This is a genomic window from Chryseobacterium sp. ISL-6 (assembly GCF_018613715.1).
Lineage (GTDB): Bacteria > Bacteroidota > Bacteroidia > Flavobacteriales > Weeksellaceae > Chryseobacterium > Chryseobacterium paludis.
Genome location: NZ_JAGGPT010000010.1, coordinates 288,357 through 519,042 on the forward strand (window position 1 = coordinate 288,357; position 230,686 = coordinate 519,042).

At 33.4% G+C, this 230,686-nt stretch carries 218 protein-coding genes and 1 other RNA gene (1 of these 219 running past the window's edge); 83 read left to right on the forward strand and 136 right to left on the reverse strand.

The genetic code is table 11. The features are described 5' to 3' along the window. Positions 1 to 3: 3 nt before the first annotated feature. From J7E44_RS19320 to J7E44_RS19330, 3 genes are all read left to right on the forward strand, one after another. On the forward strand, positions 4 to 1,650 hold the full coding sequence (locus J7E44_RS19320; RefSeq protein ID WP_214832647.1) for a S41 family peptidase: 1,647 nt from the start codon (positions 4 to 6) through the stop codon (positions 1,648 to 1,650). A 134-nt stretch (positions 1,651 to 1,784) separates the two neighbouring features. Continuing rightward, entirely contained in the window at positions 1,785 to 3,329 is a 1,545-nt protein-coding gene (gene porX / locus J7E44_RS19325; protein WP_214832649.1) for a T9SS response regulator signal transducer PorX, read from the forward strand. Positions 3,330 to 3,473: 144 nt separating this feature from the next. Beyond that, on the forward strand, positions 3,474 to 4,238 hold the full coding sequence (locus J7E44_RS19330; RefSeq protein ID WP_214832651.1) for an exodeoxyribonuclease III: 765 nt from the start codon (positions 3,474 to 3,476) through the stop codon (positions 4,236 to 4,238). A gap of 56 nt (positions 4,239 to 4,294) precedes the next feature. Here the strand turns inward: J7E44_RS19330 and J7E44_RS19335 are convergent, their stop codons facing one another. The 51 genes from J7E44_RS19335 to J7E44_RS19585 all read right to left on the reverse strand — a co-directional run bounded on the left by J7E44_RS19335 (position 4,295) and on the right by J7E44_RS19585 (position 62,150). Further along, a complete protein-coding gene (locus J7E44_RS19335; RefSeq protein ID WP_214832652.1) occupies positions 4,295 to 4,666 on the reverse strand; it encodes a septal ring lytic transglycosylase RlpA family protein in 372 nt (123 codons plus the stop codon). A 329-nt stretch (positions 4,667 to 4,995) separates the two neighbouring features. Then, positions 4,996 to 5,709 (reverse strand): hypothetical protein, encoded by a 714-nt coding sequence (locus tag J7E44_RS19340; RefSeq protein WP_214832654.1) that lies wholly within the window; start codon positions 5,707 to 5,709, stop codon positions 4,996 to 4,998. Between the two features lie 22 nt (positions 5,710 to 5,731). Further along, entirely contained in the window at positions 5,732 to 6,370 is a 639-nt protein-coding gene (locus tag J7E44_RS19345; RefSeq protein WP_214832656.1) for a phage tail-like protein, read from the reverse strand. 411 nt (positions 6,371 to 6,781) lie between these two features. Further along, positions 6,782 to 8,083: a 30S ribosomal protein S12 methylthiotransferase RimO gene (gene rimO, locus J7E44_RS19350; RefSeq protein WP_214832658.1), complete on the reverse strand. Its 1,302-nt coding sequence runs from the start codon at positions 8,081 to 8,083 to the stop codon at positions 6,782 to 6,784. Between the two features lie 152 nt (positions 8,084 to 8,235). Continuing rightward, positions 8,236 to 9,624, reverse strand: a complete 1,389-nt coding sequence (locus tag J7E44_RS19355; RefSeq protein WP_214832660.1) for an exopolysaccharide biosynthesis polyprenyl glycosylphosphotransferase — start codon at positions 9,622 to 9,624, stop codon at positions 8,236 to 8,238. Between the two features lie 97 nt (positions 9,625 to 9,721). Then, positions 9,722 to 10,267 (reverse strand): dTDP-4-dehydrorhamnose 3,5-epimerase, encoded by a 546-nt coding sequence (gene rfbC / locus J7E44_RS19360; RefSeq protein WP_214832662.1) that lies wholly within the window; start codon positions 10,265 to 10,267, stop codon positions 9,722 to 9,724. Positions 10,268 to 10,368: 101 nt separating this feature from the next. Further along, positions 10,369 to 11,466, reverse strand: coding sequence for a glycosyltransferase (locus tag J7E44_RS19365; RefSeq protein WP_214832664.1), 1,098 nt, complete (start codon positions 11,464 to 11,466; stop codon positions 10,369 to 10,371). Between the two features lie 65 nt (positions 11,467 to 11,531). Next, positions 11,532 to 12,830, reverse strand: a complete 1,299-nt coding sequence (locus tag J7E44_RS19370; RefSeq protein WP_214832666.1) for a GH39 family glycosyl hydrolase — start codon at positions 12,828 to 12,830, stop codon at positions 11,532 to 11,534. 27 nt (positions 12,831 to 12,857) lie between these two features. Beyond that, complete coding sequence (locus J7E44_RS19375; RefSeq protein WP_214832667.1) at positions 12,858 to 13,601, reverse strand: glycosyltransferase family 2 protein; 744 nt, start codon at positions 13,599 to 13,601, stop codon at positions 12,858 to 12,860. Continuing rightward, a complete protein-coding gene (locus J7E44_RS19380; protein ID WP_214832669.1) occupies positions 13,598 to 14,746 on the reverse strand; it encodes a glycosyltransferase family 4 protein in 1,149 nt (382 codons plus the stop codon). Before J7E44_RS19380 ends, J7E44_RS19375 begins: the two co-directional genes overlap by 4 nt. Before the next feature lie 24 nt (positions 14,747 to 14,770). After that, positions 14,771 to 15,991, reverse strand: coding sequence for an EpsG family protein (locus J7E44_RS19385; RefSeq protein WP_502757516.1), 1,221 nt, complete (start codon positions 15,989 to 15,991; stop codon positions 14,771 to 14,773). Between the two features lie 139 nt (positions 15,992 to 16,130). Then, positions 16,131 to 17,033 (reverse strand): glycosyltransferase family 2 protein, encoded by a 903-nt coding sequence (locus tag J7E44_RS19390; RefSeq protein WP_214832673.1) that lies wholly within the window; start codon positions 17,031 to 17,033, stop codon positions 16,131 to 16,133. Then, positions 17,030 to 18,169, reverse strand: a complete 1,140-nt coding sequence (locus tag J7E44_RS19395; protein ID WP_214832674.1) for an NAD-dependent epimerase/dehydratase family protein — start codon at positions 18,167 to 18,169, stop codon at positions 17,030 to 17,032. The genes J7E44_RS19390 and J7E44_RS19395 overlap by 4 nt, the downstream gene beginning before the upstream one ends. Before the next feature lie 2 nt (positions 18,170 to 18,171). After that, positions 18,172 to 18,789: an acyltransferase gene (locus J7E44_RS19400; protein WP_214832676.1), complete on the reverse strand. Its 618-nt coding sequence runs from the start codon at positions 18,787 to 18,789 to the stop codon at positions 18,172 to 18,174. 3 nt (positions 18,790 to 18,792) lie between these two features. Continuing rightward, positions 18,793 to 19,467, reverse strand: coding sequence for a CatB-related O-acetyltransferase (locus J7E44_RS24430; RefSeq protein WP_251040627.1), 675 nt, complete (start codon positions 19,465 to 19,467; stop codon positions 18,793 to 18,795). 6 nt (positions 19,468 to 19,473) lie between these two features. Beyond that, positions 19,474 to 20,958, reverse strand: coding sequence for a lipopolysaccharide biosynthesis protein (locus J7E44_RS19410; protein ID WP_214832678.1), 1,485 nt, complete (start codon positions 20,956 to 20,958; stop codon positions 19,474 to 19,476). A gap of 86 nt (positions 20,959 to 21,044) precedes the next feature. Then, positions 21,045 to 23,393 carry a GumC family protein gene (locus J7E44_RS19415; protein ID WP_214832680.1) on the reverse strand — a complete coding sequence of 783 codons (2,349 nt, stop codon included), beginning with the start codon at positions 23,391 to 23,393 and terminating at the stop codon, positions 21,045 to 21,047. A gap of 205 nt (positions 23,394 to 23,598) precedes the next feature. Further along, complete coding sequence (locus J7E44_RS19420) at positions 23,599 to 24,228, reverse strand: DUF3575 domain-containing protein (protein WP_214832682.1); 630 nt, start codon at positions 24,226 to 24,228, stop codon at positions 23,599 to 23,601. A 28-nt stretch (positions 24,229 to 24,256) separates the two neighbouring features. Further along, positions 24,257 to 24,826, reverse strand: coding sequence for a sugar transferase (locus tag J7E44_RS19425; RefSeq protein ID WP_353050508.1), 570 nt, complete (start codon positions 24,824 to 24,826; stop codon positions 24,257 to 24,259). Positions 24,827 to 24,964: 138 nt separating this feature from the next. Beyond that, complete coding sequence (locus tag J7E44_RS19430; protein WP_214832684.1) at positions 24,965 to 26,101, reverse strand: aminotransferase class I/II-fold pyridoxal phosphate-dependent enzyme; 1,137 nt, start codon at positions 26,099 to 26,101, stop codon at positions 24,965 to 24,967. Between the two features lie 108 nt (positions 26,102 to 26,209). Beyond that, entirely contained in the window at positions 26,210 to 26,761 is a 552-nt protein-coding gene (locus tag J7E44_RS19435; protein WP_214832686.1) for a sugar transferase, read from the reverse strand. A 31-nt stretch (positions 26,762 to 26,792) separates the two neighbouring features. After that, on the reverse strand, positions 26,793 to 27,695 hold the full coding sequence (locus J7E44_RS19440) for an NAD-dependent epimerase/dehydratase family protein (protein WP_214832688.1): 903 nt from the start codon (positions 27,693 to 27,695) through the stop codon (positions 26,793 to 26,795). A 29-nt stretch (positions 27,696 to 27,724) separates the two neighbouring features. Then, positions 27,725 to 28,936, reverse strand: a complete 1,212-nt coding sequence (locus J7E44_RS19445; RefSeq protein WP_214832690.1) for a glycosyltransferase family 4 protein — start codon at positions 28,934 to 28,936, stop codon at positions 27,725 to 27,727. A 4-nt stretch (positions 28,937 to 28,940) separates the two neighbouring features. Next, entirely contained in the window at positions 28,941 to 30,077 is a 1,137-nt protein-coding gene (gene wecB, locus J7E44_RS19450) for a non-hydrolyzing UDP-N-acetylglucosamine 2-epimerase (protein WP_214832692.1), read from the reverse strand. Positions 30,078 to 30,088: 11 nt separating this feature from the next. Next, positions 30,089 to 31,207: a polysaccharide biosynthesis C-terminal domain-containing protein gene (locus tag J7E44_RS19455; RefSeq protein WP_214832694.1), complete on the reverse strand. Its 1,119-nt coding sequence runs from the start codon at positions 31,205 to 31,207 to the stop codon at positions 30,089 to 30,091. A 45-nt stretch (positions 31,208 to 31,252) separates the two neighbouring features. Further along, a complete protein-coding gene (locus J7E44_RS19460) occupies positions 31,253 to 31,672 on the reverse strand; it encodes a WxcM-like domain-containing protein (RefSeq protein ID WP_261511152.1) in 420 nt (139 codons plus the stop codon). Positions 31,673 to 31,723: 51 nt separating this feature from the next. Next, complete coding sequence (locus J7E44_RS19465; protein WP_214832696.1) at positions 31,724 to 32,755, reverse strand: polysaccharide biosynthesis protein; 1,032 nt, start codon at positions 32,753 to 32,755, stop codon at positions 31,724 to 31,726. A gap of 403 nt (positions 32,756 to 33,158) precedes the next feature. Beyond that, on the reverse strand, positions 33,159 to 34,079 hold the full coding sequence (locus J7E44_RS19470) for a hyaluronidase (protein ID WP_214832698.1): 921 nt from the start codon (positions 34,077 to 34,079) through the stop codon (positions 33,159 to 33,161). 456 nt (positions 34,080 to 34,535) lie between these two features. Further along, on the reverse strand, positions 34,536 to 35,084 hold the full coding sequence (locus J7E44_RS19475; RefSeq protein WP_251040629.1) for an acyltransferase: 549 nt from the start codon (positions 35,082 to 35,084) through the stop codon (positions 34,536 to 34,538). Beyond that, positions 35,074 to 36,189: a glycosyltransferase gene (locus J7E44_RS19480; RefSeq protein WP_214832700.1), complete on the reverse strand. Its 1,116-nt coding sequence runs from the start codon at positions 36,187 to 36,189 to the stop codon at positions 35,074 to 35,076. Before J7E44_RS19480 ends, J7E44_RS19475 begins: the two co-directional genes overlap by 11 nt. Then, positions 36,186 to 37,220, reverse strand: a complete 1,035-nt coding sequence (locus J7E44_RS19485; protein ID WP_214832702.1) for an EpsG family protein — start codon at positions 37,218 to 37,220, stop codon at positions 36,186 to 36,188. The genes J7E44_RS19480 and J7E44_RS19485 overlap by 4 nt, the downstream gene beginning before the upstream one ends. Continuing rightward, complete coding sequence (locus tag J7E44_RS19490; RefSeq protein ID WP_214832704.1) at positions 37,221 to 38,297, reverse strand: polysaccharide pyruvyl transferase family protein; 1,077 nt, start codon at positions 38,295 to 38,297, stop codon at positions 37,221 to 37,223. It abuts the gene before it with no gap. Beyond that, the gene (locus J7E44_RS19495; RefSeq protein WP_214832706.1) at positions 38,298 to 39,503 is read right to left on the reverse strand and encodes a glycosyltransferase; all 1,206 of its coding nucleotides are present in this window, start codon (positions 39,501 to 39,503) and stop codon (positions 38,298 to 38,300) included. It abuts the gene before it with no gap. 7 nt (positions 39,504 to 39,510) lie between these two features. Next, positions 39,511 to 40,494 carry a polysaccharide pyruvyl transferase family protein gene (locus tag J7E44_RS19500; protein ID WP_214832708.1) on the reverse strand — a complete coding sequence of 328 codons (984 nt, stop codon included), beginning with the start codon at positions 40,492 to 40,494 and terminating at the stop codon, positions 39,511 to 39,513. Further along, positions 40,467 to 41,888, reverse strand: a complete 1,422-nt coding sequence (locus tag J7E44_RS19505; protein WP_214832710.1) for a lipopolysaccharide biosynthesis protein — start codon at positions 41,886 to 41,888, stop codon at positions 40,467 to 40,469. Before J7E44_RS19505 ends, J7E44_RS19500 begins: the two co-directional genes overlap by 28 nt. 332 nt (positions 41,889 to 42,220) lie before the next feature. Beyond that, on the reverse strand, positions 42,221 to 43,387 hold the full coding sequence (locus J7E44_RS19510) for a nucleotide sugar dehydrogenase (RefSeq protein WP_214832711.1): 1,167 nt from the start codon (positions 43,385 to 43,387) through the stop codon (positions 42,221 to 42,223). A gap of 58 nt (positions 43,388 to 43,445) precedes the next feature. Further along, complete coding sequence (locus J7E44_RS19515) at positions 43,446 to 44,849, reverse strand: nucleotide sugar dehydrogenase (protein WP_214832713.1); 1,404 nt, start codon at positions 44,847 to 44,849, stop codon at positions 43,446 to 43,448. Positions 44,850 to 44,909: 60 nt separating this feature from the next. Further along, positions 44,910 to 47,252, reverse strand: coding sequence for a GumC family protein (locus J7E44_RS19520; RefSeq protein ID WP_214832716.1), 2,343 nt, complete (start codon positions 47,250 to 47,252; stop codon positions 44,910 to 44,912). An 8-nt stretch (positions 47,253 to 47,260) separates the two neighbouring features. Next, the gene (locus J7E44_RS19525) at positions 47,261 to 48,049 is read right to left on the reverse strand and encodes a polysaccharide biosynthesis/export family protein (RefSeq protein ID WP_214832718.1); all 789 of its coding nucleotides are present in this window, start codon (positions 48,047 to 48,049) and stop codon (positions 47,261 to 47,263) included. Between the two features lie 136 nt (positions 48,050 to 48,185). Further along, positions 48,186 to 48,992: a polysaccharide biosynthesis/export family protein gene (locus J7E44_RS19530; protein WP_214832720.1), complete on the reverse strand. Its 807-nt coding sequence runs from the start codon at positions 48,990 to 48,992 to the stop codon at positions 48,186 to 48,188. A 79-nt stretch (positions 48,993 to 49,071) separates the two neighbouring features. Next, positions 49,072 to 51,027: a polysaccharide biosynthesis protein gene (locus J7E44_RS19535; protein ID WP_214832722.1), complete on the reverse strand. Its 1,956-nt coding sequence runs from the start codon at positions 51,025 to 51,027 to the stop codon at positions 49,072 to 49,074. 466 nt (positions 51,028 to 51,493) lie between these two features. Further along, positions 51,494 to 51,955: a regulatory protein RecX gene (locus J7E44_RS19540; RefSeq protein WP_214832724.1), complete on the reverse strand. Its 462-nt coding sequence runs from the start codon at positions 51,953 to 51,955 to the stop codon at positions 51,494 to 51,496. Between the two features lie 58 nt (positions 51,956 to 52,013). Continuing rightward, positions 52,014 to 53,279, reverse strand: a complete 1,266-nt coding sequence (gene glyA / locus J7E44_RS19545; RefSeq protein WP_214832726.1) for a serine hydroxymethyltransferase — start codon at positions 53,277 to 53,279, stop codon at positions 52,014 to 52,016. Between the two features lie 195 nt (positions 53,280 to 53,474). After that, positions 53,475 to 54,380 carry an NAD(P)/FAD-dependent oxidoreductase gene (locus tag J7E44_RS19550; RefSeq protein WP_214832728.1) on the reverse strand — a complete coding sequence of 302 codons (906 nt, stop codon included), beginning with the start codon at positions 54,378 to 54,380 and terminating at the stop codon, positions 53,475 to 53,477. A 140-nt stretch (positions 54,381 to 54,520) separates the two neighbouring features. Then, positions 54,521 to 55,273 carry a subclass B1 metallo-beta-lactamase gene (gene bla / locus J7E44_RS19555; RefSeq protein ID WP_214832730.1) on the reverse strand — a complete coding sequence of 251 codons (753 nt, stop codon included), beginning with the start codon at positions 55,271 to 55,273 and terminating at the stop codon, positions 54,521 to 54,523. Between the two features lie 30 nt (positions 55,274 to 55,303). After that, positions 55,304 to 56,824: a glycosyltransferase family 39 protein gene (locus J7E44_RS19560; protein ID WP_214832732.1), complete on the reverse strand. Its 1,521-nt coding sequence runs from the start codon at positions 56,822 to 56,824 to the stop codon at positions 55,304 to 55,306. An 11-nt stretch (positions 56,825 to 56,835) separates the two neighbouring features. Beyond that, positions 56,836 to 57,402, reverse strand: coding sequence for a hypothetical protein (locus tag J7E44_RS19565; RefSeq protein ID WP_214832734.1), 567 nt, complete (start codon positions 57,400 to 57,402; stop codon positions 56,836 to 56,838). 187 nt (positions 57,403 to 57,589) lie between these two features. Beyond that, positions 57,590 to 58,783 (reverse strand): efflux RND transporter periplasmic adaptor subunit, encoded by a 1,194-nt coding sequence (locus tag J7E44_RS19570; protein WP_214832736.1) that lies wholly within the window; start codon positions 58,781 to 58,783, stop codon positions 57,590 to 57,592. 68 nt (positions 58,784 to 58,851) lie between these two features. Next, positions 58,852 to 60,123: an ABC transporter permease gene (locus J7E44_RS19575; protein WP_214832738.1), complete on the reverse strand. Its 1,272-nt coding sequence runs from the start codon at positions 60,121 to 60,123 to the stop codon at positions 58,852 to 58,854. A gap of 61 nt (positions 60,124 to 60,184) precedes the next feature. Next, the gene (locus tag J7E44_RS19580) at positions 60,185 to 61,414 is read right to left on the reverse strand and encodes an ABC transporter permease (RefSeq protein ID WP_214832740.1); all 1,230 of its coding nucleotides are present in this window, start codon (positions 61,412 to 61,414) and stop codon (positions 60,185 to 60,187) included. Positions 61,415 to 61,460: 46 nt separating this feature from the next. After that, the gene (locus J7E44_RS19585) at positions 61,461 to 62,150 is read right to left on the reverse strand and encodes an ABC transporter ATP-binding protein (RefSeq protein WP_214832742.1); all 690 of its coding nucleotides are present in this window, start codon (positions 62,148 to 62,150) and stop codon (positions 61,461 to 61,463) included. Between the two features lie 424 nt (positions 62,151 to 62,574). Here J7E44_RS19585 and J7E44_RS19590 point away from each other — a divergent pair, with 424 nt between their 5' ends. The 3 genes from J7E44_RS19590 to J7E44_RS19600 all read left to right on the forward strand — a co-directional run bounded on the left by J7E44_RS19590 (position 62,575) and on the right by J7E44_RS19600 (position 65,629). Beyond that, positions 62,575 to 63,549 carry a ribonucleotide-diphosphate reductase subunit beta gene (locus tag J7E44_RS19590; protein WP_214832744.1) on the forward strand — a complete coding sequence of 325 codons (975 nt, stop codon included), beginning with the start codon at positions 62,575 to 62,577 and terminating at the stop codon, positions 63,547 to 63,549. A 74-nt stretch (positions 63,550 to 63,623) separates the two neighbouring features. Beyond that, on the forward strand, positions 63,624 to 63,911 hold the full coding sequence (locus J7E44_RS19595; RefSeq protein ID WP_214832746.1) for a hypothetical protein: 288 nt from the start codon (positions 63,624 to 63,626) through the stop codon (positions 63,909 to 63,911). A 59-nt stretch (positions 63,912 to 63,970) separates the two neighbouring features. Continuing rightward, positions 63,971 to 65,629: a ribonucleoside-diphosphate reductase subunit alpha gene (locus J7E44_RS19600; RefSeq protein WP_214832749.1), complete on the forward strand. Its 1,659-nt coding sequence runs from the start codon at positions 63,971 to 63,973 to the stop codon at positions 65,627 to 65,629. Positions 65,630 to 65,774: 145 nt separating this feature from the next. On the opposite strand, the gene J7E44_RS19605 is transcribed toward J7E44_RS19600, so the two are convergent. Beyond that, positions 65,775 to 68,960 carry a TonB-dependent receptor gene (locus J7E44_RS19605; RefSeq protein WP_214832751.1) on the reverse strand — a complete coding sequence of 1,062 codons (3,186 nt, stop codon included), beginning with the start codon at positions 68,958 to 68,960 and terminating at the stop codon, positions 65,775 to 65,777. 430 nt (positions 68,961 to 69,390) lie between these two features. Between J7E44_RS19605 and J7E44_RS19610 the strand changes: the two genes are divergently transcribed. From J7E44_RS19610 to J7E44_RS19620, 3 genes are all read left to right on the forward strand, one after another. Further along, complete coding sequence (locus J7E44_RS19610; RefSeq protein ID WP_214832753.1) at positions 69,391 to 71,433, forward strand: T9SS type A sorting domain-containing protein; 2,043 nt, start codon at positions 69,391 to 69,393, stop codon at positions 71,431 to 71,433. A gap of 101 nt (positions 71,434 to 71,534) precedes the next feature. Continuing rightward, positions 71,535 to 72,425: a DUF72 domain-containing protein gene (locus J7E44_RS19615; protein ID WP_214832755.1), complete on the forward strand. Its 891-nt coding sequence runs from the start codon at positions 71,535 to 71,537 to the stop codon at positions 72,423 to 72,425. A 186-nt stretch (positions 72,426 to 72,611) separates the two neighbouring features. Continuing rightward, a complete protein-coding gene (locus J7E44_RS19620; protein ID WP_214832757.1) occupies positions 72,612 to 72,842 on the forward strand; it encodes a hypothetical protein in 231 nt (76 codons plus the stop codon). A gap of 95 nt (positions 72,843 to 72,937) precedes the next feature. Here J7E44_RS19620 and J7E44_RS19625 read toward each other — a convergent pair whose 3' ends face one another. From J7E44_RS19625 to J7E44_RS19650, 6 genes are all read right to left on the reverse strand, one after another. Next, positions 72,938 to 73,531, reverse strand: a complete 594-nt coding sequence (locus tag J7E44_RS19625) for a hypothetical protein (RefSeq protein WP_214832759.1) — start codon at positions 73,529 to 73,531, stop codon at positions 72,938 to 72,940. Positions 73,532 to 73,570: 39 nt separating this feature from the next. Beyond that, positions 73,571 to 74,215, reverse strand: a complete 645-nt coding sequence (locus tag J7E44_RS19630; protein WP_214832761.1) for an HD domain-containing protein — start codon at positions 74,213 to 74,215, stop codon at positions 73,571 to 73,573. After that, positions 74,208 to 75,056 carry an alpha/beta hydrolase family protein gene (locus J7E44_RS19635; protein ID WP_214832763.1) on the reverse strand — a complete coding sequence of 283 codons (849 nt, stop codon included), beginning with the start codon at positions 75,054 to 75,056 and terminating at the stop codon, positions 74,208 to 74,210. Before J7E44_RS19635 ends, J7E44_RS19630 begins: the two co-directional genes overlap by 8 nt. A 90-nt stretch (positions 75,057 to 75,146) precedes the next feature. Continuing rightward, positions 75,147 to 76,040 (reverse strand): PfkB family carbohydrate kinase, encoded by an 894-nt coding sequence (locus tag J7E44_RS19640; RefSeq protein ID WP_214832765.1) that lies wholly within the window; start codon positions 76,038 to 76,040, stop codon positions 75,147 to 75,149. A 57-nt stretch (positions 76,041 to 76,097) separates the two neighbouring features. After that, positions 76,098 to 76,733, reverse strand: a complete 636-nt coding sequence (locus J7E44_RS19645) for a DUF4241 domain-containing protein (protein WP_214832767.1) — start codon at positions 76,731 to 76,733, stop codon at positions 76,098 to 76,100. A gap of 89 nt (positions 76,734 to 76,822) precedes the next feature. After that, positions 76,823 to 79,438, reverse strand: coding sequence for a valine--tRNA ligase (locus J7E44_RS19650; protein WP_214832769.1), 2,616 nt, complete (start codon positions 79,436 to 79,438; stop codon positions 76,823 to 76,825). 128 nt (positions 79,439 to 79,566) lie between these two features. Here J7E44_RS19650 and J7E44_RS19655 point away from each other — a divergent pair, with 128 nt between their 5' ends. Together J7E44_RS19655 and J7E44_RS19660 are read left to right on the forward strand one after the other, a co-directional pair. After that, complete coding sequence (locus J7E44_RS19655; protein WP_214832772.1) at positions 79,567 to 80,040, forward strand: DUF1573 domain-containing protein; 474 nt, start codon at positions 79,567 to 79,569, stop codon at positions 80,038 to 80,040. 75 nt (positions 80,041 to 80,115) lie between these two features. Continuing rightward, a complete protein-coding gene (locus J7E44_RS19660) occupies positions 80,116 to 80,985 on the forward strand; it encodes a polyphosphate kinase 2 family protein (RefSeq protein WP_214832774.1) in 870 nt (289 codons plus the stop codon). A gap of 65 nt (positions 80,986 to 81,050) precedes the next feature. Here J7E44_RS19660 and rnpB read toward each other — a convergent pair. Then, an RNA gene (rnpB, locus tag J7E44_RS19665) (RNase P RNA component class A) lies at positions 81,051 to 81,373 on the reverse strand. A gap of 201 nt (positions 81,374 to 81,574) precedes the next feature. Here rnpB and J7E44_RS19670 point away from each other — a divergent pair. The 3 genes from J7E44_RS19670 to J7E44_RS19680 are packed head-to-tail and all read left to right on the forward strand — an operon-like array spanning position 81,575 to position 84,415. Further along, entirely contained in the window at positions 81,575 to 82,066 is a 492-nt protein-coding gene (locus tag J7E44_RS19670; RefSeq protein WP_172280093.1) for an RNA polymerase sigma factor, read from the forward strand. After that, positions 82,059 to 82,733, forward strand: coding sequence for a DUF8845 family protein (locus tag J7E44_RS19675; protein WP_214832776.1), 675 nt, complete (start codon positions 82,059 to 82,061; stop codon positions 82,731 to 82,733). The genes J7E44_RS19670 and J7E44_RS19675 overlap by 8 nt, the downstream gene beginning before the upstream one ends. 56 nt (positions 82,734 to 82,789) lie before the next feature. Then, positions 82,790 to 84,415: an AMP-binding protein gene (locus J7E44_RS19680; protein WP_214832778.1), complete on the forward strand. Its 1,626-nt coding sequence runs from the start codon at positions 82,790 to 82,792 to the stop codon at positions 84,413 to 84,415. Between the two features lie 59 nt (positions 84,416 to 84,474). Here J7E44_RS19680 and rpoN read toward each other — a convergent pair whose 3' ends face one another. The 5 genes from rpoN to J7E44_RS19705 all read right to left on the reverse strand — a co-directional run bounded on the left by rpoN (position 84,475) and on the right by J7E44_RS19705 (position 89,598). Then, positions 84,475 to 85,938, reverse strand: coding sequence for an RNA polymerase factor sigma-54 (gene rpoN, locus J7E44_RS19685; RefSeq protein WP_214832780.1), 1,464 nt, complete (start codon positions 85,936 to 85,938; stop codon positions 84,475 to 84,477). Positions 85,939 to 86,096: 158 nt separating this feature from the next. Beyond that, on the reverse strand, positions 86,097 to 87,545 hold the full coding sequence (gene asnS, locus J7E44_RS19690; RefSeq protein ID WP_214832782.1) for an asparagine--tRNA ligase: 1,449 nt from the start codon (positions 87,543 to 87,545) through the stop codon (positions 86,097 to 86,099). Positions 87,546 to 87,680: 135 nt separating this feature from the next. Next, complete coding sequence (locus tag J7E44_RS19695) at positions 87,681 to 88,280, reverse strand: CDP-alcohol phosphatidyltransferase family protein (RefSeq protein WP_214832784.1); 600 nt, start codon at positions 88,278 to 88,280, stop codon at positions 87,681 to 87,683. Between the two features lie 12 nt (positions 88,281 to 88,292). Then, complete coding sequence (locus J7E44_RS19700; protein ID WP_214832786.1) at positions 88,293 to 88,922, reverse strand: hypothetical protein; 630 nt, start codon at positions 88,920 to 88,922, stop codon at positions 88,293 to 88,295. 10 nt (positions 88,923 to 88,932) lie between these two features. Next, entirely contained in the window at positions 88,933 to 89,598 is a 666-nt protein-coding gene (locus J7E44_RS19705; protein ID WP_214832788.1) for an LA_2272 family surface repeat-containing protein, read from the reverse strand. 104 nt (positions 89,599 to 89,702) lie between these two features. Between J7E44_RS19705 and J7E44_RS19710 the strand changes: the two genes are divergently transcribed. Next, positions 89,703 to 90,629, forward strand: coding sequence for a helix-turn-helix domain-containing protein (locus J7E44_RS19710; protein WP_214832790.1), 927 nt, complete (start codon positions 89,703 to 89,705; stop codon positions 90,627 to 90,629). Next, complete coding sequence (locus J7E44_RS19715) at positions 90,629 to 91,432, forward strand: helix-turn-helix domain-containing protein (RefSeq protein WP_214832792.1); 804 nt, start codon at positions 90,629 to 90,631, stop codon at positions 91,430 to 91,432. Before J7E44_RS19710 ends, J7E44_RS19715 begins: the two co-directional genes overlap by 1 nt. A 29-nt stretch (positions 91,433 to 91,461) precedes the next feature. Here J7E44_RS19715 and rimM read toward each other — a convergent pair whose 3' ends face one another. The 5 genes from rimM to J7E44_RS19740 form a co-directional block, all read right to left on the reverse strand. Then, positions 91,462 to 92,004, reverse strand: coding sequence for a ribosome maturation factor RimM (gene rimM, locus J7E44_RS19720; protein ID WP_214832794.1), 543 nt, complete (start codon positions 92,002 to 92,004; stop codon positions 91,462 to 91,464). Positions 92,005 to 92,016: 12 nt separating this feature from the next. Beyond that, positions 92,017 to 92,589 carry a 30S ribosomal protein S16 gene (locus J7E44_RS19725; RefSeq protein ID WP_214832796.1) on the reverse strand — a complete coding sequence of 191 codons (573 nt, stop codon included), beginning with the start codon at positions 92,587 to 92,589 and terminating at the stop codon, positions 92,017 to 92,019. Positions 92,590 to 92,681: 92 nt separating this feature from the next. After that, on the reverse strand, positions 92,682 to 93,194 hold the full coding sequence (locus J7E44_RS19730; RefSeq protein ID WP_214832798.1) for a nitroreductase family protein: 513 nt from the start codon (positions 93,192 to 93,194) through the stop codon (positions 92,682 to 92,684). A 127-nt stretch (positions 93,195 to 93,321) separates the two neighbouring features. Next, positions 93,322 to 93,771, reverse strand: coding sequence for a hypothetical protein (locus J7E44_RS19735; protein WP_214832800.1), 450 nt, complete (start codon positions 93,769 to 93,771; stop codon positions 93,322 to 93,324). 130 nt (positions 93,772 to 93,901) lie between these two features. Next, on the reverse strand, positions 93,902 to 94,432 hold the full coding sequence (locus J7E44_RS19740; protein WP_214832802.1) for an SRPBCC family protein: 531 nt from the start codon (positions 94,430 to 94,432) through the stop codon (positions 93,902 to 93,904). Between the two features lie 184 nt (positions 94,433 to 94,616). Here J7E44_RS19740 and J7E44_RS19745 point away from each other — a divergent pair, with 184 nt between their 5' ends. The 14 genes from J7E44_RS19745 (at position 94,617) to J7E44_RS19805 (ending at position 105,873) form a co-directional block, all read left to right on the forward strand. Further along, positions 94,617 to 96,635 (forward strand): M3 family metallopeptidase, encoded by a 2,019-nt coding sequence (locus tag J7E44_RS19745; protein ID WP_214832805.1) that lies wholly within the window; start codon positions 94,617 to 94,619, stop codon positions 96,633 to 96,635. A 180-nt stretch (positions 96,636 to 96,815) separates the two neighbouring features. Further along, positions 96,816 to 97,532: a hypothetical protein gene (locus J7E44_RS19750; protein ID WP_214832807.1), complete on the forward strand. Its 717-nt coding sequence runs from the start codon at positions 96,816 to 96,818 to the stop codon at positions 97,530 to 97,532. Between the two features lie 98 nt (positions 97,533 to 97,630). Further along, positions 97,631 to 98,119 (forward strand): hypothetical protein, encoded by a 489-nt coding sequence (locus tag J7E44_RS19755; protein ID WP_214832809.1) that lies wholly within the window; start codon positions 97,631 to 97,633, stop codon positions 98,117 to 98,119. A gap of 202 nt (positions 98,120 to 98,321) precedes the next feature. Next, positions 98,322 to 99,002 (forward strand): class I SAM-dependent methyltransferase, encoded by a 681-nt coding sequence (locus J7E44_RS19760; protein ID WP_502757517.1) that lies wholly within the window; start codon positions 98,322 to 98,324, stop codon positions 99,000 to 99,002. 70 nt (positions 99,003 to 99,072) lie between these two features. Next, positions 99,073 to 99,969, forward strand: a complete 897-nt coding sequence (locus J7E44_RS19765) for an alpha/beta hydrolase family protein (protein WP_214832812.1) — start codon at positions 99,073 to 99,075, stop codon at positions 99,967 to 99,969. Between the two features lie 69 nt (positions 99,970 to 100,038). Further along, positions 100,039 to 100,422 carry a tetratricopeptide repeat protein gene (locus J7E44_RS19770; RefSeq protein WP_214832814.1) on the forward strand — a complete coding sequence of 128 codons (384 nt, stop codon included), beginning with the start codon at positions 100,039 to 100,041 and terminating at the stop codon, positions 100,420 to 100,422. 133 nt (positions 100,423 to 100,555) lie between these two features. Continuing rightward, the gene (locus J7E44_RS19775) at positions 100,556 to 101,944 is read left to right on the forward strand and encodes a M1 family metallopeptidase (protein WP_353050509.1); all 1,389 of its coding nucleotides are present in this window, start codon (positions 100,556 to 100,558) and stop codon (positions 101,942 to 101,944) included. 33 nt (positions 101,945 to 101,977) lie between these two features. Continuing rightward, positions 101,978 to 102,424, forward strand: coding sequence for a hypothetical protein (locus tag J7E44_RS24325; RefSeq protein WP_353050510.1), 447 nt, complete (start codon positions 101,978 to 101,980; stop codon positions 102,422 to 102,424). A 250-nt stretch (positions 102,425 to 102,674) separates the two neighbouring features. Beyond that, positions 102,675 to 103,754 carry a serine hydrolase domain-containing protein gene (locus J7E44_RS19780; RefSeq protein WP_214832816.1) on the forward strand — a complete coding sequence of 360 codons (1,080 nt, stop codon included), beginning with the start codon at positions 102,675 to 102,677 and terminating at the stop codon, positions 103,752 to 103,754. A 47-nt stretch (positions 103,755 to 103,801) separates the two neighbouring features. Then, complete coding sequence (locus tag J7E44_RS19785; protein ID WP_214832818.1) at positions 103,802 to 104,002, forward strand: YqaE/Pmp3 family membrane protein; 201 nt, start codon at positions 103,802 to 103,804, stop codon at positions 104,000 to 104,002. A 193-nt stretch (positions 104,003 to 104,195) separates the two neighbouring features. Then, on the forward strand, positions 104,196 to 105,152 hold the full coding sequence (locus J7E44_RS19790; RefSeq protein ID WP_214832821.1) for a bifunctional helix-turn-helix transcriptional regulator/GNAT family N-acetyltransferase: 957 nt from the start codon (positions 104,196 to 104,198) through the stop codon (positions 105,150 to 105,152). Positions 105,153 to 105,160: 8 nt separating this feature from the next. Next, the gene (locus tag J7E44_RS19795; RefSeq protein ID WP_214832822.1) at positions 105,161 to 105,331 is read left to right on the forward strand and encodes a hotdog fold domain-containing protein; all 171 of its coding nucleotides are present in this window, start codon (positions 105,161 to 105,163) and stop codon (positions 105,329 to 105,331) included. Between the two features lie 31 nt (positions 105,332 to 105,362). Continuing rightward, entirely contained in the window at positions 105,363 to 105,563 is a 201-nt protein-coding gene (locus J7E44_RS19800) for a PaaI family thioesterase (protein ID WP_214832824.1), read from the forward strand. A gap of 10 nt (positions 105,564 to 105,573) precedes the next feature. Then, a complete protein-coding gene (locus J7E44_RS19805) occupies positions 105,574 to 105,873 on the forward strand; it encodes a hypothetical protein (protein WP_214832826.1) in 300 nt (99 codons plus the stop codon). Here the strand turns inward: J7E44_RS19805 and J7E44_RS19810 are convergent. Beyond that, positions 105,870 to 106,682 (reverse strand): AraC family transcriptional regulator, encoded by an 813-nt coding sequence (locus J7E44_RS19810; RefSeq protein ID WP_214832828.1) that lies wholly within the window; start codon positions 106,680 to 106,682, stop codon positions 105,870 to 105,872. The two genes, J7E44_RS19805 and J7E44_RS19810, sit on opposite strands and share 4 nt — an antisense overlap. A 69-nt stretch (positions 106,683 to 106,751) precedes the next feature. On the opposite strand from J7E44_RS19810, the gene J7E44_RS19815 reads away from it, so the two are divergent. The 3 genes from J7E44_RS19815 (at position 106,752) to J7E44_RS19825 (ending at position 109,961) form a co-directional block, all read left to right on the forward strand. Further along, positions 106,752 to 107,903 carry an Atu1372/SO_1960 family protein gene (locus J7E44_RS19815; RefSeq protein WP_214832830.1) on the forward strand — a complete coding sequence of 384 codons (1,152 nt, stop codon included), beginning with the start codon at positions 106,752 to 106,754 and terminating at the stop codon, positions 107,901 to 107,903. 30 nt (positions 107,904 to 107,933) lie between these two features. Then, a complete protein-coding gene (gene dapB / locus J7E44_RS19820) occupies positions 107,934 to 108,734 on the forward strand; it encodes a 4-hydroxy-tetrahydrodipicolinate reductase (RefSeq protein WP_214832832.1) in 801 nt (266 codons plus the stop codon). A 120-nt stretch (positions 108,735 to 108,854) separates the two neighbouring features. Beyond that, positions 108,855 to 109,961 (forward strand): TlpA family protein disulfide reductase, encoded by a 1,107-nt coding sequence (locus tag J7E44_RS19825; protein ID WP_214832834.1) that lies wholly within the window; start codon positions 108,855 to 108,857, stop codon positions 109,959 to 109,961. Between the two features lie 23 nt (positions 109,962 to 109,984). Here J7E44_RS19825 and J7E44_RS19830 read toward each other — a convergent pair whose 3' ends face one another. Together J7E44_RS19830 and J7E44_RS19835 are read right to left on the reverse strand one after the other, a co-directional pair. After that, complete coding sequence (locus J7E44_RS19830; protein ID WP_214832836.1) at positions 109,985 to 111,382, reverse strand: MFS transporter; 1,398 nt, start codon at positions 111,380 to 111,382, stop codon at positions 109,985 to 109,987. A 38-nt stretch (positions 111,383 to 111,420) separates the two neighbouring features. Beyond that, positions 111,421 to 111,984, reverse strand: coding sequence for a TetR/AcrR family transcriptional regulator (locus J7E44_RS19835; RefSeq protein ID WP_214832838.1), 564 nt, complete (start codon positions 111,982 to 111,984; stop codon positions 111,421 to 111,423). 202 nt (positions 111,985 to 112,186) lie between these two features. On the opposite strand from J7E44_RS19835, the gene J7E44_RS19840 reads away from it, so the two are divergent. Continuing rightward, positions 112,187 to 112,852, forward strand: coding sequence for a hypothetical protein (locus J7E44_RS19840; RefSeq protein WP_214832840.1), 666 nt, complete (start codon positions 112,187 to 112,189; stop codon positions 112,850 to 112,852). A gap of 20 nt (positions 112,853 to 112,872) precedes the next feature. Here J7E44_RS19840 and J7E44_RS19845 read toward each other — a convergent pair whose 3' ends face one another. Both J7E44_RS19845 and J7E44_RS19850 read right to left on the reverse strand, forming a co-directional pair. Beyond that, positions 112,873 to 113,883, reverse strand: coding sequence for an NAD-dependent epimerase/dehydratase family protein (locus tag J7E44_RS19845; RefSeq protein WP_214832842.1), 1,011 nt, complete (start codon positions 113,881 to 113,883; stop codon positions 112,873 to 112,875). Positions 113,884 to 113,945: 62 nt separating this feature from the next. After that, positions 113,946 to 114,542 carry a Crp/Fnr family transcriptional regulator gene (locus J7E44_RS19850; protein WP_251040631.1) on the reverse strand — a complete coding sequence of 199 codons (597 nt, stop codon included), beginning with the start codon at positions 114,540 to 114,542 and terminating at the stop codon, positions 113,946 to 113,948. Positions 114,543 to 114,682: 140 nt separating this feature from the next. On the opposite strand from J7E44_RS19850, the gene J7E44_RS19855 reads away from it, so the two are divergent. After that, positions 114,683 to 117,061 carry an outer membrane beta-barrel family protein gene (locus J7E44_RS19855; RefSeq protein ID WP_214832844.1) on the forward strand — a complete coding sequence of 793 codons (2,379 nt, stop codon included), beginning with the start codon at positions 114,683 to 114,685 and terminating at the stop codon, positions 117,059 to 117,061. On the opposite strand, the gene J7E44_RS19860 is transcribed toward J7E44_RS19855, so the two are convergent. Together J7E44_RS19860 and J7E44_RS24150 are read right to left on the reverse strand one after the other, a co-directional pair. Further along, positions 117,058 to 117,399, reverse strand: coding sequence for a hypothetical protein (locus J7E44_RS19860; RefSeq protein WP_214832846.1), 342 nt, complete (start codon positions 117,397 to 117,399; stop codon positions 117,058 to 117,060). The two genes, J7E44_RS19855 and J7E44_RS19860, sit on opposite strands and share 4 nt — an antisense overlap. 34 nt (positions 117,400 to 117,433) lie before the next feature. After that, positions 117,434 to 117,565: a hypothetical protein gene (locus J7E44_RS24150; RefSeq protein WP_285439799.1), complete on the reverse strand. Its 132-nt coding sequence runs from the start codon at positions 117,563 to 117,565 to the stop codon at positions 117,434 to 117,436. Positions 117,566 to 117,657: 92 nt separating this feature from the next. Here J7E44_RS24150 and J7E44_RS19865 point away from each other — a divergent pair, with 92 nt between their 5' ends. The 5 genes from J7E44_RS19865 (at position 117,658) to J7E44_RS19885 (ending at position 121,833) form a co-directional block, all read left to right on the forward strand. After that, the gene (locus tag J7E44_RS19865) at positions 117,658 to 118,281 is read left to right on the forward strand and encodes a TetR/AcrR family transcriptional regulator (RefSeq protein ID WP_214832848.1); all 624 of its coding nucleotides are present in this window, start codon (positions 117,658 to 117,660) and stop codon (positions 118,279 to 118,281) included. A 68-nt stretch (positions 118,282 to 118,349) separates the two neighbouring features. Next, positions 118,350 to 119,174 carry a helix-turn-helix domain-containing protein gene (locus J7E44_RS19870; protein WP_214832850.1) on the forward strand — a complete coding sequence of 275 codons (825 nt, stop codon included), beginning with the start codon at positions 118,350 to 118,352 and terminating at the stop codon, positions 119,172 to 119,174. 81 nt (positions 119,175 to 119,255) lie between these two features. Then, positions 119,256 to 119,888, forward strand: a complete 633-nt coding sequence (locus J7E44_RS19875) for an NAD(P)H-dependent oxidoreductase (protein WP_214832852.1) — start codon at positions 119,256 to 119,258, stop codon at positions 119,886 to 119,888. 259 nt (positions 119,889 to 120,147) lie between these two features. Then, positions 120,148 to 121,347 carry a tyrosine--tRNA ligase gene (tyrS, locus tag J7E44_RS19880; protein WP_214832854.1) on the forward strand — a complete coding sequence of 400 codons (1,200 nt, stop codon included), beginning with the start codon at positions 120,148 to 120,150 and terminating at the stop codon, positions 121,345 to 121,347. Between the two features lie 48 nt (positions 121,348 to 121,395). Beyond that, the gene (locus J7E44_RS19885; RefSeq protein WP_214832856.1) at positions 121,396 to 121,833 is read left to right on the forward strand and encodes a GNAT family N-acetyltransferase; all 438 of its coding nucleotides are present in this window, start codon (positions 121,396 to 121,398) and stop codon (positions 121,831 to 121,833) included. A 26-nt stretch (positions 121,834 to 121,859) separates the two neighbouring features. Here the strand turns inward: J7E44_RS19885 and J7E44_RS19890 are convergent, their stop codons facing one another. The 4 genes from J7E44_RS19890 to panD form a co-directional block, all read right to left on the reverse strand. Continuing rightward, a complete protein-coding gene (locus J7E44_RS19890) occupies positions 121,860 to 122,528 on the reverse strand; it encodes a TerD family protein (protein WP_214832858.1) in 669 nt (222 codons plus the stop codon). A gap of 2 nt (positions 122,529 to 122,530) precedes the next feature. After that, entirely contained in the window at positions 122,531 to 123,106 is a 576-nt protein-coding gene (locus J7E44_RS19895) for a TerD family protein (RefSeq protein WP_214832860.1), read from the reverse strand. Between the two features lie 101 nt (positions 123,107 to 123,207). Continuing rightward, positions 123,208 to 124,236, reverse strand: a complete 1,029-nt coding sequence (locus J7E44_RS19900) for a lysylphosphatidylglycerol synthase transmembrane domain-containing protein (protein ID WP_214832862.1) — start codon at positions 124,234 to 124,236, stop codon at positions 123,208 to 123,210. A 3-nt stretch (positions 124,237 to 124,239) separates the two neighbouring features. After that, positions 124,240 to 124,590, reverse strand: a complete 351-nt coding sequence (gene panD / locus J7E44_RS19905) for an aspartate 1-decarboxylase (RefSeq protein WP_214832864.1) — start codon at positions 124,588 to 124,590, stop codon at positions 124,240 to 124,242. Positions 124,591 to 124,987: 397 nt separating this feature from the next. On the opposite strand from panD, the gene J7E44_RS19910 reads away from it, so the two are divergent. Next, complete coding sequence (locus tag J7E44_RS19910; protein WP_034682524.1) at positions 124,988 to 125,278, forward strand: HU family DNA-binding protein; 291 nt, start codon at positions 124,988 to 124,990, stop codon at positions 125,276 to 125,278. A 75-nt stretch (positions 125,279 to 125,353) separates the two neighbouring features. On the opposite strand, the gene pdxH is transcribed toward J7E44_RS19910, so the two are convergent. Then, positions 125,354 to 125,995, reverse strand: a complete 642-nt coding sequence (gene pdxH, locus J7E44_RS19915) for a pyridoxamine 5'-phosphate oxidase (protein WP_214832866.1) — start codon at positions 125,993 to 125,995, stop codon at positions 125,354 to 125,356. Between the two features lie 24 nt (positions 125,996 to 126,019). Here pdxH and J7E44_RS19920 point away from each other — a divergent pair, with 24 nt between their 5' ends. Beyond that, complete coding sequence (locus J7E44_RS19920; protein WP_214832867.1) at positions 126,020 to 126,568, forward strand: YqgE/AlgH family protein; 549 nt, start codon at positions 126,020 to 126,022, stop codon at positions 126,566 to 126,568. Positions 126,569 to 126,893: 325 nt separating this feature from the next. Here the strand turns inward: J7E44_RS19920 and J7E44_RS19925 are convergent, their stop codons facing one another. The 9 genes from J7E44_RS19925 to J7E44_RS19965 form a co-directional block, all read right to left on the reverse strand. Beyond that, the gene (locus J7E44_RS19925; RefSeq protein WP_214832869.1) at positions 126,894 to 127,703 is read right to left on the reverse strand and encodes an aminotransferase class IV; all 810 of its coding nucleotides are present in this window, start codon (positions 127,701 to 127,703) and stop codon (positions 126,894 to 126,896) included. Positions 127,704 to 127,776: 73 nt separating this feature from the next. Next, positions 127,777 to 128,163 (reverse strand): START-like domain-containing protein, encoded by a 387-nt coding sequence (locus J7E44_RS19930; protein WP_089027585.1) that lies wholly within the window; start codon positions 128,161 to 128,163, stop codon positions 127,777 to 127,779. A 188-nt stretch (positions 128,164 to 128,351) separates the two neighbouring features. Then, positions 128,352 to 129,533 carry an aspartate aminotransferase family protein gene (locus J7E44_RS19935; protein ID WP_492329840.1) on the reverse strand — a complete coding sequence of 394 codons (1,182 nt, stop codon included), beginning with the start codon at positions 129,531 to 129,533 and terminating at the stop codon, positions 128,352 to 128,354. Between the two features lie 108 nt (positions 129,534 to 129,641). After that, entirely contained in the window at positions 129,642 to 131,384 is a 1,743-nt protein-coding gene (locus tag J7E44_RS19940; protein WP_214832871.1) for an OstA-like protein, read from the reverse strand. A 3-nt stretch (positions 131,385 to 131,387) separates the two neighbouring features. Further along, positions 131,388 to 131,861 carry a Fur family transcriptional regulator gene (locus J7E44_RS19945; protein ID WP_089027587.1) on the reverse strand — a complete coding sequence of 158 codons (474 nt, stop codon included), beginning with the start codon at positions 131,859 to 131,861 and terminating at the stop codon, positions 131,388 to 131,390. Between the two features lie 65 nt (positions 131,862 to 131,926). Further along, positions 131,927 to 133,918 (reverse strand): KUP/HAK/KT family potassium transporter, encoded by a 1,992-nt coding sequence (locus J7E44_RS19950; protein WP_214832873.1) that lies wholly within the window; start codon positions 133,916 to 133,918, stop codon positions 131,927 to 131,929. Between the two features lie 103 nt (positions 133,919 to 134,021). Next, positions 134,022 to 135,005 (reverse strand): pyruvate dehydrogenase complex E1 component subunit beta, encoded by a 984-nt coding sequence (locus J7E44_RS19955; RefSeq protein WP_214832874.1) that lies wholly within the window; start codon positions 135,003 to 135,005, stop codon positions 134,022 to 134,024. 113 nt (positions 135,006 to 135,118) lie between these two features. Further along, a complete protein-coding gene (locus J7E44_RS19960; protein WP_214832876.1) occupies positions 135,119 to 135,538 on the reverse strand; it encodes a DUF2147 domain-containing protein in 420 nt (139 codons plus the stop codon). Positions 135,539 to 135,689: 151 nt separating this feature from the next. Then, on the reverse strand, positions 135,690 to 137,618 hold the full coding sequence (locus J7E44_RS19965) for an LTA synthase family protein (protein WP_214832878.1): 1,929 nt from the start codon (positions 137,616 to 137,618) through the stop codon (positions 135,690 to 135,692). A gap of 89 nt (positions 137,619 to 137,707) precedes the next feature. Here J7E44_RS19965 and J7E44_RS19970 point away from each other — a divergent pair, with 89 nt between their 5' ends. From J7E44_RS19970 to J7E44_RS19990, 5 genes are all read left to right on the forward strand, one after another. Then, on the forward strand, positions 137,708 to 138,406 hold the full coding sequence (locus J7E44_RS19970; protein WP_214832880.1) for a CDP-alcohol phosphatidyltransferase family protein: 699 nt from the start codon (positions 137,708 to 137,710) through the stop codon (positions 138,404 to 138,406). Positions 138,407 to 138,458: 52 nt separating this feature from the next. Further along, on the forward strand, positions 138,459 to 139,223 hold the full coding sequence (locus J7E44_RS19975) for a 3'-5' exonuclease (RefSeq protein ID WP_214832882.1): 765 nt from the start codon (positions 138,459 to 138,461) through the stop codon (positions 139,221 to 139,223). Between the two features lie 3 nt (positions 139,224 to 139,226). Next, positions 139,227 to 139,625 (forward strand): putative signal transducing protein, encoded by a 399-nt coding sequence (locus tag J7E44_RS19980; protein ID WP_214832884.1) that lies wholly within the window; start codon positions 139,227 to 139,229, stop codon positions 139,623 to 139,625. 74 nt (positions 139,626 to 139,699) lie between these two features. After that, positions 139,700 to 140,305, forward strand: coding sequence for a fumarylacetoacetate hydrolase family protein (locus tag J7E44_RS19985; protein WP_214832886.1), 606 nt, complete (start codon positions 139,700 to 139,702; stop codon positions 140,303 to 140,305). Positions 140,306 to 140,364: 59 nt separating this feature from the next. Beyond that, positions 140,365 to 140,802 carry a universal stress protein gene (locus tag J7E44_RS19990; protein ID WP_214832888.1) on the forward strand — a complete coding sequence of 146 codons (438 nt, stop codon included), beginning with the start codon at positions 140,365 to 140,367 and terminating at the stop codon, positions 140,800 to 140,802. A 79-nt stretch (positions 140,803 to 140,881) separates the two neighbouring features. Here J7E44_RS19990 and J7E44_RS19995 read toward each other — a convergent pair whose 3' ends face one another. After that, positions 140,882 to 141,115, reverse strand: a complete 234-nt coding sequence (locus tag J7E44_RS19995) for a DUF6341 family protein (RefSeq protein WP_214832890.1) — start codon at positions 141,113 to 141,115, stop codon at positions 140,882 to 140,884. Positions 141,116 to 141,157: 42 nt separating this feature from the next. On the opposite strand from J7E44_RS19995, the gene J7E44_RS20000 reads away from it, so the two are divergent. Then, positions 141,158 to 142,063 carry a DUF6427 family protein gene (locus tag J7E44_RS20000; protein WP_214832892.1) on the forward strand — a complete coding sequence of 302 codons (906 nt, stop codon included), beginning with the start codon at positions 141,158 to 141,160 and terminating at the stop codon, positions 142,061 to 142,063. A gap of 8 nt (positions 142,064 to 142,071) precedes the next feature. Continuing rightward, positions 142,072 to 142,656, forward strand: a complete 585-nt coding sequence (locus J7E44_RS20005) for a DUF3109 family protein (protein ID WP_214832894.1) — start codon at positions 142,072 to 142,074, stop codon at positions 142,654 to 142,656. Between the two features lie 52 nt (positions 142,657 to 142,708). On the opposite strand, the gene J7E44_RS20010 is transcribed toward J7E44_RS20005, so the two are convergent. The 13 genes from J7E44_RS20010 to J7E44_RS20070 form a co-directional block, all read right to left on the reverse strand. Then, on the reverse strand, positions 142,709 to 145,558 hold the full coding sequence (locus J7E44_RS20010) for a M16 family metallopeptidase (protein WP_214832896.1): 2,850 nt from the start codon (positions 145,556 to 145,558) through the stop codon (positions 142,709 to 142,711). Between the two features lie 153 nt (positions 145,559 to 145,711). Further along, on the reverse strand, positions 145,712 to 146,395 hold the full coding sequence (locus tag J7E44_RS20015; protein WP_214832898.1) for a hypothetical protein: 684 nt from the start codon (positions 146,393 to 146,395) through the stop codon (positions 145,712 to 145,714). Between the two features lie 114 nt (positions 146,396 to 146,509). Beyond that, entirely contained in the window at positions 146,510 to 147,844 is a 1,335-nt protein-coding gene (locus J7E44_RS20020) for a trigger factor (RefSeq protein WP_214832900.1), read from the reverse strand. Between the two features lie 138 nt (positions 147,845 to 147,982). After that, on the reverse strand, positions 147,983 to 148,573 hold the full coding sequence (locus tag J7E44_RS20025; RefSeq protein WP_214832902.1) for a hypothetical protein: 591 nt from the start codon (positions 148,571 to 148,573) through the stop codon (positions 147,983 to 147,985). Positions 148,574 to 148,619: 46 nt separating this feature from the next. After that, positions 148,620 to 151,004 carry a TonB-dependent receptor gene (locus J7E44_RS20030; protein ID WP_214832904.1) on the reverse strand — a complete coding sequence of 795 codons (2,385 nt, stop codon included), beginning with the start codon at positions 151,002 to 151,004 and terminating at the stop codon, positions 148,620 to 148,622. A 245-nt stretch (positions 151,005 to 151,249) separates the two neighbouring features. Further along, positions 151,250 to 151,606, reverse strand: a complete 357-nt coding sequence (locus J7E44_RS20035; RefSeq protein WP_214832906.1) for a hypothetical protein — start codon at positions 151,604 to 151,606, stop codon at positions 151,250 to 151,252. 82 nt (positions 151,607 to 151,688) lie between these two features. After that, the gene (locus J7E44_RS20040) at positions 151,689 to 153,626 is read right to left on the reverse strand and encodes an ABC-F family ATP-binding cassette domain-containing protein (protein ID WP_214832907.1); all 1,938 of its coding nucleotides are present in this window, start codon (positions 153,624 to 153,626) and stop codon (positions 151,689 to 151,691) included. 161 nt (positions 153,627 to 153,787) lie between these two features. After that, on the reverse strand, positions 153,788 to 155,104 hold the full coding sequence (locus J7E44_RS20045; protein WP_214832909.1) for a T6SS phospholipase effector Tle1-like catalytic domain-containing protein: 1,317 nt from the start codon (positions 155,102 to 155,104) through the stop codon (positions 153,788 to 153,790). A gap of 145 nt (positions 155,105 to 155,249) precedes the next feature. Beyond that, a complete protein-coding gene (locus J7E44_RS20050; RefSeq protein ID WP_214832911.1) occupies positions 155,250 to 155,927 on the reverse strand; it encodes a response regulator transcription factor in 678 nt (225 codons plus the stop codon). After that, a complete protein-coding gene (locus J7E44_RS20055; RefSeq protein WP_261511105.1) occupies positions 155,893 to 156,642 on the reverse strand; it encodes a sensor histidine kinase in 750 nt (249 codons plus the stop codon). Before J7E44_RS20055 ends, J7E44_RS20050 begins: the two co-directional genes overlap by 35 nt. A gap of 32 nt (positions 156,643 to 156,674) precedes the next feature. Further along, a complete protein-coding gene (locus J7E44_RS20060; RefSeq protein ID WP_214832913.1) occupies positions 156,675 to 157,298 on the reverse strand; it encodes a hypothetical protein in 624 nt (207 codons plus the stop codon). 6 nt (positions 157,299 to 157,304) lie between these two features. Continuing rightward, entirely contained in the window at positions 157,305 to 158,033 is a 729-nt protein-coding gene (locus J7E44_RS20065) for a hypothetical protein (RefSeq protein ID WP_214832915.1), read from the reverse strand. Between the two features lie 148 nt (positions 158,034 to 158,181). Then, positions 158,182 to 158,802 (reverse strand): DUF5715 family protein, encoded by a 621-nt coding sequence (locus tag J7E44_RS20070; RefSeq protein ID WP_214832917.1) that lies wholly within the window; start codon positions 158,800 to 158,802, stop codon positions 158,182 to 158,184. A gap of 217 nt (positions 158,803 to 159,019) precedes the next feature. Between J7E44_RS20070 and aqpZ the strand changes: the two genes are divergently transcribed. Next, positions 159,020 to 159,736, forward strand: coding sequence for an aquaporin Z (aqpZ, locus tag J7E44_RS20075; protein WP_214833218.1), 717 nt, complete (start codon positions 159,020 to 159,022; stop codon positions 159,734 to 159,736). A 49-nt stretch (positions 159,737 to 159,785) separates the two neighbouring features. On the opposite strand, the gene J7E44_RS20080 is transcribed toward aqpZ, so the two are convergent. The 9 genes from J7E44_RS20080 to aceB form a co-directional block, all read right to left on the reverse strand. After that, positions 159,786 to 160,331 carry a hypothetical protein gene (locus J7E44_RS20080; protein ID WP_214832919.1) on the reverse strand — a complete coding sequence of 182 codons (546 nt, stop codon included), beginning with the start codon at positions 160,329 to 160,331 and terminating at the stop codon, positions 159,786 to 159,788. Positions 160,332 to 160,444: 113 nt separating this feature from the next. Continuing rightward, positions 160,445 to 160,951 carry a phosphate ABC transporter permease gene (locus J7E44_RS20085; RefSeq protein ID WP_214832921.1) on the reverse strand — a complete coding sequence of 169 codons (507 nt, stop codon included), beginning with the start codon at positions 160,949 to 160,951 and terminating at the stop codon, positions 160,445 to 160,447. Between the two features lie 61 nt (positions 160,952 to 161,012). Beyond that, positions 161,013 to 162,002, reverse strand: coding sequence for a LuxE/PaaK family acyltransferase (locus tag J7E44_RS20090; RefSeq protein ID WP_214832923.1), 990 nt, complete (start codon positions 162,000 to 162,002; stop codon positions 161,013 to 161,015). Between the two features lie 172 nt (positions 162,003 to 162,174). Next, positions 162,175 to 162,966 carry a UDP-2,3-diacylglucosamine diphosphatase gene (locus J7E44_RS20095; RefSeq protein WP_214832925.1) on the reverse strand — a complete coding sequence of 264 codons (792 nt, stop codon included), beginning with the start codon at positions 162,964 to 162,966 and terminating at the stop codon, positions 162,175 to 162,177. A 26-nt stretch (positions 162,967 to 162,992) separates the two neighbouring features. Continuing rightward, on the reverse strand, positions 162,993 to 163,439 hold the full coding sequence (locus J7E44_RS20100; RefSeq protein ID WP_214832927.1) for a 6-pyruvoyl trahydropterin synthase family protein: 447 nt from the start codon (positions 163,437 to 163,439) through the stop codon (positions 162,993 to 162,995). A gap of 345 nt (positions 163,440 to 163,784) precedes the next feature. Continuing rightward, a complete protein-coding gene (locus tag J7E44_RS20105) occupies positions 163,785 to 164,360 on the reverse strand; it encodes an OmpH/Skp family outer membrane protein (RefSeq protein WP_214832929.1) in 576 nt (191 codons plus the stop codon). A 58-nt stretch (positions 164,361 to 164,418) separates the two neighbouring features. Next, positions 164,419 to 164,802: an acyl-CoA thioesterase gene (locus J7E44_RS20110; protein ID WP_214832931.1), complete on the reverse strand. Its 384-nt coding sequence runs from the start codon at positions 164,800 to 164,802 to the stop codon at positions 164,419 to 164,421. A gap of 97 nt (positions 164,803 to 164,899) precedes the next feature. After that, entirely contained in the window at positions 164,900 to 166,180 is a 1,281-nt protein-coding gene (aceA, locus tag J7E44_RS20115) for an isocitrate lyase (RefSeq protein ID WP_214832933.1), read from the reverse strand. A 144-nt stretch (positions 166,181 to 166,324) separates the two neighbouring features. Continuing rightward, on the reverse strand, positions 166,325 to 167,899 hold the full coding sequence (gene aceB / locus J7E44_RS20120) for a malate synthase A (RefSeq protein ID WP_214832935.1): 1,575 nt from the start codon (positions 167,897 to 167,899) through the stop codon (positions 166,325 to 166,327). A gap of 126 nt (positions 167,900 to 168,025) precedes the next feature. On the opposite strand from aceB, the gene J7E44_RS20125 reads away from it, so the two are divergent. The 3 genes from J7E44_RS20125 (at position 168,026) to J7E44_RS20135 (ending at position 171,030) form a co-directional block, all read left to right on the forward strand. Next, positions 168,026 to 169,522 (forward strand): helix-turn-helix domain-containing protein, encoded by a 1,497-nt coding sequence (locus J7E44_RS20125; RefSeq protein WP_214832936.1) that lies wholly within the window; start codon positions 168,026 to 168,028, stop codon positions 169,520 to 169,522. A gap of 55 nt (positions 169,523 to 169,577) precedes the next feature. Beyond that, positions 169,578 to 170,228: a ComF family protein gene (locus tag J7E44_RS20130; protein WP_214832938.1), complete on the forward strand. Its 651-nt coding sequence runs from the start codon at positions 169,578 to 169,580 to the stop codon at positions 170,226 to 170,228. Positions 170,229 to 170,340: 112 nt separating this feature from the next. Next, positions 170,341 to 171,030, forward strand: a complete 690-nt coding sequence (locus J7E44_RS20135; RefSeq protein WP_214832940.1) for an alpha/beta fold hydrolase — start codon at positions 170,341 to 170,343, stop codon at positions 171,028 to 171,030. A 1-nt stretch (position 171,031) separates the two neighbouring features. Here the strand turns inward: J7E44_RS20135 and upp are convergent, their stop codons facing one another. The 3 genes from upp to katG all read right to left on the reverse strand — a co-directional run bounded on the left by upp (position 171,032) and on the right by katG (position 175,778). Then, positions 171,032 to 171,682, reverse strand: coding sequence for a uracil phosphoribosyltransferase (upp, locus tag J7E44_RS20140; RefSeq protein ID WP_214832942.1), 651 nt, complete (start codon positions 171,680 to 171,682; stop codon positions 171,032 to 171,034). A 247-nt stretch (positions 171,683 to 171,929) separates the two neighbouring features. Further along, the gene (gene der / locus J7E44_RS20145) at positions 171,930 to 173,240 is read right to left on the reverse strand and encodes a ribosome biogenesis GTPase Der (protein WP_214832944.1); all 1,311 of its coding nucleotides are present in this window, start codon (positions 173,238 to 173,240) and stop codon (positions 171,930 to 171,932) included. Positions 173,241 to 173,504: 264 nt separating this feature from the next. Then, on the reverse strand, positions 173,505 to 175,778 hold the full coding sequence (gene katG / locus J7E44_RS20150; RefSeq protein ID WP_214832947.1) for a catalase/peroxidase HPI: 2,274 nt from the start codon (positions 175,776 to 175,778) through the stop codon (positions 173,505 to 173,507). Positions 175,779 to 176,064: 286 nt separating this feature from the next. Between katG and J7E44_RS20155 the strand changes: the two genes are divergently transcribed. Next, the gene (locus J7E44_RS20155; RefSeq protein ID WP_214832949.1) at positions 176,065 to 176,526 is read left to right on the forward strand and encodes a heme-binding domain-containing protein; all 462 of its coding nucleotides are present in this window, start codon (positions 176,065 to 176,067) and stop codon (positions 176,524 to 176,526) included. 13 nt (positions 176,527 to 176,539) lie between these two features. Further along, complete coding sequence (locus tag J7E44_RS20160; protein ID WP_214832951.1) at positions 176,540 to 176,953, forward strand: thiol-disulfide oxidoreductase DCC family protein; 414 nt, start codon at positions 176,540 to 176,542, stop codon at positions 176,951 to 176,953. Positions 176,954 to 177,006: 53 nt separating this feature from the next. Here J7E44_RS20160 and J7E44_RS20165 read toward each other — a convergent pair whose 3' ends face one another. Next, positions 177,007 to 178,440: an alpha-amylase gene (locus J7E44_RS20165; protein ID WP_214832953.1), complete on the reverse strand. Its 1,434-nt coding sequence runs from the start codon at positions 178,438 to 178,440 to the stop codon at positions 177,007 to 177,009. 189 nt (positions 178,441 to 178,629) lie between these two features. Here J7E44_RS20165 and J7E44_RS20170 point away from each other — a divergent pair, with 189 nt between their 5' ends. Further along, a complete protein-coding gene (locus tag J7E44_RS20170; protein WP_214832955.1) occupies positions 178,630 to 179,292 on the forward strand; it encodes a DUF4290 domain-containing protein in 663 nt (220 codons plus the stop codon). Then, positions 179,293 to 180,600 (forward strand): UDP-N-acetylglucosamine 1-carboxyvinyltransferase, encoded by a 1,308-nt coding sequence (gene murA / locus J7E44_RS20175; RefSeq protein WP_214832957.1) that lies wholly within the window; start codon positions 179,293 to 179,295, stop codon positions 180,598 to 180,600. 74 nt (positions 180,601 to 180,674) lie between these two features. Here the strand turns inward: murA and J7E44_RS20180 are convergent, their stop codons facing one another. From J7E44_RS20180 to J7E44_RS20205, 6 genes are all read right to left on the reverse strand, one after another. Further along, a complete protein-coding gene (locus J7E44_RS20180) occupies positions 180,675 to 182,603 on the reverse strand; it encodes a DUF2207 domain-containing protein (protein ID WP_214832959.1) in 1,929 nt (642 codons plus the stop codon). Between the two features lie 3 nt (positions 182,604 to 182,606). Further along, entirely contained in the window at positions 182,607 to 183,161 is a 555-nt protein-coding gene (locus J7E44_RS20185) for a LemA family protein (RefSeq protein ID WP_214832960.1), read from the reverse strand. A gap of 113 nt (positions 183,162 to 183,274) precedes the next feature. Continuing rightward, positions 183,275 to 183,586: an NIL domain-containing protein gene (locus tag J7E44_RS20190; RefSeq protein ID WP_214832962.1), complete on the reverse strand. Its 312-nt coding sequence runs from the start codon at positions 183,584 to 183,586 to the stop codon at positions 183,275 to 183,277. 161 nt (positions 183,587 to 183,747) lie between these two features. Then, a complete protein-coding gene (locus J7E44_RS20195) occupies positions 183,748 to 184,398 on the reverse strand; it encodes a YiiX/YebB-like N1pC/P60 family cysteine hydrolase (protein WP_214832964.1) in 651 nt (216 codons plus the stop codon). Beyond that, positions 184,376 to 184,831: a DUF1801 domain-containing protein gene (locus tag J7E44_RS20200; protein ID WP_214832966.1), complete on the reverse strand. Its 456-nt coding sequence runs from the start codon at positions 184,829 to 184,831 to the stop codon at positions 184,376 to 184,378. Before J7E44_RS20200 ends, J7E44_RS20195 begins: the two co-directional genes overlap by 23 nt. 124 nt (positions 184,832 to 184,955) lie before the next feature. Beyond that, complete coding sequence (locus J7E44_RS20205; protein ID WP_214832968.1) at positions 184,956 to 186,656, reverse strand: T9SS type A sorting domain-containing protein; 1,701 nt, start codon at positions 186,654 to 186,656, stop codon at positions 184,956 to 184,958. A gap of 377 nt (positions 186,657 to 187,033) precedes the next feature. Between J7E44_RS20205 and J7E44_RS20210 the strand changes: the two genes are divergently transcribed. The 4 genes from J7E44_RS20210 to proC all read left to right on the forward strand — a co-directional run bounded on the left by J7E44_RS20210 (position 187,034) and on the right by proC (position 190,677). Further along, positions 187,034 to 188,239 carry a pyridoxal phosphate-dependent aminotransferase gene (locus J7E44_RS20210; protein ID WP_214832970.1) on the forward strand — a complete coding sequence of 402 codons (1,206 nt, stop codon included), beginning with the start codon at positions 187,034 to 187,036 and terminating at the stop codon, positions 188,237 to 188,239. 9 nt (positions 188,240 to 188,248) lie between these two features. Then, a complete protein-coding gene (locus J7E44_RS20215) occupies positions 188,249 to 188,746 on the forward strand; it encodes a hypothetical protein (RefSeq protein ID WP_214832972.1) in 498 nt (165 codons plus the stop codon). Continuing rightward, positions 188,736 to 189,749 carry a UDP-N-acetylmuramate dehydrogenase gene (gene murB, locus J7E44_RS20220; protein ID WP_214832974.1) on the forward strand — a complete coding sequence of 338 codons (1,014 nt, stop codon included), beginning with the start codon at positions 188,736 to 188,738 and terminating at the stop codon, positions 189,747 to 189,749. Before J7E44_RS20215 ends, murB begins: the two co-directional genes overlap by 11 nt. Before the next feature lie 124 nt (positions 189,750 to 189,873). Beyond that, positions 189,874 to 190,677, forward strand: a complete 804-nt coding sequence (proC, locus tag J7E44_RS20225) for a pyrroline-5-carboxylate reductase (RefSeq protein WP_214832976.1) — start codon at positions 189,874 to 189,876, stop codon at positions 190,675 to 190,677. Here the strand turns inward: proC and J7E44_RS20230 are convergent. Next, positions 190,658 to 191,080 (reverse strand): VanZ family protein, encoded by a 423-nt coding sequence (locus J7E44_RS20230; RefSeq protein WP_214832978.1) that lies wholly within the window; start codon positions 191,078 to 191,080, stop codon positions 190,658 to 190,660. The genes proC and J7E44_RS20230 overlap by 20 nt on opposite strands. 55 nt (positions 191,081 to 191,135) lie before the next feature. Between J7E44_RS20230 and lnt the strand changes: the two genes are divergently transcribed. Beyond that, entirely contained in the window at positions 191,136 to 192,776 is a 1,641-nt protein-coding gene (gene lnt / locus J7E44_RS20235) for an apolipoprotein N-acyltransferase (RefSeq protein WP_214832980.1), read from the forward strand. A 145-nt stretch (positions 192,777 to 192,921) separates the two neighbouring features. Here lnt and J7E44_RS20240 read toward each other — a convergent pair whose 3' ends face one another. Continuing rightward, positions 192,922 to 194,634: a T9SS type A sorting domain-containing protein gene (locus tag J7E44_RS20240; RefSeq protein ID WP_214832982.1), complete on the reverse strand. Its 1,713-nt coding sequence runs from the start codon at positions 194,632 to 194,634 to the stop codon at positions 192,922 to 192,924. A gap of 238 nt (positions 194,635 to 194,872) precedes the next feature. Between J7E44_RS20240 and rpmB the strand changes: the two genes are divergently transcribed. The 6 genes from rpmB to J7E44_RS20270 all read left to right on the forward strand — a co-directional run bounded on the left by rpmB (position 194,873) and on the right by J7E44_RS20270 (position 197,326). After that, entirely contained in the window at positions 194,873 to 195,112 is a 240-nt protein-coding gene (gene rpmB / locus J7E44_RS20245; RefSeq protein ID WP_007841810.1) for a 50S ribosomal protein L28, read from the forward strand. A 7-nt stretch (positions 195,113 to 195,119) separates the two neighbouring features. Beyond that, positions 195,120 to 195,302, forward strand: a complete 183-nt coding sequence (rpmG, locus tag J7E44_RS20250) for a 50S ribosomal protein L33 (RefSeq protein WP_214832984.1) — start codon at positions 195,120 to 195,122, stop codon at positions 195,300 to 195,302. A gap of 20 nt (positions 195,303 to 195,322) precedes the next feature. After that, positions 195,323 to 195,475: a DUF4295 domain-containing protein gene (locus J7E44_RS20255; RefSeq protein WP_214832986.1), complete on the forward strand. Its 153-nt coding sequence runs from the start codon at positions 195,323 to 195,325 to the stop codon at positions 195,473 to 195,475. 90 nt (positions 195,476 to 195,565) lie between these two features. Beyond that, positions 195,566 to 196,039, forward strand: coding sequence for a RidA family protein (locus tag J7E44_RS20260; protein ID WP_214832988.1), 474 nt, complete (start codon positions 195,566 to 195,568; stop codon positions 196,037 to 196,039). A 10-nt stretch (positions 196,040 to 196,049) separates the two neighbouring features. Further along, on the forward strand, positions 196,050 to 197,003 hold the full coding sequence (gene ftsY / locus J7E44_RS20265; RefSeq protein ID WP_214832990.1) for a signal recognition particle-docking protein FtsY: 954 nt from the start codon (positions 196,050 to 196,052) through the stop codon (positions 197,001 to 197,003). Positions 197,004 to 197,071: 68 nt separating this feature from the next. Further along, the gene (locus J7E44_RS20270; protein ID WP_214832992.1) at positions 197,072 to 197,326 is read left to right on the forward strand and encodes a GlsB/YeaQ/YmgE family stress response membrane protein; all 255 of its coding nucleotides are present in this window, start codon (positions 197,072 to 197,074) and stop codon (positions 197,324 to 197,326) included. A gap of 73 nt (positions 197,327 to 197,399) precedes the next feature. Here the strand turns inward: J7E44_RS20270 and sppA are convergent, their stop codons facing one another. Beyond that, positions 197,400 to 199,154 (reverse strand): signal peptide peptidase SppA, encoded by a 1,755-nt coding sequence (gene sppA / locus J7E44_RS20275; protein ID WP_214832994.1) that lies wholly within the window; start codon positions 199,152 to 199,154, stop codon positions 197,400 to 197,402. A gap of 19 nt (positions 199,155 to 199,173) precedes the next feature. On the opposite strand from sppA, the gene folK reads away from it, so the two are divergent. From folK to fmt, 5 genes are all read left to right on the forward strand, one after another. Beyond that, the gene (folK, locus tag J7E44_RS20280; protein WP_214833221.1) at positions 199,174 to 199,590 is read left to right on the forward strand and encodes a 2-amino-4-hydroxy-6-hydroxymethyldihydropteridine diphosphokinase; all 417 of its coding nucleotides are present in this window, start codon (positions 199,174 to 199,176) and stop codon (positions 199,588 to 199,590) included. 21 nt (positions 199,591 to 199,611) lie between these two features. After that, entirely contained in the window at positions 199,612 to 200,724 is a 1,113-nt protein-coding gene (locus J7E44_RS20285; RefSeq protein WP_214832996.1) for an OmpA family protein, read from the forward strand. Between the two features lie 50 nt (positions 200,725 to 200,774). Then, positions 200,775 to 202,226 (forward strand): OmpA family protein, encoded by a 1,452-nt coding sequence (locus tag J7E44_RS20290; RefSeq protein ID WP_214832998.1) that lies wholly within the window; start codon positions 200,775 to 200,777, stop codon positions 202,224 to 202,226. Positions 202,227 to 202,304: 78 nt separating this feature from the next. Further along, positions 202,305 to 204,206 (forward strand): RecQ family ATP-dependent DNA helicase, encoded by a 1,902-nt coding sequence (locus J7E44_RS20295; protein WP_214833000.1) that lies wholly within the window; start codon positions 202,305 to 202,307, stop codon positions 204,204 to 204,206. Between the two features lie 130 nt (positions 204,207 to 204,336). After that, positions 204,337 to 205,284: a methionyl-tRNA formyltransferase gene (fmt, locus tag J7E44_RS20300; protein WP_214833002.1), complete on the forward strand. Its 948-nt coding sequence runs from the start codon at positions 204,337 to 204,339 to the stop codon at positions 205,282 to 205,284. Positions 205,285 to 205,327: 43 nt separating this feature from the next. Here fmt and ribB read toward each other — a convergent pair whose 3' ends face one another. Together ribB and J7E44_RS20310 are read right to left on the reverse strand one after the other, a co-directional pair. After that, entirely contained in the window at positions 205,328 to 206,449 is a 1,122-nt protein-coding gene (gene ribB / locus J7E44_RS20305) for a 3,4-dihydroxy-2-butanone-4-phosphate synthase (protein ID WP_214833004.1), read from the reverse strand. Positions 206,450 to 206,516: 67 nt separating this feature from the next. After that, positions 206,517 to 207,521: an LLM class flavin-dependent oxidoreductase gene (locus J7E44_RS20310; protein ID WP_214833006.1), complete on the reverse strand. Its 1,005-nt coding sequence runs from the start codon at positions 207,519 to 207,521 to the stop codon at positions 206,517 to 206,519. A 438-nt stretch (positions 207,522 to 207,959) separates the two neighbouring features. Between J7E44_RS20310 and J7E44_RS20315 the strand changes: the two genes are divergently transcribed. Continuing rightward, the gene (locus J7E44_RS20315; protein ID WP_214833008.1) at positions 207,960 to 208,805 is read left to right on the forward strand and encodes a M12 family metallopeptidase; all 846 of its coding nucleotides are present in this window, start codon (positions 207,960 to 207,962) and stop codon (positions 208,803 to 208,805) included. Positions 208,806 to 208,847: 42 nt separating this feature from the next. On the opposite strand, the gene J7E44_RS20320 is transcribed toward J7E44_RS20315, so the two are convergent. Further along, positions 208,848 to 210,974, reverse strand: a complete 2,127-nt coding sequence (locus tag J7E44_RS20320) for a helix-turn-helix domain-containing protein (RefSeq protein WP_214833010.1) — start codon at positions 210,972 to 210,974, stop codon at positions 208,848 to 208,850. A gap of 82 nt (positions 210,975 to 211,056) precedes the next feature. Here J7E44_RS20320 and J7E44_RS20325 point away from each other — a divergent pair, with 82 nt between their 5' ends. Next, entirely contained in the window at positions 211,057 to 211,503 is a 447-nt protein-coding gene (locus J7E44_RS20325; RefSeq protein WP_214833012.1) for a hypothetical protein, read from the forward strand. Positions 211,504 to 211,575: 72 nt separating this feature from the next. Here the strand turns inward: J7E44_RS20325 and J7E44_RS20330 are convergent, their stop codons facing one another. Beyond that, positions 211,576 to 212,091 carry a gamma carbonic anhydrase family protein gene (locus tag J7E44_RS20330; protein WP_214833014.1) on the reverse strand — a complete coding sequence of 172 codons (516 nt, stop codon included), beginning with the start codon at positions 212,089 to 212,091 and terminating at the stop codon, positions 211,576 to 211,578. Positions 212,092 to 212,244: 153 nt separating this feature from the next. Here J7E44_RS20330 and J7E44_RS20335 point away from each other — a divergent pair, with 153 nt between their 5' ends. The 3 genes from J7E44_RS20335 to hemH are packed head-to-tail and all read left to right on the forward strand — an operon-like array spanning position 212,245 to position 214,618. After that, positions 212,245 to 213,123 carry a NifU family protein gene (locus J7E44_RS20335; protein ID WP_214833016.1) on the forward strand — a complete coding sequence of 293 codons (879 nt, stop codon included), beginning with the start codon at positions 212,245 to 212,247 and terminating at the stop codon, positions 213,121 to 213,123. A gap of 8 nt (positions 213,124 to 213,131) precedes the next feature. Beyond that, positions 213,132 to 213,590: a hypothetical protein gene (locus J7E44_RS20340; protein WP_214833018.1), complete on the forward strand. Its 459-nt coding sequence runs from the start codon at positions 213,132 to 213,134 to the stop codon at positions 213,588 to 213,590. Next, the gene (hemH, locus tag J7E44_RS20345; RefSeq protein WP_214833020.1) at positions 213,590 to 214,618 is read left to right on the forward strand and encodes a ferrochelatase; all 1,029 of its coding nucleotides are present in this window, start codon (positions 213,590 to 213,592) and stop codon (positions 214,616 to 214,618) included. The genes J7E44_RS20340 and hemH overlap by 1 nt, the downstream gene beginning before the upstream one ends. Before the next feature lie 76 nt (positions 214,619 to 214,694). On the opposite strand, the gene J7E44_RS20350 is transcribed toward hemH, so the two are convergent. Together J7E44_RS20350 and J7E44_RS20355 are read right to left on the reverse strand one after the other, a co-directional pair. Next, positions 214,695 to 216,665 (reverse strand): M4 family metallopeptidase, encoded by a 1,971-nt coding sequence (locus J7E44_RS20350; protein WP_214833022.1) that lies wholly within the window; start codon positions 216,663 to 216,665, stop codon positions 214,695 to 214,697. A gap of 388 nt (positions 216,666 to 217,053) precedes the next feature. After that, positions 217,054 to 218,268 (reverse strand): type IX secretion system plug protein, encoded by a 1,215-nt coding sequence (locus J7E44_RS20355; RefSeq protein ID WP_214833024.1) that lies wholly within the window; start codon positions 218,266 to 218,268, stop codon positions 217,054 to 217,056. Positions 218,269 to 218,341: 73 nt separating this feature from the next. Between J7E44_RS20355 and J7E44_RS20360 the strand changes: the two genes are divergently transcribed. Then, the gene (locus tag J7E44_RS20360) at positions 218,342 to 218,980 is read left to right on the forward strand and encodes an MBL fold metallo-hydrolase (RefSeq protein ID WP_214833026.1); all 639 of its coding nucleotides are present in this window, start codon (positions 218,342 to 218,344) and stop codon (positions 218,978 to 218,980) included. Between the two features lie 245 nt (positions 218,981 to 219,225). Here J7E44_RS20360 and J7E44_RS20365 read toward each other — a convergent pair whose 3' ends face one another. From J7E44_RS20365 to J7E44_RS20375, 3 genes are read right to left on the reverse strand one after another with little or no spacing between them, the layout of a single operon-like run. Beyond that, positions 219,226 to 221,670, reverse strand: coding sequence for a TonB-dependent receptor (locus J7E44_RS20365; RefSeq protein WP_214833028.1), 2,445 nt, complete (start codon positions 221,668 to 221,670; stop codon positions 219,226 to 219,228). A gap of 16 nt (positions 221,671 to 221,686) precedes the next feature. Next, positions 221,687 to 223,165: a trehalase family glycosidase gene (locus J7E44_RS20370; RefSeq protein ID WP_214833030.1), complete on the reverse strand. Its 1,479-nt coding sequence runs from the start codon at positions 223,163 to 223,165 to the stop codon at positions 221,687 to 221,689. 1 nt (position 223,166) lies between these two features. Beyond that, on the reverse strand, positions 223,167 to 224,396 hold the full coding sequence (locus tag J7E44_RS20375) for an MFS transporter (protein WP_214833032.1): 1,230 nt from the start codon (positions 224,394 to 224,396) through the stop codon (positions 223,167 to 223,169). A gap of 123 nt (positions 224,397 to 224,519) precedes the next feature. Here J7E44_RS20375 and J7E44_RS20380 point away from each other — a divergent pair, with 123 nt between their 5' ends. Further along, a complete protein-coding gene (locus J7E44_RS20380; RefSeq protein ID WP_214833034.1) occupies positions 224,520 to 225,419 on the forward strand; it encodes an AraC family transcriptional regulator in 900 nt (299 codons plus the stop codon). A 182-nt stretch (positions 225,420 to 225,601) separates the two neighbouring features. Here J7E44_RS20380 and J7E44_RS20385 read toward each other — a convergent pair whose 3' ends face one another. Next, a complete protein-coding gene (locus J7E44_RS20385) occupies positions 225,602 to 226,156 on the reverse strand; it encodes a thioredoxin family protein (protein WP_214833036.1) in 555 nt (184 codons plus the stop codon). A gap of 166 nt (positions 226,157 to 226,322) precedes the next feature. Between J7E44_RS20385 and J7E44_RS20390 the strand changes: the two genes are divergently transcribed. The 3 genes from J7E44_RS20390 to J7E44_RS20400 form a co-directional block, all read left to right on the forward strand. After that, entirely contained in the window at positions 226,323 to 226,919 is a 597-nt protein-coding gene (locus J7E44_RS20390; RefSeq protein WP_214833038.1) for a TetR/AcrR family transcriptional regulator, read from the forward strand. 338 nt (positions 226,920 to 227,257) lie between these two features. Further along, positions 227,258 to 228,418 carry an efflux RND transporter periplasmic adaptor subunit gene (locus tag J7E44_RS20395; protein WP_214833040.1) on the forward strand — a complete coding sequence of 387 codons (1,161 nt, stop codon included), beginning with the start codon at positions 227,258 to 227,260 and terminating at the stop codon, positions 228,416 to 228,418. Positions 228,419 to 228,461: 43 nt separating this feature from the next. Continuing rightward, positions 228,462 to 230,686: the 5' portion of an efflux RND transporter permease subunit gene (locus J7E44_RS20400; protein WP_214833042.1), read on the forward strand. Its footprint extends 952 nt past the window's final position; only the first 2,225 of its 3,177 coding nucleotides appear in the window; its start codon is at positions 228,462 to 228,464; the stop codon falls past the right edge of the window.

The following is a 230,686-nucleotide window of genomic DNA, read 5'->3' on the forward strand; positions in this document are numbered from 1 at the left end:
TGAATGAGGATACTCTCTGCATTACTTTTATTATTTTTAAGTATAAATATTTTTTCTGCTCAAATCGTTTCCGAAACCCAAAAGCTGGAATCCCTTTGTAAAGTATGGGGATTTTTAAAATATTATCACCCTCATGTTGCTAAGGGTACATTCGACTGGGACAAACAATTGATTGATAAAATAGAAGAACTTGAAACAATTCATGATAAAAATCAACTGAATGTGTTTTTTTCTCAATGGCTTGACAATCTTGGACAGGTTGACAGTTGTACATCCTGTAAATTTGATAACAACAAGGTATATTTTGTGAAGAACTTTAATTTAGACTGGACGAAAAATGAAGATATATTCAGTCCGGAAGTGATTGACAAACTTCAATTTATCGAAAAAAACAGATATATCGGAGAGCCCTATTATTTTGGAAAAGGAGGAAGAAAAATATTTTTCAGAAATGATGACTCACTGGGCTCAAAATTTATCTCCAGGAAAATTGCTCTTTTGGAGTTATTCAGATATTGGAATTTTGTAGAATATTTCTTTCCCTATAAATACGAAACAGATCAAAATTGGAATGATGTTTTAAAAGAAATGATTCCTAAATTTATCAGTATAGATAATGATGTAAATTACCATTTAACATTAGCAGAATTGGTCACAAAAACTGATGATTCTCATGCTTTTTTATTTTCACCATTAATTAGTTTAAATCAATACGGAAGAAGGAAAGTACCTGTAGAATATTCTTATGCAGAAGGGAAACTGATCGTCACCAAAATTAATTCTACTATATATAAGAAAGAAAGATCTTTATTAGAACCCGGAGACATAATTTATGACATTAATGGTAAAACCATTCCACAAATAGTCAATGGATTTTCAAAATATATTCCAGCTTCAAACTCATGGGGGAAAATAAAAAAGGTAAAGAATCTCTTTCTTTTCTCCAACAATGATAGTATAGAAGTTAAACTGGAAAGGAACGGACAAAATATTGCTCTCAAGGTAAAAACATATCTTTTAAAAGATATAATTTATGAAAAAAAAGCAGCACCTGAAAAATGGAGATTTTACGATCAGGATAAAAAAATAGGTTATGTTGATATGGGTATTATTGAAAGAGAAGATTTAAATGAAATGTATCAAAATCTAAAGACAACCGGATCAATTATTTTCGACTTAAGAAATTATCCTAGGCAAACAATCAGACCATTAAGTTTACTGTTTCTTCCGGAGACAATCATATATTATCAGTTTAATTTCCCTGAAACCACTTATCCGGGTATGTTTTATAGTAGAAAAAATAGTATTGGAAGAAAAAATGATGATTATTATAAAGGAAATGTAGTAGTTTTGATAGATGAGAATACTCAGAGCCAGGCGGAGACCACAACGATGATGTTTAAACAGCATCCTAAAGCAAAAACGATCGGAAGTTACACTTCCGGAGCCAACGGAGATGTCATTAGGTTTAAAATTGCAGGCTTAGAAACCAGCTTCACAGGTCTTGGTGCATACTACCCGGATCAAAGAGAAACCCAAAGGATTGGAATTATCCCGGACATTATCATTAAGCCTACTTTAAAAGGAATAAAAGAAGGAAAAGATGAAGTTTTGGAAAGAGCCCTAGAATACATAAAGACCGGCCGTTAGATGAAATATCCACATAAAAAAAAATAATGGATTTTCATTTAACTATAATTTAACTTTTTATCTGTTCATTTTGACAGATTTTATAATGAATTGGTCACACTTTTGATACTATAACCATGTAAAAAATAAATATTATGTCGGAAAAAATATTATGGATAGATGATGAAATAGATTTGCTCAAACCTCATATTGTATTTTTAGAAAAAAAGGGTTATCATGTAACTCCTGTTAATAATGTAAATGAAGCGCTAGAGTTGATAGATTCCGAGAAATTTGCATTAACATTAATTGATGAAAATATGCCTGGTATTTCTGGGCTGGAAGCAATTCCTATGATTAAAGAAAAAGATAATTCTTTAAAAATAGTAATGGTTACCAAAAGTGAAGAAGAACACATTATGGAAGAGGCAATTGGTTCTCAAATTGCTGATTATATTCTAAAACCGGTAAACCCCAATCAGATTCTTTTATCATTAAAGAAAAATCTTCAGGAAGACAATTTGGTTGAGCAAAAAACTATTTTGCAATATCAGCAAGAGTTCAGAAGCCTATCTATGGAACTTTCTTATCTCAAGTCTTATCAGGAATGGGCTGAATATTATAAGAAAATTTTAAATTGGGAAATTAAATTCGATAAAGTAACAGACAATGAATTTGCAGATCTTCTACAGTCTCAAAAAGAAGAAGCTAATATTCAGTTTGCGAAATTTATTGAAAATAATTATGAAGAATGGCTAAATGGAAGTGACAAACCAGCTATGAGCCATACCCTTTTCAAAGATAAGATAAAGCCTGAGGTTGAAAAAAGCAAGGTTCTTTTACTTATGGTAGATAACCTTAGATATGATCAATGGAAAGTAGTTGAACCATTATTTACGAAATACTACAATAAAGTATCTGAAGATTATTATTACAGTATTCTTCCAACAGCAACTCAATATGCAAGAAACTCTTTCTTTGCAGGTCTATTACCTTCTGAGATAGAAAAACGTTTTCCTGATAAATGGTTTAATGATAATGAAGATGGAAATAAAAATGAGTTTGAGCGTGACTTTCTTGAAGATCAAATGAAAAGAATTGGCTTAGGTTCAAAATCAATGAAATATCTAAAGGTTTTGAATGCTGATTTTGAAAAGAAGATCTATGATGATTTCAATCAACACAAAAACAACGACTTGTTGGTGATCGTTTATAACTTTATTGATATCTTATCTCACGCAAAAACTGACAACCATATTGTGGATCAGTTAATTCGTGATGATAAAACTTTCAGATCCCTGACTTATAACTGGTTTGAGAATTCTTCAATTCTAAAAATTATAAAATTAGCTGCCGAAAGCGGTTATAAACTAGTGATCACAACAGATCATGGAACAGTTTACGTTAAAAAGCCAAGTAAAGTGGTTGGAGATAGAGAAACATCTACAAACATCCGTTATAAAACTGGTAAGAGCTTAACGTATGACGATAGAGATGTTTGGGCTATTACAAATCCTGAGAAACTATTTTTACCAAAAGGAAATTTAAGTTCAAAGTATATTTTTGCAAAAAACAATACTTTCCTGGCCTATCCAAAAAATTATAATCACTTTGTAAATTATTATAAAGAAACTTACCAACACGGTGGAATATCATTAGAAGAATGTATTATTCCAATTAGCATTTTAGAACCCAAGTAATTTTTTTCATAGTTTATTAATTCTGGGTTCAGGGGCGGAAAAAATCAATTGATTTTTTCCGCCTTTTTGTTTGCATTTGATTTTGAAATTTCAAAGTCCGCTCTTTTAATTTCCCTACATTTGACCAAAAATTTACTTTTATTTATGAAATTAATCACATATAATGTAAATGGAATCAGAGCTGCTTTTACCAAGGATTTTCTAGGTTGGTTAAAAACCGCTGATCCGGATATCATATGCATTCAAGAGAGCAAGGCTGGAAACGACCAGATAGATATCGAAAGCCTTCAAAAGCAAGGGTATCATAGCTACTGGCATTCGGCAGTCAGAAAAGGCTATAGTGGGGTTGGAATAGCCTCAAAAATAAAACCTAATCATGTTGAGTATGGATGTGGAATTGAAAGTTATGATAACGAAGGAAGAATTATTCGTGCTGACTTTGATGATTATTCAGTAATTTCTGTATATGTCCCTTCAGCTTCTAATATGGAAAGACTGGGTTTTAAAATGCAGTTTTGTCATGATTTTCTGAATTATATCAAAAATTTAAAAAAAGAAATTCCAAATCTTATTATTTCAGGAGACTTTAATATTTGTCATCAGGCCATTGACATCCATGATCCTGTTCGTTTAAAAAATGTTTCAGGATTCTTACCTATGGAAAGGGAGTGGATGACCAGCTTTATTGAAGAGTGTGAATTAATAGATAGTTTCAGGTTTTTTAATAATGAGCCAGATAATTATACTTGGTGGAGTTACAGGCAGAATTCCAGGGCTAAAAATAAGGGCTGGAGATTAGATTATAATTTTACGTCATATGCCTTAAAAGATAAGCTTTCAAGAGCTGTAATTTTAAAAGAGGCTGTACATTCAGATCATTGCCCGGCATTGCTGGAATTGAATGTATAATAAAAAGAAAAAGCCAACTGAATCAGTTGGCTTTTAAAATTTAATAAATCATAAGTTTAATCGACAATTTCATATTCCACCGGAATTGTACCAAGATTGGTATTTCCGATTTCATCGAACGCGGCTCTAGAAATATCTAGTGCTCTTGATGAATGGAAAGGTCCTCTATCATTTATCCTCACTGTAACCTCTTTTCCATTGCTCAAATTGGTAACTCTAATTTTAGTTCCAAAAGGAAGCGTTCTATTTGCAGCGGTGAATTTTGAATTATCAAAAATTTCTCCGTTTGCGGTTTTTCTACCATTAAACTTATCGTGGTAGAACGATGCATAACTTGTTTTTTTCGCATCTGTGGCATTATTCTTGAAAGAATAAACACCAAAGGCTGAAATCATCATTATGATTACGAGAATGAATCTTTTCATCATGTTGAATTTTATTGGTTTTGACTGGGCAAATGTATTATGAATCTCATTAAGTCCATAGCCGAAATGTTAAAAACTGTTAACGAAAACCCAATTATATGTTAACCAAGTCTGTAACCCTCTATTGACAGGCGTTTTAAGGACCACTGTTAAAAAACGTTAAAAATAAGGCCTAAAAGTTAACATAATTAACTAACTACTAGAAATTCATTTAGAATCAGCTCTAAAACACACTGTAAATCAGTAAATTACATATTTGCCATTTTTTTAGTTAAATATCTAAAAAAAACCAATGAAAATTTCATTGGTTTTTATAAAAGATAAGTATGCTTTTATTTTAAATACTCCAGCACATAATCATACGTTCCAGCCGGATAAACTACCGACATGTGAGGAGACCCTGTAACTGCATTTCCTGCTGTAGTTCCTAGTGCATATGAATATAATTCTCTGGCATATATTGTATTAGTTCCAGATTTATATATGGTAATTCCATACATACCGGTCATCCCTGTTGGCGAAGGGATACTTACAGCAGTTGAAGAACCTGTAGCTGTAAATGTTCCTTTAATGGCATAAACTTGTTCGTTATTTATTAAAGTATTTGTAGCAGTTTCTGTGGTAAGAATATTAGTACGATCTGAATTAGCTCCTATCGCCACCCATTTACCGTTTGTAATATTTCCGGGATTTCCAGGGTTTGAGAAGTAATAGAATCCAGGAGCTACTTTTGTTTTAACCCCTTGTCCCGTCACAGTATCTCCTGTAGTACTATTAAAGACCACCATCCCATCAAAATCAGAAAGAACGACTTCGTTATCCGCTGTTGATGTATTGAATCTAAAATCCGTTAGATCTGTTCTTGGAAACCCCATTCCTCTACCAAAGCTTTTGTTTGCTAAACCTTCAAAATTACTGGCGTCCATAAAATAATTTGTCCCACTTAATCCTGCAGTAACATTTCCATTACTAAGGAGCTGAGCGTTACTATTAGCACTTAGAAATAAAAGGAAGCATCCCGTTATATTCACTAAAACATTTTTCATCTTGATTTGTGTTTTTTAATTATTAATTTCTACCTGCAACCAGATACCAAGTTGTACCATTACTAAATATTTGAACCGCCGATTGTGCGGTAATAGAGGCTAAACCCTTTGGAGTACCAATTCCATCATTTCCTGAAAACTGAAGTAATCCCCCCGCTTGGTTTCTTATATAGATAGTTTTATCCTTAAAAGAAGCTGGAGTTGGTAACGTCAATTGAGTTCCTGAAGTAAATTCCCAAAAATCAAAATTAGAATTTGTCCAATCATAAGCAGTAGAAGCTGCCTGACCTAAATTTAACCTAAATGCTGTGGGTGTTGTTCCACCACCTCCAAGCGTTTTCCAGGTAGAAGAGGTATTATCATAATAATAAAATCCTGCACCCGTTATGTTTCCTGTTTTATCAGTAGTACCTACACCTGAAGTTACAAAAACCAATGCCCCATTTTGAGCGGCAATGTATACAGCATCTTTAGCTGCTAATTCCTGGGCTGTCATTCTTGGAACTAAAACGGCATCGGGCATAGTCTTATCCGTAGTACTAGCAACCACATCCAAAGTAGCGGCCGGAGTAATTGTATTAATACCTACCCCTTTGTTCTGAGCTTTTGACAGCATAGCAAACGAAATAAGCATTATTGCTGTCCATAAATTTTTTCTCATAAGTGTTTAAGATTTTTAATTATTTTTTTTCATTAATAATTTTTATACAATATATATTTTCAAATCCCAAACTGTTCAATTATGATATAAAATAAAGATTCGGGATTATCTTTATTTATATACATATTCTAGGATTAGAAATACTATGTTGATAAAAAATTATTGCTATGGCAAAGCTAGTACTAAATAATTAAAAATCCAAAACCCACCATTCAAAATGGAAAATCAGGCGTCATATAAATACAGCTAAAAAGCTGATTATGAATAGAATGAAAAATTTAAACCAAAAAACAGTGAAACAGATAATCTAACAATAAAAAATTAATTAAATACTAATCAGTAAAAAATACGATGGAAAATATACACACTTAACATCATTATCTAAAAAATAATATTTTTATTTATTTTTTATCAAATTAAATCTCCATACAGGTCAAATTCCTCCGCAGAGGTAATTTTTACCATAGCAAATTCTCCAATTGAAATATAGGTGTTATCTGCAGAAACTAAAACTGTATTATCAACGTCAGGAGAATCATATTCTGTTCGTCCTACGAAATAGTTTCCTTCTTTCCTGTCGAATACACATTTATAGACCTCACCAATCCTTTGCTGATTTTTCTCCCATGAGATTTGAGACTGAAGTTCCATGATAGCTTCTACACGAGCTTCTTTCACCTCCTGAGGGACATCATCCTCTAAAACATGGGCAGTTGTATTTTCTTCGTGAGAATACGTAAAACAACCTAATCGATCAAATCTCTGTTCTTTAACCCAATCTTTCAATTCCTGAAATCTTTCTTCGGTCTCCCCTGGATAACCAACAATTAAAGTAGTTCTGATTGCCATATCAGGAACCTTTTCTCTAAATTTCGCTAAAAGGGCATCGGTTTTTTCATGAGTTGTTCCTCTTTTCATCGATTTTAATAAATCGGAGTTGATATGCTGAAGAGGAATATCGATATAGTTACAAACTTTAGGTTCTTCTCTAATGATATCTAATACATCTTCCGGAAACCCACTAGGGAATGCGTAGTGAAGACGAATCCATTCTATCCCTTCCACTTTCACAAGTTCTTTTAAAAGATCTCCAAGTGCACGTCTTTTATAGATATCCAATCCGTAATACGTTAGGTCCTGAGCAATCAAAATTAATTCTTTCGTTCCTACTTTTGCGAGCTTTTCTGCTTCACGAACCAGTTTTTCAATAGGTGTAGAAACATGACCTCCTCTCATTAGTGGAATTGCACAAAAAGAGCATGGCCTGTCACAGCCTTCAGATATCTTCAGATATGCGTAATGTTTTGGAGTAGTCGTTAATCTTTCACCTACTAATTCATGCTTGTAATCTGCGCCTAAGTGCTTTAACAGTATAGGTAAATCTCTTGTTCCAAAATATTGGTCTACATCTGGAATTTCTTTGATAAGATCCGGTTTATATCTTTCAGAAAGACATCCAGTAACAAAAACCTTTTCCACTTCTCCTCTATTCTTGGCATCAACATAGTCAAGGATTGTGTTAATAGATTCCTCTTTTGCATTGTCAATAAAACCACAGGTATTGATTACAACAATATCTCCTCTGTCTTCATGTACAACTTCTTTTCCGTTTGCCTTAAGCTGGCTCATTAAAACTTCTGAGTCGTATACATTTTTAGAGCAACCAAGGGTTACGATATTGATTTTCTTTTTACCTACAGATTTTGTGCGCATCTTTTTGATTTTGAGTTTGCAAAGATACGAAATAATAAAAAGTTTAAATCAAAAAAAAGAAAACCACTTTAATAAAGTGGTTTTCAATATACTATTTAAAAGTTTTTTTCTTTAAAACTTGGTACGTTTTGATCTTTTTCACATTAGGATCATCAATAAGCTTGTTCGTCTCCTTTCAAAATATTGTACAAAGTAAGAAAGATAATTTTAATATCTAAAAAAAAGGACCAATTCTGAATATACCAAATATCTTTTTCTATCCGTTTTTCCATATCTCTATGAGAAAATATCTCCCCTCTTGAACCCATTACTTGTGCCCATCCAGTAATTCCGGGTTTTACAATATGTCTTGTCATATATTTTTTTGTAATCTTGGAGTACATGTCTGTTTGGGACATCATATGCGGTCTCGGACCAACTATTGACATTTGGCCAAGAAAAACATTAATAAACTGGGGCAATTCGTCTATACTTGTTTTACGCATAAATGCACCAAATTTTGTAACTCTCGGATCATTTCTTTTAGCAATTTGAAGGTCAGCATTTGTATTGATAGTCATGCTCCTAAATTTGATACAATTGAATGGTATATTATTGAGTCCTGATCTTTTTTGCAAAAAAAATGCCGAATCATTGCTTTCTAATTTAATAATTAATGCAACAATAGGTATTAACCAAGATAATAAAAAGACAATTATAAAAAATGAAAACCCAATATCAAATGTTCTTTTTAAAATTTGTTTTTTGGGATTCGATAATGGTTCTCTAATTAATTTCAGAAAAGGAATCTCGTGAATTACATCAAAATAATAAGGTCCGAGATTAACATATTTGAAATCGGGTACCATATAAATCCTTATCATTTTATGCTCTGCAACTTCTACAATTTTTTTATATAAATCAACTTCAATTTTGTCATCACAAAATATAATACTGTTTATACCTGTATTTTCCAGATCATCGAATAACTTATCAATGCTACCTAGATATCTATTTTTCGTTTCTGTCTCAATAGGTGCATAAACACCTCTCAATCCCATAAATCTCCTCAGATCCTTATTTGATAATAATGATGTTGATAATTTATTTTCTCCAACAAGAACTGTATTAAAAGAGTACAATTTCCTTCCTAATTTCACTCTGTTTTTCTTTCGGTATAAGAACAAAAGAAACCTTGTGAGGGTCATAAAGAAACCAGTCAATAGAAAATAAAGTATTATATTTCTATAGTCAATTTTTACAGAAAAAATTAGATTTAAGTAAATTAATGAAGCGCCTACCAATAAGACAAAAGATTTTGTCAATGCATTAAAATGCAGTGATGACTCCATAATTTTTAAGCTTTTGTAAGGCTTAGTTATAATTGTAATGACAAACCAAGATATATTAAGGAGAATAAATTGAACTTTAAAATTCTGAGCAAAACTTCTTTCATCAAATTCAAAAAAATATAGTTTTCCTAAAATAAAAAGAACATTGATAATAATATAATCTCCTATCAGAAAAATTCCGGGTAAATATCTAAAAAAATAAACTAACATAAATTCGACAATGGTTATTCAATTTTTCAAATTTACTTTATAATATCTATGTAACTCAGAAACTTAAGTCATTAGTTCTCATAAAGTTTAAAATGAATTAAAAAAATTTTAAAGAAAATTCCGGTAAAACTTTGTCTTTTTCTGAAAGTAAAATGTCATCTAAGGGGAGTTGCCAATCAATATTAAGTTCGGTATCATTCCAAAGAACACCACCTTCTGATTCTTTGTCATAGAGATTATCGCATTTGTATGAAAATATAGCAGTCTCGCTTAGAACAGAAAATCCATGTCCGAAACCTCTTGGGACATATAGTTGCAATTTATTTTCGCCTGTAAGTTCAATTGAAAACCACTTTCCAAATGTGGGTGAATCTTCTCTTAGATCAACAGCTACATCGAGAACCTTTCCATCCAAACATGACACCAGTTTCGCCTGAGCTTTTTCTCCTTTCTGCAAATGTAAGCCTCTAAGAACTCCATAAGTTGATTTGGAGATATTATCCTGAACGAAATGTCCGTTCATACCTGTTAATTCTTCAAACTTTTTCTCATTGAATTTTTCGTAAAAATATCCTCTTTCATCTTCAAAAACAGTTGGCTCTATAATATAGCAGTCCCTAAGTGGTGTTTCTTTTATTTTCATAAGTTGTGTTAGCTTTATTTACAAAGCTTAATCATTTTGTTTTATAACTATCCGATTGAAAAGGCACAAATATAAAAATTAATGCCACATAAAAATAGTTTTTATTTAATTACCCTTTTATAAAGATTTATCAAATTCAAAAAATTATTATTTTTATTATATTCTTTAAAAGCTTTTTCAAATGAATTGTTTCCCATTTGAGTTTTCTTTTTTTCGTCAAAAAAAAGTTTAACTTTTTCTATTGCTTCGTCTGTTGTATTATAAACATACCCATTATAATCATTGTCAACGGTATCTTTATTTCCCATCACATTGCTCACTAAAAGAGGTTTCCGGATCGCCATTGCTTCGAGAATCGCAATTGGAAGTCCTTCCCATAAAGACACTTGTAAATATAAATCAAGTGTATTTAATTTTTGCAATAATTCTTCTCTTGTTCTTATCCAACCTGTAACAGTAATATTTTCAGAAGTAATGTCATCGATAAGCTCCCCGTTTCCTATCCATACAAAATTAACATTTGGCAGCTTCGATGCTATCTCATTAAAAGCCTTTGGATTCTTTTGTGCTGTCAATCTTCCAACCGTTCCAACAGTAAAACGTTCATTCGTTACAGGAAAGTACAGTTTTTCTGGCAATTCAAAATCAACTCCGTTTCTAATAAGGCTCGTTTTGCCAATTTTTTTTGCCATTTCATATTCCGTATTTCCAGAAGCAATTGTAGTTCCACCAAATAAAAAGGGCATTACATATTCTATAACTTTAAAAAGGAAAATCTTAGTTTTCGAAATATTTTGCTGGACAAAGGAAAATCCGTGGGGTGAATAATAAATATTCTTTTTAGATACTAATCCCAAACAAGCCAATCTTCCTATAACACCTGCTTTTGCAGAATGGAGATGAATTATATCAGGTTTTATTTTTTTCAATATTTTTCGCGACTCTGTAATTACCTGATGATCTTTTTTCAAATTTATGGGACGCTGCATATCCAGTTCGTAAAGATAAATATCCGGATGAATTTCCTTATGAAATAATTCCTTATCCAGTTCAATACGATTTGGACTATAAATTAAATGAATATCACAATTAATATCAGACTGATGTGTTGCCAGAAAATTGCTTAAATCTTTTACGTAGGTATAAACCCCACCTCCAAAAGCTTCTACAAACTGAACAATCTTAATTTTCTTTTCCAAACTAATAATTTTGATTTAATACATGATGAGATGTAGTTTAATAATTTACATCTCAATTCTTTTAATTACTTAGAGATGGATAAATAATATACCGTTTTAGGGTTCATACTTGGGATGTTAATTGTTGTGGTATTTTTATTAACTATAATCTTTTGCTTTTGATTAAATATCATATTTTCCAGTGGCAGCTCAAGCGTATTAGGAATCTCATATACTACTAAGTCAAGATTTTTATCTTTCTTATAAAGACTAAACAAATTTTTCAACTTCACCTTTGCATTTACAATTCTATTTCCACTGTTATTGTTTAAAATAATATATTCTCCCTTATCATCATAAGAGGCAAATACAGATGTTTGATCATAATTGGTTATATCTTTTACTCTAGTGCCTTTCGTGCTTTGATTATAAATTTTGTAAGCCCACCATACCGATCTAGGTTTACCTTTTTTATCTAATAATCCATTAATTGAATTATTACAATTGAAAACGCCATTGCTTTCTGCCCAACATGCTTTACAAGCACCATCTATATTATTATCTTCCAAATATTTAAACACTTGTAATACTTCTGAAGGAGAAAATTGTGAGTATTGGTTGATTATTTCATTTAGAATAATTTTCTTTACACCAACTTTTGGATATCTAGGAAGTATCTCAGTTCTCAGCCTTTTCATATCCTTATTGAAATCCTTATAATATTCTCCGTCCCTTAACTCGTGCCAGCTAAGTATATCAACCCTTACATTATTCGTATTACAAAATTTCAAGAATCCTTCCATTTCTTTTTCATTGTATCGGTCAAAAGAAGGTCCTGTGATCAAAGCTTTATCCCCTCCAGGTGAAGACCTGATAATATCATGTGCTTTTTTAAATATTTTATAATATTCCTCCGTATCAAAATCTCCAAATCCACCCTGATGAAAAGGCTCATTCCATATATCATAAATTACTTTATTATTGAATTTTTGATACTCCGTATTTATTACTGTTTTTAACCGACCTGTATATAAAGGATGTGACCATTCTTTATTATTTTTTTTACCGGGATAGCCATACATATCAGATATTACTAAAATTGGTGTAACCCCAAAACTTCTTAAATAATCAATATCATCAACCGATTTATAAGACCACCCTATTCTCCAGTACTTAGGTTGCAAAGCAATAATATCATTTTGAAGTGCTTTAATATTATCATAATGAAGAAAACCAGACATTGATTTTACATTGCTGATTTTTTTACTGAAATCAACTTCCACAATTACAGAATCCTTAGTTCTCTGACATTTGACAAGAATTAAAGAAATAAAAAGGATGATTATAGAAATTATCTTTATTTTATAAGCATAAATTATTTTCATATATTTTATTGTGAATGATTAACAATACTAATTTACTTTTTTCTTTGACAGTTTATATTCAACTGCCAACTTCGACACTGCAAATAGGGTAACCATTCTTTTATAAATTTTCATATGAAAAGGTCTATCACTTCTGGATAATAAACTTCCTAACTGGGTAACTGTATTATCTGATCTTCTGTAAAGAAGAAAAGGTTTATCTATGAACTTTACTTTACCCACAACTTCTGCAACCAATCCTATCCAAAGATCTATAGCCACTTCTTTATTTTTAGGAAACGGCATAGAATAATTTAAAACTCTTCTGTTAAAAGCCATACAGCAACCATAATACGTGCTACAGATTATATTTTTTAATAGACCTGTTCCTGAATTATATATTGTAAAAAATGAATGATTAGTAACATTTAAAGATTCATCGGTCACCATGGAATTTGTAACCACCAAATCGTTAGTTTTCAGATTTTCTACCAGCGTAGTATATTTACCGGGCAGCCAAACATCGTCCTGATCAGATATGAAAATAATATCTCCCGTTGATTCCTTTAGTGCATTTTGAAAATTTGGGGTGTAACCGCGTTCTCCCTTATTGATCAATATTTTTATTCTGCTATCATTTATATTTCTAATGATCTCTAATGTATTATCAGTAGATCCATCATCAGAAACAATTACTTCATCATTTTGTCCGATTTGTTTCAAAACCGAATCAATTTGTTCGAATATAAATTTTTCGCCATTATAAGTAGCCAAACATATACTTACTTTCATTGTTTTTTTATTTTTTCAAATGCATTCACAAACTTATTTGCCGAACTTTCCCATCCTTTTTCTCCCGAAAAATACATTTCCTCGATATTGTGAGACATCTGTTCTAATAGATCCCTATTATAATATAGTTCCAATATAGCATCACCAATTGCCTTGGAACTCTTTGGTTCAATTATAAGTCCTGTTTTTCCATGTTTAACCATTTCCGGCAAACCGCCTACATTAGTTGCAATAACAGGTTTCTTAAATGCATAAGCGGACATAATAACACCACTCTGTGTGGCATCTGTATATGGACAAACTACTGCGGAAGATTTGGAAATAAGATTAGCCAAATTTTCAGGATAAATATACTCATTAAGAATATTTATTTCGGAATATTGCTTATAAATTTCAATATCGAAATCAAAATTACCTCCGCCTGCAACTGTAAGAGTTATGTCAGGATATTTTTGAGTGGAGATAATCTCTACAAAAGCATCTAATAAGAATTTAATTCCTTTATATGGTGATATTCTACCGAAAAACAATATATTAAATTGAGATGAAGATTCCGTCTTATCTGTTTGATAATATCTCAGATAATCATATACGCTTAAAAAAGCAGTATGAATATTCTCCGGTTGCTGTTGATAGTGTTTTACAAAATCATCTTTTTGATTTTCGTTTAATAATATCTTATTATTAATGAGTTTGAACTGAAGCTTTCTCAAAAACTTATCAATCATAAAGTTTTCTCCGGAATGTAAAAACGGATCATGTACAATGAGCAACATCTTTTTTCGATACAATAGTGTAGAAAAAAAATACGTAAGCATATAATTATCAATAACAATTACGTCCGGATTTATCTTCTTTATGTATCGATTGATTGTATATGAAATATAAAGTTTCTTGAAAATATTGACATTACGAGTTCCTTTTACAACATATGTTTTATCTAATGAAATGAGTTCTCCAAATCTTAGTAATTCTTCTACCTCTGTACCTTTAGAAATCGTTTTTGTTAATTTTTCTTTATCTAAAAAATTATAAATCTCATACAGAGCCTCTGTGAAGAAGTAAACATCACATTTTTTCTTAAGCGCATTGATCAAAGAAACGTTGGCATCTAGGGCAAATGTGGATAAGAAAGCGACTTTCATGGTAGAAATAAGTTTTTTTAAATGTTATTTTTTCGGATTAAGAATTTTATCCATATGTTTATTAAATATATAATATGCTCTACTGATAGAAGGTTTATCCCACAATATATTTTCATAGTTTCTGATAATGAAGTTGTTGGATTTATACATTTTCAGAACCCCAAATAATAACAGTACAAACGTAAATGTCATTTTAAACACACGACTCAAGGTGGCATAGAAATAAGGATACAATATCCAATAAGAGACTGCAAAAAGGGTAGTCATTCTATCAATCAACACAGAGTATTCCGACAAAAACAGGTAGGTCATTGTAAAGAGAAAAAGAAGGTTGAAAAAAATATTAAGCAACTTCTCATCTTTTATATAATTTCCTATTTTATCGTAGGAGGTATAAAATATAATGAAAGTCAAAACTTTTTCCAAGTATCCTATTGTAATACCATATCCGCTACTATATAAACTACTTTTTGAATAAGCTTCTGCCATTATAGAATAGAATCCACCAAATAACTTTCCTAGAGCTAAAACGATAGGCGTAATAAATTTTATTTGCCCCAGATACAAAATATTTCCTAGTATAAAAGCCCCCCAAACAAAGGCAGGTAAAAATTTCTTGTGCAGAAAAAAATAAAGAGGAAAGTAAAAAATTGCAGATGAATGAAAAAGAAGTCCAATTCCATTACATATAAAATATTTAGCCGCATTTCTTTCTTTAATATACTTCAGGGAATAAATAAAAAGAAATATTGCTTTTGAATTCCTTAATAGATTAATCTCTATAACCAATCCTGAGAAAATAAAAAACATAATAAACCCCAATATATATTGAGGGGAATATTTCCTGAAAAAATAATTAAGAAGTAGAACATCTATCAGGGAAGAAACTATCTGAAGTAAAAAATAATCAGACGAGATGCTTTTGAGAAGAATCAAAATTACTTTGAAACCAGGTTCTACTTTCAGAAGATAATCTTCGTTGACACTTGAAAAAAACTGTGTTACTCCCCGAGTATCAGAAAGTGTTGGCGCGGTTTCATACAAAGGATAATATACGGCAAAATCGGTATCAAGATATCCCCTGAACCCAAAGAAAACAAAAAAGATCAACATACCTAAGTATCTGATAATTTTAATATCACTTCCGTCTTTTCTTAATTTATTTTCCCACAAAAAAAGAGCAAAGTAAATCAAAAAAAGAATAATATATGGTATTGAATATATATAGCTAAAGGTTGGTTCCATAAGATACTATACTTTACTTTTTGAATTTTTTAACTGCAATTATAACTAAATATATAAAACTCTGTATTTTAAATATTAATTTACAATAGCTATGATAAGTAAAAACAGCTGCTGTCTCTTTCTTTTTATAATTAATCACTTATCTCACAGTCCTTTTATTTAAATATAAATTGAACCCCTCTTTATATGCTTTCAATGCTATTAGCCATTGATTTTTGGGATACCTAAAATATAACATAATAAGAACATACAAAAAATTATATATGACGATATATGATGCGTAAAAAGAGTTATAGTTTTTTAATGAAAAATAAACTAAATTTCTCCATAAAAACCTTATTGAAAAATCACTCATTTTGCCTGTTGAGGTAGATTCATTATGATAGATCACAGAATTCGAAATATACCATAATGTTTTTTTATTCTTATTAAGTGCTCTATAAACAAAATCAGTATCATCATAATAAACGAAATAATTCTCATCCATCATTCCTACACTGCTGAACACTTCTTTTTTTATCAACATAAAACAGGTAGGTGCATAAATTACCTTCTTGTCTGTGTTGAATTGTCCCCTATCATCTTCTTCCTGCCCATATTGCACTGTAATACCATTCCGTTTATTAAAACCTCCACCTGCAGCCCAAATTTTATTAGTTCCATAAAAATATATTTTAGGAACAACCATATCTGCATCATGCGTATCAAGACCAAATAGTAATTTCTCAATGGATTCACTTTCCAGAGCAATGTCATTGTTAGAAAGCAACACTAAATCACATCCATCCGCAATAGCTCTGTTAATTCCAATATTATTTCCTTTGGCAACACCAAAATTTTCAGAATTCTCAATAATTACTGTGTCGTATTGATATTGATCAGCTAATTTTTTACTTAATACTAAAGAACCATCTGGAGACAGGTTATCGACCACATATAATACAAAATTTTTATATGTTTGCTTACCTAAAGTCTCAAAAAACTCTTCAAGAACAGATTCGCTATTATATAAAACGGTTACTATACCTATTTTTCTACTCATTTGTACAAGCCTTTATTTTTCATCTCCTCAATAGATAATTCATATTTATCTTCTGGGATTTCCTGATCATTAACCCAACTTGTAAAAGCTTCAATTCCTTTGTCGAAAGTCCATTGGGGTTCAAATCCCAATTCAGATTTTATTTTGGATATATCTGCAAAATTATGTCTTATATCTCCCAATCTATAGTTTCCAGAGATTTTTATTGGTATCTCACGTTTGTAGAATTTTGACAGTGTATCAGCTACTGTTATCACATCTGTCGCAACACCAGTTCCAACATTGTAAACCTGACCATTTGCCTCTTCTTTTTCAAGCCCTAATATAGTTGCATCTACAACATCATCTATAAATACAAAATCACGTGTCTCTTTACCATCTTCAAAAATATTGATCGCATTCCCATTTTTAATGCGGGTAGAAAAAATAGACAATATTCCAGTATAAGGATTTGATAAAGATTGTCCGGGACCATATACATTTTGGTACCTGTATCCTACTGCGGCAATTCCCAAAGATTTACAAACCGTTAAAACCATCTGTTCCTGATTCTGCTTGGTGATACCATACACAGACGTAGGATGTATTTTGCTGTCTTCTGTAGTTGGAAGTATCTCAACTGCTTCATGACATATAGGACATTTACACAAAAAATCCCCTCTAGACATATCTTCGTCTAATCTTTCTATTGGATATACAGTTCCGTGGTTTTTGCATTCATATTTTCCTTCTCCATAAATAGCACGTGAGGCAGCAACAACAACTTTCTTTACTTTATGAGGGCTATTCGCAAGTAGATCAAGCATAATTGCTGTACCTCCGATATTAACCTCAATATATTTTTGAATTTCATACATTGATTGCCCTGTTCCTGTTTCTGCTGCCAGGTGGATAATTGCATCTTGTCCTTTGATCGCATTAATCCAATCCTCTTTTGACGTCACTGACCCCTTAATAAAGTTGACTTTATTATTGATACTTCTGTAAAGTGGTGAAGTAAGGTCAGGATTATCACCATGGATCTGAGGTGACAGATTATCTAAAACCGTTACGTTTAATCCTCTATCCAAAAGTTTGAGAGCAATGTTAGAGCCTATAAAACCGGCACCTCCAGTAATTAATATATTTTTTTTCATATTTATGTAAAATTCCCTTTAGCATCAGTCTTCAACCAAGCTTGTGTTTCAAATGAATAACGTTTTATAACCTTAGCTGGTGATCCAACAATAACACAGTAATCATCAAATTTTCCAGATACAACACTATTAGCTCCAATAGTACAATGTTTTCCGATTTTTGTTCCTGGGAGTATAACGGAATTATTATAAATTTTACAATCATCCCCTATGAAAACCGGATGAGTTTTTATATCTTGATGTTCTATTGGTAAATTTATATCTTCATATGGATGATGTATATCCGTTATTGATACATTAGCTGCAATTGCTGTATTTTTTCCAATTTCTATAGATTCTGCACAAGTAAGATGTAAATTCTGTTGAATAGAAACTCCATCATTGAGAATAATTCTAGGTGTAAATTTTTTAGATTGGTATTGCCTCACTCCTTCTACTCTAGCCCTCCAACCGATAAAAACATTATCTCCTAATATGATCGATTCTGGCGTAATCAAAAAAGGATTGATTAAAACACAATGCTTACCTATCTTTTCAAAGAAAAAACTATACAAAAAAATAGTTTTAAATCTATGCCATTTAAGGTTTATTATTCTAACTGATTTAAGTACTGGAGACATTATCTATGATTTAAAGTTTTTATAAAAATCATCAATATTTAGAAAAATATCAGAATTTTTTTCAATCCAATCAACATCTTTATCCCACCATTTAGATTCATTTAAAACATCAATTTGCTCATCCTTAAATCTTTTTCGGATAAATCTTGCGGGAATACCACCAACAATGGTATAAGGCTCAACGTCAGAAGTCACTACAGAATTGGAACCAATTATTGCACCATCACCCACGTTTACACCATCAGCAATAATAACATTAGCACAAATCCAGACATCATTGCCAACGGAAACGTTTCTCATAGGATTATGATGATCTTTCTTCTGAAAGTTTTTCAAACAATACTCAGGATTTGAATATATTGCAGGATGAGTACTTACGAAAGTATGTGTTGGATGCTTACCTGGCGCTATCCTAACATTTGGTCCTACAGAGCAAAATTTACCCATTGTGGTTTCACTAATCACCGAACCATCGGAAATATAAGAAAAATCATCAATTGACGAGTTTATAATAATCACATTGTTTCCAAGCCAGTTGTATTTACCGAAAACAACATTGAATAATTTAGACATATACCCTACTCTAAGATACTGATATCTAGATTGGTATTTTATTTTTGTAATCAGCCATTTCAAATACTCAGAAAAGGGATTTTGCAAATAAGATTTATCCAACATACCTTTTTACTTTTTTACTAATGAAATTAATTGCCTTACGTTTTCATTTTTCAAAACAACAGGTAAATATAAAAAAAGTGAAAGTATACCTATAATTATCTTTAAAATATTTTTTTCAGCAGAAATTAATTGATTACACGAAACATTAATAACTATAATTAATATACTCAAAAAGAACAATTTGATTTCTTCTTTTTGAAATACCTTCCAAAAACCAATCTTTAGAGAGCTATTGTAATTGATAATAACCAAAACAGATCCTACTGAAAGGGCAATTCCCCAGGCTATAATAATTCCATATCCGCCTAAATATGTACCGAGTATCATCCCTAAAACAATATTAATAACAGCCATACCAATGTGAACGATAACTAATATATTTAACCGTCCTTCTCCCATTGAGCTAAAATAAGCAGGCCCACACATAATATTAATAAATGAAGAAGCAGTTAAGACCAGCATAGAAAAAATGAAATCATTATTAAAATCACCAAGCCATGCTAAAGATATGAAAGGAGTTGCTAATATTAAGATCGTGGATAATGGCAAATTGAATAAAAGTAAAATACGATTCATCTTAATATAGAAATCTTGTAAAAAAGAAGATCCGCCAACCTTTGCTTTTTCAGCAACAACAGGAACTACAACCTGATTGGCATTCGTCAATAAAGCTCTAAATTGATTCACTGCTTTAGTTGCCATCTCATAATGCCCAAGAAGTGCAAGACCACCATATTTACTCAATAAAAGTTTGGTAGCAGGCTCATATAAAAGCTGGCTTATGGATACAAGTTGAAATTTGTATCCATAATTAAAAAGTTCTTTGAATGATTTCAAACTCCACTTCCAATAACGGATTTTATTATTAGGATTTATTCTAACTGTACATATTAAGGCAACTACAAAAATAAAAACAGATTGTAAAAGCTGTACAATTGCAACACCTTTAAGGTGATAAATAGGCGTTAATAATATAGTGCCAACAAACATAATAATCCCGGATGCGATGTAAATAAAATTTCGGATGTAATTTTTTTGGTGCCCTTCTAAAACGGATGTAAATACTCCTCCAACGGCATTAATACAAAGGGAAGCTAATGAATAAGGAAGTATTTCTAATGCGACATCTAAAAAACTTTTATCAATTACGAATCCCAAGAAAAATTTTGCAGAAGATAAAATTAGTAAACTTAGAGTGCCAAACAAGATCAACATTGACAAAATTGAAGTAAATATTAGTTTACCCAGTTTAGTTTCGTCATCCTCCAAAAGATATTCTGCAACAAACTTCACCAATCCAGAAGTCAGACCCAAATTAGCCAAATTAGCAATAGAAGAAAATGACAATATAAGAGACCATACTCCCAATTGCTTTACACCAACCGCTGCTAATAAATACTTATACAAAAAAAAGTACAACAACGCTGTAAAGACAACCTGTATAACTGCCGATAAAGCATTAATTGTAAGTTTTTTTGAAGAAAAATTCATTAAGGTCAATTATTTATACATTCGATTGTATTTTGTGTAAAATATCTTTTTTCATTTCCTACTATGCTTTACTTTATAAGACGATACTAAAAATATTTCTTCCACCACTTTTTCTCCTCTGCCTGATATCCGTATCCAAACTTGTTCCCATAGCCAAAGTTAGATTCTTTCACCTCATTTAATACAATTCCTACATTTTTGAGCTTTTTGTCCCCTATCGAATTATTTAAAAACTCTATATAGCTTTTTTCTGTGACCTCAGACCTCGTTACATATACGATAGCATCACTCATATCTGATATAAGGAAAGAATCCGTAACTAATAAAAGAGGAGCCGTATCCAAAACAATATATTTGTATTTGTTTAGCGCTTTAGCAATGTCTAAAAGTTCTTCTAACTTGCCATTCTGTAAAAGATCTGTCGGATTTGGAGGAATAGAACCCGAATAAATAAAGTCACAGTTCTCGTTATAACTACTTGGATGAATAATTTCGTTAATAGAGATTTCCTCTCCGCTTAAGAATTCTGACAAACCTTTTGCCGTCTTCATTGAAGGATTGTAGCGTTGTAATTGTGGATTTCTAACATCTGCCCCAATTACCAAGACTTTATTACGTGAAGAGGCTAATATGATTGATAAATTGGTTGACACAAATGTCTTTCCTTCTCCTTTTACCGATGAGGTGACCATTATAACATGTGGTACATCTCTTCGAGGTAATAAAAAATTCAAATTGGTTACAAATATCCTGAAGGCCTCAGCCATAGGCGAAACATCATTAAAAGTAACGAGTGCATTTTCTTTGTTTTTCAGCTTTGGAATTTCAGCAATCACCGGTAAATCAGTAAGTTTAGTAAGATCTGCTCTTCTAACAATAGTACTTTGCAGAAGGCCTTTTAAATAAATGATTGCAAATGGTATCAGTAAACCTAAGGCAGCAAATATTCCCAATATAACTAATTTCCTAGGTGCAACAGGTTTTTTAAATATAAATGCTTTATCTATTACTCTTGCCTTTTCAGCAGTTATCTCCATACTGATCGCAGCTTCTTCCCTTTTTTCTAAAAGTAATAAATAAAGATTTTCTTTTATTTGCTGCTGTCTTTCAATACTTCTAAATAATTTTTCTTGCCTTGGAATTTTGCCAATCATCTGCTCAGAACCCCCTAACTGGCTTTCTACTTTTCTTTTTGCCAATTCCAATGTCGCCTGATTTTTTTGCAAAGATTGTGTCAAAGAAGATTTCATTTCTTCAATTTGTTTGTTTGCACTTTTTACAAGCGGGTTATCTGGTGTGGCTTCCTCCAAGTATTTATTTCTTTGAAGTACAAGTGTGTTATATTCCTGGATTGCTTTCCCAGCAGTTTCACTGTCCAATCCTATATTAAGCGGTAAAACATCTCCTGTCCCCTTTTTATTTAGAGAATTTTGAAGCATTTGATTAAGTTCCAACTGAGTTCCTATTTCCAGAATCTGAGCTTTACTCTGTTCTTTCAATTGAAGATTAATTTTAGCTTCTGTCGGCAAATCGACAATATTATTATCTGATTTATATCCTTCCTTTTGAGTTTCTACATCACCCAATTCTTGTGAAATAAGCAGAATTCTTTTATCAATAAAATCCTTCGTTCTCTTAGATTCAATATTTTTATCACTAATGGCGTAGACATTATACTGTCTTACTAAACCATTAAGAAAATCTTTTGCCTTATCTTTATTTTCAAAATCTACAGAAAGATTTATAATAGTTCCATCTTTATCCAACAAATCAACTTTTACAGCCTCCTGATAATCATTAACTGTACTTTCAAAATTACTATAGTTGAAATAAACATCTGAAAGGTCAACTTTTTTAGGTGCTTTAAAATCAGGATTCTTACTGATCATTACTACCGCAAAAGGTAAGCTCGTCGTTTTATTAAAAGAAGTTTTTATATCATTCTTCCATTCTTTAGAAGACAATATGATTTCATTACCTTTAGTTTTAATAGAAATTGGTTTCTTAGGTAATTCGGAATCTTTTTTTTCCTGAATAATATTGATTATGTAAGGATTTGTATTCCCATACAGTTCTACACTATTAAATGTTTGCTTAGCATATATAGGAGTTTGAAAGTTATTTTCTTTCAAGACATCTTCTACAATTGTTTTGGATTCAAAAACACCAACTTCATTTTCAATGCTATTGGTACCCATACCACTAAGACCGCCAATACTTTGTAACACCCCAATATCTCCGGATGCTACAGACATTTTTTTAGCATCTTTTATAAGTACAGATGTTTGAGCTTTATAAACAGGAGCAGTCGATTTTATAAAATAAATTGCCAATATCAACATCAGGAAAATCATTCCGAAAAAATATTTCCAATTTTTTAAATATGGACTTATAAGTTCTTTTACATCGACTTCTTTAGAGTTCAGTTTATCCATTTTTAAGGATTAAATTATCAATTGAAAAATTCTATTACAACACTTTATTTAAAACGTGTGCAAATATATCTATTATTTTAGATAATCTTTTTAATAATTATTAAAAAGATTGCAGGGGAATTGTTTTTATAGTATCCTATTTTCACTAAAGATATTATATATATACATCTCCTTTATCCATAATGTTCAAAACAAAGATATTTTTTTATTTTTTTATTTTATAGGTCAACATGAGACCTCCTCTTGTAGGTATTAATTCTCCACTTTTATTGAATTTTGTGGCATGTTCATATCTTGTGTTATTATCTTTAAAATATCCTTTATAAAATGATTGTGTCGTTCCTATTCCTGCATATAAATCCAGTCCCCAATTTTCATTAATGGTAAAGTGATATCCACCGCTTATTCCAAAAATAAATGCAAGGCCTTTTTGATATTTCCCCGTCACACGGACGCTTCCGTCAGGTAATATTTCAGCTTGTCCCAATTCATCCCGTACTGGTTTGTCATTCCAATAATTCCATTTTTGAAGATTGAAGGCTGCCATTGAAACATAGGTCCCAACATACCATTTCTTCATTCTCTCTCCAAAATAATATCTTCCTTCCAAGGTTCCCATATAGATCTGCAAATTCCTTCCACTAAAAGATTTCCAGGGTGAGACAAATGCTTCTGCCTGTAAAGAAATTTTATTACTGACTGGCTTTTCAACAGCTATATTATATATGCCTATTGGGGCAAAAAGGGTGTTAACTTTTACCTCTGTTTGAGCATTCAATGTAGATGCAAGAAACAAGCTTGCTGTAAAACATAAATTTTTAATCAGGAATTTCATTGGTATATAACATTTATCTTATTAATAACTATGTTCTCAGCGTTAAAAGGGTTTTCAGGAGTATAACAATGTCGTTTTTAAAAGAAAGATTATGATAATAATCCAGATTCATTCTTACTTTATCGGGAAACAATACTCCTTCATTATATTGTAAAGGATTTTTCTGTTCAGACAAGATTTGCTCTTCATTACGGTACTTAATTCCGGCTTCACTGGTAATTCCTGGTTTAAGAAAAAGAATAAGGCGATTTTTTCCTTCTAGCTTATCATAATACCCAGGGATATCAGGACGAGGACCAACTAAAGACATATCTCCCTTCAAAATATTAAATAACTGAGGAAGCTCGTCCAGTTTAGTTCTTCTCATCAAATTACCAATGGTTGATTTTTCAAATGTTTTCGGACTTAAGGTTCTGAATTTGTAGATAGTAAAAAGTTTTGCATTCCGCCCTATCCTTTTTTGAGTGAAAATCCCAGGGAAACCAGTATCCAAAGAGGCCAACAATACTAACAGAATAAGTAAGGGCAATAATATTATTACAGTAGAAATTGCTATACTATAATCCATCATCATTTTCCAAAAAGGGTATTTTTTCACAATATTCGTATTCCTTACAAATATATAAAATATGTTTGTAAGAATAAAGAAATCTTCAGCAAGTAAGGAACTTAAGGTGTCTATATCGGATTTTGAACTATTAAATATATTCTATTATTAAAATATTAAATTACTTTTCTATTTTGAGAAAAAAATTTTCAATACCTCTGCTATTCGTTTTTTATCTTTTTCTGTAAGATTAGATCCAGAAGGTAAGCACAACCCTTTTTCAAAAAGATTTTCAGCAATTTTTGATCCATAATAAGGACTATTTGAAAAAATGGGCTGCATGTGCAAAGGCTTCCAAAGTGGTCTGGACTCTATGTTATCCTGTAAAAATGCCAATCGTAGATCCGTACTGGTTTTTCCTGTTTTTGATGTATCAATTGTAATGGCTGATAACCAGTGGTTGGAATAAAAATCGTCACTCGGTTCTGAAAAAACATCCACTCCTTCAATGTCTTTGCATAACTCCAAATAAAAATCATGCATTTTTCTACGAGCTTCTACCCGATCATTCAAAACTTCCATTTGTCCACGACCTATTCCCGCGATAATATTACTCATTCGGTAATTATATCCGATATTGGAATGTTGATAATGTGGTGCTTCATCTCTGGCTTGTGTAGATAAGAAGATCGCATTATTTTTAGTCTCTTGCGAATGACATATCAGAGCTCCACCTCCTGAAGTTGTAATAATTTTATTTCCATTAAAAGATAAAATGCCGAAATCCCCAAAAGTTCCACATGCTTTACCTTTATATCTTGCGCCCAGTGATTCTGCTGCATCTTCTATAAGGGGTATTTCATATTTTGAAGCAACTGACAAAATTTCATCCATTTTAGCAGGCATCCCATAAAGATTTACAACGATAATAGCTTTGGGTCTCTTACCTTTTCTTAATCTATTTATGATTGCTTCCTCTAAAACAATAGGACACATATTCCAAGTTTCAGATTCACTATCTATAAAAACTGGCTGAGCGCCACAATATACAATGGGATTGGCTGAGGCAATAAATGAAAAAGTGGATGTGAGTACTTCATCCCCTTTAGTAATTCCTAATAATATCAGTGCTAAATGTATCGCTGATGTAGCAGAATTCAGGGCACAAACTTCGACGTCATCCTCAAGAAATTTCTTTAAATCAAATTCAAATTCATCAATATTGTTTCCAATAGAGGTTACCCAGTTTTTCTGAAAGGCATCTTCAATGAATTGTATTTCATTTCCTGAGAGATGAGGAGGAGAAAGCCAAATTTTATCTTGCATCGTGTGTTATTGAGAAGCAAATATAACTTTTCCTATTGAATTTAGATCTTAGTTTTTAAATTTATGACAGGGATTAGGAGTAATTTGGATCACCAAAACAAAGTCCAATTATTTTTTGATTCTATCACCCTGGCCTTTTCCACCTACTGTAGCAAAAATATATTTTAGGTAATCAGATACTGTTAAGTTCCGCAGCATTTCTGCATCTTTTTCAGCTAATTCAACAGGTGTTGACATATCAATTTCATTAATTTGAGCTAAACCAGTAATCCCAGGAAGAAAATTGTAAACTCCTCTTTTATCTCTTTCTTCTATTAGATCAGTTTGATTAAAAAGATTCGGTCTTGGACCAACCAGACTCATATCTCCAATTAAAACATTAATAAGCTGAGGAAGCTCGTCTAATTTTGACTTACGTAAAAATCCTCCAAATTTCGTCACAGAAGAATTACTTGAAAGATGCGTGGCTACTGACTTTGTATTGACATGCATCGTTCGAAATTTCATCAACTTAAATGGCTTTTTTTGTTTTCCCACTCTTTCCTGAAAGAAAATAGGTGATCCGGTATCAAATAGACCAATTATGTACAATATTATTCCTATTGGCCATAAAAAAAGAATTCCAAAAAAAGAGAATAAGAAATCGAGTATACGTATCATTATGAAATGTTTAGTAGTTTGAGGTTATATTTTAGATGTTAAAACTTTGTACAGTTTTAATTAATCCTTCCTGTACTGATACAGGTAAAGATTCTATTTTTAATTCATTTTTTATTTTCTGATTTGAAACTATATAAGATTCAGTCAGTTTCTTTAATCTCTCCGAGTTTAGTGGTAAATGTAATTTATCACCTAACTTTGCAACCTTCTCGATCATAGTCTTTGATATGTTCCAAAGTTTCGCTTTTTTACCGACTGCATGATTAATTGTTTTAATGAGCTCATTCGTTGATATAGCACTATCATCTGCAAAATTATAAATACCTGAGGATAAATTTTCATTAATTAACATCTGACCTATCAGGAAATTTAAATTATCAATGCTTAGAAATGATCTTTTATTTTCAAAAGCAGTTAATGGCCAGGGTAATCCTTTTTTAACAATCTTATAAAGTAAATTTAAATTCCCCTTATTTCCCGGACCATGAATCATGCATGGACGAATCACATATACTTTTTTGTTTGCAGGCAATGATTGATTAAGAATATATTCTTCAGCTTCTCTCTTGGACTTACCATAAGGTGTATAAGGATCAGCATCCACTTCTTCTGTCAGAATATGCTCTACTCTATCTGCAGCAGCTTTTACTGAGCTAAAATAAAAAAACTGATTAATTTCTGAGTTTAAGAATTCATTAAATAACTCAATCGTGAGGTCTCTATTTATTTTATAATATTCATTATCATCAGAAGTGTTGGATGTGTCGTGTGCTTTACCTGCCAAATGGATAACTGCATCAGCATTTGCTGGAAAATCACTCTTCCAATCTTCATTTCTAAGAGATAAGGAAATAATTTGATTGTCTTTCTGTCTTAAATATTCTGTAAGATTTTTACCTACAAATCCAGATGCTCCGGTGATAATTACATTCATAAATTAAATTTTAAATCTGAAAAAACAGGCTATAACTTCCTTTTAATAATATTTTCTAAATTTGAAATACAGGTAGACATTCTAAAATTATTTTCATAATATTTTCTGCTATTCTCTCCTAGCTGATTAAGCACATCTGTAGATAGGTCTGAAGCTTTAAGGATTGTATTTGCCAGTGACTTATAATCACCCGCAGAAACTGTAAAACCACAATCTGCCTCTAAAACATTATCTGCTCCTTCTCCGTTCAGCATTGCAATGATTGGTTTTGAAGCACTCATATAAGCTTGTAGCTTTGCAGGTACGGTAAGATTAAAAATAGGATCATCTTTTAAAGTTACAAGCATAACATCAGCCTTATCAAAAAAACTGGACATTGCTTCCACAGGATATCTTCCCATAGTAAATACGGTTTCCTGCAACTGATGTTCTTCGATAAATTCTTTAACATACGGCATCTTCCTGCCATCTCCAACTAAAATAAATTTGATTCCTTTGTTTTCTTTAAGCTCCAAAGCAGCCTGCATTATATTCTCTAAATCCTGAGCTTCACCAATATTCCCGGCAAACATCACTTTGAATCCTTCAGGTAGTTTTGGAATAGAAAAATCTTTATTTCCTTCAGATATGGTATCTTCCGCCCAGTTTGGAAAATAAACAATCTTATCATCAAAATTTCCTTTTTGATTGATTGATTTTCTAAACCCTTTAGAAGTAATCAAAATTTTTTCTGAATTTGTATAGAACTTTTTTATAACCCTTTCATAATATCCCAGAATCCATTTATTTTTCACACCTCCTGCAATAGATAAACTTTCGGGCCATAAATCCATTACCCAAAAATAAACTGGTGTTTTCCATATTTTATTCATTAAGAGAGCTGGATAATATTGCGTTATTGGGGAAGGTTCATGTACGATGACAGCATCAAATTTAGTATTAAAGCCCATAAAAAAAGCTTTAATGGATGCAAAGAATGCAAAGCTATAATAATTTATAAATAAACGTATACCTCCTCCTTTACCCCTTGGAAGAAGCAACGACCTTATTACTTTTACCCCATTTACAACCTGCTTTCTATTTTTGAAAATACTATATCCATCATAAATTTTGCCTTCGGGATAATTAGGAAGACCTGTCAGTACTGTCACATCATAACCCCTCTTCTGTAGTTCAAAAGCAAGATCATTACTTTTGAAATTTTCCGGATAAAAATACTGTGTTATTACAAGAACATTCATATATCTATTGTTCGCTCCAGACCACTCTTTTAATATAATCGGTATAAGAAATGATGATTCTTACGACTTTTTCGGATACGTTTGGCATAGAATAATCTGCAACCTGTCTGAAGTTCCGTTCATCTCCAATCTTCTGTCGCTGAACCTGCACCAATCCTTGTAGAATACGTTCCGGTGATAAACCTACCATCATTACACTAGATTCTTCCATTGCCTCTGGTCTCTCATGAGCCTGGCGTATATTAAGAGCTCTAAAGTTAAGTATAGAGGATTCTTCAGAAATAGTTCCTGAATCTGATAATACTGCATAAGAGCGTTTCTGAAGCGCATTATAATCATGGAATCCTAAAGGTTTAAGAAATTGGATTTCAGGACGTACCTCCACTCTCATTTTATCGATCATATTTCTTGTTCTTGGATGCGTGGAAACAATAATAGGATATTGATATTTCTCTGCTATAGCATTTAGAGAATCTATTAAACCTCTAAAGTTTTTTTCTGAATTAATATTTTCTTCTCGATGAGAAGATACTACGAAAAACTTCCCTTCTTCTAAGTTTAGTTTCTTGAGTACATCAGATGCATTAATTTCTGGTAAGTAATGGTTCAGAACCTCAAACATCGGCGAACCTGTTTTGATAATTCTGTCAGCGGGTAATCCTTCACGAAGTAAATATTCTCTTGCGATATCCGAATACGTAAGATTTACATCTGCAGTATGATCTACAATTTTACGGTTGGTTTCTTCCGGTACTCTTTGATCAAAACATCGGTTACCTGCTTCCATATGGAAAATAGGAATATGTCTCTTTTTTGCAGGAATTGCACATAAACAAGAATTGGTATCTCCAAGAACCAAAAATGCCTCTGGATTTAATTCTTCCAATAGCGGATCTATTTTTATTAAGATATTTCCTATCGTCTCTGTAGCAGTTTTTCCAGCTGCCTCCAGAAAATAATCAGGCTTTCTAAGTCCCAGATCATCAAAAAAGATCTGATTAAGTTCATAGTCATAGTTTTGACCTGTATGAACAATGATATGTTCTATGGCTTCAGATGCATCCAAAGCGGATAATACTCTTGACAATCTAATAATCTCCGGTCGTGTTCCGACAACCGTCATTACTTTTAACTTTTTCATTAATTAATATTTTAAACTTCTACAAAATAAGTATCTGCATCTTCAGGATTATATGCTTCATTAATCCAAAAAATAGTATATAATTCTTCCTCTCCTATATTCTTAATATTATGAGTATACCAGATCGGCATATCTACATAAGAAGGTTCTGTCCCGTCCAGATAAAAATCAAGAACTTCATCAGAATCAATTTTTCTCAGTTGGATTAATGCTTTTCCTTTAATAACAGCGAAACGTTCTATTTTTCTTGTATGAAAATGATTCCCTCTTGTTATGTTCGGAACTGTAGTTGAAAATGAACATTGTCCACCAATACCTAAACGGATGATTTCAACGAAAGCACCCCGTGGATCTGTATGTTGAGTAAATTTAACGGGATAATGATTCTTATGATCTATATAAGAACGGTAGGTATTAAATAAATTATGTTCAAAAGAATCGTTAATAGCCGGGATCTCACCATTATCAAAATATTTGGTTTTGAATTGGTTTAATAATGACAAAACTTCAGAAACTTTCTTACAGGCTGTAGGCTCAACAAATAACTCATTCTTACTTTCTTCCGAACGAATCTCACTAATAATTCGATCTACCAATTCTTGCACATAAATTAGCTTTACTTCACCATCATTGGCAATACTTGGAGTTTCGCCATGCGTTAACTGATAACAAAATGTAGCGACAAAAGAATTATAGAAAGGCTTACCAAACGCTCCAAAAACATTCGGAATAATTAAACCCGTAACTTTCCCACCATTTTCACTGGCCCACTTAACTATTATTTCACGCCCCTCACGTTTTGACCTTCCATATAAATTATCCCTTTCTTCCTGGGTTGAAGATGAAATCATGACGTGCGCTTTGGAGACTGTGCGTTTTAAAGACTCAACTAAATTCTGAGCTAAAGCTACATTAGTTTCATAAATAAACTGCTCGCTCTCATGACGATTCATGGCTGCCAAATGGACAATAACATCACATTTTGAAACAAATTCATCTAATTGCTGTTGATTGTCGAAAAACTCTTTCTTAAATTCAACATGTTCAAATTCTTCTGGAAATAAGCCCAGTGTATTATATAAATGACGGCCAACAAATCCATTTTGGCCGGTTATTCCTATTTTTTTCATTTAATTGTTTTTAAAACAAATATTTGATTATACTTTAAAGAGTGGTTACAAATCATTTTTTTGCGTAAAATAATTTAACTCAAACCGATATTCATCATCTATTTCTCCCAGTCCATAATCAGCTAAAACAAGTAATTTACTTCCTTCTTCAAGACTTTTTATCGCGGTTAGGCAACCACCTCTTACATGGAGGTAAGTTAAAGTTTCTGAAGAAAGTATATATTTATTTATCGTTAAATCTTTTGAAGGGTTCTTAAAATTATCCACTTCTATGACGTCTATTTCAAAGCTTCCATTGATACATGCAAACCAACGTGTTTCTATTTTATGTCCCTGCCAACCTCTTATAAATTCAGTTGAGTGATTCTCTATTGTGTAAATACGTTTAATTATAGAAGCATCAAACTCATTATTATAAGTTATAACACCCCTTAAGTCTTCATGCCTGTTTCCTTTTAATATCACCAGTTTATAGTTTGAATAATTATCTAAGAACAATTTCCTTATCAGATATTACTAAGAATATTGCATTACATCCTCACCAAACACCTCTTTTCGTATTAGTGGCAGAGTTGATATTAACTGCTTTAGACCTTCTACACCTTGTTGTTCCGTATTATGTGAATGATAATCTTCTATTTTTGAGATATCTTCTTCTCCTTCAGAAAAGTATTTAGCGTAGTTCAAATCACGGTTATCAGCAGGGATACGATAAAAATCACCCATATCTTCTGCTTTTATCATTTCCTCGCGCGTACAAAGTGTTTCATATAATTTTTCGCCATGACGAGTTCCGATAATCTTAACAGGGACCTTTTTACCAGTCAATTCAATTAAAGCTTGAGCTAAATCTCCAATGCTTCCTGCAGGAGCTTTATTTACAAATAAGTCTCCAGGATTTCCGTTTTCAAAAGCAAACAGAACTAAGTCTACTGCATCTTCTAAAGACATAAAAAAGCGAGACATATTAGGATCCGTAATCGTAATAGGTTCTCCTTTTTGAATCTGATTTAAAAATAGCGGGATAACAGATCCTCTGGAAGCCATTACATTTCCATAACGGGTCAAACAAACTGTTGTGTCTTTTAAATTACGGGCTTCTGCTACTGCTACCTTTTCCATCATTGCTTTGGAAATCCCCATAGCATTGATAGGATAAGCAGCTTTATCTGTTGATAAACAAATTACCTTTAAAACTTTATTTGCTGCAGCAGCAAGAATGACATTTTGTGTCCCTTCCACATTTGTTTTTACAGCCTGCATAGGAAAAAATTCGCACGAAGGAACCTGTTTTAGGGCAGCTGCATGGAAAATATAATCTACCCCTCTTGTCGCTGGTTCAACCGAATTATAATCTCTTACGTCGCCTATATAGTATTTAATTTTTTCATTTTTATACAGGTTACGCATATCATCCTGTTTTTTCTCATCACGAGAAAAAATGCGTATTTCTTTAAAGTGGTCGGTTTGTAAAAATCTGTTTAGTACAGCTGTTCCGAATGAACCAGTGCCTCCTGTTATTAGGAGTGTTTTATCTTTTATTTGCATATTAAAATTTCTAAAATAAAATTGGCAGGCCCAAAGTTAATAACTTTTATATTATGCCAATTAAAATAGGTTTTTGTTTTTAAAGTTATTTAAGTGAGTGAGGTCATTTAAAATTTATTATTCTTACAAAATTACTTTAGAGCAATGATCATAAAAACAACATAGTTATAAGGTTTCCAGGTGAATATCATTATATCGAAAATAATTGAGCGGTCTCAAAAGATATTTTTATTAGTAAAATATTCTCATTAAACTTTTGTTTTAAATTTGCATAATATACCGTTAACTTTCTGTTGATAGTAATTTTGGGGAAAATCCAATTGGTCTAAAAAAGATTTGAATCGGGCCATTGTTCAAAAACTAATCCAAAATTGAAACGATATTATAATACAGATACTCAGTATTATTTTACATATTTCTTTATACTTTGAAAATATTCATTGAACATTTGATACTGGTAATCCTTAGTATTATTTACTTTTGAATATTCCATTTTTACTGCTTTTAGTTTGTTTATATTTCTATAAGAATAACCTTCAGAATGCCACCAAAAAACACCTTTAGCTTTTTGATTTTTATATGATGTTTCGCTTATAAGCTCTACTACTTGTGCGAAATATTCTACTGGAATCAAACTGAAATTTGCGCCTTCATCTTTTGATGTTGTTCTATTCCAAATAAAAGGATAAACTGGCTTATTATATTGATCTCCATATTGTAAAGCTTGAATCAATTTATTCTTTATATAATTTTGATTCCCTCTATTATGTAATAAACCTGGATTGTAAACATAAAGTGATGGTGCCAGAAAATCTACTTCTTTAATAAGAGGAATTAAATTATCATTTTGTGATTTAAATGTTTGAATGGTTCCTGAATAATTTAAATAATTCAAGTGATAAAATCCCCACTTTACATTTGGCCTAAGCTTTTTAGCAAATCTTATGGCTTTCAGAAATTCTCCTTTGTAATAATCAACCATTCCTGGATCCTTCTGCTGTTGAAATGATTTTAGAGCTTTTCCTTCCCAATCTAAAACGGCAAACCCTGTTGAATTTACATCAGGAAATTTAGTCTCGATTTGGTTTCTAAGCATTTCCTCATTAAATTTTTCATCTTTGACAAAAAATTGCTGATAAAAAATCATATAGGTTTTTAAATTATTATCCTTAGAAAATTTCAATTGACTATCTGAATCCGGCTCGACCAAGAATAACAAATCTAAATTTTTCGCTTGTTTAACATCTAGGTTATTTTTCTGATTAGGTAAAAAAACACTAAATAATAAATTAAAGATCAATAAAAACATACATAAAAAACGCATAATTCAAATTTTTATTCATTAATATAATTCAATCTTCTATTTTTAACTAAACTAGAGAGGTTCTGGTAAATACTATAATTTGGTGATAACCAGAATATCTTAAATTATTATTGTTAAAGGAATAAATAATCCCTAAGTTGAGAACAGAATACGTATAATCACCCCTATCTCAAAACTTTATATTATCAACATTCAGAACTAATTAATTGTTTTTAATTCATATTATTCGTGTAAAAAAGGAACTTTAAAACAGAAACATAACTTTATTTAGTAATAAATATAGTTTCTTATGAATTAATTAAAAGTTCTCACAATTTGCATGCCAAATAAATTAAAAAACTGAACTACTATGGACTTAAAGTTCGCGTTCGAATGTTCCTATCTTATAATAAAATTATCTTTCTTTATAATTCTTAGGGACTTAAATCACTTATTCTATATTAACAAAACTATAGATTATTTACAAAGATCTTCAAATCCAAATACAGAAACCTTCGAGTTAAGCATTTTTTCATGTTTCTCTATATCTTGGGAATTTTGAAACCTATTTTTTATTTTTTTAGCAGGAATTCCTGCATAAATTGAATATGGCTCTACATCCTTTGTTACAATTGAGCCTAATGCGATAATGGCTCCATCTCCGATTGTGACACCTGCAATGATTTTGGAATATGCACCAATCCAAACATCTTTTCCAATTTTGGTTTCACCTAAAAAATCACGTCCAGTAAAAATACAGGGAACTCCAGGCATATTATATTTATGATCACCTCCTAGAATTGAAACATCATGGGCAATCATGGTATAATCACCAATTGTTACTTTTGGATAAATTATACAATTTGGGCCAATGTATGACCATTTCCCAGCTTGTAAATCTTTTGACACATTTGATTTACCACCAAAATAAAATGTTGAATCTAAATTTTTATATCCCAAAAAATTTCTATAAACAAACGTTTTCATCTCTCTGAAAACCTTTCTAATTCTTTGTTTAATTTTCATAAACCACACTTTTTATTTTAGAAACCTGAAATTCAGGATTAAATTTTTCATCAATTACTTGATAGCAATTTTTTCGAATCTCCTCTCTCGATACGTCTTTTTGAAACCACTGATAAATTTTATCCGTCAATGAATTAACGTTTTCATGTTCGAAAAAATCACCTGTCTTACCAATTTCTAAAGCTTCAAATTCAGGCATTTGTAATGCAAAATTATTGTGTGTTATTACTGGAGTTCCATACATTAAAGTATGCATTGCCGTAAGTCCAACATTGCCAGGGGATACACAAAGATCAGCGTTAAAAATATAATTTGCAATTGCATTTTCATCATACAACTGCCCTACGAACCAAACACAATCTTTAAGATCATACTCTGAAACTTTAGAATTTAGAAATTCTCGTTCCTCACCATCTCCGATTATAACTAAATTTAATGGAATATTCTGGTCTTTTAATTTCTTTTGAGCTTCTAAGATGTAATGTAGTTTTTTTACTTTAGTAAGCCTGCCAATGAAAATAAGTATAGGTGCTTTATTTCCAAAATGATTCAAATATACATCTGACTTTATCAATTTCTTCCTAATGACAATTTGCTCTTCATAATTTAAAGAATTATAAATAACATGTAATTTAGATGAACTAAAGCCTTCTTTTATCATCAATTTTTTGGCATATTCTCCATATAGAAAAATTCCGGTTCCCATTGAAAAGAATATTTTTTTAATAATTTTAATTATAAATGATTCTTTTCCATACCAGCCATGAGTCCATAAATACACCTTTTTAGATGAAAATATAGAAAGAAATAAGATGAGCCATGTTGATAGGCAATAGTACTCACCTAAAATAATATAATTGCTGTAATTCTTAAAAAATAAAGAAATAGCGCCTGATTGCCAGTAAAAATTAGAAAATAACGGAACATTTTTTAATTCTCCTTTAAATCCATGTAATTCATTATAATCTAATTTTTTTACATCCCCCATTTTGTCTCCAAAATAAAAGTCACAATCTAAATGCTTATCCATTAATTTAAATACACCCAATCTATAGTGCTGAGCATAGTTATAAATCAAGCAAATTTTTTTTCTTTGATCAATCATATTTTATAAGGAATTACACCAAAACGATTGGTAATTGAATAGTAAATAAAATAAACCAAACAATATGAAAAACAAACTATTAATACTTCTAATTTTTTTCTCTTTGGAATATTAAATATGAAGTTTGACATAATTATCACTTCAAAAATAGTTAAATAATAAGTAAATCTAGAAACCTGTGGAACGGCTAAAAACAAGTTCAATACAATAATTCCTACCCAAAAAAGTTTCATCTGGATCACATTGTTATACAGGTTGTATTTTTTTGTATAAAAATAAATATACATAAACAAAAGCGTTTTAGGCACGATGAAGATATAGTTTGCAATTCTATTAAAAGCACTACCAGCATTATAATCTTCATAATTGGCATATTTTTCAAATGGCAATAATGCTAAATAAGATTTTGCCAAATCTAAAACTCCTGAAAATCCAATAAAAAATGTTATAACTAAGATCGCAGAATACCAGAAATAAGAAAGGTTAATTCTTTTTAAAACAAATATAATGGGAATCAAAGCTAGAATTGAATAATGAAACAATGCACCTAAACCAATATAAAAAAAGAACTTAAGCTGTTTCCCTTTCACTAAAAAGTGAATGGATAACATAAATAACGATACTGCAATAGCTTGTCTAACAATACTGAATGAAAAGAAATAATAAAAAAGAAAAATATAAAACAAAAATGTTAATAAAGGTGACTTAGTTTCTTTTCTAAAAACATAATTTAGAGGAAGAAGAGTTAAAACACTTGATACAAATAATATAATTCTAAATTCTTGAAAATATTCTTTTACAAATACATTTAAGTAAAGCCAGCCTATTTCAATTTTTTTTATTAATTGAGGAATTTTATGTAAATCGATTTCATACTTGTAGTTTAATAAATAATTATTGGTATCAATTCCGACAGTATATGCCCTAAATGTCGCAATTATTATTAAAAAAAATACAACAATAATTGTATTCTTAATCCTTAAACCAAGAAAAAATAATACAATTAGTATAATCATTAAATAAATTTCCATTTACTTTTCTATTAATTCAAAAATTTTATTTTCAATCAATGTTTTTTGCTCTAAGGTGACTTCTTTTATTAATTGTTTTAATTCTTGTTCTTTTAAAATCAATGCTTCTATTGCCTCTTTAGTTAGTTCACTGACTAAGAAATCATTTAAATCCACTCCATCAAAAATATCAATTATCTTCTGAGTTTTTAAATCATTATTCAATAGCCCAATTGGAATTACATTATATACCATTCCTAATAGCAAAACATGTAACCTGTTACTAAGTGTAAAAGAGAATTTATTGTAGAAAGACAAACTGTCCCATTGTAAACAATCCTTGTGAAAACTTACATTTTGATTATTTTTGAAATGGGTAAATAATTCATTATTGTATTCAAAATCGTGATTAACTTGATAAAAGAAGGTTACTTTTTTATCCGTATTATCTAAAATATTTTGGATTGCATCTACTATTTTCCGATGATAATTTTCATCATTTAATCTTCGAAAAGAAACACCAATTTCATTAGATTCAGATTCAACAATATCTTTTGGAGAATATCCAAAACACATATCTGGGATATAATCAATATTTTTGAATCCTAGTCCTTTTAATGCATTTACATTAGTATAACTTCTACAAAGTATTTTTTCGGTATTTTTAGAAAAAAAGTTCACCGACCTTTTGTCTAGTTCATTTTTGTAATGAACGTCATTGCCTACCAAGTAAGATTTTACACCTTTAGATTTAAATATCTTAAAAATTACTCCGATCAGCATATTCTTCAGAAACACTTTCTTGTTCCCTGCACTTCCAAAAGGACCAGGGCTTTTAAAAATATGTGTAATCCCCAAATTTGAAAAATATAACGGAACTACACTCTTTCCTTTAAAACTTTTATTGGTAATTTCTGATAATTCTTTTACGTTTTGGGTATCTTTTAAAAGCTCTTTTTTAAATCGTTCCGGCACATTTCTGGTATCTAGGTAAACCTGTCCAAATCTGGAAATCTGATCAATCAAGCACTTATTAATCAGTAAATCACCTACATTATCATATTGTGTAGCAACTATGTATACTATTTTATTTTTCATTTAAAAAAATTCAGATTTTAAATCATTTACAAAATTTTCATAATTGACTTGGGCATTAAAATTCAAACTCCAGAATTTTTTTACTTCTTCTCTACTTAAATTTTCGCCCAATATCTGATTTATTGCCAAATTTACATCTGAAATGAGTGGATCCGCATTTAATAGCTTTCCTGTTTCTTTCTGAACAATTTCTCCACTTCCCCCAACATTGGTAGCAATTACCGGTATACCAAAAGATTGTGCTTCCATAATAGAAACTGGAATGCCTTCAGAACTACTTAGGTTGATGAAGATGGAAACTGGATTTTCTTCGTAATACTTATAAATTTGGGTATTCGGAACACCTCCGTTCAATTGAACTTTTAGATTGGATAATTCTGGAATACTATTTTTTATATTTACTCTTTCTTTACCATCTCCAAAATGAGTCCAGGTAATCTTTTTTTCAGGGTTTAATTTTGCAAACTCTATAATAGAATCGGCAATTAATTGAACTCTTTTCATAGGATCAATCCTGGAAACAGAAACGATACTTACTTCATTTTCTAAGTTTTGGGGTGCTATTTTCCCCTTATCGAAAACACCGAGTTTTGAAACTTTTATTTTGTTGTTAACTTTATATTTCCCTTCTAAGTAGTCTTTACCATTTTCTGAAATCGAATACAATCTATCTATTTTCTCTAAAACATCTTTTCTAAAAGGCCAAAATGCCGGAGTCGAGGGAATTCCTTCATAAATATCATATCTATGTGCCCTGGAAATTAGTTTAAATTTCTTTGTCTTTTTAAGATCTATAAATGCTTTAGTTGCTTCTGTAAACCAATAAGTATATAATAAATCTGAATCAGAAAATTTATAATTTTTGAAATACGATTTGTAAGCAATTACACTAGAGGAAAATTGAAATATATGTTTAAGTGAACCTACTGAATTGATTTTCGATTTATATTTCCATAAAGCATTCCAAAAAAAAGAACTGACAGCAGTTTGTAGAATTCTCTTATTTTTATTCTGAAAGTGCTTAGAAAAATCTTTTTCAATTTTTACGTTTGCAGGAACCTGTCTAATCTCATCACTAATTTCAGTTGGAAAAATCACCACTTCATCAAATGCTTCAGCCAGAATATTGATTTCTGCCTCTAAAAATGCTTCAGTTTTAAAATAAGGAAACCTTCGGGTAAATAAAATTACTTTTCTAGCCTTCATACCTGAATTAGTTTTTAGCGATAAAACCCTCACATTTAGCCATCAAATCATTGGCAAAAGGAATATGAAGGGACTTATTAACAGGAAGATTATTAAACCCAATTTTACCATCAAAATCAAAATTCCTTGTGATTTTACCATCAAGTGAGATATCTACTCTATTGAAGAAGTCTATTAATCCATCAAAACGGCTATTGAATCTATTTCCAAATCCTTCAAAACCTCCATTTAAAAATACAACGGGAGTCCCCATTGCTAAACATGGAAGTGCACAATGAATTCTTGAAGTGACTACTAACTTTGCCTTACTTAATCTCTTTAGATACTCATCGGCAATCTTGAAGTTATTTTCTATTGTAGTTTCAGGAATGACTTGTGTAATGAATTTTGCTTTTTTTAATATGTCATCAGAAAATTGAGTTTTAAACACTTTCTTTTTTAGCATAAATTCAAAAAACCTTCTTCTTTTAATTCTACTCAATAATTTAATTCTTGAGTTTAGCATTTCTTTAAGAGAAAAGTAATGAAAAAGAGGATCAATGAATAAAATTTCATCTGAAATTTCTTCTGGTTTTCTTATATAGGTTCTGCCTAAAGTAAGTGTCAAACAACCCGAATAATAAGCATCTACACCATGATCGCTTAACAATTTAGCGGTAGCTTTATCTCTACAACCAATTGGTTGATGTTTTTTAAAATAATTAATACTTTTTTCTTCCGTCATTCCTTCATAAACTGAAGAATTGATATGCATTGAAACAAATAACGGATTTATTTTCTCAGAAGGGGGCCAATTTTTAGGATTGTGCATATACCAACCGTTCATGATCATTTTGATATCATCACCCTCATAAGTATTTAATTCTTCTCTATCTCTGTAAATATCTACCTGGGGTAAATATTGCTTTGCGGCAAGTGCTTGTACATAGTCTCCAACATTTGTTTGTTTCCTTGAACAACCCATTAAGCCATACTTTTTGATTTCTTCCATTTTGAAATAACTTTTGATTTTAATGATATAATATATTTGTAATTAAATATGGTAAATACTATTAATGATATTAACACTGATAAAGGGAAAATCCATTTGTTTTCCACATACAGTAAACTTGTAAGTACTATAAAAATTATAGTTAAAATTATAGTGTTTATAATTGGGAATTTAATTTTTAAAAAATGTTGTACATGAATTCCTCTGAAAATTAAAAGGACAAGATAACCAAGCATAATGGATAAACTAATCCCATACAATCCCATATACTGAACAAAAAAGAATGAGGTCGAAATTGTAATAACTCCACCTAAAATTGAAGAATATAAAATCCCTTTGGTTTGCTTAGCTCTTAAATAAGCGGCTCCATAAAAAGCAGAAATAGCTTGTAGAAAAACAGCAAATAATAAAATCGGAATATATTTCCACGATTCATAATATCCTTTACCTATAAATTGCATCATAAATTTTGAACAACTTACCAGAATGATGATGACTCCCATAACTAAGTTCACATATCCAGAAAGAATATTTGTAAATTGAGTTTCCGCTTCTTCTTGGTTTGAGGTTTTTATTACTTTTTCCTGCCAAGCCAATGTAAATACGTTTGTGATAACTAAAACTATAGTTGGGATTTTATATGAGATTGCAAACAACCCATTATATTCTTTACCTAGATATCCTAAAATTACATATCTTGTAGAAGCCGAAATCAGCCACCAGCTCAATGTATTTGGTAACAAAGGCAATGAATATTCACATAATTCCTTGATTAATTTGGAATCAATTTTCTTTGCTCTCAGATATTTCCACCAATCATTTTTGATAAACAGCCAGATAATTACCCCACTAAGGGCAATTATATTTGCTAGCAATACACCATCTACTGAGCTCTTAAAAAAATATAAGGCAATTCCTGTATTGAAGACAAAAAACAATGAATATACAACACTAGTAGAAGCATATAATCTGTTTTTCCCAATACCTCTAGTTCCTTGTTGAAGTGTTGGAAAAATCATCATTAGTACTGAAAATATATAGAGATACAGTTGATGATTCCAATCTATAAAAAAGCTTAAAATCCAATAAAGAACAGTATAAATGGCTATATTTCTAAAAAGTAAGCCAAAGACATTTTCAAAGATTTCGTCTTTCTTTTCAGACTGGTTCTTATCTAGCAGCCATCTTAGTAAAGAGGAGTCAATTTGCAAACTTATACAGGGTACCAAAAATGAAATGGACGTTAAAATCAAATCATACTCTCCAACTTCTTCTTTAGTTAGAAAATATGTCATAAAAAAAACTAATACAAATGATAGAACTTTTGAACTGAAGTTCCCAATCATATAAATAATCGTTAGGTAGGCAAGGCTACTGTTCTTGTTTTTTTCCAAAATAATATTTCAACTTGTTCAGTTCACTTCTTTAAAAATGTATGTTATGCGTTAAAATTCTTAATAATTTACAATTCAATATGTAATATAATTGTTTCTTTTACCAAAAAATTAAGGTAACATTAAGATTTTTCAACCCATTTTTGTCTCCACAATATTTGTTATTGCAGTAGTAATTCAGATCTATAAAAAATTCCAATCATCTATGATAGCTTCACCTTAGGTAATATTTTGTTTCTGAATTTACTTGAATTCTTCTATAAACAAATTAAGTATCCCTTAGCCCTAGTATCTTTACCCATGAGCTGTATTTTACATGTTGGTTTGTTCTGTTAATCATTTCCAAATAGATCTCTTGTGTATACTTTATCTTTAACATCAGATAATTCAGGAGCGTTACGATTAGAAATAATGATATCACATTCTTTTTTAAACTGCTCTAAATCACTTACTACTTTAGATCCAAAAAAATGATCTTCTTTCAAAACTGGTTCATATACTTCTACTTCAATTCCTTTTGCTTTAATTCGTTTCATCACTCCTTGTATGGCAGATGCTCTGAAATTATCTGAACCAGACTTCATAATTAAACGATACACACCAACTTTAGTAGGTTTTTTAGCTATAATAGAATCGGCAATAAAATCTTTTCGTGTTCTATTAGCATCTACGATTGCCTGAATAATATTATTTGGAACAGCATCGTAGTTAGCCAAAAGCTGTTTAGTATCTTTAGGAAGACAATATCCTCCATATCCAAACGAAGGATTGTTATAGTGTGAACCTATTCGGGGGTCAAGACCTATTCCTTCTATAATCTGACGACTGTCCAGGTGATACATCTGAGCATAACTGTCCAATTCATTAAAGTATGCCACACGCAAAGCAAGATATGTGTTGGAAAATAACTTTATTGCCTCTGCTTCAGTAGAGTCTGTAAATAAAGTAGGAATTTCTTTCTTTATTGCTCCTTCTTTTAGAAGGTCTGCAAATACTTTTGCTCTTTCACTTTGTTCACCAATGATAATACGGGATGGATATAAATTGTCATATAAAGCTTTACCCTCCCTTAAAAATTCTGGAGAAAATATAATATTCTGGAATTCCAATTTATTTTTTAAATCTTCTGTAAACCCTACAGGTACCGTCGATTTTATGATAACAACAGCATTGGGGCTGTATTCTTTCACATCGAGTATCACTGTCTCTACACTACTCGTATTAAAATAATTAGTTTTAGGATCATAATCCGTAGGAGTGGATACAATAACATAATCTGCATCCTGATAAGCTTCTTTTTTATCTAAAGTCGCTTTAAAATCAAGATCCTTATTTGTTAAAAAATCAATAATTTCTTTATCTTCAATCGGAGATTTTCTATTATTTAATATTTCAATTTTTTCAGGCATAATATCCAAAGCAAGTACTTCATTATGCTGAGCCAATAATATTGCATTTGATAAACCTACATATCCTGTTCCTACTACCGTAATTTTCATTAATTTCTTTTTGTATTTACTTGTTTAATTCAAACTATTATTGTTCAAAAAATATTTGTTATAATCTTTTATCGGCAAAGGTTTTAGACAAAATACCTTTTACATCATATACCACTCCATTTTCTTTAAGGTTAAGGGTAAGATTGAGATTAAGAAATTCTGTATGAGCTACAGTTAAGATGATAGCATCAAACTTGTCTCTAAGAGCAGCAATTACACTATTAGCTTCATGCTTACCATTATCAGATATATTGTTGCCAATAGGGGTTTCTATTCTGGTCACAATGCCTGGATTAAGTCCAGAATAACATACAATTCCGTACTCTTTCATCACTTCTTCAGGATTTGCCCATGGATCGTAAGTGGTAACCTCCACTCCATACTCCTCCAAATTTGTAATTACATCAATAGCTTTAGAGTTCCTTATATCTGGACAATTTTCTTTGAATGTAATTCCCAGATTCAATACTTTAGCTCCTTTAACCATAATATTCTTCTGGATCATGAGTTTAATTACTTGAGAAGCTACAAAAGCCCCCATAGAATCATTCAGCCTTCTTGCACTTAGAATTAATTCAGAATAATATCCAATTTCCTGTGCTTTCTGAGCCAAATAAAAAGGATCTACTCCAATACAATGTCCACCTACCAATCCTGGTTTAAAAGGAAGAAAGTTCCATTTTGTCCCAGCAGCTTCCAATACATCATGTGTATCAATATTCATTAATGAAAAAATCTTTGCCAATTCATTCACGAATGCGATATTCACATCACGTTGTGAATTTTCAATCACTTTAGATGCTTCCGCCACTTTAATGGTAGGTGCCAGATGTGTTCCTGCCGTAATGATCGATTTGTATAAATCATCTACCACTTTTCCTATTTCAGGAGTAGAACCCGAGGTTACTTTTAAGATTTTATCAACTGTATGTTCTTTATCTCCTGGGTTAATTCTTTCTGGAGAATATCCGGCAAAAAAATCTTCATTAAACTTTAAGCCTGATACTTTCTCCAAGACCGGTACACATTCTTCTTCAGTTACACCTGGATATACTGTGGATTCATAAATTACTATATCTCCCCTATTAAGTACTTTCCCAACCATTTCTGAAGCCTTATATAATGGTGTCAGATCAGGATGATTATGCTTATTCACTGGTGTAGGCACTGTAATAATATATACATTAGCATCTTTAAGATCATCTAAATCTGAAGAGCAATACAATCCAGTCCGTAAATTTTCTGAGTAATCAACTTGTCTAAAAAGATTAGTTTCAGCTAAAACAGATTTCAAAATATCATTATCAACCTCCAATGTATGATCAACACCTTGATTTAATTCTACAATTCTTTCCTTATTGATATCAAAACCTAACACCGGATATTTTGTAGCAAATAAGCGCGCTAAAGGTAAACCTACGTAACCTAGTCCTATTATACCGATCTTAGTGTGTTTATTCATTGTAGTATATTTTATCTCCTTAATGATTATTGATTCCTTTAAATTTATTTATCTAATAAATTATTTCCTAAATATCCTTCGCCACCAAACTTCTTTTTTATCACTGTTGTAGCCATATCCATATCCATAATTATATCCATAACCATAGCCACCTACATTTTTAGCAACATCATTAATAACAAAAGATACATTCTTCAACTTTGAATCATTAACCAAATTATTAGCAAAATCAATCAAAATATTTTTTGATACTCCAGATCTCACAACATATAAAGTAGCATCTGCAATATCTGTGAAATTAAGGGTATCTGAAACCAACATAAGTGGTGCAGAGTCAATTACAATATAAGCATACTGTGAAGCCAGATCCTTTATAAGCTTTTGATATCTTCCATTAGAAAGAAGCTCCTGAGGATTTGGAGGGATACTTCCTGCATAGATAACATCACAAAATGGATTTGTGTCTGAAGTATGTATTAGTTCATCAACATTTACCGTTTCATCATATAAATACTCTGTAAGACCTTTTCTTTTAATTGGTTCACTATCATAACGCTGAATCTGAGGATTTCGAATATCTGAACCAACTAAAAGTGAGCGACCATTTTTATTTGCAAGAGTAAGAGCCAGGTTAACCGAAGTTAATGTTTTTCCTTCTCCTTTTATCGAAGATGTAACCATAATAATCCTTGCTGAATCCTTAACAGGCAATACAAATTTAAGATTAGATATCAATACCCTAAATGCTTCTGCTAACTCTGAAAAATCATTTTTCTGCACCAGGTGGATCTCATTATCTTTCAATGATGGTATCTCCGCCAGAACACCTAGAGAAGAACGTTCTGTAATGTCAGCTCTGCTATATATTTTATCATCCCATAAAAAGAATACATATAATAATCCAAACGGGAGTAATCCACCTAATAAAATTGCTCCTAAAAGAATTATAATTTTTTTAGGTGATACAGCAATATCCTGAGTAAAAGCAGGATTAACTATTTTAGCTTTTGGTAAATTAATTGATAAATTAATTGCATTTTCCTCTCTTTTCTGTAGCAAAAAGAGAAAAAGCTGCTCTTTAAGTGTTTGTTGTCTCTCTATACCACGATACACTTTTGATTGGCCAGGTACTTTCTCAATGAGTCCGTTATTTACTGAAATTTGTCCATTCAATTGATTAATAGAAGCTTGTACTGTTTCTTTTTGTTGACGAATATTATCACGAACAATTTCTTTCAATGCCAAAATCTCCTTATTCATTTCTACCACTGCTGGGTTTTCATTTGTGGCCTGTTTTAATGTTTTATTTCTACTGATAAGCAAAGTATTATATTGAGAAATAGTTTGCTCCAATGATGGATTAAGGCCTAAATTGGAAGGCATAAGTTGGTTTCCTCCTTTTGAAGCTTCTTCAGCCAAAGAATTTAATAAATCCAATTGGGTCTGTTGTAGAAGGAGAGATTTTGTATTTTCACTCGTATTTTGAAGTGCCAGCTGAGCCTGTGCTTCCAAATCAACGATACGATTGCGGTTCTGAAAATCTTCTTTTTGGCTTTCTACACCGGAAAGATCACGGGTTATTACCTCAAGTCTTTTATCGATGAACTCCTGGGTATTTTGGGCTTGTAAGTTCTTATCTCTTAGCCCATCCAGATTATACTGCCTTGTAACTTCATTAAGAATAGCTTCTGACTTCTCCGGAACAGCACCAATAATACTTATATCCATCAGTAATGCTTTTTCGTCGGGCAAGTCTACTGTTATATTCTTTTCAAGTTTTTTCAATCTTTCCAACGGATTCCAAAAAACGATTTTATATTTGGTATTCGAAGGTAACTGAGCATTCTTTTGTAGAATCACTGTTCCAAAATCAAGCTTTAGAGGTTTATTAAATACTCCTTTTACTTCACCTTTTTTCTCTTCCCATAAAGTGAATTGAATTCCATCAATTTTTGTCACCAAATATTCAGAGGAAATAAAATTCTTATCATAATCAGAACTTATGACTTTAGCTATGATAGGTACATTTGTGAAAAGTTCTGAATCTTTAATTTCTCCTTTACTAAAATATTGTACATTAAGATTTAGATTCTTCACGACCTTCATAAGAATCGGTCTTGAATTAACAACTGCAGCTTCACTTTTCAATTCATCAGCATTACCCAGGCCTAAACCGAGGTTATCTAAATCTGCCAGTGCACCAGTAATATCCGTTTGTTTTTTATCAAATTTAAGAGTTGTAATGGATTGATATTGAGGTACTGCATATCTTAAATACATAAAGCCTCCAATTAAAAAGATTAGGATAGATATGACAAACCATGGCCATTTATGCAAATACTTCCCAATAATTTTTCTCAAATCTAATATTTCTTCCTTTTCCTGAAATTCTGTCTGCTGCATACTGTGATTTATCGTGTTAAAGAAATGATAAGAGTTGCTACCCCCAACGCTGAAGCGAGAATCTGAAAAGTAAGGGCTCTGTTCGGATTAGAATTAGCTTGTACCTGCTTATTTTTGTCAGGTTGTATATATAAAACATCATTTTGTTTCATGTAATAATAAGGTGAATTAACGATATCTGACCTCGACATATCTAAGTTTACAACCTGATCAATACCATCATCTCCGGTACGAATCAGTTTTACTTTTGTACGATCCCCAAAATCGGTCATATCCCCAGCAAGACTAAGTGCTTGAAAAATATTGAGCTTCTGCGTACTGCTTTCCTTTTGACCTGGAGCTTTAACTTCTCCTAAAACACTTACATTAAAATTCTTTAAAGTAATAGTAACCAAAGGATCTGTAAGATATCTCTTTAATCGGGATTCAAGATCATTTTTTAATTGTACTTGTGTCATACCTTTAGTATATACATTCCCCAATACAGGAAAGTTAATATTCCCATCTTCGTTCACCATATATTCACTTGGTTGTACAAATTGGTTAACTCCATTAGGAGCTTCACTTCCCACACGATTTGCAGTATTAAGGTTAAAGGGTTTTACAGCCGTCTCATCAAGTGCAGAAACCAGTATTAAGAGAACATCCCCTTGTTGGATATGTAACCCCTCAAATTTAGCCTTGGCAATTTCCTCCTCCATATTCTGCTGCGACATATATACCATATTCTGTTTTGGTTTGCACGATGCCAAAACCACCAACAGTATTACAAGGTATGTAATAATTTTTTTATTCATAATGTTATTTAAGTCTACTGTAAGTAGGTTCTCAATATGTTATAAAAATATTATGATTGAATAAACTACTTTTTCTATTAAACTGTGATATAGTATCCACCAAAATGGTGATGTTTTTATTTATCTAAAATAATTTCTAGTTTTTAATTAAAGCCAATATTCCCACAGTAATTGAAGCGATTACAGAGGCTACTGAAATATAAAGTCCTGTATTTGGATCCACTCTTGCAGCCTTCTCTCTATTTGAATTCGGCTGAACATAAACAACATCATTTTGCTTAAGATAGTAATAAGGAGAATTGATGAAATTAGCGCTTGTAAGATCTACTCTTTCCTTGTTAATTTGTCCATCATTATTCCGAACAATTAAAATATTGTTTCTAACTCCATAAGGTGTAAGATCTCCTGCCAGACCTAATGCACTTAACAATGTAGTATTTCCATCAGGTATCACATAAGTTCCCGGTTTTGTAACTTCTCCCAAAACAGAAACTTTAAAATTAATAAGTCTAATATCAACTATAGGATTTTTCACATAATCTTTAATAAGATTACTTAATTTCATCCTTAATGTTTCGATATTTTCATTTTTAGTACTTACCTGTCCGATTTGAGGAAAAATAATATCCCCATTAGTATCTATAGTATAAGTTGGTCCTGATACAGGAACTTGCTGTGCAAGATTATTAGAACTTGGTATTGAATATTGTGAAACCGTAGTCCCTGAAGAATAATTTTGATTAAAAGGTTTTACAACATCCAGATCCTTTGCGGTAACAGTTATAATCAACTGGTCTCCAGGTTGGAAATCAACCCTGCTATTTTTTATTGAATTTTCCAGCACAATACCATCAATATCTTTCATATAATTAATGTCTTGTTTAGCTGCACAAGAAAATATCACCAAACTCACAGCTCCATAAATAAAATATTTCAAACTCATTCTTTATAATTTTTCCACAAAAATAGGATAATTAATTTTTAAGCAAAATTTGCTATGATTTCTTATTACAAATAATATATTATATTGAGCTGTTAACCTCAGGTTCTTTATCCAAAATCTCAAATTCCGAATTATTACTTATAAATTCAGGAACAATCGTTTTAAGTATCCTAACCACCTGTAACTTATCTCTTTTTACAGCAGCCAGAATAATCTGTTTACTTAAGACATCTACTTCATCAAATTCCATTAAAGGATCTCTTGAAATTAAAATTTTCTCGTGGTGGGTAGGAATTGTAACTGTATTATTGCTTAAAAGCTCTTCATATAGTTTTTCACCAGGTCTCAATCCAATAAACGTAATTTTAATATCTACATCAGGAGTATAGCCTGATAATCTTATCATTCTTTTTGCTAAATCTAAGATCTTAACGGGTTCACCCATATCGAATACATAGATTTCTCCACCATTCCCCATTGTTCCAGCTTGAAGTACTAACTCGCAAGCTTCTGGAATTGTCATAAAATATCGAATGATATCAGGATGTGTAATAGTTACAGGACCTCCTTTTTCAATTTGCTTTCTAAAGTGTGGAATTACTGAACCATTGGATCCCAATACATTTCCAAAACGAGTTGTAATAAATTTTGTAGTATTTCCAGGTGAGTTTTGTAGAGATTGCACAAATAATTCCGCAGCTCTTTTTGAAGCACCCATTACATTAGTTGGGTTTACCGCCTTATCTGTAGAAACCATTACAAAACGATTTACTTTATATTTTTTGGATAGTAAGGATAGGTTCTTAGTTCCTAGAATATTCACAAAAATAGCTTCATGAGGATTTTCTTCTATTAGTGGCACATGTTTATATGCCGCTGCATGATAAACCATAGAAAACTGATAATCTTCAAATACTTTTTCTAATCTGTAACTATTAGATATATCAGCCAATACAAACTTAAACCTTTGATCTGGGAATTTTTCCAAAAGTTCCAATTCCAGTTCATATAAGGGTGATTCAGCTTGATCCAGCACAACAATCAATGAAGGATTAAACTGTGCTACCTGTCTTACGATTTCGCTACCAATAGAACCCGCTCCTCCAGTTACCAATACATTTTTTTCAAAATGTCTTTTTGTAACATCCTCACTTTCTATTTTAATAGGTTTACGATTTAGTAAATCTTCAATCTGAAGTTGACTAATACCACCCACTAAGTCACTATCTCGCATTTTGCTAAGCGTAGGTGCTTTTAGTACTTTAAGTCCATTATCTAAAGCCAGTGTCATCCATTCTTCAATCTCCTGCTTTGTCATGATCTCTTTAATCAGTAAGACAGCATCAAATTGTTTTATAAGCTTTTCACTAGTAAAGAACTGACTTTTATTATATATCTTATATCCTAATAACAAGGCTCGATTGGAATCAGATCTTCCCGTAAGAAATCCTTGTAGTCGATATGGATAATTTGGATTATGCATAATTGCTCGTGCTAAAGCTACAGAAGCTTCACCAACACCAACAACAGCTATTCTAACTTTAGAAGATGCCCCCTTAATATCAATAAGAATATTAAAGAACTGTTTTGTTACCATTCTAAAAAAGAACATTATAGAAACCGAGATAAGGAAATACAAAAACAGATTAGGATATAAAAATAATGATCTCCCCACTCCTAATTGCCACAAATAGTTAATCACTAAAAGAGAAACCAGTGTACTTCCTGAAGATAAAATAATTTTAAAGAAATCGAAAAAAGTGGAGTGCCTGATAATCCCAGCGTACGTTTTAAAAACATACATAAATAAAATATTCGTTCCGATCAGTAAAAACCTTTTTTGAACTGTATATTCCGGAAAATTAACCTTCACATCCAAATTTCTTAAGAAAAGGCGTGAAAGCAGTATGGAAATCAAAACAATCAGGATATCAATAAGAATAACCAACCACCTCGGTATATATCTCAATTTGGTGATTTTCACAATGTTATCGCCATTGTAAAGAGCATTAAAAGCGTCATGCAACTTTTTCATTCAACATTAAGTGATTTTATTAGCTTGGCAAAGGTAATAGATAATATTCATAATTCTAAACACAATAATTAAATTCTTTTTTTTTCATCATCTATTCCTATTAAAACATCTTCTTTCTAATATTATTACATATAATAGTAATATTATATATAATCCACATTTTTTTAGTCTAATTTGTATTTTATTTTTATTCTTTTCCAGATACAAATCCCAAAATACAAATATTGCAAACCACATGCATTTTTCGTGCCACTTATGGTATCTTCTCTTTAAAAATTTAATTTTTTTTTAATAAAATCATGTAAGATATTACATATAAAAGGCTTATAATTTCAACCCCAATTATTTAATCTAAAAACGCAGTAAGTAATATAGTCATCTTTATTATATAAATAGTATATTTAAAATTCTAGCAAAACTATTTTTTTTTAAACTAAAAACAATCTTTTAGTAAATTATTTATTTATTAATTTTCTAATATTTCAAGAATAATTTCATATTCAAAACCTTTACTCATCAGATATTTTATGGTCTTAGATTTTTTTTGATATTCTTTTAAGCCTTTCTGTTTAGAGTAGTAATCTTCAAAGGCCTTCTTAAGAGCTTTATGATAATCTGCCTCATCTATCTCATCAAAACATGAACTGATCAATTTTTCAGAGATCTGTTTTTGTTTTAAGTTGATCTTGATCTTATTTCGCCCCCAATGTTTTATATAAAACTTCCCTCTGATATAACTTCTGGTAAACCTTTCCTCATTTAAGTAATTTTCTTTTAGCAGATATAAAAAAATTTCTTCCTTAGCTTCAGGAATCAATAAAAATTCCCTCATCTTCTGCTCCACTTCGGCATGACAGCGATCCTGATAAACACAATAGTTTACCAGTTTCTGTTTAATCTCCTCAAAAGTATAAGACTTCTTCTCCATATATTTACAAAAAAAGAATGAGCAACCGCTCATTCTTTATATTTGGTTCAGATAAGAATTAGTAATTAAACAAAGCTTTTCCTTCCATTAATTCATTTACTTTCTTTCTTACAGATGTAAGAACTTCTTCATTTTTAATATTATCAACAACTTCAGAAATCAATTCTGAAATAGTCTCCATATCTTGTTCTTTCAGTCCTCTTGTCGTGATAGCAGCAGTACCTAATCTAATACCAGATGTAGTAAACGGTGATTTATCATCAAAAGGAACCATATTCTTATTACAGGTAATGTCAGCCAGTACTAACGCTTTTTCTGTCTCTTTCCCATTTACTCCCTTGTTTCTAAGATCTACTAGCATTAAATGATTATCAGTCCCACCACTTACAATATCAAAACCTCTACTGATCATGGCTTTTGCTAAAGCCTGAGCATTCGACTGAACCTGTTTAGCGTATATTTCAAACTTCACATCTAGAGCTTCTCCAAAAGCAATAGCTTTACCTGCAATAACATGCTCAAGCGGTCCCCCTTGAATTCCAGGGAAAACAGCACCATCTAAAACCTGGCTCATCATTTTGGTCTCCCCTTTTGGAGTCTTGTGTCCATAGGTATTTTCGAAATCTTTCCCCATCATGATCATTCCACCTCTAGGACCTCTTAGTGTTTTATGAGTAGTTGTTGTTACAACATGACAATGTTCAAAAGGAGAATTCAGCAATCCTTTTGCAACTAAACCTGCAGGATGTGCAATATCGGCCCAAAGAGTAGCTCCGATCTCATCGGCAACTTCTCTAAATTTTGCATAATCTAAATCTCTGGAATACGCTGAAAAACCAGCGATAAGCATTTTTGGTCTTTCTCTTAAAGCAACTTCTCTCATTTGATCATAATCAATCAAACCAGTTTCCTGTTGTACACCATAAGAAACAACATTATATTGAATTCCTGAAAAATTAACGGCTGATCCATGAGTTAAGTGTCCACCCATAGAAAGATCCATCCCCATAATTTTATCTCCAGGTTTTAAAACTGCAAGATAAATTGCAGCATTAGCTTGTGAACCGGAATGAGGCTGAACATTTACATAATCAACTCCAAAAAGTTCTTTTGCTCTGTTTATTGCTAAAGTTTCGACCTCATCTACTACTTCACATCCACCGTAGTACCTTTTACCAGGGTATCCCTCTGCATATTTGTTAGTCAATACGCTACCCATTGCCTTCATTACATCATCAGAAACAAAATTTTCCGATGCTATCAGCTCCAATCCATGGGTTTGTCTTTGTCTTTCTTTTTCAATCAGGTCGAAAATAATATCCATTTTACTTTAAGTTTTTGAGATTTTTCACCCCAAATGTACGGAATTTCCCCCAAGAATTTAGTACGGTTAAATATGATTTTTGGAATAAAATTTCATAAAATATCTTTAATTTCAATATCATTTTATGCATTTTTTTCAAAAAAACTCCCTGTTGTATTAGTCCAACAGGGAATTACTAAAACACTTAAAATTTAATTAAAATTCTTCTTCAATTAGTTCCTTATTTACCATAGCACCCACTGTATTTCCTGATCCCACAGCATTAGCTACGGAACGCATCATGGATGAGTTGTCACCACAAGCATACACTCCGAAAACATTTGTTTTATAAAATGGATCTGTTTTGATATGGCCAAATTCAGTGAGTTCAACTCCTAAATCGTCTGAAACGTTTAGGTTTTGTTCAAAAGGAACTTTCGCATAAATAGCTTTTAATGGGTGTTTACTTCCATCCTTAAAAAGTATATTTTTAATTTTCCCATTCGTATGTTCTAATTGATCAATTTTATTTTCATTGATCTGAATATTTTTCCTGGTCAATTGTCTTATTTGATCTTCTGTAAGCTCTGATTTTCCATTAGTGAATAAACTGAGATCCTTAGTCCAGTGAATGATCATTTTTGAAAACTCAAAAGCAAAATCTCCATTGGCTATAATTCCTGTGGTTTCATTTTTAACTTCAAATCCATGGCAATACGGACAATGCAGAACAGAAATCCCCCAACATTCATTAAAACCTGGAATATCGGGTTTTACGTCTCTAATTCCCGTAGCAATAACTAGCTTCTTAGATTTAAATCTTTTTCCTGACAATGTCTTCACTTCAAAACCTTTTGTGGCTTTTTTTGCGCTTACCACGATATCATCGTCAAATTGTACTGAATTATATTTTTCAACCTGTCTTCTTGCTTCCTTACTAATCTCTTGTGGTGTTTTACCATCCTGAGTCAGAAAGTTATGAGAATGTGGCGTTTGCTCATTACACGGTTTTCCACTATCAATAATTAAAACATTTCTTAGGGATCTTCCCAGAGCCATTCCCGCAGAAAGCCCAGCATAACTTCCTCCAATTATAATAACATCAAAGTTGTCGTTTTCCATGTTTTTAAATAAAATTACAATGACAAAGATAGAATAAATTTTAAATAATGCAACTAAATTGCAATAATAAAATAATCAAAAAAAACCGATTGCATTCAATCAGTTAAAATCGTAAACTTCTCATATCCCGATTAGCAGAACTACTCTACTTTAAACAACTTGATGGTATAATCCAGTAATTCCTGCCCTCCAACTTCTCCGTGCCCCGGAATTACTATTTTTGCATCCGGATATGCTTTTTTTACTTTTTCAACAGTTTCAGACCATGCTTTTACATTAGAATCTTCAAGATATCCTTTAGTCGCATCAACTTCTTTAACTAAACACCCACCAAACATCACATTCTCATTAGGAAAATATCCCACCACATTATCTCTGGTGTGTCCTTCACCAAAAAATGTTGCATATACTTTTTGCTTGCCAACATGTAAAGTTAAAGTATTATCAAATCCACGATCAGGAACGTTAAATTTATTCTTTTTTGCCAATGCTATAGTCTTATTACTGGCATAAGAAGGGATATTATTCTTCCTAAACTCTTTTAAACCTCCTACACAGTCATTATGAAAATGAGTTGCTATGACAGCATTAATTTTAGCATTCAGACTACCTTTAATCCATTTGATCAATTCTGCAGAACTTGTATCATCGGACGGAGTATCGAAAATAACAGCTTCATTTCCATCTTTCACAACCATCCCGTTACAAGGAACTTTCCCATATGTTTCAGTATTAAGATATGAAATATGTTGATAAACATTCTTAGATAACTGTCTGACAACCAGATTTTCAGATTCATAAACAACTTTAGGGTCTATTGATCCGGCTTTCTGAAAACTACAACTTAAAACAGTTATTACGAATAAACACAGGACTTTAAAAAATGCTTTCATTTTTACTTCTTTTCAGTAAAAATAAAACTTTTAATACTCACTTTTAGTATCATCAATTTCTTTTTTTATTTTCATCCTGATATCTATTTTCGCTCCTTTGAAACTAAAAATAAGAGTACCTTTTTCTCTGGCAAAAGGATTGGTAATCGAATCGACCTTTTTTGAAATTTCAAAATATGGACCAGTCTCTTTTAATTCATCATTATGATCATTGTCTTTTATTCTTATCAGGTTAGAATATTTTTGGTCCAGATTAAACCAGTTGATATAATCGGCATTAAACGAGACAGCTTTTATTCCCATCTTTGAATAGTAATTAATAGATCCAGCCTGGCCATAATTGTCGCATAGAACTAGCGTTTTTCCTGTCTTTGATAATTTGGAATATTCTTTATCTACTTTTTGAGCTAATTCTTTCCACCCCTGCATATCTGCAAAATCTTGTGGCAATGAATGATCTTTCCCATCCTCCCAACGTAGCAGTCCAAATCTTTTATACTTTTCCTGATGGTCAAGAATATATCGAGGACTTTTGTTTGGAAAAGCCACCTGATATAATGGTAGGAACAACAGTATTGGCAACATTATCGCTATCGCCCGCAAAATTCTTGTCCGGCCTTTTTCAAAAAGATAGCCTAAATATACAGAGCCAAAAGCAATATAAATAGGATACAAACCAATTGCATAATAGTCTTTAGCTTTAAAAAACAGGAATAATGCAATTACAAATACATAATTCCAAAAGAAAAACCTGAATCTTTCAAAAGGTTTATAAAAAAGCAATGCGTAGAATCCCGCAAAAATGATAAAAACAGAACCTACAAAAAATAAAATTTGAGACTTTAGAAAATCAAACCGATCAACATGGGCCAGCTGCCTCTCTGAAAGCTCCTTCATGTGATGAATCACAGGAAAATCATTATGATACTGCCATAATAGATTAGGCAAAATAACAAGCAATGCAAGGAAACTGGCTGAATAAAGGTGAGGATTCAGAAATATCTTCCTTTGCTTACTTATCAGTAAAGCAGGAATAATACCAAGGAGCAGGAATGCAATATTATATTTATTTAGAAAGCCCAGACCAAAAATAACAGCCCCAATATAAAGCCATTTCACTTTTTCAGTATTAAAATATCTAATAAGAACATAATACATTAATATCCACAGTAATACTTCTAAAGAAGTAGGTTGAAAAAGCATATTTAACCGAAGAAGTACGGAGAGTAAAATCCCTGTTGCAGCTAAAATCTGAGCGTATAAACTACCCTTCAACTCTTCTATAATCTGCCAAACCACAACAATCGTTAAAGCACCAAACAGAGCGGGAAAAAATTTAACCCAGAAAACAGAATTTCCAAAAAGCTGAACCAGCCAAGCTAACCATGAATTGAGAGGCGGCACTGATAAATAACCCCAAGCCAAATGGTTGGCCTGATCAAGATGCAAATATTCATCGCGATGAAGTTCATATTCTGGTCCTATCAAAGAATATTGAAGAACAAACTTAATCACAACAAAAAGAAAAAGAATGAGGATATTTTTTTTCATCATTCACTAAATTAATTCATATCAAATTTCTGTTTTATCATTTCATCTTTAACATTGTGTATTTTCTGATTCCAATAATCTATCCTTTCCATTTTATCTGGATATTCAATCTCAGTTTTACCTTCATAATATATAATACAACCCTGATATTTATTCAATGCTTTTTTTAAATAATCCTTATAATCATTTAAATTTTGTGGGATATATCCAATTCCATTACAACCACAACTATAAAAGTACCTACCTGTTCTAAAAAGCCCTTCTACAATTTCCCATTCTTTAATTGCCGCTTTTCTAGGCACTCTAAAATCCTTCCCTAAATCCGCCATAAGACTTCCACATTGGGGACATTTTATTGGTCTTGACTCTATTTCATTAATCAATTCTAATAATTTACTTCTTTCTGCTTTTGTGAAAATTTGCCCGACCTTCCTTATCGATTTTCCATTAAGCTCATGAAAGACTTTATCCTTCTTTATTCTCAATAGAATATCATTAGGATTCACTTGTTTAAAGGATTTTCTACATTTAAAACAGGCGTAATTAGATTTATATGTTTTTCCTGCGTATCTACACATAATTATGTTATTATGAATAATTCAAATTTATAAAATCCTTTCTTGTAAAACATTTCAAAATTCAATTTCATTACTAAAACCTTTAAAATCTAAGATAATTATTTTAAGAATACTCCCTGGAATACTTCTCATAAAAAATCCCGGAAAAGAATTCCCGGGACAAGATAAAATTTATCTGATTAGTTTATTATTTTTTCTTTTCTTTAAGCTCTTCTTTGTCTTTATCAGAAGGGTTCCAAACTTTGACTTCAGAATTTTTATCGATTCCTGAAAGCACCTGTACATTGATACCATCGCTAGCACCTAATTTCACATATACTTTTTTGAATTTTCCATCTGCCTGTTTTACTTCAACAAAAGATTTGTCCTTACCATTACTCTTTTCATATTGAACAAGTGACTCATCCAATAGTAAAGCATTTTTCTGAGAATTCAATACGATCTCTCCATTGGCTGAAAAACCTGCTCTGATATACTCATTATTTGGATTAAATACATCACCTTCAACCGGGAATTTTATGGTACCCAGATTGTCTTTTCCTTTAGGAGCGATCATCGTTAATTTCCCTGGGAATGTTTTATTTTGCAGAGCACCGATAACGATATTCATATTCATTCCCTGCTTTAGTTTTCCTGCCTGAGCTTCATCAATTTCCCCTTGGAAGATTAACAAATTAAGATCTGCAATAGAACAAATCGTAGTTCCGGCATTGAAAGAGTTAGCCTCAATTACCTGACTTCCTACTTTTACAGGAACCTCAAGAACAGTTCCTGCTGCTTTAGAACGGATCTGAGTTGTCGCAAAACCTTGCAATTCCGGTGTAGCACCTGTTTTCACGATCTGCAATCTTTTTTGTGCTGTCTGAAATTGCTGATTTGCATTTTTAAGAGATTGTTGCTGAGAATATAATTGCTGCTGAGAGTTTAAAAAATCCTGTTTTGAGATCACTCCCTGACTATATAATTTCTGCTGCATATCAAATTGCTTCTGCATATTTTCTACATTCATCTTAGCATTATTGATCTGAAGCTGAGAGTTTTCAACTTCTTGTTGCGCATTATTTACATCAGCAATATTTGGAATAATCCTTACTGTAGCAACCAATTGTCCAGCGACCACTTTATCTCCTTCATCTACTAAAATCTTATCAATGATACCTGCAATGTTCGGTTTGATTTCAATTTCTTCTTTTGGGATAATTTTTCCTGTCGCCATTACTTTATCATCCATATTCTGGATCGTTGGTTTCCGCGTAAGGAAAGCCTCACTCTCTTTAGAATTAGATTTTATAAGATAACCAATTCCTGAGAATAATGCCACTGCAAATAAAAGCCCCAACAGTATATAAATGGCTTTTTTCCAAGTGAATTTCTTTTTCATATATCTAGTTTATTTTTTATTTAAATGGTTTAAAATTTTAAGATAATCTTGCAATTATTAATTTCAAATTATTCAGATCTTAATGCCTCGATAGGTCTTATTTTTACAGCTCTCTGGGCAGGGATCATTCCAATAATAAGTCCCAAAATCACCATCACCGCCATCGCGGCAAATACATTCCCATAATTTACCGTGGGATTATAAAATGGAAAGGCATCCTGATTCTGCGTTATCATATTCAGAATCATAAGCACAAATATTCCAGACATAAACCCGAGTAATCCCGAAGACAGTGTTATAACAACACTTTCCAGCAAAATCTGATTTCTTACCTCAGAAGGCTTTGCTCCTAAAGCTCTCCTGATTCCTATCTCCTTAGTTCTTTCTTTTACCGTGATCAATAGGATATTTGAAATCGCAATAACGCCTGCAAGAATCGTTAATGTTCCTACAATAATCGTCAAAAGCTGCATACCTGTTAAAAATCCGGTTAATTTCCCAAATTCTTTTCCGAGATTGAAACTTCCGAAAGCATTAGTATCTTCTGGTGAAACTTTATTTTTAAGCTTTAAAACTTGTTTTACTTTTTCCTCTACCACTTTTAGATCTGCTTCCGACCTTCCTACAATCGCAAACATATCTATATTATCTCCGGCATTATACATTTTCGTGTAGGTAGAAAGTGGAATAAACACGGTACGGTCATTTTCAAAACCGCCTCCCTTTTTCACTCTGAAAACACCAATGATATTAAAAAAGAGTCCTTTGATATTTATTGATTTTCCGATCGGATTTTCTTTCTTTTTAGAGTCAAAAAAGTTTTTATACACTTCCTCACCAATTACAGCTACATTTTTATTTCCTGATAAATCGGCATCGTTAATATAGCGTCCGAAAATAAGTTTTTTCTCAGAAATTTTATTTCCTACAGGATAATCTCCAGTAAGTGAATAGGTAGCACTCTTACCATTTTTTGACATCGCTTCTCCAGGTGTTCCTGTAAAACTTCCTCTTGCATTTTGTGGCGATATATAATCTATTTCAGGAACTTTTCTCTTCAACATTTCCATATCAGGCAGATGTAGTTTCATCTCTCTTCCTTTTGGAAAACCTTCATAAGGAATGGAAGTTTTCTGAGCCCATAGAAAAATAGAATTTGTAGCAAAGCCTGAGAATAATTTATCAAAACCATTCTCCATTCCTTTTGCTGCTCCAAGCAGACTTACATATAAAAACATACCCCAACCCACACCGATCATGGTAAGGAATGTCCGAAGTTTATTATTTCTCAATGAATAATAAATTTCCTGCCAGGTATCCTTTTTAAATAAGATGTTCATTGATGCTAGTTATGAGTTTGAATTATACGTTTTATATTATTATCAAATAAGTTGTCAGATTTTATTCTGATCGCAATGCTTCTATAGGTTTAATTTTCGATGCTCTATAGGCGGGAACAAAGCCTGCTATAAGCCCTGAAAATACCAAAGCTAAAAATGCCATGAAGATCTCAGTCCCTCCTACACTTGGGTTTTTTATAAAATATTCCTCAAGTCGGTCTCCCATTAAGCTGAGTGCCAATATTCCTAAGCCAACTCCAACAAGTCCTGAAATTACTGTAATCACTACACTTTCCTGAACAATTAAAGCAACAATACTTCTGGGTTTTGCACCAATAGCTTTTCTCACGCCAATTTCTTTGGTTCTTTCTTTAACAATGTAAACCATAATATTACTGATTCCGATAATTCCGGCAATCAGGGTTCCCATTCCAATAAAACCTACAATCCCTGTAAGTACAGCCATAAACATGAATGTATCATTCATATTCTCGGCATTATTCCATACCCGGACTCCGTTTTCATCATCTGGCGAAACACTTTTTCTGGCTTTTAATCTATCTTTAAGCTCATTACCATATTTTATGGCTTCCTGAGGATTTAGTTTCTCATTATAGGCAATATACACAGTACTTACGGTATCCGACCCTTTCTTCATTTGTTGTAAAGTTGTAATAGGTACCGAAATATGTCTTTCATCCCAGTCTCCACCATCATCAGAAAATACACCAACTACCTTGAACATGGTTCCATTAATATTCAAGTCTTTTCCTATAGGACTTCCATTTTTGATCAAGTCACGTTGCACCATTCTCCCTATTACAGCGACATTTTGTTTCCTGTCAAGATCTGAAGGATTAAGGTAACGACCTTCAAGAATCTTTCTGTTCTCTATAAATTTTTCTTCAGGATCTCCTCCATTAACCTGGTAGTTGCCACTTTCCTTACCATACTTCACTAATAAACTAGTCTGATATCTCGGAGTAGAATAGCCTACTTTTTCTTTATCCTCATTAACCAGGAAATCATAGTCATCATTATTCATCGTAACGGTACGATCAGACTGTAGTCCTTTATAAGCAACTGTGGTTTTTCCTGTAAAAATGGAAATCAGGTTTTGAGCATCTCGTGCAAAACCCTCTGTAAAAGCATTTTGCAAACCTTTACCAATTCCAAAAAGAACGATAAAGATAAATAACCCCAACGCTACCGTAAATCCAGAAAGTACCGTTCGCAATACATTACTGCGAATAGAACTGAATATTTCCTGCCACCGATCCAGGTCAAACATAATTTTACTTTTTTTACTTTTTTAAAGTCTCCTTAGTATTCACTATTTACAAAACAACCTGCTTTATAAACTCATCACTTTCAATGATTCCATCTTTTAAAATAACGTTTCTTTTGGTTTGTGCCGCAACGTCTGGTTCGTGAGTAACCACAATGATGGTTTTTCCCTCATCATTAATATCCTGAAGCAGCTTCATAATATCATGTGTGGTCTTTGAATCCAAAGCACCCGTAGGCTCATCTGCCAATACAATTTTAGGATTGGTAATCAAAGCTCTTGCAATAGCTACTCTTTGTTTCTGTCCTCCTGAAAGTTCGTTTGGAAGGTGGGTCGCCCATTGAGCAAGACCTACTTTTTCCAAATATTCCATTGCTTTCTGGTTACGCTCTTTCCTTGGTACATTTTGGTAATATAAAGGAAGGGCAACATTATCTAAAGCTGTTTTATATCCGATCAAGTTAAAAGACTGAAAAATAAATCCCAGGAATTTACTTCTGTATTCAGCAGCCTTTATTTCAGATAAATGTTCGATTGGAACTCCATCCAGCTCATAAGTACCAGAATCCTTTTCATCCAGAATACCTATAATATTAAGGAGTGTGGACTTTCCGGAACCTGAACTTCCCATGATGGAAACAAACTCACCTTCAGCGATATTAAGATTAATACCCTTGAGAACGTGCAGTTTACTTTTGCCTGTATCGTATGATTTATTTAAATCCTGAATTACTAACATTAAGTGATCTATGTTTTATACTCAATAAGTAGAAGATATTTTGATTTTGTTACAAGAATAAAAATTTATTATAATATTTTACTGTTTAATATATTTAAGCTTTATTAATAGATGTTTAAGAACATGCGTTTAACTGTAACTTATCAAAAATATTTATTTCAGGTGTATTATTCTATGTAAACCAATATCAGTGCTTGTTTCATGTAAATGTGGAAAACTTTTACGGTTAAAAGTCAGCCAATTAGTATTTACCCCTTTCAAAATCAGTTCTTTTTTTCGAACTTTGTGCTTCGCACTAGCAAATAATAAAAACACTTTTCTTGTGAAAAACTTTTAAATATAAGTTCCAACAAATCAAGCCGTTATTTATTCTTTGATTTTTATCCACAGTGATCTAATTATTTTAATTTAAAGACATTTTAATATGGGAATTTTTGATAAGAGAGTAAGTTACAAGCCATTTGAATACCCTGAGGTTCTTCAATTTGTAGAAGCGATTAATAAATCGTTTTGGGTGCATTCGGAAGTGGATTTTACTGCAGATGTTCAGGATTTTCATTCGCAGTTAGAACCGCACGAAAAAAATGCTGTGAAAAATGCACTTTTAGCAATTGCACAGATAGAGGTGTCTGTAAAGACATTCTGGGGAAACCTATACAACCACTTACCAAAGCCTGAATTGAACGGTCTTGGAGCTACTTTTGCAGAATGCGAATTTCGCCATTCTGAAGCTTATTCCCGTCTAGTAGAGGTACTAGGATATAATGAAGAATTCACAAATGTAATAGAAGTTCCTGCTGTGAAGAAGAGAATTGACTTCTTGTCAAACGTTCTTAAGCATGCTAATTCTTCAACACCGAAAGAATATGTTTCTTCACTTTTATTGTTCAGTATACTGATCGAAAACGTATCTCTTTTCTCGCAATTTGCGATCATCCTTTCTTTCACAAGATTTAAAGGGTATATGAAAAATGTTTCGAATATCATCGCTTGGACTTCAATAGATGAACAAATTCATGCTAATGCAGGAATTTATTTAATCAATAAAATCCGTGAGGAACAACCTGAATTATTAACGGATTCTGATATTGAAGATATCTATACATTGGTAGATCAATCTGTAGAATTAGAAGGGGAAATTGTAGACTGGATCTTCGAATTAGGGGAATTAACTGTCTTCTCAAAAGAAGATTTGTTAAACTTCATGAAATACCGTGTTGATGACAGCTTAAAGAAAATCAATATGGACACTCGTTACAACATTTCTCCTGAACAGTATCGACCAATGAAATGGTTTGAAGAAGAAGTTTTCGCTAACTCTATGGATGATTTCTTTGCTAAAAGACCCGTAGATTACACAAAACACGATAAGAGTATTACAGCAAACGATTTGTTTTAATTGAAAACAGGTTCCTTACAAAAACTTTATTAGCAAATCTGTTATTCCGAGTAATAATAACCAAAGCACAAACGATGATCAACGTAATTGTATCTTATACTGTAAAACCTGAATTTGTTTCAGAAAATAAAGTGAATGTTCAAAAGTTTCTGGATGATTTCAAGCAATTGGATCAGTCAACATTTGAATACAAAGTATATGTAAAAGAGGATGGTGTAACATTTTTGCATTATTCCAATTACATCAATGAAGAAGTACAACATGAGGTTTTGAATACACCATCTTTTAAAGAGTTCCAAAAACGAAGAGATGAGAGTGGGCTGAATGATTCCCACAAAGTAGAATTCTTACAAACAATTTAATAACACAAAATTTCTGGATATACGATATAGGCATCCTGGAATTCGAAAATATAACAACTATGGAGGAACAAAGTACCAATATATGGTGGCTCAACGAGGAGTCTGAGCAAATGCTAAACAGAGGATATCTGTTAAAAGGGGAAACTGTAGACGGGGCTATCGACAGAATTACCACTGCGGCTGCCAAAAAATTATATAAACCAGAATTACAACCGGCTTTTAAAGAAATGATCACTAAGGGTTGGATCAGTTTCTCTTCTCCGGTTTGGGCAAATATGGGAACTCAGAGAGGCCTTCCTATTTCTTGCTTCAACGTTCATATTCCAGATAGTATTGAAGGAATTACTCATAAAATGGGTGAGGTGATCATGCAGACGAAAATTGGAGGTGGAACTTCAGGATATTTCGGAGAACTTCGTAACAGAGGAACTGCCGTAACTGACAATGGAAAATCTTCGGGAGCTGTTTCTTTCATGAAATTGTTTGATACAGCAATGGATGTAGTATCTCAAGGAGGTGTGAGAAGGGGTGCTTTTGCAGCTTACCTGGATATTGACCACGGTGACATTGAAGAATTTTTATCTATTAAAGACATCGGAAGTCCTATCCAGAATTTATTTACGGGAATCTGCGTTCCTGACTACTGGATGCAGGATATGATCGATGGTGATATGGATAAGCGTAAAATATGGGCGAGAGTTTTAGAAAGCCGTCAACAAAAAGGGCTTCCTTATATTTTCTTTACAGATAACGTTAACAGAAACAAGCCACAGGTTTATAAGGATTTAGGATTAACAGTAAATGCAAGCAACCTTTGTTCTGAAATCATGCTTCCTTCTACAAGAGAAGAATCATTCATTTGTTGTTTATCTTCCATGAACCTGGAATTATATGACGAATGGAAAGATACTGATGCTGTAAAACTTGCTGTTTATTTCCTGGATGCTGTTTTAACTGAATTTATTGACAAAACAGAAGGAAACTATTACCTACAGGGAGCAAGAAACTTTGCAATGCGCCACAGAGCTCTTGGATTAGGAGTTTTAGGATATCATTCTTATTTACAAAAAAATATGATCCCTTTTGAAAGCTTTGAGGCAACTCAATTCAATGCAAGAGCTTTCAAACATATTAAAGAACAATCAGAACAAGCTTCAAGAGAATTAGCTAATATCTATGGAGAACCTGAATTGTTGAAAGGTTACGGATTGAGGAATACAACCACAATGGCTATTGCTCCTACGACTTCAAGTTCTGCTATTTTAGGTCAAACTTCTCCTGGAATTGAGCCTTTTGCGTCTAATTATTATAAAGCTGGTTTGGCTAAAGGAAACTTTATGCGTAAGAACAAGTATCTAGCAAAATTATTAGAAGAAAAAGGATTAGATAATGAAGAAACATGGAGAACGATCATGTTGAATCATGGTTCTGTTCAGCATTTAACTGAATTAACAGAGGAAGAAAAAGCGGTATTTAAAACATTCAAGGAGATCTCTCCAATGGAGATTATTTCTCAGGCTGCTCAAAGACAGCAGTATATCGATCAGGCTCAATCATTGAATTTACAAATTCCATCCACAATGCCTGTAAAAGATGTAAACTATCTATATATCGAAGCATGGAAAAAAGGAGTAAAAACATTATATTATCAAAGAAGCTCATCTGTATCTAAAGAAATGATGGTAAACTTTGTATCATGTTCAAGCTGCGAAGCTTAGACCACAAATAATAAACATTTATATATGAAGCACGTTTAAAAGCGTGCTTTTTTTATTTTTATTAAATTCTTTAATACAGGGTTATATAAAATAAAAAAGCCCAGAAAGAAAATCTGGACTCTTGAAAGAATATATAAAGTAAAAATTAAAAATTATATCGAACCCCCACTTGTGCCTGGAACCTTGATGCAAACTGATCAATGGTATAAGGTAAACCCGGAGATTTAAAATTGTAAGTAGGATCTCCAGCCCCAGGTTGCCCTGTCGCTACATTTCCAACTTTCGTAAGACCCACACTGGCTGTTGAGTTGAAGGTGTTAGGTACAAAATACACTTTACCCCAATCTTTATTTAAAAGATTTGTAAAGTTGATAATGCTTAAAGAAATCTGTAAGGTATTTTTAGACTTTTCACTCAATCTGATCTCATCCATAATTCTGATATCAGCCTGTATGTTCCATGGTGTAACGTCTCCATTTCTTTGAGTAAATGTTCCTCTTCTACTGCTTAGATATTTATTACTATTAACAAAATTCTCATAATCAGCAATCTGCTGTTGAGCCGTTACTAAAACAGTTCCTCCTGCATCTTTTATAGGAACTATATACTTAGCTGCTTCAGTAGCATCTTTGAAGATATATGCCAATCCCGCAGCCTGTCCTGTATTAGCAATGGTACTGTTCACAAAGCCCCAAGAGAAAGGATTCCCCGATTGAGCATTGAAATATACATTAGCTGATAATTTATTGGATTGAGAAAGATTTAAACCATAGCCAAGATTTGCTACAATTCTATTTTTAATGGCAAAATTAGAGGTCGTTAACTGAGGATCATTAGGAGTCAGAGACTGATTCATCTGCCAATTACTTTCCATAGAGTTTCTGATACCATTTGTAATATCTTTTGCATCTCCATACGTATATGCTGCAAAGAAGTTAAACCCAAAATTATAAGACTTGGAAATCTGTGCTGTTACGTTATATCGATACCCTTCCTTGGTATTGGATAAAAGATAGGCATTAGAAAAATTACTATTGATATTTGTGGTATAGATTGGCATCTGATGATTCACATCATAGCTATAATACGTTACATTATCTGTTTTATTAACCTGCTGGAATTTCAGATCATAAAGTACTTTAGTATAGATACCTTCTAATGTCAGTTTATATCCTCCAACAGTATAATCTACGCCCAATGAGCTTCTCCAAACTTTTGGCATTTTAAAATTATTATCAATAAGGTCTACCTGAACTTTTGAAGAGTTTTGCCAATTAGCAAAATTACCACTTACCAATGGATCACCATTAGCTGCAAGCTGTGCTGTAGTTGGTGCATTATAATCATAGCTTCCAAAACCTACCCCATCATTATAATAAGCATATCCTAACCATGCAAAGGGAATTCTTCCCACAAAAATACCAGAACCTCCTCTTAATACTACAGATCTATCTTCTGTAAGATCATACGTAAATCCTAATCTTGGAGACAATGTCGGTTTATTAAGATATTTATTTGTAAGCTGGCTTAAAGGTGTATAATTATAGGTATTTCCCATATTAGGATCCTGTGGAGAATTATTAACCTTTGTACTTAAAAGTGGTTTATTTGGAAGATCAGTATAATCTACTCTTACACCAGGAGACAAACGTAATCTTCCCCAGTTGATCTCATCCTGAAAGTATAATGAAAGAAGATTAACTTTATATGAAGCGTATGGGTTATTGAAAATCGTTTCTCTGCTGTCTCCATTAAATGGATAGGTTCCTCTTATTCTTGCAGGATTTGAATTGTAGAAATCTGCAAGGCTCTTATAAGAAATCCTGCCATTAAGAGCATTTACAAAACCATAATCGATATTATATAATTCATTGTGTGTTCCTAATAAGAAAGTATGATTACCTGTTTTATAAGTTAGGTTATCGGTAATTTCAAACGTTTTTTGTTTCATATTGAAAACCGTAGCCTCTCTGTCGTTTCCTAATAAAATAGTTCCGCCATTATATCCTATTTCCACCTGTGGGAACATCGCATTGGAAGAAGTAGGGTCTCTGTAATCATTTATAGAAGAGTATCCTAGCACCAAATTATTATTCCATTTATCATTAAAACGGCTCTTCAGCTCCAAAGTAGTGGTAGAAGCATTGTTTTTCTGAATAAAGTCCATGCTTGAAAATCTGAAATTAGCACCATCTCTTTCAAGGTTTGAAGCTTGTGAAAACACCGTATTATTCTTAATTGATAACGTGTGTTTATCATTGATCTTCCAATCGATTTTATTAAAAAGCTTAGCACTTTCTGAAAAGTTATTATACTGGTTAAAGCTTCCTGTATTAAAGCCATATTTGGTACGTACAAAATCAGAAATTTGCTGGGCAACCGCGTCATTAACCAGTCCGTTGGGATCATTTGCATTATAGAAAACAGGGTCTGTTCTTTTGGTATATTCAAGATTGGTGAATAAAAATACTTTATCTTTTACGATAGGCAAACCTACTCTACCCCCATAAATAAAATCTTCAAAAGAACTTGGCATTTTTGAATTATCACCTGCTCTGTTTCTTCCTGTGATAGATGCGTTACGCCCATACACATAAAAAGATCCCTCTACATTATTACTACCACTGCGGGTAACAGCATTAATACTTCCTCCAAGAAAGTTTCCTAATTTAACATCATAAGGAGCAATATATACCTGTACGTCCTGAATGGCATCCAAACTTATTGAATTGGAACGGGTACTACTTCCCGGCATCCCCGATGTTCCGGTTTGCCCTCCTAATGATGGACTGAAACCAATGGCATCATTATTAATTGATCCATCTATCGTAACGTTGTTATAACGGAAGTTAGTTCCGTTAAAAGAGTTATTGGCACTTTGTGGAACAAGCTTGGTAACGTCCTGAATTCCTCGGTTTATATTTGGAAGTCCGGAAATTTGTGCCTGGGTAATTCCAACACCATTTTTTACAGTTGTTCTTTTAGAAGTGAGCTTTACCTCATCTATTACTTTTTCTCTGTCTTTAATCTCTACAACCGGTAAGTCATTACTTCCCAGTGAAAGTTGCACATTTGTATTCGAATAGATAACTTGTGAACCATCGGAAATTTCTATTGTATAAGGTCCTCCGGGCTGTAGATTATCCAAACTGAATTGTCCTTTGTTATTACTTTTTGTTTCAAAGGTACTGTTGGTAGGAACATGAATTACTTTTACAGTAACTTCAGAATTAATTCCTTTTAATCTTCCGAAAATTTTAGAGCTGGTTTCCTGTGAAAATGCCAAGCCAAATGACAGAAGAGCAAAAGCACAGATTATTTTTCGCTTCATATTTTTTATACTTCTAAATTGTATGGCAAAATTAGAAGCAACAAACAGGAACTGCGGTAACATACAATTAACATTACATCACATAATGTTTAATATTTCCTTAAAAAAAACTTAATTACTTTCTCATAATTCACTATATCGTCCTTTGTTAATTCTCCTGAAAATAAGCACTTTATTCAATTAATAATATTTTATTGTAAATGAACCAAATATGAACGACTTCAGTTTTATTAAATTAATGTCCATTTAAAAAATAGGAGAACATTTGAAATGAGTCGTTAAGTATTACTACGGTTAAAAAATATAGTATAATTACTATAGTACTAATTCTAAGTTACTGGTTGTAAAAAAATATTACTTTTGTGATGTCAGAATTTATTATTCCCTCAATAAATCTGATAAGAATTAAAACCGTTTTAAAAAACACAATATGTACAAAATCTTATTCACTCTTTGTGTAAGCTTTTCTTTTATAGCTCAGTCACAAAATCTTAATTTTACTGATTCAAAGTTTAAAGCTTTAATAGTAAATTCTACACCTTCCAACGAGATAGCTAAGGACCTAAATGGAAATCCTATGGCTGTAGATTCAAATGGTGATGGAGAAATACAAATATCCGAGGCACAGCAGGTAAAAATTTTAAATATAAAATCAATAGGAATTCCTGCATTTAATAATCTTCCAGGTTCTGTAGCAGATGCGCTTCTTTTTCAAAATTTAGAGGAATTATACATTAGGGATTCTAAATCTGCTGTGATCAACTTTACCAATAATAATGTGATTAAAAAAGTACTTTATGAAGGATCAGGAGGATTTATAGACAATTCGGGAATGAGTCATATTGTTCCGATTGACTTTTCATTTAATAATTGCTCCTCAGTAAAGGACGTTAATGATTTTGTAGCCAACATTAATTTGGCTCCCTATGATCCAGCTACAATCCTGAGATTTAAAAACTGTCCTCAGATTAAAGATGATATTATTTTAAATAATAAAAATATTAAAGAGCTCCATATTGAAAGCTGTAATATCAAAACACTAACTTTTACCTCATGTAATCGTTTAGATAAAATAATCGTACCTAATATAAATTCATTAACAAAAATATCCGTTTTAGGTTCAAATGGAATAACCCTTACCAATACAAATCAGGACATAAATCTTGTTGCTAATAATTGTACAAATTTACAGGAAATCATAGCAGATACTGATCATTATGATACAACGGGAGCTTATTTTACATCAGTAAATCTAAATGGCTGTTCTTCATTAAAAAAAATCAAAGGCCTTAATGTACCCACTATTGATTTTTCAAATACTGGATTAATCAATCTTGAAGAACTCGATGCATCATTCTACAACAGATATGGGTATAATACAACGTCAGGAGTTTATTTCGGAAATGTGACATCATTAAACCTCTCAGGTCTTCCCCATCTTAAACTATTAAAAGTATTCAATCAGCCGATCACAAATACGGTTAACTTCAGTGATGCAACTGCATTAGAAAACATAGATATTACAAACTCCTCTGGCTATATGGCTATTCTGAATGTAAGCAATTTATCAAATCTAAACACTCTGAAGGCAGATATTCCCAATGATTTAAATTCATCAAACACTCATTTTGACCTACAGCAGATCATGGCACAAAACTGTACTGCTTTAACCAACCTTAGCATAAATGGAAACAGAGATCTAAAAAGCTTAAATCTTCAAAACTGTTCCAGCATACAGACTTTGAATCTCGGTTCTAACTTACCTGGAAATTCACCTTTTGACAATTTCTCAGAATTAAATACTTTGAACATAAATCAATGTACAGCACTAAGAGATTTAGGTCTTACCTATACAAAAGTTCCTAATCTAGAGCTCTCCCAATGTCCACAACTTGAATCTATAGATTTTGAGTATAATTCTTCATTGGCAAGTATAAACACCTCACAAAACAGCATGTTAAAGTATGTGACACTTCGAAGTTGCCCCCTTGTTACCAACTTAGATTTTTCAAACAGTAGTATTTTAGAAGGTGTAGGTTTTTATAATATGTCGGGACTAACTCATGTAAATATTAAAAACAGTTCTTTGGAAGGATGCGAATTCTTCGGTTATGGCAGCAATTTAACAATATGCGTTGATCCTGATCAACTTACTAATCTGGAAGCTGAATATCCTGACATTAGCTTTACTACCAATTGTCCCAATACAATAAAGACACAGAGTTCCAAACTGGATAACATGATCACGAATACCAATATTTTTCCCAATCCTGTAAAAGATACATTTCAAATAAAATCATCAGATCTGGTTAAGAATGTAAAAATAGTTGATGGCCTGGGAAGATTATTACTGGATCGGAACTTCAATAAAAAAGTCTTCAAAATTGATATTTCAAATTACACGAAGGGAATTTATATCGTAAAAATAAAAACAGAAAAAACAGAAATCTCAAAAAAGATACTGAAAGATTAGTCACTTTTTAAACTCATCATTTTCATCTGAAATCATAAAATATTTGTCTGCTTTTTGTTTTATATTTGTTATAATAGTATCAATCATAAAAACTTTCAAATATGAAATTCGGACAAGTAGAAGATCCTTCAAAAATAGATTTTACATTACCAAAAGATCACAGCAGAACTAAAGAAATTCTTAAGAAAAATAAAAAGGGATTGGAAAATATCTCTATTGGATGTGCTAAATGGAATAAAACTGATCTTAAAGGATTTTATCCCAAAGGAACAAAGGATGAATTGACCTACTATGCTACTCAATTTAATTCTATCGAACTCAACGCAACATTCTATGGAATGCCTACGCCGGATCAGGTATTGACATGGAAAGAGAAAACACCGGCAGGTTTTAAATTCTTTCCGAAAATTACCAATACGGTTTCGCATTTCAGAAGATTAATTGATGTCACTGAACCGGTTACTCAATTTGCAACTTCAGTTCTTAACTTCAATGAGAAACTCGGAATGGTGTTTCTACAGTTACATGATAACTTTAAACCTAAAGATTATGACAGGCTGGAGAAATTCGTTAAAGAGTGGCCAAAAGAGGTTCCTTTAGCCATAGAACTCAGAAACACTGAATGGTTTACGGACGAAGAGATCTTTAATACCACCTGCGATCTTTTTGAGGCCCATCATATTACCAATATTATTGTAGACACGGCAGGAAGAAGAGATATGCTTCATATGAGGCTCACCACTCCAAATGCTTTCATCCGTTATGTAGGAGCTAATGCAGAAAGTGACTACGAAAGATTAGACGATTGGTTAAAGCGCGCCACCGAATGGAAAAAAGAAGGTCTTCAGAATCTGTATTTTTTCGTTCACCAGAATATTGAAAAAGCATCACCATTATTATCTGCCTATTTGATAAAAAATATGAACGACGACTGGAAAACTGATCTGCAAGTTCCAAAAATGGCTACTGAAAATAATGGAACTTTATTTTAACACCAAAAAAATCACCAGTTATTTGATCATTTTTTTGAGATTTTATAGAAATTTTTAATTTTTTACAAAATTTATTTCACTGTTTAGTGTGAAAAAAAAGTTTATTTACAAAAGCTAATTTTTTCACTAATAAATGATATATTGTAGAACACAACCCGTTATATTAAATTGTAAAAAATTAAAACTATGGAAAAAGAAATATGTACGATAAGTATCGCAAACAATTCGCTTGGTGATAATTACACTTTCTATGAAAATCAAACCATTAAAAGAATTTACGACAGCAACAATAAACATTTAGATATTACAGAGTGGCTGACGAATGATCAGATAAGTAGCCAAAGTAAAGACAAACTTGTTAAAAACTGTCCTGAAGAACTTAAAGAAAAAATCATGCTGATCTTAAATTATCCATGATTTGCTAAGATTTTAAAAATAATAATTCATAAAAAAATGACCTGCTCAATAAGCAGATCATTTTTTTTTATTGTATGTTTCGAAAGATACTTTTCTTATTTCTTTATTCTAAGGAGTAGTACCAAATTGAGAAATAGCAATAGAAAATCAAGAGTTACCCAAATTCCAAGCTTTACATTTTCATAATTATAAGCATCAATTTGTTTTTTAGCTACTTCAGATAACTTTGCGCTTTGGTTGATATAGTTCTTTACTTCCACAATCTGATCAATATTCTTGTTAGGAACTGAGTGCTGAGAAAAATAAACCAGATTCTTTTTTCCTAAATATCCGATAATCCAATATTCATCGGACTTATCCATTTTAAGGTATTCAATTCTGTAATATTCCGGGCGGATTTTTCCGATATGTTTGGCTTCGTGCTTCACATTTTTTTCCGGATTATTCACATTAATGACATAAAAATCTAATGTCTGTGGAAGTTTATTGACAACCTGCAAACCTACAGAGTTGTTCACAACACCTACAGCACTTTTTTTTATAAACCAATAGCTAAAAACTGATATTGAAAAAATAAGTGTAGCAATACGAAATAATTTTGCCCATTCAGCACCTTTTCCCGATTTTACTTTAGATAAAATAAGAGAAATAATAGAGCAGAGAAAGATAACAAAGATGATTAATCCCATATTGCAAATATACTGTTTTAAGAATTTTCAGAAGGAATGTTAATCAACATTCCATTCTTTATAGAATTGATCCAGAAATTTCAGCATGACATCATGCCTTTCCTGAGCAAGTTCTTTTCCTTTTTCAGTATTCATGAGATCTTTTAAAAGCAATAATTTCTCATAAAAATGATTGATCGTTGTTCCGTTGGATTTTTTGTATTCTTCTTTGGACATATTCAGTTTCGGCTCGATATCGGGATGGTACATTAAATTATTCTTAAAGCCTCCGAAATTAAATGTTCTTGCAATGCCTATCGCTCCAATAGCATCCAGTCGATCTGCATCCTGAACAATTTTCAGCTCAATCGGAAGATCCTTTGGTGCTTCACCTCTATTTTTAAACGAAATATTTTTAATAATAAATAAAACCTGCCCTATGATATCTTCTGAAACATTCTCACTTTCTAAAAATTCGCGTGAAACTTTTAAAGCAATAGTCTCATCACCATTATGAAATTTAGGATCAGCAATATCATGAAGTAATGCTGCCAATTCTACAACCTCATCATTACAATTTTCACTTTCTGCGATCTTTTTTGAAAGCTTCCACACCCTTTCAATATGAAACCAATCGTGTCCGGCTTCTGCACCTTCTAACTTTTCTTTTACAAACACTATTGTGTTTTCAATTGTATTACTCATTCTTTATTAATTCATTTAAAATAATATTCCAAAGCTTCTTGTTATAGTTTCTAAAAAAATTAACGTGGCCTATTTCTCCTTTTTCTGATTCGGATGCCCGTACAAGCCTATATGTTGGACTGAGGTTAGGATAAGTATCGTTCAATAAACTCTTTACTCCTTTATCCGTAAGCCAAACATCATCCTCTGCCCAGATCACAAAAACTTTCTGCGTTAATTTCTTAGAATAATCATCAATTTTTTCCAACAAACCGTTGGTTGATTTTTTATTCAAAATTAAGGTTCTCCAGTCATAAGCACAATTTTTAGGGAGACTTTCTCCTAAACCAAACCAATGTGCTGGAAAATAACCCAACAGCTGTGTAGCCAGTGGCTGTGCGATCCCAAAGCCCAGATAAGCTTCTATTTTGGTTTTAAATTTTAAGTTACCGACGAAAGCATTTTGAGTCCCGACAAAAAACAGTTCTTTAAAAATTTCAGAATCTTTATTCATTCCAAGGATCAATGCACCTACAGAATGTCCAAGACAAAATTTCTCATATTTTGCAAAGCGTGTTCTGATATACGTCGTTACTGTTTTATAATCTTCAGTTCCCCAGATACGCATGGATGCGTTGAACCCTTTCATATGATCAGGTTTTGAAAGTCCGATTCCACGGTAATCATATGTGATTACCGTAAAGCCTTTTTCAGAAAAATATTTTGCAAAAGAAAAGTAAACATGTTGTTTCACACCCGTCGCAGAATTGATCAATAACAATTTTTCATTACTATTCTCTGGCATAAAAAGGTGTGCTACAATAGAGATATGATCTGTTGTTGTAAGAACTAGCTTTTCCATATTTTAAAAGAAAAAAATCCACTCAAAAGTGGAAATTTTACTGTTCATCTATATGTTAATTGATATACTTTCGATATGTAGTAAATAGCTTTAAGCAAAGTAATCTGACATTCTTGGTAATCCCGTCTGTGATCCTTGCATAGTAGAAACTCTTAAAGAAACTTCATTACCGAACTTTACACATTCCTCTATGGAATTGTTATGACATAAAGCAATGGCAAATCCAGAGGTAAATGCATCTCCCATTCCCATTTTGTGTGCCGTTTTGTTGTCGTTATGATTTCTAAAGTATTTCATTTCTGTACCATCAAAATAAATGGTGGAATTGGTATCGTCTCTTACAAAAACTTTATTTAAGTATTTTTCAAGAACCTGCTCCTTTTGTTCTTCACCAAAAACGATATACAATTCACTGCTTTTTGCAACTACAAAGTCTACATTTTCCAAGATCTCTTCGCTTACCTTCATTGCTGGTGACGCGTAAAGACCAACTTTTTTTCCGTATTTCTTAGCTTTTTTTATGGTATACTCCACCACTTCTAAGGAAACCTCAAGCTGTACTAGAATAAGATCAACTGTCTGAAAATATCGATCAGCATCCTCAACATGTTTTGTACTTAAAAGTTTATTGGCAGCTGGTACCACTACGATTGCAGCATTACCTTCAGATGTCGTTACATAAGCAGTTCCTGTTGCTTCTCTATCCGTTTCTGCAACAAATCCAACATTTACATTCTCGTTTACAAGATTTCGCATGATCTGCTGTCCCAGAGGATCCATTCCTACGCATCCTATAAAATAAACACTTGCCCCCAATCGTGCAGTTCCCACCGCCTGATTTGCCCCTTTTCCTCCAAAATAACTATCTGAATTAATGGCTAAAACAGTATCGTTAGGAGCTGGAAGCTTTTCAGTTTCTAAGACTAAGTCGATAGAAGAGCTGCCAACAACTATAATTTTGGGTTGTACTGAAGAGAAGTTCATTGTGCTTAAATTGATTTATACAAAAATATAAAAATAGGAATACTAATATAAGAATAATTAACTTATTTCAATAAATTCTGTAACTACCTTTACTGGAGCATTATTTTTATCATATGCGATATAGCTGGCATAGAAACCTTCTCCATATCCTGTCTCAAAAGCAAAAATAGTTCCCGGATGTTCTTCAGCAGGTTTTAAGAAGGCATATTGGTCAATCGCTCCGTTTTCATCAAAGAAATATTCATGAAAAAACTCTTCATAGATCCCCATAAAATCAACCCCTTTACTATGGTATAATCTTTTTTCAAGATCATTAAGTTTCTCCTGGGTATCTACATCCATAAAACACCCCATCCCACTTTCCACAGGATAACCAAAAATTTCCTCTTCAGCAAGATCTTTTATATTTTGACCGGCAGTAGTGGCTAATTTCCATTCCGTGATTTCGGAATTACTGAAAATGATTTCAGCATATGCCACACAATTGCTTTCTCTTTCTTTGTGTAATAAGACAGAAAAATCTCCTTTTGGAAATTCTGTAGAAAAAGGTTGCATATCATTTGTGATCAAAGGATCACAAGCCACTAATTTCCCACTGGAAAGATAGATCTTTCCAACTTCAAAACTTTCCAGCACAGGACTTTCTACAAAATCCCTTGAGAATAGTTTTTTTATATTTTCTATGTGTGTCATTTCTTTTATAATTGTTTACTCTTTTCGGTTGAGTATAAATTTATACTCAGCCGAAAAGAGTAAATAAAACAATAATAGTACCTAAAGATCTATAAGCTCTTTAGCTTCTCTTCTAAAATTGCAATTTTATCCTGGGCATCTTTCTGCTTCTTGCGTTCTGCTTCTACCACTTCAGCTTTAGCATTGGCTACGAACTTTTCATTCGAAAGTTTCTTTTCAACAGAAATTAAAAACCCTTTTAAGTATTTTACTTCTTCTTCAGTTTTCGTTTTCTCTTCACCAAGATCAAGGTTTTCACTTAATGGAATGGAAATCTCTGTTGATCCAACAAGGAAAGTAAAGCTTGGTTTCTCCGTTTTTTCTCCAAAATGAATTTCTGAGATATTAGCCAGTTTTTTAATTACTGCTTCATTGTCAAAATGAGTTGCATTGGTATAAACTTCAGCCGTTTCTTTAGGAGAGATCCCTTTTGTCTGACGATAGTTTCTAACTCCCGAAATTAATTCCTGAGCTGTTTCAAAGTTTTTAATGATGGTTTCATTAAATTCTCCTGCGTTTTTTTGTTGGGCAACCACCAAAGCTTCATCTATACTTCTTTCAGAAATTAATTGCCATATTTCTTCTGATTGAAACGGCATAAATGGATGTAAAAGCTTCATTAGTTCTTCAAAGAAAGCAACTGTTTTCAGATAAACTTCTTTAGAAATACCTTCCCCATAATTCGGTTTTATCGCTTCCAGATACCAACCACAGAAATCGTCCCAAATTAATTTATAAATTAAATGTAAAGCATCAGAGATTCTGAACTTTTCAAACTGATCATTAATTTCAACAATAACTTTGTTCAACTTGTTTTCAAACCATTCTATAGTCTTAGTTTCGGCTTCATTAGCTGGTTTGTCTTCATGATCCCACATATTGATCAATCGGAAGGCGCTCCATATTTTCGTCATGAAATTTCTTCCCTGAAGCATTAAATCTTCATCAAAAAGAAGATCATTCCCTGCAGCAGAACTTAATAATACTCCTACACGAACACCATCAGCACCATATTTTTCAATTAATTCTAAAGGATCCGGTGAGTTCCCAAGAGATTTTGACATTTTTCTTCTTTGCTTATCCCTTACAATACCCGTAAAATAAACATTTTTGAAAGGAACTGTCTTTTTGTATTCCAATCCTGCCATAATCATTCTGGCTACCCAGAAGAAAATAATATCCGGACCGGTAACCAGATCTGAGGTAGGATAATAATATTGAATATCCTTATTTTCAGGATCCAATAGCCCATCAAACACAGACATAGGCCATAGCCAAGAAGAGAACCATGTATCTAAAGCATCCTGATCCTGTGTTAAGCTGTCAGCTGTCAGCTCTTGATTCCCTGTTTTTTGTTTTGCTAGCTCTAAAGCTTCTTCTTTTGTTTCAGCAACTACGAAATCCTCGTCTCCAGTGCCATAATAATAAGCGGGAATTTGTTGTCCCCACCACAGCTGACGGGAAATATTCCAATCACGGATGTTTTCCATCCAGTGCTTATAAGTATTTTTAAACTTCTCAGGATAGAATTTGATCTCATCATCCATTACCACATCCAATGCTGGCTGAGCAAGTTCAGACATTTTCAAGAACCACTGAACAGAAATTTTAGGTTCAATCACAGCACCTGTTCTTTCGGAAGTTCCCACTTTATTTACGTAATCTTCTGCTTTTAGCAAAAGGTCATTTTCCTGTAATTCTTTTGCGATTTGTTTTCTAACTTCAAATCTGTTCTTCCCTGCATAATGTAATCCATGCTCGTTAAGATTTCCATCATCATCCAAAGCATCAATCATTTTTAACTGATGTTTTTGTCCGATTTCGTAGTCATTGGTATCATGAGCCGGCGTAATTTTCAATGCACCTGTACCAAATTCGATATCTACATACTCATCTTCAATAATTGGAACTACTCTGTTAACGATTGGTACAATTACATTCTTACCTTTCAGATGAGCGTATCTTTCATCATTCGGATTGATACAAACGGCAGTATCCCCAAAAATAGTTTCAGGACGTGTTGTTGCTACAGAAAGAAATTCTTCTGAGCCTTCAATTTTATATTTAAGGAAATATAATTTTCCGTTTTGTTCTTTGAATATTACTTCTTCATCAGAAATATTCGTTTTCGCCTCCGGATCCCAGTTAACCATTCTGTATCCTCTGTAGATCAAACCTTTATTATAAAGATCAACAAAGCTTTTGATAACCTGTGCAGAAAGCTTGTCCTCCATGGTAAATCTGGTTCTGTCCCAATCACAAGAACAACCTAATTTTTTTAACTGCTCAAGAATAGTCCCACCATATTTGTTGGTCCATTCCCATGCATGTGTTAAAAACTCCTCGCGGGTAATATCTGATTTATTAATTCCTTCAGATTTCAATTTAGCAACAACTTTAGCTTCAGTAGCAATCGAAGCATGATCTGTTCCAGGGACCCAGCAGGCATTAAAGCCCTGCATTCTTGCACGGCGGACCAGAACATCCTGAATGGTATTATTCAACATATGACCCATGTGTAAGATCCCCGTAACGTTTGGCGGAGGAATTACAATAGTATATGGTGGCTTATCATTAGGTTCTGAATGGAAAAATTTATTTTCCAACCAGAAGTTGTACCATTTTTGTTCTGTTTCCTGTGGATTATACTTTTCTGAAATCTGCATAAATTCTATTTCTTTAGCTTACAATTTGCAAAAATAGCTTAAAGAAAAAATATTTTCAGTATGAATTAAAATAATTTTTAACTTTGTTTCTCAAAATTTATCTAACAAACGTATTAACATTCAAGAATATGAAAAAATTAATTGCAGGAATTGCACTATTTGGAACATTTGCTATTGCATCTGCGCAGACTATCACTTTTGATAAAACTACTTTTGACTATGGTGTTATTAAGCCAGGTTCTGATGGTACAAGATTTTTTACAGTAACTAACACTGGTGATAAGCCTTTGGTTATTTCTAATGTAAAACCTTCTTGTGGATGTACAACTCCAGAATTCAGTACAGATCCTATTATGCCGGGAAAATCTGCTAAAATCAAGGTTGGATATAACACCACTATTATTTCGCCATTCAACAAAATGATCGAGGTATTTTCTAATGACCCTGCAAACAGCAGAACAGTAATTTACATTAAAGGTGATGTACAAGGAACCGCTCCTCAGGTTACTGCTGCTGCTCCGGCAAAAGTAGAAACTCCGGCTGACGCTAAAGCTGCTAAAAAAGCTGCTAAGGAAGCTAAAAAAGTAACAATCGCAAAATAAGCTTTACTCAGAAAAAATAAAAACCGTCTACATGTAGACGGTTTTTTTATTACATTTATTTCAAATAAACAAATTATGGACACCAATTTCTCGGATGACTTTGAAATAAAAGGAAAATTTTCTATCAAAAAAACATCAACAGAATATCAAGGACCACTTACTAAACAAGAGGGGCAGGCATTATTATCTATAGAAAAAGAAAAACTTCGTAATCTTCAGGAAAAATTATATGCGGATGGGAGTAAATCTCTTCTTGTCATCCTGCAGGCAATGGATGCAGCAGGAAAAGACAGTTTAATTGAACATGTTTTTGGAGGAGTAAACCCACAAGGATGCAATGTGACGAGCTTTAAAACTCCCAGCTCAAAGGAATACTCACATGATTTTTTGTGGCGCCAATACTTGGCTTTACCTCAAAAAGGAATGATTGGTATTTTCAACCGCTCTCATTATGAAAGTGTTTTAGTTTGTAAAGTACACCCCGAATATAATCTTAGCGAAAAGACATGGAATTCTGTAAAAGAATTTGATAATAAATTCTGGGAAAACAGATATGAAAGTATAAGGAATTTTGAAAAGCATCTTTCTCAAAATGGAACAACAGTTATCAAAATATTCCTGAATGTTTCAAAAAAGGAACAAAAACAAAGACTGTTAGACAGAATTAATGAACCCGAAAAAAACTGGAAGTTCTCATCTGCCGATCTTCCTGAAAGAGCATTATTTGATCAATATATGACTGCTTATGAAACAGCTATTAATGAAACTTCAAAAGAGTATGCACCATGGTATGTACTTCCGGCAGATAACAAGTGGTTTGCAAGAGTAGCCGCTATTCAGATTATCATTGATACCTTAGAAAAAATGGATCTCAAATATCCTCAACCCTCTGAAAAAGATGTAAAAGCTTTAGAAGAATCTAAAAAGATTTTAGAAAAGGAATAAAAAATATCGTAATGAAAGTTAGGAGTGGATGGTGGCAATGTAATTTTAAAATCTAAACAAAAAAAATCACGAGAAAATCTATAAGCCGGATTTTGTACTTCAAAGAAGTGCCTGTTATTTATCTGCGTCTTACATTGCTGCAAAACTTTTGCTGATTACCCCTCGGCTTTCAGAGCGAGCAACTCCTATTCTCATTTCTGAAAAGAACCGATATACTTATCATTGCACCGCAAAGAGTTTACCTGGTTTCACTACAGCCGAACTGTACTTGCTTTCTGTTGCACTTGTCCTACCCTCACGGGTGACGGATGTTATCCGCTTTGCTGCTCTATGGTGTCCGGACTTTCCTACCTCTGTCGAAACAAAGATCAACAAGCCGACTTTCTCGTGGGTGCAAAGATAGGTGTTAATTTGAAAATGTGGTAATTTGAAAATAAGTAATTTTTATACTACGGGAATGTGTTCAATATGATGACTGTAAGGCTAATATTTAGTTTTAATCCAAAACACATAAATAATTATAAACATTTTCTATTTGAATTCTCAAATTAACACATTATTACTATCTTCGTGCGATTATACATCTATTTTGATTTCCAGAGAAAAAGAATTTGCCCAACTTATAAAAGATAATCAAGGATTGATTATTAAAGTTTCGCGTCTTTATACCAACTCGCTGGAAGATGAAGAGGATCTATTTCAGGAAATTGTATTACAGCTTTGGAGAAGCTACGATTCCTTTAAAGGAAACTCGAAAATTTCTACATGGATGTATCGTGTAGCCCTTAATACAGCCATTACTCTTTTCAGAAAAAAAAGCAAAAGTTTACCTACGAACGAGCTTGACATCAATCATAAAGATTTTATAGAAGATGATGATGAAAAACAGCAACAGATCTCTCTTTTATATACAGTAATTAAAACACTGCCTAATGTAGAGAGAGCTATAGTAATGATGTATTTGGATGATTTGCCTTATAAGGATATCGCAGAAAACCTCGGGATAACTGAGGTAAATGCACGTGTGAAGATGAACAGATTAAAGAAAACCCTTAAAGAACAGATGGAAAAATATGCCTGATTTTGATTTAGACAGCTTTAAGAAAACATGGCAGGAACAGCCTGTTCAGCAAAAATACGATAATAGTGAAATTCTTAAAATGTTAAACAGAAAGTCACGTAACTACGTGAAATATATTTTCTGGATCAGTGTTTTTGAATTCTTACTTTTTTCCGTTATGGGATTATTTTACTTCTTCAAAGGAGAAGAGACCAATGGTTTCCTAAATGTTTTAGAAAAACTGGGAGCCCAAAAAACGCCAGAAGTGGAAAATAGCTTTGATACTATTTATCTTATACTTAAGATCTCAAGTCTACTGGTCACGGCTTATTTTGTTTATAAATTCTACCAAAACTATCGTAGAATAAGAATTGAAGAAAACCTTAAAGGTCTTATCACCAGAATTATTAAATTTAAAAAAACAGTGAATGCTTTCATTTTAATAAGCATTGTCTTATTAGTAGCCTTCACTTCAATTTTTACTGTTTTCATATTTTATGCCTTAAATTCTCAAAATATCGAACCTGCTAATTCGGCAGTTATTATTTTTATTATCGGGACTATTTTAAGCACAGGGCTTTGTGTATTGCTGATTTGGTTATACTATAGATTGGTTTATGGAATTATCATGAGAAAACTGGACAAAAACCTGGCACAACTAAAAGATATTGATTCTCAGGAAAATTAATTCTCTTAAGTTATTTTAAGATTTATTTGTTATTTTAGATAAACAAATCTTTTGATATGGCTTTATCTTATGTATCCGGAGCTTCGAATATTCCATTACTGGGAGAGACAATCGGTAGTAACTTAAAAAAAACAGTCGAAAAATTTCATGATCATGAGGCGTTAGTTTCTGTTCAACAGAATTACCGTGCAAGCTATAAAGAGTTTTATGATCAAACGACAACTGTTGCCAAAGCGTTGATCTCTTTAGGTGTAAAATCAGGAGATCGAATCGGAATCTGGTCTGCCAACAGATATGAATGGGTATTGCTTCAATATGCCACTGCCCGAATAGGGACTATTTTGGTTAATATCAACCCTGCATACAGAACGCATGAGCTTACCTATGTTCTGAATCAGTCAGAAGTTCGTTTTATTTTTTCTTCTCTATCATTTAAAACCAGCAATTACAAAGAAATGGTGGAATATGCCCAGGAAGTATGTCCTACATTAGATGAGGCCATTTTCTTTAATGAAAGTTGGGATCAGTTTTTAAAAAACGGAGAATCAGTTTCTGATGAAATATTGCTAAGTTTTGAAGAAAGTATAGAATTTGATGATCCTGTAAACATTCAATATACATCTGGAACAACAGGATTTCCAAAAGGCGTTACTCTTTCCCATCATAATATTTTAAACAATGGATACTTCATTGGAATACGGTTGCGATACACAGAAAGAGATCGCGTTTGTATTCCGGTTCCATTTTATCATTGCTTTGGAATGGTGATCGGTAATATTTGCTGTGCTGCTCACGGCGCCTGTATTGTGATTCCTAATGAAAGCTTTGATCCCGATATTACGCTAAAAGTGGTTTCTGATGAAAAATGTACTTCCTTGTATGGAGTGCCTACCATGTTTATTGCCGAGTTGGCTGTAAAAGATTTTGACACCTATGATTTTTCGAATCTAAGAACCGGTGTTATGGCTGGGTCTGTATGCCCACCTGAAATTATGAAGAAGGTAGAAAACCTTATGAATATCAAAGAAATGAGCATCTGTTATGGAATGACAGAAACTTCTCCCGTTTCTACTCAAACATTGATTGGAACTCCTTTGGAGAAGCAGGTCAGTACAGTAGGTACCATTCAGGATCATCTTGAAATAAAAATTATTGATGAAACTGGTAAGGTTGTTGAACGTGGAGAACATGGAGAATTGTGTACCAGAGGATATTCGGTAATGCTAAAATACTGGAACGATCCGGAAAATACGCGAAAGGTTCTGGATGATGCGAGATGGATGCATACTGGAGATCTTGCGGTAATGGATTCTGAGGGGTATATCACGATCTCCGGAAGGATAAAAGATCTGATCATTCGCGGTGGCGAGAATATTTCACCAAAAGAAATTGAAGACTTTTTATACACTTATCCTAACATTTTGGATGTTCAGATAATAGGAGTTCCAAGCGAAAAATTTGGGGAAGAAGTTATGGCCTGGGTTAAGGTGAGAAATGGGTTTAAAGTATCCGAAGAAGAACTTCTTGATTATTGCAGGACAAAAATTGCCCATTATAAAATCCCTAAATACTGGAAATTTGTCGATGAGTTTCCAATGACGATCTCTGGAAAAATCAGGAAAGTAGAAATGCGTGAGATTTCTGTTAAAGAGCTAAAACTAGATCAAATAAAGAACAAATAGATTCTTTAAATATAAAAATGCCCGGAGATCCGGGCACTTCTATTATTATTAAACTTATATTAAAGTTCTTTTCTTAATCTTGCAACAGGAATGTTAAGTTGTTCTCTGTATTTTGCGATTGTTCTTCGGGCTATATTATACCCCTGTTCTTTTAAAATGACAACCAACGCATCATCTGTAAGTGGTTTTCTTTTATTTTCTTTACTGATAACTTCCATAAGATGGGTTTTGATCTCTTTTGTAGAAACCTCCTCTCCATCATCGTTCGTTAAACTATCAGAAAACAGGTCTTTAAGATATATAATACCGTTTGGAGTATCGGCATATTTACTCTTTACTACTCTTGAGATCGTTGATATATCAAAACCAGTGATATCTGCAATATCTTTTAGGATCATTGGTTTTAAAGATTTTTCATCTCCGGTAATAAAATATTCTTTCTGGAATTTTACAATAGCCGTAATAGTCTGCAATAAGGTATTTTGACGCTGATTGATCGCATCAATATACCATTTTGCTGCATCTAGCTTTTGCTTGATAAATAATGCGGCCTGCTTATGTTCAGAAGAATTTTTATCGTGGGAATAGGTCGTTAGAATATCTTTATATTCCTCAGAGACTCTTAGAGTCGGTGCATTTTTACTGTTAAGCATTGGAATAACCAATCCGTCTTTTACCTGAATCACAAAATCCGGAATAATCTCCTGATTAATCGTAATAGTCTGGGTATCAAAGTTTCCGCCAACTTTTGGAGATAATTTGGAAATCTCCTCCAAAGCATCTTTCAGATCCTCTTCTTCAATATCATACTTCTGAATGATCTTATTATAATGCTTATTGGTAAGTGCATCAAATTGATGTCTGAGGATATTGGCAGCTAAAGAAACTGCTTTATCAGAGCTTACTTTCTTTTCTATTTGTAATAGAAGACATTCTTGCAAACCTCTTGCTCCAACTCCAGACGGATCCAGCTTTTGAACATAGTTTTCTAAAATATCTTCTGCTTTTTCAGTAGTCGTATAAATTCCCTGAGAAAAGGCTAAGTCGTCAACAATAGATTTAATTTCTCTTCTTAAATAACCATCAGTATCTAAGTTTCCAATAATATATTCTGCGATCTTTATATCTTCAGGGTTAATATTTGCCAGGTGAATCTGCTCCAGCAAGTAATCATATAAAGACTGACCTTCTGTTAATAAACTTTCATTATCAAATTCCTCATCATCTGCAGAATAGTTACTGGAAGCTGTTTTATAACTAGGTTCATCATCATAGATATATTCATTCACATCAAAATCCGTTTCAATGCTTTCATTTCCTTCATTTTCATAGGTATCTTCAAGAGCTGCATAATCATCTTCTTTAGATTCCTCTTTAGCAATTTCCAAGGCAGGATTTTCTTCTAACTCTCTTTCCAATTCTTCTTCAAATTCCAAAGTATGAAGTTGAATCAGCTTCATTAGTTGGATCTGTTGCGGAGCCAGCTTTTGTCCTAACTTGAGTTGTAAGTGTTGTTTCAGCATATTACTCTTTGTGTTTTAACATAACATATTCCACGAATTTAATGAATTTTTTTCAAAAATTTCATATTTAGCATGATTTTTGCATTATAATATTTAACATAATAAACTATTATAAAGTAAAAAAAGCCTTAAAATTTAATTTAAGGCTTTTTTTATATCTAAAACTCAGCGCTTTTCGGTGTCCTTGGGAAAGGAATCACGTCTCTGATGTTGGTCATTCCTGTTACGAAAAGGACAAGTCTTTCAAGACCCAATCCAAATCCTGCATGTGGTACAGAACCAAATTTTCTCGTATCCATATACCACCAAAGTTCTTCTTCTTCCACATGCATCTCTTTCATTTTAGCTCTTAAAACTTCAATTCTTTCTTCTCTTTCAGAACCGCCAATAATTTCTCCAATTCCAGGGAAAAGAACGTCCATTGCTCTTACCGTTTTATTATCATCATTCAAACGCATATAGAATGCTTTGATGTCTTTTGGATAATCAAATAAAACTACAGGACTTTCAAAATGCTTCTCTACAAGGAATCTTTCATGTTCAGATTGAAGATCAGCTCCCCAACTCTCGATCGGGAATTGGAATTTACCTTTTTTATTTTCTTTAGAGTTTAATAATATATCAATAGCTTCTGTATAGCTTACACGCATAAAACGCTTTGCTACTACATTTTGTAATTTCTCAATAAGCCCTTCTTTTGCTCTTTCTTTTTCCGGTTTAGATTTTTGTTCTTCAACAAATCTGTTATCCAGGAACTCCAAATCATCCTTACAGTTATCCAGTACATACTGAATTACATATTTTAAGAAATCTTCAGCAAGATCAATATTGTCTTCAAGGTTGTTAAATGCAACTTCAGGCTCTACCATCCAGAATTCTGCAAGGTGGCGTGTTGTATTAGAATTTTCTGCACGGAAAGTAGGTCCGAATGTATAAATTCTTCCTAATCCCATTGCAGCAGTTTCCCCCTCCAACTGTCCAGAAACCGTTAGGTTTGTTTTCTTACCAAAGAAATCCTGGCTGTAATCAATCTCTCCGTCTTCAGTTCTTGGAATATTGTTTAAATCAAAGTTTGTTACTCCAAACATTTCTCCTGCACCTTCAGCATCTGCACCGGTAACTATTGGTGTATGGATGTTGAAGAACTGGTTCTGGTTAAAGAATGAATGAATAGCAAAGGTTACTGCATGACGTACTCTGAAAACAGCTCCAAACAAATTGGTTCTGAATCTTAAGTGCGCCTGCTCACGAAGCTTTTCTAAGCTATGTTTTTTAGGCTGAAGAATTGTAGTTTGCAATTCTTCTGTAAAGTTGTCACCTAAAATAATGATCTTTTTAGCAATAATTTCCACCGTTTGTCCGGCACCCTGGCTTTCTACTACTTCTCCAACTATTTTAAGAGAAGAAGCTGTACTAATTTTATTGATAATTTCTTTATCAAAATTTTCAAAATCAACAACTATTTGCAAATTATTAATTGTAGATCCATCATTAAGTGCTATAAAGCGATTTGCACGGAAAGCTTTCACCCAGCCGTATACCGTAATGTCATGATGTAATACTTTTTTGTAATCCTGTAGGATTTCTTTAATCGTCTGCTTTTTCATTTGTTGATTATAAATTTTCGTATAAAAATTAATGTCCGCAAAGTTACAAAAAAACAGCGCAAGTTGATGATTGCACTGTCTTTTAAAAAATCAATAATCAATTATTTAATCTAAAGTCCACTTGTTTCTGTTTATTTAATTAAAGAAGATAGTCTTCTTTCGCCGTTTACCATTTCTGATTTTCCAGGCATGATAGGAGCTTGGAACATCATACTGCCATTTTGGAAGCAGTAAAATAATTAAGATCACATCGATATGGGAGATTAATCCTAAACCAATCGCTATGTAAAATGCCCAGCCAATTTCCTGAAATCCTATCAGATAAGTAAATGCAATCAGTAAACTCAATCCCCACATTTTTGCTAAAAAAGCATGAGTACAGGTTTCTTTTCCAAATTTCCAGAGGCTTACCATATAACAAAGGGCTTCCATAATAAAAATCAGAAGTATACCTTCCCATTCATTTTTTATCATTTCCGGGTAAAGGATGTAAGATGAAACACCTAAAGAAAGCCAGAAAATAAGATCCGTCTGACTATCCAATCTTCTTAATTTTTCTGATGAAACCCCAGTCTTTCGGGCAATAATTCCATCAAAAATATCGGTCAGTAATCCAATGTACATTAATATTAATATCGAAGACCTTGAATCCCCACCTTTAAAATAACTTAAGAGAATAACAACAGGAGCAATAAAAAATCTTATTGCAATAAGTAAATAGGGTAACTTTTTCATAATGCTGTATTTTTAAAATCTAAAATTTACACTCGTCTCTACTGAAAAGGAATTAAAACCAGAAGGGACTGCATGCTTTGCCCAAAGCCGATATGGCATATAGGAAACCTGAATCCCCAACCCAAAATTATTTTTCCAAAACCTTACTCCCTGTCCAATCCTGATTGAAGAGACACCTTCTATATTTGTATCAATGTATACCGTGTTTTCACTAAGGTCATCTTTTCTGTTATCAGAAATATTTTTATCATTAAAGAAAAGATTATGGAGACTCAATTCACTTACCCATTCTATATTGTTATTTCCAACGAGATACTCTTTTACCATTCTTATTCCTACATTGAAAAGGAATTCTTTAGAACGGATATTGTAAAACAGTCCTTTTTTTTCATATTCAAAATTGTACCGGCTTCCGCTATGGTAAAAATTTAACCCGAATTCAAGATGCGCTTTATTTTCATCAATAGGATATCGATACCAATAGCCTAAATAAACACCAGGTATTTGTCTTTCTTTATAAGATGAAAAACTCAGAAAGCTTCCTGCTTCAATCATTGATCGCTTATCACTTTTCCTAGTTTCTATAAGTACTTGTGCATGAAGGTTTACAACCATCAGAACACAAAGAATTAGTATTTTCATTTCGAAGGTTTTAAAAGTTGATAAAAGGCAGACTTCGCTTACCATTTTTATTCCAGAAACCAATTTGAAGTCCTTTCATCTTATTAGATTTATTGATTAGGCCCATTTGTATCCCCTTCATATTATCAACTCTATTATGAACACCTATCTGCATTCCTTTTAGCTCATCAGCATCATTAAAAATGGATATGCTTATTCCATTCAGTTCTTTACTACTTATACCCAAACCAGAAATGACAACTCCACTCCCTTTATCAATATCAGTCGTTAAGCCTCCGATCGAAAGCCCTTGCATGGTATCCCCATAATTATACAGCGAAACAGAAACTCCGTTGTGGCTGATACTCCTCCCATATCCTGCTCCGGAAATATTAAGTCCGTTTACCACGAGATGAGGCTCTGTATTTGCGGTTCTTGAAGGATCAAAAAACATCCAGATCACCAGGCCAACAGGGTTTGGCTCGAGATTAATACCATTGATTCGTCTCATATTCCCTTTATAGTCATCAAAAGCGTCCCCCATTCCGACAGCAATACCATCAACTTTTTTTATGTTTTTTTTCAGAGGAGTAAATGCTATTAATTTCGTTTTATTTCCCAAGACAGCAAGGCTATCCTGAGCATACAATACAGTACTTGTAAAAGCACTTATTATTAAAAAAATCATTGTTTTCATAATTCATTATTTTAAAATTACAGTTCAAAATTATCCTCGGAAAACGCTATTCTCAATGTGAAAAGGAATTAAAAAAAATACTACATTTGTGAAAATCACAAAACATGCATCAGGAAGCATTATTGAAAGAAATTCGAAGAAAAATTGGAGATCGGTCATTGAATGATGAGATTGCTAATATTCTCAATATAAGCTATGATGCAGCGCATAGACGTACTTCTTTAAAAGCAAAATTCAGTTTTGAAGAAGCTTTAGAGCTTGCAAAGTATTATCAGATCTCTTTGGATCAGTATTTAGGTTCCGAGAACCAGCTGGTTGTAAAAAGAACACAACCTGTAAGAACCACAGAAGATTTATTAAACTACTTTGAAAACTCACTTAAGATTCTGGATGTTTTTCATAATATTACCCATTCGCAGGTTTTTTATTCAGCAAAGGATATCCCTTTTTTCTATACGATCTCAGACTCCATATTATCCCGTTTCAAATTTTATGTATGGATGAATTTATTAAATCAGGATCAGTTTCTAAGTCCATTTAATGAATTCAGGATGCAATATCATTCGCCAAAAAATGAAATGCTTATTGAGTTGTACAATAAACAAAATGTCACCGAGATCTGGAATGATACTACAATAATGAGCGCATTGCGGCAAATATCTTTTTATTTTGAAATCGGATTATTGCAAAAGGCAGACGCTGTTTTAATCCTGGAGGATTTAAAAAAGCTACTCGAAGATCTAGAAAACAAAACCCTTCAAAAATCTAATTTTCAAATATTTGCAAATGATTTAGTAATTTTAAACAATAGTATTTTATTTAAGAATGATCAACAGTGTTCTTTTTTTATTCCGTTCAGTATGTTCGGTTATATGATGACTAATGATGAGATGACCTGTAAGGATTCTCTAAGTTATTTTGAGCATCAGATTAAAAATTCCAGATCATTGAATACTTCGGGGAATCGTGACAGAAAAATGTTCTTTAATACAATGTATCAGCAGATTGAAAATTTAAAAGAAAAATTATAATGAATACATTACGTAATGGCGAATTTTTCGGACAAACCAATGAAATACTGGATTGTAATGGCCTTACCTTTACGGATACAGAATACACCCATCCATATGTTGATTGGCATTACCATGAGAATGCCTATTTCACATTTCTTCTTGAGGGACATGTTACCGAAGGAAATAAAAAAGAAGTTTACGATTGCTCTGCCGGAACACTTTTATACCATTGTTGGGAAGATACACACTACAATATAAAACCAGAGGTATTTACGAGAGGTTTTCACATTGAAATTGCTAAAGATTGGTTTGAAAACCACCAGATTTCAAGAGATAGCCTTGAGGGAAGTTTTAATATTAAAAACCCTGCTATACAGATTCTGACCTATCAAATATTTAAAGAAACAAAATTAAACGATCTGAATATCGAATTGTCTGTTCATCAGTTATTGTTAAATATTTTCAGTCAATTAAAACAAGAGACTAAAAGCCAGGAAAAGAATCCCCTGTGGACACGTAAAATCGATGAATTACTACGTGAAAGTTTTACAGAAAAACTGAATCTCACACAACTTGCACAAATTTTAGATATTCATCCTATGCATCTCAGCAGAGATTTCCATAAATATTTCCACTGTAACCTAGGAGATTACATCAGAAAATTGAAAGTGAATAAGTCGTTAAGTCTGCTTCATAACAGCCAAGAATCTCTAACTGATATTGCCCTGGATTGTGGCTTTTCTGATCAGAGCCATTTCATTCGGTGTTTCAGAGAGAACATCGGAATTACTCCTTTAAAGTATAAGAATTTGTTAAAATAAGTAATTGTAATAAAATAGTAACTCTTTTATTACTCGTCTTTTTTGGAAGGAACCAAAAAGACATCGATAAGACCTTCGGGAAGTTGCATTTTAATGAATCTTTCTTCTCTATTCACTTCAAAGATCCAGTCTTTGATGATAGGAATTACCACTTCTTTTCCATCGAGATTGGTTACAAAATAATTCTGAGCAGTCTGATCATTTATAGATCTTATAACGCCGCAGTCATTATCATTTGCATCAAGAATATTAAATCCTACTACCTCGTGGTAATAAAATTGTTTTCCGGAGAGTTTCGGCAAAGTAGCAAGCGGCAAATACACACTTTTTCCCAATGATTGGTCTACTAATGCCTCTGAAGAGTTTTTAAATGCAATATTCAGAGCATCTAATTTACTCCATGATGATTTTTCAATAAAAAAAGGAACCAATAATCCGTTGATTTCAACGAATATTGATTCCAGTTTATTGTAAAGTTCGGGTTGATCGGTATCCAATTTAAGGATAACATTACCCGCAAGGCCATGTCTGCGTGTGATTTTACCTAAAAAGTAGCAATCTTCTTTACGCATACAGGTTGTTTCTTAAGCTTCAGTGTTTTCTTCAGTTTCAGCAGCAGGAGCTTCTCCTTCTGTTGTTTCTTCAGCAGCAACTTCTTCAGCAACTGGTGCGTTAGCAGCTTCTTCAGCAGCTTTAGCATCAGCTTCAGCTTTTGCAGCAGCAGCTACTCTAGCTTCATTTACTTTAGCTTCAGCTTCTAAAGCAGCTTTTTTAGCATCAGCCTGAGCTTTAGATAAACCTTCTACTTTTCCTTGTACTTTTTGTTCTTTAGAATCTACCCAAGCAGCAAATCTTTTTTCAGCTTCAGCCTCATCAAAAGCTCCTTTAGCAACACCACCTTGTAAGTGTTTTTTGTAAAGTGCCCCTTTATAAGAAAGGATAGCTCTTGCTGTATCAGTTGGTTGAGCACCGTTGTTTAACCACTTTACAGCAGCATCAACGTTCAAATCGATAGTAGCAGGGTTAGTAATTGGGTTGTAAGTACCTAGTTTTTCGATGAATCTACCGTCTCTTCTAGCTCTAGCATCTGCAACCACGATGTGGAAAAAAGGTTTTCCTTTTTTACCGTGTCTTTGTAATCTGATTTTTACTGACATAATGTTTGAATTTTAAGGGAACTCGTCCCAGTTAAATATTTAAGTGTGCAAAGATAAATAAAATTTCTTAGGTATCAATAAAAATTTTCATGTTAATCAAGTCTTCCCATATAGAAAAGCCCAAGACATTTCTGGTTCTCTGCGATGGTTAAAGAATCTTTCAGGTGGTTAACAATTGCCGGGGAGCTCCAGTAGCAGCCTACTCCATTGGCTGTGCTGGTAAGGTACATATTTTGTACCGCCATTGAAACTGCAGCAATCTCTTCCCATTCCGGAAGCATTCCACTAAAGTTTACGACAATGGAAACGACTGCATTGGCTTTATTTATTTTAAAACCTATATCATCATATTTCTTTTGTAAGAATGTTTGCTCAGACTGTGTTGCTTTATAAATATTCTGCATTTCTGAAGCCAGTTGAGCTTTTTCATCACCTTTAAAGATTTTAAAACGCCAAGGTTTTGTACGTTTATGGTTCGGTGCAAATGTAGCTGAGTTTAAAATCTCATCAATAATTTCCTGAGAGATCTCTGTTTCTGTGTAATCTTTAGGGAAAACACTTCTTCTTTGCTCTATTATTTCTTTTAGAATTTCTGTCTTATTCATAGGTACAAAATTACAACATGTAATTTATTTATACCTGGGTTTAAAAAAATAAAACTCCAAAAATAATTTGGAGTTTTGCTGTATTTTGAATTGAAAAAAGTTGAAATATAATTCTAAATCATAAAAATTATAAAACCTCAACAACTTCCTGATGAATATTATTTAACGTAAAGGCATCACCAGATTTCATACCCATCATCTTCTTTGCCATTGGACTTTCGGGTGAAATGGCATAAAACCTGTCACCTTCAAAGAAGAATTCACCTAATGAAACAGAAATATAAAATCTTGCCTTATTGGTAATCACTAAAGAACCTAGCTGCACTCTTTCAGTAGTATTATTCAACACCTTTGACATATTTCTCTGCAAATCATTAAGTGCGGCAAGCTGTTTTTGCATCTGATAAATTTCCTCCTGCATTTCCTCCCTCATGCTGTCATATTTTGGTGTCTTTTTAATATCGCGACTCGCGTCTAAAGTAAATTCTATAAAGTTCTTTAATTTCTCAATCTTTTCGGCGATCACGTTTTTAACATAATTTCTTATGTCACTTTTCTCAAATACGATCTTCTCCATAAATCTAATCTTTACATAAAGATAATATTTTTTTTAAACAATATATTTGTCATTCAAAAAATTTAAAACCTCATTTAAAAATTAATTTTTATTTCAAGGGAAGACAAGATGCAAGGAAATGAGCTTTGTATTATTGCTCCGCTAGTTTTTTAAGGTCTCCCAATCCCTGATCAAAGGTTTTTCCCATCTGGCTCTCCATCATTGGTTTCATTATCTTCATCATGGTATTGAGCTCATTATCCATAGTCCAGGTTACTTTTGTTCCATTACCTTCCGGAGTTAGGATAAAATTAGCTGTTGCCTCACCTTCAAAAGGTTTTATAAAATGAAGCTTACTGGTTATTTTTTCATTCGGTACTACTGCTGTAACAGTTTGCTGGCCTTCACCCACATCTTTATTTCCTTTCCAGCTGTAAGAGTCTCCTACTTCACCACTTGTTCCGGAGTAGGTGATCGTAATGTTTTTATCCGGCTTTATAAAAGGATTCCATGAGTTGAAAGCTTTTGTAGATCCTGCAAATTGCCAAACTTTTTCTTTCGGCGCATTAATAACAACAGATCTTTCAAAGTGATAATCTTTACTGAAAGCCAGCATAGCAAATACTGCGTACAAAATAACAAGTACAATAAGTATCCCTAAAATTTTCAAAATTGTTTTCATAGTTTTTATATTTTAATGTTAAGTCAAAATTACATATTCCAACAGCAACACTTCTTTTCCTATGACAAGATTATTATAATAAGCTATTTTTTGTCACAACCGATCATTAAGGCATTATTTTTGAGGAATTCAAGTTTTACAAATTTTCATAGAAATTAAATTTACATCAATAAAAAATAGAAAAATGAATATTTTAACAGAAAATTTCAATACACCTTATCATACCGCACCATTTGACCGCATTAAAAATGAAGATTATCTTCCTGCTTTTAAAGAATTAATTCAGCGCTCTGAAGAAGAAATTAATACGATCGTTGACAATTCTGAAGCACCTACATTTCAGAACGTTATTGAAGCTTTGGCCTATTCAGGTGAAAAATTAGATATCCTTTCCAATATTTTTTTTAATGTAAATTCTGCAGAAACAAGTGATGCATTGCAACAAATCGCTGAAGAGGTTTCTCCTATCCTAAGTGAATATTCTTCAAAAATCTCTCAAAACGAACCTTTATTTAATAAGATCAAAAAGGTATACGAAGAGAAGGCAAAATACAACCTCAACGAAGAGCAAGAAATGCTTTTAGAGGAAACTTATAAAGGCTTTGTAAGAAGTGGCGCTTTACTGAACGACGAAGACAAAGAAAAATTAAAGAATATCAACATGGATTTATCTTTGAAATCCTTGAAATTCGGACAAAATGTATTGGCTTCCACTAATGCTTATTTTAAACATATCACTTATAAAGAAGATCTGGCTGGAATTCCTGATGCTATTATGGAACAGTACGCTGAAGAGGCTAAGGAAAGAAATTTAGAAGGCTGGGTACTGACATTACAATATCCGAGTTATGTGCCATTTATGACTTACGCTGAAAACCGTGAATTAAGAAAAGAGCTGGCTTTAGCAAATGGTAAAAAGTCTTTTGATGGTGGTGAGTTTGATAATCAAAACCTCATTAAAGAAATCCTCAAATTAAAACAGCAAAAAGCAGAACTGATTGGCTATAAAAATTATGCTGACTTCGTTCTGGAAGAAAGGATGGCGAAGTCTCCCACTAAAGTCCTTGATTTCTTAAATGAGCTTTTAACAAAAGCAAAACCTTTTGCAAATAAGGAAATTGAAGAATTAAAAGCTTTAGCAAAAGCTGATGGTATTGAGGAAATGCAGGCCTATGATCATTCTTTCTATGCAGAGAAACTCCGTAAAGAAAAGTTTGATCTTAATGATGAGGAATTAAAACCTTACTTTCCATTGAACCAGGTTCAGGATGCCGTATTTGGATTAGCCAAACAATTATTTGGGTTAACTTTTGAAGAAAGAAATGATATTCCGAAATATCATGAAGATGTAAAAACTTATGAAGTAAAGGAAAATGGTGAATACAAATCATTGCTGTATGTAGATTATTTCCCAAGAAAAGGTAAAAGAGCCGGGGCCTGGATGACAAGCTACAAAAACCAATATAAGAAAGATGGGGAGAATTCACGCCCGCATATTTCCATTGTTTGTAATTTCAGCAAACCCACAAAGGATACTCCAAGTCTATTAACATTCCAAGAGGTAACAACATTATTCCATGAATTTGGCCACGCTCTACACGGGATGTTAGCCAACACTCAATATCCAGGTCTATCAGGAACTTCCGTGAAATGGGATTTCGTAGAATTACCATCTCAATTTTTAGAAAACTTCTGTTATGAGCCTGAATTCTTAAAAACTTTTGCAAAACATTATAAAACCGGTGAAGTTCTTCCTGACGAAAAAATTGAAAAAATCGAACAGTCTAAAAACTTTATGGAAGGATACCAGACAATGAGACAATTAGGTTTCGGAATTCTGGATATGATGTACCATACCAATGTTGGAGAATTAGAGAGTGAAAGTGTAAAAGCCTTTGAAGATGAATATACAAAAGCAACTCAGCTTTACCCATCTAATAATGAAACCGCTATGAGCCCAAGTTTCTCTCACATTTTCCAGGGTGGATATTCTGCAGGATATTACTCTTACAAATGGGCAGAGGTTCTGGATGCAGATGCTTTTCAATATTTTAAAGAAAACGGAATTTTCAATCCAGAGATTGCTGCAAAATATAAAATACTCCTTTCTTCAGGGGGAACAAAAGATCCAATGGAACTGTATAAGAGTTTCAGAGGTAGTGAGCCAAAGGTAGAAAGCTTGCTTAAGAGAGCTTTTGGATAAAATAAACTGCAGTCCCCTGATTTCAAATCTCGGGGACTTTTTTCTTTTATTATAGTTTATAAATGGCTTATTAACAAGCTTATGAATTGGGTATTTTTATCACGATAATTTAAATGAAAAATGCCTCCCTGACATGGATTAAAAATGTTGCCGGATCACAATAATAAAACAATCCTATTTATGATTGATAAAATCGAAAAAATTGCAAATATCTTTTTTATTTTTTTGGGATACATAGGGATGGCTGCATTGGTCGTATTTCTTGTTTTTATAGAAAATCCAGTGAGGTATTTTTTCTATGCTTTATCTATAACAACATTCATACATTTTAAAAACTTTCGATACTTAAGAATTGACTTTAAAAAAGTTGGCGGAAATTTTCTCTTGACAATAAGTATTATCTATTTATCTTTAATTACCGTCTTATCCGTTTCCCCTTTTCTGACCATTCAGGAATTTAAAATATCACATTTTACATGGAAGCCTGTAGAGGCAAAAACAATTAAATCATCTTCCTTCTGGGATACTGGATACAAAAGAAGAGGAAATTCTTATGCTACCATCTATTATGAGTATCAGGCTGATGGAAAACGTTATAAAAATTCAGAACCTGAAGCCTTAAAAAAATATTATCCTATTTGGAACACAAGCAAGACCGATGATTTGATCATTGAGTTTTCAAAATCAGTTTCAGAAAAAATTAAAAATAAGGATTATATCATTTTCAAGAGCCCCAACCACCATGATAAAAGCCGATTATTTTTATCTACCGATATCATTTACTTTCAGGGATCACTACTTTATAATATGGCAACAAGTATGGCTGCAATAATACTTACTATTTTAGGACTTCTATCAATTATTCTTATCTTTTCAGGAAAAAGCCGCCAGAAATAGAAAAATCAAATCCATTGAAAGAGAAAAATTATCGTGAAAAGATTCTGAAAAAAATCAATCTGATAAAGAGGATATTTTTTATCTTAATGACTTTCTATATGGTGCTTATATTAGTAAGCATAGCTATTCTGTATTACTATAACTATATGATGAATGGAAATTATACTTTTATCTACATCATATTGTTCCCGCTAATCATTTTAGTAGCCTTAAGCACATTTTCCATTTCTTTTTTTAAGAGCTATGCGGAGGTTATTAAAATCATAAATGATGAAGACCTTGCTCAACTTGAAACAATGAATCAATCCCGTTCCTGGATAGAAAAATATCTTCCTTCGTTTATTATTTATTCAGGAAAGATCAGAGTATTTAAATTATTCAAGCAACCTGATTTTTATTTTAAAGATCTTAGTAAAATCTCTATTCGAACATTTTATAACAGAGGGGGTCAAAATCATCTTGTCATATTAAAAAAAATACAGGGTGGAAGCTATTTCTTTAGTATCAGTAATAGTTTTCTGCAACAAAAACATCTTATAGAAAAAGCAATGGAATACAATCCCAACATTATTGTCAATGAGAAATAATATCTATTAGTTATTTAGACTTTGAATATCATCAGCAGGATTTTTGACTATGGATTGTAACTTTTTCACCAATTTTAGCTATTGCTCTTTTTTGTAATTTTGTTCAGTGAAGGGTAGAAAAGCAATGTATAAATGATATCCGTTTCTGATTATGAAAGAAAACAAATATGACAACTCATCTTTTTTTGAGCAATATAAAAAAATGCTACGCTCTCAGCAAGGACTGGAGGGTGCCGGTGAATGGTATGTTTTAAAGAATATGCTGCCTGATTTTACGGGTAAAAATGTACTCGATCTCGGTTGTGGTTTCGGCTGGCATTGTCGGTACGCGATGGAAAATGGAGCACAATCTGTCGTTGGAATTGACCTTTCGGAAAAGATGCTTGAAAAAGCCCGAGAGATCAATAATATGGAGGGTATTGAATATGTAAGAAAAGCCCTCGAAGATGTTGAATATCCGGCTGAGAAGTTTGATGTAATATTAAGTTCTTTAACTTTCCATTATGTAGAATCATTTGATAGGCTTACACAAAACATCTACCAATGGCTTAAACCCAAAGGTCAATTTGTATTTTCTGTTGAACACCCGGTTTTTACAGCTGAAGGAACACAGGATTGGGCTTATGGAACACATGGAGAGAAACAACATTGGCCGGTAGACAATTATTTTATTGAAGGAATAAGAAACACCACATTTTTAGGCGAAAACGTTATAAAATACCATAGAACATTAACTACTTATTTGAATGCGCTATTAAAAAAGGGCTTTAAAATTAAAGAAGTTATCGAAGCAGAGCCTAGCGAAGAGATGCTCAAACAATTTTCAGAAATGAAAGATGAACTCCGCCGACCTATGATGTTGCTAATTTCAGTAGAGAAATAATATTATTATTTTAAAGATATAATTAAAAGCATTTTTTATTTTTAGAATTTTCTAAATCACAAAAACGATCATGTTCAAAAATACTCTTATTACACTTTTATTCTTTCTTTTAGTATTTAATAATGTAAAAAGTCAGGAAGTAAAAACAACAAAAGGTAACCATTTTGAATTGAAAATAGCTCCTCAACAAAAAGCAATACTTATTCTATTTCCATGTTATCCCTGTAACATCGAACATACTCAAACAGAGGCCGCTTTTTTAAAGGATATTGAAAAAGAAGGTATTAGTACTTTACTCTTAGATTACAACCAAAAACTTTATTTGACAGAAGCTGAGAAGAAAGAATACGTGGATGTATTAAATAAGATTTTTAAAGAAAACAGCATTAAAGAAGAGAATATTTTCATTGGTGGATTTTCCAGCGGTGGCAATGTAGCGATTCTATTATCCAGCTATATGATAAAAACAAAAAATCCAATACAGCCTAAAGGTCTTATCGTAGTTGATTCTCCTATAGACCTTGAAGAATTATATAAATCGGCTAAAAATGATATTAAAAAAAATAAAGATGCTGATGCTGTTGCAGAAGGTAAATTTTTAATCGATCTACTGGAAAAAGAAATAGGCACACCGCAGGAAAATATTGAAAAATATAAAAGCTTTTCACCCTATCATGTTTCATCAAATTCTACAGATAATATTGGCTATTTAAAAAATATAAAAGTCAGATTGTATTGTGAACCAGATCTTGAATGGCAAATGAAAAATAAAGCCCGGAAGTACGAAGATCTAAATGCTTTTAAATTAGAAAGGGTTTATCATTCTTTACTTAACCTGGGAAACCATCAAGTAGAATTAATAAAAACAAAAGGCCGTGGGATAAGAGCCAATGGACAAAAACATCCACATTCCTGGAATATTGTAGAACGTGAAAATCTAATACAATGGATATTACGTACTTCTTAAAACTATATCAAAATAATCCCACTTTTATTCCGAACTTTGATGAAATAAAGCCTTCAATAATTTTAAATAATGAATACGATAACACTAAGACTAGAGAACGTAAAAAAACTTCAGGCAAAAAGGTGGGAAAATGAAGATCATTGGGATGCCATCAATGAACTTTTAATCAAAGAATTGGATGAAATTTTACTCATTGAGCCTCAAAACACTTCTGCTCTGATCAATATAGGTGCTATCTATTCTGATATGGGAGAAAATGAAACAGCAATACGGTATTTAAAGACTGCATTAGACTTAGGTTCCGAAGACAAAAACCTGTTTGTCAATCTTGCCATTGTTATGATCTATATGGAAAAACATCAAGAAGAATATCTTGAATATCTTGAAGAAGCAGAAGACAAAATAGAGCATCCACTTACTTTTAAAGCTTATTTTGATCCTCAATCCCATTAAATACCAGCCTGAAGGAATAAATACGGATGTCTAAAAATATTGAATTTATGGAGATACTTTTTGACCAATAAAAAAGCTAATTTTAACTCTGAAATTAAAGAAGCTACTTGTTTTAATAAATAATTCAGAATTCATGAAAAAATACATTGTCCCTTTCCTTCTTATGTGTTTTTCCTACACGCTATTTGCACAAGATCTATATACTCCAAGAAATATCAGAAAAGCCTATAAAAAAGAGACCCGCTCGCTTTCAGGAGCTCCGGGTTCACATTATTGGCAGAATAAAGGAATTTATAACATCCAGACGAAAGTGGATGTCATAAGCAAAGTAGTCTCTGGTAACGAAACGATTCAATATTCCAATAACAGCCCGGATACTTTAAAAGTTATCGCCATCCGATTTGTCAACAATCTGCATAAACCGGAAGCTCCCCGTTCCGGACTGGTCTCAAAAGATTTTCTAACATCAGGACTGGAGATTAAATCAATCCTCATCGATGGAATAAAATACGAAGTCAATAACGAAGAATGGGGAACCGTTAAAGACCTTAAACTTAAAACTCCATTGCTTCCCAAATCTCAGGCTTCCCTTCAGATAGAATGGCAATATCCCCTGTCTGTAGAGAGTGGAAGGGAGGGGCAAATTGATTCCAATACTTTGTATTGCGCTTATTCTTACCCACGTGTGTCTGTATATGATGATTATAATGGCTGGGATATTCTCCCACATATTAACCGACAGGAGTTTTATAATGATTTTAATGATTATACTTTTTCTATTACTGCTCCTAAAAATTATGTGGTATGGGCAACGGGAAACCTTCTCAATCCGGAAGAAGTTTTACAACCTGAAATATTAAAGAGATTCAAACAATCCATGACAAGTGATCAAGTTTTGCACGTCGCTGATTCCAAAGAAATGCAATCAGGAAGTGTTACCCAACAGAAAGACTGGAATACCTGGAAATTCAAAGCTGATCACATTACAGATTTTTGTTTTGCTCTTAGCAATCACTATGTATGGGATGCCTCCAGTGTTCCTTTAAAAACGAAACGGGTAAGTGTACAAACCGCCTATAAAACCGGAGCCAAAGATTTTGAGCAATATACAGACTGGATGAAATATGACATGGACTGGTTTTATAAAAACTGGCCGGGTATTGAATATCCTTACCCTGTAATGACCGCTTTTCAAGGTTTTGCAGATATGGAATACCCAATGATGGTCAATGATAGTAGTGTTCCCGATAACCTTATAGATTCCCGTTTGACATTGGACCATGAGGTAGCTCACACCTACTTTCCGTTCTATATGGGAATTAATGAAACCCGTTATGCTTTTATGGATGAAGGCTGGGCTTCCACTTTTGAATATTTGATCGGAATAAGTGAAAATGGTGAAGAAACGTCAAAAAAGATTTATCAGAAGTACAATGTAAAAAATTGGATCAATGATCCTTCGGCTGAGGAAGACCAACCAATTATCTCCATGAGTACACAATTGAGTGGAAACGCTTATTGAAATAACACCTATGGAAAAGCCTCACTTTCGTATTTGGCTCTGAAGGACTATCTTGGTGACACTCTGTTTAAAAAAGCGCTTCATCACTACATCAATGATTGGAATGGAAAACACCCTACTCCATGGGATTATTTTTATTCTATGAACACTGGTTCTGGAAAAAATCTGAACTGGTTCTGGAACAATTGGTTTTTCAGCAACCATTATATCGATTTGAAAATCACTACTGCGAAAAAATCTGGTAAGAAAGTTACTGTGATTATTGAGAACGAGGGTGGATTCGCTATTCCTTTTGATGTCATTATCTTAAATGAGGATGGTACCAACACAAGAACTCATTTTTCACCGGCAGCTTGGGAAAAAAACCAAAGACAAACGAAAGTAAATCTTGACTCGGTAAAAAAAATAAAATCCATCACACTTGACGGTGGAATTTTTATGGATTATAGTCCTGAAGATAATACAAAAAGCATTAATTAAATCTAACCTTCTTGAAACCGTTATGGAAATGGGAATGGAACAGGGAATGATTGTAACTTTTGAAAACCAGATGAATTACTGTCAACAATAAAAAAATAGATCGTACTTCAATCAAAATATCTTAATGAAGACTCTACAGTGATAAAGTCTCCATTTTTTATTAATCAATTTGAGAAAAAATAAAATTAACTACATTGTATTGCATAGTAATATAAATAAATTATATCTTTGCATAACACAATATATAACTATGAACTCAAACAAAACTTTTTTATGGCTTACCCTACTCCTTTTATTCTTCTCTTGTATTGTTTTTGGACAAGGTTTGGAAAATAGGATCGATAGTTTAATTCTAAAAGAATTTAATGACCCTAAAGGTCCTGGTGGTGTATTCACGGTCACTCAAAAAGGTAAGAAAGTGTATCAAAAAGCTTTTGGTAAAGCAAATCTGGAACTTGATGTCAATTTAAACCCGGATAATGTATTTCAGATTGGTTCTATGACCAAACAGTTTACGGCAATAGCCATTCTGATCCTGGAGCAAGAAGGGAAACTTAATGTAAACGATCCTGTTTCTAAGTACATCAAAGATTATCCATCTGGAGACAAGATCACCCTACATCACTTACTGACCCATACTTCGGGAATCAAAGATTTTACTAAAATGAAATCCTTATCAGGCATTGCTCAAAAAGAAATGAAGCCCGAGATGATGGTTGATTTTTTTAAGAATGAGCCTGTTGATTTTGCTCCGGGAGAAAAATTTGAATATAACAATTCCGGATATGTAGTGTTAGGATATCTGATAGAATTAATTTCAGGAAATACATATGAAGATTTTATTCAAAAAAACATATTTGATAAAGCTGGAATGAGTCATTCTTATTATGCTTCAGATAGAATAGTAATTCCGAAAAGGGCTTACGGATATCATAAAAAAGAATCTGGCTATGTTAACAAAACCATTATCAGTTTTAGTGTTCCTTTTTCTTCAGGTTCGTTAATGTCTACGGCAGATGATATGGTGAAATGGCAAAATGCTTTAAATAAAAACATTTTACTCAATTCCCAGGAAACCAAAAAAGCGTTTCAAAAATACCATTTGAATAATGGTGAAGAATTTACTTACGGTTATGGTTGGCATCTTAAGGATATCAACGGAATCGGTATCAGAGAACATGGAGGCAGTATTTTTGGATTCAAATCAATGGGTGTGCATATTCCATCTGAGGATATCTACGTAACTGGATTCAGCAATTGTGATTGCCATTCTCCTACAGAGGCTACAAGAAATATTGCTAAATTAGTTCTTGAAAATACAAAAAAATAAAAATTTATTAAAAACACTAAATATCAACATTTAAAAATCTTATCGTCATGTTACTAGCTATTTTACTTCCCTTTTTATCTTTCATCGTTCGTGGAAAAGTATTAACCGGAATTTTATGCCTTATCTTACAGATCACTTTGATCGGCTGGATTCCTGCAGCAATTTGGGCTGCTTTATCTTTGAACAATGAAAGAGCAGATAAACGAAATGAAAAACTGATTCGGGCAGTTAGACAAAATCAAAGGTAATGATCCTCAATAAAGTGAATTTTAATATTCAATTTTAAATTATACATCTCATCAAAACACATCTTACTCAGTCTTTCTCAAAGGCTAAATAAGATGTGTTTTGCTTTATTCATATTTTTTATCAATAAAATTTTGCTGAATAAATTCAAATCAATACATTTGTATAACCAGTTATATAATTAATTTTATAATAATGAATGTATTCAATAAAACAGGCAAAATGGCCTTAGGAAGCAGATTAAGAGTTTTAACGGCTAAAATGACTGAAGACGCGGCCAAGATCTATGAGTTGTATGGTGTAGAGTTTTCACCAAAATGGTTTCCTGTTTTTTTTATTCTTGCAGAAGAAGGTGAAAAAACAATTACAGAAATGGCAGATGAGATCGGACACTCCCAACCTTCTATTACAAAAATCGTGAAGGAAATGGTAAAGGCCGGTTTGGTTCAGAACCTGGCATCAGAAGATAAGCGCAGAAATGTTGTGGGATTGACGGATAAAGGAACACAACTTTCAAAAAAGATTAAAGTGCAATGTCAGGATATTGATGCAGCCGTTGAAAAATTACTGGATGAAGCAACACATAATCTTTGGGAAGCCATCGAAGAATGGGAACTTTTATTAGAAAAAAAGTCCTTATTAAAAAGAGTACAGGAGCAAAAAAAACAAAGAGAAAGTAAGGATGTAGAAATTGTAGAATATGCACCTGAACATCAGGCTGCTTTTAAAGCGTTGAATGAAGAATGGATTTCAACTTATTTTGAAATGGAGGAAGCCGACTATAAAGCTTTGGATCATCCTAAAGAATATATTCTGGATAAGGGAGGAAAGATATTTGTAGCACTATACAAAAATGAACCTATTGGTGTTTGTGCATTAATTAAAATGGATCATCCCGAATATGATTATGAAATGGCTAAAATGGCCGTTTCTCCCAAAGCTCAGGGAAAAAGTATAGGTTCACTTCTTGGTCAGGCTATCATTAATGCAGCGAAAGATCTTGGTGCTTCAAAAATATTTTTAGAAAGTAACACTATTCTGGAACCAGCTATTAATCTTTATTATAAGTTAGGCTTTGAAAAGATCTTTGGACAAACGTCTCCTTATAAACGTTGCAATATTCAGATGGAATTAGAGGTAACCAAAAAATAGATATCATCATGTACGAAAAAATACAGGAAAGTTTTGAGAAGCAGGGACTAATGAAAACATTAGGAGCTCAACTTCTAACAGTAGAAAAAGGACTCGTAAAAATAGTTTGTCCATTCTCTGAAGAGCTTAGCCAGCAACATGGATTTTTTCATGTCGGAGTAACAACCCAGTATTGCTGATAGCGCCTGTGGATATGCTGCTTTAACGCTGATGCCTGAAAATGCTGAAGTACTGAGTGTAGAGTTTAAAATCAATTTACTAAAACCTGCAAACACTGATAAACTTATTGCAGTAGGCAAAGTTCTACAGTCAGGAAAAAAGCTCACCATTTGTGAAGGCTACATGTATGATCAAACAGAAGAAAGATTAATTGCTAAAATGACGGCAACCATGATTGCCATAGTACCATAACACCATTATTATGTTAGATTTTTATTCTATTAAAGATGACCAACCGACACCAAGTTATCCTGAAAAGCTAGATTTAAAATTTGTTGGCGATCTGGATGACATAACCTTTGGTAATTTGCAGAACAAAGGAATTATAGACAGAAAATTGGATTATTACTCTGATTTCAGATTGAGCCGTTCTGTTATACAATTAATCCGCCAAACAATCTCAGATAATAAACTGGAATCGGATACTGATGTTAAAAAAATAGTACTACTATTGGATCTTGCCGATAAGTATCACAGTGGATTAATAGCTTACGGAGATTAAAAATTACTCTCTTTTTTCACCCTTGGTCCTTCTTTCATAATAGAAGCATAGGATGAAGTAAATGCTGACAGGCTTTTGTATCCCACTTTAAAAGCAATTTCACTGAGTGTATATTGTTTTGTATCGATCAGTTCCACACTTTTTAAAATTCTTATAAGCTGTCCATATTTTTGAAGCGTAATTCCCGTTTCTTCTTTGAATATCCTTTGTAGACTTCGCACAGACATTTTTGCAAGATCTGCCATATCATCAATATTCAGACTTTCCTGATAATGAGTATTAATATAATCACAGACCGGAATTAAACGATGATCCTCTGGAACAGGAATCTCTAAAAAGCGGCTTTCATTACAAAAATTAGGTAGGCTATTTAATAAGGCTTTCAAGAATAGGGCCTGCTCTTCATCTTCTGAATCTAATTTATTCCATTTTGAAGCATATAAAAGCATTTCCTTTAAAACCGGAGGTGCCGCAAAAACATGTACTTCTTTAAAAAAATCGGCTTTTAATATTGATTTAAAAAGAATGACCATCAGGTTTACAGTTTTTGCTTCAGATGTTGTTCGATGCTTTATTCCTGATGGAATCCAGATCACATGATTTTTAGGAACAAGATAGATCTTCTGTTCAATATGCAAATATTGATAGCCTTCTTCCACATAGGTCAATTGAGCTCTTTCATGTATGTGTTCATAGTCATCATGTTGCCAGCTCTTCTCATACCATACATACGCATCTTTTGAGATGGCATCATTATAGAAACCTCTATTCTCTTCTATCAGTCCACATTTCAATTTGGCGTTTTGCATATTGTTTTTGGCAAATTTAATAAAAACGACATTATTAATTTTGTATTTGAATATTAGACTTAAAAAATTATGAAAAAATTAAGCAAGATCATCTCTATCTTTTTACTGCTTATAATGACCCAATCTATGACTGCACAAGAACATAAAGCTAAGGTATTAGTTCTCTTCTATTCAGATAATGGCGGAACTTACGAATTGGCAAAAGAAATATCAAAAGGAATTGAAAGCAAAGGAAACGCACAGGCTGTCATCAAGCAGGTAAAAGCCTCTACCAATCCTAAACTTAAAGACATTCCTGTTGCGTCTGTTGAAGAACTTACATCCTATGATGGGATTGCATTCGGATCTCCTATTTACTTTGGAAATATCAGTACAGGAATGAGTGAGTTTTTGTCAAAAACTGTTGGCCTATGGACCAGCCATTCTTTAGAAGGGATGCCTGCTACTGTATTTATGTCTGCAGGAAGTGGAGCTGGAAAAGAACTAGCTATTCAGTCTTTTTGGAACAGCCTAGCCGTTCACGGAATGGTTTTGGTTTCTAATGGAATCCGTGGTGTTGAAAATGTTGATAAAAACACACCACAAGGAAACACTGTTCTTGGAGTAACAAGCCTTGCTTCCGTAAAAAATGTTGAGCGTCCGAGTGAAAGTGAACGTTATATAGCACGGTTACAGGGTGAAAACTTTGCAAAAGTGACGTTGGCTCTGAAAGGTACTTTTTCGAACAAGACAGCTGTCATCAATCCTGCTGTTGAAAAATCAGCAGATATTAACACTGTTCTGAAACAAAAGCAAATCATTCTTCCTCTAGTACCCAAGCCTGCAGGAAATTATCAGCCTTATGTACGTTCGGGAAATCTTATTTTTATCAATCAGGTAGCTTTAAAAGATGGCAAAATTATAAATCCGGGAAAACTGGGCCTGGCACTTACTGAAGAACAGGTAAAAGAGGCCACAAAAGTAACAATGCTGAATGTCCTGTCTGTTCTGAATGAAGCTGTAGGTGGGGATCTCAATCGTGTAAAACGATGTGTACAATTAACCGGAATTTTTAATACAAAAGATGATTACACAAAACATGCTGATCTGATGAATGTGGCTTCCAATTTAGCTGTAGACGTCTTTGGGGACAAAGGAAAACATGCCAGAGCCACTTTTGGAGCATCTTCAATTCCTGTCAACTCTTCTGTAGAAATTCAGGCTATCTTCGAAGTAGAATAGAAAATATTAATTAACTTAAACAAAAAAATCATGATCAAAGTATTCGTTGCAGGAGCTACCGGATGGGCAGGCTCTGAGCTAAGCAAAGGTATCTTTAAGCAGGAAGGAATGAAATTAGTTGGTGGCTTATCCCGATCCAATAACGGGAAAAATCTGGCTGAGATCCTTGATTTAGGAAATGAGGAGATTCCTGTATTTGACAGTATTGAAAAAGCACTTGATACTGTGGATTTCGATGTTCTGTTTGATTATACAAAACCCGATATTGCCAAGGCTAATATTCTGGCAGTTTTAAAAAGAGGTAAAAAAGTAATCGTGGGAACTTCCGGACTAACCAGTGAAGATTACGCAGAAATAGAAAAAACAGCTCTTGAAAACAACACTTCCGTTTTGGCTGTAGGAAACTTTGCTATTACGGTCGTTCTTTTACAAAAATTTGCAGAAATTGCCGCTAAATACATCCCGAATTACGAAATCATTGATTATGCCCATGAGCTTAAAATTGATACTCCAAGTGGAACAGTAAGAGAATTGGCACATCGTCTTGCACAGGTTCAGAAGCCAACCGTTCACATTCCTACTGATCAATTAATTGGTGAAAAAGAAACAAGAGGTGCAGATATGGAGGGAGTTCATGTTCATTCTGTGCGACTTCCTGGGTATGTAATTGCTGTGGAAACTATTTTCGGATTAAAAGACGAAAGATTAACAATAAGACATGATTCCGGGACAAGTGCAGAACCATATGTAAAAGGAGGTTTACTGGCTATTGAAAAAATAGGAACATTTAAAGGTCTTCGTAGAGGTCTGGATACTGTGATGGATTTCTAAACTCCATTTCAAAATAAAATATACAATCAAGAGACTTATAAGTCTCTTTTTTTATTCAAAAAAACGGGAAATATTATCCATAATAATATTATATTTAAGGTACTAAATTAAAATGTATATATGAAAAGGATCTCACAATTTTTACTTCTTTTGTCTTTCAGTATAGCTTATTCTCAAACTAATTTCAAAATGGATATCAGTGCTCCCATGTTTGAGAAGGATTCAATTTCAATTGCACCTTTAATGGGTATGGGAGATATCCATATGCTTTATAATCTTACCATACATCCTGATGAGAATGTGAGATTTATGAAAAGCTTTAGTGCTGCTTTTATTAAGATTCATGATCAAAATACAATAACAGGATATATAGAATATCCACAACCCATACTTTTCAGTTATTTCAATGCTATTGAAAATGGAGCCTATGGATCTGATGTTTTCTTTATTGAAAAAGGAGACTATACCATTAAAATAAATGATAAAAACCTGGATTTTACTTCTGGCTCAGAAACACCAACAAATGCAGAATATAAAAAATTAAAAAAACAGCTTGAATTAGCTGATAAAAAATTAAAACCATTTGAGGATAATGATGCTGGAGATATTGAATATAAACAGAAATTACTAAGAAACTATATAATTAAAAATCCCAATTCGTATGTAGCATTTTGGGAAATTGTAAGTGATTTTTCAAAGTATGGATTTAACAGAAGTTATATAGAGAATATGCCATTATTCTCTAAAAAGATAAAAGGAATATTCAGCTATAAAGAATTTGATAAAGTATTAAAATTAGAAAATTCTACGGGTGTAGGAGGAAACTTTCCTGACCTAAAGCTTAATTCTTCTGATAAAATAAACACTTCCGATTTCTCTGATTATAAACTTACATTAATTGATTATTGGGCAACCACCTGCAAACCCTGTATTAAAGACCTGCCAAAATTGGTCAATTTATATGAAACCTATAAAGGAAAGGGAATTCAATTTATAAGTGTTGCAGATGATACTGTAAAAGAAAGAATGGATCGGGCAAATAAAATTCTAAGTGAAAATAAAGTAACCTGGAAAAACTATTTTGATCTTAATAAAGAATTTATCACAAAGCTTCATGCTACAGGCTATCCATTACAAATCCTCGTGGATCAAAATGGAAAGATCATAGCCAGAAAATTTGGAGAGCTGGATCAAATTACAACAGAAATAGAAAAGTATATTCAATAATAAAAATGGCAGCTCTAAAGCTGTCATTTTTTTTTAAGCAAAAGCCCCTCTGGTGTTCTCCAAATACAAATGATCACAACGATCAGACACAGAATATTGGTAAATAAGGCAGCAATAAAAGCCTTCTGATAATCTATAAATAAAGGTTTTGTGCCAAGAAAATAATAGAATATACTTCCTATCAGAATTATCCCTAAGATGGCAGCAGATTGCTGAAACGTAACATATACCCCAGAAGCATTTCCTGCTAATTTTCCAGGAATCCCTGACAATGCAATATTAGCCAGCGAAGGAATAATAGAACCCACTCCCAATCCATGAATAAAAAGCAGTATGTAGAGTAACAAAAAGGAAGAGTGTTTAGAGAACAGATAACCCTGCGCTATCAAAACTGAAATAATTATTATCAATCCAAAAATCAGAAATCTCTTTCCATACCTAAATATCAGTGTTGGTGAGACAATAGATGCCAAAATAAATCCCAGGCCCTGAAAAACAATAATTTCTCCTGAGTGCAGGGGACTGATCTTTAATCCATCCTGAAAGAAAAGGGACAGAATATAAAAGTAAGAATCTAGCATGATGAAGAAAAACGAAACAGCAATAATTCCTATATTAAAATTTCTAAATTCAAAAAGTTTAAGATCTATTAAATAGGATTTTGTCTGCTCCATTCTCGCTTTTTGATTTTTAATGAAAAAGAACAAAATAACAGTAGATACAGCGAGTAAAAAAATATTTTTCATTCTCTCATTATCATGTTCCATCATTGTAAGCGAATAGGTAAAGCAAAAAAGTCCGGTTGCTAACAAGAAAATACCCATAAAGTCGAAACTGCTTTCTGAACTATTCTTAGATTCGTCCAGAACTTTCCACCCTAAAAAGATGGCTAAGAGACAAATCGGAATATTGATCAGAAAAATAAGCCGCCATGATTCTTCCATGAAAGTGAGTGATGAAAAATATCCTCCTAAAAACTGCCCGGATAATGTCCCAAGACCTATGGTAATGCCATACCATCCCATTGCTTTGGTTCGATTTTCATGATCTGGGAAAAAAATCTGTATCATGGATAAGACCTGAGGAGACATCAATGCAGCACTAACCCCTTGTACAAATCTGGAGATCATAAGCAATACTGAATGGGAAGATAGTCCACATGCTATAGAGCTTATCATAAAAAAGAACAATCCAATTATAAATATCTTCTTTTTTCCATACAGATCTCCCAATCTCCCACCAGTAATCAGAAACGAAGCAAAACCAATGAGGTATGAAGCAATGATCAGCTGCATTTCTCCATTAGTCGCATTAATATCATTCTGAATGGAAGGAATGGAAACATTAATGATAAAAATATCCATAATAGTGAGCAATTGGGCAAAAAGGATCACTATTAATTTAAAAGTATTATTTTTCATTTTAGATAGATATATCTATTTTTTTAATTATAAAAAAATTAAGGCAATAAGCCTTGAATTATTTTTTTTGTCTGATCAAATGCATTTGTATTTTTATGAATTGTAGAAATCACAACAGCTCCTTCTAAAAGCAGACGTATATTAGCCGTTATCTCATCTGTATTTACAGATCCACCCTCCGCATTATACTGAATGACCAATTCCTTGATCATTGCCTGCTGTTTTTCTTTATGCTGCATAACAAAATCAGAAATCACAGGATTGCTATCCCCTATCTCAGCATTGATCTTAATAAAATGACATCCGGCAAATTTTGAAGAGGTCTGAAGCTTTTTACGATAGTCTATTAAAGCAAATATTTTATCTTTCGATGAAACAATTTTTAAAGAATGTTCTTCAAATCCATTGAACCACTTTAGTTCTTCTTTAATTAAATAAGCTTTTAAAAGTTCATTTTTAGATGAAAAGTGGTTGTATAATGAACCAATTGCGATATCTGCTTCAGCGATGATCTGATTAATTCCGGTTGAGTTAAAACCCTGCTTATAAAAGAGATCTGACGCAACTCTGATAATACGGTCTCTTACTTTCTCCTTTTGCATTCTAATAATTTTCACAAATCTACATAAAAAATAGAAAAGTCTATCTATTTTTAAATATTAAATTTATAGCCAAAAAGAATATGAGAAGTACAGAGAATATAGCATCGCATATAAATCCCTTAAATATATTCATAATATATCATGACATATTTGTACCTTTAGTTACGGTAGTTAATTATCATTAATATTTTTATACAAAATTATGGCAGGAGAAATTTATTTCATAAAAACCAATCCAACTATTGCCAAGATTAATTTATATAAAAAACTTTGTGGCGAAGAAAACATCGTTCTCGGCTATCTGGATGAAGATCGAAAGACCAGTTTAGAGATCATTAAAACCAAAGTAAAAGAAAACATTGAAGATCTTACTCCAACAGAATTCTGTAGTATCTTTCGTTGGTTTCAAAGTGAATATAAAGATGAAAATCCAGGAGATAGTAATGGTGAAGAGGAAGTGATAAATCAACTATTCATTCATGGGATAGATCAGTTTTATGAAATCCCTACAGAAGATGTAAGGAGTTTCAACCAAATCATTTCCGACTATCAAAGGCATTCTAAAAATACTTTACACTATAAATTCAATGCAGATAATTTTAGTCAATTTTTAATCTATGGAATTTTTTTCACAGGACTTATGAATCAGTTGCATAATAAAGAAAGTGAAAATATTCAATTAATGGATTATTTAAAACCTGATTATAAAACATTGTATTCCTTTGCTGAAGATGAATTTAAAGCAACTCTTCAGGATGCAGAAAAAAAATCAATTCCCTATCGGGATATATTATATAATTATTTCAATGAATTGTATGATCTAACCAGGTTTTATAAAGGATGTATCATCAAACTCCAAAACTCTTAGGGAGATGCAATTCTCTCCCTTCATCGCATTTTGTGATGTTCCATTAAATATTGTAGGGCTTCTTTAACCGCACTTTCAGGGTCTTTAGGATTAAATCCCAGTTCGTTTCTGGCTTTAGAAATATCAAAATTTTGTTGTAAGCCTGAAAACATAGCTATATCTTTCCTTGTCAAAACAGGAGTTTTGTCATTTAATTTAGCAAAAAGCTCCATTATCCCAGTGATCGCGTACAATAAAAATTTAGGAACAGAAGAAGGCACTTTGAGTTTGAGTTGGGGAAAAAGCCGATCTGCCAGAATCGTTGTATCGGTTATGGTCATGCATTTTTCATTCGCCAGAATATACCGTTCTCCATTGCGTCCTTTTTGAGCTGCAAGGTAACAGCCTTCTGCTACATCTTTTACATCAATCCAATTCAGTGTTATCTTTGTATCAACCGGAATTTCTTTATTTAATATTAGTTTTAGAACTCCGTAGGAAACATTCAAAGGCAAAAAAGATTCACTTCCTATCATTGCAGAAGGCATAACAGAAACCAATTCTATCCCTAGTTTTTTAGCCAATTCAAATGCAAGCTTTTCACCATCATTCTTAGAATTGTAATACATATTTCTCCGATCAGGATTATATCCGTAATCTTCCCGGGTGGGTAATTTTGTATAATCCAGAGCTGCAATAGAACTTACATAAACAATTCTTTTAACACCCGCTTCAGCAGCAGCTTCAATAGTATTCTGGGTCCCCAACATATTAACATCATAGATTTCTTTTTTAGGATCTTTTGCCCATAATTTAAAAGCTGCGCCTACGGCATAAAAGGTCTCCACTCCCTGAAGTGCTTCTATAAATGAAACCTTATCGGTAATATCTGCTTCGATCACTTCGCAATCTAATCCTTCAAAGGGCTTTTTATTCTTACTATTTCTTACTGTCGCCCTTACTGGAATTCCATTTTTCAGCAAAAATCTTACTAAATTGTTGCCTAAATGTCCGTTAGCTCCTGAGACTAAGCTTAGATGTTCTTGTATCATTCTTCTTGATTTTTTAATGACACAAAGTTCAGCCTCCTGATTCCCTATTCACTTGACTTTTGTTAGTTAATTAATTTCCTGCGGATTCGACTTAGGCTTTCCGGTTTCATCCCTAAAAAAGACGCAATATATTGAACAGGGACATTTTGAACGATCTCAGGATAGTCTTCAATAAGCTTTAGATAGCGTTGCTCAGCACTTAATGCAGACAATTCTCGCGAACGATTTTCATTGTAAGCGATAGATTTTTGAAATACAGAAATACTAAAATCCTTCATTCCACTGCTTTTATCTGTTAGCCGGTCAAGGTTTTCCTTTGTAATCCGTAAAAGTTTACATGCAGTGATGCATTCAATATTTTCTTCTGATCGGGTTTGGTTGATAAAATGAAAGTAAGAGGTAAAAAAACCTGGTGGACAGTTGATATGAGTGGTAACTTCATTACCATCTTGGTTAAAATGAAATAGCCTTAAGTAACCTGAAACAATATAATATAAATACTGCGGAATCTTATCTTCTTCTTCAATGATTGTATTTTTAGAATAAATAACAGGTTCAAAATATTCCTCAATCATTGCCTTTTCATATGAACTGAAATGGTAAGCTGATTCTATGTATTTTAAAAGCTTTTTGTGCATATCCAATTTTACAAGTATCATTTATAAAACAAATTTAATTTAAATGTAGAAACTTCTACCATAAAATAAATTAATCGACTAAGTAGATATCCAATACTTTTTTTTGAATCCGTATGTAATACCTCTCTTAATTCAATTGTCTTAAGAATAAACTATCGCACATGACCCGAAAGATAATTGTTTTCTTATGTATTCTATCTTCTTCTTTTATTTTTGCACAAAGCATTGAAGGGATTATTACCGACAAGGAAAATAAACCAGCAGCAGAAACAGAGATACTTGTTACAAAAGATAATGAAAAATTTTCTGCAATTACGGATGAAAAAGGTGCGTTTAAAATTGCTCTTAAAAAGAATGGAAATTACTTACTGGAAATAATACAAGATGGTATAAAAACTGAAAGTGAAAAAATAAGCATTACAGGGAATCTGAAAAAAGACATTCAATTAAAAGGAGCGCCACCTACAGAACAGAAGATAGAAGGAGTAACCGTTACGGTAAAGAAAAAACTATTCGAAAGAAAAGTCGATCGGTTGGTTTTTAATGTTGAAAGTTCCGTGGCATCCCAGGGTATCGATGTTGTGGAAGCACTATCCAAGACTCCAATGGTCCGTGCTACGGATGATGCCATTACTATCGCAGGAAAAAGTAATGTTGCCATTATGGTCAACGACCGTCTTTTAAATTTATCCGGACAGGAGCTTATTAATTATCTAAAAACATTACGCTCTGATGATGTTGCTAAAATTGAAGTGATCACTACACCTCCAGCAAAGTATGAAGCAGAAGGCAAAAGCGGATTGATTAATATTGTTTTAAAGAAAAATACAAATTTAGGCTGGAATGGTTCTTTACAAACCTCTGGAAGCTACTATTATGGACGGCCCACAGTGAGTACAAGAAGTGGAGCCAGTTTTAATTATCAGGGAAATAAATTATCACTGACAGCCAATTTATCTGCAGGAGATAATTATTGGGAGAATAAAGCTTACAATTATCTTACAGGAACTACCAATTCAAACTACTGGAACACCGATACAAAAAACTCAAATAATTACAAATACAAGGGTGGAAACCTTAAAGGTGAATATAAGATCAATGATAAAAACCTTGTTGGGTTCAATTATAATTATTCCTTTAGTAATCCTTTAGAACAAGCTGAAAATTACACTTCTATTTTCAATGAAACAGGAAAACTAAACCTTTTCTCAGACAGTAAAAATAAAAACCATAGAAACGTTCACAATACCAATGCTTTTTATGATATAAAGCTCGATACTTCGGGGAGTAAACTTAGTTTATCAGCCAATCTACTGATTAATAACTCGGATGCAAAAAATTTCTATAATACAGTTACCGACAATACAGTTTCAACTTTTACAAATCCTATAAGCAAATACCGAATTTACTCCGGACAGGCTGATTTAGAAAAAAGCTTCTCAAAAATAAAAACAGAATCCGGTTTAAAGTATATTACTATTAGAAACAATTCCGATTTTAATTTCTTTAATATCGAAGACGGTCAGTTTATAATCAATAAAGAAAGAACAAATACATTCAATTATAATGAGCAGAATTATGCTGCTTATGTTTCCACAAGTTTTAAAATTAATGATAAATGGGATGCCAAAGCAGGACTTCGCTACGAATACACCACTTTGGAAGGTGTATCATTAAATGATAATTCTTCGGCAAAGATCAAATACGGAAAGTTTTTTCCTACAGCTTATCTAAGCTATAAAGCCAATGAAAATAATACTTTCTCTTTAAATTATTCAAGAAGAATTACCCGTCCTTATTTTGGAAATTTAAATCCTTTCAAATATTATACTTCTGAATTTGAGTATAAGACCGGAAATCCTTATCTCCTTCCTTCATTTTCAGATAACTTCGAATTCGGATATGTTCTGAAAAATAATTTCAACGTTACATTATATTATAACTATAATAAAGACAATTGGGACAGAATTCAGGTAGTCCAGGACAATCTTAAATATAATATCGTAAAGAACTTTTATAATGAAGATCAGGCAGGAATTAATATCAGTTATAACTATAACAAATTAAAATGGCTGGAATCCAATGTTTTTGTAAACGGTTTTTATGCTAAATCGAAATCTTACCTTCCTGAAGCCGTAGCTGCAGCAGGAGGATTTGGAGGAAATCTAAATCTGGACAATAACTTCTTCTTAAACAAAGAGAAAACAGTCACATTGATGCTTGGGTTATGGAGCTATCTACCCAACAGAGATGGAAATACCGATTACTATGGGAATTCTTCTATTTACACCGGAGTAAAATTAAATCTTATGCAGAAAAATCTTATGATCAATTTGTATGTAAACGACCTATTAAATACCAATCGTGACAGAGGAATAGAATATTATCCTAATTATAATGTAGAGTATTATTCAAAAGGAATTACCCGGAATGTCTACCTTTCTGTAACCTATAAATTTGGAAATAATGATGTAAAAGGAGCTACGAAACAGGTAAATTTTGAAGAATCAAGCAGAGCAGGTGGAAATGGTGGTAATTAATAAAATTTCGGAGGTAATAGTTTATATTTTTTTTCTTTTCTATTTAAAAAAGAATATCCCACTCCACCCACAAAATAAGCCAATACATCAAAAACATCTCCAGTAAACCTGTTAGAAATTAAAGGACAAACTACTTCAAATAGAACCGATAAATATAAAGTCGATGTAATGATAAATTTTAAATTGGGTTTCCATTGGAAGCCCATTATTTTATTCATGATATACTGGATCAGATAGCAATACATCGGCATGGTCATTAGATCAGTAAAATAATCATTTATCCAGGGAATAATAATACCATTTCTTCGCAAAATAATAATGGTTAGCCAGAATAACAAACCCAGTAAAAAACAATTTGAAACCTTATATTCCTTAAGCATGTAAGATCGCCATAAGAATTCCTAAAATAACCTGCAGAACTTTAACTACAATCTCCTGAATATCTTTTTCATCTTTCTTTTCAACATCAGCTGCTTCGTAATCAAATTTTTGTTTCCCTTCCATTATATTTTGATTTCTATGATGCAAATATATAAAAATTAGAACAAATGTTCTAATTCTAAGAATAATAAGAAAATCTCCCTTATATTTGAATCATGAAAACCAAGGAAAAGATCATATCAACGGCGCTTCGTCTTTTTAATGAAAAGGGTTATAACAACATAACTACAAGACATATTGCTGCTGAACTAAATATTAGTCCTGGAAATCTGCATTATCATTTTAAACATTCTGAAGATATTATAAAAGTTATTTTTTCGGAACTAATAATTGAGATGGATAAAATGATGAATAACCTGAATGAAGCTGAAGTTAAAACCTTAGAAAGTCTTTTTGATTTCACCTTTCATACGTATGAAATATTCTACTCTTACCGTTTTATTTTTCTCAATTTTGTTGATATTTTAAAAAAGATCCCCCAAATAGAAGCTCAATATGAAAAGATCACAATGGGCAGAAAAAATGAATTTCAGACTATTTTTTCGGACTTCCAGAAAAACAAAATTTTTCAGGAGAACCTTCCTGATTTTATTATAGAAAACCTTAGTACACAGATATTTATTATCGCCGATAATTGGGTTACCCATAATAGCATCACTTTAAAGCTACCAAAAGACGAAGCAATAAAGCACTATAGCCTTATACAGATGAATTTATTTTATCCGCTACTGAATCCGGAACAGCAGGAATTATACAAATTAAATTACATAAATAAATAGTCAATGATAATTAGAAAAGGAATAATTTTCCCATATAGAATAATGATCAAAAAAAACTCCTAATTTCTATGTCAGATACGCAATCAGAATATAACGGATACAGGATCTCAGTTCCTTTAGAATTTGAGACCATATTCTCACACTTTTATTTCGCAGAAAACACTTCTGAAAGGGCTGTTACCAAAACACTATTACCTACCTATCAGACCATAATGCTATTTTGCTTTGGAGAGAGTGCTTCAATGATCACTAAGGAGAAAACAAAGATAACCGTTGATCAATGTATTGTCTTTGGTCCTATCAGACATTCTTTTGATTATACCCTACCATCTAAAACTTCTATTTTAGTCGCTAATTTTAAAGATGATGCTTTTTACCGTTTTTTTGGAAAAGCATGTATCTCATATCATACTGCAATGAATCCTGATGATCTTCTTTCAGAAAACTGTTTTACCAATTTATGGCATCAGATTTCAAAAATCACCTCTACGCAGCAACAGGTGGATCATATTCTTGAGTTTTGTAAACCCTATCTGCAAGACCGAGATAGTACAAGTCAGCTTTTAAGCAACTTTACTAATAAAAATTTGAATCCTATCAAAACCATTGCCGAGAAAACCAATCAAAGTGAGCGGAATATTCAACTAAAACAAAAAGAACAGTTTGGATATTCATCCAAAGAGATCAATCGTTACAATCGCTTTTCAAAAGCCATCCAGCTTATTGAAAAAGAAATAGCCAATCAAAATAAAGTAGAATGGTTTACCATTGTCGATGAATGCAATTATTATGATCAAAGCCAGCTGATTCATGATTTCAAACATTTTATTCACCTCTCGCCTTCACAATATCTGAAATTCCAACAGGATATCTGCAATCCGAAATCAGAATAAATAGACATTTCGTTTTCTTACAATTTTCACTTTATCTTCTCATCTACCTTTGTCATGTAACAATTAAAAAAAGTAGAAAAAATGAGACATCTAATTATTTACGCACATCATAACGAAAACAGTTTAAACCATCATCTTTTACAAACCGTTATTGAAAGTCTGACCTCTCAAAATCATGAAATAGTAGTAAGAGACTTATATGCAATCAACTTTGATCCGGTTTTTTCTCTAAAAGACATCCAGGAACAAAGAAAGGGAAACCTAGCTGATGATATAAAACACGAACAGGAATTTATTACATGGGCAGAACATGTTACCTTTATTTATCCAATCTGGTGGACAGGAATGCCGGCTATTATGAAAGGCTATATCGACAGGGTTTTTAGCTATGGCTATGCTTACAGATATGATCAGGGAGTTCAAAAAGGTCTATTGGCTGGTAAGCAAACCATAATCATTAATACCCATGGTAAATCCCATGAAGAGTATGAGCGTATCGGAATGGATAAAGCACTTTCTCTTACTTCTGATAAGGGGATCTTCACTTACTGTGGTTTTGAGATCAATCAACATTTCTTTTTCGACAAAGCTGATAAAGTAGCTCCTGAAGAGCTCGAAATCTGGAAAGAGCAGATCAGAAATACTTACTTAGAAATTCATAACGGAACCGAGAGCATTAGCCATCAGGAACTTGGAATGATCCAGCCATCCTGATCAGAAGATATCATATTAAAGGCATATTTTACAACTATTAAGAAGCCTAACAAAGAAAATATTAAAAAAAATTTTATCTTTGTTACTCAGATGAAGCATTTAAATAACATATTACGCCTTCCTTTCTTTAGTACATATTATTACCCGATTAATAGTTCGGGAAGATCTTCTATATCTGTAATTCAATAAAAAATTATTCTTAAATATATAGAGCCCGAATAGAATTGTTCGGGCTTTTTCATGCAAAAAATTCAACAAAATGATCAACTTATTAAAAGAAAATGTAGAAATCATTCTACCTCAAAACGGTTTGGAACGGAAGTTAGAACAGGCCGAAGAAGAAAAAATAAAACTCAGTATCAAGCTGGGTTTTGATCCCACAGCTCCGGATTTACATTTGGGACACGCTGTAGTGCTTAAAAAATTAAAACAATTTCAGGATCTCGGTCATCAGATCATCATTGTGGTTGGAAGTTTTACGGCAAGGATTGGTGACCCAACAGGAAAGAATAAAGCTCGAAAGCCCTTGAGTATCGACGATGTTACTCATAATTCGCAGACTTATATCAATCAGCTTTCAAAGATCATTAATATTGAAAAGACTAAAATTGTATTCAATTCTGATTGGTTAGATACTTTAAATTTCTCAGAAATCATCCAATTATTATCAAAAGTAACCATAGCACAATTGATGCACCGAAATGACTTTAATAAACGGTTTACAGAAAATAACCCGATTGCCATGCATGAACTGGTATACCCGATCTTACAGGGTTTTGATTCTGTAAAAATTGAATGCGATATTGAAATTGGTGGCACAGATCAGCTCTTCAATTGTACTATGGGAAGACAGTTACAGGAAACACATCAGCTGCCACCACAGATCGTTATGTGTATGCCTCTTTTAAAGGGACTTGATGGAAAGGAAAAAATGAGTAAATCTTTGAATAATTTTATCGGATTGACAGACGGGCCTAACGAGATGTTTGGAAAAACAATGTCTATTCCTGACACTTTGATCAATGAATTTATTGACCTTACAACCGATTTTTCAATTGCTGAAAAAAATGATCTGAAATCAGGAATCGAAAATGGACAAAACCCCATGAGTATAAAAAAACAGATTGCAAAAAATATCATTACCCAATACCACAATATAGCAGAAGCAGAACTTGCAGAAGAATTTTTCAGCAATCAGTTTCAGAATAAGAACTTTGAAGAAAAGATATTTGAACCAATTTTCATCAATACTTTAAAATCAAATGAAACTCAAATGATGTTGATTGATTTATGCCATCTGTTAAAGAATGATCAAAGTAAATCCTCGATACGAAGATTGATCGAAAATGGTGGAGTTCAAATCAACAGTGTAAAAATGATTAATACTAATGCGGAGGTTGAAGTGGCCAAAGAAACAAAAATTAAAATTGGGAAAAGAGCTTTCTTCGAGCTATTATAAACATTTATTATGGGTACATTAGCTTAATTGAAAAAGGCTTTAAATACAATGAATTTAAAATTAGAATATAGAAAAGCACAGGAAAGTGATATGGATTTCTTACTCGATCTAAGAATGAAAACAATGACCGAACATCTTACTAGCTCAAACCTACCGATAACAAAAGAATCTGCAGTAAAAAGGATTCTTTATGAATTTGAAAAAGCTAATATTATTATTTTAAATGATGAGCCTATTGGTTTATTAAAAATAGACAGAAATAGCGATCATATAGAGGTTATGCAAATCCAGATCGATCCGGCACAACAAGGAAAGGGAATTGGAAGATCTATTTTAGAAGATATCATTCAGGAAGCTATAGAAGCCAGGAAACCTGTTTCATTAAGTGTTTTAAAAACCAATAAAGCACAAAAACTGTATGCCAATTTAGGTTTTAAAGTAATCAATGAGGATGAACATTCTTATATGATGAAGTTTTCTAGATAAAAAAAGTATGCTGAAGAACATACTTTTTATTTATAGGTATAAGGTACCAGAACATCAATAAAATTATCCGTGGTATGAGGATCTCCAATTGCACGGAATTTCCAATCTCCATGATGTCGATAAGCTTCAGCAAAGACCATTGAACACATTCCATTCATACTGGAATCACCAGAAAGACTATACTTTGTGATTTCCTTTCCTCTGGCATCAACTGCTCTGATGAATGCATTTTCAATCATTCCAAAATGTTGCCTGTTCGCTCTTCCCTGATATATAGACACGACAAAAACAATTTTTTCATATCGCTGATCCAATTGATCTAGCTTTACAATGATCTGCTCATCATCACCGTCTCCTTCACCGGTTCTGTTATCTCCTGTTAACCAGATATGACCGGAAGGATGCCTCATAGAATTAAAATAGATCACATCACCTTCATAAAGGACTACCTGTTTTCCAATATGCCCCTGAAGTGTCCTTCCCATATTGGCAACTTTACCATTTTTATCCAAAAGAAAAGCGACAGCGTCCAGATCATATTCAGGTTCATTACTAAACAATCTTCCAAAAAAACCTCCTTGCTTACGAACATCCCAGCCTAATCCTATAGTTACCTGTGAAAGATCGTAAACACTTTCTCCACGATCATTTTTCCGTAGATCGATCGTCTGACCTTTTTGTAAATTAATCGCCATCGCTATTTAATGATTTGTCCTTTGTAGTATTTTTCCAAAAAGAAAGACAGATCAGCCCTGTAACCAATTCCTGAAGCTTCAAATTTCCAGCTTCCATTACGTTTATACAATCTGCCAAACTCAATTCCTGTTTCAATTGAAAAATCTTCGTCTAATTCATATTTAGCAATTTCCTGATTACCAAAATTATCAATAATTCTTATATATGAGTTTCTTACCTGTCCGAAATTCTGTTTCCTTCTTTCAAAATCCTCAATGGTTACAACAAAAAGTATTTCTTCTACTCTTTCATCTACTTTTTCCAGATCAATAACAATAGATTCATCATCGTCCCCATCGCTATTCTTACCACTAGGATCATCACCAGTATGCGTTAAAGCACCATCAGGAGAATTCAGATTATTATAAAAAACAAAATAATCTTCACTTACCAGTTTTCTCTCAGAATCAATCATAATTGCGGAAGCATCAAGATCAAAATCATATCCCTTCCCGTCATTAGGATCCCAACCCAGACCAATGGTCATTTTTGTAAGTCCTAAATCTATTCTTTGTCCTTTCTGTAGGTTAATTGCCATAATAATTTCTTATTTAATCTAAGATAAATTCGATTTCCGAATTATCCAAATGTTTTTAATAAAAAAAGCCCGATCAAATAGACCGGGCATATATATAAATTCTAATTTTTAATATGATCGAGAATAACCCGGTTATTTCTGGCTTTTGCAAGCATTGGAATAGAGATTAATCCCATTACAAGCATAATAACAATCTGTAGCGGTAATGAAATAAAAGAATAAGTAAGCCCCATTTCACCGCCTAATTCCGCACTTTTCCCCATAGAGATAAACAAGGCCATAAAACCAAATTTCATCGCCAGATTAAACGCCCCAATACCTCCACTGGCAGGAATAATCATCCCTAGTGTTCCAACTACAATAATAAAGAACCCATCTGCAATGGTAAAATCTGAAGTTTCAGGCAATGCAAAACACACAAGATACGCTGCAAAATAATATGATATCCAGATCCCTAATGTATATAGAATAAATTTTCCTTTTTGTTTCAGTTTAAAAATTGAGGTTAATCCCTGGAAGATCCCATCAATAAAACCAATGATCTTTCCTAAAACAGGAATTGTTGCCAACCTCTTTTTAAGCACAAAGAATAAAACAGTCCCTATAATAAGGATTGACAGAATTATTAAAATTTTATTAGGGTTGACAGGTACTCCCGAATTTTCATAAAAAGACAGAATTGCCTTGTACTTAAAAATCAGAGTCAATCCTAAAAATCCCATCATACAAATCAGATCCACTACCCTTTCTAAAATGATCGTTCCAAAAGATTTATCGACAGGAACTTTCTCGACTCCGTATAATGCAGTTGCTCTTGCAACCTCACCACTTCTTGGAATGGTAAGATTCATGAGATATCCAAAAGAAATGGACCATAAGGAATTGGAATTAGAAATCTGGTATCCCATAGGTTCTAATAAAAGATTCCATCGGACTGCGCGGAACCAATAGGCTAAAAGTCCAAAAACAGAAGCAAACAGTACCCATAAGTAATTCGCCTTTGCTAAAGATTTCTGTATTACTTCAAAATCAAGTCCTTTTAATGCAAGCCATAAAAAAAACCCTGCAAATGCAAGCGAAATTACAATTGTAATTACTGATTTTAAAGGATTGGTTGTTTTTTTATCCATGAATTAGGTAAGAAGGTTTGTTTTTTCGTCTGGGAAAACGATCTTCGGCTGAAAATTCTTTGCTTCTTCAGGAGTCATCTGTGCATAAGCGATAATAATGATAATATCGTCTCGCTGAACTTTTCTTGCAGCAGGCCCATTTAAGCAAACTTCTCCAGACTTTCTCTTACCTTTTATAATATACGTGTCAAAACGTTCTCCGTTGTTCACGTTAACGATGTAAACTCTTTCTCCTACTACCAATCCGGCAGCTTCAATAAGATCTTCATCAATTGTTATACTTCCAATATAGTTAAGGTCTGATGCCGTAACTCTTACCCTATGGATCTTTGACTTGAAAACTTCTATTAACATGGTGCAAATTTATTAATAAAAATTTATAAATTGACGTTTAAAAGCATTTTAAAAGCATCAGATACACAGGTATTTAATTTTTTTTAAAACAAAATTTTTGGATTTTACTTACTAAATCTACAATCATATCGCCAAATACATTAATACTTAATACAAATTTAGGATTTAATAAATACAGAAAATAATATTAGTTTTTTGCTAAAGTCAATACACATAAGCATTTGGCATGATTTTAGTAACGGGTAACGTAGATTTTTGGTAAAAAAGCAAATTATCATATTTTGATGTTTTTTAACCAAAATCAAAAAAATAACGCAATATTTAATAAAAAAATTGCACAATTAGAAAATAGTATTATATTTGCTATAATTACGAACCAACTTTAATATTAAAAATTATGAACAAGTCTGAATTAATCGACGCAATCGCAAAAGATGCAGGAATTACAAAAGTTGCAGCTAAGTCTGCTCTTGAATCTTTCATTTCTAATGTAACTACTACTTTAAAGAAAAAAGATGGAAAAGTTTCTTTAGTAGGATTCGGTACTTTCTCAGTAGCTGAGAGAGCTGCTAGACAAGGTATCAACCCTGCAACTAAAAAACCAATCAAAATTGCTGCTAAAAAAGTTGCTAAATTCAAAGCTGGAGCAGATCTATCTACTGCAGTTTCTGGAGCTAAGAAAAAATAATCATTCAGATTACAAAATTCAAACCTCATCTTTCGATGAGGTTTTTTTATGTAAATACATTTTTTATTAAACTTCTTAAGGTGCCAACCGTGATATCTTCCAGTCGATATCTTCAAGTTGATAAATAATTCTGTCATGCAGCCTGTTTGGCCGTCCCTGCCAGAATTCTATTTCATAAGGTTTTGCTATATAGCCACCCCAGTTTGCAGGTCTTGGAATTTCATTCTTTTCAAATTCTTTTTCCAGTTCTTTCAATTTAACTTCTAAAAACTCTCTATTGGGAATAACCTGGCTTTGTGGTGATACTACAGCACCCAACTGACTTCCTTTTGGACGAGAGTGAAAATATCCGTCACTCAGATTATCTGCAATTTTCTCTAAATCAGCTTTTATAATAACCTGTCTTTCCAACATTGGCCAGAAAAAATGGAGGCATGCTTTATGATTTTTTTCTATTGCTTTTCCTTTTCTGCTGTCATAGTTTGTATAAAAAATAAAACCCTCATAAGTATATGCCTTTAGCAAAACCATTCTTGTTCTCGGGCAACCATCATCTTCCACTGTAGAAATTGCCATAGCATTCACTTCAGAAGTACCCGCATTCTCAGATGCCTCAAGAAACCAGTCTCTAAATTGTTCAATAGGATTTTGTTTTATCTCACTTTCAATAAGTTGGGATTTCTCATACACTTTTCTCTTATCGTGAAGGTTTTCCATAAATATTTTTTATTAAATTTGAGTATGAATTACTCATACAAAGGTAAAATATTAATTTCCACACCCGATATTTCCGGCGATATTTTTTCCAGATCAGTAGTCCTAATTGTAGAACATAACGAAAGTGGCGCATTCGGCTTAATATTAAACAAAAAGAACAGCCAGATGAGTACTAAGTTCAAAAACTTTTTCGATTTTAAAATCGAGGTATATGATGGCGGACCTGTAGAAAATGACAAGGTATTTTTTATCGTAAAAGGGAAAAAAGTAACTGAGATCTACACTGATATTGCTGATGGGTTTTATCTTACAGAAGACATTGAGAACATCATCAGTGCTGTACTTAGTGGTGAGCTTAATATTGGTGATGTTAAGATCTTTTCCGGATATTCTGGCTGGGCGGCAAATCAATTAGATAGTGAGGTTCAGAAAAAAATGTGGACAGTAGTGGACATTTATAATTTGGATTATACCTTACCGAATGACCAAACCTTATGGAAATCTATTATGCAAAATCTCGGCGGCGAGTATTTACTCTGGGCAAATTCCCCTGAAGACATCTCGTTGAACTAATTCGGTACTATTCAAAATGTTGCAAGTGAAAAATTAACAAATTTTAAGCTTATGTTAACCAATTTTTAAGAAAGAATTCACGTTCTTTGAATAACTAAAAAGTCATTGAAATGAAAATCCTAAAGCAAATTATTTTATTTTTCTTTCCGGAAGTATTTTTAACTCTGAAACCTATAAAGGTAAGACGATCTAACAAGTAATTAATACGATAAAATGAGCGGGTCTCATCTCGTCAATTTTAGAAAAAAATACAATTTCTGATTTATTCAGAATAAAACCCGGTAAAGGACTTTGGAACTTTTGTTGTTTACCGGGTTTGTCAATTTTAAAAACTTTTTTTCCAGCTTTCTACCAATTCTAAAAAACGGAAATTTTCAAAAGTTTTATTTCTTATTTTTCCTATAGAAAAAATACCTTTTTCATCAGAAATCATTAAGATCTCTTCGGCTTTTTGAGATTCAAATGCGATAATCTCGTGTTCCTGAATATCGGCAAGATTATTCTTATGTAAAAAAGTAACAAAATTCTCCATTAAAGGCGAAATATAAGCTCCCTCAGATTGCTTTGGAACTTTAATTACATCACCTTCTAAAAACAAAAGATTCCCTGAAGTAGACCTTGCAATCCTTTTATTGGGATTAAGCAAAATAACATCATCCAGATCATTCTCCTGGGCGTAAATTCGTCCATAGATATTTTCAGGACAATGAACCCTGATATTGCTTAGCAGATTATTATTTACGTTGATCTCTTTGATCAGATCCAACTCCAAAGGTCTTTGATGAACATGAAGTATATCATTCATTTCTTCAACTTCATAAAAGTAAGAAATGGATGATTTTGCCAATGTCAGTCCATCTGTATTTCTAAAAACCTGAAAATTAATAATCCCGTTTTCAATACCTTTCCCATCGATAACATCCTTTTGAAAAAGGGATTGAAAAAACTCAAGGGTATAGGTCAGAGGAATATTCATTCTCATCTTTCTCATGGATGCCATTAAGAAGAAGTAGCACTCTTCATCCATGATAAGTTTCGCTTCTCTTACGAAAAAAGAAACCTTTACAGCATCTCCCAAAAGGAATGCTCTATTCTTCACATTCAATTCTTCTGAAGTAAAATATTGATTTTCCAATGTCTGATTTGTTTATAAAAAAATAATGAACGATAAATCGTTCATCAGTTTTATCATTTTGTACAGCTTGCCATTAAGCTGCACCTAATTTTATTCTTAGATTTTCTATAAGATTCTCCCAATACATTGCATTTTCCTCTTCATTACCTTCTTCACAAAAGTCTGTAATATTTAAAGCTAAATCTTCAGTAATATCATCAATTGTGATTGTCATTTCAAAGAAATTCTTTGTCCCTTCATCTTCCTCCCATCTGAAACGTACGAAACCTTCTGGCTTATATCTAATCAAAGTGGCCTTTTCAGCAGGGCCTCCGCCCCAGCTGAAAAAGAAGTCATCCCCTTTCTCTACTACCTCATCTGCAAACCATTCAGATAATCCTTCTGCAGTCGCCAGATACTCATATAAAATCTCTGAAAGACAATGCATTGGAAATTCGTAATGGACTTTAAGTTTCGCCATATAATCTTTGTTTTATCGTCCCGCAATATATAAATTAATTTTTTTATTACACAAAAATGTATTTACTTTTTTATACAATATGTATGATATTTGTCACGGCTGTTAAATCCAAATCATACAAAGCTTTAAAAGCAAAAGATCCGATGCAAAGCATAAAAAATCTCTTCTTTTTCAGAAGAGATCAATATTTAATTTTCGTTCAATACATCAAGAATAATTTGGCACCCTTCTCTTATTTCATCAAGGGATATCGTTAATGGTGGGGAAATTCTCAGGTATTCATTTCTGTACAATTGCCAGAATACAACCAATCCTTTCTCCATACATTTCTGAGCTACTTTTAAAGTATATTCAGGTGCTCCTAAGTTCACAGCCAGCATTAATCCGCGTCCATTTACATTTTTAATCTTAGGATGTACAAGCAGCTGTCTGAAAAGCTTTTCTTTTTCATCAACCTGATTCATTAAGCCACTTTCTAAAACTTCTTTTAATGTTGCATGACTGGCAGCAGCAATAAGTGGATTACCTCCAAAAGTGGTAATGTGCCCTAATTTTGGAGAATGAGACAGGCTGTCCATGATTTCTTTAGAGCTCATAAAAGCACCTACCGGAACACCTCCTCCCATTCCTTTTCCCATCACCAGAATATCAGGAACAATTCCATAATGTTCAAAAGAAAACAATTTACCTGTTCTTCCGAATCCCGGTTGAATTTCATCTAAGATAAGAAGAGCCCCAACTTCTTCACATCGTTTCTTTAACTTCTTTAAATAATCATTTTCCGGAACCAAGAATCCCGCTGCTCCCTGTATGGTTTCTAATATGACACAAGCTGTTTTCCCGGTGATCTTATTTAAGTCATTTTCATTATTGAATTCTATAAAGGACACCATGGGTAAAAGGGGGCGAAACTCTCTTTTATGGTATTCATTTCCAGAAACACTTAATGCCCCATGGGTATTCCCATGATAAGAATTTTTAAAAGAAACTATTTCTTCCCTTCCTGTATATCTTTTTGCCAGCTTTAAGCTTCCATCTATAGCCTCAGCCCCACTGTTTACTAAATAAGTAATTTCAAGGGGATCTGGAGTAGCTTCTGCAAGTAGTTTACATAAGGCTACAGGTTTATCCTGTGCATATTCTCCATATACCATGACATGAAGATACTTATCTGCCTGCTCTTTGATCGCATTAACTATTTTGGGATGAGAATGCCCCAATGTATTGGCAGAAACTCCTGCTACAAAATCGAGATACTTTTTACCATCTGTACCAAAAATATAACTACCTTCTGCTTTTTCAACTTCAAAACCTGCCGCAAATTGAGTAGTCTGTGCCTGATAAGTAAAGAAACCTTTCTGCAATTCCATTTCAATAAAAATTTTAGCAAAGCTAAAAAACATTCGCTAAACGCCGAAATTATCAAAGCATAAAAAAGACCAACTTTTCAAGTTGGTCTTTATCTTATATTTTAGAAGTTACTTCCTAACCCTTTTAGGCTTTTTAGCTTCTTCTTTTGCTTTTTCTTTGTCAATTGCTTCTTTGGCACTATCATAGAGCTTATTATCAGCCTCATATTTTATCTCTTCATAACCAGGAGTATCAACGAGTATATCCTGCCATTTCCTGATCCTGTCTTTTGTATTCCAATTAAAGTCTGCAAACTTACGTTTTGAAGGCTCAATTTTACTCATTGGATAGGTGTCTGAATTGGCACCAATATTACAGGAAACGATTTGAAGGACTCTGTTTTCGAACATAGCATCGATAATCCCACATGAAGTAAGGGTTATCCCAATTCTTTCATTCTCTTTTGTCTTTTCATTAAAATCATCCGCATAACTGATTGATTGAGCATTTCCTATAACTTTTGTTTCTTTTACTTCGCTCTTTTCGTAATAAACCGTCATCAGCTTGCCTTTCACCTGGTTAAATTCATCTTTAAGATTAAGAGAATCCACTTTACTTATTGCAAAAGCGTTTCCTATGACCTTCAATGAATCCAGATCCTCTGTTGTACTATTAAAGTAGGCTTCTATTTTATCTCCGGTCACCTGCTTTTCTCCACTCCATAAAATTGGCGCGGTATACATATGCATGATTCCATCCGTTTCATTGAACGCAATTGAATCTGCACGTCCCTGAGCATTGGATTTATAAAATCTTCCTTTCCTGAAAGCTCTTAAAAAACTTTTTTTCTTTGTTACATCTGTTTCATCGGGCTTTTGATAAGAAATAATCTTTTCCGCTGCAAAATAGATAGAATCTTTCTCCAGAATTTTTACTGCATATGGGCTTTTAGTAATCATTGAAGAATCTTTCTTTTGAAAAATTTCTCCATACCCCCCTTTTACATATCTTTTTTCTTTAGGGTCATCCAGAGTTACATTTCCTGTTCCTGTTCCAAAACCTGTAAGCTGATTGAAATACAGATCGTCTCCGGTCAATATCTTATCATTGTAATGTATCCTTGAATTCTTATTAAGGTAAGCCTCTTTAGAATTCATTTTATAAGTACCTCTTTCGGTATATATATAATTCTTGGGATTAACACGATTTGTTATGGTAGTCGGACCAAAGAATTCAGCAACTTTGGTATTCTGATTTTGGTTGATATTAGGTCCTTCAATGATATAATCAGGTGTATCAATTTTTACATTACCCACAAAATCAATCAATTTGGTATCCAGAAAATAGGTAGCTGACTTTGTATACATTACGTTCTGTCCGTCAGATATAGTACCACCGGTATTAAAATAAGCCAGATTCGAAAGCTTATCATAGTATAAGATCTCTGTTCTTATCGTTTGTTTGGGATCTGTAAGAACTACATTTTTCCTGGCAACTCCTTTTTGTGTATTGCCATCATATTCCATTTCCCCAGCTGTAATAACGGAGCCATCAGTATTTTGAAGTTTAGTATTTCCTATGGCCTTTACGAAGTTTTCTTCACTATACAATATCACTTCATCAGCAGTAAGAATAGAACCTTGATTTTCAATTTTTACATTTCCCTGAAGATATTGGTTACCATCATATTTTGCAGGATCTTTTTTTACAAAATCTGCGTGGATTATTTTTATTTTATCTTCAGGTTTTGTTTGCTGAGGTGCATTTGTTACCGGAGCTTTTAAATAAGGATCCCTTTGCGCAGGTTTTTGTTGATCTTGCGCAAAAGTAAAAGTAGAAACAAAAAATAACAGAAAAAGGATCAGTCTCATTGATTAGTCATTCTTAATGCCATAAAAATATAGCGAATGAGAATCAATTTTTACGCCAAAAGCGTCTTCAATTGCTTCTTTGATCCCTTGAATTCTAGGATCACAAAATTCAATAATTTCCTCTATCTCTTTGTCTGAATCTTTTTTGTAGATTACTAAATGATCATGTTGCTTATCAAAATAAGACTTTTCATAAGATGAAGACGTTAGTGTTTTTTCTCCAAATTGATGTTTACGGATTAATCCTGCATCAAGAAAAATCTCAATTGTGTTATAAATTGTTGCTTTGGAAACATGATATTTCTTCTGCATCATCAGAAGATACAGATCATCCACATTGAAGTGGTGATCCATATTATAGATCTCTTCCAATATGGTGTATCTCTCAGGAGTATTTCGGAAACCCTTTTCCAATAAGTAGTTTCTCAAAACATCTTTGATAAGAGCTATATTTTTTTCTTTTTGTATAGTATCCATTAAAATAATTATCTACAAATTTATTAATTTTTATTTAAATAGATAGTATGCTTATTACTTGAAGCTTAGAAGTTATGACGCAAAAATCCAGCCTGTTCTATTTTTTTATCATATAAGGTCTCTTCAGTGATCGGTGCAGATTCCACAACAACATTGTGTGAAGTAACCCCCCAAGCCTTAAAGTCATCACTTCCGATGTATTTCACGAAGTTATAAATATTAAGTGTGATTTTCTGTTTTACCGTCAAAAGTATATCGTTGATATATGTATTATCTATAATTACATATTTGAGGTCCGGAGGTATATTATGAGCTCTTAGAGACGGATGACTGCTTCTGGAAGGTATAGTACCATCTGCCATAAGATCTTTCAAAACCATATTAAAATAATCATTGATTCTACGGTCGACTTTAAAACCTAAAAGGAAATTAACCTTAAAAACCGTACCTGGTAAAATCTCATCTACAGTATATTTAAAAGTATATGGATCTTCCTGATTAACAATGCTCAAAATAAAATAGTGATCAGCTCTTTTCGGCTGTTTTTTAATGATAGAATAAATAATTTTTGATTCTACCTCATCATTCCTTTTTGCTCTGCTCAGGTAAGCAAGGTTTGTGGCATATTTAGGAATAGTTTCATCCAGTTTCATGTCTTTGATGATGGATACATATTTATCAATTTTAACGTACTGAATAAAATTGGCTTTTATTAATCGTCCGTTATACCAGGCATACATACAAACCGCTATAAATCCACCCAATACCATTGTTAACCATCCGCCATCAACAAATTTAATCACATTCGCATAGAAAAAACCTGATTCAAGGAAAATATAAACGACAGCAAAACCTATTATAAAAACCTTACTGACTCTGGTTCTACTTAGCCAATACAGCAATAGAATAGTAGTCATTAACATGGTTATGGTAATCGTTAAACCATAGGCCGCCTCCATTCGTTCGGATTTCTGGAAGAATATAACCACTACAAAACAGAATGCCATTAATCCCCAGTTTACTCCCGGAATATACATCTGTCCTTTTATCCCTGAAGGATATTCGATATGTTGATTTGGCCAGAATGAAATAGACATTGCTTCTGAGAACATGGTAAATGATCCTGTAATTACAGCCTGACTTGCAATAATAGCAGCAGCTGTTGCTAAGATCACTCCAGGAAGAACCGCCCATTGAGGCATAATTCCAAAGAAAGGATTAACTCCGTTAAATACCTGATGGTAGTTATCTAATAACCATGCACCTTGTCCCAGATAATTAAGAATAAGCATTAATTTAACAAAAACCCAGCTTATTCTGATGTTTTTAGCACCACAGTGTCCAAGATCTGAATATAAAGCTTCAGCACCCGTTGTACAAAGGAAAACAGCTCCCATGATCACAATAGCACTTGATGAATGGGTAATAAGATTATATGCATATATTGGATTGAATGCTCTTACAATCTCGATATGATCAAAAATATGAACCGATCCGAAAGCCCCTAAAGCAAGAAACCATGTCACCATAACAGGTCCGAAAAATTTACCTATGGAAGCGGTTCCAAATTGTTGTACAACAAATACAACAAACAGAATTACCAGGGTAATAATAACTACGGGGGTTTCCGGATTATATATTTTCAATCCTTCAATAGCTGACATAACAGTTAATGAAGGAGTAATGACACTATCCGCAACAAGTGTTGATGCTCCAATAATCGCGACGACATAGAGCCACTTTTTCTTAAGTTTTTTTACGAGCGAATAAAGAGCTAAAATCCCACCTTCACCTTTATTATCTGCTCTTAGGGCGATAATTACATACTTTATCGTGGTTTGGAGTGTCAATGTCCAGATGATACATGAAAGCGCACCTTCAATATATTCATCAAATGGCATCGTAGCACCATCCTTTCGGGCATTCACGATTGCTTTCATTACGTACAATGGGGACGTTCCAATATCTCCGAAAACAATTCCGAGAGAGACGATAACCCCTACAAATGAAAGCTTCTTTAGGTCAAAATGATGACCCCCCTCTGTAACTTCTGCCATATCAGCTAATTTTAAAAGCGCAAATCTACACTAAATTTATGACCTCAAGAACTTTTCTTCATGCATAGAATAAATGAAAAAACTTCCTTTCGGAAGTTTTTCTCTATGATTTAATATACATTGCATTTTTAATTTCCTCTTTCACTTTTTCAAGTTTAGGGAACCATTCTGCAAACAAAGCGGCTGAATATGGTGCAGGAGCATCAGGAGTAGTAATTCTCTTGATAGGTGCATCTAAATAATCAAACGCTTTTTGTTGTACCATATATGCAATTTCAGAAGAAATAGACGCAAATGGCCAAGCTTCTTCTAAAATAACCAGTCTGTTTGTTTTTCTAACAGAGTTTAAAACAGTATCGTAATCTAATGGACGAACTGTTCTAAGGTCTATTACTTCTACAGAAATACCTTCTTTAGCTAAATCTTCTGCAGCCTGAATTGCTACTTTCATAATTTTACCAAAAGAAACTAAAGTTACATCCTTACCTTCTTTTTTGATATCTGCTTTTCCGATAGGCAAATAGTACTCTTCTTCAGGAATTTCCATTTTATCACCATACATCTGCTCAGATTCCATAAAGATTACAGGATCATTATCCTGGATAGCTGTTTTCAATAACCCTTTTGCATCATAAGGATTTGAAGGTACAACAACTTTAAGTCCCGGACAGTTAGCAAACCAGTTTTCAAAAGCCTGAGAGTGTGTAGCTCCTAATTGACCAGCAGAAGCTGTAGGACCACGGAAAACAATTGGACAGTTCCATTGTCCCCCACTCATCTGACGGATTTTTGCCGCATTATTTATAATCTGATCAATTCCTACTAAAGAGAAATTGAATGTCATAAACTCTACAATAGGTCTGTTCCCATTCATTGCTGCACCTACTGAGATCCCTGTAAAACCAAGTTCAGCGATTGGTGTATCGATTATTCTTTTAGGACCAAATTCATCCAGCATTCCTTTTGAAGCCTTATAAGCACCGTTGTATTCTGCAACTTCCTCCCCCATTAAATAAATGGATTCGTCTTTACGCATTTCCTCACTCATTGCCTGTGCAATTACCTCACGAAAAGTATATTCTGCCATAATTTCTTTGAAAAATTTAGAGTACAAAAATAGTGTTTTTTTATTATACACATAATAAAAACGACATCTCATTTAAATGAAATGCCGTTAATTAATTTTTTATTTAAACCTTATTAGTTTACTTTCTGCCAGGTTTGCGTTCTTCCTAATAAAGATAAACCTACATATCCTCTTACATTTAACTGATCTCCGGTTCTTGTAATGGTACATTTATAAGTTTTCCCTGTTTTAGGATCTGTAATCGTTCCTCCTGTAAATTCATCACCATCTTTCTTCAATCCTTTGATGATCTCCATTCCTAAAATAGGCTTTCCTTTTCTTTCGTCTTTACAGTTCGTACAATTAGGATCAGCAGGTTTTATAAGTAACTGTGATACTTTTCCGTAATACGACCCATCTGTTTTCTTGTAGATCTCTACGATAGATTTTGCCTGTTTTGTTTCGTCATCTATTGTCTTCCATTTGCCTTCTATTTGTGCAAACGACATTACACCTACTAAAGAAAGAACCAGGGTAAATAATAATTTTCTCATATTCTTGTTGTTTTAATTCTAATAAAATATTTCTGTTGTCTATTTCATTGCTAAAAATATAAATTAATTTTAAACAAACAAAAACATTTATTATCCTAGGCATATATAACAATACGCATACCAAATGTAATATTTAAACACTTCTTAAACATTAGTTCAGTTTTCGGTTGATAACACGATCCATATAATCCTGATACCAAGCTTTTGCGATTTCTTTTCCTTTTTCAGTTTCCGGAGTTTTTAAATGATCAACAAGATTCTTTTCTAAACCAAGATCTGTTTTATCATAAATCCCAACTATATTTTTTCCGTCAAAACGATAAATATAATTACCAATGATAAACTGCTCAGCTCCACCATCTGAATTTGCAATAATAGCAGGATACTTTTTATCACTCACTAAGCTTCTTCCCCAGCTCCTGATCTTTTTATTATAACCTATTAAATCTGCTAATGTAGGATAGATATCAATTTGCTGAGCTTCTTCATTATTCACTCCTTTTAGTTGGTATTCAGGATTTGGCGAATATAAAATAATAGGAACAGAAAACCGGTTCATACTTTTTTGATATTCAGGATAATAGATCTCATTGGTATGATCACCTGTGAAAACAAAAATGGTATTGTTGTACCAGGGTTGTTTTTTTGCTGTTTCAAAATACTTCTTTATAGAATAGTCCGTGTACTGTATAGGCTCATGCATCTGATTTTTTCCTTTTTTAAATTTCCCCTGATACTTTTCAGGAATTTTAAACGGATGGTGTGAGGAGGCTGTAAAAACAGTAGCCATAAAAGGTTGTGTTTTTCCTACATTTTTAGCAAAATACTGTAAAAAAGGTTCATCCCAGATAGCCCACATGCCGTCAAAATCAGCATCGTTATTATATTCTGTCTTTCCAAAATAATGTTTGAAGCCCAGAATATTACCGAAACCTAAAAATCCCATTGATCCATTAGGTGCGCCGTGATAGAATGAAGTATCATAACCTAATTCATTACAAACAGAAACAATAGACTGTATCTTTTGATTGGAATAAGGAGAACTTGTAAATGCATCTGTAAGACTTGGAATTCCAGCAAGTACGCTGCTCATCCCATGAATGGACTGTCTTCCATTGGCAAAAGTATTTGGAAAAATTAAACTTTCATTCGCCAGACTGTCAATAAACGGAGTATAAGAAACATAATCCTTTATATGTGTATCTTTATTAAAAGCACCTGAGTATTCCCTGCTGAAAGATTCAACAATAAAAATCACAACATTAGGGCGATTTGTTATTTTCCTGTCATAAATTTTATAAGGCTGAATATTATCATTTATAAATTTCTGATCTACAAAATGAACTTCTTTAAAGCTATTAGTACCCAGTGTTCTGAAAAAAGAAAATGTACTGTTCAAAACCAGATTTCCCTGAGACGGAACTTTTACAAAACGATTGGCATCTACAAGATTAATCGGCCTGGTACTGTGTCTGAAATCACCACGGATACCACCTATAACCAATACTGTAATACCACAAAGACAAAGAATAGATAGAATAAAATAAGGAATCAGTTTCACAGGCTTACGTTCCGTAATTTTCACCTTTTTATATAGAAAAACCCATAATGCCATTAGAACCACAAACCCAATAAGAATAAAAGGATTCTGTACAATGGATGCGGCAAATACTTTAGCAATATTGGTCTCATGTTTTGCAACCTGCAATGCTGCGGAAGTTAATCTTGTTTGTGCAAACTTGAAATATACAAAATCACCAAAGTTCATGGCATAAGCGATTCCGTTTGTAATAAAGTAAAGCCAAAACAACACCTTTTGATAGACTTTTTTCGTATTAATAATAATAGGAATAAGACTTAATAAAATAAATAAAGAATTAACGTACAAAATTGCCGTTGTATCAAAGGCTATCCCATGATATGACAGACTGAAATAGTCTGAAATGGAATCCACCTTTATGAGATCTTTGTTAAAATACCAGAATAAAAATCTGGCGATCTGATAAAAAACATATGCCAAAAAAATCCTGTATAACAATACCAGAACTTCCTGTTTTCTAAATTCTTTAAAAAATTTCATTCGGCAAATTTACATCAAATTCATATTACTGTATTTTTTAGTCGGTAATATTTTCATATAGAATTTTTAAAAAATGTAATTTTGTGATTATGAATTTTATTAAAAACAATCTTGCCAACGCATTTACCTTAGGAAATCTGTTTTCGGGATGCGTCGGTGCGGTTCATCTGATCCTGGGTGATTATCAAACAACTGCTATCTGCCTTATTCTCTCGCTGGTTTTAGACTTTTTTGATGGGTTTATCGCCAGAGCTTTAAAGGCTAATTCAAATCTTGGAGTTCAACTGGATTCACTTGCTGACATGGTAAGTTTTGGCTTTGTTCCGGGTCTAACAATGTTTGTAGCTCTTACAAATAACGCTTATACAGATATTCCATGGTATTGTTATTTAGGCTTTTTGATCACTGCTTTTTCGTGTCTGAGATTAGCAATTTTTAATCTGGATGAAGATCAGCAGTATTATTTTAAAGGACTGAATACCCCTTCCAATACTATTTTAATCTTCGGACTGTATTATGCTTTCAGGGAAACCCAAGGCTTTGAATTTTTATTTCATAATACCTATTTAATGATTGCTTTAACAGTGGTTCTCTCATTGCTTTTAGTGAGTCCTGTTAAAATGATCGCAATGAAATTCAAATCGATGAAACTGGAAGATAATTACCCAAAACTGGCTTTATTGATCGGAGCGGTTGTTATTTTAATTATATTTAAAACTGTTGGAATTCCAATGGTTATTATTTACTATATTTTAATTTCACTCTTATTTCAGAAACAACTTAAATAGAAACTAGATTTGTATCTAACAAATTACCATTCCATTATCAAATAATAAATCAATGAATTTAAAATTATATAAACCACTTTGTGTTTTTGACCTGGAGACCACAGGAACTAATATCGGAAAAGACAGAATTGTGGAAATCTGTATTTTAAAAGTAAATCCTGATGCATCAAGAGAAAGTAAAACATGGCGTATCAATCCTGAAATGCCTATTCCATTGGAGTCAAGTTTAATCCATGGTATATATGATGCTGATATCAAGGATGCACCTACTTTTAAATCAATTGCTTCTAAAGTTATGGAGATGATTTCCGGTGCAGATCTGGGTGGGTTTAATTCCAATAGGTTTGATGTCCCTCTTTTGGCGGAAGAACTTTTACGTGCAGAAATCGATTTTGATCTTAGTAAATTCAAACTTGTGGATGCGCAAACCGTTTTCCATAAAAAAGAACCAAGAAACCTTGGGGCCGCTTATCAGTTCTACTGTGGAAAAACTTTGGAAAACGCACATTCAGCAGAGGCAGATGTGATGGCTACTTTTGAGGTATTGGATGCTCAGGTTGGAAAATATGAAGATGTTCCTAATGAGATTGCTGCTTTAAGTGAGTTTACATTCCATAACAAACATGCAGATCTAGCTGGTTTTATAGGTTTTAATGAAAAAACAGAAGAAGTTTTCAACTTCGGAAAATATAAAGGACAGGGGGTAAAAGCTGTTTTCCAAAAAGACCTTGGTTACTACGGTTGGTTGCAAAATGCTGATTTCCCATTGTACACGAAGAAGGTATTCACAAAAATTCAGTTATCCAGTAAATTTTAAAAAATGTCTGATCTAATTCGATTCAAATTTTACGAAACCGCTCTTGAAGCTAACAGGGACAAACAGATCCTTGCCGAAAAAGGCATCCAGAGCTTCATTGCCAACGAGCAGCTTATTCAATCGGATTGGTTACTCTCTCAGGCTGTGGGTGGAATTCAGCTACAGGTCTTTGAAGAAGATATAGAAAAAGCAAAACAGACTTTGGAAGATTATAAAGAGAATGAAAAATATGCTCTTGAAGTGGAACATACAATTAAAGATTCTGAGTTTGACTTTGTATGTCCAAAGTGTGGTTCCAATCATATTTACAGGGATGACAGTGCGACCAGCTTTTTTGGAATTTCAATTTTAACAAGCCATAAATTTGTTTGTTATTATTGTGAGAATAGATTTACACATTAAAAATAATTTCATTTAAAGGAGGTATCAATAATTAAAGATTACTTTGTACCTCGCAATGACAAAATAAGAAGAATATGAAAATCATCTGCATCGGAAGAAACTACAGTGAACATGCTAAGGAATTGGGAAATGAAATCCCTGAGAAACCAGTTATTTTCATCAAACCAGACACTGCCGTTTTAAAAGGTAATGACTTTTACCTTCCGGAATTCTCTAAAGATGTGCATTATGAACTTGAGGTTGTATTGAAAATTTCAAAAGGTGGAAAGTACATCCAGAAAGAGTCAGCACATAAACATTATGATGAGATCGGTTTGGGAATAGATTTTACGGCCAGGGATCTCCAAACAGAACTTAAATCTAAAGGTTTACCCTGGGAGCTGGCTAAAGGCTTTGATGGCTCCGCTGTAGTGGGAAATTTCTTTAAAAAAGAAAATTATAACCTGGAAAATTTACAGTTTTCATTATTACAAAATAAAGAGGAAGTTCAGAATGGCAACACCAAAGATATGATATTCAGCTTTGATGATATTATAGCATTTGCTTCACAATATTTCACACTACGCGTAGGTGACCTTATCTTCACTGGAACTCCAAAAGGGGTTGGAAAAGTTGAAGAAAATGACATTTTGGAAGCATTCCTTGAGGATGAAAAAATTATGGATATCCGAATATTATAAGTATTTAACAGAACATTTTATCATTTTTTTCTTATCTTTAGATAACAAAATTAAAGGTTATGATAAACATTGTATTGCCCGTAGATTTTGGGGACAAAACGGAACAACTTGTAGATGGTGCTATAAAGTTTGCTAAAGAAGTAAATGGCAAAATCAATCTTATCCATGTTGCACCTACAGACATTGGCTTTGCCATTGGCGATATGGGATTCCAATATTTTCCTGAAGTTGAAGAAAATGAAATCAGAGAGGAATTGGTACAGCTTAACAAGCTTGAACAAAGAATTCTCTCCCATGACGTAGAATGTGAACATCTTTTAAAACAAGGTATTGCCAAGGATATCATCCTTGAATATGCCAAAACAAAAAATGCCAGCTATATTGTAATGGGCTCACATGGAAGAAGCGGAATTTATGATGTCTTTGTTGGAAGCCTTACGAAAGGATTAACAAAGAACTCAACGATCCCTGTTTTGGTACTTCCAATACATGAATAAGAGAAATTAAATTTTAATCGTTATAAAAAAGCCGATCAAATATTAAATTTGATCGGCTTTTTACTATATAACCAATTAATTAACCTTCTTTTTTATAGATACTAGGATCATAGTAAGGATGTTTACCCTCCGTAGGAGAATAATAGTCTTTATCTTTATTACTTCCAAGTGTAACCACAAGTACATAACACCAATAAGTGAACAGTACACAGCAAACTACAAATAGAATCCAGTTTAAAACATTTCCAAAGGTATCAAAAAAGCCGAAAGACCATTTGAAAACTTTGCTTAAGAATAGAAAGAAAGACGTCATTATTTTCCTTTTTTAAATTAACTTTGTACAAATTTATAAAAAATGTTTAAATTACTTTCAAAAGAAAGCAATATTTTTTCAATTCCTGTTTATATTGGTTTTCTTCTTTTAATAGTAATAATATTTAACATACTGAATTTCAACACTTATGAAGCAATTGTTGCCGGAATTACATTCTTAGGAATTGCCTTAGGATATTTCTGTTTTCATAGTATTGCACTGAATTATCAGACTCATCTCCCATTATTCTTATACTCATTTTTCATTTTTGGTCTTTATCCGGGAGATCTGGATATTGGAATTGCGGTTTCACTTCTTACAAATTCTTTTCTTTTACTTCTTCTTACAAGTGCAAATGAAGATGTCAGAAAAAAATCATATGTTCTGGTCGGAGCTATTGTTGCATTAAATTTTATTTTTTTACCGACCACCTGGCCAATGGCTGTTTTCGTGGTTATTCATGTTATTGCAACTTCTGAAAGAATAAGTTTAAATATCTTCAGATTTCTGCTTGGAATCGTTCTTATTGTTTTCAGTTATTTTTCAGTAATGTTTTTCTTAGATTTTACTACCTGGAACCTGGATTATTTTCCATTTGGAAAAATGAAAATTATAACTGATTACAAAGGTATAATTCCTTTACTTCCGGTTGCCCTGATGCTTGTATATGCAGTATATGACCATTTTAAAAATTATAACAAAAAAAGTCCGATAAGCAGATATAAATATACGTTCCTGCTTGTCTTTTCTTTAGCTCAATTGGTTACCATTATTCTGTATATGAATAAGAGCTACGAGTATTTACTGCTCCTGGCATTTCCTTCCAGTATCATACTGAGCAGGATGATGCGTTTTTTACCCAAATACTGGATGCAGGAAGTCGGCTTATGGCTGATTATTATTAGTTTGGTTACCTTTAAAATAGGTACTTATTTTAATTTATTTTAAAAAAGATTATGATTCAGATAGACGATAAATTAATTTCTGAGGAAATATTTTCCGAAGATTTCGTTTGTAACCTTACAAAATGTAAGGGTGCATGTTGTGTAGAAGGAGATGTAGGTGCTCCGTTAGATAAAAATGAGCTTGAAATTCTAGATGGCATTTTTGACAAGATAAAGCCCTACCTTACAAAAGATGGGATAAAAGCCCTTGAAGAACAGGGAACATGGACAACAGATCCTTCTGATGGTATGTATGTAACACCTATGGTTGAAGATCGTGAATGTGCCTATGTTACTTTTGACGAAAAAGGAATTACAAAATGTGGAATTGAAAAGGCTTATGAAGATGGTGCTGTTGATTGGCAAAAACCAATTTCTTGTCACCTGTATCCGATTCGTGTTACTGAGTATTCTTCTTTTACAGCTTTAAACTACCATGAATGGTCGGTATGTGATGATGCATGTGCTCTTGGAAAAGAACTGCATGTCCCAGTATACAAATTCTTAAAAACACCTTTAATACGAAAGTATGGTGAAGAGTTCTATGCGGTTTTAAGTGACGCTGCTGATGAATGGAAAAAAGAATATGGAAATTAAAAAATAAAACCGCAGATTGCTCTGCGGTTTTATTTTTTATAGATGTTATTATTTAATTCCCAGCTCCAACAGCTACTGGTTTAGTTTCTTCTTTTTTAGCATTTTCCCAACCGTCTTCAGGCATTAGCGTCGCCACAATTCTACCTTTTGACAGGTATTTTTTAGCAACATCCTGTACATCTTTCACTGTCAGAGCCTTTACTTTCTCCTGATAGTTCAGGATTTCGTATTTATCACTTCCATCCAACTGATTTTTCGTTAATGAATTCATCCAATAGCCATTATCCCTCATATTGGTTTTATTATCGTTGTATTCCCCTTCTTTATACTTATCCAGATCTTTTTGCTCAGGTCCTTTATCAATTAGTTTCTGGAGTTCAACTAAAGCACTTTTCGTAAGCTTTTCAGCATTTTCCGGTCCACATGGAAAACTGATACTGAAATTATAAGTTCCATAAGGTACTTTAGACATGCCTCCTCTGGCACCACCTCCATAAATTCCACTTTCATCTTCTCTTAGCTTTTCAATAACTTTAATGGTCACTACCTGTCCCAATGCTTCTAAAGCTAATGCTTCTTTTTCATTATACGAGGCTTCACCACTATAGGCAATGGTTACCATACTCTTAGGGTCTTTACCTTTTTTATAAATTTTGGTATAGTCTCCAGTCATAGGTCTGTATCCTGTATCTTTAAACATAGTTGATTTTCCTGTTGAAGGAAGACTTGCAATATATTGTAAGACCTCATTTTTAAATTGAGCTTCGTCAATGTTTCCTACAAAATAAAACTGAAAATTCCCTGCATTGGTAAATTTCTCTTTATAGATATCATAAGCTTTCTTATAATCTGTATTTGCCCAATCTTTTTCCATTGGAATAAATCCTATAAATCTTGGATTTTTCTGATTGATAAATTTAGCATGCTCATTTGAAAAATAAAACTGCGGATTAGAATTCAGGTTATTCAACATGGCGGATTGTTTTTCTTTATAGGCATTGAAAGCATCCGGGTTGTAATTTAAACTGGTAAAATAAGCATAAATCAACTCCATTGCCGTTCCCAGATCTTTTCGGGTTGTTCTTCCTGAAATACCTTCAGTCATTAGCCCTATTGAAGGATTCACACTTACTTGTTTTCCTGCAAGATAATTTGTAAGATCAGACTTTGAATATCCACCCACTCCGGCTTCGCTTAATGCTGCGTAAGCAAACTGAGTTTTATTAAACTCTGCATCAGGAATTAAAGAACTTCCACCTAAGCTTTTTGCCGAAAACACGATTTCATCATCTTTGAAATCTGTTTTCTTAAAAATAACTTTCGCGCCATTGCTTAACGTCCAGGTTGTTGTTCCTAACTTGGCATCTGTTTCAGTCTTTGCAATTTTCCCTTCAGATTTGAAGGGTTTTACCAAACCTTTAATTGTTGCTTTTTCCTGATATGGTTTTAGATCAGCCATTTTTACTCCTTCAAAAGTAGTAAGAACCATTGCCTCTGTAGGCATTGTGACATTGTCTTTTTTAGGTCCTGTAAGAATTACTACTCTGCTGTCATCTTTTACAAACTTCTTAATAACATCATTCGTTTGAGCCAGTGTTACTGTAGGTAAAAATTTCTTGGTATCTTCATATTCCCAAGCAATTCCAGGCATGGGCTCCTGCTCCAGAAAGTTTCTTACATATTCATCTACCAACATACGGCTTTCCGTTTTATCCCGGTTGTTGTATGTTCTTTCAATGTCCGATATAACTTGTGATTTTGCTCTGTCTAATTCGGTTTGTGTAAATCCAAATCTTTTAGCTCTTTCAACCTCTTCTAATAGAATTTTTAGTGCATTCAGTTGATTTCCTTCTTTTACCATAGCAAACCCCTGAAAAGCTTCTTTACTTCTGGCGTACGTGCCACCATGATAAACTGAACCGAATGTAAAAGGAGGATTGTTAGAATTGATCAATTCTCTAAGCCTGTTATTAAGCATTGTAGTGGTAACATTCTCTAAAACACTTTGATTATACTGTTCAACTGTAACATCTGGTTGATACGCTTCTGAATCTTTCATGATAAACTGCACCATCGAATTTGTTGCATCCGGATCTGTTTCAACAGCAACTAAAGTTTCTTTATGGTTTGGTAAGTCAAAGGTTTTCCTTTCTCTTGGCTTAGTTGGATTTTTATAAGAACTAAAGTTATCTTTTATCTTCTTTTCAACTTCATCCACGTTAATATCTCCCACTACTACAATCGCCATCAGATCCGGTCTGTACCAATCCTGATGAAATTTTCTGATGACATCCGGACTGAAATTTTGAAGCACTTCTTTTTTACCAATTGGTAGTCTGTTTGCATATTGAGAATTATACAATAATTTAGGCAGATATTTATCCATCATCCTTTTGTCCGGTCCTAATCCTAATCTCAGTTCCTCAAGAACCACACCCCTCTCTTTGTTGATCTGCTCATCAGATAGTGTGGCATTAAAAGCCCAATCTTCCATCACTTTAAGACCAGCATCTAAGTTTCCGGGTTTATCTAAGGGAACGGGTAACATATATACCGTTTCATCAAAACTTGTATATGCGTTCAGGTGTTGTCCGAATTTCACTCCTATAGATTGTAAGAAGTCTACCAATTTGTTATCCGGGAAATTTTTAGTCCCATTGAAGTTCATGTGTTCCATGAAATGGGCAAGTCCTCTTTGGTTTTCATCTTCAAGAATGGATCCGGCGTTAATTGCTAACCGAAAATCCACTTTCTTTTCGGGAAGAGTATTTTTCTTGATATAATACTTCATTCCATTTGGAAGAGTCCCGGTTTTTACGGAAGGATCCATTGGAATATTCTGTGCAAATACATTTGCAGTCAGACAAAAGACTACTGCAAATGATGATAAAATTGTTTTCATAAGGTCATAATTTCTTAGCTCCTAAAGTAGAAATTATTCACAAACTATGGAAATTTATCAACCTGTAATTAAGTTAAAGTTGAGTTAAATACCTAAAAACAAAAAGGTTGAGCTAGCTCAACCTTTTTGTTTTTAGATTATGTTATTGACAGATTATTTAAAATCTGCATCTGTTACGCCAGAATTAAGTACAATTTTAGTTGTTTTAATAACTACTTTTTGTCCGTTTCCTTCAGCATTTATTTCACCAGGAAACTTTAATCCATCTACAGTCATATAGCTATTTACAATAGCTGTTCCTTCTTTTGACTCTGTTTTATATAATAAACCAGTTGCTGCATCGAAAAAGTATTTTCCTTTATCTGAAGTTAGTACATTAAAGTCTTTACCATCTATTTTCTCTACAGTCACTGTTTGGAAAGTAGTAGGGTCATATCCTAATGCATCAACCGTTTTTCCTTTTTTAAGATCAGCAATTTTATCAGCAGGAATATCCATTTTCTTTCCCATCTGATCAAAAGTTCCTTTTTCACCATCAAACATTTGAGTCATTTCCTGTCCCATTACACTTTGAACAGATTTGAACTTATTTCCCATCTTTTTGGTACTCATAGAAATCTCCATTCCCTGTACGCTAAGTGTGTTATCAGTTATAACGGTTTTTATAGCTTCTAATTTGTCTTTTCCTCCCAAAGCTTTAAGATAATTATCAATTACTTCTTTAGATGTCAGTTTCGATTTGGTTGCTTCTGTTTTTACAGCAGCCGTTTTTTGCTGTGCTGCTACTGAAGTGGAAAAAAGCACTGCACAGAAAAATGGAATGATTATCTTTTTCATATATTTTAATTTATTGCGTAAATATAGCAATATTGATCGATATAAAATCTAAGAATCTTACAACAAAAAACCACCATAAAAATGGTGGTTTTAAAATATTTATCTTAGAAAAGATTATTTTTTAAGCTCTTCTAAAAATTCGTCATGCGAAATTTCAGTTTCTTTTTTGCTCGCTTTTTCAAGAATTACATCTTTTAATTTAGTCATAGCAACTTCAGAAGAAATTTGTTTTACCTGCTCCTGATCTTTCAACATCTCAACAGCATATTTTTGAACCTCTTCATCTCCTAAATGGTGAATTCCATAGATTGCCAATTGGTTTCTTACTAATTGCTCAGCTTGTGCCAGAACATCAGCATAATCCAGTTGAATATTGTTATCACTCATCAATTTACCTTCGATGATCTGATAGCCCAATTGTTTTTTCTCAGCTTCTAAGATTTCTTTTGCCTGCTCTTCAGATTGGATGTTCTGATTAGAAAATAATAACCATTTTACTAAGAAAGATTCCGGAAGTTTTACTTCTTCTTTCTCTGTAATTTGTTCCAATACTTTATTTACGAAGTGAACATCAGCATTTTGTTGGAAATATTCGTCTAATTCAGTTTTTACTTTTTCTTTAAGCTCTTCTTCAGACTTGATATTTCCTTCTCCATATACTTTATCAAATAAATCCTGATTAAGTTCAGCTAAGTTTAAGCTATAGAAATCTTTTACTTTAACTTCAACTTCAGCGTGGTGTAAATGCTCAACTTCTTCTTTAGAGAAACCTAATTCTTTAGCTAATTCTTCATCACCAGCAAGAGTTTCTTTAGAAACTTTTACAGATCCATCCATTTTTAAAGCTTTAACTAATTTGAAAGCTTCTTTGTTTTCAGCTGTAATCGTAGCATTCTTTGGATGGTGGTGGTGCTCTCCTTCAGCATCTTCTTCCACTACCTGAGAAATTTCTAAAGCAATATAAGAATCTTTAGTGATCTTATCCTGAGGAACCTGCTCAGCGAAACGCTTTTGCATGTTTTCAATGCTCTTTGTGATTTCTTTATCAGAAGCTTCTACTTTATAATGTGGAGCTTCATATTTAGCTAAATCTATTGTGAATTCAGGCTCATACCCTACTTCAAAAGCAACTTCAAGTTGTTCAGCATTATGATTGAAATCATTTACAGGCTGAGGAACAGGCTGGCCAACTAATCTTAACTTGTTATCATTTACATAGCTATTTAAAGCATCAGAAACTTGCTTGTTGATCTCCTCGAATGCAATACCTGCTTCATATTGTTTTCTAACCATACTTAAAGGCACTTTTCCTTTTCTGAATCCAGGAACTTGCGCATTTTTAGCATAATTAATCAACTGCTTTTCTACTTTGTCTTTGTAGTCAGATTTTTCCAATGTTACAGTAAGTAATGCACTTACGTCATCATGGTTTTGTGCGGTAACCTTCATTATTGATTAAAATTTTAGGTTGCAAAAATATGAAAATTTTATCAAAATAAACTACTAAAGATAAATTCTTAGGCATCAAATATTTATAATTAAAAAACCACTGAAATTTTCAGTGGTTTTATTTATCTTGTAATCTTCTTAGTTACTGATCTTGTACGTAGCTTGTGCATCTGTTTCACCTCCGGTTTGAGCTCCATATACAACTCCATTTCCACTCACAGCAGAAACTTCAGAAACCGTTGCAGGCTCATGATACAAAGTAAGAATAAGTTGACTTTCTGTAGATGTATTTTTTACAGCTTTACTCACCACCCATTTTGTTTTAAGTCCTACATGTTTACCATCTGCTCTAGTAGAAGCTGCATCATCGGTACGGGTTAAAGTAAGATCAGAATTAGGGAAATTATAAACTAAAAAGTGTTCATCTTTCGCGTCTTTAATTTCTTGGGTTGCATCCTCATTACCATTTTTAAACTGCACTTCTACCTCATATGTTTTTCCATCCACTAATTTAATAGTTTGCGCCCCTCCAGCACCAACACTATAATTATAAGGCACTGTTACCTGTGTGGCAACATCTTTTACCAATAAGATAATATTGGTAAGATCTTCCTGAGGAAGATCATCTTCTTCTGCCGAATTGTCTCTCTGACAAGAAACAATAGAAAAAGTGATGAATAAAATGGCTAATAGTCTGATAATATTTTTAGTACTAAATAATTTGTTCATTTTTTTTAATTTAAATTTTAAAATCTTGATTTGTAATTGTTGAATATTAGAAACGATATCTAACATTCAGAATGAAATTTCTTCCTGCCTCATCTGCAAAAAATCTCATACGATTAAGATAATCTCTATATGAAACATTAAACAGGTTATTGACAATAAGTACTGCAGAAAGGTTTTTACTGATATTGATACCTGTCTGGATATTCCAAAGTGAGTATCCGTTTGGTGGAGTGCTGAAATCTACTATTTTATCTACTTCAGCACCATTTTCAAAAATAGTCACTGGAGCATTATGAATAGGAAATCTATTCTGTTTTAAAAATGTTTGATTCTCAAGACTGAAATAGAATTGATTCCAATTTTCTTTTTTGAATTGCAAAGCATTAGAAAAATTGGGAGGCATCATTAAGATTAATGGTTCGTTGTGGGTATCATCCTGGCCGTTTACATAGCTTCCCTTTGCAATATAGGTAAGATTGTTTGTAATCTTTAAATTGATATCTAGATCTACCCCATACATTCTTGCGTCGATCTGTTGATATGCCCATACCGGAAATACTCCTCTAATTGTATTTTGCACACCAGTCGGAATTTCGTTGATATAGTTTTTGGTAATAAAAAAATAAGGGTTCACAGAAACATTCAATCCCTTAAGAACATTGAATTTCGCATCCGCAACTAAGTTAAACTGATGTCCCTGTTCATTTTTTAAACCCATATCACCAATTTCTATTACAGCAGCTGAATGATGTAATCCGTCTGAAAACAATTCAGCAATATTGGGTGTACGGCCTACCTTGGCATAGTTAAATTTCAAATTAAAACTTAGACTTGGATGATATTCCAGCCCAGCATTGAAAGAAACATTTCCATAATTAAGCTTCGGACGGGTTAGTATTCTGTTTTGATCTGTTTTTACATAAAATTGCGGATAAGTTGCCTTATATAATTTATCCCAGTCACTCTTATCATACCACTTTGTTACGTCATAACGATTAAAATCATATCTTATCCCTGCCTCAGCGTTCAATTCACTAGAAATTTTATATTTAAAAATAGAATAAACGCCAGCTGAGTATTTGTCATAATTAGGGATCAGACGCCTGGCTTTTGTAGCTGGATCTGAGTAATTATTTTGAAAACTAGCATCAATACCTGTTTCCAATGACCATTTTTCTCTTTCTAATAAATTGTTCAGATTAAACTGATGAGTCATTAATGCTAAATCCAAAGAGGGGATATCTTTTAATTCTCCTCTTCTAATATCATATTCTTGTCTATGGTTATATTGAAAACTATAGGTTGCAGAAACTTTACCAATATTTTCGAATCTTTTAAAAGCCGAAATTTTAGCAATATGATGTTCTATTACCTGCCTTGGGTTATCAATATCATAACTGAAAGTTCCAGTGTAAACAGGAATATTCAACGTCATAGCATTATAAAAGTCATTATTATTTCCTACGTGTGAACCTCTGTAAATTCCAATATTCTGATTGGTAAGATAATAATCGAAGGAAATCCCCTGTTCATATGAATTCTTCTGAACTGTAAAATTAAAAGATGAAAAATCCATTCCTGTATTCATCAAATTATAATCTGGAGTATGCTGATCACCTAGTTTTTTAATTGATCCCCCCGATTTTACAGCCCATCCATTTTTCCATGTTTTGGCAACATTTACATCTAATCCCAGACCTTTTCCATTAGAAATACCTGAAAGACTTACAGAACCTCTTACCGTATCTTTTTTAGGGAAAATTTCCGGTTCCAAAACTATAACTCCACCAATTGCATCACTCCCATATTTCAAAGCAGAAGCTCCTTTAATGACATCTATATGCTGGAAATTATTAATATCTACGTTTGGAGCATGTTCCACTCCCCATTCTTGCTCCGCCAGCTTAACTCCATTATTCATAATGGCAATTCGGCTTCCATATAGTCCATGAATAATTGGCTTTGAAATATTATTTCCAGTTTTTAAAGCAGTAACACCAGAAATCTTAGACAATAAATTACCTAAGTTATCAGTAGAGTTTTTCTCTATTTCCGATTTATCAATTGTCTTAACAATCAAAGAACCATTATTTTTATGGCTCCCATGTATAGTCACTGTTTCAATATCCTGAACATGGTGTTCAAGGATAATGGTTAAGTGAAGATCCTGATTAACTCCTATATTTTCAGTATAATCATGACAATCAGGATGCTTTGCAATGAGATTATAAGCTCCCGCAGGAATTTTGTTAAATAAAAACTTACCTTTTTTATCAGTTTTAGTCGTAAAGTTTCCAATTTGTACTATAGCATTTTGCAATGTGCTTTTATCATGAAAATCCTGAACGGTACCTTCAACGGTATAAGTTTTTTGTGCGTTTGTTAGTACTAATCCACAAAAGATCAGCAATAAACTATATATCAATTTCATTGTAAATAGATAGATTGAGTACTTTAAAAAGTACATTTTCAAAAAATTTGTTTTTTTGGATTTTTTGTACGGTTTAAGGTGTACAAAGTAAAATGTATAGTCTATTGAATGTAAATTACATCTCTACAAATACATTTAATCTTAACCATCTTAATAAATTAATGACGACTTAATGGACTAATTTTCCAATATTAAGCAACCTTTAAACAATAAAGATCTAAGACAAATCCGGTAAAATATGTGAATTATGAAATTGTGGGGGGACCCCGAAGCTGAAAAGTAAATTTAGTCTGAGACCAGATAATCTCCTGAACGGCAATAATCTGTTTTATTTCCTGAGTATAGCCCTCAAAAGAAAAATTAAATTCTTCAGGCACCAAGGTATGGCCGGTAGCTAAGAAGTGACACGCCAAACAATCGCCAGCTTTTTCCTTAGCTACATTTTTTGTAATTGTATTTTCAGATTTTTTAAGATTAAAATTTCTGAAGCCATCTATAGGATCATGATGGTGAAAACTTTGAGAAAACAGCGCAAGAAAATAAATCCCAAACAAAAGTCTTGAGATAAAATTCTTAAATTGTCTACTTTCCCTAAAAATCATGCATCAAAAATAACAATAATAATTTGTAATTACTAAATAAAAATAATAATCGAAATTAAAACATCTGCTAACGAATAAATTTTTACTCAAGTTGAGAAGCCAAATGCTCCCACTCTTGTAAAGCGAGTTCCAAATCAGATTTTACTTTATTATATTCTTCTAACATTCCATCAGAAGGATTTTCTTTTGCAAAAGAGACTTCCATTTCTTCAGATTTTGTTTCCAATTCTGAAATTCTCTCTTCCACTTTTTTTATTTTATTCTGAATATTTTTTTGCTCCTTACTTACAAAACCTGACTTTGGCTGAACAATAGGTTCTGCTTTCTCCACAACCTCAACCTTAGGTTTAACCTCTACTTTGACCTCATCATGAAGCTTTGCCTTTTCAGCTGAGATCTCTCTGATCGTTTCTTTCTGCCTGTATTCAAGGTACTCATTGATATCTCCAAGGAACTCTTTCATTTTACCATCACGGAATTCAAAAATCTTATCACAAAGCCCTTGCAGGAACTCCCTGTCGTGAGAGATCACGATCAGTGTACCTTCAAATTTCTGTAATGCCAATTTGATAATCTCCTTAGACTGAATATCGAGGTGATTGGTAGGCTCATCCATAATCAATGTATTGAAAGGACGTAATAATAATTTACAAAGCGCAAGACGGTTTCTTTCTCCTCCCGATAATACTTTGGTTTTCTTTGTAACAGCCTCACCCTGAAATAAGAAAGATCCTAATAAATCTCTTACTCTTGGTCTGGTTTCTTCTGTTGCAGCATCTTCCGCCTCTTCTAAAACCGTTTTATTTGGTGTTAATACTTCTTCCTGATTTTGAGCAAAATATCCGATATTCACGTTATGACCAAGATTCCAGGTTCCACTGTAGTCTTTAATTTCACCAGCCAATATTTTCGCAAGAGTTGTTTTCCCCTGTCCATTCTGTCCTAACAGGGCAATTCTATCTCCACGCTGAACAATAAAATCTACATCATCAAAGATCTGCTTCTTTCCATATGCTTTACCCAGTTTTTCAGCTTCAAAATTAACTTTTCCGGGAACAACAGACTGAACGAATCGAATATTAAACTTTGAAACGTCATCATTTTCTACTTCAATACGTTCAACTTTTTCAAGTTTTTTGATTAAAGATTGTGCAAACGCGGCTTTAGAAGCACTTGCCCGGAACTTATTAATTAACTCTTCAGTATGTTTTATCTCTGCATCCTGATTCTTTTTAGCTTGGATCAGTTTTTCTTTTCTATCTTTTCTAAGTTCAAGATATTTGGTGTAATCCGCTTTATAATCATCAACTTTCTTATTGTTAACATCAAAAGTCCTGTTACAAACGGCTGTCATGAATTGTTTATCGTGACTTACCAATACAATAGCTCCAGGATAATCTTTAAGGAAACTTTCCAGCCAGATGATGGATTCCATATCAAGATGGTTGGTAGGCTCATCGAGAAGCATTACGTCATTCTTTTGAAGAAGCAGTTTTGCCAGTTCAATTCTCATTCTCCAACCTCCGGAGAACTCGTCAGTAATTTTCTGGAAATCATCAGCTTTAAATCCTAATCCGAATAATACCTTTTCCATGTCACCTTCCAAATTGTAGGCATCATGGTGCATTAAAAGGTCATTTAATTCAGTCATTCTATTGATCAAATCCGTGTAAGCATCACTTTCGTAATCAGTTCTTACAGTCATTTGGTGATTCACTTCTTCAAGTTCATTCTTCCAGGCATTGATCTGCTCAAAAGCCTGCATCGTTTCATCCCAAACCGTTCTTCCTTTTACAAAGTCCAAATCCTGCTTCAGGAAACCAATAGTAATATTTCCATCAGGTACAACACTTCCTTCGTAGAATGTAATTTCTCCGGAAAGCATCTTCAATAAAGTGGATTTTCCCGCTCCATTTTTTCCTACTAAACCAATTTTATCATCCTTTTTAATAGTGAAATTCACATTTTGAAACAAATAGTTTCCCGAATGATGTAATCCTAGACCTTGAACCGAAAGCATTTAATGATATAATTTAAGAATTAATACTGAATATTTTTCGGGTGCAAAAATACGGAAAAAGAAATGAATAGACGATAAATAAAAAAAGCTCCCCATTTGAGGAGCTCCATTACCTAAGCTAAAACTGAAAAATACGAACATTTAATAATGTAAGTTTTATTTTAAATTAATATAGAGCGCATCCAGTTATCATTATTAGGAACATTCGCTCCATATGCGAAATCTGTAACCACTGTATCCTCCAGGATATGCATTTCAGCCTGAAGAACGGGATGAAGATTATTAGCTAACGATCTGCTGGGAACATTTAATCCATTATTTATTATTTCTGCATCTATTAATTCTGGAGATCTTTTAAGCTGCCCCTTTTTATATAAACCAAAATTGGCTGAAATATGGGTATAATCTGCAAGTTTTTCATAATTATACGAGGGTTTCATACTCGGGGTAAGGTTGTTGGCATAGCTTTCGAGTTCGGTATAAAATGATTCTAAAAACAAATGTTCCTGACCAATTTTGAAATCAGATTCATTAAAATCTGTCTTAAAAACTGAAATTATAGCATTAGTTTGCATCAACATTAATTTTCCGTAAACTTTTGAAAGGTCATTGTAAACTATTTCTCTTTCTACATATGCCTGAGAGAGAATTTCACCTTCATCTATGTGATAATTCTGTAAAATAGGATTCCAGATTCTATTTCCCTCAGGATCTTTCGCTACATCTCTTATATTTGAAACGTAGGAATTTATCTCTGAAACCTGCAGGTGATTTGAAGAAACATACACCGATTGTGAGGTTTCCAGATAACCTCCACCTACATCAGCATGAACACCCGGAACAAAGATCTCTTTCCATACAGAATTTCCGGTAGAAAGCTCTGAATCTTCCATACTTTTTGAATTTTCAAAAAATCCGGTCAATGGAAAAAAATATCTGCATTCATTCACCGCACATAATTGAAGTGCATTTTCTACGCCTGCTGATAAACTCACATTATAATCGTTAAAAGGAGCTGATTCTACGGTATCAAAAACGCCTAAGAACTTTACTTTAATATTTCCTGATAATACAGAACCCGGACTTAATAGTTCATAACAAAAATTTCTAGCCAGCATAGATCCCCTACTGAATCCATATACATAAAACTGATATTCTTTGGTCTTATCCTGCATTTTCTGTTCAATAAAAGAGTATGCTTTCCGAAGCTTATCATCGGAAGAATACCCAGAACATCCTATCGGATTTTTACAGGTTGCTTTCGCAAAATCACTGTCTTCGGCTCCGGTTATCGTTCCTATTCCCTCAACATATATTTTTTCATCTCCATTGAACAATTCGAAGAGCTTAAAAACATTTGTGGGTGCTGCATGATAGCTTTCATGGTTAATCAGTGGCTTTTTATCTGAAGTTGCATTGAATCCGTTATTTCCTGTTCCATCAAAAAAAATTCCGACAGATACTATATCATTTCCCATGGTAACAATTTTTAAGTGATCAATAATCTACCGTCGCTTTTTTTATATTATAGCTCCGTTAGATAATCATTTCAAAGTAACCATGAAAAGGGAGAGAATAATAGAGTAAAAGATACTAAATTAAAAATTCCGTATTTCTACGGAATTATATTTTTTCAAGAGAATAGATATTGTTAATAATCGCATAGATTACAATACCGACTGTATTTTTAGCACCTATCTTTTCAAGAACGCGCTGTCGGTGACTTTCCACCGTCCTCGGGCTTATAAAAAGCTTTTCAGCTATTTCATTATTGGTATATTCCTGACATATCAGTTTTACCACATCCTTTTCACGTTCTGAAAGTTCATCTTCCATTTCAAACAAAGATTTCTTCTTACTGGAACTGTTCATGTAGGTAAACAACATCTGATGATCTTCAGCTGTAAAGAAAACACCATTTTTAAAAACCATTGTAATAGCGTCTATAAATGTTTTCTTATTTGAGTTCTTAGGCAGAAAAGCAGAAACTCCCAGTTTAACCATATAACCCAGAATGGAGCTTTTATAATGGGAAGAAAGAATAATAATTTTCAGATTAGGGTATTTTTCTTTAAGAATTTCAACCAGTTCAAAACCGTTCATTGGCTGCATCTGTACATCCACTAAAGCAATATCCGGAAAATCTTTCTCAGGTAGGTCTTCTAAACTTTTTATAAAATCTGGTCCGTTATCCGCTGTAAGGTTTACGGATATATTCTGCTCATTTGATAATAATAATTTGACACCCTCCAGAATTAACTGTTCATCATCTATTAGCGCTATTTTGATCTTGGAATTCATTATTACGAGGAATTTTAATGATTAAACGACTTCTTTTATTGGGTACATTTTTCCATTTATGAACAGCATTTATAGATTTGATCCTGGATTCAATATTTTTAATACCCATTCCTTTTTTCACCAGATCATAATCAAAACCCTGTCCGTTATCTGAAATAACTACGGCTGTATACTGTGAATAGTCTTTTATATAGATCCAGATTTTTGTAGCTTCTGAATGTTTAATAACATTCGTAGTAAACTCTTGTATAATCCTGTACAGCTGAACTTCTATAAAAACATCTTTTTGTTCATAACCTGGAGCTACCTGTAATGAGATATTAATTTTATGAGATAGATTTGCAATTAATTCTTCAATATACAAAACAAGACCCACCGATTCCAGGTTTACCGGATACAAAGAATGGGATATCGTTCTCGCAGAATCAATTAAAGCAGACATCTGTCCATAAATGTTTTTCTTAATTAATTCATCTCCCTTGGTATCGAGATTATTAAGCCACAAAGACAATATATTGAGCCTGTTCCCCATATCATCATGAATCATGACGGCAATTCGTTTCCGTTCTTCTTCCTGAGCCTTAATATTTTCTAATACCAATTTTTTCTGATGAAGAACTTCAGCCTCATGTTGCGCATTCTTTTCTTTAATAATCCTATCTACAAAAGTTTTATAAGCCAGTAGAATAAATAATACGATAACTGCCAGGATCACAATTATCAATATTAAAAAATCAATATGTAGGGTTATTTCTTTAATTTGATAAATGTATATATAAAAGAACCATATAAAATACTTGACAGAATATTATTGGTTCCTAAAATTGCATAATAATTATCCTCTGACAAAGTGGCTATCTGATGCTGGATGATAAAAATAAAAACGGAGACAGAATAATAGAAAAAAATACAGGCATCCACTAATGTAAAGCGATTAACACTTTTGTTATTCTTAATTTGCTGTAATAAAGTATACCCTGCAAAACATACAATGATGATGTTGGAAGTCACTTTTACAACATCATCATTAAAATAGGTGTCAAAAAATTTATTTACAATTAAAAAACCTACCGTAAGGATCAATATTGGGATCAGCCCATATTTTAGTACGCCCAGTTTTCTAATGAATAAACTTGTTAACAGGAAAAATTCGCCAGCTATATAAATCGGATACAAAAATGAGGTGTCTTTATAATGAAGAACAACTGTTAAAAAATTAGTTGCGGCTTCTATAAATAAAAGAAATCCAATATAGAACACATATTGTTTTTCTTCTTTTCTTAAAACAGAATATTTTGCAATTCCGAAAATAAAAGAAATGAGAAGCAGAATATTTGTGATACCCCACGTAGTGATAAAATAGCTATGCATATATTTCTATAATTGACAAATCGGAGGACATGGTCTTGACCAATCGTATGTATTGGAAATTACCTCTACACTTCCTGTATTTTGTAAATCCTGAAAGAAAGAGATAAAGATCAATGTTACCAAAGGTCTCTGATAGATTTCAGAAAATTTGATTCCAAATGAGCATACGATATAGCTAAGTCCCTCTTTCGGTGGATTCAGGTCTTCTACAGGAACATAGAATCTTTTAAAAATCCTTGCTCCCTTAAATTCCTCACACTCTCTATAGAACCATGTTGATCCTTCATCTCTCCAAAGTTCTATGGCAGCAACAGCTTTATCCTGTTCCATTATCGGCATATTAGCTACGGGTAAATACATATCCGCAGTACGATCTACTTGCTGTAATTCTTTAGAAAGAACAGCATTTTTCACTAAGGTATACTCTTTTGTTTCTACCAAAGTAAGGTTTGTTGTTAACTCTGCAAGAATGCTATAAGGGTATTCATTAACTGCAATTTTTTGTCCGTTTGCATCAAGTGCACAAAGGATCAATACAAGTTGATTTTTATACACTCCTATTTCAGTACAGAAATCTTCACATTTATTATTTCTTTTCAGCCAGTCAATTTGATCCAGCGAAAGGGTAAAAACAAAGTTGGAGGGGATTAACTTTTGGATTGTTGAATAATCTTTGGAACTGGTATCCCACGCGGCAATTGCGGCGGTATATTCATCTTTGTTAAGAATTGTCATATTTTCATGGTTTTTTAGTCGTATAAAATTATATAAACTAAACTACTTATGCAAATATCTCACTTATAATTGAGGATTTATTAATCTTCATTAAAGATAAAACAATATCCTTTTTATTTCTTTTCAAATCATCAAATTATTACAATGATCAATAATTCCTCACGGTAATATGATAACAGCTCTGTTGTCTTTCTTTTATGTAATAAATCCGGCCGGCATTAGCGTAATATTTCAATACTTTTTCTAAAGCAATTTCCATTTTAGGATTATATTTTAAAACATCATTAAACCGTACGTAAGAAATATCGAAAGAGTTTCCGTAATTATGAGAGCTTATTCCTAAGGACGCATTGGAATTCACTCTTCTTAATCGGCACTGGTCTTCAAGCGTCCTTGTAATTGATGAAACCGTAAAAGTATGTCCTTTTGTCTCTTTACTAAATCTGGCGCCCATTTTTTCAAGGGTTGTTTTAGCTTTAGAAACCATATAAGCTCTGCTATAATTCAATTTCTGAACCCGGTATCCTTTCCCCGTTTTTTTAATTTTATGAAACTTTCCGCTGTTGATATATTTCTGAATGGTTTTAGTATCCTTCAGTAATTTTACCCCAAAACTTTTTGAAGCATCCAGGTGAGGTTTATAAAGAGGTGTTGGTTCCACTTTTAAAACTTCATTAAGGTCATAACAGGATCCTGTATTTTTAGAGGATTGGGCATAATGAAAATGAGAAATAAAACATCCAAAAATTACACACAGAAACTTTTTCATTCGCAAGCTTTTTAATTAAAAAACGAAAAATAAACATTTATGTGATACAATTCAACTATAAGAGAAGTATTCATAAAATATATTCTTCATTAAATACTGAATAACATTGCCATATCCACACCTGTTATTCGATTTAATTTCATTCTTTTTAAAAATTAATTTGAAAATTTGAAATTTAAACTATAAATTTGGTTTCAATATAAAAATAAACATTATGATAAAAAAACTTTTTGCTGAATTTTTCGGCACATTTTGGCTTGTTTTCGGTGGTTGCGGAAGTGCAGTTTTCGCTGCCGGAGTTCCCGACATTGGAATTGGACTTTTAGGTGTTGCTTTAGCATTTGGTCTTACGGTTCTCACCATGGCTTATGCTGTGGGTCATATTTCAGGAGGACACTTTAACCCTGCTGTGACTTTTGGTCTTTTAGCCGGAGGAAGATTTCCTTTCAAAGACCTGATCTCTTATGTTGCCGCCCAGTGTCTGGGTGCAATCGCAGCAGCTGCCTGCCTTTATTTTATCCTCAACGGTGCTGGAGCATTTACTACAGAAGGACCAGGAGCTTTTGCCACCAACTTCTATGATATGCCCGGCTATCATAACAGAAGCTATTCGATGGGGGCAGCGTTCTTAGCCGAGTTTTTGTTAACTGCTTTCTTCCTGATCATTATTATGGGAGCAACGGATAAATGGGCTAACGGAAAATTCGCTGGAATTGCCATTGGCCTTGCTTTAACATTGATACATTTAATATCAATTCCTATTACCAATACATCCGTAAATCCTGCAAGATCCCTTTCCCAGGCTCTTTTTGTAGGTGGTGCTGCGATGTCTCAACTTTGGTTGTTCTGGGTAGCTCCTATTCTTGGTGGAATTGCTGGCGGATTGATCTACAAATTCTTACTTCAACGAACAGATACCGAGGTAGCTGCTTAATAAAAAAATATATATCTAAAAAAAATCCTGTCTAAATTGGCAGGATTTTTTATTTTCTTTTTTTGATATCAAAAGGATTTTTAAAGATAAGTTCTTCGTGTTTTCCTTTGATCTCCATTTTTCGCTGTAGTAAATTAAGTGCTATTTTTCGGATAAAAAGATCTTTATCTTTTAGTTTCCAATAGGAATCCTGATGTACCTGAATAGGCTTTCTTATGAGATAAAATTCAGTTTCCCACGTATCCACATTATGATAAAATTCGATGATCCCACAATGTTCAGGAATCACATTATGATCAATCATACCCATAGGAAGGAGAAAACTAAATGCATTACACACATAATCTCCACAGGAAATTTTATCGTGTTTTAAAAATTTCTCTCCTGTAGCAGTATTGATATAGGATTTTTTGAAATCATTTTTAAAATCACTTTTAGACAGCTTAATTTCAATTTCATGACTCAGCCCCAAAGTATTTATGATCAATATATCAGCTTCCCAATCAGAATGAAAATGATTGGTTAAAACAATTTCTTTCTCAAAATCACAATGAGAATGGATATATGCGTGAACAAGTTCTTCTATTTTAAGCATGTTTTCTTATTTAAGAGGTCTTTAGGTGGGGGAGCTTCGGGGATTGGGGGAATTCGTATTATATTAAAATTCACGACTTATAAAAACAAAGATCGTCATTATTGTTTCTCACTTCAATTTTCGATCTTCTCCAGTTCGGCTATTCCGTAATCTAACCATATCCCAAAAATACCTGTTTTAGTAGGATAGGCTTCATCTTTACTAAAGGAAACCTTAGTATCCGGTTCTGTCTGACAAATAAAAAAATGTCCACCATCAATACAGTTCATCTTCCCTTTCTCATGTAAATCCGTCCAACCAAATTCTTTATATCCGTCTTCTTTATTTTTTATATCAAATAAAAATCTCTTAATAACAGCTTTTCCTTTATCACCATCTTTTTTAGAAAAAATTGTCCATCGGGCTAAATCCGATTCATAGCGGGCAGCAACTTTTTTCGGATCGGCATCTTTTGTTCTATTAATTATTAAAGTATCAACAATTTCTGAACTTTCTTTATTTACCGAACGTACAACATAAATTCCAGACCAAATATCAGATTTCACATCTTTTTGAGCAGACACCAAATTGGATAATCCAATCAAAAGAGAGTATAAGAACAATTTTTTAATCACATCCATATTTTTAATCTTTTACAATGTTTTAGATGATCGCATTTTCCTGCTCAACCTGACTTCTGATTTAAGAAACCAGTAAGCTGCATCCACGAATATCAGAATGATCTATTCTTCCGAGAATCTGAAACTTCCCATCAGCAAGTGTTTTTCCTAAATCCTGTGTTGCAATAAAAGAGCAGGAATGAATATTCGCCAGGTCTATAATATTAACAGCCCCGGTTCTACCCTCTTTCTCATACGTCAATGGATCCTCTACATTTCTCACTAAAATACGCATCCAATTTGGACACTTATATTCATTATTTCCAAGGGAATATGCCTGAGATAACAATTCTGTCATTGAATATTCTGAATAGATCTTATCTGTTTCAAAACCTTCCTGAAGAATTACCAGCAATTCATCTTTTGTCATTTCTTCCTTTCTGCCTTTCATTCCACCGGTTTCGATCACCACTAAGTTTTCCATAAAATTTAATGATTCTCCATTTCGTTCGGAATGACAATAATCCAGAAAATCCAAAAGCGCAAAAGAAACACCGAATAGTATCACTTTTTTATCTTTCAATGTATTTAAAAGGTCAAATAAATCGGAGTGGTTGTATAAAAAATATCCGTTTTCAGGTTTTGTGGAAGTGCTCATCAAATAATCTACCATATAAATTAATGATGAATTCTGTTTTTCCAGATAACTTGGTAACAATCCAAGGAAAATAAAGCCCTCAGGCTTTCCGATAAACTGCTCAAAGCTTTTATAAATACTTTCACGGTACAGGGTTTCATTCGCAATGAAATGCTTAGATAAGTTCATCTGCGTGGTTCCCGAACTTTGAAAATACAGATCTGCAGATGCTTTTTTGTCCAGGATCTGATGATTCTTAAACATTTCTATTGGTAGAAATGGAATTTTTGACAGTTCACTAACTGTTTCAGGATTCACCTTAAGATAATCTACAAACTTCCTGTATATCTCAACATTCTCGTATTGATAACGAAATGTTTTCAATGAAGCATTTAAAAAATCCTGCTCAGTCTGTATGTTGAATATATTTTCCAATTTCTAAATTTTTAATATTCTTATCGTCTCATTTCTAATCGATTAACCCAACATCAACCCTTTTTAATATTTTTTTAATATAAATTGAAATTTTTGGTCAAGTTATTGCAATGATGTATGCGGAATATGGATTAAAAACAGAGTGAATTTATTCATTCGAAGATTACCTCTTTTAGGGGTAATTTTTTTTTGTCTTTTCCTCAAAGGTCTTTAATTCAAAATCTTCTTGAAAAACACCGTAGGTAAAATAGGAAATCCAATCTCCAAGATTGATATATTTGGCATTTTGTTCCAGATCTAAAACCATCGGAAGATGACGGTGTCCATAAATAAAATAATCGATCTTCTCAGTCTTCAGTTTCTCTTTCGAGTAGATGATCAAAAACTCTTTATCTTCCCCTAAAAATGCTTTATCTTCTTCACCAGAAATCATTTTATTTTTCTGTGAAAGATACAATGCGATCTTCATTGCAATATCCGGATGAAGCCATTTAAAAGCCCATTGTGCAATAGGATTTGTGAATAACTTTTTCATCCTTTTATAGCCTTTATCACCAGGCCCTAAACCGTCTCCATGAGCGAGTAAAAACTGTTTACCACCCATTTCAAAATATTGTTTCTTATAAAATACAGTACAGCCGATTTCCTCCTCGAGATAATCTTTCATCCATAGATCGTGATTGCCTACAAAGAAGTAAACATGAATACCTCTATCCTTTAATTCTGCAATCTTTCCCAATACACGGACGTATCCTTTCGGAATCACATATTTCCATTCATGCCAGAAATCAAAAAGGTCACCCATTAAAAATAAAACCTGAGCATCTTCTTTTATCTCGTCCATCCAGCGGATGAACTTTTCTTCACGCACTTTGCTTTCCTTTGGGTCAGGAGCTCCAAAATGCTGATCGGAAGCAAAATACACTTTTTTTCCAGGTTCTAAATTGATGGTTGTCTTTAACACCTATTTGAGTTTTTTGTTGGGTAAATTTAAGAATTATCTTCAGCAAACCATTCTCCGTAAGAGTTTTCAGTTTCATGAAGTTTAAGATAAGCCAGAGAAACCTCAGCCGGAAGCTTAGATTTTATTTTAGCTGCAATAGCATACAGCATATTTTCGCAAGTCGGTTGAAAATTACAATAGATCACTTTATGACCTCTTCCCTCAAGATCTTCTCCCAATTCTTTATGTGGAGACAATCCGTTAATTAAGACCGCGTGATCCCAAACATCTACAATTTCAGATTTTACAATACTTTTGATATCACCAAAATCCACTACCATCCCATTTTTAGGGTTTTCCAAATCATTTACAGGTTTTCCCTTCACTGTTACAAACAGCTTATAGGAATGTCCATGCATATTTTTACATTTTCCATCGTAATTATACAGCACATGCGCTGTTTCGAATGTAAAAATTTTTGTAATACGTATCATGGTGCAAAGATAAGGAATTTGGGGTGAGTTTGGGACATCTGCTGAGCAGTATGATATGATAATAAAAAAATAATAGGGATCTATTTCTGATAAAAATTCCATCAATGATCCGACAAAATATTTGTAATCATTGCAAGACTCTTCTAATAGTTCAAAAGTTAATTTCCTCTGTTATTTATCCAATTTTTTCAAAAATAAGGACTTAAATAAATTCTTTCATTTTTGACAGTCAAGGAAACAATATACAATAGTATTATTATATTTTCCAGAAGCTATATGTATAAAAAAAACGGAACCAGACTTTTGATCCGATTCCGTTTAGAATATTTTAATTTACAGAAACTATTATTTAGATTTTGCAGCTGGTTTAGTTGTTGTTGCTGTTGCTCCTAATTTAGTTTTCACAGCAGCTGTGATATCTTCGCTTCCATCTGTGTACACAAGATTGTTAGCACCTTGTGCTGATGAAGTATCAAATACATAATTCAGACTTCTTTCTTTAGCTACAGCAGAAATAGCAGTTTGTATTTTTTGCTGTAAAGGAGTAAACAGCTCATTTTGTTTAGCTGAAATATCTTTAGCTGCGGTTGTTCTCGCTTCTTCTATTTTCTTACCCAAACCTTGTAATTCTGTTTGTGCTGCTATCAGTTCTTTAGTTACGGCTTCTTTATTAGCCTCATTCATTGTCTTTTCTTTATCCTGTGCTACTTTCAGTTTAGCCTGGTAATCACTGATTAATTTTTCAATTTCAGTTTGCTTTGCTTTAGTAAGGTTATCGACGGTTGCATTTGCTGTTTTCACTTCAGACATACTTGCAAAAATATCATCAGAATTTACATTCCCTATCTTTTGTTGAGCATTTGCGACATTAGCAGTCAGCGTCAATCCTGCTGCAATAAAAAACACTTTAATTAACTTCATTTTTTTATAATTATTTTAAAACTTTTGTAGTTTTTTTTAGTTTCCAAATATAATATATTTAAAGCTTTTCCAGCCAATCACTTTTCAATCTTTGAATTTTTTGTGTTTTAGAATCAATTAAAACCCACAGCGTCAGGGAATCTACCACAAGCTGACCATTACAATAGAACTCAACTTTTCTGGGCTGTTTGATGCCTTCCGGATCTTTGGGGTAGGTTTTTACAGTTATTACATCATTCAGATACACCTGTTTTTTGTATTGAATATGATGATCCAGAAGCATCCAGATATCTTCGGGATACTCAGTCCTATGCTTTACAAAATCCCAATGTTCTGTGGCTATTTCTTCCACCCAGCTTACATATTGCACATTATTGACATGCTTATTCTGATCTATATTTTCTTCTGTTACTTTTATTTCTTTTTGATATACTAAACTCATCCTTTTGAAAAATTTATTCAAAAATAATACTTAAAAATAAAACCTCCCCAAAATTGAGGAGGCTTTCAAACAATATGTATAATGCGAAAAATGAATCTTAATGAAATTGTGCCATTTCAGTAGAGTCTTTCATTGCTACCGTAGCTGAAGAACCACCAGTCACCACATTCTGAACCTCATCAAAATATCCTGTTCCTACAAAAGACTGGTGTTTTACTGCTCTGAAACCTTTTTGCTGTAAAGCAAACTCACGTTCCTGTAATTCGGAATATCCAGCCATTCCTTTTTCTTTATATGCCAAAGCCAATTCAAACATCGCAGTATTCAACGCATGGAAACCTGCCAATGTGATAAACTGGAATTTATAACCCATTTTTGCCAATTCCTCACGGAAGGTAGTCATTTCTTCAACACTTAATTTTGCTGCCCAATTGAAAGATGGTGAACAATTGTAAGCCAGCATTTTTCCTGGGAATTTGGCGTGAATTCCTTCTGCAAATCTTCTTGCCTGTTCCAGATCAGGATTAGAAGTTTCCATCCAGATCAGATCTGCATACGGAGCATAAGATAAACCACGGTCTATTCCCTGCTCTACTCCATTTTTCACCACATAAAAACCTTCTGATGTTCTTTCTCCGGTTACAAATTTTTTATCTCGATCATCGATATCTGAAGTCAGTAAGTCTGCAGCATCAGCATCTGTTCTTGCGATAATCACACTTGGAACCCCTGTTACATCTGATGCCAAACGGGCTGCAACTAATTTATTGATAGCCTCCTGAGTTGGAACCAATACTTTACCACCCAGGTGACCACATTTTTTTGCTGATGACAACTGATCTTCAAAATGCACTCCCGCAGCACCGGCTTCTATCATTTGCTTCATGAGTTCAAAAGCATTTAGATTACCTCCAAAACCGGCTTCTGCATCTGCAATAATAGGAACCAGATATTCTCTGTCTCCATTTCCACTTACGGATTGGATCTGGTCAGCTCTCAATAAAGCATTATTAATTTTCTTCACTACAGAAGGCACTGAATTCGCAGGATATAAAGACTGGTCAGGATACATTTCCCCTGATAAATTAGCATCAGCAGCCACCTGCCATCCTGAAAGGTAAATTGCCTCCAGACCGGCATCTACTTCCTGTACCGCCTGATTTCCGGTTAATGCTCCTAATCCGGCTACAAAATCCTGAGTCGTTAGTTTCTCCCAGAACTTTTTAGACATTTCAGTAGCAATCGTATAATCAATGGTATAAGTACCTCTGAGTTTTAATACTTCCTCAGCAGTATAAGGCCTTTGTACGCCATTCCAACGAGGATTGTTCAACCAATCCTGCTCTAAAGCCTGAATTTTTTCTTGTTTCGTTTTCATAATATTTTGATTTGTATTTAGTTAATATTTTCAATTGCGATTTATAGGATTCGAGTGAAACGGTTTTCCATAAAATCATTTTGTATGTTACGGTTTTATTTTAAATCCCTCCATCATAACACCCAAAACTCATGCACTTTCTGCTTAGATAAAAGGGTACGCTTTCAACGTCAGGAATTCCTCAAACTTCTCTGAGAAGATCAGTTCATTAAAAAGTTCTTTCGCGAGGTTGAATTTTCCGTTCTTAAATCGTTCTTCACCAACATATTTTTCAATAGTCTCCATTTCTTCTTTTTCCCATTGAAGAACCATTTCTCTGGTTAATACTCTGTCATCAATTAATACCGCTTCATTGTTTAGCCATTGCCAGATCTGTGTTCGTGAAATCTCTGCAGTGGCCGCATCTTCCATCAGGTTATAAATCGCTGCAGCACCCACTCCCATCAACCAGCTTTCGAGATACAGGATTCCGACATTAATATTCTTACGGACTCCTTTTTCACTAATCTCGCCTTTTGGAATTTCTAACAGGTCACTTTCTTTGATCTGATAATCCACTTTTTTATCAATCTGGTTGGGATAAGGCATGTACTGGTCAAAAATATTTTTTGCCACTGAAACCAAAGCGGGATGTGCAACCCAGGTTCCATCATGCCCATTTTTTACTTCACGTTCTTTATCAGCTTTTACCTTTTCAAAAGCTGCATCATTCGCCTGATCATCATTTTTTATAGGAATCTGTGCTGCCATTCCACCAATCGCATGGACATTTCTCTTATGACAGATCTCAATGACTCTTTTTGAATAAGCGGCCATAAATGGAGAGGTCATCGTTACCTGATCCCGGTCAGGAATAATAAATTCCGGAAGGTTTCTGAATTTTTTAATAAATGAGAAAATATAATCCCATCGGCCACAGTTTAATCCTGAACTATGTTCTTTTAATTCGTATAAAATCTCATCGATCTGAAATGATGCCGTGATCGTCTCTATTAAAACCGTTGCTTTAATAGTTCCTTTTGGGATCTGAAGGTAATTCTGAGCAAAATCAAAAATTTCATTCCACCAACGGGCTTCTTTATAATGTTCTAATTTTGGAAGGTAAAAGTAGGGACCACTTCCATTCTCCAGCAATTGATGGGCATTTCTAAAAAAATAAATTCCAAAATCCACCAACGAACCTGAAGTTTCTTCGCCATTGATCTCAATATGTTTTTCAGAAAGATGCAAACCCCTGGGACGAATCAGTAAAACAGCTGTTTTACTATTAAGCGTATAGGATTTCCCTTGCTCGTTCGTAAAATCGATGTTTCTGTTAATAGCATCAGAAAGGTTAATCTGACCTTCCATACAGTTTTTCCAGGTTGGAGAATTACTATCCTCAAAATCCGCCATAAAAGTAGAAGCGCCAGAATTGAGTGCATTAATGATCATCTTCCGGTCCACAGGTCCTGTAATTTCAATCCTGCGATCAAGCAGATCTTTAGGAAGTGGCGAACACACCCAATTTCCATTTCTTATTTCTTCCGTTTGTGGTAAAAACCTGGGAAGATGTTTCCGGTCAAAATCCAGTTGAGTTTCTTTTCTTTCTTCTAAAAGATCCAGTCTCTTGGTATTGAAATTCTGATGAAGTTCAACCAGAAATTCTACTAACTCAGGATTAAAAATTTCTTTAAACTGGCTTTGAGCCTTTATTTTTAATTGGGTTGTGGTTTCCATAACTCATTGATTTTGTGATTTGATATTACAAACATAAATAAAAATTTTCACAATTAGCGAACGTTCGCTAATTATTTTTAAAATTTATTATGCGAATAATCGCAATCAAATATTTATATTTGAGTAATGAATACAGAAAGTGACTTTATTAAAACGGTATTCGGACTGAAGCTGAAACAGCAGAGACAAAAGAAAAATTGGTCTCTGCAGGATCTTGCTGTAAAGACAGGTCTATCAAAATCTTATCTGAACGAAATTGAGAATGGAAAAAAATATCCGAAACATGATAAAATAATTCAACTGTCAGAATCTTTGAATTGTACTTTTGATGATCTGGTGTCTACCAAACTTGATAAGAGCCTCGCTCCATTCAATGAAATTTTACAATCAGATTTCTTTAAAGAAGTTCCATTAGATCTTTTCGGGATCAATAAAAATAACCTGATCAGTATTATCAGTGATGCTCCTAAAAAAGTAACAGCTTTTATCAATGCTTTGATTGAAATATCTCAGAATTATAATTTAGGGAAAGAACGTTTTTATTTTGCTGTATTGCGTTCTTTTCAGGAGCTTTATGACAATTATTTCCCTGACATTGAAGAAAAAGTATTGCTATTTGCAAAGGAACATCAATTGGAATTCAATAAAAATATGAATCCTGATGTTTTACAAAGTATTCTTATTGAGAAGTTTAATTATACCATCCAATCAAGAGATTTTGAACCTTATGGAACTTCAACTCATCTGCGATCATTATTTATTCCCGAAAAAAAACTCTTACTTCTTAATATTAAGCTGGAGAAGGATCAGAAGACTTTTATCCTGGCTAAAGAGATAGGCTTTAACGTTCTGGAATTAAAAAATCGCCCTAACACCTATTCGTGGCTGGACTTTGGAAGTTTTGAAGAAATTCTGAATAATTTTTACGCCTCTTATTTTGCCGGTGCATTACTCATCTCAAAGGAGCAGATCATTGAAAATACCTCCGACTTTTTTTTACAAAATACATGGAAGCCAAAAAACTTTACCGATCTCATTGAAAGCTTCACCAATTCTCCTGAAACATTTTATTACAGACTGACCAATATCCTGTCATCGGAATTAGGAATTAAAGATCTGTTTTACTTATGTCTGGTTAAAAAGAAAGGTTCAGATAGAATACAGATCTTAAAAGAGCTACATCTTAATCATCAACAGGCTCCTCATGCCAATGCCACAAATGAACATTACTGCAGAAGATGGATAGCCGTTAAAAACCTTCAGCATTTAAAAGAAAATGAAACTGTGACGGATGCCCAAATTTCCCATTACAAAGATCAGGGTATAAGTTATCTGGTAATTTCCACTTCTCAGAAAAATCCATTTTCAGATGGCAGCAACAGAAGCTATTGTCTCGGAATTTTACTGAATTCCCAAACGATAAAGAAAATAAACTTTATCAAATCACACACTTTACCTACGATCAATGTAGGTGTAACCTGTGAATCCTGCAGTATTGCCGATTGCGAAGTAAGACAAGCTCCACCTGTTAGACTGGAGAAGGAATATTTCAATCTGAGTATGAAAAGTTCTATTGAAAAAATACGAAAGGAAATAGAATCAGAACCGCAAAGTAAAAACTAATTTCAGACTTTCCTGTTTAAGCCAATAATCTTATATTAGCTTAACAAACACACAAATGATTCTAAATCTACTTTTCCCTAACCGTTGCATCCATTGCAACCGGGTCATCGATGCCGATATATTGGTATGTGATCTTTGTTTTAAGCATATCCATTTTACTCATTATGATTATTTTGATGAAAATATCATTAAAGAAAAATGCAAACTTTTATTTCCTGTTGAAAATACCTATGCTCTTATGCAGTTTGAAGAAAAAAACCTTAGCCGCAAGATCATTCACGAACTAAAGTACAGAAGCCGGGAGAAAACCGGAAAAATCCTTGCCTATTGGATTACAGAAAGGTTAGATTTTAAAAGCAAAAAGCCTGACCTTCTGGTAAGTGTCCCTCTTCATCCTAAGAAGGAAAAAGAAAGAGGCTACAATCAACTACACCTTTTTACCGAAATATTAGCCAGCTTTTATGACATTCCATTTGACCATCATTTAATTAAAAGAAATCATTACTCGAAAGCCCAGGCTTTGAAAGATAAAAAACACCGCCTAAAAAATGAAAACACATTTTCAATAACCCGAAATATTTCAGAAAAACACATTTTATTAATTGACGATGTGTTCACCACCGGAAATACGGTATCTACTATTGCCTGGGAGATTTTAAAAACCGGAAATAACAAAGTGAGCATTCTGGTAATGGCGATAGATTAGGTGATCATGAAACATAGGTTTTATAACTAAATAGATCTATGTCCTGAATATTTAATCTGTCACCTCTTCCAATTCAAATCTTTTTTATAATTTTCCGATCAAACTAATAATTATGAAAAATCTGCTTTTACTACATGGGGCTTTAGGGCATAGCGATATTTTTAAACCTTATCAACAGGAACTATCGAAACACTTCAATATACATACTCCTCTATTTTCAGGACATGGAAATACTGACATTTCAGAAGAAGACATTAGCATTGAAAAATACACCAAGGAGCTGGAAAATTATTGTGAAGAGGAAAATTTAAAAGACGTTTATATTTTCGGACACAGCATGGGTGGTTATGTTGGTCTTTGTTATGCTTTGCGGAAGCCTGATAACGTAAGTTCCATTCTGACTTTAGGAACAAAATTCGATTGGACGGAAGAACAGGCTGTAAGGGAAAGTAAAATGCTGGATCCTGAGACAATCCTTTCAAAAATTCCAAAATATGCAGAACAACTGGAAGCTCAACATGGTAGTAAATGGAAACAACTTCTTCCCGCAATTGCTAAAATGATGATTTCTCTAGGCAAAAATCCACCATTAGATCAGAGCAGTTTAATTGCTATCACAACACCCGTTCAGATCATGGTTGGAGATAAAGACAACATGGTAACATTGGAAGAAAGTATCCGGGTCTATCATAGCATTCCAAATGCAAGGCTGGCTGTACTTCCAGACACGAAGCATCCGATGGACAAAGTACGTTCAACATTAGTATTTGATATCATGAAAGATTTCTGGAATTTAGTCTAAATTATCGCTGCAATTTTTCGCCGTAACTTAAATCTCCGGCATCACCTAGCCCCGGAGTGATATATCCTTTAGTGGTCAACTGTTCATCAATGGCTCCTACCCAGATTTTTGCTTCGGGATATGCTTTTTCAATAGTTTCTACTCCCCGGCGTGAAGCGATTGCTGCCACTATATGCAATTGCGTAGGTGTTCCATGTGTTAAAAGATCTTTGATAGCCTCAATTAAAGAAGCTCCTGTTGCCAACATTGGGTCTCCAACAATCAAAGGTCTGCCTTCAATACTTGGGCAAGTTAAATAATCCTGTTTAATAGAAAAATAATCATTCGCATCATGTTTTCTGTAAGCAGCTACAAAGCCACAATCTGCTTTATCTAAATAATTTAAAATCCCCTGAAATAAAGGAACTCCTGCTCTTAAAATTGTGGTAACAACAGGCTGGACTGCAATTTCCTTTACTTTTATCGTATCCAGAGGAGTCTGAATTTCAACCTCTTTTTGTTCTAAGTCCTTACTGATCTCAAAAGCTGCTATCTCTCCGATACGCTCCATATTTCTACGGAACCTCAATCGATCCTGTTGAACTTCTACATTACGAAGTTCATTAATCCATTCATTAACAAGAGAAAAGTTTTCTGATAAAATAGTAAGCATGAATTTTAAATTTTAATTAGAGTTGATCGGCTTTAATTCCTGCAAAATTACAATTAAAAAATGAATCGGGATATTGAAATCCCTGAGGCCAAATAAATAGATCAGGAAAAAGAAATCAATATTCCCTTATATCGGCTCAAAAAAAATCTGGTAAGAACGTTATTCTTACCAGATTTTATGATTAATAATTTCTCATTTCAACTTTCTTTTTTTGATATTTTGAAAGTTCCAAGAAACTAAATTCTTATTATTTTTGTCTGAAATATACTTCAATAGGAACTCCGGTAAATCCGAATTCTTTTCTCAATTGGTTTTCAGTAAATCTCTTGTATGGTTCTTTTACATATTGCGGCAGGTTACAGAAAAATACAAACTGCGGCGATGGTGTAGGAAGCTGAACACAATATTTAATTTTAATATATTTTCCTTTGTTTGCAGGAGGTGGAGTCTGTTCAAAAATAGGAAGCATCACCTCATTTAATTTTGAAGTTTTTATTTTCTTCTTACGGTCTTCGTAAACTTCCATTGCCACTTCTACAGCTTTTAGAATTCTTTGTTTCGTTAAAGCAGATATAAACAAAATTGGAATATCCTGAAACTGTCCGATCTTATCTTTAATTACTTTTTCGAAATCACGAATGGTATTTGTTTTTTTATCTTCAATCAGATCCCATTTGTTAACCACGATCACAATTCCTTTTCTGTTCTTCTGGGCTAATCCGAAGATATTCATATCCTGAGATTCCCAACCCTGAGTTGCATCTACCATAATGATCACGACATCAGAATATTCAATAGAACGGATTGATCTCATTACAGAATAAAATTCCAGATCTTCAGAAACTTTAGCCTTACGACGCATTCCTGCAGTATCTACCAACACAAACTCGTGTCCGAATTTATTGTAAAGGGTCTGAATACTATCTCTCGTTGTTCCTGCAACATCGGTTACAATGTTTCTTTCAACATCAAGTAAGGCATTCGTTAAAGTTGATTTTCCTACATTTGGACGACCTGCAATAGTAATTTTAGGCAAACCTTCAAAAGGATCCTGATAATCGGTAGTTGGGAAATCCCTAACAATATCGTCCAGTAATTCTCCGGTTCCAGAACCTGTTGCTGAAGAAAGTGTAAAATACTTTTCAATTCCTAACTGATAAAATTCTGTAGCCGCTAATTCTTCCTTAGCAGAATCTACTTTATTAATAACAATATATACAGGCTTATTGGATCTTCTTAAAAGTTCATGGATCTCATAATCAGTATCGGTAAGTCCTTCTTCTACATTCAGCATAAAGATAATAGATGTTGCTTCATCTACTGCTAACTGTACTTGCTTACGGATCTCTTCTTCGAAAATATCTTCTGTTCCTACATCATATCCTCCTGTATCAATTACAGTAAAGTCTACTCCATTCCAATCTGATTTTCCGTAATGACGGTCTCTTGTAACTCCGGCAGTAGAGTCTACAATAGCTTCTCTTCTCTCCAGAAATCGGTTAAATAATGTGGATTTTCCTACGTTGGGACGCCCAACGATAGCAACAATGTTTGACATAAAAAATGTTTAATAATCCCTCGACTCGCTCGGGACAAGTTATTAATGAGTTACTCCAACTTTTGGAGCTCAATTTTTTGCAAAGATAAGGCTTTATTATTTAGAAATAAAAAAAACGAGATTTCAAAAACAACCCTAGGCATTATTAAGACTTTGTATATCAGACAATAGCCATACATCAAATATATTATTTCATAATTTGAAATTGTTCAAATCAAAAAACCACCCTTCTCAGGATGGTTTTAAGTTATATGATATTAAGATTTAAACTAAATCAAATCTATCTAAATTCATTACTTTAGTCCATGCAGCAGCAAAATCTTTAACAAATTTACCTTGCGCATCAGCACTGGCATATACTTCAGCAATAGCTCTCAATTCTGAATTGGAACCGAATACCAAATCAGCACGGGTAGCCGTCCATTTTGGCTGTCCACTTGAGCGATCTGTTCCCAGATACAATTCGTTATCCGCGGAAGTTGCTTTCCATTGTGTTCTCATATCCAGAAGGTTCACAAAGAAATCATTAGTAAGAACTCCTGGACGGTGTGTAAATACCCCATTTTTAGAACCGTCAAAGTTAGTATCCAGCGCTCTCATTCCGCCGATTAATACCGTTAGTTCAGGAGCCGTAAGTGTTAAAAGCTGTGCTTTATCTATTAATAACGCTTCTGTGGAAACTGTATATTTTCTTTTTAAGTAATTACGGAAACCGTCTGCTGCAGGTTCAAGATATCCCATAGATTCAACATCAGTTTGTTCTTGTGAAGCATCCATACGACCCGGTGTGAAAGAAACAGAAATATCATAGCCGGCATCTTTTGCTGCTTTCTCTACTGCTACAGTTCCTGCCAATACAATTAAATCTGCTAATGAAACTTTCTTACCTGAAGATTGTGCATTAAATTCTGTCTGGATATTTTCCAATCCATTTAGTACTTTCTGCAATTGAACAGGATTATTTACCTGCCAGTTTTTTTGAGGAGCTAATCGAATCCTGGCACCATTTGCTCCACCACGCTTATCACTTCCTCTGAAAGTTGATGCTGAAGCCCATGCTGTAGTTATCAATTCTGAAGAGCTTAGTCCTGAATTTAATATTTTCACTTTTAATGATTCAATATCACCAGCATCGATTAACGCATGATCTACTGTAGGAATAGGATCTTGCCAGATCAATACTTCAGCGGGAACATCAGGCCCCAGGTAACGGACTCTTGGTCCCATATCTCTATGTGTAAGTTTAAACCATGCTCGGGAGAAAGCATCCGCCAATGCATCAGGGTTTTCATAAAAATGTCTTGATATTTTTTCATATGCCGGATCCAATCTTAATGAAAGATCGGTTGTCAGCATTGTAGGTCTATGTTTTTTTGTAGAATCAAACGCATCAGGTATTGTATTATCTGCATTTTTAGCGACCCATTGATGAGCCCCCGCTGGACTTTTGGTAAGTTCCCATTCATTTTCAAATAGGTTTTCAAAGAAATTATTACTCCACTGAGTAGGTGTTTTGGTCCAGGTAACTTCCAGCCCACTACTGATGGCATCAGCCCCACTTCCACTGCGATAGCTGCTATTCCATCCTAATCCCTGTTGCTCAATTCCGGCTGCTTCAGGCTCTTTTCCTACATGATCCGCCGGTCCTGCACCGTGCGTTTTTCCAAAGCTGTGTCCACCAGCAATTAATGCTACAGTTTCTTCATCATTCATCGCCATACGTCCGAAAGTATCACGAATATCTTTAGCCGCAAGAATAGGATCCGGATTCCCATCAGGTCCCTCAGGGTTTACATAAATAAGACCCATCTGTACTGCTGCTAAAGGTTTTTCCAAATTACGTGAATGAACATCCCCATCTGCATTATCATCTGTAGGAAGGACGCCATGATTTTCAACTACCCCTTCAGAACCGTGTGCATAACGCAGGTCTCCTCCTAACCATGTTGTTTCAGATCCCCAATATATATCCATATCCGGCTCCCAAACATCTTCACGTCCTCCGGCATATCCAAATGTTTTAAAGCCCATGGATTCCAAAGCAATATTACCGGTAAGAATCAAAAGATCTGCCCATGATATATTTTTACCATATTTTTGTTTAATAGGCCAAAGCAATCTTCTGGCTTTATCAAGACTTACGTTATCCGGCCAGCTATTTAATGGGGCAAAACGTTGTTGCCCTGCTCCGGCACCTCCTCTACCATCACCTACACGATAAGTACCGGCACTATGCCAAGCCATACGGATAAACAAAGGACCATAGTGTCCGAAATCTGCAGGCCACCATTCCTGTGAATCAGTCATTAATGCATGAAGATCTCTTTTTACCGCTTCAAGGTCTAAATTCTTAAAAGCTTCAGCATAATCAAAATCCTTATCCATAGGATCCGACAAAGATGAATGCTGACGTAAAATATCAACTCTTAACTGGTTAGGCCACCATTCCTGATTTTGAGTTCCACCACCAGCGACACTTTGCTTCATCGTTCCATTATGAAACGGGCACTTACTGATGTCATTTGAATCTTTTTCCATTGTTGCTTAAATTTTAATATTGATAGATATAGTTTACTTGCTATGAATAAGACAAACTTACAACAACCTGATCAATAAATTTGATCTATTGATATTATTTTTACAATAGTTAAAAACTATAATTTAGATCTCGCAATTTTGCCTCATTAAATGCAAGAAGTTAGCAATATTTCATTCAAATCAAGATAAAAAACTCGTAAAACCACTCTATTTAGAATGATTCTACCTTTTACGATAAGAAAAAAAATGCCTACATTTATCCATACAAACACTCAAAAACAGCAGTATGAAAAAAGTATTGATCGTTCTCTTAGTTGCTTTTATTATCATTCAGTTTTTTCCAATTGATAAAACAAATCCACCTTTAAATCCAGGCATGGATTTTTTAAAAATAAAAAATACACCACCGGAGATCGCCAGGATCATCAACACTTCCTGTTATGACTGTCATTCTAATGAAACAAAGTATCCATGGTATTCCAGTATTGCTCCCTCCTCATGGTTTTTAAAAAAACATATTGATGAAGGAAGAAAACATCTAAATTTCTCTACCTTTGCAATGTACGAACCTAAAAGACAGGCACACAAATTGAAGGAATGTACAGAAATGATCGAAAAAGAGGAAATGCCTCTTGAATCATATTTCATTGGTCATCAGGGTGCAAAATTAACTCCTGAACAAAGAAAGGAATTAATAAAATACTTTAAAAAAGTAAAAGAAGAAACTGAAAGATCGATGGTATTTTAAAAACAAATGGATTATGCAGGAAAATTGGCAGGATAAATATATTGTCTTCTTTGATGGAGAATGCGGAGTCTGTAATTTCTGGGTACAGTGGATCCTGGAACGTGATACAAAAAACAAATTTTTATTCGCGTCCTTACAATCTGATTTCGGTCAGAAATTTTTATCCGAAAGGGGGCTGGAAACAACGGTATTCAACACGATGTATCTTTGGAAACCTAATCAATATTACCTGGTAAAATCCCGGGCAGTTCTTCAAATTGCCAGTTTATTAGGTGGTATTTATCAACTGATTGCTGCTGGAAAAATCATTCCAACATTTTTAAGTGATCAGGTTTATGATCTGATCTCAAGAAACAGAATGAAATTGGCTGCTCAGAAATGTTTTCTTCCTGATCAGAATCAGAAAAGAAAATTTATAGAAGTTTAAATTAAAAAATATCATAAAAAAGAAGGCTGTTCCAAATTGAAACAGCCTTCTTTTTATTGATTAAGTGACCATACAGAATAACTATTTGGCGGACATTGAATTTTAACTCTTTTATCAGCCTGTGTCGTCGGATACCAGGTGGATGCCCCGGTAAAATCTTTGATCTGTTGATTAGTCCAGTTCGTATCAACCCATCGTTCCTGCCAGCTTGAAGAAGTATTGATATACACAACCAATCCTGGGTTACCATTATAACCATTTCGTCTCGCAATGTATTCATCATTATCCGTGTACAGAATAGAAGTTGTTCCTGTCGCTTTATTATTATGAATCCAAATCAGATTATTTAACCTTTCCTTATTCAACCATTCTTCATAATCTCTGTAAAATATAGTGGGATACCCTTCATGAGTTAAAATATAAGCATAAGCAGGCATCTTATTATAGATAATATCGGTGTCATGATTCGCCACAAAAGTAACCGCCTTATAAGGATTTCTTTTCCACATCATATCATCATTCAAAAGATTAAGATTTCCATTATCAAAAGCTTCATCCATTTTATAGTAGGCTGCAAAATCGAACACCGAACTGTTGGCATTATTTGCCCATGAGTTTAATGTATTTACATCGGAATCCCACAATTCTCCTACAGAAAAACCACCCACATTAGAATTCCAGCTATTCACCACCCAAGCTCCAAAACCTTTTACATAATCGAATCTCCAACCGTCAAACTTCATTACATTTTTATAGTATTTCCCCACAGAATCATCTCTTCCCCAAAGCCAGTCCTGCACATAAGGACGTGCATGGCATAAATCCGGAAAACCACCAAAAGCACCCTCATCATTATTTCCATAAGCATTCTTATAAAAATCATTGTAGCTTCTTGGAAACTTCCCGGAAGCTATTCCTGAAAAATTAGTCCAGGTATTGGTTCCCGTATAAGGATTGGCTTCAGATTGCCCGCCACTGTTATGATTGATAACGATATCAGCATAAACCTGCATATTTTCAGCATGAGCTTTAGTGATCAATGCTTCTAATTCTGCTCTTGAACCAAATCGCGTCTCTATACTTCCATTTTGATTAAAATTTCCAAAATCATAATAATCCGTAGGATCATACCCCATTGAATAAGGACCATTCTGCGCCTTTGATGCTGGCGGCAACCAAACTGCACTTATTCCGGCATTGGACCAGTCGGTCAATTTATCTTTAACGGTATTCCACCAGTTTCCACCTTCGGGAACATCCCAATAAAACCCCTGCATCAGAACTCCACCGCCAGGACCTGCAGTAAATTTACCATTAGCCGATTCTTTTCCTGTACTGAAAGGCCTCCCATCATGATTTGTAACCTGCACTATTTTGGAATGAACCTCTAATTCATTAGAGCTTTTATCTATCACCTCATCATTCGTAGCACAGGAATTCATAATACCTAAAACTACTAATGAAAGAAGGAAATGTTTTTTTTTCATAGTTCGTATTTTAATTATTAATATAACAACTAAAGTACAATTTTATTAAAATAAATTCCAAGGAACGTGAATAAATTTGCTTGTCATTAAAAATATTTCTAAAAACACTATCATAAATTTTCATTAAAAAATCATAAACTTTAAAGATTATCAAGACAATTTTTCTTTTAATCCATATATTTGCATATTATGGAATATAACACCCAAAAAACGCAACTTAATATGCCGGAATATGGCAGAATTATACAACAGTTGGTTGAGCGTTGCAAAGAGCTTCCTTCTAAAGAGGAGAGAAACGAAATGGCAATGGCAATCATCGATTTTATGGGACAAAGAAACCCACAACTTCGTGATGAAGACAATTATAAACATAAACTTTGGGATCACCTATATATTTTAGCCAATCATGAATTGGATGTAGATTCTCCTTATCCTTTTCCTACGAAAGAGCAACTTGAAGAAAAACCTAAAAGAATGGAATATCCAAAACTTCAGGGTGACTTTAAATTTTACGGGAAAAGTATTCTTCAATTAATTGAAAAAGCTATAGAACTTGAACCAGGAGATGAAAAAGAAGCTCTTATCGAGGTTATTGCCAACAACATGAAGAAGTCTTATAATGTATATAATAAAGAACATGTTACTGATGATGTGATTTTCCGTCATTTGAAAGAGCTATCGGAAAACAGATTGGATCTGACTGGAATTGAATCTTTGGAGAAAAGTAAGATCTATTACACGACCAACAACCGAAGCAACAACAATAACAACAACAATCGCAACAGCAATAATAAAAACCAAACCAACAAAAGAAGGCACAACAATAACAACAATCATAAAAACAGAAAGTAAATGAGTGGAACGTTTCAAATAAGAGGAGGAAAGAGACTGCAAGGTGAAATTACTCCACAAGGGGCAAAGAATGAAGCTTTACAAATTTTATGTGCAGTTTTACTAACTGATGAAGAGGTAACAATTAAAAACATTCCCGACATTCACGATGTCAATAGACTCATTGAAATTCTGGGTGACTTTGGAGTAAAAATCACAAAAAACGGACAAGGAGATTATACTTTTAAAGCTGATCGTGTCAATTTTGATTATGTAAGATCAAATGAATTCAAAAAGGACGGTGCAAAATTACGCGGTTCGATCATGCTTATGGGTCCTATGCTGGCAAGATATGGCGAGGCTTATATGCCAACACCTGGTGGAGACAAAATAGGAAGAAGAAGATTAGATACCCATTTTCAAGGATTGGTAGAATTAGGAGCTGAGTTCCATTATGATGAGGAGGAATACTTCTATTCATTAAAAGCTAAAGAGCTTAACGGAAAATTCATTTTATTGGAGGAGGCTTCAGTAACCGGTACTGCTAATATCGTAATGGCTGCAGCTTTAGCAAAAGGTAAAACCAGAATTTATAATGCAGCTTGCGAACCTTATCTACAGCAACTTTGCAAGATGCTAAACAGAATGGGTGCTAATATTTCGGGAATAGGTTCAAACCTATTAACGATTGAAGGAGTTACTCACTTACATGGAACAGAGCACACCATGCTTCCTGATATGGTTGAAATAGGTTCATGGATCGGTCTTGCTGCGATGACAAAATCTGAGCTTACCATAAAAAATGTAAACTGGAATCAATTGGGAGTTATTCCTAATACTTTCAGAAAACTTGGAATCCAGCTTGAACAAAGCAATGATGACATTTATATTCCGGCTCAGGAAAATTATAAAATCCAGAAATTTATTGATGGATCTATTCTTACGATTTCCGATGCACCGTGGCCAGGTTTCACACCTGATTTACTATCCATCATTTTGGTAGTTGCCACTCAGGCAAAAGGCAGCATTCTGGTTCATCAGAAAATGTTTGAATCGAGATTATTCTTTGTTGATAAATTAATCGACATGGGTGCGCAGATCATTTTATGTGACCCACACAGAGCTACAGTTATTGGTCTTAATCAAGAAGCTCCACTTCGTGGAACGACTATGGTTTCTCCAGATATCAGAGCAGGTAACGCTCTTCTTATAGCAGCACTTTCTGCAGAAGGAAAATCGATTATCCACAATATCGAACAGATTGACAGAGGCTACGAAAATATCGATGGAAGACTAAAAGCAATTGGAGCAGACATCGAAAGAATTTAATATATAATTTATTCAAAATATAAAAAAGCGTTCAAGTTAAACTGAACGCTTTTTATTTTTATGACTACTTCGGTTTACCAGCCTCCGCCGCCACCGCCGCCACCTCCGCCGCCAGAGAAACCTCCGCCACCAGATCCACTGCCGGAACTGGAAGGCTGTGTAGCTGCAGACTTTATGGAATTCGTAAGGCTTGAGTTTAAACTGTTTGCAAAACTTAAGTGATTGATAGAACTTCCTATATACCAGGCGTGAACATATTCTGTTCCGGTTGCCATACTTTTTAATAAGTCATCAAATTTTTTACCCCAAATTTCATCAACTCCCAATACCATTGCAAATGGAAGGAGTTTTTCAAAAACCTGTGGTGTCAGCTGAGGGGGATTATGGAATTTCAACTGTTCATTTTCAGCGGCACCCATATACATTTTGAAACCTTCAATCAAGGATTTTTTCTTCAGCTTTTCTTCTGATGGCCTTCTAATTAGATATTGATAGATCATCAGTGAGGTAAATGCCAGAGCAATAAAGATGTAACAAATATTAAAGTTATTATCCTCAGTTATTTCATGACCATTTGTTATTAAACCTCCTATACCAAAGAATATGACAAAAGGGATCGGTATTAAGAATTTCCATGAAAGATTCTTAAATAAAAAGCCAACTAAAATAAAGGCTACAAAAAGAACCACAAATAATGCAATTCCAATAGCCACTTTTTCAGCCTCAGGATATATCGTATAACTAAGAAATAATCCGAGAGCATAAACTATCATAATCAATAAAGTTGGCAACACCAGTTTGCCACTGTTATTCCCCTCGTTTAAAAATTTATCGTGCTGGAATTTCAGAGTTTCCTTGAAATTGGTAACTACTCTTTCAATCTTTGAATCATATTTCCCATCAAACTTTACGGAATCAGAAGAGTTTGAAAAAAGAGTATTTAATAAATTAATTTCTTCTTTCGGAAGTGACTGATCTGCTTCTTTCAGTTTTTTAATGGTAAATGTTTTAGAACTAAAAAGTCCTAGAATACCAGAATCTTCACCTTCGATGATCTGAACATATCCTTTTACAGCAAGATTAACTATAGCTGCTGTTAAATATTTATTTTTAAAATTCTCACTTTTTAAATAACCTAAAGAAGCAGGAGAAAGATCTTCGGGAACATTGAACTGCGGATAAACAACAGGTTTTTCAGGATCAACACCATACTTACTCCATGTTGAATAGTAGTAAAAAATTAATCCTAAGAAAATAATAAACCCACCGATTAAAATTCCAAATTTCTCAAGAAAAGTGGGTGGTGGCGGTGGTATCATTACTCCTTTATTAAACCCTACAGCTATGGTAAGGCCTTCATTTGCCTTAAGATCCGCAGCTGTCCATTCTATGGAATGATCTGATAAAACTTTAGCATTACAGTTTTGTGAATTACTGCCATAAGCTCCGGTGTAACAAGAATTTTGAATTATCCGGGCTCCTTCGGGAAGATTAATTTTCGCGGAAATAGAATCTATATCAAAATCCCAATATGTTCCATTTACATTCCAATACAACTCATCATATTTATCAAAGAATCCTATTTGATGATCTGCCGTATATTTGATCTCATACTCATAATCGCCAGGACTTAATATAATATCTTTGTTTCCTACATATATTTTAAGAAAGCCATCTTCTATCTGATCGTGGTAATTTTCCTCAACTCCATTTTTTTTAATGGAAATGATTGTATACTTTACTTTCCTGGTCTTATTATTAAGGTTTCTTGAAAGCGGTAAAGCGCGATAAATCCCTCTTTTAATATGATCCCCCAAACTGTGAACTTTAATATTTTCCGTAACAGTGATCCCGGAATTCTTATCAACATCAATATCAGAATGAAAGGAAGAAATTTTTTCAGGACTTTCCACGATCGTCATTTGATCCACACGTCGAGGTTCATCCTGAGCAAAACCAACTATAAAAAACAGAAGGTTGAAAAGCAATAGAAACTTTTTCATCACCTAAAATTTCACAGATGGAACTTCCCTTTCGGCTATATTTTCCAATTCAAAGAATGGCGATTTTTCAAATTTGTACATATTCGCAATGATATTGCTTGGAAAAGACTCTACTAGGGTATTGTTTTCACGAACGGTTCCGTTATAGTATCTTCTTGATTTCTCAATATCATTTTCTATAGAGGTAAGTTCTGACTGTAATTGCTGGAAATTGGCATTTGCCTTAAGATCCGGATACTGTTCAGCTACAGCAAATAGATTCATCATTGCCTGATTCAGGTTTTTCTCAGCTGCCTCTTTACCCTCAACAGAATTGGCACCAACAGCCTGATTTCTTGCTCTTGTAACGCTGTCCAAGGTTTCACGTTCATGACTGGCATATCCTTTTACCGTTTCTACAAGATTTGGAATAAGATCATGACGTTTTTTCAACATTACATCAATACTACTCCAGGCTTCCTGAACAAGGTTTCTAAATTTTACCAAACGGTTATAAATAGAAACTCCATAGAAAAGAAACAAAACAACTACAGCGACAATGATAATAATTGCGATCATAAATTATTGGTTTTATATATGCTAAAAGTACTATTTTTTCAGTTACCACTGATCATAAAAAAAAGCGTTCAGTAAACTGAACACTTTCGTAATTAAAACTATATGAATCTCCCCTAAAAATACTTCCTGCAGATATACTCTACACTGGTATTTAAAAGTTTATTTTTATTCAGATAAAGCTCAAGCTGCTTGCAATCATCTGAATTTGCATTTATATATAACTGAACAGAACCAAAACTACGTCCTTCAATATACTCTACATTAGCAGATAACACCCTGTGATAGATCCCGAACTGGTTGCACATTGCATTTAAAATATTCTCAAACTTCATTTTACCGTTTAATTCTATTTCAAGTATCATTTCTTTTTTTGGCAGGTTGATCTTATTTTGGAGAACCTGCAGGTTCGGACTTGGTGTAATCATCACTAAACATTTTTTTGGTTAGACTATTCTTGATTTTACATTTTCTTATTGCGTTAAATCTGTCACAAAAATATAAAAAAATATTAGTACACCAAATTAGTAGACTAATATTTTTTAATTTTAACATAAAAAAAGAGAAGTCACTCACTTCTCTCTGTTTTTTATAGTTCTTTTATTCTTTCCAATTTATCTGAACCAGCCAGACCATTGGGATTACAACCAAGCTCTCCTTCTGGGACTTTCAGGTTCTTTTTCTTATAAAACTCTTCCCAGAATATGTTTACTTTTCCTGTTTTTGGATCAATAAATGTCATAGGCTCTAATTTAAAAATATGATCCTCTCTAAATGCTCTTTCAATGAAATCTGAACAGTAATAGGAATTATTATCTAAAATATAATTAAAATTATATGGTTTCCCCAGCATTGATCCAGCTTTTTCAAGTGCAGAAGGAATTGAATTTTGAAATTCTGCTTTTAGCCGATATACTACAATTCTCTGTTTATCTTCAGTCTCATCTCTTATAAAATCCTTGAGAGATTGTTTCTGAGATCCTCCTTTGGGTGCAGCATGCAATACAAAAAATGAATTCCCTTCTTTCTTTAAAATTCCAATATGATCAAAAGAAGTATTTTTTTGCTTTTGTGTAACGTTATTAATGGCTCCTGAAAGTCCAGTTTCTTTGGCAGTTACAAAAAGTAGATCACCATCTTTAAGGTCAGACCTCTGCCAACTTTTACATCCTGATAATAGAAATAAAAGAATGACAACTATTATATGGTGTATACGCCTATCTTTTAAAATTCGATTCATAACATTCTATCCAGTCTTCAACAGTCATTTTTTTACTTACTTCGGCGATTAATTCGAATGGAATATCTTCCATCTTCTTGAAACGGATACAAGATTTACCCATATCCAGTTTTCTTGCAGAATGTTTTGGAAACTCAGCAACAAACCATTCTAGAAGTTCAGGTTTTGCATATATTCCCATATGGTATAATGCTATAAAGTTCTTTTGGGAAGCTAAGCTTATAAATGGCAATGGTGAACCAGGAGCACAATGATATCCTGCAGGATAAGTTTCTAAAGGTACCGCCCAGCCCACCATTCCATAACTTGGATTATTGATAAATCCTTTCGGTAAATTATCATTTACAGTGTCAAAAAGCTTTCTAAACACCTCTTTCCGGTCCTCAGGAATTTGTGAAATATAATCTTCTACAGAAGCCGCATGGATTTGCATTTTAATTTAGTTTTATTAGTTTTCAAATTAACAAAAATTAAAAACAACTTTATATTATTATACTTAAAATAAAAGAGGCAGCTATAAATGTTATAGCTGCCTTTTTTTATCTTCTCAATAAAATCTATTGTTTAATAGCTTTTACTGTACTTCTTGAACCATCTTTAAATTGGATATTAATCAGGTACAATCCGGAATTCAAAGTACTCAGATTGATTTCTTTTGTTGGATTATCAATAGTTTTTACCAATCTTCCTGACACATCGGTAACACTTACTGATTTCAGATCTCTTGTATCTGAAATATACAATACATCTTTGAATGGATTTGGATGAATGCTAACTGCTTTTTTATTCCCATTAACTTCAGAAGTACTTAATTGTGCAGATTCTACAATAAAGTTATCAACGTAGAAATTATAATCTGGTGCATCATTTACTGCTCCATCATTTCCGTAAACAGCAAATACTGTATTAGGACTTGTATTGCTTGTTAAATCATATGAATAGGTAGTAGATGTATTGGAAGGAGTATTATTTACATCCCATGTCTGCAATACGGTCCATGTACTTCCGCCATCATTAGAAACCAGGAACTGTACTATATCATCAGATCCCATTGGAGAAGCAGCAGTAGTTGAATACTCTGTCACTCCATAGTCAAATTTCACCCTGTATCCGCCAGCAGAAAGATCAAATGGAACTGTTTTCAACCATCCTGCGCGATTGACACTATAAAGATTAATTCTTGCAGAACCTGTCCCCGTAACATTTAAGAATCCATCTGCTATCCAGTATTGACTGGTGCCGGTTGATCCTGTTGCAGGAGTTCCCCCTGAAACATTAGCCCAGCAATTTCCTGGGAAAGCAGTAAAATCATTAGTATAAGGAGGTACCATTGCGCCACATAAAGTAGTAAAAGTACCACCAACTGACCATCCACTTTGACTTGTTGCAGTGGTACAATTTGTTCTTACCCAGTAATAATAAGTGGTTGATGATGATAAGCTACCAATCGTTGTTGATGTTCCTGTAATCCCAGTCATATTTGGGGTCGTTGTACTTGTAGGTGGCGTATTGGTTGTGCTGTAATACAAATCATAACTTGCCGCTGTCGTTGTTGGTGGAATAGTCCACGAAACCTGTGCAGAATTAGAAGAAAGTGTACCCACTGGCTGCAAAGTTGGGGCAGAACAATCTGTAAAAGCATCTGCTGAGATTGCAAAAATATTAGAGATTCCCGTTCCACCACTTTTAGCTATAGTAATGCTTTGTATAGGTTTTGTTACGTTAGCTGCATCAATATTTAATACAGACTGATACAATCTTGGATTGCTCGCACTCGCTTCCAAGACATCATTGGTCCGGTTAATTCTTCCAATTCCCTGGATTGCAAAATTAGATCCATTATACCAATCTGATAGTGCTATTCCTGAAAATACCTGAGTGGTATTATCTGCAAACGTTACCGTTGCACTTACAGTAGATGTACCACTTCCACTGGTAGAAAGCAAATACAGTTTAAAAGCGGCTTTTGGAAGAGCAAAAACCAGTGTTCCTGTTTCTCCAGTAGTAGCAAGCCTAAGCGAATTATTTGCACTTAGATCTCCTAACTGAAAACTCAACCCTGGTGTACTTGCTACAACTGAATTGATTGTACCATTTACCGGAATACCATAAGTTATAGGTGTACTAGCTGCTGTTAGCTGGAAGTCTTTTGCTACAAAAGCAAACGAAACTCCATCTACATCTATTGTTGTAGAAGTCATAGATGAACCTATTCCATTGGCTATAACATCCGCTGTATATCCGGATACAACCGGCATTGTTTGAAAATTTTGCGCCGCTACATTTGACGCGAAAAAAAGAGTGCATACACTGAATGCACCAAAAAATCGATTTATATTCATAGTAATTTAATATTAGTGCTGTAAATTTATAAAAAAATCAACACAAAACAATTTTGTTTAAATAAAATACAACAATTTAAGATTACAATGTATATATTCGATAAAACACCCCTAAAAAATTAAAAACAATAATAAGTTATTAAAAAAAGCATTAATATTTATTACACAATCAGTCTGTTATAAAATTTTTATCAGAAAAAAAATTAAATCTGTAATTCTAAGCTTATAGTATCCTTTATAATTTTAATATTGAAAAATTAAATGTTATTTTTGCCATACAAATTTTTTAAACAATGCCGAATATTTCAAACAGAGCACAACATATGCCGCCATCGCCGGTAAGAAAACTGGTTCCTTTTTCCTTGCTAGCTAAACAAAAGGGAATAAAAGTATATCACCTTAATATCGGACAACCGGACATTGAAACTCCTGAAACCGCTCTAAATGCTTTAAAAAACATTGATTTAAAAGTATTGGAGTACGCTCTTTCTGAAGGAAATATTGAATATAGAAAAGCGCTGACGGAGTACTATCATTCTTTAGATTTTACTGATTTAACTCCTGATAATTTCATTGTTACCAATGGTGGCTCTGAAGCATTGAACTTTGCCATTTCAACTTTATGTGACGATGGTGATGAAGTAATCATTCCTGAACCTTACTATGCTAATTACAATGGTTTTACAAGTACATTTAATGTAAATGTTGTAGCAGTTCCATCAACGATTGAAACAGGTTTTGCACTTCCTCCAATTGAAGAATTTGAGAAAAAAATAACAGACAGAACAAGAGCTATCGTCATCTGCAACCCGGGAAATCCAACAGGATATCTTTATACCCGTGAAGAACTTCAAAAATTAGCAGAGATTGCTTTAAAATACGACATCGTAGTTATTTCAGATGAAGTATACAGAGAATATGTTTATGATGGCAAGCAACAGGTTTCAATGCTGGCTTTTCCTGAACTAAGTGAAAACTGTATAATCATTGATTCGGAATCTAAGCGTTATTCTATGTGTGGCGTAAGAATTGGATGTATGATTACACGTTCTAAGAAAATTCATGATGCAGCGATGCTTTTTGCTCAGGCAAGATTAAGCCCTGTTCTTTTAGGACAGATTGCAGCTACTGCAGCACACCAAAATGATGGAGCTTATATCCGTGCGGTAAGAGAAGAATATACACACAGAAGAAACGTATTAGTAGATTTATTAAATGCTATTCCGGGTGTTATTTGCCCAAAACCAAAAGGGGCTTTCTACTGCGTAGCTCAACTTCCTGTTGATGATACTGAAAAATTTGCTCAATGGTTGCTGGAAAAATATTCTCTTAATAATGAAACCATTATGGTAGCACCAGCGGGTGGCTTCTACAGCAATCCTGAACTAGGAAAAAAACAGGTAAGAATTGCTTACGTACTAAAAGAGCAAGATTTAAGAAGAAGTGTTGAAATCCTAAAGGAAGCACTGAAACAATACAAATTAGAATTTAATCTCTAAATTATAAAGATGTCAGCAATAGGAAAATCTGTTTTGAAAATTATATTTTCAATGCTTTTATTGCTGACATTTTTTTTCTGTAATAAGAAAGAAGAAAAAAAAGCCGCTCCCAAAAACCCTAATGAGATCACCTTCATCAGTGTATCGAATATTGGTGGTGACCTGGGAGATTACAGGATCATTAAAGCAACTAAAGATTCGATCTCTTTAGAGATGGGCAGCACGGCCAAGAAAACACACAAATACTGGGGATCTTCAAACAATCTGAAAAACTGGCAATATCTGATCTCGACCATTAACGTAAAGACATTGAACAAAATTAAGAGCTCGCCAAGCGCTCAGTCAGTAGATGGTATAGACGAAACTTTTCAGATCAGAACACCGAAAAACGCCCATGTTTATGTTAATTCATTTCATGATACGGTCCACTATAAACAACTTCAAATGCTTAAAAGCAGAATAGAAGAGATTCTGCCCAAAGAATACCAACTACCTTATGCAAGATAATTTTTCTCTAAAAGCCTATAATACTTTTGGTGTTGAAGCTACAGCAAAATATTTCACAGAAGTCAGTACAATCGAAGACCTAAAAGAAGCAATTCGATTTTCTACTTCTTATTCATTATCCATTCTGTTTTTAGGAGGTGGCAGTAATGTGTTATTGACTAAAGATTTTGAAGGTGTAGCTATTCAGATTAATCTAAAAGGAATTTCTGAAGAGAATGTAGACGAAAACAATATTTTGGTAACAGCAAGATCAGGCGAAAACTGGCATGAATTTGTGATGTATTGCCTCGATAAAAATTATGGCGGACTGGAAAACCTTTCTTTAATCCCTGGAAATGTAGGAACCTCTCCCATGCAGAATATTGGCGCCTACGGAACAGAAATAAAAGATGTGTTCGTAAGTTGTACAGTTTTGAATTTAGAAACGTTGGATATTGAAACATTTGATTTAGAAAAATGCAGATTCGGATATAGAGATTCTATTTTCAAGCAGGAAGGAAAAGGTAAATATGTGATCCTGGATGTGACATTCAGATTAACCAGAAAAGATCATTCTATTAAAACCGAATATGGAGCGATAAAGGGTGAACTCGAAAAATTAAACATTGAAAACCCTACCATTCAGGATGTTTCTAAAGCAGTGATCAATATCAGGCAAAGTAAACTTCCAGACCCTAAAATTATTGGAAATGCAGGCAGCTTTTTTAAAAATCCCACAATTCCTCAACCTCAATTTGAAGCTCTAAAAGAAAAGTTCGAAAATATTCAAGGTTACCCAGCCGGAGATCAGGTAAAAGTCCCCGCAGGATGGCTTATTGAACAGTGTGGCTGGAAAGGAAAACAAATTGGCAATGTTGCATCGCATCAATTACAATCTCTGGTTATTATCAATGCTACCGGAAATGCAACAGGCAAGGAAATTTTTGATTTTTCTACAGAGATCATCAATTCTGTAAAAGAAAAATTCAGTATTGAACTGGAAAGAGAGGTAAATATTATCTAAAAATAAAGAAGACGATTATTTTTAAATACAGACAGCCTTATTTATGGCTGTTTTTTTGTTTAAGTTTCTAGCTCGTTTTTAAAATAAAAAGCACTATTTTAGTTAAAAATTATAAAAACACAATATGAAAATAGCTATTCTGGGAGCCGGAAATATGGGTTTGTCATTTTCAAAATCTTTTTTGAAGTATGAATTAATAAAGGCTGAAGACCTTCACCTGATCACAAGAAACGAATCTAAGTTCGCTAAAATTTCTGAAGAATTTCCTCATTCTAAAATTTCAACTTTTAACGAGGTTAAGGAACTCGATGCTGATCTTATTATCATTGCTGTAAAACCTCAGGACTTTCAAAATGTTGTTGACAATATTCAGTTCTCTTTAAAAGATAACCAAATGGTTCTGTCCATTATGGCTGGAATTAAAATCGAGAAAATACAAAAATTGTTAAACCATCCAATGGTGGTAAGGGCTATGCCTAATTCCCCTACTCTCCTTGGAATGGGAATTACAGGTTATACTTCCGCTGAAGGTATTTCTTTCAACCAGCTCATCAATGTTGAAAGGCTACTGAACAGTACTGGAAGATCTGTTTATCTGGAAAATGAAGAACTATTGGACGGCGTAACTGCTCTATCAGGAAGTGGACCAGCTTACTTCTATTATATTGTTGATGCAATGATAAAAGCTGGAGTTGAAATGGGAATTGATGAAAACCTTTCCAAACTTTTTGTTAAGCAAACCATGCTCGGAGCTTATCATCTCATGAACAATTCTGAAAAAAATATTGAAGAACTGATAAAAGATGTTGCATCAAAAGGTGGTACAACTGAAGCTGCTTTAAAAACCTTTGAAGAAAACAATTTCAAAGAAATCTTAAAGAAAGGCATTCTGAATGCTGAGAAACGTGCTAAAGAGTTAAATGGTTAAATTTATCCTCCAGCAATTTACGCATTAACCAACCAAGATAGACTCCGAAAGTGTTTAATATAATATCATCCACTTCAAAAATTCCCATTCTTGTAAAATATTGAAATGCTTCTACTATTGTAATCGCGGACAAAAAACTAAACAAAAGACTTTTAAGGTTATTAAGACCCGGGAAAATCCATCCTAAAAAGCCAAAAGGAATAAACATAATAACATTTCCCAATACAATCATAATGATATCTTTCCAGAGAATTGTTTCTTTTATATACCAGATGGTTGATAAAACAGGTTCCATCCTTACCACATTATCCTCATACTGAACCCGACCCATTCCTAAAAACATAAGGTAGAGCAAAATCAGGCTGTAAGGGCCAATAACAAATTTGTAAATTTTCTTTAACATCAATTGCAAATTTATTCATTTCAAAAACATTAAATTTGTGTGTTAATCTAATTTAATGAAATACGTTTTACTTACGCTCATTTCAGCGATGCTATTGTCCATATCATGGCCAACTTACGGGATTCCGTTCTTTATCTTTTTTGCCCTTGTTCCACTTCTGATGATGGAACATGGAGTTTCCAAATTTTCAGGTTTCAAAAGAAAGAGCTGGGTAGTCTTTGGACTTTCCTACCTGTGTTTTGTGATTTGGAATATTGTAACAACCGGATGGCTGTATGGATCAAAAAACCCGGACGGAAGCCATTCACTAATGGCTGTAGTATTTCCTGTTCTGGTTAATTCTTTCTTGTATTCCTTGGTTTTTCAATGTTATCATTGGTATAAAAATGCACAGGGAACTTATTGGGGGTTTGCCTTTCTTATAGCGATATGGATGGGATTTGAAAAATTTCATATGAGCTGGGAATTAACCTGGCCATGGCTTAATCTGGGAAATGTGTTTGCTGATTATCCAAAATTAATTCAATGGTATGATACCTTAGGAGCAACAGGAGGAAGTTTTTGGATCCTAGTTATTAATCTATTTATCTTCTATACCATAAGAACCTGGGAAGCAGGACGTAAAAAGAAAGATCTTATCCGAAATACATCAATTACTGCTGCTTTAATTATCATACCAATGATCATTTCAGTAATCAAGTATAGTAACTTTAATGAAAAACCGATCGGACAGGTTAATGTTTTAATGCTTCAGCCTGATCTTGATCCTTATGCCGAAAAATATTCAAAAGACAGCTTAACGATTGAAAATGATCTATTAAATCTTGCAGAGAAAAACTCAAAAGGAAAGATCGATTATTATATCGCTCCGGAGACAGCAATTCCCGGAAGAGGCTCTATTTCTGAGACCGCATTTGAAAAAAGTTTACTTTTAAATAACATTAAAGGATTCCTTTCAAAGCATCCCGGTTCTGTCTTTGCTACAGGAATTTCATCACATCATTTCTTTTTAAATGAAAAAGACCTCCCTAAAGAAGCCTATCAAATTAATCCAGGGCTTTGGGTTGCCAGTTATAATTCAGCAATACAAGTTGTCCCTAATCAAAAAGTGGAAGTATATCATAAAGGAAAACTGGTGCCAGGTGTTGAGATCTTCCCCTATATGAGTGTTTTAAAACCCCTTTTAGGCGATGCAATGCTTAATTTAGGCGGATCAGTTGTTTCATTAGGAACAGATAAAGAAAGAGTTGCTTTTTCAAACCCGTACAATAAAGGAAAAATTGCACCGATCATTTGTTATGAAAGTATTTATGGAGAATTCGTAACCGATTATGTAAAAAAAGGAGCTAATTTCCTGGCCATTATGACCAACGATTCATGGTGGGGAGTTACAGAGGGCCATAAACAATTGCTATCTTATGCTAAATTAAGAGCTATTGAAACACGAAGAGAAATCGTCCGTGCTGCCAACAGTGGAATTTCAGCACATATCAATGCGAAGGGTGAAGTTCTGGAGGATACTTTTTATGGGGATCAGACGACATTATTTGCCAGGGTAAATCTTTATGATCAACAGACTTTTTATACAAGAGCTGGTGATCTTTTATCCAGATTTTCAATTTTTGCTTTAGGTTTCTTATTGTTTTACTTTTTAATTAAAAGATTTCAAAACAGACTTAAAAAAAATAAAGGGTGATTCCTAATTAAAAAAAGGAGACTTTGAAAAGTCTCCCCATGTACGTCGTTTCGTTTATTACAAGAAGATCCGACACAAAAAAATACAAACAATAAAAGAGAAAAACCAGCTGGACATCTGGTTTTTCTCATTGATAAACGTTCAATTATTTAATGATGAGTTTTCTGGTGGTCCATTGGTCTTTTATTTTTACTTTCAGAAGATAAACTCCTTTAATTAGATGAGACACATTGAGAGAGTGATCAGCACTCATATCAATACTTAGTTTTTTACCATCTATTGAATACATTTCAACATCAGTTACTTCCTCTCCTTTTATAAATACTTTCTCAGAAGCAGGATTCGGATATATCATAAAATCACGTTCCTTAATGATGTTCTGAGTTCCCAAAGTAGCTTCAGTAGAACGATCAGAATATGCTTTAGAAGCATCTATTGATCTTACACTCCAATATACATTCTGCACCGAAGAATCAAGATCTAAAAACCAGGAAGGTGTTGTCACAATATATTTAGCAATATCATAAGCTCCAGGGGTCTTTCCTACCGTAATTTCATAGCTCAAAGCAGTGACCGGTGTTTTATCGTCAGTAGCACCAGTCCATGAGAAATTAAATCGGTTTCCGTTTTTTGTAAGACTAAGGTTTGTAGGAGGCGCAGGCTTTAAATTTGTTTCTGTAGAAACATTTTTGAAGATTTTAGTTAATGAAGGCATTCCCGGATCTGCCCAATCAAATCCGGACAATAAAACATCGAGATGATGATCATTGTTATAGTCAAGTAAATGCACAAAACCAGGGCCTCCTAAACTATGCAAACCTGTAGTTGTATTTTCAGTAAATGTCTGATTAGCCGAATTAAATAAAAACACCTTAACAAGCGCATCATTATTATCATCATTTCCAGACACTATAAAATCGTAATATCCATCATTATTCATATCCCCTACAGCAAGAGCGGGTTCTGATATTTCAGGAACATTCACCTGCTGAATATTAAGATGACCGGTTCCATCATTCATAAATACCCCCAGATACCCAGCAAAATTTTCATCCTGAGCCGCCACAACGATATCTTGATAGCCATCCGCATTAAAATCAGCAAACTCAATTTTTCCATTTGCAAGAGGAAGAAGCGTTTGCGATAATGTAAGCGTCCCGGAATTATTTAAATAAACTCTAAAAATCGGATTGGTATTGACATCGTACCCTAAAATAACCATATCCAGAAGATGATCATTGTTCAGATCTACCATTTTAAAACTACTGTTTTGAGTCCCTTCCATCCATCCTTGAAATAGTTGAAATCCTACAGCTGAATTCTGATAATAGTCTAGTTTATTAACGAAACCTGTTCCATCAATATACTGGGTTCCATTAATTGCATAATCCTGCAATCCATCATGATTAAAATCAAAAACCTCCATGGAACCATAAATCTTCCCCGGCAGCTCAGCTTCTTTTACAAATCCTGAACCTGTATTTCTAAACCGGTAATGCTTATAATTAACAATATCTATATAACTCAATCCTGTAGAAATAATATCAGCAAGACCATCATTATTATAATCGATAAATTTAATATCCCCCAAATGTGTAGCATCCATACCCAAATCTGCATACAGAGTCAGCGTGCTTCCATTATTTTTATAGACTTCATTGAATGATGTATCTGCGCTCCCATCACCATCTGTATCTACAGCTCCATTAATGACTATATCCTGAAATCCATTGTTATCAACATGACCTACATCACTTGCAGAATAATAGAAATTTTTCATATCCGTCTGAACTTCAGAAAAATTTTGCGCCATTATACCAATTGGTAACATAGACAATAAAACATAGACCTTCTTCATATTATTTTTATTTAGATTAATTAAAAACAAAGATATAAGATTAATTTATCGCTCTTAATTATCTTTACATGAAATTTATCAGTTCTCGCTCCACACCAGTAATACAGTATTATATGGACAATCTTCAATATTATTAATCAAGAGGTTATTTGCAAATATTTTATAAAAGATTTGCCTATCTAAAAAATTCTTCGTTATTTTGCAACCTCAAATATTATACAAATAAGAACATCGAGATATGTCAAGAATTTGCCAAATAACAGGAAAGCGTGCAATGGTTGGTAACAACGTTTCTCACGCTAATAACAAAACGAAGCGTCGTTTTGAAATTAACTTATTGGAGAAGAAGTTTTACCTTCCGGAGCAAGATAAGCACGTAACACTGAAAGTATCAGCTCATGGATTGAGAGTGATTAACAAGATTGGAATCGAAGAAGCTCTAGAAAGAGCTGTAAGAAACGGATTGATTAAAAAGTAATTGAATCATGGCAAAAAAAGGAAATAGAGTTCAAGTAATTCTTGAATGTACAGAGCACAAAGAAAGCGGTATGGCAGGAATGTCTAGATACATTTCTACTAAAAATAAAAAGAACACAACAGAAAGATTAGAGCTTAAAAAGTTCAATCCGGTTCTTAAGAAATATACTCTTCATAAAGAAATCAAGTAATTTATAAAATATAATTTACCATGGCAAAAAAAGTAGTAGCAACCCTACAAAGCGGTCAGTCAAAAAAAATGACTAAAGTTGTGAAAATGGTGAAGTCATCTAAATCAGGTGCTTACGTTTTCGAAGAAAAAGTAATGAATGCAGACGAAGTTGATGTTTATTTGAAAAAATAATCTCATACTTTATTTACAATATAAAAACTACTCATATTTTGGGTAGTTTTTTTGTTATCTTTGCTCACCAGATGCTTTAATCAATTTAATATGAAAAAGATTGCTGTTCTGGTTTTTACGTCAATGTTTCTGTTTTCATTTGGCCAAAGCACAATGAATAGTATAGAATATAAAAACACAGAAAAAGTTTTCACTATAAAAGGTCTCTCGCAATCTGTAAGCATAGATTGTGGAAGTTCTAATATGATCCTTTTATCAGGACAGATTCCTTTAGATGCTAAAGGTAATTTAGTAGGGACTGATAACGTAGAAAAGCAAACAGAGCAGATCTTTAAAAATATTGAGATTATTTTAAAAGAATATGGCGGGACAGGAAAAGATATTGTAAAGCTTGGGATTTTTGTTACCGATATTTCCAAAACACCAGATTTTAGAAAAATCAGAGATCGGTATATCAATCTCCAGAATCCTCCTGTGAGCAGTCTTATAGAAGTAAGTAAACTCTTCCGAGATGACGTGCTTATTGAAGTAGAAGCCACTGCAGTGATTAAAAAAAATAAATAAGAACGGAACTATGAGTTGGTTTAAAAATATTTTCAAAAAAGAAGAAAAAGAAACTTTAGACAAAGGATTGGAAAAATCCAGTCAGGGTTTTTTCGAAAAAATAACAAAAGCCGTAGTCGGTAAAAGCACGGTAGATGATGAAGTGCTTGATGATCTTGAAGAAATACTTATTGCATCGGATGTAGGTGCGTCTACTACTATCAAAATTATCGAAAGGATTGAAGAGCGTGTTGCGAAAGATAAATACGTCAATGTAAGTGAACTCGATAATATCCTCCGTGAAGAAATTTCCAAATTATTATTAGAAAACCCTCATGCAGGAACCGGTAATATAGATTCTACCAAAAAGCCTTATGTAATAATGGTGGTTGGTGTAAACGGAGTAGGAAAAACAACAACTATAGGAAAATTAGCCCACCAATTTAAATCCGAAGGTAGAAAAGTAGTACTTGGTGCTGGAGATACCTTTAGAGCTGCAGCTGTAGATCAATTAACAATCTGGAGTGAAAGAGTTGGTGTACCCATTGTTAAACAAGAAATGGGTTCAGATCCTGCATCTGTTGCTTTCGACACTGTTCAGAGTGCAGTTGCCCAAGGAGCTGATGTTGTAATCATTGATACAGCAGGAAGGCTTCATAATAAAATAAATTTAATGAATGAACTTTCAAAGATCAAAAGAGTGATGCAAAAGGTTATCCCAGACGCTCCTCATGAGATCTTATTGGTTCTAGACGGTTCTACAGGACAGAATGCTTTCGAACAGGCAAAACAGTTCACAGCAGCTACAGAAGTAAATGCTTTAGCAGTTACGAAACTAGATGGAACTGCCAAAGGAGGTGTGGTAATTGGCATCTCTGATCAGTTTCAAATTCCTGTCAAATACATAGGGGTTGGAGAGAAAATGCAGGATTTGCAATTGTTTAATGGTACGGAATTTGTTGACTCATTCTTCAAGAAGAGATGATTTATATCATATTCTCCTTGAGTTTACAAACACAATTCATGTATATTAACAATTAAAAATTTAGAACTATGGGAATTTTAACTTGGATCATTTTCGGTCTTATCGCAGGTGCAATTGCAAAACTTATTATGCCTGGAACACAAGGTGGTGGTTGGTTAATGACTATCATATTAGGAATCGTTGGAGCTTTCGTAGGAGGATTTGTTGGAAGTTTAATCGGCTGGGGAACAGTTGAAAATTTCGACTTTAGAAGCATGCTATTAGCGGTAGGTGGTGCCCTTATTGTCCTTTGGATATTTGGAATGGCCTCGAAGAAAAGCTAAAAAAATATTTATCAAAATTAAAAAGACCGACTTGAAATTCAAGCCGGTCTTTTTTTAAAACAATATATATAATTTAGTTGATCTTTATTTGATAAGGCATTTCCATTTTTACCTCAGATCTTAATTTCTCATCGGTGATCTGTTGTAAGATTTCGTAATTAGCCTTTCCTATTTTACTTTTAATAACTCTGGCAGAAATATCATCTTCATTTAAATCCTTGAAGATTTGTTCAAATGGAGACATTTTCTTTGGATATGAAGCTACATTATAAGATTTCAATCCTGCTTTTTGTGCTGCAAATTTCACGGCATCATTTAATGTTCCAAGTTCATCTACCAAACCAATTTGTTTAGCTCGTGTACCACTCCATACTCTACCTCCACCTACACTATCAATCTGTTCAAAAGTCTGTTTTCTATTTTGTGTAATAAAATGTACGAATCTCTTATACGTTCCTTCAACACTTCTTGTGATCATACTCACGCCGTAAGGTGTTACCCCATTTAACCCCGAATAATATTGGGAGTTGGCATTCGTAGCAACAATATCTGAACGGATTCCATTTTTATTGGCAATATCTTTATAATAAGGTATTACACCAAAAACACCTATGGATCCAGTTAATGTATTAGGTTCTGAATAAATTTTATCTGCAGCCATAGCAATATAATAACCACCTGATGCAGCATAATCACCAAAAGAAACAATAAGAGGTTTTTTCTTTTTTAATTGCTGAAGTTCAAACAAAATCTCATCTGAAGCATTAGCGCTTCCTCCGGGAGAATTAATTCTGAATACAACAGCTTTTACTTTATCATTTTCCTGAAGATCTCTGATATACTTAATATATTTCTCAGAATAAATTTCATTATACCCATCCCCATTATTAATGGATCCTGATGCATACAATACAGCAATCTTATCACCTGATTTATCTTCATCAGAATAAGAATTGATATACTTACCAAGTGAAATTTTATTCAGTTTATCCTTTTCTGTCAGGCTTAATTTAGATTTAATAAGCTCATCATATTCTGTTTTCTGAATCAACTTATCTGCAAGTCTATATTTTAAACTTTGTTCAGGAATCATCCCATACAAACTGTCCACAATAGTTCTGAACTGTGTAGAATCAATTTTTCTGGAAGTTGCAATTTTTGTTGATGTGTTCTTCCAGATATCATTTAAAAGAGTACTCAGCTGCTCCTTATTTTCAGGCGAAATATCATTTCGTAAAAAAGGTTCTACTGCTGATTTAAACTTACCATGACGAATTACCTCAATTCCAATTCCATATTTATCAGCAAAATCTTTGAAGAAAGTAACCTCTGTAGCTAATCCCTTCAACTCTATCATTCCAGATGGATTAAGGAAATATTTGTCAGCAACAGACCCCAGATAATAAGAAATTTGTGAAGCTGCATTTCCGTATGCATATACAAACTTTCCACTTTTCTTAAAATCCTGAATTGCATTTCTTAAATCATCAATCTGAGTGATACCTGCATTAAGATCATCAGCTTCAATGCTTATTCCTTTAATATTATCATCCGTTTTAGCTTTTTCAATTGCTTCTAACGCCTCATATATTAAAATGCTTTTGTTCTGATTGCTGATATTAAATATTCCGGTTTGCTCTTCTGTAGGACTATCAATTATAATGGTCTTTAAATTTATAGTTAAAACAGAGTTCTTTTTTACCACTACCGATTTGTCACTACTCATAGAACTAAACACCAGCATTATGATAAAAAAGAAGAAAAATACAGCACATAGTATGACAATAGCCACTATATTTGCTAAAACATTTTTAAAAAAACTTTTCATATATCAATCATTTTTTAATATGTCGCAACATAAGGTCGTTTTGTTACTAGGGAGTAACCTTGGGGATGGAAAAAAAAATATAGAACAGGCTCTTGAAATGTTAAAATCGGGTGGAATTGAAATGTTAAATATTAGCGTTTTTTTAACATCTGAGCCCGTAGAGTTTGTTAGTTCTAATATTTTTTGTAATATTGCAACAATAATATGCACACATCTTTCGCCTATTCAACTACTTGATTTTGTTAAAAGTATTGAATTTGAAATGGGAAGAGTTAACGATTCAAAAGCATTAGGAGGTTACAATGACCGTATTATTGACATTGATATCGTTAAGTATGATGAGTTAAAATTTATATCAGAAAGATTGGAAATCCCACATTTAAAACATCTTTTTGAAAGGGATTTTTCCAGAATATTATTAAAAGATTTTATTTAAATAAAACATAAAACATATTGTATGAAATTAGGTTTATTATTATTGGCCGCGCTGCCTATTGCTACTTATGCTCAGGACAGTACTACAGTAAATTCGTCGGACAAATACCCTAATACATTCTCTTCGGGTTCCGCTAATGTTCAGCCTTTTGACAATAAGGCAAGAAGATTTAACGATTGGTCTATTTCAATCGGTGGTGGTGCTGCATTTATGTCACATGCTGATCTTACTTCATTTTATGATGGAAAGATCAATTGGGGATATAATGCATATATCAGTTTGGATAAACAGATCTCTCACGTTTTCGGTGTTAGTTTAATTTACCAAAGAGGAGAAACTAATCAAAAAGCTAAATTAGATGGTGCTGCAGGTGCAGCCGCTGGTGTAGGTGTAGCCAACACAAGATACGACCAGGTAGCTTTATTAGGTGATGTAAATTTTTCGAATCTATTAAGAAGAGTTGATAATCACTCTCCATACAGATGGGCATTCCATGGGTATGGAGGAATTGGTGTTATGGGATATAATACATCCTTACACGACAACAATGAGTTCAGATGGAGTAATGCTCCTAGAAGAGTTCCTTTATTTATCAAACAGGATTTCGATATTAATTCTATTTTCTACCAATTTGGATTTGGTTTAAAGTATAATGTTTCGAAACTTATTGATATTGAAGCAAGAACAATGTATATCTTAAGCGGTGATGATGAATTTGATGGTGGTGGTAATGCAGGTCCTGCTGATTACGATCCTGCTTCTACAGTGTCTAAGTATAATATGATCAACAAATCAAGATCTGATAATATGTGGACTGTAAACTTAGGGGTATCTTTCAAATTAGGAAAGCATATGTCTCATTTAGCATGGCATGATCCTTTACAAGAGGCTTATTATAGAACAGGTGAACTTGAAAAAGCTACAACTGATCTTGTAGTTTGTGAAAAAGGAGACAACGATAACGACGGAGTTTGTGATGATTGGGACAGAGAACTTAATACTCCTGCTGGTGCAAGAGTAGATGGAGCTGGTGTTGCATTAGACATGGACCTTGATGGAGTTATTGACTTGTATGACAAATGTGTTACAGTTCCGGGACCAGCTGAAAATAACGGTTGCCCAACAGGAAAGTAATCATTCTGAAAAAAATAAATCATTTAATTAACTAAATAAAAAAATACACTATGAAATTAAGTTTAGCAATTGTAGCATTAGCACTGGCTGTACCAACAGCTTCTTTTGCACAAGACTCTACGGCAGTTTCAAATGGAGAATATCCTAATACATTTTCTTCCGGTTCTGCTAATGTTTCGCCTTTTACGCAAAAATCTAAAAGATTTAATGATTGGGCAATTTCGTTTGGTGCCGGTGTACCATTGATGCAATCAGCGGATTTAACATCTATCAAAAATGGTAATGGTAAAAATCTTTTTGGATATTCTGCATATGTGAGTATTGATAAAGCAATTACCCATGCTTTTGGTATTAACTTACAATATGACAGAGGGGAAACCAGACAGGGATTCTTCAACTCAAAAAACTCTGCTCCTACAGATTTAGCTGTAAGAGACAGACTTGGAGCGAGAACTCAATATGATGCGATCTCTATCTTAGGAGATGTTAACTTCTCTAATTTATTAAGAAGAGTAGATAATCATTCAACTTATAGATGGGCACTTCACGGTTATGCAGGTATTGGTACTTTAGCCTACAGAGCATATCTAAAAGATGCTTCGAATAATCAAAGATTAATGACTGAAATCAAACCTTTCAAATTTAATTCTTTATTCGGTCAGGCAGGTGCAGGTCTTAAATTCAAAGTGAATAGACGTCTTGATATCGAAGGTAGAGTAATGTATGTGGTTACCGGTGATGATACATTCGACGGTGGTGGTGCACAATACAGTGCAATTAACCAACGTGAGGAAAACACATCTGATAACTTCTTCAATGCTACTTTAGGGGTTTCTTTAAAATTAGGAAAACACGAATCTCACTTAATGTGGCATGACCCATTGCAGGAGATCTATTATAAACTGGATGTTTTAGCTAACAAAAACCAAGATATCGAAGTTTGTAAAAAAGGAGATGCTGATAACGATGGAGTTTGTGACGATTGGGACAGACAACTTGATACTCCTGCTGGTGCAAGAGTTGACGGTGCAGGTGTTGCCCTTGACACTGACTTGGACGGTGTAATTGATCTTTACGACAAATGTGTTACTGTTCCTGGACCTGTTGAAAACAATGGTTGTCCTACAGCAACGACAGGGCCTGTAAAAGAAGAAGAAAGAACTTTAGAAGGAATTGAATTTGATTTAAATTCTGATAGAATTTTACCTTCAAATACTCCTATCCTTAACAATGCAGTTACTTATATCAATTCTTCAACTGGTTCTTACAGCGTAGTTGGAGCAACAGATACAAGAGGAACTGATGCTTATAACCAAAAATTATCTGAAAGAAGAGCTAATAACGTTAAGAATTACTTAATCAAAAATGGTGTTCAGACAGGTAAATTAAACGCTATAGGTAAAGGAGAGAAAGATCTTAAATATCCTGAATGTGAACCTGCTACTAAATGTCCTGAATGGAAAAACAGAGCAAACAGAAGAGTTTACTTTGAGGCTAAATAATAAACTATTTATTCAATTATATAAAAGTCACGCTTCGCGTGACTTTTTTTGTTATAATACTTTCCTTATTTTTATACCATGATTTCTTCCAACGATTTTGACCAGTTAAAATATAAAACCCTGAAATACTTTTGGGGTTATGATAGTTTCAGAGATTCTCAGGAAGAAATTATTAATTCCATTATCAACGAAAAGGACACATTGGTACTGCTTCCTACAGGAGCAGGAAAATCACTGTGCTATCAGCTTCCCGCTTTATTCAGAGAAGGAGTATGCCTGGTGATTTCGCCATTGCTCGCATTAATGAAAGATCAGGTCAATCAACTTAAGTTTAGAGGAATCGAAGCAGAATATCTTTCATCGGAGCTCGATGATTATGATGCTGAAGTCATTTTTAACCGGTGCAAAGACAGTTTGACCAAATTACTTTATATATCTCCTGAAAGATTAACTAACCGCCAGTTCCTCCAAAATATGGAAGAGATACAGCTGTCCTTTATTGCCGTGGATGAAGCACATTGTATTTCCGAATGGGGTCAGGATTTTCGTCCATCCTATCAAAACATAAAAGAATTTAGAAAAAATAATCCAGACATTCCGTGCTTAGCTCTAACCGCTACGGCTACTCCAAAAGTTCTGGAAGAAATAAAAACTAAACTTGAACTCAAAAATCCTGTAGTTTTTCAAAAGAGTTTTAAGAGAGAGAATATCAGAATCTTCACCGAAGAGGTTTCCGATAAATATCAGCGTGTCTTTGATATTTTGAAATACAATAATAGCTCGGGAATTATATATGTCCGTACAAGAAAAGAAGCGGAATTACTAACTGAATTTTTACATAAAAATCAACTGAAAAATGTTGATTACTTTCATGCTGGATTAACTACGAAGGAAAAAAATGCAAAACAGAATCTATGGAATACCAGTAATAATTATGTTCTGATTTCAACCAATGCTTTTGGTATGGGTATAGATAAAGATAATGTACGTTTTGTTGTCCACTACTCTCCCTCGCCATCACTGGAAAATTATTATCAGGAAATAGGTAGAGCCGGAAGAGATGGACAGGATAGTTTTGCTTTTTTACTCTGGAACAAGCAGGAGATCGCCAATTTTGAACAGATCTTAAAAAATCAGATTCCTAATAAATCAGAGTTCCTCAGGATCATCACGTATGTCTACTCTATTTTCCAGGTTGCAGAATATGAGCTTCCTGAAAAAGTGTTTCAATTAAATATCAACGGAATTCAAAATTTCACCAAATTATCGATAGCAAAGATCAAAAATGTTCTGAACTTTCTGCATAACCAGGAAATCATCTATTTTAATGATAATAAAAGCCTCTCTTCTTTGGAACTCCTTATGCAGGCAGATGAAATAGAGCAACTTCCCAAAAAAGATGCTTATTTTATTGAGCTAATGCTTCGTACTGTTTCTGGAATCACAACACATAAGGTAATGTTCAGTGAGCAAAACGTAAGCAATAAGATTGGAGTAGGAATTCCATTAATAAAAGAACGCCTTAAAGAACTTCAACAGAAGAACTATCTTGAATATGTAGACGGAGCTTTATCAAGCATTAAATTTCTAAAACCAAGAGATGAAAGAACTATTAATGGTGCATATTGGAAGTTATTTGAACATATTCAAAGAAATAAAATCCAGAAATGGGAGGAGATGAAATTCTATGTCGAAAATAATGACTATTGTAAAATGAAGCTTATTTTGTCTTATTTTGGGGAAAAGAATTCTAAGACATGTGGACAGTGTTCTGTTTGTGAAAAAAATAAACAAACCATTTTCGGAAAGAATATTTCTACTCACCTTATTTCATTACTAGCTAAAAAACCATCAACTATAGAAGAGCTTTCCATCCAACTAAGTTATCATTCAAAAGAGAATATTTTAGAGAACCTCATCTATCTTTTAGATTTGGGAAAAGTAAAAATGTTGAACTTTAGAACCTATTCGCTCGCATAAATTTCGTAAAAAGCGCAAATAAGATATACTAATAATTTAATTTCCAATCCTCAATAGAATCTAAACCTCCATTTCGAATTTTTAAATCATTAAATTTTTCAATTACTAAAAGACCCCTTATCTTTGTCATATGAAATCATTGAAAGTCGTTTTTTTAGGCACTCCAGAGTTTGCAAAAAATGCATTAGAAGCCATTCATCAATCACATCATAAAGTCGTAGGCGTTGTAACCGTGGCTGACAAAGCAAGCGGACGTGGCCAGAAGATTCATCAGTCACCTGTAAAAATATTTGCAGAGGAAAATAATTTAACTGTTTTTCAACCTGAAAAATTAAGGAATCCCGAATTTTTAAAGGAAATAAAAGACCTTGATGCTGATGTTTTTGTGGTGGTTGCCTTTAGGATGATGCCCAAAGTTCTTTTTGAAATGCCTAAAATCGGAACTTTCAATCTTCATGCATCTCTCCTTCCTGATTATAGAGGAGCTGCACCTATTAATTACGCAGTGATCAATGGTGAAGAAAAAACAGGAGTAACCACATTCTTTATTAATGAGAAAATAGATGAAGGAAATATTTTGCTTCAGAGAGAATTAGAAATACTTCAAGATGAAAGTGCGGGAAGTCTTCATGACCGACTAATGATAGTAGGTTCAGAACTCGTTGTTACTACACTGAATGGACTTGCTGAAAACTCTATTGAGGAAAGACCACAGCCTCACGTTGAGCATCCAAAAAATGCTTTTAAAATTTTTAAAGAAGATACCAAAATCAATTGGAATACACCTTCAAAAACTGTCCATCAGTTTATCCTGGGAATGTCTCCTTATCCAGCTGCTTTTACAGTCTTAAAAATTGGTGAGGAGGATAAAGGATTGAAAATATTTGGGGGTAAGTTCGAAGTTTCAGGTCATGATAAGATGCCAGGAACATTAGAAATTTCTAAAAATACTTTTAAAATTTATACCCAAGATGGAATCTATGAACCTTTAGAGCTTCAGTTAGAGGGTAAGAAAAGAATGACTATTAAAGATTTCCTGAATGGTTTCAGAAATTTTGACGAAATAAAAATGGCTTGATTACTCAAGCCATTTTCTATATTATTAAAGTAGATTAAATATTCTACAATTGAACCATTTCTGTAACTTCTACATCGTATCCTCCAACCTGAGGTTTTATATCTGGATTCTGAGTTAATACTTTGAATTTATTGATTCCTAGGTTTTTCAAAATCTGCGTTCCAATACCATAGTCCCTATAATTATAGGCTAATGTTGGATGTTGTTGCTGACCATCCTGATAATCCAGAAACTGTTGTAATTTCTTTAACGTATTTTCAGAATTGGAGACGTTATTTATAAAAATAATAACTCCTTTTCCTTCTTCATTGATCATTTTGGTTACTTTTTCCAGTAAAGGAGTTTCCCCATTATTCAATCTCGTTAATACATCAAAATAAGAATCAGAAGACTGAACTCTTACCAATACAGGTTCATCTACTGTCCAAGCTCCTTTTGTCAATACAAAATGAATCTGCTCGTTAGATGTTTCTCTGAAAGCGAAAAAATCAAATTCCCCGTAATGAGTTTTTACCTTTCTCTCTTCAATTCTGTCAACAAGATTTCCTTTTTTAAGCTGATAATGAATTAGATCTTCAATAGAAACAATTTTCATATCATGCTTTTGAGCGAATGCATACAAATCAGGAAGACGAGACATGGTACCGTCTTCATTCATAATTTCACAAATAACTCCACCCTCTTTTAATCCTGCTAAATGAGTAAGATCAATTGCAGCTTCTGTATGTCCGGCTCTTTTTAATACCCCTCCTTTCTTTGCACGAAGCGGAAAAATGTGCCCTGGTCTCATGAAATCAGTTGGCTTGGAATTTTCATCCATCAAAGCCAGGATTGTCTTCGCTCTGTCTCCAGCAGAAATCCCGGTAGAAGTACCATTTCCTAAAAGGTCAACAGATACTGTAAAAGCTGTTTCTTTTGGATCACTGCTTCTGCTTACCATAATATCTAAGCCAAGCTCATCACATCTTTTTTCAGGAAGCGGCATACAGATAAGACCTCTACCATGAACCGCCATAAAATTGATCAATTCAGGAGTCGTAAGTTCGGCAGCACATAGAAAATCACCTTCATTTTCTCTGTTCTCATCATCTACTACTATGATTATCTTACCATTTTTAAGGTCATCAATAGCCTCAGGAATAGTATTTAATTTAATATCAGACATTTTTACTTTAAATTTGTGCAAAGATACTTATAAAAATAAGCATCTCCCAATTAATATAAATGGTTTGTTAGGCTTTGATTAAAGAGTCTTTAGCTTTTCTGAAAATGTCATAAGAATCAAGTCTTTTTTGATGATCGTAAATATGAGAATTGATGATCAGCTCATCTACATTAAATTTTTCCTGAAAGCTTTTTAACTTTTCTTCAATTTCTGACTGATCTCCAATAAAGCTATATCTCAATTTCTGCAATACAGCCGATTTTTCCATAGGAGACCAAACATCATCCATATCAGCGACGGGCGGAGCAAAAGGTTTTCTATCATTTCTTATTATATTAAGGAATGCCTGAAATAATGTAGTAGATAGTTGGTGAGCTTCTTCCGAAGTTTCAGCGGCAGTTCCATTGACACAAGCTAAAATATATGGTTTATCTAACTGTTTTGAGGGTTCGAAATGTTCTCTATAAATATTGAAGGCCATTTCCATTTGCTCTGGGGCAAAATGTCCCGCAAAAGCATAAGGAAGTCCAAGTTCTGCAGCCAGCCATGCACTATCTGTACTAGATCCCAAAATATAAAGAGGTATATCTAAACCTTCTCCCGGAATGGCACGAACCAAGGCATTTGAATTTTCTTTAGAAAAGTATTTTTGCAGTTCTAAAATTTGTCTTGGAAATTGTTCATTAATAATAGCAGGATTTCTTCCTAAAGCCTGAGCCGTCAAACCATCAGTTCCTGGTGCTCTCCCAAGACCAAGATCAATTCTTTCAGGAAAAAGAGATTCCAATGTTCCGAATTGTTCAGCAATGACAAGAGAGCTATGATTTGGAAGCATAATTCCCCCGGAACCTACTCTTATTTTTTTTGTACCATTGGCAATAAAACCAATAAGAACTGAAGTAGCGGAACTGGCAATGCTTTCCATATTATGATGTTCGGCAAGCCAGAATCTTTTATAATCAAGATTTTCAGTAAAGTTTGCTAAAGATAAACTGTCCTGAAAACTATCATGAATACTTTTCCCCTGTTTTACTGGTGCAAGGTCCAAAACAGATATTTCAAAATTTTTCATATCGAGATGTTAATTTTTTTAAAGGTGATATAGAATCTCCTTTGTCAATTTCATAAATATAAACTTGAGGTTTAAAAAACCGAACAAATTTAAAACATAAAAATCACATTAGTTACTTTTTGTAATTGATAAGTCTGATTGCCTAGTTCAGGCAAAAACTATTGAAAATTTTTAAATATTAAGTACATCTTTCGTAAATGAATTTTAGAAAGCTGGGTATGTAAAAAATTTTGCCGGTATATAGCTATTTTGTTTTGGAAAGATCTTCAACACACATCTTATTTTACACTTTCATTTTAAACTATTACAATCGGCTAATCATTATTAAAAACCACATATTATTAGTGCTAATAATTCATCAATTAGAGAAGTAAAATATTAAATTTGTATTTAAGATTCAAATAGATCAAATTTTAACACCACTTAAAAAGTATTATTATGAACAAAAATTTAAATGACTTATTTCAGAAAGTATTGACAAGAAAAGCGGTCATGGTAAGTTTTATCATTGCCCTTACTTTAGCTTCTTGCAATAAGAACAATGAAGAAATTATGGATGGAAACCCAGCAACTTCCTTCAATACGGAGAACATTAAAAGAGGACAATTGGGTGGCCAGGCCATTACTTATGAGAGAAGGAATGGAATGAATTTTTTCCAGGGAGATATTGTTCTTTCGGACCGGCAGTTAACGGAAGATAATTCAGTTAATAAAGGAGGCGCCAGCCTTTCAAGATGGCCAGGGGGCAAAATTTATTATACCGTTGCCAGTAATATGGGTTCCATAAATGCAAATAAAATCACTAATGCAGTTAATGAGTATAATAATAAAACAAATACTCAATGGATTCCCCGTACCAATCAGACCAACTATGTCGAATTTATTTTCGGAAGTTCATCAGGATATGATGGATGGGCACATATTGGATACAGAGGCGGAAAGCAAAATATTTCTCTGGATCAAAATATTTCTTTAGGATCAGTAATTCATGAAATGGGGCATACTGTAGGACTTTATCATGAACATTGTCGCAAAGACAGAGATCAGTATGTAGGTATCCAATGGAACAATATTCAAAATGGGCAGGCCTATAATTTCGACATCTATGATTCAGGAACAGAAATAGGTCCATTCAATATTAATTCTGTGATGATGTACTGGCCAGACTCGTATTCTAAAAACGGACAACCTACCATTAAAAGGGCGAATAACACATACTTTACATATAATAGAACCGGATTTACAACTGGTGATATCAATACGATCGATACCATGTATCCTTAGTTTTCAGCCAAAGGTTTATCATATAATTGGGGAAAAGAATTTTTATGAATTCTTTTCCTTTTTGTAATTATAATGATTGATCAAAATTCTTATTTCATTAAACTCAAAATCATTCGGTAAAGCACCTTTCCATTCTGTAAGTGTCTCATGTGGTTTTTTATAAAATTCTTTTTCAAAAGCTTTGATCTTATCTGAAGTAATCACTCTGGAAATATCCAATAACCCCTGCTCTGCAAACTTTGCCAGATGCCCGATTACCGTTTCCTTAACCAGCCCTCTTTCTAAAGAAATTTCACCAATGGTTTTTCCCTGTTCAAACAATTGAAACGTCAAAACCTGGGAAGGAACTTTTGCAATTTTTAAATTAATTTCTTTATCATTTTTTTCATCTAAAAGCTTTGTCTCCAATAAATGAACCTCTTTTAAACTATTTAAATATTCTTCAATATCTTCCAACCAGTTTCTGAAATCTTCATTATATTGTTTTAATCCTTTTGCTCCTTTTATTTCAGCATAAAATTCCTTCAAAGGATTAAAAATCTTGTCTCGTATTTCAGTGAAAAAGAAATTAACCGCCCCTTTCGCTTTGCTTTCGATCTCAGACCACTCCTCTTCCTTACTGACAAAAAGATCTATTTTCTGATTTAAGACACGTTCTAATTTTCCGAAGATCTTTCCAAGTTGTACGATCTCATGCTTTAATTGAAGATAAAGCTGATTGGTTTTTACATGGTCAATACTTTTGGTGGTAATGGATAAGTTATTCCACTCTTCAATCTCTTTAAGAAACCAAAGACTATCCAGTGTACGAAGCACTTTTTTAATACTGTAATCGTATTTCTCTTTATTTAAAATAGTTTCAACCTGATCATTAGCAAATGTATCTCCCTGAAATTGTAGTATACGTGTATCTTTAAATATCACTTCGGGAGTGATTTTAGATTTTAGAATAATCCCCTCCAGCGTTCTGCAACGTGATAAAGCAACATACACCTGTCCGGCTGTAAAACTTTTTCCAGCGTCAATAATCACTTTATCAAATGTCAAACCCTGACTTTTATGAATGGTTACAGCCCAAGCCAATTTGATAGGAAACTGTTCAAAACTTCCTAAAACCTCTTCTTTAATATTTTTATCGGTATCAAGAAAATATTTCTTCTGTTCCCAGACTTCTCTCTTTACCACAATTTCTCTTTCACTTCCTTCTAAAACAACCCTAATTTCATTTTCATCAAGACCAATAATCTCCCCAAGTTTTCCGTTAAAATATTTTTTCTCCGGAGAAATATCATTTCTTATAAACATGACCTGAGCTCCGATCTTCAATTCCAGAAACTGCTCGTTAGGAAACTGATTTTCTTTAAATTCACCAAAAAGTTTAGCTTCATAAGTGCTCGGATCAACTTTTATTTCTGTTAATTTCTGTTGGTTGATCTCATCTGCCATTCTGTTATGGGAACACAGGTACACATAGGAATCCTGCCCTGTTTGAAAATCAGGATCATATCTTTCGTTTAAATGGTCAAAATCGATATTGGCAACATCACCGTCTCGGATGGCATTTAAAATTTCAAGAAATTCCTGATCAGACTGTCGGTAAACCTTTGTCAATTCAATGGTAATCAAAGGAATTTCTTTGATCGCATGACTATCAAAAAAGAAAGGAGATTGATAATAAAGTTTCAAAACATGCTCATCTCTTACTACTGGCGGAAGCTGATAAAGATCACCAATGAACAACATCTGAACACCTCCAAATCTTTGGTTGTTCCTTCTTACAAATCTTAATGAAAAATCCATCATATCCAGAACATCAGCCCGCAACATAGAAACCTCATCAATAATGATGATCTCAACTTCTCTTAAAAGCTTAAGTTTATCTTTTCGATACTTAAAATGATGCATCAGATCAGCAATATTATTTGCCAAACTGCTATCTATTCTTTCCGTAGTGGGTAAAAAAGTCCTTAACGGCAACCCAAACATAGAATGAATGGTAACACCACCCGCATTAATAGCGGCTATTCCTGTAGGAGCTATTACAATGTGTTTTTTCTTTGTTCTTTTTACAAAGTCATTAAGAAAAGTTGTCTTACCGGTTCCTGCTTTTCCTGTAAGGAAAACACTTCTGTTGGTATGTTCTATTATGTCAAAAAAATGATTGTTCATCGTTGCCAAAATTACGGAAAATGAATTTGAAATCCTTCTTATGGCATAACTTTTGAGTTCGTTTTTCAAATAAAAAACTAATATGGGAAAAGTACACGCTCGAATTTCTGTGATAATACTATGCATAACACTGGCTTTAGTTTCTTGCGGAACAAAAAATGTTACGGATAATTTACCAAAAGATATTTCAGAGAGACCGGCAGATGAAAATAGCAAGAAGTACGATGAAGTTCAATTGGAAAAAACAAAAACAGCTATAGAATCAGAAATTGCCAAAGAAAAATGCACAAATGCCGATGATTGGAAATCAGCTCCAATAGGTTCTAAAGCTTGTGGCGGACCAAAATCTTATATTGCTTATCCTAAAACAATGGAGACTGAAATCTTATCTAAAATTGAAGCTTATAATAAAAAAGAGGCTGACTTCAACATAAAATATGGCATCACTTCAGATTGTGCAATGGTAGCGGAACCACAGGGAATAAAATGTAATAATGGAAAAGCAGAACTGATATATGCTGGACAATAAAAAATATATTATATAAACCCGATCATAAAAAGCTCTGTCAATTGACAGAGCTTTTAGTTATATAACTAAATTTTAATCTTTATACCATGAAGAGTATTTCACATAATTATCTGCGATCCTGTTTACTTCTCCTTCAAGTAACTGCGATGAAATATCTTTAATTTTTCTGGCTGGAACACCACCCCAAACTTCTCCAGATTTAATATGAGTTCCCTGAGTAACTACAGAACCGGCACCAATAATGGAATTTTCCTCCACCAGGCAGTCGTCCATAACGATTGCTCCCATTCCTATCAAGACATTATCCTGAACAGTACATCCATGTACAATTGCATTATGTCCTATTGAAACATTATTTCCAATCACTAAAGGAAACTTCTCATAAGTACAGTGCAACATTACATTATCCTGAACATTTACTTTATCCCCCATTTTAATGTAATTAACATCCCCTCTTATTACTGCATTATACCAAACACTACATTCTTTTCCCATGGTAACATCTCCAATAATAGTTGCAGTTTCTGCCAGAAAAGTATTTTCTCCGATTTGTGGTGCTTTGCCCAAAAGTTCTTTTATAAGTGCCATATTTTTAATTTGATATTTTGAAAATGAGCTAATTTGAAAATTAAATGGGTACAATCACTATTTTTAAATTACAGTGATAGCAAAAATCTAACTTCTTCTTCCTAACTCCTAACTTCTAATTGCGTATTTTTGTAACTCAAATTTAAAGAAAAAATGCGTAAGATACTTATAGAGCCAACAGAAAACCCAAAAGTGATGAAATTTGTCGCTGACTACAACTTGATTCCAGGGTCTCTTGAGTTGGACAGAAGTTCAGATATTTCAGAAATTCCTTTAGCTCAGGAACTTTTTAATTATCCCTTTGTAGAAAAAATTTTCATTACAGCTAATTTTGTAGCTATTGCAAAGCAGGATACTATGGAATGGGAACATGTTACTGAAAGTCTGAAAAATGTAATTGAAGATGAATTGCTTGCCAACCCGAGAATTTACCTTCAGAAGAAAAAAGAGATGTATCAGATCTATGCTGAAATGACTCCAAACCCAAATGTGATGAAATTCGTTTCCAGTAAATTATTATTGGAAGGGTTTGTAGAAGTAAAATCTCGAACTGAAGCAGAGGGTGTTCCTTTAGCAGAGGCTATTTTTAAAGAATTTGATTTTGCTAAGGAAGTTTTTATCTCAGATAATTTCGTTGCGGTAACCAGAGATCATTCTGTAGAATGGCATCAGGTAATGATGGCTGTGCGTGGTCTTATTGCTGAATATCTTCAAAATGGAGGTGCAATCTCAAATCTTGCCCCTCAGACACACGAAAATCCGGTTGAAAAAATCATCAACAGAGATTATACAGATGATGAGCAAAAGATTTCTGATATATTAAATGAATACGTTGCTCCTGCAGTAGAAAATGATGGTGGAAAAATTTCTTTGATGGAATATGATGAAGCCAATAAAACTGCAAAAATGCTTTTACAAGGAGCTTGCTCAGGTTGTCCAAGTTCTACGGCAACATTAAAAAATGGAATCGAGAGTATTTTAAAACAATTCGTTCCCGAACTAGTCGAAAGAGTGGAAGCGGTAAACGGATAATTTTATATATGAGAATAGTATTTCTTTTAATTTGTTTCAGCATCAGCATTCTTTCATGTAAGAAAGAAACTACGAATTCAAAAACAAATATCAATGTTGGGCTTCATGAAGATCTTGTACAATCGGGGTTAGCAAAAGACAGCCTTCAAAAAATGGATGTATTCTTGAGTAAGCTAGATAAAAGGAACACCCCATTTTTGGATTTCTATATTACTTATTTCTATAAGTTTGATAAAGAAACCCAGGATGAAATAAAGAAATCAAAAGGAGAGAATTTTCTGAATGAAAATCCCGAGGAATACTATAAATTATTTGCCGAAATAATGTCTGAAAAAGGTGACAAATATTTAAAATCTTTCGGCATCAGCCAAGAAGAAGAAATGCTTTCCAGAGAAGTATATATTTTTCACTTAAAGAAAAAATACGGTCCAACTATTGATGGTCAATTGGAAAATTTAAATAAATAATGAAGGGAATTCTATTAGTGAATCTTGGTTCACCAAGATCTACGAGCGTAAAAGATGTAAAGGAGTATCTTGATGAATTTTTAATGGATGAAAAGGTAATTGATTATCGTTGGATTTTCAGGGCCCTTTTGGTTCGTGGTATCATTCTTAATACTAGACCCGCAAAATCTGCTGAAGCCTATAAAACAGTTTGGACAGATGAAGGTTCTCCATTGGTGGTGATTACTGAAAAAATTCAGAAAAAGCTGCAAAAACTGGTTGATGTTCCTGTGGAAATTGGAATGCGTTATGCACAGCCAAGTATTGAAGCGGGTATTCAAAAATTAGTTGATCAGGGAGTTTCTGAGATCGTACTTTTCCCATTGTATCCTCAATATGCCATGAGTACGACGGAGACGGTTATTGAAAAGGCCGAGGAAGTAAGAAAGAAAAAATTTCCGACCGTAAAGATTAACTATATACAACCTTTTTACGACAGGGAAATTTACATCAATTGTTTAGCCGAAAGTATTAAGGAAAAACTTCCTGAAAATTTCGATGCTTTACAGTTTTCTTACCATGGAGTTCCTGAAAGGCATATTTATAAAACAGACCCTTCCAATACATGTAAGATAGATGATGCAAACTGTATCAACAGTAAAATTGAAGCTCATAATGCCCGTTGCTACAGACATCAGTGTTATAAAACCACTGAATCCGTAATAGCAAAAATGGGATTACCTAAAGAAAAAACTATTGTTTCATTTCAGTCCAGATTAGGAAAAGATAAATGGATTGAGCCTTATACTGATGAAACACTGGAAACTATTCCTAAAAAAGGGGTAAAAAACTTAGCTGTGGTTTGTCCTGCATTCGTTTCTGATTGCCTTGAAACTTTAGAAGAAATTTCCGTAGAAGGTAAAGAGCAGTTTTTACATGGAGGTGGAGAAAACTTCCATTATATTCCATGTTTAAATGATGAGGACCGATGGATTGATGTGGTAAAAACTTTATGTGAAGAAAAATTGAATGAATTTTATCTTGTATAAATCATCTTAATGACAAAAATAGAGAAAGGACACAAGAAATACTTGTGTCCTTTTTCAATAGAGATATATTAAAAATTTATTTTTTAATTAAGTTTCCTGCTTTTTGACCATTCACTATTACTACATAAACTCCAGGAAGCATATTAGACGGAAGCTGTAGATTCAGTTTATTTACACCATCTGTAAGCTCAACTTTTTCAGAAATTTCTTTCTTACCTGTTAAACTTATCAATTCTACGATTCCTTTTCCTGCCTTTCCATCAAATGTCACAGTAAATCTGTCTGTTGCCGGATTTGGACTAATGGTATAAAGAGAAGCATCTGGTGCACCAGCAACACGTCCTGCAGAAGAGGTGCCTCCACCAACTCCCACTGCATTCCAAGCGTTAGTTACTTGTGTCACCTCATTACTGCTCACCCCATACAAATCTTTCGCAGCCTGTATAGAAGAAGTTCTTGCATTGGCATAGGTAGAAGAAGAAGTAAGATAAGAAGTTAATGTTCTGTAAGCAATTGCTCCTGCTTTATCTAACCCTATTCCAGAGACACTATAAGCAAAACCATTATCGTTAGTTCCCGTACCTCCGGTTACTAATAAATAATACCAAAAGTTGAGAACTCCCGAATTAGTGTGGACTCCGCAATAGTCATTTGTTGTTTGTCCAGGCACCGCACAACCCGTAGTTGTAGCATCTTTCCAATACGTTCCTTTATAAGTATCAGGTTGGCGATACGCATTCGGGTTTGACATATCTCTGATCACATAATTGAAATCTTCGCCCAACTTCCAGCTTGCCTGATTAGGTCTTGCCCAAAGTTCTATTGAATTTCCAAAAATATCGGAAAAACCTTCATTCAAAGCTCCAGGCTCTCTTTGATAAGCCAGATTCGCAGTTTTAGAAGTCATCCCATGAGTAATTTCATGTCCGCAAACATCAATAGCAGTTAATGGTAACCCTCCGTTTGTACTCGAGCTGCCATCACCATAAGTCATTCTGGATCCATCCCAAAACGCATTGAAATAATTAGTAGAGTAATGAACATAGGATTTTATAGCAAAGTTATTGTTGTCAATACTTTTTCTGTTAAATTTTGTATAGTAATAATCTACAGTCATTTCTGCCCCCCAATGTGCATCGGTAGCATATTGATCTTTATTGGTGTTTACATTATTCCAGGCATTATCGGCATCTGTAAAGTCTACGGCGGATGAATAATTGGTTCCTTTTTTTAGATTATATGTTTCTACATTTGTTCCTGTTCCTGTTCCCGCATTTCTTCCCGATTCTCTTAATCTGTAACTTCCGTTATAAGAATCTGTAGTAATATTCCGGCTGCCGCTATAACCTGTTGTAGCCGTTCCCGGAGCATTTACATCATGAATTATAGCATCTGTTCCTAAGATTTTTCCACCTTTAGCATCTACAAAAACATATTGTCTGCTTAATGGTTTTTCAGAATAAATATCAAACTTATACGCCAGTTTTAAATCACGCAGCTTTTCATCAGTAGGATCTGAATAATAGACCAGTTCTCCTTTTGGGGCAAAGCTTGCATTAGCATCATTGAGTTCTTTTTTAATGAAATCTTCTTCTTCCCTATTTTGCCATTTATATGAATCTGCTCCTACAAATGATAAGGCATTTTGCAATGCTATACTTTCAGAAATATTGGCTTTTTTTTCAATCCCTTCCGGAACTTTAAGAATCCAGGTTCCTGTTTCTCCAATAACTTTTCCTCCTTTAGTTTGTACAGCCATCATTCCATATTCTACAGGAATATTATTGACTGTTTGTTGAAATCTGTGGGTTTCAAAACCCAATTGATCTTTTTCAACTCCTAATTTACGCGCTTGTCCCGCAACATAGCTCTGAGAGGTTTCATCAAATAAAACAGGACTTCCCTGAAAAGCAGGCCCGCTTTTATCAAATCTTAAAAATTCTGCGTGTAATCCGTTTTTACCGGGAATTAATTTTGATGGCTTGTTTTGCCCAAAAACGAAAGAGCAAGCAGCAACACTTGCTACTAGAATAAATTTTGTTTTCATAAAAATATTTATTAAATGGTAAAACGAATTTATAAACTTTTCACAATAAAATAATAAAAAATATAAATAAAATTCAATCAATAACACAAATAGATAAATAAAACACAATAACATATTCAAAAAAAAGAAAATAAACTAAGTATTATTTAACCACATATGTATATTTTAATGAATAAATTAAATCAAAAATCATCTATACGTGAATTATTTTTATTTACTATGCAATACGCTATATATTATCTCATAAAATCATCCCGAAACGCGTAAAAACCTTTTGGTTAACGGGAGTTTTATAAAAAAAATAAGCCATCTCTTTGGAGACAGCTTTAGCTTTTTTATTTTGATGTAAATTCAAACTTTTATTGATTTATATGAAAATCATTTATTTTTACTTTCCAATAGGAGTTCTGAATTCACCATATCCCATCAAACCATCATAATTCCTTCCGAAAGGAGTATAGTATAAAAATGCCTGATACAGGTTTTCTGTTTGCCAGAAGTTCCCGTTGATCTCGCCAAAGTTCAATGCCCCATTACCTTCTTTTGTAGCCAGAATGTAGTTGTAGAAACCCTGTTTTAGAAATATTTTAGCAACATACTTTTTATTAGCTGCATCATACTGCATCTGATTTTCTTTACTCGGCATAAAATTGTTAAATCCTCCCAGTACATATATTTCTTTATCTACAGGATCTGAATCTAAAGAGAAATACACCCAAGAGTAGTCGGCCTCTCTTTCGGCATTTCTTTCAAGTCCCAAATCATTTCTTCGATAATAAAAAGCTCCGTTCACGTCGGGCTGATATTGATAATTAAGAGGAAATGCCCAAACAGGATGTAAATAGGTCTGATTTACCCCTTCTTTTATTTCTGTAGCACGAACCATATCCGCTGCCATATTCATGTTTTTATTATCAAAATAATAAAATTCATTATTCCCTGGAAACGTAAGGTTCATCTGTTGGAAAAGTAATTTATTTCCAAGTGTCGAACTTGGTTTTAAATTATTAACAGCAACATTAAGGTTGTTATTCTGCATCACATTCAGGCTCATTGAATTGACGTTGGATGACAAATCATTTCCCTTGGCAACAGCCTGTACTTCTACCCTTTGGTTGATATTCGGATTTTTAGCATCTGCTATCCTGGATACATTTAATGCCAAAGAAACATTATCTTCTACTAAGTAGAATCTCTTTTTAAAAAGCGGTTTTTCTGCAGAATCTTTGTACACAATCAGCTCAAAATTCCCTGAAATTTTCGGCTGTATTTTTTCATTCGGAAAAGTAAGTGTATAATGAGTATAGGCCTGTAATGTATTAAATGAATACTGGAATTTATCAAGCAATCCGTTTAAGCTTCCATTAGCAATTTCCGTAAAAAAAAGATTATCATCATTCCAGTTCCGGTCGTAATGCTTTATGGTATATCGGTAGATTTCGCTGGCATTCGTAAGGTCATCAAAACTAAGAACCAATGTCTGGTTAAAGTTGATCACAGGGGTTTCATCATTCGTCTGAGGATTGAATAACTGAATGCTTTGGATGTTCTGTCCAAAAACCAATCCCCCTAAAGAAAGTAAAAGTATTCGCAAAGTTTTCATTATGACGAAGATAACGAAAAATCACCAATTACTTAAGAATATCGTATTTTTGACAAAAAAAATAAAACAGAATATGCTTAATATCCAAGCTTTTGTATTCAACTTTGCGAGCGAAAATACTTATATCCTTTATAACGAAAATAAAAACGCCTGGTTAATCGATCCTGGCAATATGAATGAACAAGAAACTAATCTGATCAGTAATTTCATCAAAGACAATGAACTAAAAATTCAAAAAATACTTCTTACCCATGCTCATATTGATCATGTTTTTGGATTACAATGGGCTTATGATACCTTTAACCTTCCTATAATTATGCATCAAGAAGATCAGGAAATTCTCGATATGCTTCAAATGAGCGGAATGAGATTTGGGATGAAGATCGATCCTGTGAAGGTTGACGTCGAATACATCAATGAAGGAGATCAGTTGGATTTTGATGGTGAAAAATTCAAAATATACCATGTTCCCGGACATTCTCCAGGCAGCATAGTTTATCATAATGAAAATCAGAAATTTATGATTTCCGGAGATGTTTTATTTGAAGGAAGCATTGGAAGAACTGATCTTTACAAAGGAAATTATGACCAGTTAATTAATGGTATCAGAACAAAACTACTTGTACTGGATGATGAAACACAAGTATTTTCAGGACATGGAAATCCGACAAGTATTGGTTTTGAGAAGCAGTACAATCCTTTTTTGAGATAGATTGTTTTTGATCCGGGTTACAGGTTAGTCGGATCTAGGCTAATTAACAGCAAAGTACCAATGACTACTTTTTTGTCATTTCTACGACAGGACAAATCCCATCTAATCCTTGAGATTCTTCGCTCCACTCTGAATGACATTAATATTATGTTCACTATTCACTTTAAAAGACTTAATTATTTTAACGCTTAATAAAAAAACCGTCAGAAAAATCTGACGGTTTCTACTTTTATAAGAAATAGAATTTAGAAATCAAATGATACTGAACCTCGTACAGCAGCTCCCATAATCGGTCTCGCCATTCTTATATCTCCGGCTCCTGTTAGCGGGGATCTTGGATCCCCCTCAGTAATACCGATGGTATTGAAGATATTTGTTCCGTCAATAGCAAAACGTATTTTACCAAGCTGGTAGGAAGTACCGGCACCAAATTCACTAAATGATGGTAAAATATTTTTATCACTATTCGCTTCATCCTGGAAACGCTTTCCATAATAATTATAACTTACATAAGCTCTCCACTGCTTAGTAATATTAACAGCAGGTGAGATATTGAAATAGAATTTCGGTATTCTTCTTACCTGATTACCATCATAATCAAACCTAGTTCCGTCTGCATTTGTTCCTGTAAAGTCTTTATATTTTGGATTTTGGAAAGTCCCATTAAATGTCAATTCAAGTAGATTATTAAACAATCTGGCATACCCTTCTAACTCTACTCCCATATTGGTCGTGTTCGCGAATTTATTTTCTGATGTTCCATCAGAATATACATCAGTAAATGAAAGATTCTTTAAAGTTGAATAAAAAGGAATTACACCAATATCGAAAGTACGTGAGTAATATTTATACCCTATCTCCAGCTGGTTAGTCTGTACTGGTTTGATCTTGCTTAAATCTGCCATATTATTGTAATACGACTCTTCATTAGGTGATCTGAATCCATTTGAAAAACGTGCATATACCGCATTTTCGTTATTGATCTTATAGTTTGATGCTACTGTGAATGATACTTTATCGACATCATAATTCCAGTAGGTATATTTATTTCCTAAAACCGACATATTATCATCCGCAGTCGTAGTAGCAAAACTATGGGTACCGTCTGTTGTTAATCCGGAATTATTAAGATTGGCAGTAGTTGTATTCACTCCATATCCTTTATAATAATCGCGGCTATAGCGAATTCCCCCATTGAAACTTAAGTTATCTGTAATATTGTAATCCAGATTTAAATAAATATCATTTAAACTTCCCTGGATTTGAGAATCTCTAACCAGGAATGACATATCTGTCACCCCATTATAGGTTTTGGAATATCCAACATCTGTAGGACTAAGAGATTTATCTACCAGATTAAGCAATTGAGGCCTATCCGTAGCTGTTGTCAAAATATTACTCCAGTTCCAGTTCTGCTGGGATTTCCAGTTGGATTTATAAAATCCTGCCGTTACATTCCCTTTGTCAAATTTATAATTGAATTGTAAATCATTAACAAAATTATTCATCTGCTTATCAATAGCCCAGAATCCTAACTTCTGTACGTACTGGGGATTTACAACAGCCCCACTACTAACTAAAGAATACTGATAATTATTTCCTGTGATTCCATTGCTATTTGCAAAAGCCCCAGCTTGCTGAGGTCCACCTGCCGGAAATATACCCGTATAATTCATGTTGATATTGGTATACCTGGTTTTATTTAAAACTGTAAAGTTATTTCCAAGATCATATTTAAATTCTGCACCTACAACATCAACTTTCGGGTGAATTCCATCCTCCAAATTTCTTTTGAAAAATCCACCACCTGGTTGTGGAATATTAAGCTGCCCAATTGATCTGTAACTGTACGTTCCATAATTCGCATCAAAACCAGGAAATTCTTTCAGGTCATTTCCATTCTGAACCAAAGGAATAGGCAGATAAAATGTATTCCTGTCATCTAGTTTTTTATAATAAACCTTAGCATATCCTTTATCAAATACATATTTTAAATTCATTCTGATCTGTCCACCTTCATTAGCTTTAAAGCCGGTTTTTCTGATTCCACTATCGGTTCTGTAAAAACCACCGACATTAAAGAACAATTTATCCTGAACCAAAGCTCCACCCACATTCACATCCGTACGCATTAATCCATATGTACTTGTTTCCAATTTAGCGGTTCCTCTGAAATCATTACCTCCTTCTTTAGTAATAAAGTTAATAAGACCACCTGGAGAGTTATTTGCATAGATAGATCCTGAACCTCCTCTTAATGCCTCTAATCTGTTCACAGAATTATCAACACGGAAGAAATTATCTGCATTGGCAAACTGTAAAGCACCATCTTCAAATACCGGTAAACCATCTTCCTGTACCTGTACAAATTCATAAGCACCCGCCGAAGGGATCCCTCTCGCAAAAAGGTTATTTCCAACTTCACCTCCTGATGTTTCTACAGCAAAACCAGGAACCCTTTGTAATAAAGCCGCAGCACTGATAGGATTCTGTTTTTGAATTTCTTTTGCACTAAACGTAGATATTGCCGTACTGGATTCTATTTTCTTTTTCGGATTTGCATTACCCGTAATAACTACCTGATCGATAGATGCTGTTCTCGTGGAATCCTGAACTGTTTCCTGTGCATACGCATTATTAAAGTAAAGCGTGGCTACTCCAGCAAGTAAAAAGATTGATTTGTTTTTCATACCCTTATAGATTTAATTATTGTTTTAATTTTAAATAGACTCCGTTTGTCCAACCAAATCCATCCTGATTAGGGTACTCTCCTCCTCCGGCAATCGTTTCATTATCTAATGCATTGTATTTTTCCATTAGTTTGCCCGTATTATTATAAACCCTTTCGACATTAGAGCACCAATTGTTTTTTATTTCATCCGCTAATTGTGTAAAACCATAGTTTTTCATAGAAACAAATCCTAGCCATTGGTATGGCGCCCAGGCATTCGGTAGATCCCATTGTTGACCGGTTTGTTTCGTTGTGGTAACAAGGCCGCCTTTATAAAGAAACTTTTCAGTAATAATTTCTGAAACTGCTTTTGCTTGTTCCTCGCTGGCAAGACCCAAGAATAAAGGATAAAGAGCAGCAATATGTTCGGAGGTTGTGTTTTTGTGTTTTTTTATGTGATAATCCTTATATGTTTTGGCATTTTCATCCCAAAAATATACATCAATCAGTTGTCTCCTTTTTGCTGCTCTTTCATTAAAATAATTTTCTTTTTCTTTAAAATTCTGAAGTCCTGAAGTTTTAGCCAATGTCTTTTCCAAATGCCATAAAAGGCAATTCACGTCGACCTGAGCAATATTCAGTGTTTCTATAGTCTGTATTGTTTCTTCGTCTGAAAACCATCTGCTGGAAAAATCCCATCCTGACTCGCAGCCGCTTCTTATATTTCTGTAAAACTCTTCTCCGGAAGCATTTTCGTGATCTTCAATATCTATTAAATAACTTTCAGGACGCGGGGTATTTTCTGCATCGTAATATCTATTCAGAATATCTCCATTATTCGTTTTTAAGACCCTTTCAGATTGCATATTATTTTCTAATTTACCCTCTCCATTCATCCAGAAATTGTATTCCTTTTCTAATGTATTGTAATATTGAATGTAAAGTTTTTCGTCACTTGTGCTCTCCACCAGCAGATTTAGCATCAATGAAAAATAAGGTGGCTGTGAACGACTTAAGAAATGCGTTCTGCTTGCATTCGGAATAAAACCCACATTTTGAATAAGATAGGAACAATTCTCAATGATATTTTTCATCATATCAATTCTTCCTGAAACCTGTAAACCAAGCATAATGAAATAACTGTCCCAATAGAAAAATTCATTAAAGCGTCCGCCAGGAACTATGTAAGGTTTTGGAAGTTTTAACAATGTCCCTCTTTCTTCATAAGAATTTCTGGTAAGCTCATCCCACAGCTTTTCTATATGTTGTTTTATAGGTAAATGATCATCTTGCCGAATAGAAACCTTTGCTCCTAAAAAGTCAAAATTTGAAAGCACAAACACTTTAAGATCGAAACCAGACACGAGCTTCTCCTTTTCATATTTTTCATTGATCTCCGATACAGAAAATAAAGGCACCGCATCCGTCATCATTTTTTGATCTTCAAAAATTTGTGATCTCTGAACATCGTCAAACAGAGTTTGGATATCTTTAATGTAAAGCTGTGTATTCATTTTATTTTTTAGGATTTATTTTTAATTTATTCATGATAATAGCCGATATAATCAGTAATGAAAGCGGTATCAGGGAAAGATAGAACGCCCTCTGCCCACTGAATTCCTGAAATACAAAACCTGTAATTATAGAACCTATTGTTCCTCCAATTGCAGAGAAAACTACGATAAGCCCCGACATAGCACTGTGTAAATATTTAGGTATTGAAGCCAAAATAACAGAATTGATACTTGGATAAATGGGTGCTAATAAGCCTCCCATCAAGGGGAAAAGATAAACTACAACCGGAGCATTCAGCCATGTCGTATTTGCGCTTATAGTCGTATTATGAGTGAGTGGTAAAACAAATAACAGGCTTAAAGCAAAACCGATCACACAAAAAGAAACCACATAGATCCAACTGAATTTCTTAGAAAAGAATCCTGATAAAAATCTTCCCAATGCAAAAGCTCCTGCTAAAACAGCTCCCGCCTGTATACTCATGGAAGTTGGTAATTTTAATATTTCTTTATAAAAAGTAGGGGTCCAGGTCTGAAAACTCTGTTCCACTAAAACAAAAAGAAAGGCGCACACTAAAAAAAACAATACTTTTTTATAACTAAATAAGCTTATACTGTTCTTAATATCTCCTATTAAATCTGTTTTTTCATTTTTCGCTTCGTTTTCATCTAATTTAGAAAAGAATAAAAACAAAAATGATAAAGCCGACAAAGCTCCCAATACCCAATATACATTCAGCCAATGGGTAGATTTTGGATTATGGTCATCTATAAATAAGCTGAAAAGAACATTTCCTGCCAATACACCGATCATAAAAAAGCCCTCTAAAAACCCCATAAAGCTGGAGTGTTCTTTATCCGTATTCGTCACCAGACCTATGGATGTAAAAACCGAAATTTTCATTAATGCGAAAGAAATTCCAACAATAGAAAATAACAACTTGAAGAACCAGAAATCATTTGAAAAAGGCATTACAAAACACATACAGCTTACCAGAAAGAGTGCGATCAACATGGAATTTTTAATTCCGATCTTTGGTAAAAAAGAAGCCAGAATGAACGAGCAAATAGCAATGGGAAGATCTTTAAATCCTTCCAGGACACTCGCTGAAGATTTCGAAATTCCAAAATTCTGCTGAACCTGTAGAATCACTGTTCCCACGGAATTCAATAGAATCGCAAAAACGAAATAGTTTAAAAATAAAATGGCTTTTATATTGAAATTTCGCATTAAATTAATTTCTTGGTGGCTAAGATAGAAGCATTTGCCTTAACGTTAATTTAACATAGTAAACAAATATTTGAACTATATTAATATAATTATTATTTTTATAGCACAAATAGCATTAATTTAATGAAAGTCAGTTTTGAAAGAGTTATCCCTAGTGAGAAGAGTTCTTTTCGCACACTACATAACAATTCTCCTATTTCTGAATTCAAATGGGAATATCATTACCATCCGGAAATTGAATTGGTATGTGTTATTTCAGGAAGCGGAACCCGCCATGTAGGTTACCATAAAAGCAATTATTCTAATGGAGATCTGGTTTTGATAGGCTCTAATATTCCCCATTCCGGCTTTGGACTTAATTCTATAGATCCACATGAGGAAATTGTATTACAATTCCGGGAAGAGATCTTACAGTTCCCTCAGGAAGAAGTCGAGGCAAGGTCTATTAAAAACCTTTTGGAATTATCCAAATATGGAATTCATTTCAGTCCCGCTACAAAAAAAGCTATGCTTCCCAAATTAAAAAAAATGCTTGAATCTGAGGGTTATAAGAGATATCTGCTGTTATTGGATATCCTTTTTGAACTTTCCACATGTAAAGACTATGATCTCCTCAACAAGGAAATCATGCCTTATACGATTATTTCAAAAAATAAGACCCGGCTGGAAAATATATTCACCTACGTGGAACATCATTATGATAAGGACATCAATATTGAAGATGTCGCAAAACTTGCGAATCTAACTTTGCCTGCGTTTTGTAATTTCTTTAAAAAGGCTACTCAGATTACTTTTACAGAGTTTGTAAACCGGTATCGAATTAACAAGGCTTGTCTATTAATGGTTCAGGATAAAAGTATTTCAGAATGCTGTTACAGCTGTGGCTTTAATAATGTGACTTACTTTAACAGGATGTTTAAAAAATATACAGAGAAGACGCCTTCGGAATTTATTAAGAATTCTTCACATGATAAGATTGAAAGTGCGGATTCAAATATCAAAATAGTTCAGAAGTCGTTTTAGTAGTTTTATTGAGTATAAAGCTAATATTATAAAATATAGGTTATCAGCTTAATCTGCAAGATTTAACACAAAAAAAAGCCGTTCCACAAAAGAACAGCTTTATATCTTATTATTACACATTGAAAAAGAAAGACAATCAAAAGTCATTTTTAACTTTCAATTCTCCATTTTCAATTCAATACTTATTTCCACTTAATATTGCAACCCATACTTGGTCTCTGAATTTCCTCCTGAGGTTCTCCCAGTAAAAGGTTTTCAAAAGCTATGATTAAATCTTCACCGGTTACATCTTTATTGTTTCCTGGTCTTGAATCATCCATTTGTCCCCTGTAAATAAGATCCAATTTATCATCAAAGAAATAGAAATCAGGAGTACATGCCGCCTCGTATGCTTTGGCTATACTTTGACTCTCATCATATAAATAAGGAAAGTCAAAATTTCTTTCAATCTGAAATTCGATCATCTTTTCTGGAGAATCAGCTGGATATTTTTCTACATCATTCGCGTTAATAGCGATAAATTCAATTCCCTTTTCCTGATAATCTTCGTATAATTCATTAAGCTTATCGATCACATGAAGAACAAACGGACAATGGTTGCACATGAAGATCACCAATGTTCCTTTTTCTCCTTTCAGATCATTTAATGACTGAATTTCGTTACTTTTTGACGGGTTAGGAAGCTCGAAAAACGGAGCTCTTGTTCCTAATGCCAGCATATTTGAGGGAGTATTCATATCCTTTATTTTCTTTGATTACAAAGATAAAGTTTCTTTTATGATTTGCCAATTCCGGTTTTTATAAAGTTCAGTTAAATGTTAAAGTTTAAATAATATTTAGAATTATTTGGAAGATATTAGTTAATCTTCGTAGTTTTGCTAACGCTGTTAGTAAAAAAATATCATGGGATTACATGAACGTCGTCAAAGAGAAAAGGAATCTATCCGTGCAAATATTTTGCAGGAAGCTTTTACTTTGGCTAAAACAGAGGGCTGGGCTTCACTTTCAATAAGAAAGATAGCCGATGCGATTGAATACAGTGCACCAGTAGTTTATGATTACTTTGAAAATAAAGAAGCTATTTTATTTGAAATCTCTATCAATGGATTCAATCTTTTACACAAAGAATTGGTAAAGGCTCAAAAAAAATATGATAGTCCAGAGGAACAACTTACTGCTATTGTAGATACTTATTGGAAATTTGCTTTTAAAAATAAAGAATATTACCAATTAATGTTTGGTTTGGGAATGCAATGTAGTGGTAAAGGACAAATGAAAGAAGAGTTTTCGTCATTTCAGGATATGATCTACGATTGTACTTATAATATTATTATAAAAAATGGATCCAATCCGGACAATGCATGCCATATGTCACATGCCTTATTTTCTGCAGTACATGGTTTAATATCTATTATGATGATGCGAAACTCTGATATTCCTGCAACAATGAACAAAACCACTTTAGACGAAACTGTTTCTGCTTTTGTTAAATCATTGTAAATTTTTTTTGAATCAAACATTAACACCGTTAGGAAAAATATCAAGAGAAAGATTAAATTTTTAAACTAAATCAACAAAAAATTTAAGTTTTATCATATTAAAATAGTAACATCAATCTTAACTATTAACACTGTTAGTAAAATTAACGCAACACACCTCACTTTTATATACATAAAACAACATTAAAAAATCTCTAATTATGGAAATGACGATCTAACTTACTATTAATAATTCTGTAATTTTTTTTGAATTAAACATTAACACCGTTAGAAAAAATAACGGGAATTATTAAAAACCTTATTAATTTCAAAACAATCAACAAAACAAATTAAATTTTAATGAAAATACCTGGAACAATGAGGATCTTATTACTTATAACAAGTATTATCCTTTTACAGAATTGCAGTAAGGCCGCGGAAAATTCGAACCAAGCGCCTCCTGCTCCAGAATTGCCGGTTTATACTGTAACGACTTCTCCAGCTACAACATATCAGGAATTTCCTACCGCATTGGAAGGAAAGAACAACGTAGAAATAAGATCTCAGGTAGATGGTTACCTGGATAAGATATATGTAGAAGAAGGAGCTTTCGTAAGAGCGGGACAACCTTTATTCAAAATCGACTCTAGAGCTTATGGTGAGCAAATGAATATGGCACAGGCTAACTTACAAGTAGCTAATGCAAATATTCAGAAAGCCAAAGTGGAAGTCGACCGTCTTCAGCCATTGGTAGCTGCAAAAGTAGTTTCCGATGTACAGCTGAAAACCGCTAAAGCTAATTATGCAGCAGCAGTTGCAGCAGCATCACAAGCACAGGCTTCTATTGGAAGTGCAAGAATTAATGTAGGATTTACAACCATTACAGCTCCCGTAAGCGGTTATATTGGAAGAATTCCTTATAAAAAAGGAAGTTTAATTTCAAGAACAGATCCAAGCCCTTTAACTCTATTGTCTGACATCAGTGAAATATATGCTTACTTTTCTTTAAGTGAACTGGATTTCATTGCTTTTCAAAAGAAATATCCTGGAGCTACTTTAGAGGAGAAACTAAAAAATATGCCAATGGTAGAATTGGTAATTGCTGACAACAGTATCTATTCTGAAAAAGGAAGAATGAGCATTGTAGATGGTCAGTTTGACAAAAGCACAGGAGCAATCAGTGTACGTGCGGTATTTCCAAATGCTCAAGGAGCACTGAGAACAGGAAATACAGGAAGAGTACGTATGCCTCAGCTTCTTACCAATATTTTAGTTATCCCTCAAGAATCCACTTTTGAGATTCAAGATAAAACATATGTATATGTCGTTGGAAAGGATAAAAAAGTAACCAGCAAACCAATAACTATTTCTGGAAAAACAGAAAGCTATTACTTCGTTTCCAATGGAATTTCTGTAGGTGATAAAATTGTATATCAAGGTCTTGGAAGCTTAAAAGATGGTGCTTCAATACAACCGAAAGCAGTATCTTCTGACAGCTTGTTCAAATCAAAACCTTTGTAAACATACTTATCCGATACAGAAGACTTAAAAAAATAAACTTCTTATGTTAAAACAATTTATAGAAAGACCAGTACTCTCTACGGTTATCTCCATAATATTACTATTGCTGGGAATACTATCGGTTTTCAATCTTCCGATTACATTATTTCCGGATATTGCGCCTCCAACCGTTCAGGTAACGGCATTTTATCCAGGAGCTAATGCGGAAGTAGTCGCTCGTTCAGTAGCTGTCCCTATTGAGGAAGCAGTGAACGGTGTTGAGAACATGACGTATATGACCTCTAATTCAAGTAATGACGGTTCGATGACTTTGAGCGTTTACTTCAAACAGGGTTCAGATCCTGATAATGCAGCCGTAAACGTTCAAAACAGAGTATCAAAGGCAATGAGCCAGCTTCCACAGGAGGTTGTTCAAGCCGGAATATCAACTCAAAAAGTACAGAACAGTATGATCATGTTTATGGGATTATCAAGTGATGATCCAAAACAATATGATGAACTGTTTTTACAGAACTACCTTAAGATCAACGTAATTCCACAGATACAACGTATTCCCGGTGTTGCACAGGCTCAGGTATTCGGTACTCAAGATTATTCAATGCGTATTTGGTTAAAACCAGATCGTTTAGCAGCTAATAATCTTTCTCCACAGGAAGTAATGGCAGCTATCAAAGATCATAACCTTGAAGCAGCTCCCGGACGTCTTGGTCAGGGAAGTAAGGAAACTTATGAATATATCCTTAAATATAAAGGGAAGCTAAGCAAGAATGCAGACTATGAAAATATCGCTATTAAAGCCAATAATGACGGTTCATTCCTAAGATTAAAAGATGTTGCAAGAGTAGAATTCGGTTCTTATACCTATACTGCAACAAACAGAGTTGATGGAAAACCAGTAGCAGGTTTTGCGATTTTACAGACTGCAGGTTCGAATGCTAATGAGATTCTGACACAAATTGAAAAGCAGGTAGATGAGCTTAAAACGACTCTGCCAAAAGGAGTAAATCCAATCATCATGTATAACTCTAAAGACTTCCTGGATGCTTCTATTGACCAGGTAGTAGAAACATTGATCATTGCATTTATTCTGGTATTTATTGTAGTATATATCTTCCTTCAGGATTTTAGATCTACTCTAATTCCAGCCATTGCTGTTCCGGTAGCAATTATTGGTACCTTCTTCTTCCTGCAGCTATTTGGTTTCAGTATCAACATGCTTACCTTGTTTGCCTTAATTCTGGCTATTGGTATTGTGGTGGATGACGCCATTGTGGTAGTAGAAGCAGTCCATTCTAAGATGGAACATACAGGAATGCCTGTAGAGCAGGCAACAGTAAACTCTATGAGTGAAATCTCAGGAGCGATTATTTCGATTACTTTGGTAATGTGTGCCGTGTTTATTCCTGTTGGTTTCATGCAGGGACCTGCCGGAGTCTTTTACAGACAGTTCGCTTTCACATTGGTTATTGCGATCTTAATTTCGGCTGTGAATGCATTAACATTAAGCCCTGCTTTATGTGCCCTTTTCCTAAAAGATCCTCAAGATGGAGAACATGGTCATCTAAAGAAAGGATTTGGAGCGAAGTTTTTCAACGCATTCAATTCCAGCTTCAATAATATGACACAGAAGTATATCTATAGCCTTAAATTTTTAATTAAAAATAAATGGGTGGCTGTAGGAGGTTTAGCCCTATTAATTGCAGCAAGTGTTATCTTAATTAAAAAAGCACCTTCAGGATTTATTCCAACTGAAGACCAGGGTTTCGTTTTATATGCGGTAAATACTCCTCCAGGAAGTTCATTGGATAGAACACAACGTGCAACGAAACAAATCGATAAAATAGTAAACGCTGAAAAAGCAACTAACCACTTATGGGTAGCAGATGGGGTAAACTTCATCAGTAATGCTAATGCTTCTCCTTACTCTGCCGGGTTTATCAAATTAAAAGATATTGATAAACGAGGTGATATTAAAGATCCTGATCAGATTGCGGCAGGTTTAACAGGAAAAGTAAGTCAGGTAAAAGACGCCAACGCATTCTTCTTTAACTTCCCTACGATCCAAGGTTTTGGTAACGTAAGTGGATTTGAGTTTATGCTACAGGATAAAACCAATGGATCTTTTGAACAATTGGGAGCTAATACCCAAGCCTTTATTGGGGAACTGATGAAACGTAAAGAAATTGCATTTGCCTTTACTACGTATGCAGCAGGAAATCCACAATATACTATTGAAGTAGATGCGGATAAAGCCAATCAGCTTGGAGT

Excerpts from the sequence above, each read along its gene's own strand:
- sppA (WP_214832994.1), bottom strand. The coding sequence starts at position 199,154 with ATGAAAAGTTTTTTTAAAAATGTTTTAGCAAATATAGTGGCTATTGTC.
- J7E44_RS19655 (WP_214832772.1), top strand. The coding sequence starts at position 79,567 with ATGAAAAAATTAATTGCAGGAATTGCACTATTTGGAACATTTGCTATT.
- J7E44_RS19390 (WP_214832673.1), bottom strand. The coding sequence starts at position 17,033 with ATGAGTAGAAAAATAGGTATAGTAACCGTTTTATATAATAGCGAATCT.
- J7E44_RS20170 (WP_214832955.1), top strand. The coding sequence starts at position 178,630 with ATGGAATATAACACCCAAAAAACGCAACTTAATATGCCGGAATATGGC.
- J7E44_RS19515 (WP_214832713.1), bottom strand. The coding sequence starts at position 44,849 with ATGAATAAACACACTAAGATCGGTATAATAGGACTAGGTTACGTAGGT.
- J7E44_RS19570 (WP_214832736.1), bottom strand. The coding sequence starts at position 58,783 with ATGAAAAAGAAATTCACTTGGAAAAAAGCCATTTATATACTGTTGGGG.
- J7E44_RS20195 (WP_214832964.1), bottom strand. The coding sequence starts at position 184,398 with ATGAATCGAATTTTAAAAGATAGGCGTATACACCATATAATAGTTGTC.
- J7E44_RS19645 (WP_214832767.1), bottom strand. The coding sequence starts at position 76,733 with ATGACACACATAGAAAATATAAAAAAACTATTCTCAAGGGATTTTGTA.
- J7E44_RS19945 (WP_089027587.1), bottom strand. The coding sequence starts at position 131,861 with ATGGATACTATACAAAAAGAAAAAAATATAGCTCTTATCAAAGATGTT.
- J7E44_RS19815 (WP_214832830.1), top strand. The coding sequence starts at position 106,752 with ATGAAAAAATTAAGCAAGATCATCTCTATCTTTTTACTGCTTATAATG.
- J7E44_RS20005 (WP_214832894.1), top strand. The coding sequence starts at position 142,072 with ATGATTCAGATAGACGATAAATTAATTTCTGAGGAAATATTTTCCGAA.
- J7E44_RS19970 (WP_214832880.1), top strand. The coding sequence starts at position 137,708 with ATGAATTTTATTAAAAACAATCTTGCCAACGCATTTACCTTAGGAAAT.
- J7E44_RS19675 (WP_214832776.1), top strand. The coding sequence starts at position 82,059 with ATGCCTGATTTTGATTTAGACAGCTTTAAGAAAACATGGCAGGAACAG.
- J7E44_RS19770 (WP_214832814.1), top strand. The coding sequence starts at position 100,039 with ATGAATACGATAACACTAAGACTAGAGAACGTAAAAAAACTTCAGGCA.
- J7E44_RS20325 (WP_214833012.1), top strand. The coding sequence starts at position 211,057 with ATGGGAAAAGTACACGCTCGAATTTCTGTGATAATACTATGCATAACA.
- J7E44_RS20205 (WP_214832968.1), bottom strand. The coding sequence starts at position 186,656 with ATGCCGGTTGTATCCGGATATACAGCGGATGTTATAGCCAATGGAATA.
- J7E44_RS19560 (WP_214832732.1), bottom strand. The coding sequence starts at position 56,824 with ATGAAAAAAAATATCCTCATTCTTTTTCTTTTTGTTGTGATTAAGTTT.
- J7E44_RS20030 (WP_214832904.1), bottom strand. The coding sequence starts at position 151,004 with ATGAAATTGATATATAGTTTATTGCTGATCTTTTGTGGATTAGTACTA.
- J7E44_RS19865 (WP_214832848.1), top strand. The coding sequence starts at position 117,658 with ATGAAAACCAAGGAAAAGATCATATCAACGGCGCTTCGTCTTTTTAAT.
- aceA (WP_214832933.1), bottom strand. The coding sequence starts at position 166,180 with ATGAAAACGAAACAAGAAAAAATTCAGGCTTTAGAGCAGGATTGGTTG.
- J7E44_RS19975 (WP_214832882.1), top strand. The coding sequence starts at position 138,459 with ATGAATTTAAAATTATATAAACCACTTTGTGTTTTTGACCTGGAGACC.
- J7E44_RS19775 (WP_353050509.1), top strand. The coding sequence starts at position 100,556 with ATGAAAAAATACATTGTCCCTTTCCTTCTTATGTGTTTTTCCTACACG.
- J7E44_RS20290 (WP_214832998.1), top strand. The coding sequence starts at position 200,775 with ATGAAATTAAGTTTAGCAATTGTAGCATTAGCACTGGCTGTACCAACA.
- J7E44_RS19565 (WP_214832734.1), bottom strand. The coding sequence starts at position 57,402 with ATGTGTAGATACGCAGGAAAAACATATAAATCTAATTACGCCTGTTTT.
- rpoN (WP_214832780.1), bottom strand. The coding sequence starts at position 85,938 with ATGCTGAAACAACACTTACAACTCAAGTTAGGACAAAAGCTGGCTCCG.
- J7E44_RS19700 (WP_214832786.1), bottom strand. The coding sequence starts at position 88,922 with ATGAAAATACTAATTCTTTGTGTTCTGATGGTTGTAAACCTTCATGCA.
- J7E44_RS19635 (WP_214832763.1), bottom strand. The coding sequence starts at position 75,056 with ATGGAAAAGCTAGTTCTTACAACAACAGATCATATCTCTATTGTAGCA.
- J7E44_RS19535 (WP_214832722.1), bottom strand. The coding sequence starts at position 51,027 with ATGAAAAAGTTGCATGACGCTTTTAATGCTCTTTACAATGGCGATAAC.
- J7E44_RS19895 (WP_214832860.1), bottom strand. The coding sequence starts at position 123,106 with ATGGCAATTAACCTACAGAAAGGACAAAGAATAGATTTAGGACTTACA.
- J7E44_RS19625 (WP_214832759.1), bottom strand. The coding sequence starts at position 73,531 with ATGGGATTAATCATCTTTGTTATCTTTCTCTGCTCTATTATTTCTCTT.
- der (WP_214832944.1), bottom strand. The coding sequence starts at position 173,240 with ATGTCAAACATTGTTGCTATCGTTGGGCGTCCCAACGTAGGAAAATCC.
- murA (WP_214832957.1), top strand. The coding sequence starts at position 179,293 with ATGAGTGGAACGTTTCAAATAAGAGGAGGAAAGAGACTGCAAGGTGAA.
- J7E44_RS19680 (WP_214832778.1), top strand. The coding sequence starts at position 82,790 with ATGGCTTTATCTTATGTATCCGGAGCTTCGAATATTCCATTACTGGGA.
- J7E44_RS19890 (WP_214832858.1), bottom strand. The coding sequence starts at position 122,528 with ATGGCGATTAATTTACAAAAAGGTCAGACGATCGATCTACGGAAAAAT.
- J7E44_RS19780 (WP_214832816.1), top strand. The coding sequence starts at position 102,675 with ATGAACTCAAACAAAACTTTTTTATGGCTTACCCTACTCCTTTTATTC.
- J7E44_RS19710 (WP_214832790.1), top strand. The coding sequence starts at position 89,703 with ATGCATCAGGAAGCATTATTGAAAGAAATTCGAAGAAAAATTGGAGAT.
- J7E44_RS19805 (WP_214832826.1), top strand. The coding sequence starts at position 105,574 with ATGTTAGATTTTTATTCTATTAAAGATGACCAACCGACACCAAGTTAT.
- J7E44_RS19580 (WP_214832740.1), bottom strand. The coding sequence starts at position 61,414 with ATGTTTGACCTGGATCGGTGGCAGGAAATATTCAGTTCTATTCGCAGT.
- J7E44_RS20060 (WP_214832913.1), bottom strand. The coding sequence starts at position 157,298 with ATGCATAGCTATTTTATCACTACGTGGGGTATCACAAATATTCTGCTT.
- J7E44_RS19470 (WP_214832698.1), bottom strand. The coding sequence starts at position 34,079 with ATGCGTTTTTTATGTATGTTTTTATTGATCTTTAATTTATTATTTAGT.
- J7E44_RS19830 (WP_214832836.1), bottom strand. The coding sequence starts at position 111,382 with ATGAAAAATAATACTTTTAAATTAATAGTGATCCTTTTTGCCCAATTG.
- J7E44_RS19940 (WP_214832871.1), bottom strand. The coding sequence starts at position 131,384 with ATGAGACTGATCCTTTTTCTGTTATTTTTTGTTTCTACTTTTACTTTT.
- J7E44_RS19935 (WP_492329840.1), bottom strand. The coding sequence starts at position 129,533 with ATGGAATTGCAGAAAGGTTTCTTTACTTATCAGGCACAGACTACTCAA.
- J7E44_RS20390 (WP_214833038.1), top strand. The coding sequence starts at position 226,323 with ATGGGATTACATGAACGTCGTCAAAGAGAAAAGGAATCTATCCGTGCA.
- J7E44_RS19420 (WP_214832682.1), bottom strand. The coding sequence starts at position 24,228 with ATGAAATTCCTGATTAAAAATTTATGTTTTACAGCAAGCTTGTTTCTT.
- J7E44_RS19840 (WP_214832840.1), top strand. The coding sequence starts at position 112,187 with ATGGCAGGAGAAATTTATTTCATAAAAACCAATCCAACTATTGCCAAG.
- J7E44_RS20135 (WP_214832940.1), top strand. The coding sequence starts at position 170,341 with ATGAAAAATCTGCTTTTACTACATGGGGCTTTAGGGCATAGCGATATT.
- J7E44_RS19850 (WP_251040631.1), bottom strand. The coding sequence starts at position 114,542 with ATGATACTTGTAAAATTGGATATGCACAAAAAGCTTTTAAAATACATA.
- J7E44_RS19320 (WP_214832647.1), top strand. The coding sequence starts at position 4 with ATGAGGATACTCTCTGCATTACTTTTATTATTTTTAAGTATAAATATT.
- J7E44_RS19335 (WP_214832652.1), bottom strand. The coding sequence starts at position 4,666 with ATGATGAAAAGATTCATTCTCGTAATCATAATGATGATTTCAGCCTTT.
- J7E44_RS19885 (WP_214832856.1), top strand. The coding sequence starts at position 121,396 with ATGAATTTAAAATTAGAATATAGAAAAGCACAGGAAAGTGATATGGAT.
- J7E44_RS19345 (WP_214832656.1), bottom strand. The coding sequence starts at position 6,370 with ATGAGAAAAAATTTATGGACAGCAATAATGCTTATTTCGTTTGCTATG.
- J7E44_RS20065 (WP_214832915.1), bottom strand. The coding sequence starts at position 158,033 with ATGACAATTCTTAACAAAGATGAATATACCGCCGCAATTGCCGCGTGG.
- J7E44_RS20295 (WP_214833000.1), top strand. The coding sequence starts at position 202,305 with ATGATTTCTTCCAACGATTTTGACCAGTTAAAATATAAAACCCTGAAA.
- J7E44_RS19525 (WP_214832718.1), bottom strand. The coding sequence starts at position 48,049 with ATGAATAAAAAAATTATTACATACCTTGTAATACTGTTGGTGGTTTTG.
- J7E44_RS20040 (WP_214832907.1), bottom strand. The coding sequence starts at position 153,626 with ATGCTTTCGGTTCAAGGTCTAGGATTACATCATTCGGGAAACTATTTG.
- J7E44_RS19765 (WP_214832812.1), top strand. The coding sequence starts at position 99,073 with ATGTTCAAAAATACTCTTATTACACTTTTATTCTTTCTTTTAGTATTT.
- J7E44_RS19785 (WP_214832818.1), top strand. The coding sequence starts at position 103,802 with ATGTTACTAGCTATTTTACTTCCCTTTTTATCTTTCATCGTTCGTGGA.
- J7E44_RS20130 (WP_214832938.1), top strand. The coding sequence starts at position 169,578 with ATGATTCTAAATCTACTTTTCCCTAACCGTTGCATCCATTGCAACCGG.
- J7E44_RS19375 (WP_214832667.1), bottom strand. The coding sequence starts at position 13,601 with ATGAAAGTAAGTATATGTTTGGCTACTTATAATGGCGAAAAATTTATA.
- J7E44_RS20155 (WP_214832949.1), top strand. The coding sequence starts at position 176,065 with ATGAAAAAAGTATTGATCGTTCTCTTAGTTGCTTTTATTATCATTCAG.
- upp (WP_214832942.1), bottom strand. The coding sequence starts at position 171,682 with ATGCTTACTATTTTATCAGAAAACTTTTCTCTTGTTAATGAATGGATT.
- J7E44_RS19485 (WP_214832702.1), bottom strand. The coding sequence starts at position 37,220 with ATGGAAATTTATTTAATGATTATACTAATTGTATTATTTTTTCTTGGT.
- J7E44_RS19385 (WP_502757516.1), bottom strand. The coding sequence starts at position 15,991 with ATGGAACCAACCTTTAGCTATATATATTCAATACCATATATTATTCTT.
- J7E44_RS20230 (WP_214832978.1), bottom strand. The coding sequence starts at position 191,080 with ATGTTAAAGAAAATTTACAAATTTGTTATTGGCCCTTACAGCCTGATT.
- J7E44_RS20335 (WP_214833016.1), top strand. The coding sequence starts at position 212,245 with ATGCGTAAGATACTTATAGAGCCAACAGAAAACCCAAAAGTGATGAAA.
- fmt (WP_214833002.1), top strand. The coding sequence starts at position 204,337 with ATGAAATCATTGAAAGTCGTTTTTTTAGGCACTCCAGAGTTTGCAAAA.
- wecB (WP_214832692.1), bottom strand. The coding sequence starts at position 30,077 with ATGAAAAAGTTAAAAGTAATGACGGTTGTCGGAACACGACCGGAGATT.
- J7E44_RS19965 (WP_214832878.1), bottom strand. The coding sequence starts at position 137,618 with ATGAAATTTTTTAAAGAATTTAGAAAACAGGAAGTTCTGGTATTGTTA.
- rimO (WP_214832658.1), bottom strand. The coding sequence starts at position 8,083 with ATGCGCACAAAATCTGTAGGTAAAAAGAAAATCAATATCGTAACCCTT.
- J7E44_RS20165 (WP_214832953.1), bottom strand. The coding sequence starts at position 178,440 with ATGAAAAAAAAACATTTCCTTCTTTCATTAGTAGTTTTAGGTATTATG.
- J7E44_RS19600 (WP_214832749.1), top strand. The coding sequence starts at position 63,971 with ATGGAGGAACAAAGTACCAATATATGGTGGCTCAACGAGGAGTCTGAG.
- J7E44_RS20350 (WP_214833022.1), bottom strand. The coding sequence starts at position 216,665 with ATGAAAACAAAATTTATTCTAGTAGCAAGTGTTGCTGCTTGCTCTTTC.
- J7E44_RS19920 (WP_214832867.1), top strand. The coding sequence starts at position 126,020 with ATGAATTACTCATACAAAGGTAAAATATTAATTTCCACACCCGATATT.
- J7E44_RS19370 (WP_214832666.1), bottom strand. The coding sequence starts at position 12,830 with ATGAAAATAATTTATGCTTATAAAATAAAGATAATTTCTATAATCATC.
- J7E44_RS19465 (WP_214832696.1), bottom strand. The coding sequence starts at position 32,755 with ATGCAAATAAAAGATAAAACACTCCTAATAACAGGAGGCACTGGTTCA.
- J7E44_RS19595 (WP_214832746.1), top strand. The coding sequence starts at position 63,624 with ATGATCAACGTAATTGTATCTTATACTGTAAAACCTGAATTTGTTTCA.
- J7E44_RS20380 (WP_214833034.1), top strand. The coding sequence starts at position 224,520 with ATGAAAGTCAGTTTTGAAAGAGTTATCCCTAGTGAGAAGAGTTCTTTT.
- J7E44_RS19845 (WP_214832842.1), bottom strand. The coding sequence starts at position 113,883 with ATGATACAAGAACATCTAAGCTTAGTCTCAGGAGCTAACGGACATTTA.
- J7E44_RS19475 (WP_251040629.1), bottom strand. The coding sequence starts at position 35,084 with ATGAAAATTAAACAAAGAATTAGAAAGGTTTTCAGAGAGATGAAAACG.
- proC (WP_214832976.1), top strand. The coding sequence starts at position 189,874 with ATGAAAATAGCTATTCTGGGAGCCGGAAATATGGGTTTGTCATTTTCA.
- J7E44_RS19800 (WP_214832824.1), top strand. The coding sequence starts at position 105,363 with ATGCCTGAAAATGCTGAAGTACTGAGTGTAGAGTTTAAAATCAATTTA.
- J7E44_RS19855 (WP_214832844.1), top strand. The coding sequence starts at position 114,683 with ATGACCCGAAAGATAATTGTTTTCTTATGTATTCTATCTTCTTCTTTT.
- J7E44_RS20110 (WP_214832931.1), bottom strand. The coding sequence starts at position 164,802 with ATGAGTTTAGTATATCAAAAAGAAATAAAAGTAACAGAAGAAAATATA.
- J7E44_RS19760 (WP_502757517.1), top strand. The coding sequence starts at position 98,322 with ATGCTACGCTCTCAGCAAGGACTGGAGGGTGCCGGTGAATGGTATGTT.
- J7E44_RS19480 (WP_214832700.1), bottom strand. The coding sequence starts at position 36,189 with ATGATTGATCAAAGAAAAAAAATTTGCTTGATTTATAACTATGCTCAG.
- J7E44_RS19395 (WP_214832674.1), bottom strand. The coding sequence starts at position 18,169 with ATGAAAAAAAATATATTAATTACTGGAGGTGCCGGTTTTATAGGCTCT.
- J7E44_RS19825 (WP_214832834.1), top strand. The coding sequence starts at position 108,855 with ATGAAAAGGATCTCACAATTTTTACTTCTTTTGTCTTTCAGTATAGCT.
- ftsY (WP_214832990.1), top strand. The coding sequence starts at position 196,050 with ATGAGTTGGTTTAAAAATATTTTCAAAAAAGAAGAAAAAGAAACTTTA.
- J7E44_RS19755 (WP_214832809.1), top strand. The coding sequence starts at position 97,631 with ATGGTGCTTATATTAGTAAGCATAGCTATTCTGTATTACTATAACTAT.
- J7E44_RS19540 (WP_214832724.1), bottom strand. The coding sequence starts at position 51,955 with ATGGAGAAGAAGTCTTATACTTTTGAGGAGATTAAACAGAAACTGGTA.
- J7E44_RS19590 (WP_214832744.1), top strand. The coding sequence starts at position 62,575 with ATGGGAATTTTTGATAAGAGAGTAAGTTACAAGCCATTTGAATACCCT.
- J7E44_RS19960 (WP_214832876.1), bottom strand. The coding sequence starts at position 135,538 with ATGAGAAAATTATTATTTACCCTGGTTCTTTCTTTAGTAGGTGTAATG.
- J7E44_RS19495 (WP_214832706.1), bottom strand. The coding sequence starts at position 39,503 with ATGAAGGCTAGAAAAGTAATTTTATTTACCCGAAGGTTTCCTTATTTT.
- J7E44_RS19430 (WP_214832684.1), bottom strand. The coding sequence starts at position 26,101 with ATGCAAGATAAAATTTGGCTTTCTCCTCCTCATCTCTCAGGAAATGAA.
- porX (WP_214832649.1), top strand. The coding sequence starts at position 1,785 with ATGTCGGAAAAAATATTATGGATAGATGATGAAATAGATTTGCTCAAA.
- J7E44_RS19870 (WP_214832850.1), top strand. The coding sequence starts at position 118,350 with ATGTCAGATACGCAATCAGAATATAACGGATACAGGATCTCAGTTCCT.
- J7E44_RS20270 (WP_214832992.1), top strand. The coding sequence starts at position 197,072 with ATGGGAATTTTAACTTGGATCATTTTCGGTCTTATCGCAGGTGCAATT.
- J7E44_RS19980 (WP_214832884.1), top strand. The coding sequence starts at position 139,227 with ATGTCTGATCTAATTCGATTCAAATTTTACGAAACCGCTCTTGAAGCT.
- J7E44_RS19650 (WP_214832769.1), bottom strand. The coding sequence starts at position 79,438 with ATGCAGATTTCAGAAAAGTATAATCCACAGGAAACAGAACAAAAATGG.
- asnS (WP_214832782.1), bottom strand. The coding sequence starts at position 87,545 with ATGAAAAAGCAGACGATTAAAGAAATCCTACAGGATTACAAAAAAGTA.
- J7E44_RS20315 (WP_214833008.1), top strand. The coding sequence starts at position 207,960 with ATGAACAAAAATTTAAATGACTTATTTCAGAAAGTATTGACAAGAAAA.
- J7E44_RS19790 (WP_214832821.1), top strand. The coding sequence starts at position 104,196 with ATGAATGTATTCAATAAAACAGGCAAAATGGCCTTAGGAAGCAGATTA.
- J7E44_RS20185 (WP_214832960.1), bottom strand. The coding sequence starts at position 183,161 with ATGATCGCAATTATTATCATTGTCGCTGTAGTTGTTTTGTTTCTTTTC.
- J7E44_RS20260 (WP_214832988.1), top strand. The coding sequence starts at position 195,566 with ATGAAAAAGATTGCTGTTCTGGTTTTTACGTCAATGTTTCTGTTTTCA.
- J7E44_RS19630 (WP_214832761.1), bottom strand. The coding sequence starts at position 74,215 with ATGAGTAATACAATTGAAAACACAATAGTGTTTGTAAAAGAAAAGTTA.
- murB (WP_214832974.1), top strand. The coding sequence starts at position 188,736 with ATGCAAGATAATTTTTCTCTAAAAGCCTATAATACTTTTGGTGTTGAA.
- J7E44_RS19875 (WP_214832852.1), top strand. The coding sequence starts at position 119,256 with ATGAGACATCTAATTATTTACGCACATCATAACGAAAACAGTTTAAAC.
- J7E44_RS19955 (WP_214832874.1), bottom strand. The coding sequence starts at position 135,005 with ATGGCAGAATATACTTTTCGTGAGGTAATTGCACAGGCAATGAGTGAG.
- J7E44_RS19550 (WP_214832728.1), bottom strand. The coding sequence starts at position 54,380 with ATGGAAAACGACAACTTTGATGTTATTATAATTGGAGGAAGTTATGCT.
- J7E44_RS20180 (WP_214832959.1), bottom strand. The coding sequence starts at position 182,603 with ATGAAAAAGTTTCTATTGCTTTTCAACCTTCTGTTTTTTATAGTTGGT.
- J7E44_RS19610 (WP_214832753.1), top strand. The coding sequence starts at position 69,391 with ATGTACAAAATCTTATTCACTCTTTGTGTAAGCTTTTCTTTTATAGCT.
- J7E44_RS20105 (WP_214832929.1), bottom strand. The coding sequence starts at position 164,360 with ATGAAGTTAATTAAAGTGTTTTTTATTGCAGCAGGATTGACGCTGACT.
- J7E44_RS19415 (WP_214832680.1), bottom strand. The coding sequence starts at position 23,393 with ATGGATAAACTGAACTCTAAAGAAGTCGATGTAAAAGAACTTATAAGT.
- J7E44_RS20160 (WP_214832951.1), top strand. The coding sequence starts at position 176,540 with ATGCAGGAAAATTGGCAGGATAAATATATTGTCTTCTTTGATGGAGAA.
- J7E44_RS20125 (WP_214832936.1), top strand. The coding sequence starts at position 168,026 with ATGAATACAGAAAGTGACTTTATTAAAACGGTATTCGGACTGAAGCTG.
- J7E44_RS19615 (WP_214832755.1), top strand. The coding sequence starts at position 71,535 with ATGAAATTCGGACAAGTAGAAGATCCTTCAAAAATAGATTTTACATTA.
- J7E44_RS19990 (WP_214832888.1), top strand. The coding sequence starts at position 140,365 with ATGATAAACATTGTATTGCCCGTAGATTTTGGGGACAAAACGGAACAA.
- J7E44_RS19900 (WP_214832862.1), bottom strand. The coding sequence starts at position 124,236 with ATGGATAAAAAAACAACCAATCCTTTAAAATCAGTAATTACAATTGTA.
- J7E44_RS19445 (WP_214832690.1), bottom strand. The coding sequence starts at position 28,936 with ATGAATGTTCTTGTAATAACACAGTATTTTTATCCGGAAAATTTCAAA.
- J7E44_RS19435 (WP_214832686.1), bottom strand. The coding sequence starts at position 26,761 with ATGATACGTATACTCGATTTCTTATTCTCTTTTTTTGGAATTCTTTTT.
- J7E44_RS19725 (WP_214832796.1), bottom strand. The coding sequence starts at position 92,589 with ATGTCAGTAAAAATCAGATTACAAAGACACGGTAAAAAAGGAAAACCT.
- J7E44_RS20100 (WP_214832927.1), bottom strand. The coding sequence starts at position 163,439 with ATGATACGTATTACAAAAATTTTTACATTCGAAACAGCGCATGTGCTG.
- J7E44_RS20085 (WP_214832921.1), bottom strand. The coding sequence starts at position 160,951 with ATGGATGTGATTAAAAAATTGTTCTTATACTCTCTTTTGATTGGATTA.
- J7E44_RS19810 (WP_214832828.1), bottom strand. The coding sequence starts at position 106,682 with ATGCAAAACGCCAAATTGAAATGTGGACTGATAGAAGAGAATAGAGGT.
- J7E44_RS19910 (WP_034682524.1), top strand. The coding sequence starts at position 124,988 with ATGAACAAGTCTGAATTAATCGACGCAATCGCAAAAGATGCAGGAATT.
- J7E44_RS19795 (WP_214832822.1), top strand. The coding sequence starts at position 105,161 with ATGTACGAAAAAATACAGGAAAGTTTTGAGAAGCAGGGACTAATGAAA.
- J7E44_RS20070 (WP_214832917.1), bottom strand. The coding sequence starts at position 158,802 with ATGAAAAAGTTTCTGTGTGTAATTTTTGGATGTTTTATTTCTCATTTT.
- tyrS (WP_214832854.1), top strand. The coding sequence starts at position 120,148 with ATGATCAACTTATTAAAAGAAAATGTAGAAATCATTCTACCTCAAAAC.
- J7E44_RS20080 (WP_214832919.1), bottom strand. The coding sequence starts at position 160,331 with ATGCTTAAAATAGAAGAACTTGTTCACGCATATATCCATTCTCATTGT.
- J7E44_RS19740 (WP_214832802.1), bottom strand. The coding sequence starts at position 94,432 with ATGAAAACAATTTTGAAAATTTTAGGGATACTTATTGTACTTGTTATT.
- J7E44_RS19575 (WP_214832738.1), bottom strand. The coding sequence starts at position 60,123 with ATGAACATCTTATTTAAAAAGGATACCTGGCAGGAAATTTATTATTCA.
- panD (WP_214832864.1), bottom strand. The coding sequence starts at position 124,590 with ATGTTAATAGAAGTTTTCAAGTCAAAGATCCATAGGGTAAGAGTTACG.
- hemH (WP_214833020.1), top strand. The coding sequence starts at position 213,590 with ATGAAGGGAATTCTATTAGTGAATCTTGGTTCACCAAGATCTACGAGC.
- J7E44_RS20285 (WP_214832996.1), top strand. The coding sequence starts at position 199,612 with ATGAAATTAGGTTTATTATTATTGGCCGCGCTGCCTATTGCTACTTAT.
- J7E44_RS20375 (WP_214833032.1), bottom strand. The coding sequence starts at position 224,396 with ATGCGAAATTTCAATATAAAAGCCATTTTATTTTTAAACTATTTCGTT.
- J7E44_RS19585 (WP_214832742.1), bottom strand. The coding sequence starts at position 62,150 with ATGTTAGTAATTCAGGATTTAAATAAATCATACGATACAGGCAAAAGT.
- J7E44_RS19530 (WP_214832720.1), bottom strand. The coding sequence starts at position 48,992 with ATGAGTTTGAAATATTTTATTTATGGAGCTGTGAGTTTGGTGATATTT.
- J7E44_RS20365 (WP_214833028.1), bottom strand. The coding sequence starts at position 221,670 with ATGAAAAACAAATCAATCTTTTTACTTGCTGGAGTAGCCACGCTTTAC.
- J7E44_RS19745 (WP_214832805.1), top strand. The coding sequence starts at position 94,617 with ATGAATATTTTAACAGAAAATTTCAATACACCTTATCATACCGCACCA.
- J7E44_RS20255 (WP_214832986.1), top strand. The coding sequence starts at position 195,323 with ATGGCAAAAAAAGTAGTAGCAACCCTACAAAGCGGTCAGTCAAAAAAA.
- J7E44_RS19620 (WP_214832757.1), top strand. The coding sequence starts at position 72,612 with ATGGAAAAAGAAATATGTACGATAAGTATCGCAAACAATTCGCTTGGT.
- J7E44_RS20360 (WP_214833026.1), top strand. The coding sequence starts at position 218,342 with ATGCTTAATATCCAAGCTTTTGTATTCAACTTTGCGAGCGAAAATACT.
- J7E44_RS19510 (WP_214832711.1), bottom strand. The coding sequence starts at position 43,387 with ATGAAAATTACGGTAGTAGGAACAGGATATGTAGGTTTATCAAATGCA.
- pdxH (WP_214832866.1), bottom strand. The coding sequence starts at position 125,995 with ATGGAAAACCTTCACGATAAGAGAAAAGTGTATGAGAAATCCCAACTT.
- J7E44_RS20000 (WP_214832892.1), top strand. The coding sequence starts at position 141,158 with ATGTTTAAATTACTTTCAAAAGAAAGCAATATTTTTTCAATTCCTGTT.
- J7E44_RS19640 (WP_214832765.1), bottom strand. The coding sequence starts at position 76,040 with ATGAACTTCTCTTCAGTACAACCCAAAATTATAGTTGTTGGCAGCTCT.
- rpmB (WP_007841810.1), top strand. The coding sequence starts at position 194,873 with ATGTCAAGAATTTGCCAAATAACAGGAAAGCGTGCAATGGTTGGTAAC.
- J7E44_RS19695 (WP_214832784.1), bottom strand. The coding sequence starts at position 88,280 with ATGAAAAAGTTACCCTATTTACTTATTGCAATAAGATTTTTTATTGCT.
- J7E44_RS20190 (WP_214832962.1), bottom strand. The coding sequence starts at position 183,586 with ATGATTACACCAAGTCCGAACCTGCAGGTTCTCCAAAATAAGATCAAC.
- J7E44_RS20020 (WP_214832900.1), bottom strand. The coding sequence starts at position 147,844 with ATGAAGGTTACCGCACAAAACCATGATGACGTAAGTGCATTACTTACT.
- J7E44_RS19330 (WP_214832651.1), top strand. The coding sequence starts at position 3,474 with ATGAAATTAATCACATATAATGTAAATGGAATCAGAGCTGCTTTTACC.
- J7E44_RS19455 (WP_214832694.1), bottom strand. The coding sequence starts at position 31,207 with ATGAAAAAAATAGGAATAACCGGCCAAAATGGATTTGTTGGCCGTCAT.
- J7E44_RS19410 (WP_214832678.1), bottom strand. The coding sequence starts at position 20,958 with ATGAATTTTTCTTCAAAAAAACTTACAATTAATGCTTTATCGGCAGTT.
- J7E44_RS20210 (WP_214832970.1), top strand. The coding sequence starts at position 187,034 with ATGCCGAATATTTCAAACAGAGCACAACATATGCCGCCATCGCCGGTA.
- J7E44_RS19705 (WP_214832788.1), bottom strand. The coding sequence starts at position 89,598 with ATGAAAACAATGATTTTTTTAATAATAAGTGCTTTTACAAGTACTGTA.
- J7E44_RS20015 (WP_214832898.1), bottom strand. The coding sequence starts at position 146,395 with ATGAAAAAGATAATCATTCCATTTTTCTGTGCAGTGCTTTTTTCCACT.
- J7E44_RS20355 (WP_214833024.1), bottom strand. The coding sequence starts at position 218,268 with ATGAAAACTTTGCGAATACTTTTACTTTCTTTAGGGGGATTGGTTTTT.
- J7E44_RS20215 (WP_214832972.1), top strand. The coding sequence starts at position 188,249 with ATGTCAGCAATAGGAAAATCTGTTTTGAAAATTATATTTTCAATGCTT.
- J7E44_RS20200 (WP_214832966.1), bottom strand. The coding sequence starts at position 184,831 with ATGCAAATCCATGCGGCTTCTGTAGAAGATTATATTTCACAAATTCCT.
- J7E44_RS20395 (WP_214833040.1), top strand. The coding sequence starts at position 227,258 with ATGAAAATACCTGGAACAATGAGGATCTTATTACTTATAACAAGTATT.
- J7E44_RS19355 (WP_214832660.1), bottom strand. The coding sequence starts at position 9,624 with ATGTTAGTTTATTTTTTTAGATATTTACCCGGAATTTTTCTGATAGGA.
- J7E44_RS19490 (WP_214832704.1), bottom strand. The coding sequence starts at position 38,297 with ATGAAAAATAAAATAGTATACATAGTTGCTACACAATATGATAATGTA.
- aceB (WP_214832935.1), bottom strand. The coding sequence starts at position 167,899 with ATGGAAACCACAACCCAATTAAAAATAAAGGCTCAAAGCCAGTTTAAA.
- J7E44_RS20385 (WP_214833036.1), bottom strand. The coding sequence starts at position 226,156 with ATGAATACTCCCTCAAATATGCTGGCATTAGGAACAAGAGCTCCGTTT.
- J7E44_RS19930 (WP_089027585.1), bottom strand. The coding sequence starts at position 128,163 with ATGGCGAAACTTAAAGTCCATTACGAATTTCCAATGCATTGTCTTTCA.
- J7E44_RS19440 (WP_214832688.1), bottom strand. The coding sequence starts at position 27,695 with ATGAATGTAATTATCACCGGAGCATCTGGATTTGTAGGTAAAAATCTT.
- J7E44_RS19400 (WP_214832676.1), bottom strand. The coding sequence starts at position 18,789 with ATGTCTCCAGTACTTAAATCAGTTAGAATAATAAACCTTAAATGGCAT.
- J7E44_RS20050 (WP_214832911.1), bottom strand. The coding sequence starts at position 155,927 with ATGAATTCCAAGATCAAAATAGCGCTAATAGATGATGAACAGTTAATT.
- J7E44_RS20025 (WP_214832902.1), bottom strand. The coding sequence starts at position 148,573 with ATGAACAAATTATTTAGTACTAAAAATATTATCAGACTATTAGCCATT.
- J7E44_RS19750 (WP_214832807.1), top strand. The coding sequence starts at position 96,816 with ATGATTGATAAAATCGAAAAAATTGCAAATATCTTTTTTATTTTTTTG.
- J7E44_RS19605 (WP_214832751.1), bottom strand. The coding sequence starts at position 68,960 with ATGAAGCGAAAAATAATCTGTGCTTTTGCTCTTCTGTCATTTGGCTTG.
- J7E44_RS19340 (WP_214832654.1), bottom strand. The coding sequence starts at position 5,709 with ATGAAAAATGTTTTAGTGAATATAACGGGATGCTTCCTTTTATTTCTA.
- dapB (WP_214832832.1), top strand. The coding sequence starts at position 107,934 with ATGATCAAAGTATTCGTTGCAGGAGCTACCGGATGGGCAGGCTCTGAG.
- J7E44_RS19985 (WP_214832886.1), top strand. The coding sequence starts at position 139,700 with ATGAAAATCATCTGCATCGGAAGAAACTACAGTGAACATGCTAAGGAA.
- J7E44_RS20310 (WP_214833006.1), bottom strand. The coding sequence starts at position 207,521 with ATGAAAAATTTTGAAATATCTGTTTTGGACCTTGCACCAGTAAAACAG.
- J7E44_RS24430 (WP_251040627.1), bottom strand. The coding sequence starts at position 19,467 with ATGTTGGATAAATCTTATTTGCAAAATCCCTTTTCTGAGTATTTGAAA.
- J7E44_RS20240 (WP_214832982.1), bottom strand. The coding sequence starts at position 194,634 with ATGAAGAAGGTCTATGTTTTATTGTCTATGTTACCAATTGGTATAATG.
- lnt (WP_214832980.1), top strand. The coding sequence starts at position 191,136 with ATGAAATACGTTTTACTTACGCTCATTTCAGCGATGCTATTGTCCATA.
- J7E44_RS19500 (WP_214832708.1), bottom strand. The coding sequence starts at position 40,494 with ATGGAAGAAATCAAAAAGTATGGCTTAATGGGTTGTTCAAGGAAACAA.
- J7E44_RS20340 (WP_214833018.1), top strand. The coding sequence starts at position 213,132 with ATGAGAATAGTATTTCTTTTAATTTGTTTCAGCATCAGCATTCTTTCA.
- J7E44_RS20010 (WP_214832896.1), bottom strand. The coding sequence starts at position 145,558 with ATGAAAACAATTTTATCATCATTTGCAGTAGTCTTTTGTCTGACTGCA.
- J7E44_RS19715 (WP_214832792.1), top strand. The coding sequence starts at position 90,629 with ATGAATACATTACGTAATGGCGAATTTTTCGGACAAACCAATGAAATA.
- J7E44_RS19835 (WP_214832838.1), bottom strand. The coding sequence starts at position 111,984 with ATGCAAAAGGAGAAAGTAAGAGACCGTATTATCAGAGTTGCGTCAGAT.
- J7E44_RS19660 (WP_214832774.1), top strand. The coding sequence starts at position 80,116 with ATGGACACCAATTTCTCGGATGACTTTGAAATAAAAGGAAAATTTTCT.
- J7E44_RS19520 (WP_214832716.1), bottom strand. The coding sequence starts at position 47,252 with ATGCAGCAGACAGAATTTCAGGAAAAGGAAGAAATATTAGATTTGAGA.
- J7E44_RS19995 (WP_214832890.1), bottom strand. The coding sequence starts at position 141,115 with ATGACGTCTTTCTTTCTATTCTTAAGCAAAGTTTTCAAATGGTCTTTC.
- rimM (WP_214832794.1), bottom strand. The coding sequence starts at position 92,004 with ATGCGTAAAGAAGATTGCTACTTTTTAGGTAAAATCACACGCAGACAT.
- J7E44_RS20320 (WP_214833010.1), bottom strand. The coding sequence starts at position 210,974 with ATGAACAATCATTTTTTTGACATAATAGAACATACCAACAGAAGTGTT.
- folK (WP_214833221.1), top strand. The coding sequence starts at position 199,174 with ATGTCGCAACATAAGGTCGTTTTGTTACTAGGGAGTAACCTTGGGGAT.
- J7E44_RS19730 (WP_214832798.1), bottom strand. The coding sequence starts at position 93,194 with ATGAATAAGACAGAAATTCTAAAAGAAATAATAGAGCAAAGAAGAAGT.
- rfbC (WP_214832662.1), bottom strand. The coding sequence starts at position 10,267 with ATGAAAATAAAAGAAACACCACTTAGGGACTGCTATATTATAGAGCCA.
- J7E44_RS19380 (WP_214832669.1), bottom strand. The coding sequence starts at position 14,746 with ATGAAAGTCGCTTTCTTATCCACATTTGCCCTAGATGCCAACGTTTCT.
- J7E44_RS19950 (WP_214832873.1), bottom strand. The coding sequence starts at position 133,918 with ATGGCAGAAGTTACAGAGGGGGGTCATCATTTTGACCTAAAGAAGCTT.
- J7E44_RS20330 (WP_214833014.1), bottom strand. The coding sequence starts at position 212,091 with ATGGCACTTATAAAAGAACTTTTGGGCAAAGCACCACAAATCGGAGAA.
- J7E44_RS24150 (WP_285439799.1), bottom strand. The coding sequence starts at position 117,565 with ATGGAAGGGAAACAAAAATTTGATTACGAAGCAGCTGATGTTGAAAAG.
- ribB (WP_214833004.1), bottom strand. The coding sequence starts at position 206,449 with ATGTCTGATATTAAATTAAATACTATTCCTGAGGCTATTGATGACCTT.
- glyA (WP_214832726.1), bottom strand. The coding sequence starts at position 53,279 with ATGGATATTATTTTCGACCTGATTGAAAAAGAAAGACAAAGACAAACC.
- katG (WP_214832947.1), bottom strand. The coding sequence starts at position 175,778 with ATGGAAAAAGATTCAAATGACATCAGTAAGTGCCCGTTTCATAATGGA.
- J7E44_RS20370 (WP_214833030.1), bottom strand. The coding sequence starts at position 223,165 with ATGAATACACAGCTTTACATTAAAGATATCCAAACTCTGTTTGACGAT.
- J7E44_RS20045 (WP_214832909.1), bottom strand. The coding sequence starts at position 155,104 with ATGGGAAATGATATAGTATCTGTCGGAATTTTTTTTGATGGAACAGGA.
- rpmG (WP_214832984.1), top strand. The coding sequence starts at position 195,120 with ATGGCAAAAAAAGGAAATAGAGTTCAAGTAATTCTTGAATGTACAGAG.
- bla (WP_214832730.1), bottom strand. The coding sequence starts at position 55,273 with ATGAAAGCATTTTTTAAAGTCCTGTGTTTATTCGTAATAACTGTTTTA.
- J7E44_RS19735 (WP_214832800.1), bottom strand. The coding sequence starts at position 93,771 with ATGGAGAAGATCGTATTTGAGAAAAGTGACATAAGAAATTATGTTAAA.
- J7E44_RS20035 (WP_214832906.1), bottom strand. The coding sequence starts at position 151,606 with ATGATTTTTAGGGAAAGTAGACAATTTAAGAATTTTATCTCAAGACTT.